The 176,931-nt window shown below is 61.3% G+C and carries 146 protein-coding genes, 1 tRNA gene and 1 pseudogene; 60 read left to right on the forward strand and 88 right to left on the reverse strand.

Features of this window, described 5'->3' with window-relative positions; all coding sequences use genetic code 11:
- Window positions 1–200: 200 nt before the first annotated feature.
- From GSQ73_RS08775 to GSQ73_RS08820, 10 genes are all read left to right on the forward strand, one after another.
- Window positions 201–1,598: a M20/M25/M40 family metallo-hydrolase gene (locus GSQ73_RS08775; protein WP_158883113.1), complete on the forward strand. Its 1,398-nt coding sequence runs from the start codon at window positions 201–203 to the stop codon at window positions 1,596–1,598.
- Window positions 1,599–1,896: 298 nt separating this feature from the next.
- Entirely contained in the window at window positions 1,897–2,115 is a 219-nt protein-coding gene (locus GSQ73_RS08780; RefSeq protein WP_158883115.1) for a hypothetical protein, read from the forward strand.
- Window positions 2,116–2,226: 111 nt separating this feature from the next.
- The gene (locus GSQ73_RS08785) at window positions 2,227–2,763 is read left to right on the forward strand and encodes a hypothetical protein (RefSeq protein ID WP_158883117.1); all 537 of its coding nucleotides are present in this window, start codon (window positions 2,227–2,229) and stop codon (window positions 2,761–2,763) included.
- Window positions 2,764–2,899: 136 nt separating this feature from the next.
- A complete protein-coding gene (locus GSQ73_RS08790; RefSeq protein ID WP_254063361.1) occupies window positions 2,900–3,301 on the forward strand; it encodes a serine hydrolase domain-containing protein in 402 nt (133 codons plus the stop codon).
- A gap of 149 nt (window positions 3,302–3,450) precedes the next feature.
- Window positions 3,451–5,052 carry a peptide chain release factor 3 gene (locus tag GSQ73_RS08795; RefSeq protein WP_158883119.1) on the forward strand — a complete coding sequence of 534 codons (1,602 nt, stop codon included), beginning with the start codon at window positions 3,451–3,453 and terminating at the stop codon, window positions 5,050–5,052.
- A gap of 119 nt (window positions 5,053–5,171) precedes the next feature.
- The gene (locus tag GSQ73_RS08800) at window positions 5,172–6,086 is read left to right on the forward strand and encodes a type II CAAX endopeptidase family protein (protein WP_158883121.1); all 915 of its coding nucleotides are present in this window, start codon (window positions 5,172–5,174) and stop codon (window positions 6,084–6,086) included.
- 90 nt (window positions 6,087–6,176) lie between these two features.
- Window positions 6,177–9,821: a response regulator gene (locus GSQ73_RS08805; protein WP_158883123.1), complete on the forward strand. Its 3,645-nt coding sequence runs from the start codon at window positions 6,177–6,179 to the stop codon at window positions 9,819–9,821.
- Entirely contained in the window at window positions 9,806–10,684 is an 879-nt protein-coding gene (locus tag GSQ73_RS08810; protein ID WP_254063350.1) for a CheR family methyltransferase, read from the forward strand. The genes GSQ73_RS08805 and GSQ73_RS08810 overlap by 16 nt, the downstream gene beginning before the upstream one ends.
- Complete coding sequence (locus GSQ73_RS08815) at window positions 10,681–11,268, forward strand: chemotaxis protein CheB (protein ID WP_158883125.1); 588 nt, start codon at window positions 10,681–10,683, stop codon at window positions 11,266–11,268. Before GSQ73_RS08810 ends, GSQ73_RS08815 begins: the two co-directional genes overlap by 4 nt.
- Window positions 11,259–12,269 carry a diguanylate cyclase gene (locus GSQ73_RS08820; RefSeq protein ID WP_158883405.1) on the forward strand — a complete coding sequence of 337 codons (1,011 nt, stop codon included), beginning with the start codon at window positions 11,259–11,261 and terminating at the stop codon, window positions 12,267–12,269. Before GSQ73_RS08815 ends, GSQ73_RS08820 begins: the two co-directional genes overlap by 10 nt.
- 67 nt (window positions 12,270–12,336) lie before the next feature.
- Here GSQ73_RS08820 and GSQ73_RS08825 read toward each other — a convergent pair whose 3' ends face one another.
- Complete coding sequence (locus GSQ73_RS08825; RefSeq protein ID WP_158883127.1) at window positions 12,337–14,805, reverse strand: acyl-CoA dehydrogenase; 2,469 nt, start codon at window positions 14,803–14,805, stop codon at window positions 12,337–12,339.
- 12 nt (window positions 14,806–14,817) lie between these two features.
- The gene (locus GSQ73_RS08830; RefSeq protein WP_158883129.1) at window positions 14,818–15,717 is read right to left on the reverse strand and encodes an alpha/beta hydrolase; all 900 of its coding nucleotides are present in this window, start codon (window positions 15,715–15,717) and stop codon (window positions 14,818–14,820) included.
- 132 nt (window positions 15,718–15,849) lie between these two features.
- On the opposite strand from GSQ73_RS08830, the gene GSQ73_RS08835 reads away from it, so the two are divergent.
- The 5 genes from GSQ73_RS08835 (at window position 15,850) to GSQ73_RS08855 (ending at window position 20,376) form a co-directional block, all read left to right on the forward strand.
- The gene (locus GSQ73_RS08835; RefSeq protein WP_158883131.1) at window positions 15,850–16,428 is read left to right on the forward strand and encodes a TetR/AcrR family transcriptional regulator; all 579 of its coding nucleotides are present in this window, start codon (window positions 15,850–15,852) and stop codon (window positions 16,426–16,428) included.
- A gap of 125 nt (window positions 16,429–16,553) precedes the next feature.
- Complete coding sequence (locus GSQ73_RS08840; RefSeq protein WP_158883133.1) at window positions 16,554–18,338, forward strand: phosphoenolpyruvate carboxykinase (GTP); 1,785 nt, start codon at window positions 16,554–16,556, stop codon at window positions 18,336–18,338.
- A gap of 109 nt (window positions 18,339–18,447) precedes the next feature.
- Window positions 18,448–18,993 (forward strand): sigma-70 family RNA polymerase sigma factor, encoded by a 546-nt coding sequence (locus tag GSQ73_RS08845; RefSeq protein ID WP_158883135.1) that lies wholly within the window; start codon window positions 18,448–18,450, stop codon window positions 18,991–18,993.
- On the forward strand, window positions 18,990–19,454 hold the full coding sequence (locus tag GSQ73_RS08850; RefSeq protein ID WP_158883137.1) for a hypothetical protein: 465 nt from the start codon (window positions 18,990–18,992) through the stop codon (window positions 19,452–19,454). The genes GSQ73_RS08845 and GSQ73_RS08850 overlap by 4 nt, the downstream gene beginning before the upstream one ends.
- A gap of 16 nt (window positions 19,455–19,470) precedes the next feature.
- Complete coding sequence (locus GSQ73_RS08855; protein WP_158883139.1) at window positions 19,471–20,376, forward strand: DUF4097 family beta strand repeat-containing protein; 906 nt, start codon at window positions 19,471–19,473, stop codon at window positions 20,374–20,376.
- Between the two features lie 99 nt (window positions 20,377–20,475).
- On the opposite strand, the gene GSQ73_RS08860 is transcribed toward GSQ73_RS08855, so the two are convergent.
- Window positions 20,476–21,390, reverse strand: coding sequence for a hypothetical protein (locus tag GSQ73_RS08860; protein ID WP_158883141.1), 915 nt, complete (start codon window positions 21,388–21,390; stop codon window positions 20,476–20,478).
- Window positions 21,391–21,640: 250 nt separating this feature from the next.
- Between GSQ73_RS08860 and GSQ73_RS08865 the strand changes: the two genes are divergently transcribed.
- Window positions 21,641–24,544, forward strand: coding sequence for an EAL domain-containing protein (locus GSQ73_RS08865; protein ID WP_158883143.1), 2,904 nt, complete (start codon window positions 21,641–21,643; stop codon window positions 24,542–24,544).
- 32 nt (window positions 24,545–24,576) lie between these two features.
- On the opposite strand, the gene GSQ73_RS08870 is transcribed toward GSQ73_RS08865, so the two are convergent.
- A complete protein-coding gene (locus GSQ73_RS08870) occupies window positions 24,577–25,476 on the reverse strand; it encodes an Hsp33 family molecular chaperone HslO (RefSeq protein WP_158883145.1) in 900 nt (299 codons plus the stop codon).
- A 93-nt stretch (window positions 25,477–25,569) separates the two neighbouring features.
- Between GSQ73_RS08870 and mtgA the strand changes: the two genes are divergently transcribed.
- The 3 genes from mtgA to GSQ73_RS08885 all read left to right on the forward strand — a co-directional run bounded on the left by mtgA (window position 25,570) and on the right by GSQ73_RS08885 (window position 27,291).
- Entirely contained in the window at window positions 25,570–26,310 is a 741-nt protein-coding gene (mtgA, locus tag GSQ73_RS08875; RefSeq protein ID WP_158883147.1) for a monofunctional biosynthetic peptidoglycan transglycosylase, read from the forward strand.
- Between the two features lie 168 nt (window positions 26,311–26,478).
- A complete protein-coding gene (locus GSQ73_RS08880) occupies window positions 26,479–26,601 on the forward strand; it encodes a hypothetical protein (protein ID WP_254063351.1) in 123 nt (40 codons plus the stop codon).
- A gap of 261 nt (window positions 26,602–26,862) precedes the next feature.
- Window positions 26,863–27,291, forward strand: coding sequence for a CBS domain-containing protein (locus GSQ73_RS08885; protein WP_158883152.1), 429 nt, complete (start codon window positions 26,863–26,865; stop codon window positions 27,289–27,291).
- A gap of 48 nt (window positions 27,292–27,339) precedes the next feature.
- Here GSQ73_RS08885 and GSQ73_RS08890 read toward each other — a convergent pair whose 3' ends face one another.
- Window positions 27,340–28,662, reverse strand: a complete 1,323-nt coding sequence (locus GSQ73_RS08890; RefSeq protein WP_158883407.1) for an MFS transporter — start codon at window positions 28,660–28,662, stop codon at window positions 27,340–27,342.
- 148 nt (window positions 28,663–28,810) lie between these two features.
- On the opposite strand from GSQ73_RS08890, the gene GSQ73_RS08895 reads away from it, so the two are divergent.
- Window positions 28,811–30,400 carry a choline dehydrogenase gene (locus GSQ73_RS08895; protein ID WP_158883154.1) on the forward strand — a complete coding sequence of 530 codons (1,590 nt, stop codon included), beginning with the start codon at window positions 28,811–28,813 and terminating at the stop codon, window positions 30,398–30,400.
- 36 nt (window positions 30,401–30,436) lie between these two features.
- Here GSQ73_RS08895 and GSQ73_RS08900 read toward each other — a convergent pair whose 3' ends face one another.
- Window positions 30,437–32,359, reverse strand: a complete 1,923-nt coding sequence (locus GSQ73_RS08900; protein WP_158883156.1) for a M48 family metallopeptidase — start codon at window positions 32,357–32,359, stop codon at window positions 30,437–30,439.
- A gap of 52 nt (window positions 32,360–32,411) precedes the next feature.
- Entirely contained in the window at window positions 32,412–32,999 is a 588-nt protein-coding gene (locus GSQ73_RS08905; RefSeq protein WP_158883409.1) for a LemA family protein, read from the reverse strand.
- Between the two features lie 55 nt (window positions 33,000–33,054).
- Between GSQ73_RS08905 and GSQ73_RS08910 the strand changes: the two genes are divergently transcribed.
- Window positions 33,055–34,368 carry a serine hydrolase domain-containing protein gene (locus GSQ73_RS08910; protein WP_158883158.1) on the forward strand — a complete coding sequence of 438 codons (1,314 nt, stop codon included), beginning with the start codon at window positions 33,055–33,057 and terminating at the stop codon, window positions 34,366–34,368.
- A gap of 78 nt (window positions 34,369–34,446) precedes the next feature.
- Here the strand turns inward: GSQ73_RS08910 and GSQ73_RS08915 are convergent, their stop codons facing one another.
- The 8 genes from GSQ73_RS08915 to GSQ73_RS08950 form a co-directional block, all read right to left on the reverse strand.
- Window positions 34,447–35,487 (reverse strand): energy transducer TonB, encoded by a 1,041-nt coding sequence (locus tag GSQ73_RS08915; RefSeq protein WP_158883160.1) that lies wholly within the window; start codon window positions 35,485–35,487, stop codon window positions 34,447–34,449.
- 333 nt (window positions 35,488–35,820) lie between these two features.
- A complete protein-coding gene (gene metJ / locus GSQ73_RS18115; RefSeq protein ID WP_158883162.1) occupies window positions 35,821–36,324 on the reverse strand; it encodes a met regulon transcriptional regulator MetJ in 504 nt (167 codons plus the stop codon).
- A 53-nt stretch (window positions 36,325–36,377) separates the two neighbouring features.
- Window positions 36,378–36,611 (reverse strand): hypothetical protein, encoded by a 234-nt coding sequence (locus GSQ73_RS08925; RefSeq protein WP_158883164.1) that lies wholly within the window; start codon window positions 36,609–36,611, stop codon window positions 36,378–36,380.
- A 457-nt stretch (window positions 36,612–37,068) separates the two neighbouring features.
- Window positions 37,069–37,464, reverse strand: a complete 396-nt coding sequence (gcvH, locus tag GSQ73_RS08930) for a glycine cleavage system protein GcvH (protein WP_158883166.1) — start codon at window positions 37,462–37,464, stop codon at window positions 37,069–37,071.
- A gap of 91 nt (window positions 37,465–37,555) precedes the next feature.
- Entirely contained in the window at window positions 37,556–38,656 is a 1,101-nt protein-coding gene (gene gcvT, locus GSQ73_RS08935) for a glycine cleavage system aminomethyltransferase GcvT (protein ID WP_158883168.1), read from the reverse strand.
- A gap of 102 nt (window positions 38,657–38,758) precedes the next feature.
- Window positions 38,759–40,624, reverse strand: coding sequence for an adenylyl-sulfate kinase (gene cysC, locus GSQ73_RS08940; RefSeq protein WP_158883170.1), 1,866 nt, complete (start codon window positions 40,622–40,624; stop codon window positions 38,759–38,761).
- Window positions 40,624–41,541, reverse strand: coding sequence for a sulfate adenylyltransferase subunit CysD (gene cysD / locus GSQ73_RS08945; protein WP_158883172.1), 918 nt, complete (start codon window positions 41,539–41,541; stop codon window positions 40,624–40,626). The genes cysC and cysD overlap by 1 nt, the downstream gene beginning before the upstream one ends.
- 86 nt (window positions 41,542–41,627) lie before the next feature.
- On the reverse strand, window positions 41,628–43,025 hold the full coding sequence (locus GSQ73_RS08950) for an amidase (RefSeq protein ID WP_158883174.1): 1,398 nt from the start codon (window positions 43,023–43,025) through the stop codon (window positions 41,628–41,630).
- 170 nt (window positions 43,026–43,195) lie between these two features.
- Between GSQ73_RS08950 and GSQ73_RS08955 the strand changes: the two genes are divergently transcribed.
- From GSQ73_RS08955 to GSQ73_RS08970, 4 genes are all read left to right on the forward strand, one after another.
- Entirely contained in the window at window positions 43,196–44,797 is a 1,602-nt protein-coding gene (locus GSQ73_RS08955; protein WP_158883176.1) for an electron transfer flavoprotein-ubiquinone oxidoreductase, read from the forward strand.
- A gap of 76 nt (window positions 44,798–44,873) precedes the next feature.
- Window positions 44,874–46,955 (forward strand): glycosyltransferase, encoded by a 2,082-nt coding sequence (locus GSQ73_RS08960; protein ID WP_158883178.1) that lies wholly within the window; start codon window positions 44,874–44,876, stop codon window positions 46,953–46,955.
- 99 nt (window positions 46,956–47,054) lie between these two features.
- Window positions 47,055–47,801 (forward strand): electron transfer flavoprotein subunit beta/FixA family protein, encoded by a 747-nt coding sequence (locus GSQ73_RS08965; protein WP_158883180.1) that lies wholly within the window; start codon window positions 47,055–47,057, stop codon window positions 47,799–47,801.
- Between the two features lie 22 nt (window positions 47,802–47,823).
- Window positions 47,824–48,765, forward strand: a complete 942-nt coding sequence (locus tag GSQ73_RS08970) for an FAD-binding protein (protein WP_158883182.1) — start codon at window positions 47,824–47,826, stop codon at window positions 48,763–48,765.
- A 68-nt stretch (window positions 48,766–48,833) separates the two neighbouring features.
- On the opposite strand, the gene GSQ73_RS08975 is transcribed toward GSQ73_RS08970, so the two are convergent.
- Window positions 48,834–49,268, reverse strand: a complete 435-nt coding sequence (locus tag GSQ73_RS08975; RefSeq protein ID WP_158883184.1) for a hypothetical protein — start codon at window positions 49,266–49,268, stop codon at window positions 48,834–48,836.
- Window positions 49,265–51,028, reverse strand: a complete 1,764-nt coding sequence (locus tag GSQ73_RS08980) for an LTA synthase family protein (protein WP_158883186.1) — start codon at window positions 51,026–51,028, stop codon at window positions 49,265–49,267. Before GSQ73_RS08980 ends, GSQ73_RS08975 begins: the two co-directional genes overlap by 4 nt.
- 752 nt (window positions 51,029–51,780) lie before the next feature.
- Between GSQ73_RS08980 and GSQ73_RS08985 the strand changes: the two genes are divergently transcribed.
- The 4 genes from GSQ73_RS08985 to GSQ73_RS09000 are packed head-to-tail and all read left to right on the forward strand — an operon-like array spanning window position 51,781 to window position 54,641.
- Complete coding sequence (locus GSQ73_RS08985) at window positions 51,781–52,515, forward strand: NAD-dependent epimerase/dehydratase family protein (protein ID WP_158883188.1); 735 nt, start codon at window positions 51,781–51,783, stop codon at window positions 52,513–52,515.
- The gene (locus GSQ73_RS08990) at window positions 52,512–53,474 is read left to right on the forward strand and encodes a glycosyltransferase family 2 protein (RefSeq protein WP_158883190.1); all 963 of its coding nucleotides are present in this window, start codon (window positions 52,512–52,514) and stop codon (window positions 53,472–53,474) included. The genes GSQ73_RS08985 and GSQ73_RS08990 overlap by 4 nt, the downstream gene beginning before the upstream one ends.
- Complete coding sequence (locus GSQ73_RS08995) at window positions 53,471–53,905, forward strand: GtrA family protein (RefSeq protein WP_158883192.1); 435 nt, start codon at window positions 53,471–53,473, stop codon at window positions 53,903–53,905. The genes GSQ73_RS08990 and GSQ73_RS08995 overlap by 4 nt, the downstream gene beginning before the upstream one ends.
- 28 nt (window positions 53,906–53,933) lie before the next feature.
- On the forward strand, window positions 53,934–54,641 hold the full coding sequence (locus GSQ73_RS09000; protein WP_158883194.1) for a class I SAM-dependent methyltransferase: 708 nt from the start codon (window positions 53,934–53,936) through the stop codon (window positions 54,639–54,641).
- A 434-nt stretch (window positions 54,642–55,075) separates the two neighbouring features.
- On the opposite strand, the gene GSQ73_RS09005 is transcribed toward GSQ73_RS09000, so the two are convergent.
- The 14 genes from GSQ73_RS09005 to GSQ73_RS09070 all read right to left on the reverse strand — a co-directional run bounded on the left by GSQ73_RS09005 (window position 55,076) and on the right by GSQ73_RS09070 (window position 72,301).
- Window positions 55,076–57,253, reverse strand: coding sequence for a hypothetical protein (locus tag GSQ73_RS09005; protein WP_158883196.1), 2,178 nt, complete (start codon window positions 57,251–57,253; stop codon window positions 55,076–55,078).
- Between the two features lie 143 nt (window positions 57,254–57,396).
- Window positions 57,397–58,479: an acyltransferase gene (locus GSQ73_RS09010; RefSeq protein WP_158883198.1), complete on the reverse strand. Its 1,083-nt coding sequence runs from the start codon at window positions 58,477–58,479 to the stop codon at window positions 57,397–57,399.
- A gap of 33 nt (window positions 58,480–58,512) precedes the next feature.
- Window positions 58,513–58,947, reverse strand: a complete 435-nt coding sequence (locus tag GSQ73_RS09015; protein ID WP_158883200.1) for a hypothetical protein — start codon at window positions 58,945–58,947, stop codon at window positions 58,513–58,515.
- Window positions 58,948–59,040: 93 nt separating this feature from the next.
- Window positions 59,041–59,586: a D-glycero-beta-D-manno-heptose 1,7-bisphosphate 7-phosphatase gene (gmhB, locus tag GSQ73_RS09020; protein ID WP_158883202.1), complete on the reverse strand. Its 546-nt coding sequence runs from the start codon at window positions 59,584–59,586 to the stop codon at window positions 59,041–59,043.
- Entirely contained in the window at window positions 59,576–60,325 is a 750-nt protein-coding gene (locus GSQ73_RS09025) for a nucleotidyltransferase family protein (RefSeq protein ID WP_158883204.1), read from the reverse strand. Before GSQ73_RS09025 ends, gmhB begins: the two co-directional genes overlap by 11 nt.
- 106 nt (window positions 60,326–60,431) lie before the next feature.
- On the reverse strand, window positions 60,432–61,541 hold the full coding sequence (locus GSQ73_RS09030) for an acyltransferase (RefSeq protein ID WP_158883206.1): 1,110 nt from the start codon (window positions 61,539–61,541) through the stop codon (window positions 60,432–60,434).
- A 263-nt stretch (window positions 61,542–61,804) separates the two neighbouring features.
- Window positions 61,805–62,227, reverse strand: a complete 423-nt coding sequence (locus GSQ73_RS09035) for a hypothetical protein (protein WP_158883208.1) — start codon at window positions 62,225–62,227, stop codon at window positions 61,805–61,807.
- A 58-nt stretch (window positions 62,228–62,285) separates the two neighbouring features.
- Window positions 62,286–62,891 carry a D-sedoheptulose 7-phosphate isomerase gene (locus GSQ73_RS09040; protein ID WP_305793796.1) on the reverse strand — a complete coding sequence of 202 codons (606 nt, stop codon included), beginning with the start codon at window positions 62,889–62,891 and terminating at the stop codon, window positions 62,286–62,288.
- A complete protein-coding gene (locus GSQ73_RS09045; RefSeq protein WP_158883210.1) occupies window positions 62,876–63,904 on the reverse strand; it encodes a dehydrogenase in 1,029 nt (342 codons plus the stop codon). Before GSQ73_RS09045 ends, GSQ73_RS09040 begins: the two co-directional genes overlap by 16 nt.
- Window positions 63,901–64,869, reverse strand: a complete 969-nt coding sequence (locus tag GSQ73_RS09050; protein ID WP_158883212.1) for a GDP-mannose 4,6-dehydratase — start codon at window positions 64,867–64,869, stop codon at window positions 63,901–63,903. Before GSQ73_RS09050 ends, GSQ73_RS09045 begins: the two co-directional genes overlap by 4 nt.
- 2 nt (window positions 64,870–64,871) lie before the next feature.
- On the reverse strand, window positions 64,872–68,816 hold the full coding sequence (locus tag GSQ73_RS09055; RefSeq protein WP_158883214.1) for a glycosyltransferase: 3,945 nt from the start codon (window positions 68,814–68,816) through the stop codon (window positions 64,872–64,874).
- A 5-nt stretch (window positions 68,817–68,821) separates the two neighbouring features.
- Complete coding sequence (locus tag GSQ73_RS09060) at window positions 68,822–70,261, reverse strand: ABC transporter ATP-binding protein (RefSeq protein WP_158883229.1); 1,440 nt, start codon at window positions 70,259–70,261, stop codon at window positions 68,822–68,824.
- Window positions 70,251–71,075: an ABC transporter permease gene (locus tag GSQ73_RS09065; protein WP_254063352.1), complete on the reverse strand. Its 825-nt coding sequence runs from the start codon at window positions 71,073–71,075 to the stop codon at window positions 70,251–70,253. Before GSQ73_RS09065 ends, GSQ73_RS09060 begins: the two co-directional genes overlap by 11 nt.
- Before the next feature lie 62 nt (window positions 71,076–71,137).
- Complete coding sequence (locus GSQ73_RS09070; protein ID WP_158883416.1) at window positions 71,138–72,301, reverse strand: PLP-dependent aspartate aminotransferase family protein; 1,164 nt, start codon at window positions 72,299–72,301, stop codon at window positions 71,138–71,140.
- A gap of 202 nt (window positions 72,302–72,503) precedes the next feature.
- On the opposite strand from GSQ73_RS09070, the gene rfbB reads away from it, so the two are divergent.
- The 6 genes from rfbB to GSQ73_RS09100 all read left to right on the forward strand — a co-directional run bounded on the left by rfbB (window position 72,504) and on the right by GSQ73_RS09100 (window position 78,947).
- Window positions 72,504–73,553 carry a dTDP-glucose 4,6-dehydratase gene (rfbB, locus tag GSQ73_RS09075; RefSeq protein WP_158883231.1) on the forward strand — a complete coding sequence of 350 codons (1,050 nt, stop codon included), beginning with the start codon at window positions 72,504–72,506 and terminating at the stop codon, window positions 73,551–73,553.
- The gene (gene rfbA, locus GSQ73_RS09080) at window positions 73,550–74,437 is read left to right on the forward strand and encodes a glucose-1-phosphate thymidylyltransferase RfbA (RefSeq protein WP_158883233.1); all 888 of its coding nucleotides are present in this window, start codon (window positions 73,550–73,552) and stop codon (window positions 74,435–74,437) included. The genes rfbB and rfbA overlap by 4 nt, the downstream gene beginning before the upstream one ends.
- Window positions 74,434–74,991 (forward strand): dTDP-4-dehydrorhamnose 3,5-epimerase, encoded by a 558-nt coding sequence (gene rfbC, locus GSQ73_RS09085; protein WP_158883235.1) that lies wholly within the window; start codon window positions 74,434–74,436, stop codon window positions 74,989–74,991. The genes rfbA and rfbC overlap by 4 nt, the downstream gene beginning before the upstream one ends.
- Entirely contained in the window at window positions 74,988–75,923 is a 936-nt protein-coding gene (rfbD, locus tag GSQ73_RS09090; RefSeq protein ID WP_158883238.1) for a dTDP-4-dehydrorhamnose reductase, read from the forward strand. The genes rfbC and rfbD overlap by 4 nt, the downstream gene beginning before the upstream one ends.
- A 3-nt stretch (window positions 75,924–75,926) precedes the next feature.
- Window positions 75,927–77,339, forward strand: a complete 1,413-nt coding sequence (locus GSQ73_RS09095) for a mannose-1-phosphate guanylyltransferase/mannose-6-phosphate isomerase (RefSeq protein WP_158883240.1) — start codon at window positions 75,927–75,929, stop codon at window positions 77,337–77,339.
- A gap of 75 nt (window positions 77,340–77,414) precedes the next feature.
- The gene (locus GSQ73_RS09100; RefSeq protein ID WP_158883242.1) at window positions 77,415–78,947 is read left to right on the forward strand and encodes a hypothetical protein; all 1,533 of its coding nucleotides are present in this window, start codon (window positions 77,415–77,417) and stop codon (window positions 78,945–78,947) included.
- 51 nt (window positions 78,948–78,998) lie between these two features.
- On the opposite strand, the gene glmS is transcribed toward GSQ73_RS09100, so the two are convergent.
- The 5 genes from glmS to GSQ73_RS09125 form a co-directional block, all read right to left on the reverse strand.
- A complete protein-coding gene (gene glmS, locus GSQ73_RS09105) occupies window positions 78,999–80,828 on the reverse strand; it encodes a glutamine--fructose-6-phosphate transaminase (isomerizing) (protein WP_158883243.1) in 1,830 nt (609 codons plus the stop codon).
- 119 nt (window positions 80,829–80,947) lie between these two features.
- The gene (locus GSQ73_RS09110; protein ID WP_158883245.1) at window positions 80,948–82,318 is read right to left on the reverse strand and encodes a pyridoxal-phosphate dependent enzyme; all 1,371 of its coding nucleotides are present in this window, start codon (window positions 82,316–82,318) and stop codon (window positions 80,948–80,950) included.
- Between the two features lie 179 nt (window positions 82,319–82,497).
- Window positions 82,498–82,725, reverse strand: a complete 228-nt coding sequence (locus GSQ73_RS09115; RefSeq protein ID WP_158883247.1) for a YdcH family protein — start codon at window positions 82,723–82,725, stop codon at window positions 82,498–82,500.
- A gap of 374 nt (window positions 82,726–83,099) precedes the next feature.
- Entirely contained in the window at window positions 83,100–83,762 is a 663-nt protein-coding gene (locus GSQ73_RS09120) for a hypothetical protein (RefSeq protein ID WP_158883249.1), read from the reverse strand.
- Entirely contained in the window at window positions 83,759–84,373 is a 615-nt protein-coding gene (locus GSQ73_RS09125) for a DUF4398 domain-containing protein (protein ID WP_254063353.1), read from the reverse strand. The genes GSQ73_RS09120 and GSQ73_RS09125 overlap by 4 nt, the downstream gene beginning before the upstream one ends.
- A gap of 83 nt (window positions 84,374–84,456) precedes the next feature.
- Between GSQ73_RS09125 and GSQ73_RS09130 the strand changes: the two genes are divergently transcribed.
- Window positions 84,457–85,569: a PilT/PilU family type 4a pilus ATPase gene (locus GSQ73_RS09130; protein ID WP_174236082.1), complete on the forward strand. Its 1,113-nt coding sequence runs from the start codon at window positions 84,457–84,459 to the stop codon at window positions 85,567–85,569.
- A gap of 15 nt (window positions 85,570–85,584) precedes the next feature.
- On the opposite strand, the gene maiA is transcribed toward GSQ73_RS09130, so the two are convergent.
- Window positions 85,585–86,247 (reverse strand): maleylacetoacetate isomerase, encoded by a 663-nt coding sequence (gene maiA / locus GSQ73_RS09135; RefSeq protein ID WP_158883253.1) that lies wholly within the window; start codon window positions 86,245–86,247, stop codon window positions 85,585–85,587.
- Window positions 86,248–86,419: 172 nt separating this feature from the next.
- Between maiA and GSQ73_RS09140 the strand changes: the two genes are divergently transcribed.
- Both GSQ73_RS09140 and GSQ73_RS09145 read left to right on the forward strand, forming a co-directional pair.
- Window positions 86,420–87,601 carry a phosphoglycerate kinase gene (locus tag GSQ73_RS09140; RefSeq protein WP_158883255.1) on the forward strand — a complete coding sequence of 394 codons (1,182 nt, stop codon included), beginning with the start codon at window positions 86,420–86,422 and terminating at the stop codon, window positions 87,599–87,601.
- Window positions 87,601–88,239 (forward strand): HAD hydrolase-like protein, encoded by a 639-nt coding sequence (locus GSQ73_RS09145; RefSeq protein WP_158883257.1) that lies wholly within the window; start codon window positions 87,601–87,603, stop codon window positions 88,237–88,239. The genes GSQ73_RS09140 and GSQ73_RS09145 overlap by 1 nt, the downstream gene beginning before the upstream one ends.
- Before the next feature lie 41 nt (window positions 88,240–88,280).
- On the opposite strand, the gene tkt is transcribed toward GSQ73_RS09145, so the two are convergent.
- Entirely contained in the window at window positions 88,281–90,290 is a 2,010-nt protein-coding gene (tkt, locus tag GSQ73_RS09150; RefSeq protein WP_158883259.1) for a transketolase, read from the reverse strand.
- A 264-nt stretch (window positions 90,291–90,554) separates the two neighbouring features.
- Between tkt and GSQ73_RS09155 the strand changes: the two genes are divergently transcribed.
- A complete protein-coding gene (locus GSQ73_RS09155; RefSeq protein ID WP_158883261.1) occupies window positions 90,555–91,277 on the forward strand; it encodes a porin family protein in 723 nt (240 codons plus the stop codon).
- An 84-nt stretch (window positions 91,278–91,361) separates the two neighbouring features.
- Here GSQ73_RS09155 and GSQ73_RS09160 read toward each other — a convergent pair whose 3' ends face one another.
- The 4 genes from GSQ73_RS09160 to GSQ73_RS09175 form a co-directional block, all read right to left on the reverse strand.
- Complete coding sequence (locus GSQ73_RS09160) at window positions 91,362–92,369, reverse strand: class I fructose-bisphosphate aldolase (protein WP_158883263.1); 1,008 nt, start codon at window positions 92,367–92,369, stop codon at window positions 91,362–91,364.
- Between the two features lie 137 nt (window positions 92,370–92,506).
- Window positions 92,507–92,950, reverse strand: coding sequence for an energy transducer TonB (locus GSQ73_RS09165; RefSeq protein WP_158883265.1), 444 nt, complete (start codon window positions 92,948–92,950; stop codon window positions 92,507–92,509).
- A gap of 94 nt (window positions 92,951–93,044) precedes the next feature.
- Window positions 93,045–94,526, reverse strand: coding sequence for a pyruvate kinase (gene pyk / locus GSQ73_RS09170; RefSeq protein WP_158883267.1), 1,482 nt, complete (start codon window positions 94,524–94,526; stop codon window positions 93,045–93,047).
- A gap of 148 nt (window positions 94,527–94,674) precedes the next feature.
- Complete coding sequence (locus tag GSQ73_RS09175; protein ID WP_158883269.1) at window positions 94,675–95,490, reverse strand: S1/P1 nuclease; 816 nt, start codon at window positions 95,488–95,490, stop codon at window positions 94,675–94,677.
- 168 nt (window positions 95,491–95,658) lie between these two features.
- Between GSQ73_RS09175 and gap the strand changes: the two genes are divergently transcribed.
- Complete coding sequence (gap, locus tag GSQ73_RS09180; protein WP_158883271.1) at window positions 95,659–96,663, forward strand: type I glyceraldehyde-3-phosphate dehydrogenase; 1,005 nt, start codon at window positions 95,659–95,661, stop codon at window positions 96,661–96,663.
- Window positions 96,664–96,743: 80 nt separating this feature from the next.
- Here gap and tpx read toward each other — a convergent pair whose 3' ends face one another.
- A complete protein-coding gene (tpx, locus tag GSQ73_RS09185) occupies window positions 96,744–97,244 on the reverse strand; it encodes a thiol peroxidase (protein WP_158883273.1) in 501 nt (166 codons plus the stop codon).
- Window positions 97,245–97,415: 171 nt separating this feature from the next.
- Between tpx and GSQ73_RS09190 the strand changes: the two genes are divergently transcribed.
- Window positions 97,416–99,557: an EAL domain-containing protein gene (locus GSQ73_RS09190; RefSeq protein WP_158883275.1), complete on the forward strand. Its 2,142-nt coding sequence runs from the start codon at window positions 97,416–97,418 to the stop codon at window positions 99,555–99,557.
- 83 nt (window positions 99,558–99,640) lie between these two features.
- Here the strand turns inward: GSQ73_RS09190 and GSQ73_RS09195 are convergent, their stop codons facing one another.
- From GSQ73_RS09195 to hmgA, 3 genes are read right to left on the reverse strand one after another with little or no spacing between them, the layout of a single operon-like run.
- Window positions 99,641–100,627, reverse strand: coding sequence for a fumarylacetoacetate hydrolase family protein (locus GSQ73_RS09195; RefSeq protein WP_158883277.1), 987 nt, complete (start codon window positions 100,625–100,627; stop codon window positions 99,641–99,643).
- A gap of 25 nt (window positions 100,628–100,652) precedes the next feature.
- Window positions 100,653–101,237, reverse strand: coding sequence for a lectin (locus GSQ73_RS09200; RefSeq protein ID WP_158883279.1), 585 nt, complete (start codon window positions 101,235–101,237; stop codon window positions 100,653–100,655).
- On the reverse strand, window positions 101,234–102,541 hold the full coding sequence (gene hmgA, locus GSQ73_RS09205; RefSeq protein WP_158883283.1) for a homogentisate 1,2-dioxygenase: 1,308 nt from the start codon (window positions 102,539–102,541) through the stop codon (window positions 101,234–101,236). The genes GSQ73_RS09200 and hmgA overlap by 4 nt, the downstream gene beginning before the upstream one ends.
- Before the next feature lie 125 nt (window positions 102,542–102,666).
- Between hmgA and GSQ73_RS09210 the strand changes: the two genes are divergently transcribed.
- Window positions 102,667–103,068 (forward strand): DUF5362 family protein, encoded by a 402-nt coding sequence (locus GSQ73_RS09210; protein ID WP_158883285.1) that lies wholly within the window; start codon window positions 102,667–102,669, stop codon window positions 103,066–103,068.
- A gap of 36 nt (window positions 103,069–103,104) precedes the next feature.
- Here the strand turns inward: GSQ73_RS09210 and hppD are convergent, their stop codons facing one another.
- Complete coding sequence (hppD, locus tag GSQ73_RS09215; protein ID WP_158883418.1) at window positions 103,105–104,175, reverse strand: 4-hydroxyphenylpyruvate dioxygenase; 1,071 nt, start codon at window positions 104,173–104,175, stop codon at window positions 103,105–103,107.
- A gap of 159 nt (window positions 104,176–104,334) precedes the next feature.
- Between hppD and GSQ73_RS09220 the strand changes: the two genes are divergently transcribed.
- Window positions 104,335–104,832, forward strand: a complete 498-nt coding sequence (locus GSQ73_RS09220; RefSeq protein ID WP_158883287.1) for a MarR family winged helix-turn-helix transcriptional regulator — start codon at window positions 104,335–104,337, stop codon at window positions 104,830–104,832.
- 90 nt (window positions 104,833–104,922) lie between these two features.
- Here GSQ73_RS09220 and GSQ73_RS09225 read toward each other — a convergent pair whose 3' ends face one another.
- Together GSQ73_RS09225 and GSQ73_RS09230 are read right to left on the reverse strand one after the other, a co-directional pair.
- Complete coding sequence (locus GSQ73_RS09225) at window positions 104,923–106,422, reverse strand: oligopeptide:H+ symporter (protein ID WP_158883289.1); 1,500 nt, start codon at window positions 106,420–106,422, stop codon at window positions 104,923–104,925.
- 152 nt (window positions 106,423–106,574) lie between these two features.
- Window positions 106,575–107,423 (reverse strand): tryptophan 2,3-dioxygenase family protein, encoded by an 849-nt coding sequence (locus GSQ73_RS09230; RefSeq protein WP_158883291.1) that lies wholly within the window; start codon window positions 107,421–107,423, stop codon window positions 106,575–106,577.
- Between the two features lie 286 nt (window positions 107,424–107,709).
- On the opposite strand from GSQ73_RS09230, the gene pdhA reads away from it, so the two are divergent.
- From pdhA to GSQ73_RS09245, 3 genes are all read left to right on the forward strand, one after another.
- The gene (pdhA, locus tag GSQ73_RS09235; RefSeq protein ID WP_158883293.1) at window positions 107,710–108,795 is read left to right on the forward strand and encodes a pyruvate dehydrogenase (acetyl-transferring) E1 component subunit alpha; all 1,086 of its coding nucleotides are present in this window, start codon (window positions 107,710–107,712) and stop codon (window positions 108,793–108,795) included.
- A gap of 3 nt (window positions 108,796–108,798) precedes the next feature.
- Entirely contained in the window at window positions 108,799–109,779 is a 981-nt protein-coding gene (locus tag GSQ73_RS09240; protein WP_158883295.1) for an alpha-ketoacid dehydrogenase subunit beta, read from the forward strand.
- Window positions 109,780–109,886: 107 nt separating this feature from the next.
- On the forward strand, window positions 109,887–111,272 hold the full coding sequence (locus GSQ73_RS09245) for a dihydrolipoamide acetyltransferase family protein (protein WP_158883297.1): 1,386 nt from the start codon (window positions 109,887–109,889) through the stop codon (window positions 111,270–111,272).
- 305 nt (window positions 111,273–111,577) lie between these two features.
- Here GSQ73_RS09245 and GSQ73_RS09250 read toward each other — a convergent pair whose 3' ends face one another.
- From GSQ73_RS09250 to GSQ73_RS09260, 3 genes are read right to left on the reverse strand one after another with little or no spacing between them, the layout of a single operon-like run.
- A complete protein-coding gene (locus GSQ73_RS09250; RefSeq protein WP_158883299.1) occupies window positions 111,578–111,940 on the reverse strand; it encodes a tryptophan-rich sensory protein in 363 nt (120 codons plus the stop codon).
- A 20-nt stretch (window positions 111,941–111,960) separates the two neighbouring features.
- Window positions 111,961–112,602 carry a DUF6348 family protein gene (locus tag GSQ73_RS09255; RefSeq protein WP_158883301.1) on the reverse strand — a complete coding sequence of 214 codons (642 nt, stop codon included), beginning with the start codon at window positions 112,600–112,602 and terminating at the stop codon, window positions 111,961–111,963.
- Window positions 112,595–113,122 (reverse strand): M48 family metallopeptidase, encoded by a 528-nt coding sequence (locus tag GSQ73_RS09260; protein WP_158883303.1) that lies wholly within the window; start codon window positions 113,120–113,122, stop codon window positions 112,595–112,597. Before GSQ73_RS09260 ends, GSQ73_RS09255 begins: the two co-directional genes overlap by 8 nt.
- Before the next feature lie 77 nt (window positions 113,123–113,199).
- On the opposite strand from GSQ73_RS09260, the gene GSQ73_RS09265 reads away from it, so the two are divergent.
- Window positions 113,200–113,586 carry a VOC family protein gene (locus tag GSQ73_RS09265; RefSeq protein ID WP_158883305.1) on the forward strand — a complete coding sequence of 129 codons (387 nt, stop codon included), beginning with the start codon at window positions 113,200–113,202 and terminating at the stop codon, window positions 113,584–113,586.
- Window positions 113,587–113,596: 10 nt separating this feature from the next.
- Here the strand turns inward: GSQ73_RS09265 and GSQ73_RS09270 are convergent, their stop codons facing one another.
- From GSQ73_RS09270 to GSQ73_RS09300, 7 genes are all read right to left on the reverse strand, one after another.
- Window positions 113,597–113,926, reverse strand: coding sequence for a hypothetical protein (locus tag GSQ73_RS09270; RefSeq protein ID WP_158883307.1), 330 nt, complete (start codon window positions 113,924–113,926; stop codon window positions 113,597–113,599).
- Between the two features lie 38 nt (window positions 113,927–113,964).
- Window positions 113,965–115,329, reverse strand: coding sequence for a tryptophan--tRNA ligase (locus tag GSQ73_RS09275; RefSeq protein WP_158883309.1), 1,365 nt, complete (start codon window positions 115,327–115,329; stop codon window positions 113,965–113,967).
- Between the two features lie 28 nt (window positions 115,330–115,357).
- Entirely contained in the window at window positions 115,358–116,272 is a 915-nt protein-coding gene (rocF, locus tag GSQ73_RS09280) for an arginase (protein ID WP_158883311.1), read from the reverse strand.
- 913 nt (window positions 116,273–117,185) lie between these two features.
- Window positions 117,186–117,261, reverse strand: a tRNA-Thr gene (locus tag GSQ73_RS09285).
- A 55-nt stretch (window positions 117,262–117,316) separates the two neighbouring features.
- Window positions 117,317–117,982 carry an SPOR domain-containing protein gene (locus GSQ73_RS09290; RefSeq protein ID WP_158883313.1) on the reverse strand — a complete coding sequence of 222 codons (666 nt, stop codon included), beginning with the start codon at window positions 117,980–117,982 and terminating at the stop codon, window positions 117,317–117,319.
- 30 nt (window positions 117,983–118,012) lie between these two features.
- The gene (locus tag GSQ73_RS09295) at window positions 118,013–118,774 is read right to left on the reverse strand and encodes a type III pantothenate kinase (RefSeq protein WP_158883315.1); all 762 of its coding nucleotides are present in this window, start codon (window positions 118,772–118,774) and stop codon (window positions 118,013–118,015) included.
- Complete coding sequence (locus GSQ73_RS09300; RefSeq protein WP_158883317.1) at window positions 118,771–119,760, reverse strand: biotin--[acetyl-CoA-carboxylase] ligase; 990 nt, start codon at window positions 119,758–119,760, stop codon at window positions 118,771–118,773. The genes GSQ73_RS09295 and GSQ73_RS09300 overlap by 4 nt, the downstream gene beginning before the upstream one ends.
- Before the next feature lie 197 nt (window positions 119,761–119,957).
- On the opposite strand from GSQ73_RS09300, the gene GSQ73_RS09305 reads away from it, so the two are divergent.
- Complete coding sequence (locus GSQ73_RS09305; protein WP_158883320.1) at window positions 119,958–120,281, forward strand: hypothetical protein; 324 nt, start codon at window positions 119,958–119,960, stop codon at window positions 120,279–120,281.
- Window positions 120,282–120,293: 12 nt separating this feature from the next.
- Window positions 120,294–121,055 (forward strand): M90 family metallopeptidase, encoded by a 762-nt coding sequence (locus GSQ73_RS09310; protein ID WP_158883322.1) that lies wholly within the window; start codon window positions 120,294–120,296, stop codon window positions 121,053–121,055.
- Between the two features lie 30 nt (window positions 121,056–121,085).
- On the opposite strand, the gene GSQ73_RS09315 is transcribed toward GSQ73_RS09310, so the two are convergent.
- The 4 genes from GSQ73_RS09315 to dusA form a co-directional block, all read right to left on the reverse strand.
- Window positions 121,086–122,516 (reverse strand): ATP-binding protein, encoded by a 1,431-nt coding sequence (locus tag GSQ73_RS09315; protein ID WP_158883419.1) that lies wholly within the window; start codon window positions 122,514–122,516, stop codon window positions 121,086–121,088.
- A complete protein-coding gene (locus GSQ73_RS09320; protein WP_113727681.1) occupies window positions 122,482–123,174 on the reverse strand; it encodes a response regulator transcription factor in 693 nt (230 codons plus the stop codon). Before GSQ73_RS09320 ends, GSQ73_RS09315 begins: the two co-directional genes overlap by 35 nt.
- A complete protein-coding gene (locus GSQ73_RS09325) occupies window positions 123,174–123,482 on the reverse strand; it encodes a hypothetical protein (RefSeq protein WP_158883420.1) in 309 nt (102 codons plus the stop codon). Before GSQ73_RS09325 ends, GSQ73_RS09320 begins: the two co-directional genes overlap by 1 nt.
- A 122-nt stretch (window positions 123,483–123,604) precedes the next feature.
- Window positions 123,605–124,585 carry a tRNA dihydrouridine(20/20a) synthase DusA gene (gene dusA, locus GSQ73_RS09330; RefSeq protein WP_158883324.1) on the reverse strand — a complete coding sequence of 327 codons (981 nt, stop codon included), beginning with the start codon at window positions 124,583–124,585 and terminating at the stop codon, window positions 123,605–123,607.
- 471 nt (window positions 124,586–125,056) lie between these two features.
- On the opposite strand from dusA, the gene GSQ73_RS09335 reads away from it, so the two are divergent.
- The 7 genes from GSQ73_RS09335 to GSQ73_RS09365 all read left to right on the forward strand — a co-directional run bounded on the left by GSQ73_RS09335 (window position 125,057) and on the right by GSQ73_RS09365 (window position 132,760).
- Window positions 125,057–125,680, forward strand: a complete 624-nt coding sequence (locus tag GSQ73_RS09335; RefSeq protein WP_158883326.1) for an XrtA/PEP-CTERM system exopolysaccharide export protein — start codon at window positions 125,057–125,059, stop codon at window positions 125,678–125,680.
- 33 nt (window positions 125,681–125,713) lie between these two features.
- On the forward strand, window positions 125,714–127,264 hold the full coding sequence (locus GSQ73_RS09340) for an XrtA system polysaccharide chain length determinant (RefSeq protein WP_158883328.1): 1,551 nt from the start codon (window positions 125,714–125,716) through the stop codon (window positions 127,262–127,264).
- Window positions 127,261–128,031, forward strand: a complete 771-nt coding sequence (locus tag GSQ73_RS09345) for a polysaccharide biosynthesis protein (RefSeq protein ID WP_158883330.1) — start codon at window positions 127,261–127,263, stop codon at window positions 128,029–128,031. Before GSQ73_RS09340 ends, GSQ73_RS09345 begins: the two co-directional genes overlap by 4 nt.
- Window positions 128,032–128,158: 127 nt before the next feature.
- The gene (locus GSQ73_RS09350) at window positions 128,159–129,487 is read left to right on the forward strand and encodes an outer membrane beta-barrel protein (protein WP_158883332.1); all 1,329 of its coding nucleotides are present in this window, start codon (window positions 128,159–128,161) and stop codon (window positions 129,485–129,487) included.
- Entirely contained in the window at window positions 129,484–130,260 is a 777-nt protein-coding gene (locus tag GSQ73_RS09355; protein ID WP_158883334.1) for an alpha/beta hydrolase, read from the forward strand. Before GSQ73_RS09350 ends, GSQ73_RS09355 begins: the two co-directional genes overlap by 4 nt.
- On the forward strand, window positions 130,257–131,078 hold the full coding sequence (locus tag GSQ73_RS09360) for an alpha/beta fold hydrolase (RefSeq protein ID WP_158883336.1): 822 nt from the start codon (window positions 130,257–130,259) through the stop codon (window positions 131,076–131,078). Before GSQ73_RS09355 ends, GSQ73_RS09360 begins: the two co-directional genes overlap by 4 nt.
- A 2-nt stretch (window positions 131,079–131,080) precedes the next feature.
- A complete protein-coding gene (locus GSQ73_RS09365) occupies window positions 131,081–132,760 on the forward strand; it encodes a hypothetical protein (RefSeq protein WP_254063355.1) in 1,680 nt (559 codons plus the stop codon).
- Between the two features lie 13 nt (window positions 132,761–132,773).
- Here the strand turns inward: GSQ73_RS09365 and GSQ73_RS09370 are convergent, their stop codons facing one another.
- The 4 genes from GSQ73_RS09370 to GSQ73_RS09385 form a co-directional block, all read right to left on the reverse strand.
- The gene (locus GSQ73_RS09370) at window positions 132,774–133,526 is read right to left on the reverse strand and encodes a glycosyltransferase family 2 protein (RefSeq protein ID WP_158883338.1); all 753 of its coding nucleotides are present in this window, start codon (window positions 133,524–133,526) and stop codon (window positions 132,774–132,776) included.
- The gene (locus tag GSQ73_RS09375) at window positions 133,526–134,731 is read right to left on the reverse strand and encodes a GNAT family N-acetyltransferase (RefSeq protein WP_216844750.1); all 1,206 of its coding nucleotides are present in this window, start codon (window positions 134,729–134,731) and stop codon (window positions 133,526–133,528) included. Before GSQ73_RS09375 ends, GSQ73_RS09370 begins: the two co-directional genes overlap by 1 nt.
- Before the next feature lie 193 nt (window positions 134,732–134,924).
- Entirely contained in the window at window positions 134,925–136,115 is a 1,191-nt protein-coding gene (locus tag GSQ73_RS09380) for a hypothetical protein (protein WP_254063356.1), read from the reverse strand.
- An 81-nt stretch (window positions 136,116–136,196) separates the two neighbouring features.
- Window positions 136,197–136,778, reverse strand: coding sequence for a polysaccharide deacetylase family protein (locus GSQ73_RS09385; RefSeq protein WP_254063357.1), 582 nt, complete (start codon window positions 136,776–136,778; stop codon window positions 136,197–136,199).
- A 427-nt stretch (window positions 136,779–137,205) separates the two neighbouring features.
- Between GSQ73_RS09385 and GSQ73_RS09390 the strand changes: the two genes are divergently transcribed.
- The gene (locus GSQ73_RS09390) at window positions 137,206–138,396 is read left to right on the forward strand and encodes a glycosyltransferase (protein WP_158883344.1); all 1,191 of its coding nucleotides are present in this window, start codon (window positions 137,206–137,208) and stop codon (window positions 138,394–138,396) included.
- Between the two features lie 31 nt (window positions 138,397–138,427).
- Entirely contained in the window at window positions 138,428–140,518 is a 2,091-nt protein-coding gene (locus GSQ73_RS09395) for an NAD-dependent epimerase/dehydratase family protein (protein WP_158883346.1), read from the forward strand.
- A 26-nt stretch (window positions 140,519–140,544) separates the two neighbouring features.
- Here GSQ73_RS09395 and GSQ73_RS09400 read toward each other — a convergent pair whose 3' ends face one another.
- The 10 genes from GSQ73_RS09400 to GSQ73_RS09445 all read right to left on the reverse strand — a co-directional run bounded on the left by GSQ73_RS09400 (window position 140,545) and on the right by GSQ73_RS09445 (window position 164,194).
- Window positions 140,545–141,747 carry a glycosyltransferase family 4 protein gene (locus GSQ73_RS09400; protein WP_254063358.1) on the reverse strand — a complete coding sequence of 401 codons (1,203 nt, stop codon included), beginning with the start codon at window positions 141,745–141,747 and terminating at the stop codon, window positions 140,545–140,547.
- Complete coding sequence (locus GSQ73_RS09405; RefSeq protein WP_158883348.1) at window positions 141,740–142,837, reverse strand: glycosyltransferase; 1,098 nt, start codon at window positions 142,835–142,837, stop codon at window positions 141,740–141,742. The genes GSQ73_RS09400 and GSQ73_RS09405 overlap by 8 nt, the downstream gene beginning before the upstream one ends.
- Window positions 142,834–144,189, reverse strand: coding sequence for a phenylacetate--CoA ligase family protein (locus tag GSQ73_RS09410; protein WP_158883350.1), 1,356 nt, complete (start codon window positions 144,187–144,189; stop codon window positions 142,834–142,836). Before GSQ73_RS09410 ends, GSQ73_RS09405 begins: the two co-directional genes overlap by 4 nt.
- Entirely contained in the window at window positions 144,186–145,736 is a 1,551-nt protein-coding gene (locus GSQ73_RS09415) for an oligosaccharide flippase family protein (RefSeq protein WP_158883352.1), read from the reverse strand. Before GSQ73_RS09415 ends, GSQ73_RS09410 begins: the two co-directional genes overlap by 4 nt.
- Before the next feature lie 8 nt (window positions 145,737–145,744).
- Window positions 145,745–147,013: an O-antigen ligase family protein gene (locus tag GSQ73_RS09420; protein ID WP_158883354.1), complete on the reverse strand. Its 1,269-nt coding sequence runs from the start codon at window positions 147,011–147,013 to the stop codon at window positions 145,745–145,747.
- The gene (locus GSQ73_RS09425; protein WP_174236084.1) at window positions 147,001–148,110 is read right to left on the reverse strand and encodes a polysaccharide deacetylase family protein; all 1,110 of its coding nucleotides are present in this window, start codon (window positions 148,108–148,110) and stop codon (window positions 147,001–147,003) included. The genes GSQ73_RS09420 and GSQ73_RS09425 overlap by 13 nt, the downstream gene beginning before the upstream one ends.
- Window positions 148,111–148,561: 451 nt before the next feature.
- Entirely contained in the window at window positions 148,562–155,023 is a 6,462-nt protein-coding gene (locus tag GSQ73_RS09430; RefSeq protein ID WP_158883356.1) for a non-ribosomal peptide synthetase, read from the reverse strand.
- Window positions 155,020–162,234, reverse strand: a complete 7,215-nt coding sequence (locus tag GSQ73_RS09435) for a polyketide synthase (protein WP_158883359.1) — start codon at window positions 162,232–162,234, stop codon at window positions 155,020–155,022. Before GSQ73_RS09435 ends, GSQ73_RS09430 begins: the two co-directional genes overlap by 4 nt.
- A 54-nt stretch (window positions 162,235–162,288) precedes the next feature.
- A complete protein-coding gene (locus GSQ73_RS09440; protein WP_158883361.1) occupies window positions 162,289–163,212 on the reverse strand; it encodes a cupin-like domain-containing protein in 924 nt (307 codons plus the stop codon).
- Window positions 163,213–163,345: 133 nt separating this feature from the next.
- On the reverse strand, window positions 163,346–164,194 hold the full coding sequence (locus tag GSQ73_RS09445; RefSeq protein ID WP_158883363.1) for a hypothetical protein: 849 nt from the start codon (window positions 164,192–164,194) through the stop codon (window positions 163,346–163,348).
- Between GSQ73_RS09445 and GSQ73_RS09450 the strand changes: the two genes are divergently transcribed.
- The gene (locus GSQ73_RS09450; RefSeq protein ID WP_158883364.1) at window positions 164,193–164,360 is read left to right on the forward strand and encodes a hypothetical protein; all 168 of its coding nucleotides are present in this window, start codon (window positions 164,193–164,195) and stop codon (window positions 164,358–164,360) included. The two genes, GSQ73_RS09445 and GSQ73_RS09450, sit on opposite strands and share 2 nt — an antisense overlap.
- A gap of 83 nt (window positions 164,361–164,443) precedes the next feature.
- Window positions 164,444–165,091 (forward strand): J domain-containing protein, encoded by a 648-nt coding sequence (locus GSQ73_RS09455; RefSeq protein ID WP_158883366.1) that lies wholly within the window; start codon window positions 164,444–164,446, stop codon window positions 165,089–165,091.
- Between the two features lie 16 nt (window positions 165,092–165,107).
- Here GSQ73_RS09455 and GSQ73_RS09460 read toward each other — a convergent pair whose 3' ends face one another.
- From GSQ73_RS09460 to GSQ73_RS09510, 11 genes and pseudogenes are all read right to left on the reverse strand, one after another.
- Window positions 165,108–167,627 carry a hypothetical protein gene (locus tag GSQ73_RS09460; protein WP_158883368.1) on the reverse strand — a complete coding sequence of 840 codons (2,520 nt, stop codon included), beginning with the start codon at window positions 167,625–167,627 and terminating at the stop codon, window positions 165,108–165,110.
- A 9-nt stretch (window positions 167,628–167,636) separates the two neighbouring features.
- On the reverse strand, window positions 167,637–169,025 hold the full coding sequence (locus GSQ73_RS09465) for a TIGR03013 family XrtA/PEP-CTERM system glycosyltransferase (protein ID WP_158883370.1): 1,389 nt from the start codon (window positions 169,023–169,025) through the stop codon (window positions 167,637–167,639).
- Between the two features lie 98 nt (window positions 169,026–169,123).
- Window positions 169,124–169,852, reverse strand: a complete 729-nt coding sequence (locus GSQ73_RS09470; RefSeq protein WP_158883372.1) for a 4'-phosphopantetheinyl transferase superfamily protein — start codon at window positions 169,850–169,852, stop codon at window positions 169,124–169,126.
- A gap of 22 nt (window positions 169,853–169,874) precedes the next feature.
- Window positions 169,875–170,924, reverse strand: coding sequence for an SDR family oxidoreductase (locus GSQ73_RS09475; protein WP_158883374.1), 1,050 nt, complete (start codon window positions 170,922–170,924; stop codon window positions 169,875–169,877).
- Window positions 170,924–172,201, reverse strand: coding sequence for a Vi polysaccharide biosynthesis UDP-N-acetylglucosamine C-6 dehydrogenase TviB (tviB, locus tag GSQ73_RS09480; RefSeq protein ID WP_158883376.1), 1,278 nt, complete (start codon window positions 172,199–172,201; stop codon window positions 170,924–170,926). Before tviB ends, GSQ73_RS09475 begins: the two co-directional genes overlap by 1 nt.
- Window positions 172,202–172,320: 119 nt before the next feature.
- The gene (locus tag GSQ73_RS09485) at window positions 172,321–172,578 is read right to left on the reverse strand and encodes a hypothetical protein (RefSeq protein ID WP_158883379.1); all 258 of its coding nucleotides are present in this window, start codon (window positions 172,576–172,578) and stop codon (window positions 172,321–172,323) included.
- A gap of 137 nt (window positions 172,579–172,715) precedes the next feature.
- Window positions 172,716–174,653, reverse strand: a complete 1,938-nt coding sequence (locus GSQ73_RS09490) for a hypothetical protein (RefSeq protein WP_158883380.1) — start codon at window positions 174,651–174,653, stop codon at window positions 172,716–172,718.
- 93 nt (window positions 174,654–174,746) lie between these two features.
- Window positions 174,747–175,154 carry a hypothetical protein gene (locus GSQ73_RS09495; protein ID WP_158883381.1) on the reverse strand — a complete coding sequence of 136 codons (408 nt, stop codon included), beginning with the start codon at window positions 175,152–175,154 and terminating at the stop codon, window positions 174,747–174,749.
- A 39-nt stretch (window positions 175,155–175,193) separates the two neighbouring features.
- On the reverse strand, window positions 175,194–176,156 hold the full coding sequence (locus tag GSQ73_RS09500) for an ankyrin repeat domain-containing protein (protein WP_254063359.1): 963 nt from the start codon (window positions 176,154–176,156) through the stop codon (window positions 175,194–175,196).
- The gene (locus GSQ73_RS09505; protein ID WP_158883382.1) at window positions 176,119–176,388 is read right to left on the reverse strand and encodes a hypothetical protein; all 270 of its coding nucleotides are present in this window, start codon (window positions 176,386–176,388) and stop codon (window positions 176,119–176,121) included. Before GSQ73_RS09505 ends, GSQ73_RS09500 begins: the two co-directional genes overlap by 38 nt.
- A gap of 333 nt (window positions 176,389–176,721) precedes the next feature.
- Window positions 176,722–176,931, reverse strand: a pseudogene (locus GSQ73_RS09510) (type IV secretory system conjugative DNA transfer family protein); the annotation flags it as partial.

The raw sequence follows: 176,931 nt of genomic DNA on the forward strand, positions 1-176,931 counted from the left end.
AAGGTGGCAACAAAGGCGGTGGTGGCGGAGCGGGCGCCGGCATGGGCATGGGCGCCGGCATGGGCCTTGGCGGCATGGCTCATCACGACGTACACGACGATCAGCCGTAGCCATTCGCGGTCGCCGTGTGGTTTTCGCGCCATGGCGGATGGATGATGTGGCGCAGCTATCGTTCAAGATCACCACAAGGGAAAACACCGATGAGTGCAACACGAGCACTGCGACCCGCCATCGCGGCCGCGCTGATTTTCTGCGCCGGCATCGGACAGACCTACGCAGCCAGCACCGCCGAAGCGCTGCCTGAAACCATGTCCATGCTGAAGCACGCCATCGGCGTGCACACCTCCGAGGGGCAACATCAGGTTCCCGTGCTCGCCGCCTATCTCGCGGACAAACTCAAGGCTGGCGGTTTTGCCGCCAGCGATGTCGAGATCATTCCCGTCGGCGAAACCGCCGCGCTCGTCGCGCGCTATCGCGGCACCGGTGAAGGCAAGCCGATCCTGCTGTCCGGTCACATGGACGTGGTGGCTGCAAAGCGCGAAGACTGGACGCGCGATCCTTTCACCTTGGTCGAAGAAAACGGCTACCTCTACGGCCGCGGCAGCGCGGACATGAAAACCGCCGTGGTCGTGATGGTCGAAACACTGATCCGTCTCAAGCGCGAAGGCTTCAAACCGCGCCACGATCTGATCCTGCTGCTGTCCGGCGACGAAGAAACCGCCATGGCCTCGACGCTTGAGCTGGCGAAGCGCTACCACGACGCCGAATTCCTGCTCAACGCCGACGCCGGCGGCGGCACGCTCGATCCCGCCACCGGCAAGCCCACCGTGTACGAAATCCAGGCGGCGGAAAAAACCTATGCAGACTTCCAGATCGCGCTGACCTCCGCCGGCGGCCACTCCAGCGAACCCGACGCGCACAACGCGATCTACCGGCTCGCGCGTGTCATCGATCGTGTCGCCGCCTATCAATTCCCGCCGATGATCAACGACATCACCCGCGGCTCGCTGCACGCATCCGGCGCACATACACCGGGCAAGCTCGGCGCGGCCATGACACGCTTCGCCGCGCACCCGGACGATGCCGCCGCAGCCGCCACCCTCTCCGCCGACCCCGCCTACGTCGGGCAGATCCGCACCACCTGCGTCGCGACCATGCTCAATGGCGGCCACGCACTCAACGCGTTGCCGCAAAGCGCCAGCGTCAACATCAACTGCCGCATCTTTCCCGGTACTCCGGTCGCGAGCGTGCACGACACGCTGATCAAAGTGATCGCCGACAAAACCGCCACCGTCACCGTGCTGCCGCCCACGCCCGTCGCCAGTCCCGCATCACCCCTGCGCAACGACGTCATCGCCGCCATCACCGACGCCGTCCACCAGCGCTACCCCCATGTCGAAGTCGTACCCGGCATGTCCGCCGGCGCCTCCGACAGCATGTACTTCCGCAACGCCGGAGTCCCCAGCTACGGCATCGATGCCTCCTTCACCAAACCCGACGACACCTTCGCCCACGGCCTCAACGAAAAACTGCCCGCGTCGGAGGTTGAGGCGGGGTTGGCGTTCTGGCATCGGGTGTTGGTGCAGTTGGCGAAGTGAGGTCGGTGGCAGAACTGCCGCCCCGTCGCACATTCTCAGCTTCGACAATGGAACCTGCCAGTCAGCGGGCGCAGCAGCATCGCCAGAACTGTGACGTAGTCGAGCTGGAAGTGCCGAATGCTGGCATGAAGCTGGCTTTAAAAAGAACGTGACTTCGGATGATTTGAGCGAGGGCCCAAATACGGCAACGAAGTCCTGCACTCGTGGTTCTGTGCGCTTGCTGTGGGATTTGAGTCGCCTTGGATGTGCGTTCGGCCTGGAGCAGACGTTTTTTTAGATCGAAATCAAGGAGAGATCGTTGGACATTCTTCAAGCGTTTTTGAATCGGGAAGAGATCGCGGGCGTTCTCTACATGCACAACGACTACGTGCGCGTCGTGGCCGGCAGGTTCGAGGATTCCCTGGGTTCGCTCGTGAACCTGGTGGATCTCCAGCCGGAACCACGCTTCGTTCTGGAGCTGGATACGGGCATGGACGTCCAGGTCAAACAGTCCGAAATCCAGCTCATTGCAAGATGACGAGCGTCGTTTGCGACCAACGCGAGCGTCGCAGCGTCGCAGCCAGGGCTTAGGTATCCTCAAGCCACGAACGATTCGTCGAACGAACACTCAGCAGAGCTGGGGAAGACCATGAAGAAAGCATTGAGCGTGCTGCTGCTCTTGTTGGTGTGCGCGTCGGCTTTCGGTCAGCAGGGCTTTAGAGACCAGCACGGACAAGTGTCGCCCAACACGGATTCCCGCAAGTCCATCGACGGATTCGCCGGCTGGTTGGTCGTGACGCCCGACGCGGACTGGAAGGCCAAATGGGAAACGCCTGCCGACACCGTGCCCTACTTCGCCACGGCCAGCAGCACCACGCGTGGAAAGCAGCTTTTCGTGCTCATCTTTTTCGCAAACCCGAAACTGGATGGCAGCAACGCTGCCGACATCCGTTGCGATATCGACGTATTGAAGCCGGATGGCAAGCCGTCGTTTCACCAGACCGGCATGACCTGCTTCAAAGGTGCCCTTCATGAACCCGCGACACACATGTTCCTGTCCGCACCGGTGATCGTCTGGACCGGTGACGCCACCGATCACTCCGGCACATGGGTCGTGCAAGTCACCCTCAAAGACAACCTGCGGCACGTGACCATGCCACTGCGGACGTCGTTCGAGCTGAAGTGAGACCAGTGGATCAGGAGATGGTCGATCAAGCCGATCGTTTGATCGAATCCGTTTTCGAATCAACGCGAGCACTCATACCGTCGGTGAAAGTACGCAAGCGTCTGCGAAACATTTCCAGTTCAATGGCAATGTTTTTATCTCCCGTGATGGCGACGTTGCACTTGCCGCTGCGTTCGGTGTCGCGCGTCGCGACAAGCACGTGCTCATGGATACGCAGACCAGGTTCCAGGTGGGTTCGGTTTCGAAATGGTTCACCACGTTGCTTGTGCTGAAACTCGTCGATGAACACAAGCTTGCGCTCGATCAGTCCATCACTTCGCTGTTGCCGGGTTATCCCGCAACGGTGGGTGACTCTGTGACCGTTGCCGACCTGTTGTCGAACACGATCGGCATCAAGGATCGTCTGCCGACCGAACTGATCAACCGACCGGACATGTCGGCCAGCAGCATGAGTGCTGCGCAGGCAACCACTCTCTACGGACACGGTCAATCACGAACTGGACCACAGCCTTCGTTGGGGCGACGAGCAAAAGCGTGAGGCGACGACGCGACCGAAACGCCCGGAAAGGCACCACCCAGCCCGCGGACAGCCAACGTCAAGATCACCATCAAAACAAAGCCAGAACCCAAGGCCAAATACCGATCCCGGCTACAATGGACAGCTAACGTTCAACCCGACCTCTGCGCATGTCCTCGCACCTCCAAGAAACCCGCCGCCGCCGCACGTTCGCCATCGTCAGCCACCCTGATGCGGGCAAGACCACGCTGACTGAAAAGCTGCTGCTGTTCGGCGGTGCGATCCAGATGGCCGGTTCGGTGAAGGGACGCAAGGCGGCGCGGCATGCGACGTCGGACTGGATGGCGCTGGAGAAGGAGCGCGGCATTTCGGTGACGTCGTCGGTGATGCAGTTTCCGTACGAAGGCAAGATCGTCAACCTGCTCGATACGCCGGGTCACGCGGACTTTTCCGAGGATACGTATCGCGTGCTGACCGCGGTGGATTCGGCACTGATGGTGATCGACTGCGCCAAGGGCGTGGAAGAACGCACGATCAAGCTGATGGAGGTGTGCCGCCTGCGCGACACGCCGATCATGACCTTCATCAACAAGCTCGACCGCGAAGGACGTTCGCCGATCGAGCTGATGGACGAAGTGGAGTCGGTGCTCGGCATCGCGTGCGCGCCGGTGACCTGGCCGATCGGCATGGGCAAGCGTTTGAAGGGCGTGTACCACCTCGTGCTGGAAGAAGTGCACATCTTCGAGCCGGGCAAGAATTTCACGCGGCAGGATTCGACCATCTTCAAAGGACTGGACGCCCCCGGCGTGCTGGAAAGAATCGGCGACGAGGCGATGCGCGAACTGCGCGAGGAGCTTGAACTCGTGCAGGGCGCAGCGCCCTCGTTCGACATGGACGAATACCTGGCCGGCAAACAGACGCCGGTGTTCTTCGGTTCCGCGGTGAACAACTTCGGCGTGCAGTTACTGCTCGACTTTTTCGTCGAGAACGCGCCCTCGCCGCGTCCGCGCGCCACGCTCACGCGCGAGGTGCAGCCGGAGGAAGAAAAACTGTCCGGCTTCGTGTTCAAGATCCAGGCGAACATGGACCCGGCGCATCGCGATCGCGTGGCTTTCATGCGCGTGTGCTCGGGCACGTACCACGCCGGTATGAAGATGATCCAGTCGCGCACTGGCAAGGACATCCGCATCGCCAACGCGCTGACCTTCATGGCGAGCGATCGCGAGATCGTGGAGACAGCGTATCCCGGCGACGTGATCGGCTTGCACAACCACGGCACCATCACCATCGGCGACACGTTCACCGAAGGCGAAGCGGTGAGCTTCACCGGCATCCCCAATTTCGCGCCGGAATTGTTCCGCCGTGCGCGGCTGCGTGATCCGCTGAAGATGAAGGCGCTGCAGAAGGGCCTGGCCCAGTTGAGCGAAGAAGGCGCCACGCAGTTCTTCCGTCCGCTGATGAGCAACGACCTGATCCTCGGCGCGGTCGGCGTGCTGCAGTTCGACGTGGTGGCATACCGGCTGAAGGACGAATACAACGTCGACGCGAGCTTCGAACCGGTGACGGTGACCACCGCGCGCTGGGTGCACTGCGACGACGAAAAGAAGATGGCCGAGTTCCGCGAGAAGAACGCGATGAACCTCGCCATCGACGGCGCCGGCGAGCTGGTCTACATCGCGCCGACGCGCGTCAACCTGCAACTGGCGCAGGAGCGCTGGCCGCAGGTGCGGTTTTCCAACACGCGCGAGCACGCGGCGGCGGTTGATCTGTAAATAGCGATCGAACGGATGGATTGCAGCGCATAACAACAGGCCGAGCACGCTTTCGTGATCGCCCGCTGGATGCCTTCGAAGCGGCGCTGTTAACCTGCTTCATCTCAAGGGGGCAGTGCATGCAGAACCAACCCGTCGCCGGCGCGTCCGTCGCTTTCACCACACCGCAGGATGTGCCCGGCTGGAAACGCTGGCTCGTGTATTCGCCGCTCGCACGTATCGTGATTTTCGCCGCGCTGATTTTCGGTTTCGTTTTCATCATTCGCACGGTCATGGTGTCGATCGGCTGGCTGGCAAAGACGGCGCCGCCGCTGCACAACGCGCTGGCGACCTTGAGCATGCAGCTGCTGCCTGCGCTGATCGCCTATGTCGTGCTGGTGAAGCTGATCGAACGCCGGCGGATGAGCGAACTTTCACTGCGCAGCGTGCCGACGTTTGGCGCCGGTGGATTGCTGCTGGGCATCGTGCTTTTCAGCAGCGCGGTCGGCATTTTGTGGCTGGTCGGGAGCTATCACGTCACCGGCACCGACCCGAGCGTGGACTGGCTGCCTGAAGTGCTGGTCGCCGGCCTTGGCGCCGGCATCGGCGAGGAGATCATGTTCCGCGGCGGCCTGTTCCGCATCGTCGAGGAAGGGCTCGGCACGTGGTGGGCGCTGGCGATCTCGGCGTTGTTTTTCGGTGCCGCGCACGCGTTCAATCCCGGCGCAACGTTGTGGAGTTCGGCGGCCATCGCGATCGAGGCAGGCATCCTGTTCGGGCTGCTCTATCACCTCACCCGCTCGCTGTGGGCCTGCGTCGGGTTGCATGCGGCGTGGAACACCATGCAGGGCACGTTCTACGGCATCCCGGTGTCCGGCATGAAAGCGCACGGCTGGCTGGTGTCGTATCGCACGGGGCCGGACTGGTTGAGCGGCGGATCGTTCGGTGCGGAGGCGTCGGTGGTGGCATTGCTGCTGTGCTCGGTCGTGTCGGTGGTGCTGGCGACTATCGCTCTGCGCCGTGGCTCGATCGTGCCGATGCGACGCTCACGCTGACTTCATGTGCAACGCTCATCATCGTCTGACGATGTCGCTCATTTTGAATCCGGTCACGGCCGCATCGGCTTGACCACCCGAGGATCATCGATGGCTCCGCAAAAGCAACCCGCTCGGCCCAGGCTTTCGTGGCTGGTCAATCAGCCGCTGCAGCGCAAGACCACCATCGCCACCGGCATGCTGCTGACGCTGTTCATGATCACCAGCATCGTGACGCTGGGTTCGTTGCTGCAACAGGAACGCAACCGCAGCTGGTCGACGCATACCTACCGCGTGCTGCTGCAACTGGCGGCGCTGGAGCGCACGTCGCAGGCGATGCAGATTGGCGCGCGCGGCTACATGCTGTCGCAGCGGCCGGACCAGCGCGCGATGTTCGAGGACGGCACGCGCGATCTGCACGCACGCGTGCAGGCTCTGCGCGAACTGGTCGTCGACAATCCGCTGCAACAGTCGCGCATCGACACGTTCGACACGCTGGCCACGCGCTGGCAGACCGAGATCCGCACCAACGCGATCGATGCGATCGCGCGGTTGAAGGTCGATGATCCCGCGCAGTCGGCTTTGGCGCGGCAGCATGTGCAGACCAACTATCTCGAACATCGCACGGTGAAGGGCGACGACCTCGGTGTGGTGATCGATCAGATGACCGGTGAGGAAAATCGACTGCTGGTCACTCGCAACCAGACGCTGGACCGCACGCTCACCTTCACGGAAATCTTCAGCGCCATCGCTGCGGTTCTCGGCCTGCTGCTCGGCTTCACCGTGATCAGGCAAACGACACGCATCGTGATTCGCCCGCTGCGCCGACTCACCGATCAGATGACGCAGCTGTCCAATCACGACCACGATTTCGAGATACGCCGGCTGGATCGCCAGGATGAAGTGGGCGAAATCGCGCGTGCACTGCAGGTGTTCCGGCAGATGGCGATCAGCATCCAGTCGCAAAGCTGGCTGAAGACGCAGGTGTCCGGCATTTCGCATCGGCTGCAGCAGGCGACCACGCATCGCGAATTCGCGCAGTGGCTGACCAGCGAACTGGCGCCGCTGCTCAAGGCGGGCGTCGGCTTGTTCTACTCGTTCGACGAAACGCGCTTCCGGCTCGACCTGCTCGGCAGCTACGGCTTGCGGCTCGGCAGCCACGGCGCCGACCACTATGTCCCCGGCGAAGGCCTGGTCGGTCAGTGCGCGACGGAGCGCAAGGCGATCTTCCTCGACCAGATACCCGACAACTACCTGCGCATCGATTCGGGCAGCGGCACGGCGCCGCCCGGACACGTGGCGATTCTGCCGGTGCTTTATCGCGACCGGCTGATCGGCGTGGTGGAGATGGCGGGTTTCGCGCCGCTCACCCCGTTGCAGATGCAGTTGCTGGAGGAACTGCTGCCGCTGGTGGCACTCACCCTGGAAAATCTCAACCGCTCCATCAGCACACAGCAACTGCTGCTGCAGACGCAGGAACAGGCCGACGAGCTGCGCCTGTCCGAGCTGGTGATGCGCCAGCAGAAGGAAATCCTGCGCGACAACAACGAAGCCTTGCAGGCGAAGACGACCGAACTGGAGGAGCAGTCCGAACGGTTGATCGCGTCGGAGGAAGAACTGCGCGTGCAGGCCGAAGAACTGCAGGCATCCAACGAAGAGTTGCGCGAGAAAACCGAAAGCCTCAACCAGCAGAAACACGTGTTGGAAGAGTTGCAGAAGGAAACAGAAGACAAGGCCGCGGAGCTCGCGCGCGCCAGCCAGTACAAGTCCGAATTCCTCGCGAACATGTCGCACGAGTTGCGCACGCCGCTCAACAGCCTGCTGATTCTTTCGCGCAGCCTGTCCGACAACGACACCGGCAACCTCGACGCGGAACAGATCGAGTCCGCGCGGATCATCCACGACGCCGGCACCAACCTGCTGCACCTGATCAACGACATCCTCGACCTCTCCAAGATCGAGGCCGGCAAGATGGATCTGTTGATCGACGAGATGCCGCTGGCGGATCTGGTACGACGCTTGCGCCGCACGTTCAGCCACGTGGCCGAGGAAAAGAAACTCGGCTTCACGCTCGAGGTCGATCCGCAGCTGCCGCCGATCCTGCGCACCGACGGCAGCAAGCTGGAACAGATTGCCAACAACCTGCTTGGCAACGCGTTCAAGTTCACCGCGCATGGCGCAATCGACGTGCGCATCGGCCCCGCTGCCGAGGGCGACGTTCCCGATTCGCTGCGCGGCATTCCGCTCATCGCAATCAGCGTCAGCGACTCGGGCATCGGCATTCCGCCGGACAAATTCGAACGCATCTTCAATGCGTTCGAACAGGTCGACGCAGGCACCAGCCGCCAGTTCGGCGGCACCGGACTCGGCCTTGCGATCTCGCGTCGCATGGCCATGCTGCTCGGCGGCGATATCGCGCTGCGCAGCGAGAGCGGCAAGGGCAGCCGCTTCACCATCCTGCTGCCGCAGACGCCGCCGGAACATCCGCACGAACAGGCGGAAAGCACGGCGCGCGCTGCGGCGCCGATTGTCGTGCGACCGCTCCATCCGCAGCTGCTGCCCGATGCCATCGACGATGATCGCGACACGCTGCAACCAGGCCAGACCACCATCCTCGTGATCGAGGACGATCCCGCGTTCGCGCGCATCCTGATCGACATGATCCATCGCAAGGGTCATCGCGCGCTGGCCGCGAACAATGGCGAGACGGGCCTGCAACTCGCGCGCGAACACCATCCCACCGGCATCCTGCTCGACGTGATGCTGCCGACGATGGACGGCTGGACGGTGATGGACCGGCTCAAGGGCGATGTCGCCACGCGAACAATCCCGGTGCATTTCATTTCCGCCACCGACGAAGCCACACGCGGACTCGAACTCGGCGCGGTGGGTTTCCTGACCAAGCCGGTGAGCCGCGAATCCATCGGCCAGGCCTTCGAGAAGCTGCTGCATTTCGCCGAGGGCCAGCAACGTCATCTGCTGATCGTCGATGACGACGCCGACTCGCGCATCGCCGTGCGCACCATGCTGCGTGCCGACGGCGTGCTGATCGACGAGGCGGAGTCCGCCGAACAGGCGCTGGAACAGACCACACGCCAACGTTATGACTGCATCGTGCTCGACCTCGGCCTGCCCGGGATGTCCGGCCTGCAGCTGCTGGAGGAGTTGTCGAAATCGCCCACCGGCGTACCGCCGGTGGTGGTCTATTCCGGCCGCGACCTGAGCCGCGAGGAAAACCTTCTGCTGCGCCAGTACACCGACTCGATCGTGGTCAAGGGCGCACGTTCGCCGGAACGACTGCTCGACGAGGTGAGCCTGTTTCTGCACAGCATCGAACATGCACCGCGTCGCGCGGCAACGAGAAAATCATCGGACAGCGATCTGGCTGGCCATCGCGTGCTGCTGGTGGACGACGACATGCGCAATTTGTTCGCCCTGTCGAAGGTGCTGCGCGGCTGGGGCTTGGTGGTGGCGATGGCGCAGGACGGACAGAAGGCGCTGAAGGCGCTGGCCGATGACGAGACGCCCGAACTGGTGCTGATGGACATCATGATGCCGGTGATGGACGGCTATGAAACCATCCAGGCGATTCGCGCACAGCCGAAATTCGCAAGCCTGCCGATCATCGCGCTGACTGCCAAGGCAATGCGCGGCGATCGCGAGAAGTGCCTGGAAATGGGCGCGAATGATTACCTGTCCAAACCGATCGACATCGACAAACTGTCGTCGATGATCCGCGTGTGGTTGCAACGTTGATGGTGAAAGTGACGCCACCGGTCGATCTTGCACTTGAGCAGCTCGAACTCGACCTGTTTCTGCAGGCACTGCGACGTCGGCACGAATACGACTTCAGCGAATACGCGCCCGCATCGTTGATCCGCCGCGTGCGCCAACTCGTGCGCGATCATCGTTGCGCGAGCATCAGCGAACTGACGGCGCGGCTGCTGCACGAAGACGGTTTCGAAGTGAGAGTCGTGCGCGGGCTGTCGGTGCCGGTGTCGGAAATGTTCCGCGATCCGGAAGTATTTCGCGCGCTGCGCGAGCGCGTGCTGCCGATGCTCGCCTCGTATCCGCGCATCAACGTGTGGCAAGCCGGTTGCGCGCACGGGCAGGAGGTCTATTCGCTGGCGATCATGCTGGAGGAGGCCGGCCTCTACGAACGCAGCCACATTTTCGCCACCGACTTCAATGCGGACGCGCTGGAGCGCGCGAAGGACGGCATCTATCCTGCGCGCGATGCGCAGTTGTGGTCGCGCAATTACCTGCATGCCGGCGGCACGCAAACGCTGGCGAACTACTACAGCGCACGCTACGACTTCATCAGGATGCACGAACGGCTTCGTCGCAACATCACGTTCGCCAACCACAACCTGGTGGTGGACAAGGTGTTCTGCGAAGCGCACCTCGTGCTGTGTCGCAACGTGCTGATCTATTTTTCCAACCCGCTGCAGAACCGCACGCTGGGCCTGTTTCGCGACAGCCTGGTGCGCGGCGGATATCTCTGCCTGGGCCTTCGCGAAACGCTGGACTTTGCCGAGGTATCGACGGACTTCAGCGCGGTCGATGCGAAGCTGCGGCTGTATCGGCGCGCCAGCCCGACCCATGCAGACGCGGCATGAGCCGGCCTGAAGTGATCGCGCCTGCCGTCATTGCCATCGGCTGCTCGCTCGGCGGCCTCAACGCGCTGAAAACCGTGCTCGGCGGATTGCACCCGGATCTGGCGCAGGCTGTCGTCGTGTGTTGCCACACCGCGGGCAGCGTTGACGTGCTTTGCCGTCTGCTCGACAGCCACTCGTCGCTCGAAGTGATCGAGGCCGGTGAGCGGCACGCCGTGGCCGGCGGCATGGTGCATGTTGCGCCCGGCGGCTATCACCTGCTGGTGGAGAACGATCGGCATTTCGCGTTGTCGGTGGATGAACCTGTGTGCTTTTCGAGACCTTCCATCGACGTGATGTTCGATTCCGTGGCGGAGGTCTACCTCTCGGCCAGCATCGGCGTGATATTGACTGGAGCCAGCCGCGATGGCGCCGAAGGACTGGCGCGCATTCGCGCCTGCGGCGGCATCGCGGTGGTGCAGACGCCCGCCAGCGCCGAAGCTCCCGCGATGCCGCAAGCCGCACTGGAAACCGCAGGCGCCGACCACTGCCTGCCACTGGAAGAGATCCCCGCCCTGCTCAATCGCCTTTGCATGAGATCGCCGTGACCCTGCCGAAAATCCTGATCGTCGACGACACCTACGCCAACCTCGTGGCCATGCGCCGATTGCTCGCGCACGTCGGCGCGGAACTGATCGAAGCGCGCGGCGGCAACGAAGCGCTGGCGCTGTGCCTGGACCACGAGTTCGCCTTGATCCTGCTCGACGTCAACATGCCCGACATGGACGGTTTCGAAGTTGCCGCATTGCTGGGCGAGGCCGAGCACTTGCGCGACACGCCGATCATCTTCGTCACCGCGGCCTACGCCGATGACCTGAACCGATTGAAGGGCTACCGCTCCGGCGCGGTCGATTACATCGCCAAACCGATCAACGACGTGATCCTGCAATCCAAGGTGCGCGTGTTCCTCGAACTGTATGCCGCGCGCGCCGACCTGCAGCGCGCGCTGACCGAGTTGTCCGAACGCAATCGACAGCTCACGATCGAAATGGCCGAGCGGGAAGTGGTGGAGTCGATGGTGCGCCACCAGGCCAGCCACGACATGCTGACCGGCCTTCCGAACCGCGTGCTGTTTCACGATCGCCTGCACGGCGCGATCCAGCGCGCGCAGCGCCAGCAGGCGCGGTTCGCACTCGCATGCATCGACATCGACGGCTTCAAGAACGTCAACGATCAGCACGGGCATCCGGCGGGCGATGCGCTGCTTCAGGAGATCGCCGCGCGGCTCATGGCGAACCTGCGCGACAGCGATACGGTGGCGCGACTGGGCGGCGATGAATTCGCGCTGATCCTCGAAGACATCGACTCGCCGGACATCGCCCTGCAGCTCTGTCGAAATCTGTGCGCGGCAATCGGCAAGCCCTACCGATTGATAGTGCAAGGCGTAGCGGTCGATGCCCGTATTGGCGCGAGCATCGGCATCGCGTCGTACTCGCCCGGTTCTCGCAGCGACGCCGACGAACAGTTGATCCAGTCGGCCGATCGCGCGATGTACGAAGCCAAGCGCGCCGGCAAAAACCGTTGCGTGCTGAGCGAAGACGCGAGCTGAGCGGAACGATCCGATGAGCGGTTGGTCATCGCGGCGAATCGGCTGTACCGATCCGCCGCGACGACGACTACTGCGAGGCAGCGGCCTTTCTTTCTTCCGCTCGCGAGGTGAACGAGCGCAGTTCGTCCGGTTCGAAATCATCGACGGCAATGAACTCGGCCACGCCTTCGCGCACGCGCTTGAGCAGATCGAATTCGGCCTGGTTGATGACACCGCCCTGCAGCGCTTCGATGTACTGATCGGCGACATCGTGCGCCTTGAACTGACCGGCTTTCTGCGCCTTCTGGAATTTGCGCTCGACCGGTTCGGCGGCGATCACATCCGGCAGCAACGCGTTCATGCGGCCCACCGTGTTGTTCGCGTTCGGCGTGAGGTACACCCATTCGGTCAGCCGGCTGCGCGCCTCGTTCGGCGCCGTGAGCAGTGCGGCCACGCGTCGACCGAGTCGATCCGATGGCGGCACTTCGCGACGGCCAAGCGGAAACACCAGTATGCGCAGCAGCCACGCGACGGGACGCACGGGGAAATTGCGGATCGCGCCATCGAGCGCGTTCTGGGTGAGCCACATGCATTCGTGGAAACCCCATGCCAGCAGTGGACGATCCGCGTCCGGCCGACCGGTGTCTTCGTAGCGCTTGAGCATGCTGCTGGCGATGTAGAGATAGCTCAACACGTCACCCAGCCGCGCGGAGAGTTTTTCCTTGAACTTCAGCTTGCCGCCAAGCACGCCCATGAACACGTCCGCGCACAAGGCCAGCGTGGCGGAGTAGCGATCGAGCTTGCGGTAGTAGCGCCGCGTGTATGCGTCGCCCGCGGTTTCGCCGATACGCGCACCTGTCAGGCCCATCGCGAAACTGCGCACGGCGTTGGAGATGCCGAAGCCGAGGTGGCTGAACAACAGGCGGTCGAAGGTTTTCAACTGCTCGCCGCGATCGGTGATCGACAGCGACTGCATTTCCTTGAGCACGTAGGGATGGCAGCGGATGGCGCCCTGGCCGAAAATCATCAGGCTGCGCGTCATGATGTTGGCGCCTTCCACCGTGATGGCGATCGGCACGCTGGCCCAGCCGCGTCCGGCGTAATTCTTCGGGCCCAACTGCACGGCCTTGCCGCCATGCACGTCCATCGTGTCGCTGGCGATGCGGCGCGCCCATTCGGTGGCGTGGTACTTGGCGATGGCGGACGTCACCGCGGGCTTCTCGCCGCGATCGACCGCGGCCGCGGTGGCGCGTGAAAGCGCGGCGGTGGCGTAGGTCAGGCCACCGATGCGCGCGAGTGCTTCTTCCACGCCTTCGAAACGCGCGATGGCCAGGCCGAACTGCTTTCGCATGCGTGCATACGCGCCGGTGGCTGCCGCCGAAGCGCGCATCGCGCCGGTGGCGTTGGACGGCAGCGAGATCGCGCGCCCGACCGAAAGCACTTCCACCAACATGCGCCAGCCGTGGCCCGCCATCTGCGGACCGCCGATCAATACCGACATCGGCGCGAACACATCCTTGCCGTGGATCGGGCCGTTCTGGAACGGCACGTTGAGCGGAAAATGCCGGCGCCCGATCTGCAGGCCCGGCGTGGAACGCGGCAGCAGCGCGAGCGTGATGCCGAGGTCTTCCTTCTCGCCGAGCAGGTGCTCCGGGTCGTACATGCGGAAGGCCAAACCGATGACCGTGGCGATCGGCGCAAGCGTGATGTAGCGCTTGTCGAAGGTGAGCCGGATGCCGAGCGTTTCCACGCCGTCAACGGTCTGCTTGCACACGATGCCGTAATCAGGAATCGAGGTCGCGTCGGAACCGGCGGTCGGGCCGGTGAGCGCGAAACAGGGAATTTCATCGCCGACTGCGAGGCGCGGAAGGTAATGGTTTTTCTGCTCGTCGCTGCCGTAGTGCAGCAGCAGCTCGGCAGGCCCGAGCGAATTGGGCACCGCGACGGTCGAGGAAAGCGTCGCCGAAATCGTGGAGAGTTTCTGCAGCACCGCTGAATGCGCGAGCGCCGAGAACTGCAGGCCGCCGTATTGCTTCGGAATGATCATGCCGAAGAATTTGTGCTTCTTGACGAAGGCCCAGACGTCCGGCGGCAGATCCGCTAGCTCGTGGGTGATCTGCCAGTCGTCGATCATCGCGCAGAGTTCTTCGGTTGGCCCGTCGAGGAACGCCTGCTCCTCCACGCTGAGTTCCGGCTTCGGTTGCCTGAGCAGTTCGTGCCAGTCCGGCTTACCGGAAAACAGCTGACCTTCGAAACCGACGGTGCCGGCTTCCAGCGCGGTCTGCTCGGTCTCTGACAGCTTCGGCGTGACCTTGGCGAACAACTTGAGCAGCGGCGCGCTGATCTGGCGACGCCGAAAATCGACAAGCAGCAGCGGCACCGCGATGGCGGCCTCGATGATCAGCAGGATCACCGTGGTCCACGGTGCATGCGCGAGCAAGCCGACGATGAGCGTGGCGAGCATCGTGGCGATGGCCCACGTGCGCAGGCTGCTTCGATGGTAGGCGCAAGCGCCGGTGGAAATCAGCGCCGCCAGCAAGGTCAGTATCACGGGCATCTCAACACCTCATCACGGTTGAACGGCGCCGGCGCGTTGCCGGTCGGCCGGTGAATCCAGACTTTGCACGAAACGGGTGACTTCGTGCGCAAATACATCGTTGGCATCGCCCACCACCATGTGCGTGGCATGCGGCAGCTCGACATGCTGCGCGTGGGGCACGCGCTGCAGGAATTCCTCGACGGTCGCGCGCGACACCACGTCGCTGCGCGCGCCGGAAAGCAGCAAGACCGGAATGTCGATGTTCGATGCGGCTGCCAGCAAACGCGGCTGGTAACGCTCGCTTTCCTGGACGAGATCGCCAGCCAGCAAGGCGGGATCCCAGTGCCAGCGCAGGCGACCATCCGCTTCCTCGCGCAACAGCGGACGAAGTTGATCTTCGGTTTTGCGCTCGCGTCGCTGCGGGAGATAGGCCGCGACCTGCTCGGCGGCTTCGGCATAACTTGCAAAACCTTCCGGATGTGCCTGCATGAAGGCGAGGATCCGCTCGACGCCAGCCGCTTCCCAACGCGGCGTGATGTCCACCAGCACGAGAGCGCGGAACGGTGCCGGGCGAATTTCGCCAGCGAGAACCAGCCCGAGCAAGCCGCCCATCGATGCGCCCACCAGAATCGGCGGCTCCGCCTGGACTGCAGCCAGTCGCAGCAGGTCGAGGGCGAATTGGTCGATGCGGTAATCGCCGTCGTGGACGCGACCGCTTTCGCCATGCCCGCGGCTGTCAAAAGTCACGCAGCGACAACCCGCATCGGCCAGCGCATCGGCGGCGGCGTTCCACGCGCCGCGCGTCTGGCCGAATCCGTGGGCGAACAGCAATGTCGGCCGGCCCTGCGGGCATCGCGTTTCGACCGCCAGCGTGGTGTCGGCAACGGCGAATGGGCTGACCGTGGAACGGGAGGAAGTCGACTGAACCATACGGAGGAGTATGGGCCGGCGCTTTGATGGCAGTCAACACCATAGCGATCGCACGTGAAGACACGGTCCACCTTCGAAACCTTCACCCCACGGAAGATTACAAAGACACAGGCGTGTGGCTACCATACGGACATGAATGTCAGCAGCAAGCCCGAACGTACACGCCTATCCGCCGAGGACTGGGAGCTCGCCGCCCTGCACCTGATCGCCGAGCAGGGCGTGGGCGCGCTGGCCGTGGAAGCACTGGCCCGCCAGCTTGGGGTGACCAAGGGCAGCTTCTATTGGCACTTCCGAACCCGCGAGGCGCTGCTCAATGCCGCGCTGGAACGATGGGAACAGTACGGCGAGCGCGAGGTCATCAGCCAGATCGAGCAGATCGCCGACCCGCGCAAGCGTCTGCCCGAATTGTTTCGGCGTGTCGCGCACGAATTGCAGGCCCATCGCGTTTACGCCGCGTTGCTGAAAGCCCTCGATCACCCGCAGGTAGTACCGGTGATGGCGCGTGTTTCGCAGCGCAGGATGGAATTCCTCACCACCGCTTTTGCCGAGGCTGGCCTGCAGGCAACGCAGGCGCTGAACCGCGCACGGCTGACTTACGCCGCCTATGTGGGATTTCTGCAGCTCAACTTCACGCTCGGCCTGCCACGGATCAATCATGAAGAGTTCGACGCCTACGTCGAACACATGATCGCCACCCTGATTCCGGCCTGACACAACGCACAGTTACATCGATACGGCGCCCCACGGCGCCGTTTTTTGTTGCGCGTCACCTTGCAATACCAGTTTGCGCAAACTACCGTTTCAGCTCTCTTTTTTGCCAAACCTCCGAGGACATGATGGCCAGCACGCTGGAAGCGCTCGATCACTGGGTTACCGAGGTGGCCGCCATGACCCGGCCTGCGCGGATTCATTGGTGCGACGGCACCGATGGCGAATATCGGGCGCTGGTGCAGCAGATGCTTGAAAGCGGAACTCTGATCGAACTCAACCAGCAGACCCATCCGGGGTGCTACTTGCATCGCTCGCATCCGTCTGACGTCGCGCGGGTCGAACACCTGACCTTCGTGTGCCACCCGGACGAGCAGGACGCTGGCCCCAACAACCACTGGATGGATCCGGCCGCGGCGCACGCGAAGATCGATGCGTTGTACGACGGGTGCATGGAAGGTCGCACGATGTATGTCGTGCCCTATTGCATGGGGCCGATCGATTCGCCGCTCGCGCGTTGCGGCGTGGAAATCACGGACAGTCCGTACGTCGTCGTCAACATGCGGATCATGACGCGGATGGGTGCCGCAGCGCAGGCGCGGATCGAACGCGAAGGACATTTCGTCAAAGGCCTGCATTCGGTCGGCGAGCTGGATCCCGAGCGTCGTTTCATCATGCATTTTCCGGCCGAGCTGACCATCAAATCCTACGGCTCCGGTTACGGCGGCAACGCGCTGCTGGGCAAGAAATGCCACGCGCTGCGCATCGCCAGTCATCAAGCGCGCAACGAAGGCTGGCTGGCCGAGCACATGCTGATCGTCGGCATCGAAAATCCACGCGGTGAGACGCACTACATCGCCGCCGCCTTCCCTTCCGCCTGCGGCAAGACCAACCTCGCCATGCTGATACCGCCCGAGGGATATCGTCGCGATGGCTGGAAAGTCTGGACTGTGGGTGACGACATCTGCTGGATGCGTCCGGGCGCGGATGGACGTCTATACGCCATCAATCCCGAGGCAGGATTCTTCGGGGTGGCTCCTGGCACCAGCGACGAAACCAATCCGAATGCTCTGCAAAGTGTCGCTCGCGATGCGATCTTTACCAATGTCGCGTTGACTGCAGACAGCCAGCCTTGGTGGGAAGGGCTGCCAGGTACGCCGGCCATCGACTGGCAGGGGCGTCCGTTCGATCCGGCTCATGGGCCTGCAGCACATCCGAATTCACGTTTCACTGTTGCCGCAAACCGATGCCCGACATGGTCCGCGCAAGCCGAAGCACCGCAAGGCGTTCCGATCAGCGCCATCGTGTTCGGCGGCCGGCGTCCATCGCTGCTGCCGTTGGTGATGGAAGCCCGCGACTGGACCCACGGCGTGCTGATGGGCGCTGCGATGGGTTCGGAAACCACCGCGGCGGCGACCGGCGCAGTTGGCGTGTTGCGACGCGATTCGATGGCCATGAAACCGTTCTGCGGCTATCACTACGGCGACTACTTCAGGCACTGGCTTTCGTTCGATCAGCCAGACGCGGTGCTGCCAAAAATTTTTCACGTTAACTGGTTCCGCAAGGACAAGGACGGCACGTTCCTCTGGCCCGGCTATGGCGACAACCTGCGCGTGCTGGAATGGATGATCCAGCGCGTCGAAGGGCGAATTGAAGGCGTCCAGACACCCATCGGCATCCTGCCTGCGGCCGGCGAGCTGCGAGTGGACGGACTGAACCTTGATGGCCGCAAGCTCGATGTCTTGCTCGACGTCGATCACGTCGCGTGGCGCAGCGAACTCGCCGCCATCGGCGACTACCTGGCATCGTTTGGATCGCGACTGCCGGAAGCGCTCCGAATCGAGCAGCAACGCGTGGCTCGGGCTTTGGACAACGTCATCGAAGAACCACGACGCGAAGCGATGGCGCGCTGATCAAAGTCGATTTCGGTTACTCGCCATTTCGGCGTGCGATGCAAACCATTTCGCATGGCAAGGCATCCAAGCTGGCAAGATGATCGCCTGCCCTGCCATCGGATACGCCATGTCGCCCGCTTCGGTCGAAGCCAACGACCATGATGACGTGCGCGCCGCCGCGTCGGGCGACCGGCACGCATTTCAGCGGCTGTATCGCCTGCATGTGGGGCGCGTGCATGGCGCCGTGCTGCGCCTGGCTGGCTACGACCATGCACGCGCGGAAGACCTGACCCAGGAAGCATTCATCCGTGCCTGGCAGAAGCTGCCGGGTTTTCGTCACGAGAGCGCGTTCGGCACCTGGCTGTATCGGCTCGCCGTGAACGTGGCGCTGATGGACATTCGTTCGCGCCATGCCGATCCGGTCAGCATGCTCGACGACGAACATCTGCCGGACCACGGCGAAACACCTTTCTGCGCCGCGGAGCGAAAAGAACTGGAACACGCGGTCGGCCTATTGCCGCCACGCGCCCGTGCCGTGCTGGTACTGCACGACATCGAAGGCTGGAAACACGAGGAAATCGGTGCCGAACTGGGTATGGCCGTCGGCACATCGAAAGCACAGTTGCATCGGGCGCGACAGCTGCTGCGCAAGGTACTGGGAGACAACACATGAATGAGTTCGAGTGGCGTCGTCAGATGCGCGATCTGCGTCAGCCGGTCTCGCCACCGCGCGATTTATGGACGTCCATCGAGGCGGCACTGGATGATGCTGCGCCAGTGGATACGGCAACGGAAACGACTTCGACGCCGGTGCGATCGTCCGCTTACACGCGACGCTGGTTGGTCGGCGCGGGCCTTGCGGCTTCATTGCTGCTGGTCGCCGGGCTCAGCTTCCATCTGCGGCAGATGCCGGGTTCGACGACGGCCGCGATAGCCAGCAAGTCCGCACTTTCGTCGAAGTGGAAACCTGCCGATCCACGGCTGGCCGGCGCCGCCATCGAACTGGACGCCGCACGCATGGAACTCCAGCAGGCGATGCAGCAGGCTCCGGATTCGCCGGCTCTGCAACGCATCCTGGCACGCACCGAACATCAACAAACGCAACTGCGTCAGTTGGCTCGCGAAGCCGGCTGACCTATCGGGAATGATCATGAAAACCGCTCGCTACGTTCCACTTCTGCTGTCGCTGTGCATCGGTCAGGCCATGGCCGACACACCGATTCATCTGCGTCATGACGCAACCGCCAATGTCCACGTGAGCATCAGCAATGTTGCCGGCACGGTGAACGTGAGCGCGTGGGATCGCAACGAGGTGGAAGTGAGCGGACAGCTGGGCAATGGCACCAAGCCGCTGGCGATCACTGGCGGCAACGACGATCTTGCGATCAAGGTCGAGCCGGAAGGCGGTTCGGGTGGATGGTTCAACTGGGGCGGCGACAGCCGGATGGCGCCGAGCGAGCTCGAGCTGCACGTGCCCAAAGGTGCATCGCTGGATATCGGCGTCGTGAGCGCGCCGCTGGTCGTGGATGGATTCGATGGCGGCGAGATCGTGGTGAATACGGTGAGCGGGAAAGCGCGCATCAACGCTCGTACGCCATCGCTGAAAGTGGATAGCGTCAGCGGCAATGTGGAACTTGCCGGTCACGCGGAGCAGGCAGATCTGCAGACAGTGAGCGGTGACATTCTTGCGCCTGTCCTCGGTAGCGACGTAAAGCTGCAGACGGTGTCCGGCCGCATCCAGGGCAGCGGTGGGCCGTGGCAGAAGCTGACGCTGAGCACGGTGTCCGGCGAAGTGCAGCTGAGCGGCGGCGTTGCCGCCAATGGCAGCGTCGGCATCGACAGCATGAGCGGCGATGTGCAGCTGCAATTACCGGCCAGTGCCGCGGGAACTCTGCACGCCAGCAGTTTCAGCGGCGATCTGCGCAGCGACTTTGGCACACCGACGAAACCGGAGCATGGGCCCGGCAGCAGCCTGGACGTCCGTATCGGAACCGGCAACGGGCACATCAATGTCGAGACATTCAGCGGCGACCTGCGCATTCGCAAACAGGATTGACTGCGGCATTGATAGACCGCTTTGCCTCAACGCCTATCGAACGACATCATGAAAAAAGCCGTCGCAAGCGACGGCTTTTTTGTGCCCGACCAGACGGGATCAAAGATCCTGGTGGTACTGCACGTAAGGCGTACGCGATTGATCCGGCTCAGGACCGACAGGCGTGTTTGCCGGCGTACCGGACGACCAGAGATTCTGCGCGCCCACGCTGAGAGAACCGCGCCACGGCAAGCGCCAGGTCACACCCAGATCGATGCTGTTCCAGCGCCGATCCGAATTGAAACCGCCGGGAATACCGGCTTGCGGCTGCATGGTGCGACCCACCAGCGTGCCACTCAACGGACCGTGATCGACGCCGAAACTCAGTGCCTTCTGATCCATCGTGTTGATGCCGAGCAGGTTGCCCGGCAACAGATGGATGCGCCCGACGCTGGCGCCCAGATCGATGCCGCTCTTGTTGCCCAGCGACAGACGACCGCGCGCATTCACCTGCGTGCTGCTATCGAAACTGGCGAGGCCATCGACACCCGGCGCTGCGCCTGGAAGCACGCGTGGCAGCGGCACATTGTCGTTGTCGGGCGTGCTGTTGGTGGCCACGCTCAGGCCGACGGTATAGCGGCCCAGATCGTAAGTTGCCCCGACCTCGCTGCCGATCACCCGCGACGGTTGATTGATCCACGAGTGCTGGCTGAATTCCGCATGCGCCTGCAGGTTCGGCGCCAATCCGTACTGCAACCCGGTGGTCATCACGCTTGCGGCGTCCACCGCATGGAAAGCCAGAGGTGCGTTGTTGCGCAAGGCGCCGGTTTCGGAGTCGGTGTCCGCCTTGAGAACAAGCAGACGGCCATCCGTGCCACGCCAAAGCGGAACCACCACGCCGGGTTCGACCTCGGTGACCTGGTCTGGCGGCTGGCTCAGAAGGTGCTGCGCCAACGCGTTGTCGCCGCCCGCAGTCTGCCCGGCCGCGGCAAGCGGCAGAACGGATAACAGAAGCGTGGCGACAAGATGGCGCATGAGTGGGTCAACAGCTCTCAGGTGACAAGCCCGGGACGCGAGCATATCGCATTTTACGTTTTGCTAACACCCCGGAACGACTTGAAAAGTCGGCAATACCTCACAAAAGTTGCCGCCCCGATGGGCTGGAGCCTTTGCTACGACCCGGATCCCCAACCACTGGTTCCCGCTGGCTACGAGGCCGGCTTACACGATATAAAGAGTGGTTGATGCCGATCCCGCTGTACCGATCCGGAACTGACTGCAGCCGATGAGCGCCACACCCACGATCCGTTCGCCCCAGCCGCCACCGATCGCCGGTGACGCAGCGACATTGCATGGCGCGGTGGAGCGGTTGTTCAAGGCATCCGACGCGGCCAGTGTCATGGAAATCTGCGAGTTCATGCTTGGCCATTTCGGCGTGCATGGACGGCTTCGCTGGCGCAACAGGGACGAACAGCTCGCCACGCCATCGAACGAACTGGTCGACCTGGCGGAGAACCCGCAAGGTCATCGAACGCTGACGCTTGAAGGCGCCGAGCTGCCGCTGGCCGAAGATGTTCGTGATCAGCTTTCCTGGCTTGGCCGCCTGGCGGATGCGCGGTTGCGACAGCTCGCCGAAACCAGCCGACTCTATGAAGCCATTTCGCGACTCGCCCTGGCAGAGCGGCTGCAACGCGCGTTGTATGCGATTGCCGAACAGGCCAGCGCGCAGCAGGACATGCCCGAGATGATGCGCTCGCTGCATTCCATCGTCAGCAGCCTGATGTACGCGGAAAATTTCTACATCGTGCTTTACGACAAGAGCACCGAGACCATCCGTTTTCCGTACTACGTCGATATTGCCGACACCGATCCGCCGCTGCCCGACCAGAACACGCCGCTGCAGGAATTGCTTCACAGCCTGACCTGGAACCTCCTGCAGGAAGGTCGCCCGTTGATGGGCTCGCTGGACGAATTGAGGCAGCAACTCGGCGATCACTTCGTGCTGGTCGGCCCGCATTGCGAACACTGGCTCGGTGTGCCGTTACTGCGTGGCGGCCAGATCGTCGGCGGCATCGTGATGCAGAGCTATCGCCCCGATACGCACTACTCAAGGCAGGATCTCGAACTGCTCAACTATGTTGCGCAACACGTGCAGACCGCGCTCGAACGCCGCGAGGCGCATATCGAACTGGGTCGCCGGGTGGCTGATCGCACGACCGCATTGCGTGAAGCCAACCGCGTCCTTCGCCAGCAGGTTCTGCAGCGCCAGCGCGGCGAGCGATTGCAGGCTGCGCTGTTCCGCATTGCCGAACTGGCCAACACCACCGACAGCCTGGAAAAATTCTACGCGGCGGTCCATCAGGTCATCAGCGGCCTGCTCTATGCGCGGAATTTCTATATCGCGCTGGTGGACGAGGACAACGGCTATCTCACTTTTCCTTATTCAGTGGACGAGGTCGACAACGTGCGCCCGCCACGCGCTCACGGACGCGGAGCGACCGAATATGTTTTACGAAGCGCAAAACCTCTGCTCGCCGATCCGAAAGAAATCGAGCGGCTGGCCGCGCTCGGCGAGATCAGCCATTTCGGCGCGCGATCGGTTTGCTGGCTCGGCGTGCCGTTGCTGTGGAGCGGAAAAGCGATGGGCGTGCTTGCCCTGCAGAGCTATTCGCCGGAGCACACATACAACGAGCGCGACCAGGAACTGCTCACCTTCGTCAGCTATCACATCGCCAACGCATTGCAGCGCAAGCATGCGGCCGCGGCGTTGAAACAGGCTTATGCCGGACTCGAACGTCGTGTGACCGAACGCACGCGCGCCTTGGCGCTGGCCAACCGCGATCTGCGCGAACAGATCGCCGAACGCGAACGCGTCGAGCGTCGACTCAAATACGAAACCCTGCACGATTCGCTGACCGGACTGCCCAATCGCACGCTGCTTTTGCAACGACTCGAACAGGCCATGCAACGCTACACAGACAATCCGAATGAGCAGTTTGCTGTGCTGTTCATCGATCTGGATCGCTTCAAGGTCATCAACGATTCGGTGGGGCATCTGGTCGGTGACGATCTGCTGTTCCAGGTCGGTGGCCGCATCCGCGCCTGCCTCAAGACGCGCGATGTGGTCGCGCGGCTGGGCGGCGATGAATTCGCTGTGTTGCTCGAAGGCATCGTTGAACAGGGCAAGGCAGCGTTGATCGCCGAGCGCATCATCGTCGAACTGCAAACGCCGTTCCGGCTCGGCACCAAGGAAATATTCACTTCCGCATCGATCGGCATTGCGTTGTCCAGCCCGCACTACCGTCAACCCGAAGAGTTACTGCGCGACGCTGACGCTGCCATGTACAACGCGAAGGACGGCGGCCGCCATCGTGCGGCCATGTTCGACGATCGCCTGCGCCGCGAAGCGCTGTCGCTACTGGATATGGAAAGCGATCTGCGCCATGCGTTGAGTCGCAATGAATTCGTGCCGTTCTATCAGCCGATCGCCGAGCTTGCCGATGGTCGCGTCACCGGCTACGAGGCGTTGCTGCGCTGGCATCATCCGGAACGCGGCCTGCTGTCGCCAAGTGATTTTCTGCTGATCGCCGAGGAGTGCGGTTGCGCCGAAGCGATCGACTGGCAGATTTTCGAGCAGGTATGCGCGCAGGCCGTGCAACTGATCGGTTCGGATGGCTTCATCAGCATCAACGTGTCCGGCCGGCATTTTCGTTCAGCCGATCTCGACCAGCGTTTGCTGGACTTGTTCGCGCAGTACAAGGTGCCGACGAGCTGCATACGGATCGAGGTCACCGAACGTGCATTGCTGGAGAACCCCACGCAGGTCAAGCAGATGTTGAAGAACCTGCGCAGCCACGGCGTCGGCATCGCACTGGATGATTTCGGCACCGGCTATTCCTCGCTCAGCTACTTGCATCAGTATCCGTTCGAGACGCTGAAGATCGATCGCTCGTTCATCACCGCCTTGCCGACGGGCGATGAAGAAACACAGGGCCTGGCGCTGGTTCGCGCGATCCAGGTTCTCGCCGATTCCCTGCAGATGAAAGTGATCGCCGAAGGCATCGAGGAAGAATCCCAGCGGCAGGCGCTGCTTCGCGTAGGCTGCCGTTATGGACAGGGATTCCTGTTCTCGACACCGCAGCCGGCCGAAACCTGGTTGAACACGGATCGGCCACTGCTGCTCGCGTAACTGGCGGTCGCGCAAGCCTTCAAACGGCTGACTTACTGCTCGGTATCGGGCGCACCGAGCGCGGCGCTTTCACTCAGCAGATGTTCGGCATCGATGCGATCGAAGTAATAGCGCTGCGCACAGAACTCGCAGATCACCTCGATTTCGTCATCGCGCGCCGCAAGCGCCGCTTCGACTTCGTCGCGTCCGAGCGAACGCAGCATCGCGCTGACGCGTTCGCGACTGCAACTGCAGCCGAAGGCCAGCGGACGTGGCTCGGAAAGGCTCACCGATTCTTCGTGATAGAGCCGATACAACAGTTGCTCCGGCGGTGTCTCCAGCAGTTCCTGCGCGCTCAGCGTGGACGTGAGGTGCACGACGCGGTTCCACGCATCCTCATCCGGCACCACGTCGTGTCCGCCCTCGTCCGGCATCTTCTGCAGCATCAGTGCCGCTGCATGTTCGCCGTTCACGGCCAGCACGATGCGTGCAGGCAGTTGTTCGGATTGCACGAAATAATTTTCCAGCGCGTCGGACAAACTCGCGTGCCGAAGATCGACCAGCCCCTGATAGCGTTGCCCGCGTTCCACGTTGCCGATGGTGATCGCCATGATCGCCTCGGGAAGTTCATCCAATGCCAGCGTGACCGGCAGCGGATCGTCCCATCGCGCCAGTCCGCGCAGTCGACCTTGATCGTTGCATTCGGCGAACAGCATGCGCAGTGCGCCCGCACTCTTGAGCTCTATCGAAAGCGCGCCGTCCAGTTTGATGTTGCCTGTGAGCATCGCGCTGGCGGCCATGGCCTCGCCGAGCAGCGTGTGCAGCTGCGGTGGATACTCGGCACGTGCGGCCACGTCGCGCCACGCTGCACCGAGCCGGACCAGCACGCCGCGCACGCCAGCGCGTTCAAGCAGGAAGCGATGCATCATGTCGTCGGCGATCATGGTTTCCAATGGGGTGTTCTCTTGATGTTCAAGCGTCCCAGATGGGGGCGCGGTCGATCCGGGACAACACCTATACTGCCTGCACTTTCCGACGTGCACCTCATGAAAAGTCTGCTCGGCCACTCGCGCACGCGCCGCCTGCTGCGTGCGCTACTGATCCTTGCACTGGCCTGGCTGGCACTGAGCTGGCTGGTCGTGCTGGTGCTGCGCTTCGTGCCGCCATGGACATCCGCGGTGATGCTCGAGCGTCGCGTCGGCGCGGTGGTTCATGGCGAAAAGGATTTCCGATTACGCCATCGCTGGGTGCCGTGGAACGAGGTATCGCCCTGGGTGCCGTTGGCGATGGTGGCGGGTGAGGATCAGAAATTTCCTTATCACCACGGTTTCGATTTCGATTCGATCCAGGACGCGATGGACGCGGCCGACGATGGTCGCCGCTTGCGTGGCGCCAGCACGATCAGCCAGCAGACCGCGAAGAATCTTTTTCTGTGGAACGGACGCAGCTTCGTGCGCAAGGGCCTGGAAGCGTATTTCACCGTGCTCATCGAGGCGACTTGGCCCAAGCAGCGAATCCTCGAGGTCTACATGAATGTCGCCGAGCTTGGGGATGGCGTCTACGGCGTCGGCGCAGCCAGCGATGTCTACTTCGGCGTGCCGCCGGGCCGTCTCGGTCCGGAGCAGGCCTCTCGCCTCGCTGCCGTATTGCCAAGCCCTCGGCGCCTGCACGCCGATCGACCCAGCGCTTATGTCCAGCGCCGCGCCGCATGGATTCAACAACAGATGAGTCGTCTTGGCGGACCCGGATATGTTGAAGGTGGCGCGCCCGCACGTGCGCCGCATTGATGATGCACGATTCTTCGCCACTCGCGCACGCGCGTGAGACATTTTTCAAGTGACGCCCTCCAAGCCCAGCCTGACCGTCGTCGTTCCTGCGTTCAATGATTCAGAGGTGCTGTGGTCGTTTCATCAACGGCTGCAGCGCGCGCTCGCGACTCCGCACTGGATTGCACCGTGCTTTATGTCGACGACGGCAGCGAGGACGACACATGGGCGATCATCCAGTCGCTGATCTCCGCCGACGCCAACGCCGGCGCCACCAAGTTGTCGCGCATTTCGGAAAGGAAGCCGCACTGACGGCAGGACTGGATCACGTGACGGCTGATGCAGCCGTGGTGATCGATGGTGCAGATGCTGGCGCGCGGAGTGATCGGCGAATACCTGGATCGCAACCACGTCGAGAGCAAGCGTCGGCCACTGTATTTCATCGAGCAACGGCAGCTGCCTCGCGTGGTCGACCAAGCGTTTCCAGGTCTCATCTGCAACTTCACGACATTGCTACACGCGCGGGAATCGGCAGCAGTAGACTCAAGTTCCTCCACGAACGGGAGAGCACGCATGAGTCAGGTCAGGCATCTGCTGGAAGGCAAAGGCAGCGAGATCTTCTCTATCGCGCCGGACGCGCCGGTGCTCGAGGCGATCAAGCACATGGCCGAACATCGCATCGGCGCATTGTTGGTCATGCGCGGCAACGAACTGGTCGGCGTGGTGTCCGAACGCGACTACGCGCGCAAGGTGATTCTGCAAGGCCGCTCGTCGGCGCAGACCGCGGTGTCCGACATCATGCACGTGCAGCCGTTGACGGTCGGCCCCGATACGGACGTGTTCGATTGCATGCGCCTGTGCACCGATAGCCGTGTGCGCCATTTGCCGGTAGTGGATGGCGGCAACATCGTCGGCGTCATTTCGATCGGCGATCTGGTCAAGGCGGTAATCGACGCGCAGGCCGATCAGATCGAGCACCTGCAGCGCTATATCACCAGCTGAGATTGCGATATCGGCGGGTTGCGCGACGACAAGTCGACAGCGTTACGCTCAGCCTGATGCCGATTTTTCCGATGTCGAATGCTCCGGCAACAAGTCGGGTGAATTCCCGGCACGCCGTGCGAACCGTACTGCGATCGCGGAAACGCCAGCGCCAATGGCCGCCATGCCAGCCACGCCGATGCCGATTTTTCCGAGCCCGAAGACGCCGCTGGTCACGATGAAATCGCCAAACCGCCATACTGCGGTTTCGATGAAATTCTTTCCCTTGTAACGGGGTTCGCGCGGCACGCGGGTATACAGCGCATCGACAGCGGGTTTGGTCGTGCCATACGCAAAGCCGCGCGTGATCACCAGCATGATCGTGAGCAGTGAAAGGCCATACGTCGACATCGCGGTGTGCCGGCCCAGCAACCACGCGGGCAAGTCGATCCATCGTGTGGGCGCGCTGAAATCCAGTTCGAAGAAATGGCCGAAGGCGAACGTCATGACTGTTGCCAGCAATAAAGTATTGATGATCGCCGGCAGCACCAATCCCCAGCCAGCGCCGTGACGCACCAGCAACCAGCGCGTGATGGTCAGCTGCAGCACCGCACCGAGCACATTCGTCGCCAGATCGATGTCGTTGTAAAACGCAGTGCGCAGCGCGTTGTTGTGGAAATGCGCGCGGGCGTAATCAGCCACCAGCGCATAGGCCAGCGTCCCGATGCCGTCTCCCAGCAACATCAGGATCGCCATGTAACGAAGAAATGGCCTCGACCAGAGTTCCTTGAGGCCGGCCCATAGCGAGCCGCCGATCGGTTCTTCGGTCGCGCCGTCTGTGCGCCTCTCGTCCTGCGTGGACAGCTTCAGCAACAGCACCAGCGACGCGCTCAGCATCAGCGCCGACACCGCCAGTAGTGGCGCTACGCCGAGCAGGCGCACGAGCACACTGGTCACAATCGGTCCGAATAGCGCGCCGGCCATGCCGCCAAGCGCGATCAACGAAAACACGCGACGTGCAGAGCCGCTGTTGAAGATGTCCGCCATGAAACTCCAGAACAGCGACACCACGAACAGGTTGAACACGCTCACCCACACGTAGAACACCACGCCCAGTGCTCGCGCACCGATGCGATCCTGCAGCAGAAACGCGGGAACAAACGCGAGCAGACACACGACGAAGAAACTGTAGACCCATGCCAACAATTTCCGGCGCGGGAACCGAGCCACCAGCGCACCGAACACCGGCGTCAGCAGCAGCATCACGATGAAGGTTGCGAAGAAGAACAGCGGCAACGCACTCGAACCCACTGCGCCGCTCAGCTGATCGCGCACTGGCCGGATGATGTAGTACGAGGTCATCACGAAGAAAAACGCCAACGCGGAAAGCATTGGCGCCGTGCCTTGTTCCGCATGGGCTGGACGTTGCAAACTCACGGAACTATCCGAGACATGGGCGGGGCAAGCCTACCATGCGTGCATCTCCCGCGGCCGATGCACGGAAAGGCAGTACGCAGAATGACGATCCACAGGGATGCTGATGAACACATACGATTTCATCATCGTCGGCGCGGGCTCCGCCGGTTGCGTGCTGGCCAACCGGCTCAGCGCGCAACCGGGCAAACGCGTATTGCTGATCGAAGCAGGTGCGTCCGATTCCAATCCCCTGATCCACATGCCCGCAGGCATCGCGCGGCTTGCGAATAACCGACGGCTCAACTGGAACTATCACACCGAGCCCGAGCCGCAGCTTCACCATCGGCGCCTGTGGTGGCCGCGAGGCAAGACACTGGGCGGCTCCAGTTCGATCAACGCCATGTGCTATGTGCGCGGCGTGCCGGCCGACTACGATGCCTGGGCGCAGGCGTGTGCGGATCCGCGCTGGTCTTGGTCGCAGGTGCTGCCGTGGTTTCTGCGCGGCGAGAACAACACGCGCGGCGCCGACGCGCTGCACGGCGTTGGCGGTCCGCTCGGTGTTTCCGATCTGCGTCACCACAACGTGCTTTCGTCGGCGTTGATTGATGCAGCTTGCGAAGCAGGATTCGAGCGCAATGACGATTTCAACGGAACGCATCAGTCGGGCTTCGGGCTCTATCAGGTAACGCAACGCGATGGTCGCCGCTGTTCGGCAGCTGCCGCGTACCTGAAAACCGTGCGCCATCGCGTCAACCTGCATGTGCGCACGGGTGCGCTGGTCGAACGGGTACTGATCGAGCAGGGTCGTGCTGTCGGCGTAATGTTGCGACACGGGCACCGCACATCCGAGCGCATCGAAGCGGGCGAAGTCATCTTCGCGGCCGGCGCGATCAACACGCCACAGTTGCTGATGCTTTCCGGGCTCGGGCCCGCCGATCACTTGCGCGAGCACGGCATCGACGTGATCGCCAACTTGCCCGATGTCGGCGCGAATCTGCAGGACCACCTCGACATCTGCACGCTCGACGGAAGCACGCGCAAAGTCACCTACGATCATCTCAACGAACTGACCACGGGCCTGCGCTGGTTGATGCATCACGACGGGCCGGGTAGTTCGAACATCGCCGAAGCCGGTGGTTTCGTTCGCAGCCGGCTGGCCGACGATGCGCGCTGCGATCTGCAATTCCATTTCGTGCCTGCGCTGCTGGACGACCACGGCCGTCATCGTCTGGACGGCTATGGCTACACCTTGCACGCGTGCTATCTGCATCCGCGCAGTCGCGGGCAGCTGCGACTGCGGTCGGCCGATCCGCTACAACCGATCGCCATCCACGCGAATTATCTCAGCGACCCGGAAGGCAATGACATGCGTCGCATGATTGAAGCAGCGCAACTTTCGCGCGAGCTGTTCGATCAACCGGCATTCGATGCTTATCGCGGGCGTCCTGTATTCCCCGAACAGCGACTCGACGGCGACGACGATTACGCCGACTTCATCCGGCGCAAGGCTGAAACGATTTATCACCCGGTTGGCAGTTGCCGGATGGGCAGCGACGATCGTTCGGTGGTCGACAGCGAGTTGCGCGTGCGCGGTGTGGCGGGCTTGCGCGTCGTCGACGCATCGGTGATGCCGACCCTGCCGAGCGGCAATACGAATGCGCCGACGATCATGATCGCGGAGCGAGCCGGCGCGCTGATTCTTGGCGACGCATGATGTGCGCGGCCCATGACGTGGGGGAAGAACGGTCGATCAGATGGGTAGCGGGCAATGCAGGCTGGCACAGATCACCCGCAACAAGGCCGCTTCATCCGCGTTGACGACGCCGTCGGCGCGAATCGCGCTGACCAGACTCTGGACGAGCACGTCCTTGGCGATCGGCATCAACCCGTCCAGATCATCCAGCGCGCGCTCGAACGGTGCCTGCCAGGCAAGGGGTGGCGCTTGCCAGTTCATCGCCTCGCCCGGAAACGCCTGCTGCATGGCGAGCAACCACGCGCGCCGCGATGCCGACTCGTCATTGCTGCCGTTGGCGGCCACGATGGCGCAGACCAGCACCACGCTGTCGCGGCACGAAGGAAGTTTCTTCAGGCCTTCCATCGGCGTGCGATTCGGACGCTGCGCTTCCAGCAACTGCACACGCAGCAAACGGATCAGGCAATATTCATCGAGATCCACGCGTCCGTCGGCGCGCACGAGCGCATCCAGCGTGTCGAGCAGTGTCTGCCTACGACCATCGGGCAACTGTTTCAGCGCGGGAAAGGCGAGCGCTGCCAGCGGCAGTCGCAACTCTGGCGACAATGTTTCGACGTCGACGAATGCGGCATCGGCATCGCGTCGCGCATCGTCACCGAAAGCATCAGCCACGATGCCGCGTTGACGCGCCTGCAGATCCGGCTGTGCGGATATCGCAAGCGACAGCACAACGACCAGTGCCGATTCCGGCTGACGAACTGCCGATGTGAGGCTGTCGGGAAGACTCCGACGCAATGCACCGGCCTGCTCGAAATCCGGCCCGCCCACTGCGGCTTGGGCGACGACCGCGCCGGCAACGATCGGAGGCAGCGATGACGGAAGCGAGATGCCCGGCATCTGCAGCGGATTCGATGCGGTTCCGGCACCCGGCGTGGACGATGGCGATGATGACGGCGCCTCGGCCTTCCTTTGCAGCGATACCGCGAACTGCACCAGATCCTCTTCGCGAAATCCCGGTTCGAGATCGCGGATGCGATCGACCAACGGCGGATGCGTGGCGAACAACGCGCTGAATTTTCCAGCTTCGCCAAAAAGCATGTGTGCCACTTCCTGTTTGTTGGCGACCTGCAATTCGGAGCCTTCGCTCAGCACCGCGATTTTTTTCAGCGCACCGGCGATGCCGTCGGTCTGTCGGGTGAACTGCACCGCCGATGCATCGGCCAGTGATTCGCGCGAGCGCGCCACGGCCGCCTGGATCAGACGTCCAAAGAAGTAGCCGATATAGCCCACCACGATCAGCGCCAGGCCGATCATCCAGACCTGACCGCCACCGCCATCGCGGCGACTGCTGCGCCCGCCGCCGAACCAGATCACCCGGCGCCCGACGACCGCCAGCACCAGGATGCCGAACAACAAACCCATCAGGCGAATGTTCAGGCGCATGTCACCGTTGAGTACGTGGCTGAACTCGTGCGCGATCACGCCCTGCAGCTCGTCCCGATTGAGGTTGTCGAGGCAGCCTTGCGTCACGCATACCGCTGCGTCGGATGCCGAGTAACCGGCGGCGAACGCATTGATGCCGTGCTCTTCGACCATCAGGTAGATGTCAGGCACCGGCACGCCTGCGGCGATCGCCACTTCCTCGATGACGTTGCGCAGCTGACGCAATTGCGGATCGTGCGGATCGGTCGGAACCATCACCGCACCGACGCTTTCGGCGACTGTCTTGCCGCCGCCGGAAAGACTCATGATGCGGAACAGGGAACTCAGACCGATGCCCGAGAGCACAACGACCGTGCTGGTGAAAATCAACGACGCGTTCGATGCAGTCGGTCCGCCGTCCGCCGGCCGGTGGTGGCCCATGGCGATCCATACGACCACATCGATGGCCACGACGATCGCGATCACCGCCAAGGCGAACAACAGCACGAGTCGCCGGCTGCTGCTGCGCACGCGCGCTTGTTGCGCAAAGAAATCCATCGGGTCTCCTGCCGAGCGATCACCGCGACTCACGTCGCGGTGACGCAGACGATCAGGTGAAGGAAACCTTTGGCGCGTCGCGCACGGCCGGATCCTCGACCTTCAGCGGCTCGGCCGCGACAAACCCGAAGCTGTTGGCCACGAACGAGGCCGGAAACACTTCGCGCTTGTTGTTATAGGTCATCACCGAATCGTTATAGGCCTGACGCGCGAATGCGACACGGTTTTCCGTGGAGGTTAGCTCCTCGGAGAGCTGCATCATCGTCTGGTTGGCCTTCAGATCAGGATACGCCTCACTGAGTGCGAACAAACGACCCAGATTTTGTGTCAAAGCATTTTCGCTGCTTGAAAGTTGCTGCATCGCCGCCGGGTCGCCAGGGTTTGCCTTGGCACTTGCCAATCCACTCACCGCCGCATTGCGGGCCTGTACCACCGCTTCCAGCGTGCCGCGTTCATGGGCGAGATAGCCCTTCGCGGTTTCGACCAGATTCGGAATCAGGTCGTGACGTCGGGTCAGCTGCACATCGATCTGCGCAAAGGCATTCTTGTAGCCATTACGCGAAGTCACCAGTGCGTTGTAGATCGCCACGAAGTACAAGACAATCAGAACGACAACAATCAGAACAATGATCAGACCCATCGCTATATCCTCCACCCAACGGCGCTTCCCCACGCCGGAATCAAGCCAGAATACCATGCAGTTTCGAAAGTTTTTCCTGTTGATCGCCGGCGCGATCACGCTCGTATGTCCGCCCGTTTTCGCGGGTACTCAAGGCGCTGCGCCACGGCCTGTCGTGGACGCACCAGGCAAGCTGTCTTCGTTGCCATCCGCACGCGTGAAGGCGACGTTCGCCGACTACCAGCACTGGCTCGACAAGCTCGATGAACGCCATGCGGTGGCCGGCCTGGCGACCGCGGTGGTGGTCGACGACAAGGTGGCATTCGAACGCACCATCGGATACGCCGATGCGTCGTCGCATCAGCCGATCACACCGAACACCGTGTTTCGCCTCGCGTCGCTGTCGAAAGCTTTTGCGACGGCGTTGACCGGCTTGCTTGTCGATGACGGCAAGCTGGCGTGGGATACCCGCCTGATCGACGTGCTGCCTTACTTCAAGCTCAAGGACATGCAGGCGTCGCAACAGGCCACCGTCGCCGACATCATGGGCCAGCGCCTGGGACTGCCGCACAACACGTACGACAACATGCTCGAAGGCGACATCCCGTACGAAGAGCTGGTGCGCAAACTCGACGAAGTCGACATGACCTGCGCCGTGGGTCAGTGCTACGGCTATCAGAACGTGGCGTTCGGCATGATCGGTGACGTGGTGCAGGCGCGCACCGGCGATTTTTTCTATCGGCTGGTCGACAAGCGCATCTTCTATCCGCTGGGCATGACAACGGCGAGTTATGGCCGCGCCGCGCTGGAAGCGAGCAAGAGTTGGGCGCGTCCGCATCGACCATCGGGCCGCGGCTGGGTTCCGTTCGAACCCAGCGAAACTTATTACCGCGTCGCGCCCGCCGCAGGTGTCAATGCCAGTCTTCATGACATGGAAAAATGGCTGATAGCGCAGATGGGCGGACGTCCGGATGTGTTGCCGCCGGCGATGCTGGACATCGTGCATGCGCCCGGTGTGCCGACACCCACCGAGCTGCGTGCCACGCCGTGGCGCAGCGCGCGACTGACTGCAGCGCACTACGCCATGGGCTGGCGCGTTTACGAATACGGCGGCGAAACGTTGATCTATCACGCAGGCGCGGTGGCGGGCTATCGCACGATGATCGGCTTCTTTCCGAAGTACCACGTTGGCGTGGTCACGCTGTGGAACTCCACCGGTCCCGTACCGAGCGGCCTGATGCCGATGGTGTTCGACAGCTTGCTCGGGTTGCCGCACGTCGACTGGGCCGGCGTCGAAAGCGAAGCTCCCGCGAAAGCAGCAGCGCCGAAGCATGGCAAGAAGAAAGCAAAGGCTCGCACGCGCAAGCATCGGCCTGTACGTCGTCACTGAATCGGAACAGCGATGGTTACAAAGAAAGGGCGCATGAAACATGCGCCCTTTCTGTTTTCCACTTCCATATCGCAGCGGTTAGAGTTTGAACTCGATGCGTTGCTGCTTGACGCTGTCTACCGCAACACCGCCTTTCATCGCAGGCGTGAAGCGATATTTCTCGATGGCATCCAGTGCGGCGCGTTCGAAAACGTGGCGAGGCTGTGCGTCGACCACCTTGACGTCCGACGTGCGACCGTCCGCACCGACCGTGAACGACACCATGACCCAGCCTTCCTGCCGCGCACGCATCGCCGCCGTCGGGAAGCGAGCCGGCGACGCCCGCAACAAGACAGCGTCACTGTTTTGTCCACCTGCCGCGCTGGCCGCCGGACTCTGCTCGGATTGCAGCGGTTGCGCCGCGGCCGTCTGTTGCTGTGGCGTCGGCTGCACGACACGCGCCTGTGCAGCCTTCTGTTGCTCGGCAAGCCTCGCCTTCTGCTGTTCGGCAGCTGCCAGTTGATCCGCAGCCAATTTGTCCGCTGCGGCCTTTTGCGCCGCGGCCAGCTGGGCCTTCTGCTGATCGACCACATCCTGTTGTTGCTTGTCGAGCAACTTGCGTTGCGCGTCGAGCTTGGAACGCAGGATGGTCAAGGTGAAGTTGGCGGGGTCGGCTTTGGCGAGCAGATCGATCTGACGCTGAGCTTCATTGAAGTCGCGTGAGTTGACTGCCTGTTCCGCCGATGTCGCCGCGAACGGAAAAGTCTCGCGCAACGCATCGGACGCCACCTGATTCCCCGGCTGTTTCGTGAGCACGCGCAGATAGAACTCAAAGGCGTTGTTGCCAGCCGGTGCGAGATATCGCTGCTCGTTGATGGCTTTGCGTGCCTCGCCGAGCAGCTGATCGATATCCATGCCGGCAACATTTGCTGGCGGCGGTGGCGCTGCGCGTTCCGCAGCGGACACCGGCGTGGACGGATGGCCACCGCCGTCCTCCATCACCAGTTCCTGATGCGGCTTGATGATGAGGAACCATGCACCGATGGCAAGCAAGGCGATGATGGCAATGATGGCAATGACTAAAGGCCTGACGGCCCCGCGCGCATGCCGGCGCGCAGCAGTTCTCGTTCGGGTATCCATGGTCTCTCGCTGAGTGTCGACAGATACCCGCGCTTTTTCCCCCTGTAGGAGCAACCAGTCCCCCGGACTTGTTGCGGCGCGGATGAGCGAAAGGTAACTCCAACGGGCCGAGACGGCAAATGGCCGTCCGCGTGGTGGTCGAAGAATCTTGCTATCGGTTGTACCGGGCTTCGCGGGCGTTGCCTCACGCGGTCGGAAAGTTTCTCGATCCCTGAAACGAAGAATCCCGGCCGGGCCGGGATGAATCTTCTTCGAAGTGCTCTCCCCGCGCTGGGCACCGCGGGGAGAGAAGTCGATTTACCTATTATTAGTGTGCAGCGTATTGCGTGACGCTTACTTCTTGGCTTTTGCGGTCTTGGTGGCTTTCATCACCTTGGCCGGTGCAGCTTTCTTGGCGGCGGCCTTCTTCGGCGCAGCCTTCTTGGCGACTTTCTTCACCGCAGCTTTCTTTGCGGTTTTCTTGGCGGCGGCCTTCTTCGGCGCAGCCTTCTTCACGGCTTTCTTGGCTGCCGGCTTCTTGGCGGCAACCTTCTTCACGGTGGATTTCTTGGCGGCCTTCTTGGCGGCCGGTTTCTTTGCAGCGGATTTCTTGGCAGTGGCCATAGTTCGTCTCAGCTCCTCATCAGTTGGCAGTGGTTGCCCAGTAAAAGCGTGCAGGAACGCTTCGACCAACAAGTCGCTGTTGGTAGCGTGCCGTAAATTGTTCACTTGACGGTGCGTGCGCAAATCGGAAAGCCGCCGCAAGACATGCAGCGGAATCGAGACAGTGATCTTGCGAACTGCGTTCGCCTTTTCACCGTGCTCAACGTACGGCTTGATGAATTTTGCTGTCGCCATAACGCACTTTCCCCGTGATCTGTTGCGAAAGCTATCCCCGAAGATTTCCGGTGTCAATTGATTTTAGCCATGAAATCAATCGGCTCCGACAACCCCGAAACCCTCAAAGCCCGATGCAGCAACGGCTCGCGGCCAATACGGCAATATTTAATTGGACGTCCATACGTCCATACAAAAAAGTCATGAAAAGCGGCCTGTGCTTCGAAAGCATTGCTGCGCAAGGGTTTCAGGGCAATTGGCAAGTCCGGCGATGCGACGAGAATTTTTCTTCTCCGAAAATTGCTCATTGAAATTTTGCGATGTGCCTGCTTGTTCCGGACATGAACGCAGGGCCACTGAGGGGCTCGGAAGGGTCAAAAATAATTTGCAAATATCCGAGCCGCGCATCCGTTTTCGGTCTCGAACATCTTTCGAAGGCGACGAGTCATGTCGACTGACTCGTTTGTTCGCGATGCGATGCCGATCATTTTTTCGATGCGCGCGATCGCTTCACGAGAAAATTTTCGGCCACATTTTTCTCTCGTCGATCACGTCGTGCGACTTTGAAGCGAAGCATCGCAAGAAGATTTAGCAGGCGCACTGGTCGATGACGATCGATATCGAAATCGTGATGCGATGCGTGCACTCGGCGTGACGATGCAATGAAAAACTTCAGGGCTCGAAGAGCAACGGAATCCGGTGCCGAATATCAAATGAAGACGGCCGCACAAGGCGGCCGTCTAAAAAAAGAGTTCGGAGTGAAGCTCAGTGGTCTTCGTTTTCCACCAGCTCTTCGTACTCGTTCGCGTCCATCAGTTCGTCGAGCTCGCCGCGATCGCTCGGACGCACCAGGAAGATCCAGCCCTCTCCGAAGGCGTCCTCGTTGATGGTTTCCGGCTTGTCGTTGAGCTGCTCGTTGATCTCCACCACTTCACCGGAAATCGGCGAGTAGATATCGGAGGCGGCCTTCACCGACTCCACCACGGCTGCACCGGTGCCTGCCTTCACGGCGGAACCGACTTCGGGCAGCTCGACATAGACCAGATCGCCCAGTTGCTCCTGCGCGTGGTGGGAAATGCCCACACGAACCAGACCGTCATCTTCGATGCGGGCCCACTCGTGGGACTTGAGGAATTTCAGATCGCCAGGAATCTCGCTCATGATCGGGTCCAGTAGTTGGTTTTAGTCAGCTTGCGATCGGTGATTCTATCTGCATCGCACGGTGCGCAAAACGTGTCATGGATGGCAACGCTCAGATGCCGTCGCAAGGTTTGCCATCGCGCACGAACGGGTACTTCACCATCCGCACGGGCACTTCCCGGCCGCGGATGTCGACGCGGACGTCGCCGGGTTCGCCGGCAGGAATTCGCGCAAAGGCTACCGCCTTGTTGAGGGTGGGCGAAAAACTGCCGGAGAGAATTTCGCCCTGGCCGTTCGCGGTCAGCACTTTCTGGCCGTGGCGCAGCACGCCTTTATCGTCGAGCACCAGACCGACCATCACGCGTTTCACGCCGGCCACCTTCTGGGCTTCGAGCGCATCGCGACCGATGAACCTGCGACCTTCGTCGAGCGTGATAGTCCAGCCGAGATTCGCCTCCCAAGGCGAAACGTCCTCGTCCATGTCCTGACCGTAGAGGTTCATGCCCGCTTCGAGCCGCAGGGTGTCGCGCGCACCGAGGCCGGCCGGCGCGACACCGGCAGCGGCCAATGCATCCCACAACGCGACTGCGTGATCGTTCGGCACGATGATCTCGAATCCGTCTTCACCGGTGTAGCCCGTGCGTGCGATGAAAAGAGGCATGCCATGCGGACCCTGCGCCGCGGCGGCAGCGAACTTGCCGAGCTTCTCGATGCGCGCACGATCGACCTCGTGCAGCAGGCCCAGCACCTTCGCGCGTGCCTGCGGACCCTGCACCGCGATCATCGCGAACTCCGGGCGCTCGATCACCTGCACATCGAACGCGGCGGCCTGCTGTTCGATCCATGCCAGATCCTTCGCGCGTGTCGCCGCGTTCACCACCAAACGGAAATGTGCTTCGTCGAAAAAATAGACGATGAGATCGTCGATCACGCCGCCGCCCTCGTTCAACATGCACGAGTAAAGCGCCTTGCCGGTGATCTTGAGCTTGTCGACACTGTTGGCCAGCAGGTGGCGCAGGAATTCCCGCGTGCGTGCGCCATGCAGATCGATCACCGTCATGTGCGACACGTCGAACATGCCGGCGTCGTTGCGCACGGCGTGGTGTTCGTCGATCTGCGAGCCGTAGCTGATCGGCATGTCCCAGCCACCGAAATCCACCATGCGTGCTCCGAGCGCGCGATGGGTGGCATTGAGCACGGTCTTGTCGGTCATTGCGGCGCAGCCTGATGAAGTGAGTTGCGCATTATCGCCGCGGACCCATGGCAATCCAAGCGCGGGCGGAACGGCGGCAACGATGTTTGCGCGACGCGCAACTCAGATTGCCGGAATCCGCTCCGCGACCTGCTCCGCCATCTGCTCGGCACGCCGCCCGGCCGTGACCAGATGAATGTCCGGTGCCTGCGGCCGCTCGTAAGGCGCATCGATGCCGGTGAAGTTCCGGATCAGGCCGGCGCGCGCCTTGCGGTAGAGGCCCTTCGCATCGCGCGCCTCGCATTCCTCGACGGTGGCATCGACGAATACTTCGAAGAATTCGCCCGGCTCGAACAGCTCCCTCGCGGCGCGGCGTTCGCTTTCATAAGGAGAAATGGCGCTCACCAGCACGATCAGGCCCGCATCGACCATCAGATGCGCGACTTCGGCAATGCGGCGGATGTTCTCCACGCGATCCTCGGGCGTGAAGCCGAGATTCTTGTTGATGCCGTGGCGCACATTGTCGCCATCCAGCAGATAGGTATGGAAACCCAACGCATGCAGGCGACGTTCGACCAGGTTGGCGATCGTCGATTTGCCGGCGCCCGACAGGCCGGTGAACCACAGGCAGAGTGGACGCTGATTCTTGCTGGCGCCGCGCACGCTCTTGTCAATGTCGAGGTGTTGCCAATGCACATTGGCGGAGCGGTCCAGCGCGAAATCCAGCATGCCGCAAGCCACCGTGGCGTGGTTCTCGCGATCGACGAGGATGAAACCACCCAGCGTCCGGTTGACGTTATAGGGCTCGAAGGCGATGTCGGCGTCCAGACCCAGCGTGCAATAACCGACTTCGTTGAGTTCCAGGTGTCGCGTCGCAAGCTTGGCCTGCGTGTTCACATCCACCTTGTGCTTGATCGACATCACGCGCGCGTTGACGGTGCGCGTGCCGACCTTCAACCAGTAAGTGCGATTGGGCATCAATGGAACGTCGCCCATCCACAGCAGATGGCAGGTGAACTGATCGGCCACCGGTGCTGCATGCAGAGCATCGGCGATGACATCGCCACGCGTCACATCGATCTCCCGATCCAGGCAAAGCGTTACTGCCTGGCCGATCTCCGCCGCGTCCACATCGCCCTCGGGCGACACCACGCGTTCGACCCGCGCACGCTGGAAGCCGGGCTGCACGACAATCTCGTCACCGCGTGCCACGCGCCCACCGCAAATCGTGCCGGCGTATCCGCGGAAAGAATGATCCGGCCGATTGACCCATTGCACGGGCATGCGGAAGTCCGATGCGCCCGCAACCGCAATGTCGATCGATTCCAGCAGCTCCAGCAATGATGGCCCGCGATACCAGGGCATGCGCGACGAGCGCGCGCCGACATTGTCGCCGCTCAATGCGCAAACCGGCAGGTAGTGGACTTGTTCGATGCCGAGCTCAGGCGCCAGCTCGCGATATTGCGTGACGATCTCGTCGTAAACCGTTTCGTCGTAACCGACCAGATCCATCTTGTTGATCGCCAGCACGACCTGGCGAATACCCAGCAACCCGCAGATAAAACTGTGCCGGCGCGTCTGCGTGAGCAGGCCCTTGCGCGCATCGACCAGCACGACGGCGAGCTCCGCGTTCGACGCGCCCGTGGCCATGTTCCGCGTGTACTGCTCGTGCCCCGGGCAATCGGCGACGATGAAACTACGGCGCACGGTATGGAAGTAGCGATACGCCACGTCGATGGTGATGCCTTGCTGCCGCTCCGCGTCCAGCCCGTCGGTGAGCAGCGAGAAATCCAGCACGTCGCCCGCGTCGGCATGCAGGCGACGGCTGTCGCCGGCGAGCGCGGCGAGTTGATCGTCCGGCACCACGCCGGCGTCGTAGAGCAGCCGGCCGAGCAACGTGCTCTTGCCGTCGTCCACGCTGCCGCAGGTGATGAAACGCAGCAGGCCCTTGGCCACAACGACGCCGGATTTTTCGGAGGACGTCGTCATCAGAAATACCCTTCCTGTTTCTTGCGCTCCATCGAGGCCGACGGATCCTGGTCGATCACCCGGCCCTGCCGTTCGGAGCTGCGGGACGTGGCCATCTCCTCGATGATCTTGTCGAGCGTATCCGCGGAGGATTCAACCGCACCCGTCAGCGGATAGCAGCCGAGCGTGCGAAAACGCACCTCGCGCATCTGCGCCATCTCGCCTTCGCGCAACGCATAACGATCATCGTCGACCATGATCAGCGCGCCGTCGCGTTCGACCACCGGACGCGGCTTTGCGAAATACAGTGGCACCACCGGAATGTTTTCGCGCTGGATGTAAAGCCACACGTCGAGCTCGGTCCAGTTCGACAACGGAAACACCCGCACGCTTTCCCCCTTGCTGACGTGCGTGTTGTAGGTGTGCCAGAACTCGGGGCGTTGGTTTCGCGGATCCCATCGGTGCTGCGCATTGCGAAACGAGAAGATGCGTTCCTTCGCGCGGGATTTCTCCTCGTCGCGTCGTGCGCCACCGATCGCCGCATCGAACGCGTACTTGTCCAGCGCCTGCTTCAACGCCGCAGTCTTCATCACGTCGGTATGCACGGTCGCACCGTGCGTCAACGGCGACACGCCCTGACGCAAACCTTCCTCATTGATATGCACCAGAACGTCCAGATCGCCGGCCGCGGCTACCTGTTCGCGGAAGGCGATCATCTCGCGGAATTTCCAGGTCGTATCCACATGCAGCAAGGGCATCGGCGGGCGCGCCGGATAAAACGCCTTGCGCAGCAGATGCAGAAGTACGGATGAATCCTTGCCGATCGAATACAGCATCACCGGACGCTGGAACGACGCCGCCACTTCGCGAAAGATGAAGATGCTCTCGGCTTCGAGATCATCGAGATGGGAGCGTGCTGGAAGCAAGGAAGTCGTCATGCCATCGGATTTCGAAAGTGGTTCGCCACGACAACGCACAGCGTCGTCGCCGGACATTGGAACTGGGGCGCCATCTTACGCGATGCTCAGGCCAGCACGGGATACACCGGCTCCACATCCAGCGAGGCAGCGCACACCGAAGCCAGTTCGAGCAGGCGCAGATCCGAACCGCGTGCACCAACCATCTGCAGGCCGATCGGCAATCCGTTCGGCAACGTGCCCATCGGCAGGCTCACCGCGGGACAACCGGCGAGGCTGGCGAAACTCGTGAGGTCGGCCACGGAATCGGGCTCCGGGCCGTCCAGCAGAAACGCGCCCTGTGGCGTGGTGGGCAGCACCAGCACATCGACCTGCGCGAACAGGCGGCGCATCTTCAGCGTGGCCGCATCGAGCACGCGATCGGCAGACGCATAATCCGCGGCGCTTCTTTGCGCGGCGAAATCGAGCATGTGGCGGAACCGATCGGATACCGGTTGCGCGGTATTCGTCATGTCGTCGGCGAACGTGCCAAGCATTTCCGCTTCCATCAGCAAGAGTCCGGCACGACGAGTGCGGCCGAAATCCCAGTCGTCGAAATCCACCTTGCGACGATCGTTGAGCGCGTGCGTCAGCTTCGCGAGCGCCGCTTCGAATACATCGATGACCTCCGGTTGCACGCGGACCGCGGCGAGGTCAGGCAACAAACCGGTGCGCAGATTGCCCGGCTCCCAGTCCGGCAGCGCGAACGCAACGCGACGACGACGCGAGCGCGCGTCGTCCGCGTCGTAGCCGGCCAGCACCTGCAGCAGCACAGTGAGATCGTCCGCGCTGCGGGCCATCAAACCCACTGCATCGAGCCGACGCGCCGCGGGCACCAGACCGCGCGCGGAAATTTCGCCATGTGTCGGCTTGAGCGCATAGATGCCGCAGTAGCTCGCGGGTATGCGGATCGAGCCAAGGCTGTCCGAACCAACGGCTGCGACAGCGAGCCCGGCGGCAACGGCCGCTGCCGCACCACCGGACGAACCGCCCGCGCTGTAACCATGGCGATGCGGATTGTGGGTGGCGCCGAAGTGCGGATTGTCGGTGGCTGCGCCCAGCGCGCCTTCGTCCATGTTGGTCTTGCCGACGATCACCGCGCCGGATGCGCGCAGCCGCGCGACCACATGCGCATCGTCCTGCACCGGTCGACGACGGCCCGGCAAGCCCGCGCGAGTCGGCCAGCCGGCCATGTCGAAATTGTCTTCCAGCGCGAGCGGAATGCCGTCGAGCCGGCCGATCACACCGTCACGCCGGCGCCGGTCGGCCATCTGTGCCTGCTCCTGCATCAGCGCCATGCGCAGGTCGATATACGCGTTCAATTCCGGATTGAGGCGCTCGATCGCCTGCTGATACGCATCGGTCAACGCCTGCGGTTGCACGCGGCCCAGTGCCAGCCAGTGCAGTAACTGGCACAGCGACGCGCGACGCAGGTCCTGATCGGCGATCGGTGGCATCGAATTCATGGGCTCTCCCTGATAATTGACGTGATTATCACCGTGGCGCGTGACTTGATTGCAAGCGGTGGCGCAGCACGCGTTGCCGCGCCGTACGCGAAACCGGACAATGCGCCACTGATTCGCGTCGCCTCGCATTGAAGATGCGCGCGCCGCCCACTGCACGATCGGAGTTCACCATGAGCGAACGCGAAACCATGGAATACGACGTCGTCGTCGTCGGCGCCGGACCGGCCGGGCTTTCGTTTGCGATCCGGCTCAAGCAGCTCAAGCCCGATGTGAATGTGTGCGTGATCGAGAAGGCCTCGACCATCGGCGCGCAGATTCTTTCCGGCGCGGTGATCGAGCCGCAGCCGCTGGACGACTTGCTGCCCGGCTGGCGCGACAACCCGCCGCCGATCTGCGTGCCGGCCGGCGAGGACGAATTCTGGTTGCTGAGCAAGGACGGCGGCCGCAAATTGCCGGTGCCGCCGGGCATGCGCAACCACGGCAACTTCATCGTGTCGCTCGGCGCGATGTGCGCGTGGCTCGCGCCGCAGGCCGAAGCGCTGGGCGTCGATGTGTTCCCCGGCTTCGCCGCCGCCGACACCATATATAACGAGGACGGCTCGGTCGCCGGCGTGCGCATTGGCGACATGGGCGTGGCGAAAGACGGCACGCACAAACCCGGCTACACCGAAGGCATCGACATCAAGGCCAAGGTCACCGTGCTTGCCGAAGGCGCGCGCGGCAGCCTCACCAAACAATTGATCAAGCGCTTTGCGCTGGACAAGGACAGCGATCCGCAGGGCTACTCGATCGGCATCAAGGAACTTTGGCAGGTGCCGGCCGACCGCGTGACCCCGGGAAAGATCGTGCACAGTTTCGGCTGGCCCGCCGACAACCACACGTATGGCGGCAGCTTCCTCTATCACCTGGACAAGGACCGCATCGCGCTCGGCTACATCAGCGGGCTCGACTACAGCGATCCCGAATACAAACCGTGGGAAGCCTTCCAGCAATGGAAGAACCACTCGATGATCAAGCCGCTGCTGGAAGGCGGCAGCATCCTTTCCGCCGGCGCACGCGCGATCGTCACCGGCGGATTCCAGTCACTGCCGAAAACCGAGATGCCCGGCGCGCTGCTGATCGGCGACACCGCAGGTTTGCTCAACGTGCCGAAAGTCAAGGGCACGCATCAGGCGATCCGGAGCGGCATGCTCGCCGCGGAACATCTTGCCGCCAGCGATTTCGTCGCTGCCGGATTCGACGCGAAGTTGCGCGATTCGTCGATCGTGGCCGAGCTGCGCAAAGTGCGGAACATCAAACCCGCTTTCAAGAAAGGTCTGTGGTTCGGCCTGCTCAACGCCGGTTGGGAAACCGCAACCGCCGGACTCTCGCCGTGGACGCTGAAGAACAAGGCCGACTGGTCGTCGCTACACAAGCTTGGCGCGCAGGAAGAACCCAAGCGCGATTATCTTCAGCGCACGCTCGCGCCGCGCGATCGCCTCGCCGGCGTGTACTTCGCCGCCACCGAACATGACGAAGACCAGCCCATTCATCTGCACGTGGCCGACACCTCGATCTGCATCGACCGTTGCACGACCGAATACGACAACCCGTGCACGCGCTTCTGCCCCGCCAACGTCTACGAAATTGTCGCCGATGGCGAAGGCAAGCGATTGCAGATCAACGCCGCCAACTGCGTGCACTGCAAGACCTGCGACATCAAGGACCCCTACGAGATCATCACCTGGGTGACACCCGAAGGTGGCTCGGGTCCGAACTACCAGAATCTGTGACTGCATCGATGAGCACAGGTGACGGCAAACGTGTTGCACTCGCGCGGATGGTCAAGCTCCCCCTGTCGAGAAGCGGATGCCGATCAGCACGCTGACATGGCGCCTGAAGCGCTTCCACTACTTGCTGCAACGCATCGTCGGCAGCATGGCCCAGCGCGGATTGCGCGGCACGTTCGCGCGAATCTCTCAGGAATTTCGCGCGCGTCCGGCCGAAGATACGCAGTGGAACCTGGTGCCGCTTGATGCGCCGTTCCAACCGTTCGCTCTGCCGAAGAGCGACGTGCCGGAGGTTTCCGTCATCATCCCTGTTCACGGAAAACTCGCGTGGACAGTCGCGTGCCTGCGTTCCATTGCCAAGCATCCACCGACTGCGCCGTTCGAAGTCATCGTGGTCGACGATGCATCACCGGACGATACGGCCGAGGTGCTCGCGCAGGTCGATGGACTGAACTTGCTGCGCAATGAAACAAACCTTGGTTTCATTGGCAGCAGCAACGCAGGCGCCAACGCCGCGCGCGGTCGCTATCTGCTCTTTCTCAACAACGACACGCAAGTCACGCCCGGCTGGCTCGATCGGCTTGTGCAGACCTTCGCCGAAGAGCCGCAATGCGGCATCGTCGGCAGTCGGCTGGCATATCCGGACGGCCGCCTGCAGGAGGCCGGCGGACTGGTTTATGCAGATGCCCAGGCATGGAACGTGGGACGGTTCGAGCAGCGTGAAGATCCGCGCTATCTGTATCGCCGTGACGTCGACTACGTGTCTGGCGCCGCACTGATGATCGAATCCGCGTTGTTCAGACGCGTGGGCGGATTCGACACGCTTTACGTCCCGGCCTATTGCGAGGATATGGATCTGGCCTTCGCCGTGCGCGCGCTCGGGTTGCGGGTGATCTATGAACCGTCGAGCCTCGTGGTGCACTGCGAAGGCATCAGTTCGGGTACCGATCCGTTCGTTGGCGTGAAGCAATACCAGATCGCCAATCGTGCGAAGTTCGTGGAAAAGTGGCGCGATACGCTGCAAAGCCAGCCAGCGCCGCGTACACCGGTCGAACAAGCGATTCACCATGGCCGGCGCCACATCCTGATCATGGATGCGCTTGCGCCTGAACCCACACGGGATGCGGGTTCGATGCAGCTGTACAACATCATGCAGTTGCTCCACGGCATGGGTTGGCGCGTGACGTTCATGGCAGACAATCGCCAGGCCACGCCTGATGAAATACGCACGCTGGGTCGTGTTGGTGTGCAGACGCTATGCAAGCCCTGGTCGCCATCGCTCACGAGTTGGCTGGCGCGCGAGGGAGACACGCTGAATGCAGTAATGCTGTGTCGCCACTACGTGGCCGACTCGAATCTTTCGCTGATCCGTCGCTTGGCGCCGAAAGCGAAACTGTTGTTCGACACCACCGATCTGCATTTCCTGCGCGAGCAGCGCGCGGCAGAACACACAGGCAGCGCCGCACTGGCGCGACAGGCAGCCGCGACGCGCAAGCGGGAGTTTGCAGTGATGCGCGCGAGCGACGCCACCTTCGTCGTCAGTACGGCGGAGCAGGAACTGCTTGCGCGCGAACTTCCGCAAGCAAATGTGCTGTTGCTTCCAAACATGCATGCGGTGCAGAAACGCGGTCCGGATTTTCAACACCGCGAAGGTCTGGTGTTCGTTGGAGGTTTCGGTCATCCGCCTAACGAAGACGCCGTGCGATGGCTGGTGACGGACATCTATCCCAAGGTACGCGCGCAACGGCCGGAGATTTCGCTGCATCTCATCGGTGACATGCCGGACGCTGCCAGGCAACAATTTCAGGGCGATGGCATCGTCGTGCACGGCCGCGTCGAGGATCTTTCCGGATGGATGCACAGCACTCGCATCGCGCTGGCGCCACTGCGATACGGCGCCGGAGTGAAGGGCAAGGTGAATACGGCGATGAGCTACGGACTTCCCGTCGTGGTCACCTCCATCGCAGCCGAGGGCATGCGCCTGCGCGACGGCGACAACGTACTGGTCGCTGATGACGCAGATGCGTTTGCAGCGGCCATCCTGCGTCTTTACGACGACGAACTGCTTTGGAACCGCATCTCGACGGCGAGCATGGCGCACGTGCAACGATATTTCTCGTTCGAAACAGCCCGCGAAACGTTGAAGGCCGCCCTGGGCTGATCCCGCGCCGTTCCAGCCGCGCTTCAAACGAATGTTCGTCGCCCGCTACAATGGCGGCTTGGCGCCGCGTCGAAGTGGCAACGAAGCAGGATAGTGCAGATGAAAATTCTAGTCGGCTACAAGCGTGTCGTGGATTACAACGTGCGCATCCAGGTGAAGCCCGATGGCAGCGGCGTGGTGACCGACGGCGTGAAACTTTCCGCCAATCCGTTCGACGACATCGCGCTGGAAGAAGCGCTGCGCCTGCGAGAAAAAGGCGTCGCCGAAGAAGTGATCGTGGTGGGCATCGGCCCGGCCGATCTCACTGCGCACTTGCGCAACGGGCTGGCGATGGGCGCCAACCGCGCGATCCATGTAGTGACCGCCGAGGCTGTGCAGCCGCTGACTGCTGCGCGCGTTTTCCTCAAGCTGATCGAGAAGGAACAGCCGGGCCTGGTGATTCTCGGCAAGCAGGCGATCGACGACGATGCGAATCAGACCGGCCAGATGCTGGCTGCGCTGTGGGATCGTCCGCAGGCAACGTTTGCTGGCAAGGTCGAGATCGCCGATGGCAAGGCCACCGTCACACGCGAAGTCGATGCTGGCCTCGAAGTAATCGAAGCAGAACTGCCGGCAGTGATCACCACCGATCTTCGCTTGAACGAGCCGCGCTTCATCAAGCTGCCGGACATCATGAAGGCGAAGTCCAAGCCGATCGACAGCATCGAGCTGGCATCGTTGAACGTCGAAGCACACGATCATCTCAAGACCACCCACTATGCCGCGCCGGCAAAACGCAGCAAGGGTGTGATGGTGAAGGATGCAGCCGAACTGGTCGCTGCGCTGAAGCAGAAAGGTCTGCTTTGAGCAGCCGCACGGGAGAACAAGCATGAGCAAGATTCTGGTCGTCGCCGAACATCTGGACGGCAAACTCAACTCTTCCACCGCGCGCGCCGTAAGCGCAGCTGCAGCGGTCAAACCCGACAACATCGACGTGCTGATTCTTGCCGACAGTGTCGACACCATCGCCACCGACGCGTCGAAGATCGAAGGCGTGAGCAAGGTGCTCACCGTTGCCCGATCCGAAAACTCGCATCCTCTGGCCGCTGTCCTGGCGCCGCAGATTGCCAAGGCAGCCGCTGGCTACAGTCACGTATTTTTCCCATCCACCACTTTCGGCAAAGACGTCGCGCCACGCGTCGCCGCGCTGCTGGGCGTGGCGCAAGTCAGCGATGTGATGACCATGGAGGCTGCGCATACATTCACGCGTCCGATCTACGCCGGCAATGCCATCATCACGGTCGAAGCGCATCCGGACCACGCGGTGGTCGCGACCATTCGCACCGCATCATGGCCCGCTGCTGGCAGCGGTTCGCAGAGCGCGACCATCGAAGCGTTGTCGCTCGACGTCGCACTGCCGACGCACACGCGCTTCATCAAACTGCGCCAGGGCAACAGCGATCGCCCCGACTTGCAGAGCGCGGGCAAGGTGGTTTCCGGCGGACGCGGGGTCGGTTCGAAAGAGAACTTCGACATCATCTACAAGCTGGCCGACAAGATTGGCGCTGCCGTGGGTGCGTCGCGCGCAGCAGTCGATGCCGGTTATGTGCCCAATGAACTGCAGGTCGGCCAAACCGGCAAGATCATCGCGCCCGAGTTGTACATGGCGATCGGAATCTCCGGCGCCATTCAACATCTCACCGGCATCAAGGACGCCGGCACCATCGTCGCGATCAACAAGGATGCCGAAGCACCGATCTTCGAAATCGCCGACCTCGGTCTGGTCGGCGATTTGTTCAAGCTGATTCCGGAACTCGAACAGGCGTTGTAGCCGTTCCTCGATAATACGGGCACCGATGCTGCGCCAAGGCTAAGCAAGTCTTGGCTATTGCATTCAGATCAATCCGCCGATGCAGGTCTCGGTGCCGTCGCACTTGCCACAGGCGCTCCTGGACAATCCGTCGACTCGAGCGTGCGCTTGGTGATTTCCCTGCCCTTCGCGTCCATCAATATCAACGAAGTGCCGTCCCTCATCCATTCACCTGTGTCCTGTACTCCCTTCGAATCTCCGGTGTACCAAAGCTGTGGAGTACTTCCCAAGTTATTGACATAGATGCTGATGGGACGGGAATACCTTCTTCCCACTTCCCATGTCACATGTACAACGGTGTTACCTCCGTTGCATTCGGAGAAATTTTCCGGCGTTATTTCCAGCGACGATCCGAAGAAAATCCAATGGCCACTCAGCAATCCCAGAACAAGCATCGCCATGATCGCCACGAGCATGCGGCGCTGGGCGCCCCATCGAAAAAAATCGCGGGCGGGGCGCATCATGGGTGCACCTCGGCGGCTGTGATTTTCTCGATATCCTTATCGAGTTGCCCGGTGAGATAGAGCCGTGATATCGAATCGACCCCTTGCATGGCCGCGCCCTTGCTCGCATTGTCCCGGTTTTGCATGATGCCTTCGGCCTTGCTGACAAGCTGATAGTACAAAGGCTTGTTCACCCCCGCCGCTTTCAGAATTTCGCCTCCCAGCATCCACGCATCAATATGCTTTCGAGGCATCTCGACACCCTGGCTGGTAAGAATGAACCAAGGCACGAATTCTTCAGGGCCGCTGAGCTTGTCGTCGAAACCACTGGCCTGATAAACCTTGTCGAGGCCTGGCAGATGGTCGCCATAAAATGCGAGAACATAGGGTCGTCGCCGGGTCTGTAGATAAGCCCAAAGACGACCGAGTTGCTGATCCGCATTCTCGATGTGGTACATATAATTCTTGTAATCGTTAACCGCGCCGGCAGGCCATTTTTCCGGTGCCTGAATGCTGTCGCGTCTTGCTTTGTCGCCCACCGGAACGATGCCGTAAGGCCCGTGACCTTCGATGCTGACGGCGAAAACAACCATCGGCGACTTTGCTTTGTCCAGAAGACCGATGATCTGGTCCGTCATGGCACTATCGGACAGGAACCAACCCTCGTGAATGGCGTTTGCCGGAAAATCTGCCGCGGTCAGGAACCGATCGAAGCCCATGGCATGAAATGCCTTCGCTCGATTCCAGAAGTTTCCATCATTGCCATGAACTGCGTATGCCGCATAACCCGCGTCGTGAAGGACACCGACAAGGCTCGGGATGTGATCCTTGTTGATCTGAAGATAGGGAAAGTCGATTTCCGGATAAGCCTCCATCGGAATGCCGGTCAGTACTTCAAACTCGGTGCGCAAGGTGCCGCCGCCAAAGGTCGGAGCTTTCATTGTGCCTCCGGTTCCTTGATCCATCGCTCGATGCAGATTCGGAAGCGATGTCTTGGTATCAGCGATGTCCTTCAGGATAGAAGGATCGAAAAAGGACTCACTCTGGATGATGACGATATCGGGTCGAACGTTGTCCGCTATTGCGTCTGAAGACGCGGTCGCGCCGGCACTGGAGGCCACGGAAGGCATGTCCACGAATGCTTTCACGGCGTTGTTGTCCACCGGAACATTGAGTGCCTTTGCATAATCGAGATTCGAATATTCGATGGAGCTCGCCAAACCGCCGTGCAAAATCGTCAGCACAGGAGACCAGGGAACCAGCCTGATTGCGATGGGATCGTATACGCGCGACGTCCAGCCTGCGGCCGTCACAAATGTGACTGCTAAATAAAATGCTGCCACACCCAACAACAGTCGCACCCAACTTCCTTTCCTGAAGAAAGCCCATTCAAATCGCCACGACGCGATGGCCCAGGCTATCAGGAGCAACGCAGCCAGCAGCAAATACCAGACCTTCGCATAGTTGGACAACAGATGAATCGTCGACAGGTGTATATCGCGAAGCAGGTACAAGTCACTGAAAGCCACAGGCACCGACAGGAATTTCAGCTTGAGAAAATTGGCGACATACAGCGCCAAAGCCAAAACCAGTGTGACCGACATGGCCACCGTCAGGCGGTTGATCGACACAAGAAACAGCAGAAAAAAAACTACAAAAGGTATGGCGTTGACGAAGAAACCATAGCTACCTGCATACGTCGACAACGCGACCTGCAGTGAAGCGCGATCCATGGTCCATATCAATGCGGCAAGCACCATGCACGACGCAATGAGGAGCATGCATTTCGCGGCTCCATGCCTCAAACCGACATACTGCTTCGAATTCATCCTAGCCATTCTTTATCCCCTGCAGATCAGACAGCCGATGAAACCCGCCCTCCCCCGGGGCTCGTGACACTCGCGGCAAGTCTTGGCTTTGTAATGGTCCTACACGTACGTGCCAGCACCTAGGCACCAGACAATCCATTCTCGAATGGAAACATTTGATCGGCGTAACAACTACTAATCTTGAGCCTAACATGTTCAGTGACCTGTCCAAATAGAAGCCATCCCGACAGGAATCCTCTGAACCGTTTCGGCAAGGTCGCGGTTCGATCTCGGCCATGCCAAATTTAAAAAATACCAAGGTTAGTGGCGGCGCAATAGCGGGATCAGCATCGAGCGTTCACGCGGTAAGCGGACCGCCACTTATGACAGATAGAGTGTGGTCGTGGCTTCTTTCAAGTACAGGTTGCGTCAACGGTGTTGTGACATCAGGTATCCCTCAATCGAAGATGTCGGCGCGCAGCATATCTTGCGATACCTTTCGCCAAAGAAATCTGGAGTAGCGACTTGGGTCGCTGAAACGCTGCTAAAATACCGGCTTTGACGACGAGCTTCGCCACAGATGCATCTGTCTCGCGCCACCTTTTTTCTTCTCATGTCGTGAAGACAAAACCTCAAATACACGCTCTCCCTTCATCTTTTGCAGGCATCATCATGAGCAGCCTCTGGATCTGGCTAGTGAGCGCTGCTGCCAGCTGGAGTCATTCATGATCATCGGCAAGGGATTGCTGGCGTGCGCCTTCGGGCCGTACCTCGAACAGCGTTCTGATATTGTCGTCTTTGCGTCGGGGGTGTCGAATTCTCTCGAAACGCGCCTCGAAGAATTCGCTCGTGAAGAGGCGCTTTTGCGCGAGCGACTCGACACGGAAGCTCGGCGATTCATCTATTTCAGCAGTTGCGGCATTACCGATGCAGCGCCAAACCTCACGCCTTACATGCAGCACAAGCGCGCGATGGAGGCGCTCGTGCTTTCCGCATCACGTGGGCTGGTGCTCCGCCTTCCACAAGTTGTGGGCAAGACCAATAACCCACATACGCTGACCAATTTTCTGCGGGATCACATCCTGTCCGGGCAGCACTTCAAGGTTTGGAGCTCTGCGGAACGCAACCTCATTGATGTCGACGATGTAGCCACGATCGGTGTGCAGCTGGCGATCGACCTGTCGCCTGAACCCGCCATCGTTTCCATCGCCTCCACACACTCGAAACTCATGCCTGAAATCGTGGAAATATTTGAACGCGTACTCGGAAAAGCCGCAAATTGCTCGTACGTTTTGAAAGGGACGCCGATGATTATCGATACCGCCCAAGCTGAGAGTATTGGCAAAAAATTGGGCATTGACCTCGGCGTTGGCTACATCGAACGTGTCATTCAGAAATATTATGGCTCCCGCATTGAAGACGACCCCGATACGTCGCTGAGTCCGGCAGATAGAGCATGAACAACACGCTGAGCAATGAAGAGCTGCTGAAAGTTCCAAGCGTTTCCGTTGTTGTCCCCGTCTATGGTGGCAGCGCGGCACTGCCAGAATTATGTCGGCGACTCGACCTGACACTTCGATCGGCGGGACTCAGCTACGAGGTCATCCTGGTCGACGATCGAGGGCAGAACGAGGCTTGGGCAGCCATTTGCTCCGTCGCAGCGAAATATTCTCAGGTACGCGGGTTGCGCCTGGGTCGAAACTTCGGTCAGCACGCGGCCACCATCTGTGGCATCGCACACGCGCGTGGCGAATGGATCGTCACGATGGATGATGACCTTGAACATCCGCCCGAATCGGTTCCGGATTTGCTCGCGGCCGGCGACGAGGACCATCCTCTGGTCTATGGCGTGTTTGAGAAACGAACACATGCCGCCTATCGCAATATGAGCTCGAAGTTGATGCGTCGCATGCTCAAACGCGCATTTCCCGATCTCAACGAAGATTATTGCTCGTTCCGTGTAATCCATGCGCCCTTAGCCAAGCAGCTCGACCGTTTCGGCCTCAATCGTCCCTATATTGACGGCATGCTTTCATGGATGACGTCGTCAACTCGCAGTATCAGTGTGCCCCACGAACAGCGGCAACATGGCGAAAGCACTTACACCATGCGCAAGCTGGTTTCCCACGCGGCGAATATTTTCGTCACTTTTTCATACCTGCCATTGCGAATCGCCACGTTCAGCGGAGCTGCTCTGGCGGCGATCAATTTTCTGTATCTGCTATACGTCATCTACGGTCGGCTAAGCGGCAGCATCGTCAATCCAGGTTACGCATCGCTCATGTCTGTAGTGTTGTTTGCCTGTGGCATACAGCTGTTGATCCTTGGCGTAGTCGGCGAATACGTAGGTCGGCTGATGGGGGCCACATTCCGGCGACCTGTTTATGTCGTCGATTGTCAGACAAACGTCGTTGAATGAGCAGCGACTTCATGCACGCCTTGAGAATGGTCCTATCCAAACTGCGCCATCCCATGCTGAATCACGTTTGGGTTGGAGAGCTACTGCGATTTCTGATCGGCGGCATCTTGAACGTCGCCGTTGGCTACGGTAGCTATCTGATATTTCTGCTCTGGTGTCGATACGAAGTGGCCTACCTGGCATCGTACGTCGTCGGTATCGGCGTATCGTATGTATTCAGCGCACTCTACGTTTTCAAGCAGCCCTTGCGTTGGCGCTCTGCGCTTCGATACCCCCTTGTGTATCTTCTGCAATTTCTTCTGGGTCTGGTCCTGCTCAAAATTCTGATCGAAGCTGCACATATATCGCCACGATTGGCGCCACTGGCGGTTTCCATACTCACAATACCAGCGACATTTTTCGCATCGCGGATCATTGTCCGCGTAAATTGAACAATGCCCTTGTCTCGGCGGACTCAACATGAACAAACAAATCAAACCCGAATTTGATAAGTATGCTGAGGAATACACGGATCTCCATCAAGCCAGCATACGAGCCAGCGGCGAAGATCCGGCATTTTTCGCTGCCTATAAGACCCGCTACATGGCTGCATGGCTGGGAGACGCCGTTCGCTCGAAACCGCTCTCCGTACTCGATTTTGGTTGCGGCGTCGGCAATACCATTACACACCTACGCGAGGCATTTCCCTCGGCATCGCTGAACGGTGTTGATCTGTCAGGCGAAAGCATCCGGCTTGCCACCGAATCGCATGCCCTTGAGGCAGAGTTTCGCATCATCGACAACACAAACATTCCACACGAAAACGAGAGTTTCGACGTTGTCATGGCGGCCTGCGTCTTTCACCACATACCCCCCGCTGAACGAGAACATTCAATAAACGAAATCCGACGGGTGTTGAAGCCTGGTGGTCATGTTTTCGTGTTTGAGCACAACATGCTCAATCCCTTGACGTTGAAGACGGTCCGAGACTGTCCTTTCGATGAAGACGCCATTCTATTGCCACGCTCGGAATTGCTCGGACTGGTTCGACGTGGGAATTTCAATGACGTCAGCTCTCGCTACATTGTGTTCTTTCCCCGGATGCTCTCCGTCCTGCGCCGAGCCGAGCCGTGGATGGGGTGGATCCCATTTGGCGCCCAGTATGTCGTTCATGGTATCGCCCGCTAAGCAAACGCTTCCAACGGTGTTCACCAGCGAAATGGATGCACCGTATTTCCATATACTGGAACGATGCGGTGCAGCACGACGACATCATCGTCTTTCGCAACAACGTCGCTCTGATAATTCCGGCGCACCCAGCTTTGGCAGCGAGGTGCCCTTCTGGTTTTGCCGTATCTTGGCAAAGCTTAGGAATGGCAGGTCGGCGATTTCGACCCACGTTATAACGTCATTCAATGCCATAGCCTAATGGCCTAGTTCAACAAACAGTGTGCCAATGCTCTTGGCCATATTTCTCCGATCAAGTGAAGTAGGCATCTATAAAACATAAGCCATGAATTCCGGAATCAGAATTGGGAACTTTTAATCGCACCGTGCGCGCCAAAATCCTGTAACGGAATCGGGGCATTTCGCACTCTGGACGCGGCCAAGGAAGAACCAGCCTAATTTAGCTTCCAGAGCGTAAAGCGATCCCCTGTTACAACGATCCTCGCTTGATGTTTTGCGCTGAGATCGTCGACTGCTTGCTTCGCGATCAAGTAGAGCGCACCTAGTTCTTCTTTGGAACTTTTTGTCGGCAGCATGACATATTGAATACGATCCTTTATAAGGAATTCTTTGATTGCTTGAGGTGATTGAGCAAACGTCGGCATGAACATATAGATCGTGAGCAGCGATTCATTCCTGACCGGCAACCAGCTGTCCGGTACTTCTCCGCTCACAGCAGGTGGTACTACGCTGACCACCCGCGTATCTCTAGGCAGCGAGCGGAGAAAATTACTTATCGGCAACATTCCATAATAGGTCAATTTTTTGTCCGTTAGACCGCGGAGATCCCTTGGTGGTCGATTAAATTTCAGATCAAATGCATATGTACCTGGCCCCCAAGATCCTGTAACCAAGGCCACGAGTATGGAACTAACAGCAAATATGCTCACGACCGATCGCAAGCTTCGGCCAGTTACACCCTCATGTAACAGATAGTCTCCTACAAATGCTATGCCCAAAATTATGAGACATAGCACCGGGACTATAAAATAGTTACCGTCCCCACCTCGATCAGGAAAATACACAAGCAATAAAATGGCGAACCAGGTGGCCGAAAACAGCCAGAAAATACCTAGTTCACTAAAGGCTATCAATTTGAATCGATTCAGCCATAGACCAATCAAAAGAAAAAATGCCCAAGCTGCCCCGGTCCAACTTATGACTATGTGGGACATCCTTCCTGGTCTGAAAACCAAATCAAACAAGACGGTAAATATTTCGTGGTTTAGTCTTATGTCCTGGGGTGGCGCATTGCCGGCCGGAAATTGACGTACAAAACCTATTTTTTCTGCGACTCTTACAAGGACTCCCGGCTCAATGAAGGGAATGCCGGCCAACAGATAAGTGCGTGTCGTAACCAATGCAAACAGAATGAGGGCCGCCACAGAAACCCAAAGCCAGATTCCCAGCTTAAGTGGAGCCATGTCGCTTGGCCTGGCTTTAGAAGCATCTTTTACGAGATAAAAAACCCCAATCGACGCAAGCAAGCCAGCGTAGATGAATGAAGACATCCGATACGAGACGGCGGCCAACGCAGCCGCCAACATCAATATTAACCAGCGCCAGTCTTTGGATTGGCGGTAGCTGATAAAGCCATGTATTCCGAAAAATATCCAAAATGCGGCAAGTACATCTCCCTTAGCGGTGATGGCGGCGTTGAGGACTGCTGGCGTGGATAAAGCCACCGCTACCATCACTAAACTCAGCGTAGATTTCCAACCAAGACGTTCACTGACGGCGAACAAGCAAAAACCTAGTGCGAGTACGCACCAGATGGCAAAACCAAAAATTCCGGGCACGCTATGCAGCGCCGACAAGGGTATTAATAGGAGCTCGTAAGCTTGGGGTGCGTAGTGAATAGGGGCCACTAAGCCGAGGCCGTGAAAAACGGAACCTGAAGAAACAAGGAGACGATCCCCTCTCATCCCATACCATAGCGAATCGTAGCCGATGGAAATAGCGGATTTCGCGAAGAGCATGAGTACGACCACGCATACGAACGAACAGGACAACGCTGCTGCAATGTTTCGCTCCCTAAGCCGCGAAGTGGCGAGCGCAAGCATTGGCGCACGTCTTTCCAGCAACAACGCGCCACCCAGAATAACCGCCGCTGCATATTCGAGATCGCGCAGTGAGCCCAGCCCAAAGGCCGATATTGTCCATTCGATGCAGGACCAGGTAAGCAAGCCAATGGCTATCGCCATCAGGTGATCTTCGACCACAGAACGACCGATCCGTACGAATCTGCGGTATATAAAAAATCCCAGGCTTACGATCCCCTCAAAGTAGATCAATGAACCAAGGACAGCGAAATCGACGCCTTGACGTCGCGAATAGGCAGCGCATAGCAAGAGAAGTAGCAACCAGCGCTTCCAGCCATGCAGATAGTAAGTTGCGCAGCCAATCAACATAGCCAAGACCGCTAACTCGATAGCTCCCTGCCATGCACCAGGCTGCTTCACCGCCCAACTGAACGGCCCTTCTGCCACAAGCTCTATTGGACCCCAGATGGCAAATAACACACCAACGATTAGGATTAAACCTGCTTTTATATAAACTTTATAAGACGTCATATCAGTTTCCCTACCTATTCAGACGACATGCGAACTCAAACTAGGCTAAAGGTTAATCTCTCAATAGGTTCCGCTTGAAATGGGCTGGATTTTCGAATAACTTTGACCTCTAATGATGACGTTTGACACATCGTCGTCGCTTATTAGCTATTTTTATAAAACGGCAGGATTTTTATAGATTTCAGCCGCAATACCTGACGCTCTACCAAATGCCAGGAGACGTAACCAAGCAACAGCGCCCCCAAACCAGCTGTCACGAAAGCCATATGCGGCGACATCCCTGGAAAGCGCCATGCAAGGAGCTGCAAGACCGGCCATCCCCATAGATAAGCTCCATATGAGGGATCACCGAAAGCGTCAACGTTCAAGAGCTTTAGACGGTAGCCAAACCAAAAACAAAAATAGGCGAGCGTTATGGCAAATGAGTAAGGATAGAGATGGGTCCCGCGAAACAGGAATGTCATGAACGCCAGAGCGACCATGGCTTCGTGACTGATAGTGATTTTTTCTCGGTACAGTTGTATAAGAATTCCCAACACGAAAAACCCTGATAGGCGAACCCACATCGGATGGAGCGGTAATAGTCCGGGATTTATAAGTGCGATAACCCAAAGAGCTGCCAATATCAGCGTCAACATCACTCTGGATTGAAATAGACCGAGCGCTCCTAAAATGGCGACAAACACATACATGCGAAATTCTGCAGGCAGTGTCCACAGGCTGCCATTTACTGTCAGCTTGTGCGCATTGGTTTCAAAAACTCCCGGCAGTGAAAATTGCATCGCGGATGAGAATTGCATGTCGTTCCAAACATAAGACAGAACATCCGGCGAATTGAAGTAGTCACGCATACTCAGTGTCGTGACCAGCGGGCCAATAATGTAGGCGCTGATCAACAGGCATACAAGCAAAGCGGGAACGATACGTAGAATTCTTGCTTTCAGAAATTGAAAAAGTCCTGCACGCCGCATGTAGCTTCCGCTGACCATAAATCCGCTGACTACAAAGAAAATGTCTACGGCGATGTCTCCGCTATATATTCCCCAGTGCCAGATGTTCGAGAAAATTTCTCGCTCGTCTGAACCCGGAAACATCGGAAAACTGTGACCGTAGATGACAAGCACTGCGGCTATAATCCGAAGGAGAAGAAAATTATCTTTCCTGCTTTCCAGCCCGCTAGCAACGGTAACAGCGGGTAGTTTCGAATTTGACGTTCCGGATTTCATAACATACCCGCTTTATTTATAGTCTTATAGCGTCTACTTCACCACGAAAGTAACGTCATTGCTTTGTATGGAAACCGTTCCTCTTTTCGTAATGATATGCAGTATGTGGGTGCCTGCTTTGCCGTAGAAGATGGCCGGAATGTCTGCAGTTATATGCGGTCCGGAGATCGCGCTATGGAGCGGCACTCCATCCATAGTGATGACCGAGTCGTTGCCGTCGAGAGACTGATTGGCTCGCATCCAGATTGCAGCATTTCCATCGGGTTGCGTATTGAAAGAGACGCCCGCGCTGGTGCCGTGAGGGCCCCATACGTCAATTCTCAAATTAATTGATGCAGGATCTACAACAGGAGCAAGGACCCCGGCATTTGGCGAGGAGTAACCACCTTCCTTGCTACATCCCAGCAGGGTTGCTCCGAGTGCCAGACTCGTCAACGCAGGTGCTATCCATTTATTTTTTGATTTCATGAACTTAATTCTGTTCGTACGTCATCCAACGAGTGTAGCGCAGCTGGCATAGCTGCCCCTGATCCGAAATTCGTAAGAACATGGCCGCGAGACTTAGATAACTGGCTTTTTACGAGGCGAACCGCCAAAGATGCGACTTTCTAGGGCTCTGAGCGTGGGCAGCAAATCGCCTCCGAGAAGAAAACATGAGCCTACCCCAGCCGCATTGCCAGCTTGGATGTCCGAAGCCTTGTCGCCGATCAGCACCGATGACGCGAGATCAAGATTCAGCTCGCGTTGAGCCTGCAGGATCATGCCTGGTGCTGGCTTGCGACAGTCACAGACTTGCAAATAGGCGCCCTCACCTTCCGATGGATGATGTGGACAGAAATAAATGGCGTCGATACGCGCGTGATGTGTAACGAACTCTTTGGCCATCCATTGCATGTACGCGTGGAATTCCTGCTCACAGTAGTAGCCGCGCGCAATGCCCGCCTGATTGGTGATCACTACGACGAGGTATCCATGGTCTTTGGCCTTGCGACACAAATCGAAGATGCCGTCGACAAATTGGGTTCTCTCGGGTGTATAGACGTAACCGTGATCAACGTTGATCACTCCGTCACGATCGAGAAACAAGGCTCGTCGTTTAGCGTTCATGCAACCCGGGCATCGTTAATTCGTTCTGCGCGCGTAAGTAGTCGTCCGGCACGCCGATGTCAATGAATGCCCGGGTCTGCGTATAAGCAGCTAGCGCCTTGCGCGACGCAGCCGGCACCAAGACGTCGGTCTCGAAGGAAAAGCTTCCCTTCTTTTCAAGAAAGTCGCCAATTAGCGTGCGGTCGATTCGGTAGACACCTGCGTTGATGTAGCCAGGCCCCCGGCGACCCTTTTCGACAAAACCTTCAACGAACCCTTGCTGGACATTGACAGCACCATAACGCGACGTGTCTTCCACGTTGGCGAGTGCCATGCCCAATGGAATCTTCGCGTCATGCATCGCTACATCGAAGGCACGGTAATCCACTTCCAGCCACGTATCGCCATTTATCGCAAAAAAGGTGTCGCTTTGTATCTGTCGTGCTGCTTGTGCAATAGCCCCGCCCGTACCCAGCGGCTCGTGCTCGTGCGAATACACCAAGACCATTCCGCGCCAGTGCGCACCCAGCGCCGCGGCAACGAGATCACCTAGGTAACCTGTCGCGAGAACAACCCGACGCATCCCTTGATCCGCCATCGCATCCAGCAGCCATGCCACAAACGGACGTCCGCGAATCGGCGCCAACGGTTTGGGTACATCGCTCACGACGCTTTGCAAACGAGTTCCAAAGCCTCCTGCCAGGATCACGGCTTCTTCAGTGCAATTCATGCCCGACATTTCCTGTTCGATGGAACGCATATCAATCTGGTGAAAATATGTCGCGTTTTAATCAGGATGCTTATGGATCTCACGAAAATCTGTTCACTGATGTCTTTGACTGGCGGAGTCATCAATTGAGACAAACTTAGGATTCCCACGGTGGCAACTCATGCTGCAGTTTTTTTCCGCCGCTGGAGAGCGATCTGATCGCTTTCCTCAGCGGACTTTCGACAAGCTTGAACATGGCAACCGAAAGCATGACCAGCGTAAGAACGTAAAAAACAAGCCGCATGCTACCGGTGATTCCAAATTTGTCGAATATTCCGGAACGCTGAATCGTCTCAAGCCAGGGGATCTGCAGGAGATAGACCGAGTAGCTTGCTTCGCCAAGCAGCAGGAATGGCGCGAGCTCAAACACCTTAGCCCATTTGCCCCTGCAGCGCGGAAGGCCGTAAATGAAAGCCAGCATCAGAGGCGCCAGAGCCCCGTTCGGAAAGCTGTTTGTGGGAACGAAGATCGAGCGAAAATAATCCTGATACGCAAGCAGCGCTGCGATGGTGATGGCCGCCACGACCGTAAGAATGTCGTAGCGATATCCAACGACGCCAGGCGACTGTCGGCGTGACCACGCACCGCACACACCACCCAGGAAAAACTCGTTGAAATGAAATATCGGGGAATAGAACAAGGTGTCGTGCAACCCCGATGGATACGGGTAGGAGGGGTAGAAGCTTGTGAAAACGTACTCGTGCATCTCCTGGGAGAACACCCAGAAGACGATCACAAGCACCGTAGTAACCGGCAACCATTTCTTGCCGAGAGCACCAATGAACAGGGGAAACGCCAGGTAGAAGGCAACCTCCGTAGACAACGACCAACCTGGCGGGTTGCCACTCAATGCCGAACCCGGGATCCAGGCTTGTAACAGGGTCAGGTTGAGGAACCATTTTCCAACGCTGAGCCCACCCAGAAGACCGAACCAGACGAGTGCAATGAGGTAGACAGGATAAATTCGTGCAATGCGCGCAATCCAGTATTGAATGGGCTTAAATACGCCGTCAGGGCTATACGCAATCGCCATCACGAAGCCGGAAAGGCAGAAGAAATAACTGACGGCCGTGGGGCCACTGGAGAACAGATTCATCACACTGTGGTTGGTGAAAAAATCCGTGGTCCACGTGAGATGAAACAGCACGGCACTAAGTGCCGCGAAAATCCTCGTCGAGGTAAGTCTGGCCGTGGCTTGTTTTGTCATTTGGCTTGCCGTCCATATTCGCAATAAAAATTTGCCGTTCGGCAAGCAACGCAAAGTGCCGTTTCTGGAAAATAGGTCAATCTTCCCCGAAACAGTTAGACCACAAGACGCCGGTGGCGAGGCGGCTTATAGTTCTGAACTATGCCAACTCGAGATCAGGCATTGACGAGATGGTCTTGCCGGATATCCGCAATAAGAGAGGTCGCGAATTCCTCATTGCGGTACGTTATCTAAAACCTGTCAACTCGCTGAAGCATGTGAAGTCATTTGCATGCTGGGCCGGATACCTTGACCTGATCCAGAATGTTGCCAGTTGACTTGTCCTTCAGGACAAAAAGGGTACCGGGCCGCGTCCAATTTCCAGTCTGGGCCTGCCCTGCCGCACCGCCCTCTGCTAGAACTTTCGGGCCTTGCGCGTCCGAAGTCACAAAAAGTTGCACGCTGGAGATGCCTGGATGATCACTGCCCACGCTCCATTTGACCGTGGCGACTGCAGCAGGGTCACACGAGACCATGGACCCAGGATCTACCGACATCGACGTCGATTGTTTGACTGTTGCTGACGCGGCAGACGTCGACGTCGCAGCCTGAACCGGACTGGCCGCATTCGCAGGCACATTTTTCTGACAGGATACCAAGCCCACGATGGCGGTCAGCACGAGAATTGAAGTGAGCAACTTTTGCATGTGAAATCCTGTTTGCGTGTATTTGCCATGGAGCAGCGAGTCGCCAGTCCCACTGAACTCAGCGTCCACCGTGCGATTTGCCAAAGATTTCCTCTTCGATCATCCCGCACAGGAGATGGCCGAGAAATTCATGACCTTCCTGGACTTTCGGCGTCTCGGACGAAGGCATTTTGAAGCAGATATCGCATTGGTCTCCCATTTGGCCGCCCGACTGACCCGTAAACCCCACGACGAGGATGCCTGCCGTTCGCGCTGCGGTGATGGCGCGCAGGATGTTTTTCGAATTACCCGATGTCGAAAGGACGTACAGGACATCGCCTTCGCGTCCGAGTGCTTCCACCTGGCGTGCAAACGCATACTCGTAGCCGTAGTCGTTGCCGATCGCGGTGAGGATGCTGGTATCGGTGGTAAGCGCGATGCCTGCCAGGCCCGGCCGGTCGAAATTGAAACGGCTGACCAGCTCGCCTGCCCAGTGCTGCGCGTCGGCCGCGCTGCCACCGTTGCCGGCGAAAAGAATCTTGTTTCCGCGGCCCAGGGCATCCACCGACATCTTCACTGCTTCGCGGATCTGTTCGCGCAGCGCGACATCTTCCGACATGTCCTGTAATAGCTGGATGGATTTGGTGAATTCGAGACCAATCGAATCGGTCAGCTGACTTGCCATGATGTCGCCCCCTGCTGGGTGAAATGGAAATCCAGAATGCTGCCGCCTTGCTGAAGCAAGGCGCGTATCAAGCGAATGCGCTGGTTCGGAGAACAGAGGAAAATCATGAATCCGCCACCGCCCGCTCCCGAGACTTTTGCGGCGTACGCGCCATTGGCGAAAGCGACTTTCTCGACTTCCTCGATCAGCGTGTTGCTGATGCTGGTCGCGGTGATTTTCTTGGCTTCCCAACCTGCCTGCAGCGTCGTTGCCAGTCTGCGCAAATCGCCCTTCAGAATGCATTCCTTCATCTGGATCGCCTCCTGTTTTAGACGGTGCGTGGCATCGATCGAAGCCTGATTCCTGTCTCCGATGTTGCGCGATTGCTGGTCGATAATGTCTGCCGATGCGCGTGAGACACCGGTGAAGTACAACACCATCGACGCCTCGAGTTCGGCCCACACCCAATCCTTGATGCGCAACGGATTGACGATGACGCGATCCGATTCGTAGAACTCCATGAAATTGAAACCGCCGAAGGTCGCCGCGTATTGATCCTGCTTGCCACCCGCCAGGCCGAGGTCGCTTCGCTCGATGTTGTACGCCAGATGCGCGACTTCGTATTCGCCCAGGGGCAATGAAAAGTGCTCGACGAATGCCTGCACCAGCGCGACGACCATGGTGGACGACGAGCCCAGGCCCGAGCCGGGCGGCGCATCGGAAAACGTCTGGATGCTGAGCGCTGGCTGTTTTCCACCGAGGTAATCCTTCACCACTCGCGCATAGACACCTTTCAACAATCGCAGCGGTCCATCCGTGGAGATCGTGGTCGTGACATCGAGTTCTTCACGCAGCTCCACGTCAACCGCGTGAAACTCCACTCGCCCGTCATCTCGTTCGTCGATCAATGCGTAGGCATAGCGATCGATGGTGACATTCATGACGTTGCCGCCATAGACATCGCAATAGGGCGATACGTCCGTACCGCCTCCCGCCAATCCAAGGCGAAGTGGAGCGCGCGCTCGCGTACTCATGCGGGCGCTCCGTCGTTCCGTGGATGATGCAGCCGCCAATAGGCAAGCATGTCGACGAGGGTCTGCTCGAGCTGGATCTGCTGCTTCCAGCCGGTTGCTTCAATGAGTCTGGTCGAATCGCCGAAAATGACTGCCTCGTCGCTGGGACGCAACAAAGCCGGATCCGTTTCGACGGATATTTCTACCAAGGCGTGCTTGCGCACCAAATCGACCACGTCCTGCATCTGGTACGTACGTGCGCCGCTGATGTTGTAGACCTCGCCTGCCACGCCTTTTTCCGCAAGCAGCTCGAGAGCGTTGGCCAGGTCACGCACGTCGGTGATCGCGCGATGCGTCTGGAGGTTGCCGACCTTGAGTATGGGCGGAGCCAGCCCCGCCTCGATACGCGCCATGCGCTGGGTGAAGTCTGCGCAGACATCGCCGGTCTTGCGCGGGCCGGTCGTATTGAAGATACGCGCGCAGACCGATCGCAGGCCGTCATTGAGCCAATACTGGATCGCCAGCATTTCCGTGGCGACCTTGCTCACGCCGTAAGGATGCAGCGGTCGCAACGCATGGCTTTCCTTCACCGGAACCTCATGCGCGGCCACTTCACCGTACTCCGCACTGGAGCAGGCCACGACGATCACGGGATCGAGTTTGGCGGCTTTGATCGCCTGATATACGTTGGCGGTACCGACCACGTTCGTTTCAAGCGTTTCGATCGGAACGCGCCATGACAATGCCGGATAGCTTTGGGCCGCGAGCAGGTAAACAACGTCCGGTTTGCTGCGCTCGAGAACGGAATCCAGCTGCTCCCTGTAGCGAATATCGCAATGCATGAGCTTGTCGCTGTAGGGCGACCAATCACGGGAATCGATGGTGGCGTTGTAGTGCGTGCCGACTACATCGTGGCCGGCTTTCAGAGCGCGCTCCATGAGGTAACTACCGACGAATCCGGTTGCGCCGAGTATCAAGATTTTCATGGTTACGACCTGCTCGTCGGTTGATTCGAGGCGTCTGTGTCACTGCGCAGATGCATGTCCTGCGAAACGATGGTCCACAACGCGGCCTCGGAGAAGCGCTCACGCACGAAAGCCTGGGACTTCCGCGAAGCATCCAGCCATTTTTCGTCATCGCGCAGGAGTTCGACTACCTGCCGCGCGAACTCCACCGGGTCATCGCTCACGCCCAGAAACTCGCTGGCGGCGGCCAGTCCTTGCGCGCCGGTGATTGTCGTCACGCAAGGAAGGCCATAACGCATGGATTCGATGACCTTGCCTTTCATGCCACCGCCAAAACGCAACGGCGCCACGGCGACACGAGCATTCAGATAACGCGAAGCCAATTCCTCGTCACTGACGAAACCAGTGACGGTGACACTTTCATTCGCCAATGCCTGCACGGCGGCCGTTGGGTTGGAGCCCACCAGATAGAGGCGCAATCCGGGCACCTGCTGGATAAGCAACGGAAGAATTTCGCGCACCAGCCACACCGCAGCGTCCGCATTGGGATCGTGTGCGAAACCTGCCACGAAGACGATATCTTTCTTCGCGAAAAGATTGGCTTCCGGCTCGACCGGAAAAGAGTCGAATGCGTAGACGGGAATAGTGTGCGCCTGCACGTCGAGACGACGCTGCTCGAGCCACGTGCGCACGATCTGTGTTTCACCATCGGCCGGATAGTAGATCGTATCGACCTTCGACCAGACTTTCTCCTCAAGCCCGTGGAAACGCCTGCGCTCTTTCGCGAGCTCCGCGCCGGGATGATGCTTCAACTGCTCGTCAATGCGCAGGTGGTGGATGTCGTGTCCGTAGTAAAGAATTCTTGCCGACGTGCGGTGACGGATAGCGTCTATGAACTCGATTGCGATGTGCGGGCGGCTGAGCAGCACACAATCGATTGCTCCGCCATTTTCCGCCAACCAAGCGTCGAAAGACTTGTGGTATTCCGGGCCATAGACGACTTCGATGCCTTGCTGCTGTAACGCCACGGTGTAGGTCGGGTCGTGCCAGAGATTCTCCGGCCAGAACTTCACATCCAGTCCCTGGCGCTTGAACATCATCATGAACTGCCACATCGTGCGCGAACCAGCGTCACGATCGGGTTGTGGAATGTAGTGATCGATCACAAGAACCGTCGGACGTGAACCGGTTCGACCTCGCGCCTGCATGACGTTCCGTGCATTGGGAAAGTGCTCGCGCTCCAGCTCAACGCGCCATTTCTCAAGAAACCGTTGCTGATTGCGCACCTGATAGGACTTGATGCCTGCATTCACATCGGTACCGTGCGAAATGCCCTCGTGATGCACGACGACGGACTTCGGCTGGTAGTAAAGCTTGAGTCCATGCTTGCGAACCTTGAAGGCGAAATCCGTGTCTTCGCAATAGGCCGGCACGTAGATCTCATCGAAGCGACCCAGCGTGTGAAACAGATCGCTGCGCATCAACAGCGAAGCGCCGGAGCAATAATCCGTCTCCCGGACATAGTTGTAGACGCTGCGATCGGGATCATCGAGCCGACCGTAATTCCAGGCGCTGGCATCCTTCCATACGATGCCGCCGGCCTCCTGCAAACGGCCATCCGGATACACCAGCTTGGAGCCGACCATGCCGCAGTCGGGAAACCGTGCGAACACGTCGAGCATGGCATCGAGCCAGCCCTCGGTGACTTCAGTGTCGTTGTTGAGGAAGTAGAGAAACTGCCCGCGCGCCAATGTCGATGCCCGGTTGCATGAGCGCACGAAGCCCAGATTTTCCGGGTTCACTTCAAAGCGAAGTCCGGGGACTTCGGCGAGCTTGAGGATTTCGACGTCACCTGACGCGTCTTCCAGAACCAGTACCTCGAACGCGACCTGCGGCAGATGCTCCGCGATAGAGCGCAGGCAACCCAGCGTGATGGGTAGATTGCCGTAGGCAGGAATGACGATGCTTACCAGAGGTTCCGCATAGACAGGAAAACTGAAGCCCTGAAGGCTCGCTACGGGCGTCGGGACTGCGACGACATCGCTGCCCTGCTCGTCGATCAGTGCATTGCCTGGCATTGCATCCGATATCTGCGGCTGCCTGGCGTCGAGCCGGCGCGCCCTGAGCGCATTGCGGATGATCTGCCAATCACCGCGAAGCAGATGTCCCAAAGCGCGCAAGGGTCTAGTGATCTTCCACGATCGCGAATGGACCAGGACATTATATTGCCCTTGCAACGCGTGCAGTTGGCTATCCAGTAGGCCAACCTGACTATTAAGTCGCGACAGATTTTCCTGCAACGCTGCAATCAGTGTTTCCCGATCCGACAAAGTATCCATCATCGATCGCACCATGGCATCGGCATGCTCCTGCTCCGCGCGCAGCGATTCGAGCAATTCGTCCGTGCGAACACCGTCGATGTCCATCGACTTGGCCCAGCTGACTGCGTACTCGTGGTCCACATGTAGTTCATCTTGTTGTTCCATCAGTGCCGCGAGCTGGACATCCAGCAATTTCTTCCTTGCAACAGTGGTTTCATGTTCCGACTGCAGCTCACCGTGTCGATGACCCAGCGTCGAGAGTTCAGCGTCCAGCGATTTCGCCCACGTCATTGCTTCTTCGTGCTCTCTCTGCAAATCGCCATGCCGATCTCTCAGCGACGCGAGTTCGGCGTCCAGCGATTTCGCCCACGCGACCGCGCCCTCATGCTCCCTCTGCAGATCGCCATGTCCATCTCTCAGCAACGTGAGCTGGGCATCCAGTGACTTCGTCCAATCAACCGTATTTTCGTGCTCGAGCTGAAGCGCACCGTATCGATCGGTGATCTCGGCGAGCTTGGCATCCAGTGATTTCGCCCACTCAGCCATCGCTTCGTGCTCTCGCTGAAGAGCGCCGTATCGATCCATGCGCTCTGCAAGTTGGGCATCAAGTGATTTTGCCCAAGCGACCATGGCTTCGTGCTCTACCACCAGGGCGGAGCGTGTTTCGCGCTCTCGTTCCAGCTTGGCGTCCAGCGCCTTGGCCCAGGCATTATGTTTTTCCAGTTCATCCGACTGGTTCTGCAGCAGCTTGCGAACGAGCGTGTACTTTTCCTTCAGTTCGACCTGTTCCGCGACCATTTCTTCGCAGCATGCCTTGGTGAGCATGCCCAACTGGTCATCGTTTTCGGCGAGGCGGATATCGTAGATTTCTCTGACAGGCACGGCGATGCGCGCGTGAATCGCGTCCGTCGCTTTTTCGATGACGACGATCTCCGCCACGTTGCCCGTTGCGTCTTCATCGACATCGGCGTTGCGCGATCGGCTCACGCCCACGTAAAAATAATTCGCCCCGGTGGCGAGTCCACGGACGTAACCGCCGATATTGATTCGGCGAATGCATTCGCCGCCGCGATACACGAGGATTTCCCCGGATTCGGAATTGCAGAGCATCAGATCGTCGCCAAACGATTGCAACGTGTGCGGCTGCGACAACGCCGAAATGACGGTCTCGCCGGACATCACATCACGCACTTCGCCGCGACCTGACGTGTTGCCCTTGTAGCCGCGATGTTCGGTGAAGTCGCCGAACATCGAAGCGAGCAATCGCCCCTTGTGCATGCACAGGCAGTTGAGATGGACCGAATCGGGTTCGCCCGGAAAGGTCCAGCGATCCACTTCCTTGAATGCTTCGTCAAGCTCCGAAACGCAGTTCAATTGCGTGCAGGCGACAAATGTTCGGCCGTCCACACGCAGCAAGTCATGGATATCCAGCGGCTCGCCAGACAATGTCACCAGTTGCAAACCAGTCTTCCGATACACCGCCAATACGCTGCCGCCATCAGGCTGCAACGCGCGCAGCACCGTTCCAGGCCAGTGGATGAGACCGGTGCCATCGATCGTGTTCAAACGTGTGACCTTGCCATCCTCGAGCAGCGTCAAGCCGCCGTTGTTGGGCGAGGAAATCAGCAAGCGATCCGGCAGATTCATCGTGCTCACGAGGCGGGATGGGTTGGGGCTGTGAGTGAGACCTTCGAAACAAGCTCCATATCGGCGAAACCGTTGGTGTGACGCTTGTCGCCCAGCACCGTGAGGATGATCGAATCGACGCGGCGATCGAGTGTGCCGATGTCGGCGCCTTGCTCGTCGAACTGCGAAACACCCACCGTGAGAAAATACTGGCCCGGCAGCAACGAATTGCGCAGGTCGAATTCGACGATGACGACATCGTCCGCGGCGTAGCTATAGAGCTCGTTTTCCACCGTGAACGTGTTGGCGCTGTAGACCACCAGGCCCTCGCGGGTACGCACCTGCATGCCGAAGATCACGCGTTCCGATGGTCTGGAAAAAACGTACTTGAGCATCAGGCCGAATGACTCGCGCGAGTGCACGATCGGAGATTCACCACGCTGCCCCTTGATGAGGAAATCAAGCAGGGTCGCTGCGCCGTCTCCGAGACGGACTTCGCCGCGGTTGTAACCCGCGCGGGAAGCGAAGAGCTCCTGTTGACCCCCGGCAACCAGGTAGTCGTAGTCGTCCCCGTGATCGCTTTTTTCCGCATCGCCTTCGGACGGTAGTGACTTTGCTTCCTCGGCAGCCGCCACGTTGCCAAGTCCCTGAACGGTGGAACGGTTGCCGAACACGCGACGCAGATATTCGGCGACCGCAGGCTTGGTCGGGCCGTCGAATACCAATCGACCCGAGTCGAGCACGATGCCGCGATCGCACAATTGCAACAGCGTATCGACCGAATGCGTGACGAACAGCAACGTGCAGCCGGCCTCACGCAACTCGTCGATACGACGGAAGCATTTGCGCTGGAAGTACACGTCGCCAACCGAGAGCGCTTCATCGATCACCAGGATTTCCGGATCGGAAAACGAGGCGACCGCGAATGCCAGCCGCACATACATGCCACTGGAATAAGTCTTGACTGGCTGATCGATGTGATCGCCGATTTCGGCGAAATCCACGATGTCCTGGTAGCGCTGCTTGAGCACGCTTTCGGGAATGCCATAGACCAGTCCGCTGAGAAAAATATTCTCCTTGCCGGTGAACTCCGGGTTGAAACCGGCACCGAGTTCCAGCAATGCGGCGATGCGTGCGGGCGACGTGATGGTGCCCGCTGTCGGCGTGAGGATGCCGCAGATCATTTGCAGCAGCGTGGATTTGCCCGACCCGTTGCGGCCGATGATGCCGATCGCCTCGCCGCGATGCACATTGAAACTCACGTCGCGAAGCGCCCAGAAATCCCTGTAATACTGGACGGCGGGCGCCCCGAACATCTGCCGCAATCTTGGCAGCAGCATCTGCTTCAACCGATGCTGCGGCTCGGCGTAGATCTCGTAGCGCTTGGTCAGACCCTTCACCGTGATGACCACATCGGATGCGGGTTGCAGTGATGACTCGGCCTGCGGCATCTGCTCAGAGGACATCGGCAAACCCCTTGCGCGCGCGTTCAAACCAGGCGAAGGCGAACCACGCAAAAAGGCAGGACGCCAGCGCGTACAACCCCAACGCGCCCCAATTCGGCATGCGACCCCATACCAGCACGTTCTGCGACGACTCGACGATGACCGTCAGCGGGTTGAGATAGAGCAGTTCACGGTAGGCCGCCGGAATATGCTCCCTCGGATAAAACACCGGCGCCAGATACAGCAAGATGGTGGTGATGACGTTGATGGCCTGCTTGAGGTCGCGCAGGAACACGCCCAGCGAAGCAAGCAGCCAGATCGTACCGGCCACGAACGGCAGGAAAACGATCGCCACGATCGGAAACATCACCGCGGTCCACGGCACGCTGCCTTGCACGATCAGCTCAAAAACGATCAATACCACCGTCGATATCAACAGGTGGAACAGCGCCGAACCCAGCGTACTCCAGGAAAGAATTTCCAGAGGAAACACGACCTTTTTCACGAAGTTGGTGTTCTCGACGATCAGCGTCGGCGCCTTGTTTGCGCACTCGGAAAACATCGCGTTGATGTTGAGGCCGGCAAACAGGATCACCGCGTACGCCATATGTTCTCCACCCGGCACGTTCCAGTGCGAGTTGAAAATCACGCTGAAAACAAAGGTGTAGATCGCCAGCATCAGCAACGGATTGAAAAACGACCACAGCAAACCGATGAAGGATCCGCGATAGCGGCCGATCACGTCGCGCTTGGCCATCTGCATGACCAGCGGAAAATGCCGTTGCAGCGCGCGATAGGGCGCTGCGGGGTTGGTTAGCCGATAGGCTGAAATCATGTTGCTCCTTTGAATCGCGCGGCGATCCGGCGCCGAAAATCAATCGCGTCGGTCGAACCGCGTCAGCCCAGTGCTGCTGCCAGCTCGTCGCGCAGATCCGAAATGTCTTCCACGCCGACCGACAATCTCACCAGCCCATCACGGATGCCGAGCCGTTTGCGGTTGGCGGCAGGCACCGAGGCGTGGGTCATGATGGCGGGATGTTCAATCAGGCTTTCCACGCCGCCAAGCGATTCGGCCAGCGCGAACAGCTCGCAACGCTCCAGCATGCGGCGGGCTTTTTTCAGTCCGCCTTTGACTTCCATCGAGATGATGCCGCCGTAGCCGTCCATCTGCCGCTTGGCCAGTTTGTGCTGCGGATGACTCTTGAGACCCGGATAGATCACCCGCTCGACGGCCGGATGTTTTTCGAGCCATGGCGCCAGTTCCATCGCGCCGGCGCAATGCGCCTTCATGCGCAAGTGGAGTGTCTTCAGGCCGCGCATGGCAAGGAACGAATCGAAGGGACCGGCCACGGCACCGACCGAGTTCTGCAGGAAAGCCATCTGCTCCGATAGCGCCTTGCTGCCGGCCACCACGATGCCGCCCACCATGTCGGAATGGCCGTTGAGGTATTTGGTGGCGGAATGAAGCACGAGGTCGGCCCCGAATTCCAGCGGACGCTGGATCATCGGCGAGCAGAAGGTATTGTCGACGACCAGGATGAGGCCATGCTTTCTTGCGAACGCCGCGACCTTGGCAAGGTCGACGAGCTTGAGCATCGGGTTGGTCGGAGTTTCGGCCCAGATCATCCGCGTGGTCGGCTTGAGGGCCGCCTTCATGGCGGCGTCGTCATTGAGATCGATGAAGCTGAAATCGAGGCCCGCCGAGCGGCGACGCACTTTCTCGAAGAGGCGGTAAGAGCCGCCATAGAGATCGTCCATCGCAATGACATGGCTGCCCGAGTCGAGAATATCGAGCACCGTCGCTGCCGCGGCCAGCCCGGAAGCGAAAGCGAACCCGGCAACGCCGCCTTCCAGCGCCGTCACGCAACGCTCGTAGGCCATGCGGGTCGGATTCTGCGTGCGCGAGTATTCGTAACCCTTATGCCTGCCCGGGCTTTCCTGCACGTAGGTGGACGTCGCATAGATCGGCGTCATGATCGCGCCGGTGCTGGGGTCCGGATGCTGGCCGGCGTGGATCGCCCGCGTGCCCAGTCCGTGTTTCGCGTTGGCTTTCTTAGTCATGGCAGGCATCTGAGTGGGTTCCGATCCGGCGAGATCACCGGCGCGCGAAGTAGCCGCGAATGATACCCGCCATCCACCCTTGCGTGCCTTAATGGTCAGTCAGTTCGCGAGGTCGTTGTGCGCCTCAAGCGAGCTGCACGGCCAAATCCCCTGGGCGGGCATGGCACAATAGGCGTTCCGCATGGACGAAGATCGAGGTTGCATGAAAACTCTGCTTGTCACCGGCGGCGCCGGCTTTATCGGCGCCAATTTCGTGCTTCAGGCGGTCGTCGACGGTTTAAGGATCGTCAACCTGGACAAACTGACCTACGCCGGCAACCCGGACACGCTCGCTTCGCTGGCCGGCAATCCTCTGCACGTCTTCGTGCAAGGCGACATTGGCGACCGGTCGCTGCTGGCTGCGCTGCTGGCGGAACATCGTCCCGACGCCATCGTCAATTTCGCGGCGGAATCGCATGTCGACCGCTCGATCGACGGGCCGGCCGAATTCGTCCAGACCAACGTCGTCGGTACGCTCGGCCTGCTCGAATCGGTGCGCGACCACTGGCGTTCGCTTGAGGGCGCTGCCCGGGAAGCGTTCCGTTTCCTGCACGTGTCGACCGACGAGGTCTACGGCTCACTCGGCGCCGACGGCAAGTTCACCGAGCAGACGCCGTACGCGCCCAACTCGCCCTACTCCGCCTCGAAGGCGGCATCGGATCATCTGGTACGCGCTTTCCATCACACCTACGGCTTGCCCACGCTGACCACCAATTGTTCCAACAATTACGGTCCGTACCAGTTCCCCGAAAAACTCATTCCGCTGATCATCCAGAAAGCGCTGGCGGGCGAGTCGTTGCCGGTCTATGGCGATGGCAAGAACATCCGCGACTGGTTGTTCGTGGGTGACCATTGCAGCGCCATCCGTCGCGTACTCGACGATGGCCGCGTCGGCGAAACCTATAACGTGGGCGGCAACGCCGAGCGCGAAAACATCGCCGTCGTGAAGACGATCTGCGCCCTGCTCGACGAGCGCGCGCCGCTGGCCGATGGCCGCCGGCGCGAATCGCTGATCACCTACGTGAAGGATCGTCCCGGTCACGATCGGCGCTACGCGATCGACTCCAGCAAATTGCAGGATGAGCTCGGCTGGCAGCCATCGCACACCTTCGAAAGCGGTATCGCGCAAACCGTTCACTGGTATCTCGACAACCAGCCGTGGACGCACCGCGTGCTCGACGGTAGCTATCGCATGGAGCGGCTGGGCTCATGACGACGCAGAAAGGCATCATCCTCGCCGGCGGTTCCGGCACGCGGCTTTATCCGATCACGCGCGCGGTGAGCAAGCAGTTACTGCCGATCTACGACAAGCCGATGATCTACTACCCGCTGGCAACCTTGATGCTGGCAGGCATCCGCGAAGTGCTGGTGATCAACACACCGCATGAGCAGGAGATGTTCCAGCGATTGCTCGGCGACGGCTCGCAATGGGGCATCGACATTCGCTACGCCGTGCAGCCCTCGCCCGATGGCCTGGCGCAGGCATTCACCATCGGCCGCGACTTTGTCGACGGCAAACCCAGTTGCCTCGTGCTCGGCGACAACATTTTCTACGGCGTCGGCCTGACCGAACGACTCAAGCGCGCCGCATCGCGCGATCAGGGCGCCACGGTTTTCGGCTATTGGGTGCGCGATCCGGAGCGCTACGGCGTGGCCGAGTTCGACGGCGCCGGACGCGTGATCGGGCTGGAGGAAAAACCTGCGCAACCGAAGTCCAGCTACGCGGTCACCGGACTTTATTTCTACGATGCGCGCGTCTGCGATTTTGCCGCGGCGTTGAAACCTTCGCCGCGTGGCGAGCTGGAAATCACCGATCTCAATCGCTGCTACCTCGATGACGGCTCGCTGCATCTGGAGCAACTCGGTCGTGGTTTCGCGTGGCTCGACACGGGCACGCACGATTCGATGATGGAAGCAGGCAATTACATCCAGACGATCGAAAACCGTCAGGGCCTCAAGGTGTGCTGCCCCGAGGAAATCGCGTACATCAACGAATGGATCGATGCCGAGCAGTTGCTGGCACTTGCCGCCCCGTTGGCGAAAACCGGTTATGGCCAATACCTGCAACAGCTCACGCGACAGGGTCACGCCCGTTGAAAATCATCAAGACCTCCTTGCCCGACGCGCTGATCATCGAGCCGCAGATTTTCGGCGACGCGCGCGGGTTCTTCTACGAAAGCTATAACCGCGCCAGCTATCACGACGCCGGCATCGACGCGGAATTCATCCAGTCCAATGTCTCGCGGTCCGCGCGCGGCGTGCTGCGCGGCCTGCATTATCAGTGGCCCAATCCACAAGGCAAGCTGGTCAGCGTGCTCGAGGGCGAAGTCTATGACGTCGCCGTGGATATCCGCCGCGGCTCGCCCACGTTCGGCAAATCCGTCGGCGTCATGCTGACCGCCGATAACCATCGGCATTTCTGGGTGCCAGAAGGTTTCGCGCACGGCTTCTGCGTGGTGTCGGAATTCGCGACGTTCTCCTACCAGTGCACCGCACTTTACGATCGCGCGGCGGATGCCGGCATTCGCTGGAACGACGCGGATCTCGCGATCGACTGGCCGGTAAGCGCGCCGCTGCTCTCCGAGAAAGACGGCAAGACGCCCTTGCTGAAAGACGTCGCGCCCGAGCGTCTGCCGATCTACGCGCCGTGAAAACCCTGCTGCTGGGCGCCAATGGCCAGCTCGGCCGCAGCTTCGTCGATCACGGTGGTCTGGCCGCTCATGGCGAATTGGTCCTCGCCAGTCGCGATGGCCAACTTGCGCAAGGCGGTCGCGGCGACGTTGCCGACCTCTCGACACCGGAAAACCTTGTCGAGTTATTCGACCGCGTGCGCCCCGATGTCCTCCTCAACACCGCCGCGTACACCGCGGTTGATCGAGCGGAGCAGGACGAAGCACTGGCCATGCGCGTCAACGGCGAAGCGGTGGGTGTCATCGGCGATTGGGCAGTGCGACATGGCGCGCTGGTCATCCACTATTCCACCGACTACGTATTCGACGGCAGTCAGGATCGGCCGTATGCGGTCGATGCAACAACAGGTCCACTGAGTGTCTATGGACGCAGCAAACTTGCGGGTGAGCAGGCGCTCGCGAAGAGCGGCGCGGATCACCTGACGTTTCGCACCGCGTGGGTCTACGCCGCGCACGGTCATAATTTCCTGCGCACCATGCTGCGGCTTGGCGCGGCACGCGATGAACTTCGCGTGGTGGCCGATCAACACGGCGCGCCAACCGATACGCGCCTGATCGTCGACGCCACTCTCGCCGCGCTCGATCGCTGGCAGCTTGCGGATATGGCACAACGCAAGAATCTGATCGGCACTCACCATCTGGTCGCCGGCGGTGCCACGACGTGGCATGGTTTCGCCAGCGCGATCTTCGAGTGCGCCGTCACGCAAGGTCTGCTCGCGAAGGCGCCGAAAGTCCTGCCGATCGAAAGCGCTGAATTCCCCACGCCAGCCGTGCGGCCGAAGTGGTCGCTGCTGGACAATACGGGCTTCCAGGAGCATTTCGATTTTCCGTTGCCGGACTGGCGACAGGGCTTGACGCGGGTCATGCGCGAACTCGCTTCATCAGGACACTGAGCCATGTTGATTCCACTCATTCTCAGCGGTGGCAGCGGCACGCGCCTGTGGCCGGTGTCGCGCAAGAATCTGCCCAAGCAGTTCCTCGTCCTGGCCGGCAAGGGCACGCTGTTCCAGCAGACCATTGCACGTACGCGAACCTTGCCGGGCGTTGCAGCGCCGATCGTGGTGGCCAGCGAAAACCATCGCTTCCTCGCCGCCGAACAACTACTCGAAGCCGGCGTCGCCGGCGCGAGCATCGTGCTCGAACCGCTTGCTCGCAACACGGCACCAGCGATTGCGCTCGGTGCATTGCAGGCAATCCAACGCGACAGCGAAGCACTGCTGCTCGTGCTGCCGGCCGATCACGTCATCGGCAATACGGCCGCATTCGTCGAGGCGGTGAAACAGGCGATCTTGCTGGCCGGTCAGGACTGGCTGGTGACGTTCGGCGTGCGACCGGATCGCCCGGAAACCGGCTTCGGTTATATCCGCCGTGCCGAAGCGATTGGCCACGACGGATTTCGCGTCGAGCAATTCGTCGAGAAGCCCGATCTCGCGACTGCCGAATCCTATCTGGCCGATGGCGGTTACGACTGGAATTCCGGCATGTTCCTGTTCAAGGCATCGCGCTATCTGGAGGAACTCGCCATCCATGCGCCGGCGATGCTGGATGCGGTGAAGACCGCGCATGCCAAGGCATCCATCGATCTCGACTTCGTGCGCATCGCCGCCCACGATTTCGAAAAAGTACCCGATCGTTCGATCGACTACGCGGTGATGGAAAAAACCCGTCGCGCCGCCGTAGTTCCGGTAAGTTGCGACTGGAGCGACATCGGTTCCTGGTCGGCGTTGTGGCTCACCGGCGACAAGGACGCGCAAGGCAACGTGCACGAAGGCGACACGCTCGGCGTCGACACGCGCAATTCGCTGCTGCGTTCGCATGATCGCCATCTGCTGACGACCTTGGGCGTCGACGACCTGATCGTCGTGACCACGCCGGACGCGACCCTCGTTGCACATCGCGATGCGGCGCAGGACGTGAAGAAAATCGTCGACGAACTCAAGGCCTCCGGCCGCAGCGAACACTCGCTGCACCGCGTGGTGCATCGCCCTTGGGGCAGCTACGACTCGATCGAAATCGGCGAGCGCTTCCAGGTCAAGCGTATCCAGGTCAAACCCGGCGCAAGCCTGAGCCTGCAGAAACATCACCACCGCGCCGAGCACTGGATCGTCGTATCCGGCACCGCCGAAGTCACCTGCGACGATAAGATTTTTCTGCTTGGCGAAAACCAGAGCACCTACATTCCGCTCGGCAGCAAGCATCGCCTGCGCAACCCCGGCATGGTGCCGCTCGAACTGATCGAAGTGCAGTCCGGCAGCTACCTCGGCGAAGACGACATCGTGCGTTTCGACGATGTGTATGGCAGGGCCTGAGTCCACCGCGATACACGTGAGCCAGGTCCCGGCGCCACGCTTTCGAGAGCACACATGCCGAGCAGGATGAATCCCATGTCATCAACTACCGGCTTGAAAACAAGGCCGAACCAAGTCTTCGTCATGCGTCTGCTGGCATGGCTGGTGGCGCTGATCGCCCTGCTCAACGTGGTGCTCTTCGCCTGGCTTGTGGCGTCACCGGTCATTCGTTCGGATGCCTGGTATTTCCTTGATGTGTTCCTGAAGAAAGCCATCGTCGGCCAGCTCGGGTTAGGCGATTTCTTCGTAAGGCGCTCGGTCGACGATCATGCGCAACCCCTGTTCAAGCTTGCCTTGTTGCTCGAATGGCGCTTCTTCGATCTCGACTTCATGGTCGAGTCGCTGATCGGGGTGGCCGCAGCCGCGGCGTGTGCGTGGGTGCTGCACATGTTGATGCTCGGAGCATCGCGGCACGATGGAGGCGCGGCCCGTCGCTACCTCGCGTGGGCGAGCACGTGCGCAGTGCTGTTCTCGCTGAATGCCGAGGGCGGTATCTGGACGTGGTCGCTCGTCTCGCTCGAATACGTGCCGATCCTGTGCATCCTGCTGTACCTGCTCGCGGTCTGGCGGGCATTGGAAAAACAGAGCCTCCCGCTATTGATTCTGGCGACTCTCCTACTGGGTATCAGCTGCGACGACGTGGGGCTGCTCGCGGTATTTGCTGCCGTGGCGATCCTGCTGCTGATCCGGTTTCGCATTCCGGACATGCGATACGTCGAAAAGATGATCATCGCGATCTGCATCAGCACGCTGGTCGTGCGCGTCGGGTACAGCTATGCGCCGATCCATGGAGCGGCCAATGCGCAACCACTGATCTCCCATCTCGGCGCATTGCCGGCGCAACTTCTGGACGGTGGATGGTGGAAATGGATCATGCTGCCGCTGGTGCTGCCCGTGGTCCATCCGTCGCTGTCCGCGTCCCTTCCGCCGTTTTTCTGGATAACGCTGCAAATTCCCCTTGCTACGTTGCTGCTGGTTGCGCATGTATGGTTCTGGCGCCAGGCGTGGCGCCGTGGTTACAGTGCTCCCGTGTTTGTCGCCGGCGGCCTGATGCTGCTTGCGTATGCAGAGCTTGCGGGGATTCTGGTTGGCCGTGTCTCGGTTCACGGCAACGACTATCTCTACCAGCCGCGCTACGTGGTGCTATACGCCGGCCATCTCATCGCCCTGCTGCTGATGTGGGCTGGAACGCACCCAGCCAAGTCAGGCACGCAACCACGACGCGCATGGATTGCCGGCATACCCATGGCTGGTTGCGTCGCCCTGCTGGCGTTGCAGATACCGATATCGATTCATGCGTGGAATCGGCGTCCGTACGAGTACGCATATCAGGCGCAACTCGCCTATCAGATCGGCGCCCTGGCTGAACATCCTGCGGATATTTCGCACTGCCTGCCCGAACTGCAGATATGCAACAGGCCACTGGAAAAGCGGACGGAACTGGTGAAGCTGCTGAGCGATCAGCGACTCAACGTGTTTGCACCGAGCGTGCAGCAAAGGCATTCCTATCTGCCTCGTCTGACGCCGCCGGCCGATGGCGCTACGCCTCCATCAGAACAAAAGAAATAGCCCTATCCGCTGCAAGGAATCTCGCGCGACTACACGAACGAGCGGCAACGATTATTCCACCGTCACCGACTTGGCAAGGTTGCGTGGCTGATCCACGTCGGTGCCGCGCAGCACGGCGACGTGATACGCGAGCAATTGCAGTGGCACGGTGAATACGGCGGGTGCGATGAAACTGCCGCCGGATTCGACGCGCAGCATGGTGCCGTGCGTGGCCATGTCGTCCATGCCGGCGGCGCCATCGGCGAACACGATGAGTCGGCCGCCGCGGGCGCGCACTTCCTGCAGGTTCGACTTGAGCTTGTCGAGCAGCGGACCGTTCGGCGCGACCGCGACCACCGGCATGTTTTCGTCGACCAGGGCCAGCGGGCCGTGCTTGAGTTCGCCCGCCGGATAGGCTTCGGCGTGGATGTATGAAATTTCCTTGAGCTTCAACGCGCCTTCGAGCGCCACCGGATATTGCACGCCGCGACCAAGGAACAACGCGTGCTGGCGATGGATGAATTCCGCGGCCAGTTCGATGATCGCCGGCTCCAGCTTCAGCGCGTTTTCGATGGCGCGCGGTAGGTGCTGCAGTTCGGCGCAGAGGGTCGCGTAGCGCTGCGGATCGAGTCCGTTGCGCCGCGCGAGTTCAAGTGCGAGCAAAGCAAGGCCCGCGAGTTGCGTGGTGAAGGCCTTGGTCGATGCGACGCCGATTTCCGGACCCGCGCGCGTCATCAATTTCAGATCGGCTTCGCGCACCAGCGAGGACTCCGGCACGTTGCATATCGCCAGCGTACCGAGGTAGCCGCGACGACGCGACTCGCGCAATGCCGCCAGCGTGTCGGCGGTTTCGCCGGATTGGGAAATCGCGACGAAGAGCGTGTCGGCCGCCACCACCGTTTCGCGATAGCGGTACTCGCTGGCGACTTCCACGCTAACCGGCAGGCGCGCGTATTCTTCGATCCAGTATTTCGCCACGACACCGGCGTGATAACTCGTGCCGCACGCGATGATGTGCAGGCCGCGCGTGCGTTCGAGCAAGGTATCGCTGTCGATGCCGAAGATGTTGGGCAACACGCCATGGGGACCGATGCGCGCTTCAAGCGTGTCGGCCACGGCCCGCGGCTGCTCGAAGATTTCCTTCTGCATGTAGTGACGGTATTCGCCACGCTCCACCGCGTCGGAAGACAGCTCGCTCTCGTGCACAGCGCGCTCGACCGGCGAGCCATCCAGGCCATAAACGTGGACGCTGTCGCGGGTGATCTCGACGACGTCGTCCTCGTCGAGATAGAGCATCTTGTTGGTGACCTGGATCAGCGCCTGCGCGTCCGAGCCGAGGAAGTTTTCACCGATGCCGATGCCGACCAGCAGCGGCGCGCCGCGACGTGCGCCGACTACGTGGCCGGGCTCGTCTCGATTCACCACCGCGATCGCGTAGGCGCCTTCAAGTGCACGTACGGTGGCCAGCACCGCTTCGCGCAGATTCAGTCCGCGATCCAGCTGGCGGTCGATCAGCGCGGCCATCACTTCGGTATCGGTTTCCGAAGTGAACACATGTCCTTTCGCCTGCAGCTCGCTGCGCAAACTGGCGTAATTTTCGATGATGCCGTTGTGCACGATTGCCACGCGACCAGCCACATGCGGGTGGGCATTGGCTTCGTTCGGCACGCCGTGAGTTGCCCAACGGGTGTGTGCGATGCCGGTGCCGCCGGGGAACGGATCGGCCAGGTATAGCGCCTCCATTTCGCGAACCTTGCCCTTGGCGCGCACGCGCCGGATTTCGCCCTGGTCCAGAACCGCCAGACCCGACGAATCGTAGCCGCGATATTCCAGCGCCTTGAGTCCGGCGATCAGCAACAGCGCGACGTCGCGCTGGGCGGCGGCAGCAACAATTCCACACATGACGAGCATCCCCCAAAATCAAACGCCGGCAGCCAACAGCGGCAGCCCGACGAACCACGTTACCCGGAACCTGCCGCGCACGGCATCGGCCATTCGTTGCACGCGAACCTGTCGTTCGCTTAGTTCACCTTGCGACGCAGATAGTTCAACAGGTCGATGCGCGTGATCAGACCGAGGAACTGTTCGCCATCCATGATGATGGCGACATGGCCGCGTTCGAACACCGGCAAAAGCGCCTCGATCGGTTCGCTGACCGCAAGTATCTGCAGGTTCGCCATCATCGCCGTGGACACTGGATCGCGGAACCGCGTCTCGTCGGCGTGCACGTGCATCAGGACGTCCGATTCGTCGACGATCCCCACCAGCTTGTCGCCGTCGATCACCGGCAGCTGCGAGACGTCGTAGAGCTTCATGCGGTTGTATGCGGTGATCAGCAATTCGTGCGGGCCGATCACCACCGTGTCGCGCTGCGCGAACGGCCGCAACAGAAGATCGCGCAGATCGCCATGCGGCTCGCGCTCGAGGAAGCCGTTGTCCAGCATCCAGTAATCGTTGTAGAGCTTGGACAGATACTTGTTGCCGGTGTCGCACACCAGTGTCACCACGCGCTTGTGCGTCGTCTGCTCGCGGCAATATTTCAGTGCCGCGGCAACCAGCGTTCCTGTTGACGAACCACCCAGTACACCTTCCTTCGAGAGCAGTTCGCGCGCAGTGAGAAAGCTTTCCTTGTCGGTGATCGCGTAGGCTTTCTTCACCCGGGTGAAGTCGCTGATCGTGGGCAGGAAATCCTCGCCGATGCCTTCCACCATCCAGCTCGCGGACTTGGTCGAAAGCGTGCCTTCGTTGATGTACTGCGTGAGGATCGAACCGACCGGATCGGCGAGGATGAATTCGGTAGCCGGGGAATGTTCCGCAAAATATTTTGACAGGCCGCTCAGCGTGCCGGACGAACCGCAACCGACGACGATGGCGTCGACGGTGCCATCCATCTGCTCGAGAATTTCCGGGCCGGTGGTCTGGATATGCGCAGCCGGATTATCCGGGTTGCCGAACTGGTTGATGAAGTAAGCGCCGGGCGTTTCCCGCGTGATGCGCTCGGCCATGTCCTGGTAGTACTCCGGATGACCCTTGGCCACATCGGAGCGGGTCAGCACCACTTCGGCGCCCATGGCCTTGAGATTGAAAATCTTCTCGCGGCTCATCTTGTCCGGCACCACCAGAATCAGGCGGTAGCCTTTCTGCTGCGCGACCAGCGCGAGGCCGAGTCCGGTGTTGCCCGCGGTGCCCTCCACCAGCACGTCGCCCGGCTTGATCCGGCCGGCTTTCTCGGCGCCCTCGATCATCGACAAGCCGATGCGGTCCTTGATCGAGCCACCGGGATTGGCACTTTCCAGCTTCAGGAACAACTCGCAGACCCCGGTATCCAGGCGTTGCGTGCGCACCATCGGGGTTCCACCGATCAACTCGAGGACACTCTGGTGGACCGTCATGAGAACTCCGTGGCGAGAAGGCCGCCGATGCGACGAGGCACCAGCAAACAAGGTCGCCATGATAACCGAGGCCCTCGCGCCTCGCCTTGCCGACAGGAATTTGTCGGCCGGAAACACTGCGGCCCCGGTGACCTTCCGTGACGGGAAGGGCCGGGGCCGCGTGTTGCGTGATAACCGAGTCAGTGGATGTGGCGCGCCCGATCGGCCCACATGCGTTCCAGTCGCGCCTTCGCCAGCAATTTTTCCTTCTTCATGCCGGTGAGCGTGGCGTCGTCGATCGGAAGCACGCCGATGTCGGCATCGTGCACCTTGCTGTCGAGTTGCTTGTGACGCTGGTAGAGCCGACGAAATTCGGCATCGGCTTTCATCAAGGCTTCGACATCATCGCGCTGCTGGTTTTCAAACATGATTCGACCTCCTGGGAAGTGAGTACGCGAACGCCCGGAGCGGGCGAACGCGATCGATCGATTGCGCGCGCTCGCCGCGTGTCCGGATTTCCGGGAAGCACGCGAGACTGGAAAACGGGGGATGGGCGCATGGTTTCTGTCGATGGCCCACGTTGCCGAAATGCATCGTGGGGCCTTGACCCTACTCTCCGCTTTTGGGCGGTGCAAGCCTCGCGAAATGCTTTGCGCGAGACTTGCGAAGTACGCGTAAAAGCTGTCGAAACAGCCTTTTTCCGGAACATCAAACCGCGCCGACACGCGGTTGGAAAACCCGCATATCGGCATGACAAAAGTTGCGTCCGCAACGCCTTCGGCAGTGCCGAAGGCGTGCCGAGTTACGGCTGTTGGTTTTGATGTTTTTTCTTGCTGGTCTTTTTCGGCGCGGGCGGTGGCGTGTCGGACGAGTCGCCCTGCATCTGCGAACGCATGGCTTTCGCCGCCTGCGCCGCGAGTGCTGCCTCGCGCCGCGCCGCGCTGGCGACTTTGCTCTGCGCAGCGGCGAGCTTCTTGGCCTGTTCGGCTTCGGCACGCGCCTGGTCAGCGGCTTGCGAATATTCCTGACCCTGCTGCTGCAGACGCGCGGTTTCTTCCTGCGCCATCTGATATTGCATGCGCTGGCGTTCGAGTTCGTGACGCGCGATGTCCGCATCGCGCCGGCTGTTGTCGAGCAGAATCTGGTCGTGCTCGCGATCGAGCTGGGTCAGTTTGGTCTGTGCGTCCTGCTGCTGCGCTGCAGTCTTCGCGAGGTCGACGCGTCGTTCGGCGAGGTAGAGATCATGCGGCCGATCGTGCTTGCTCGCCTGCGCGAGGCGGTTGATCGCATCGCGTGCGCGCGCCTGTTCCGCCTGCGCATAAATGCCAAGGCTCGGATCGTTGGCCAGTTGGTCGAGGCTGTTGTTGAGCCGGGCGATATCGATATCGTCCTGCTTGGCCTGTAATGAACCAGCTAAACCCAGCGCCAGCGACAATGTGATGAAAGTGACGGTGAAGCGCTTCATGGCTGCGCCCCCTGCGTGTCGCTGTCCGGTTGCGGATTGGATGGCGGCTGCGGGTTGTTTTCCGGCAACGTCTGGAAACCGTCACCGGCTGGTTGCGAATTGAGCACGGAAGATGAAGGTGCGGGCATGTCCTGCGGAGGGTCCTGACTGGGAAGCGTCGACGAGGAAGATGACGAAGGCATCGGCGGCGCCTGCTGCTCCTGTCGGGCAGCTTCGGCAGCGGCCTGCTCGCCTTCCTCGCGCAGGTGCGAATTTTCCTGCACTCGATTCTGGATCTGCGCGCGTGAAGCGCCGAGCCGGGCCTTGGCGCGCGCCAGTTCGGAATCGGCGCGCGACTCTTCGGCGAGATTGGCCGCGATCTCGTATTTGCGATCGGCCATGGCCGATTGCGCCTGCTGGAATTTATCTTGCGCGAAGCCCAGATCGACTGGCGCGTAATCGGCTGCGCCGGCATCGCGCGCCTCCTGAAGCTGGGTCTGCGCCTGGTTCATCGAGTCATCCGGCGGAGGTACCGTGGCACAGCCAGCCAGGACCAATGACAGCCCCAAGAGCACCGATGCCGAACGAATGCGGCCTGAAAGCCCGGCCAGCGGGGAAAAGATGTGCACCATCACAATCCTCATAGTGTGTCGCAGCGTATTGTGGGCAGGCATAATCCATCATTGCAACGCGTATTTGGAATCAGGGGATATACGTGGACATCGGTTACTTCCTCAAGCTCATGGTAGACAAGGGCGCGTCAGACATGTTCCTGACGACCGGCGCCCCGGTGAATATCAAGGTCGAAGGCAAGCTCTACCCACTGGGCAATACCGGCCTGCCTGGCGGGATGGTCAAGAAGATCGCCTACTCGCTGATGGACGAAGGCCAGGTGCCGCAGTTCGAGCGCAACCTCGAACTCAACATGGCGCTGGCGGTGAAGGAAGCCGGCCGCTTCCGCATCAACGTGTTCAAGCAGCGCGGCGAAGTCGGCATGGTGATCCGCGCGATCAAGAGCGAAATCCCGAGCATCGATCAGTTGCAGCTGCCGGCGATCTTCCGCGACCTGATCATGGAACCGCGCGGATTGATTCTCGTGGTCGGCGCCACCGGCTCGGGCAAGTCGACCACGCTGGCGGCGATGATCGACCAGCGCAACTCGAACACGCCCGGCCACATCCTGACGATCGAGGATCCGATCGAATACCTGCATCGGCACAAGCGCTCCATCGTCAACCAGCGCGAAGTCGGCCTCGATACGCACAGCTATCACGAGGCGCTGAAGAACGCGATGCGCGAAGCGCCCGACGTGATCATGATCGGCGAGATTCGCGATACCGACACGATGGAAGCGGCGATCGCGTTTTCCGAAACCGGGCATCTGTGCCTCGCTACGCTTCACTCGAACAACTCCGACCAGACGCTGGAGCGCATCCTCAACTTCTTCCCGGAATCGGCGCACAAGAACGTGCTGATGAACCTCGCGCTGAACCTGCGCGCGGTGATCAGCCAGCGCTTGGTAGTGGGCAAGGACGGTCGCCGCATTCCGGCCACGGAAGTGCTCCTCAACACGCCGCTCATTCGCGACATGATCCGTCGCGGCCAGATTCACGAGATCAAGGAAGCGATGGATCGCAGCTTGCAGGAAGGCATGCAGACGTTCGATCAGTCGCTCTATCGTTTGTACAAGGACGGGCGCGTCGAGCTGGAGGAGGCGCTCAGCAAATCCGATTCGCGTGACGGCCTCGCACTCAAGATCCGCCTGACCGAAGGCGCTGCCGACAGTCAGGAACTGGCCGGCAACGATCCTTACGGAATGAATTACTGATCGGTTGTCAGCGCGTCACGCAGGCTGCGCGTCCGCCTGCGCTTCCGGCGCGGCGCGCTGGAAGGCTTCCAGTTCGTTGCACGCGTCCACGATGCGCCGCAGCGTTGGATAGCCGTCCAGCGGCAATTTCCAGCGCAACGCGTTGTAGTACTGAGGCACCAGGCAGGCGTCGGCCATGCCGGGTTCGTCGCCGTGGCAGAAACGCCCGGTTCCCACATGGTCGGCCAGCATCGCTTCCATCGCATCGAAGCCGGTGGCGATCCAGTGTCGCGACCATTCCGCGCGCTGCGTTTCATCCGCGCCGAATTGCGATTCAAGTCGTTGCAGCACGCGCAGGTTGCCGAGCGGATGGATGTCGGATGCGACCAGCAGCGCCAGCGCGCGAACGCGTGCACGATCGCGCGCCTCGGCTGGCAGCAACGATGTTTCCGGGCGCGTTTCGTCGAGATATTCCATGATCGCCATCGATTGCGTGATCACGCGATCGCCGTCGAGCAGGCATGGAATCAGCTGCTGCGGATTGACCTGCCGATACGCCGCCGCGTGCTGCTCGCCGCCGTCGCGCAGCAGGTGCACGGCGCGCGATTCATACTCCAGCCCTTTCAGGTTCAGCGCGATACGTGCGCGATAGGCCGCGCTGGAACGCCAGTAGCCGTAGAGCACCAAGCCGGTTGTCATGGGCTTTCTCCCCTGCACGAAAGCGGCAGTTTAGCGACAGACAACCATCCGCGCATGCGTGCCGAAAGGCCGTGCCGCATGCGGCTGCGGTTTGCATCGACCGCGAGGCACGCCGACAATAAGCGGCTACCGCACACCAATAGCGGCCTTCCCACAACACCGGAGTCAAGCCGTGTCCGTCATCCGCATGAGTGATCTCGATTTGCGCGACAAGCGCGTATTGATTCGCGAAGACCTGAACGTTCCCATCGACGACCACGGCAAGATCAGTTCCACCCAACGACTCGATGCTTCGCTGCCGACCATCCGCGCCGCGCGCGACGCCGGTGCCAAAGTCATGGTGTTGTCGCACTTGGGTCGGCCGAAAGAAGGCCAGTTCGATGCCGCATCGTCGCTGGCTCCGGTGGCGGCTTGGCTCGGCGAACAGCTCGGCGTGAAAGTCCGGCTGGTGAGCGACTATCTCGATGGCGTCGAAGTTGCCGCTGGCGAAGTGGTGATGCTCGAAAACTGCCGAATGAATGTCGGCGAAGGCAAGGACGACGAGGCGCTGTCGAAGAAATACGCGGCGCTGTGCGACATCTTCGTCATGGACGCCTTCGGCACCGCGCATCGCGCGCAGGCGTCCACGCATGGCGTGATCAAGTTCGCGCCGATTGCCGCGGCAGGGCCGCTGCTCAGCGCCGAACTTGATGCGCTGGGTAAGGCGCTTGAGCATCCGGCGAAGCCGTTGCTGGCGATCGTCGCCGGCTCCAAGGTGTCGACCAAGCTGACCCTGCTCGACAACCTGATGGACAAGGTCGACCAGTTGATCGTCGGCGGCGGCATCGCCAACACGTTCATCGCCGCGATGGGTCATTCGGTCGGCAACTCGCTGGTCGAACCGGACCTGATCGACGCGGCGAAAAAAGTGATCGCCGATGCCAAGCGTCGCGGCGTGGAAGTACCGATGCCGATCGACGTGGTCGTGGCGCACGCGTTTTCCGCGCAGGCGCCGGCGACAGTGAAATTGATCGACCAGGTGCACGACGGCGAAATGATCCTCGACATCGGCCCGCAAACGGCCAAGCGCTATGCGGACCTGATCGCCAAGGCCGGCACCATCGTGTGGAACGGCCCGGTCGGCGTGTTCGAGTTCGATGCGTTCGGCAAAGGCACCGAAACACTGGCGCGTGCGATCGCGGCGTCGAAGGGATTTTCCATTGCCGGCGGTGGCGACACGCTGGCTGCGGTCGACAAGTACGGCATCGCCAACGATGTCTCCTACATCTCCACCGGCGGCGGCGCGTTTCTGGAATTCCTCGAGGGCAAGGAGTTGCCCGCAGTCACCGCGCTGAAGGCGCGTGCAGCGAAGTAATGCTGTGCCTGTTCGACCTTGACGGAACGCTGATCGATTCCGAGCACGGCATCACCGCCTGCGTGAAACACGCGCTGGCGCGACTGGATCTGCCTGCGCCCGCGGATGACGAACTGCGCCACTGGATCGGGCCACCGTTGCGCCACAGTTTTGCGCCCCTGCTCGACCATGATGCAGCGCTCATCGAAGCAGCCGTCGAGTACTACCACGAGCGCTTCCACACGGACGGCTGGCGCGAGTACGACATCTACCCCGGCATCGAAGCGTTGATCGCGCGCTTGCTCGCCGCCGGACATCAGCTTGCGGTGGTGACCAGCAAACCGCATCGGCATGCGGCGCCGATCATTGCGCATCTGCCGTTCGGCGAAGCATTCCTGCGACTGTATGGTCCCGATCCGTCGAGCCCACACAGCGAGAAAGCCTCGATGATTGCCGCAGCGCTGAGCGACTTCGGTGCAGCCGAGCAAGACACGGTGATGATCGGCGACCGCCGTTTCGATATCGAAGGTGCGATCGCCAATCAGGTGCGCGGCATCGGCGTGCTGTGGGGTTTCGGCAGCCGCGCCGAACTGGAACAGGCCGGCGCCAACGCGATCGCGGAAACACCGGACGCGCTCGCGAAATTGCTGGGCGGATAAACAGGCAACGGAGCGCGCGTTGCGCTCCGTTGCCACGAGCCTTATCCGATCACTCGCTTCACCGCATCGACGACATGCGCGACAGTGAAACCGAATTGCTCGAACAATTGCGGTGCAGGCGCGGAAGCGCCGAACGTCGTCATGCCGACCACGTCGCCGTCCAGGCCCACATATTTGCGCCAGAAGTCAGCCGTTGCCGCTTCCACCGCCACGCGCGCTCGACACCAGCCAGGCAGCACGCCTTCGCGATATTCGAGCGGCTGCGCATCGAATACTTCGGTGCATGGCATCGAGACCACGCGCACCGCCACGTTCTGCTGCGCGAGCGTGCGCGCTGCTTCCATCGCAAGTTCAACTTCCGAACCGGTGGCAATCAGGATCGCCTTGAACTTCGTGTCCAGCGGATCGGACAACACATAACCGCCGCGATTGATGTCGGCCAGTTGCTGCTTGTCACGCTGCTGATGTTTCAAGGTCTGGCGCGAGAAAATCAGGCACGACGGCGCGCCCTTGCGTTCGATCGCCGCCTTCCACGACACCGCCGATTCCACGGCATCGCACGGACGCCACAGGTGGTTGTTCGGGATGTAACGCAGGCTGGCGAGATGTTCGACCGGCTGATGCGTCGGGCCGTCTTCGCCCAAGCCGATGGAGTCATGCGTGTAGACGTTGATGGCGTGCGCCGGGATCAGCGCGCTCATGCGAACTGCGTTGCGCGCGTAGTCGGAAAACACCAGGAAGGTTGCGTCGTAGGGAATAAATCCGCCGTGCAATGCCACGCCGTTGGCGATCGCGGTCATGCCGAATTCGCGCACGCCGTAATACACGTAATTGCCCTTGCCATCCGAACTGTTGCCGGTGGCGGCGTCGAGGCTGCCTTTCCATTTGGTCAGGTTGGAACCGGCAAGATCTGCCGAGCCGCCAATCAGCTCCGGCAGCAACGGACCGAATGCATCGAGCGTCATCTGCGATGCCTTGCGCGAGGCAACGTCCGGGCCCTCGAGCTGCAGCTTTTCGACGTAGGCTTGCGATTTTTCCGCCCAGTCGGATGGCAATTCGCCGGACTGGCGGCGCTTGAACTCGGCGGCCAACTCAGGATGTGCGGATGCGTACGCATCAAACGCTGCATTCCACGTCTGCTCGCGCTTCGCACCGGCGGTTTTCGCATCCCAGCCGGCGTAGATATCGGCAGGAATATCGAACGGTGCATGGGTCCAGCCGAGCTGTTCACGCGCGGCAGCAATCTCGGTTTTACCCAGCGCCGCGCCGTGGCTTTCTTCCTTGCCCTGCTTGTTGGGCGCACCAAAACCGATGATCGTCTTCGCGCAGATGAGCGTGGGTTTGTCGTGTTGCGATGTCGCAGCAGCGAAAGCCTTCTTCACTGCCTCCGCGTCGTGGCCGTCGACATGGCGAATCACGTTCCAGCCATACGCTTCGAAACGTGCCGGTGTGTCGTCGGTGAACCAACCATGCACTTCGCCATCGATCGAAATGCCGTTGTCGTCGTACACCGCCACCAGCTTGTCTAACTTCCAGGTACCAGCGAGCGAAGCGACTTCGTGCGAGATGCCTTCCATGAGGCAACCGTCGCCGAGGAATACGTAGGTGTGATGATCAACCACGTTGTGGCCGGGCCTGTTGAAATGCGCCGCAAGCACTTTTTCGGCGAACGCGAAGCCGACTGCGTTTGCCAAGCCCTGACCCAGCGGCCCCGTGGTGGTTTCCACGCCGGGGGTTTCGCTGGCTTCGGGATGACCGGCCGTTTTCGAATGCAGCTGGCGGAAGCGCTTGAGCTGATCCAGCGGCAGATCGAAACCACTCAGATGCAGCAGGGCGTACTGCAGCATCGAACCGTGACCGTTGGAGAGAACGAAACGATCGCGGTTCGGCCATTTCGGGTTGCCCGGATTGAACTTCAGGAAATCGTTCCAAAGCACTTCGGCGATATCGGCCATGCCCATCGGCATGCCTGGATGACCGGAATTCGCGGCCTCCACAGCATCCATGGCGAGCGCGCGCACGGCATTGGCAAGTTCACGACGGTGGAGCATGAAAAGTCCCCTTTAGCTTATGGAAAGTGTAAAGGGCGTCATTGTCCCCGATGGTGAGAGTTCTGTCGCCCTTCCAAAAAGACGTTCGCAAGTATCTAAAAGTATTGACATTAACGACAGCTTAATTTTGAACTGATCGGTATTGAAACTCTTCAGGTACGCACCGATCTAATGCACCAGCACCGCCCTGAGCAGGTGCGCCTTTTGCGCCCAGCCGAACCCCCGGAAGCGCAAACGGAACCAAAAAATTAGGAGTACGCCCCGATGAAAAAGACATTGCTTTCGATTGCCTTTGTTTCCGCCAGCCTCGCCTTTGTGCCGGCAGCATTTGCACAAGATGCACAGCCCAGCAACGGCAACTATCAGTCGAGCCAGCCCGTAGGTAGCGGCAACTGGTTTGCCGACCTCAGTGCCGGCCGTACCGACGGCTACAGCAAGAACAGTGACTTCGGCAGCGGTTTCGGCAACGGCTCCGGCAACATCTTCAAGAACAAGAACGGCCGCCGCACTGGCTACGGTGTGCTGGGCGGTTACCGCTGGAAGGCCGGTTCGGATCTGGGCCTGGGCCTCGAAGCCGGTTACACCGATCTGGGTAACTACAAGCTCAGCAACCTCGGTGGCGACGGATCTGTCGATCAGAGCCGAAGGGAAAACGCGTTGCATGGCTGGGTGGCCGGCGTGAACGGTCGGATCAACTTGCTGCCGCAGTGGTACCTCAGCGTGCACGGCGGTTACTTCCATGCGAATAACGATGGCGGCGCTTACAACGATACCCTCCATCAGGATCTTTTCCATGGTGGTAATCGCGGTGGTTATTACGCTGGACTTGGCACTGGCTGGGACATCTCCCAGCACGTCGGCCTCGGCGTGAAGTACGACTACTACCATGCGTCGGCCGGTAATCTGCATGACGTGGCGTCAAACTCGGACTTCGCGGTGCGCCGCTCGACCGGCATCGTGTCGGTGGATGCCGAGTACCGCTTCTGAGTTCCGCATCGACTGATGCTGCAAAACGAAACGGGCGCCGAAAGGCGCCCGTTTTTATTGCGACATTGAACTGGAAAGGTAGGCTTACTTGCCGTTCCACTGGCCCAGTGCGGCAAGGCCGTTGTCGCGTGCGCGCGCATGCACGATCTTTTGTGCTTCGGCGTAGTTCGCCTTCATGTCCTTTGCCCACAGGTGCAACGCCGCCTGTTGCATGGCGCGACCGTAGGAGAACGACAGCGGCCATGGATGCGGACCGATGCGGTTCATCGCGTTCAGATGCGCGGTGGACTGCTCGTCGTTCTGGCCGCCTGAAAGAAACACGATGCCTGGCAGCGATGCGGGCACGGTGGTTTTCAGCACGCGCACTGTGGCTTCGGCGACTTCCTCGACGTCGACCTGCTCGTCCGACTCCTTGCCCGGAATCACCATGCTGACTTTCAGGATCGTGCCTTCGAGCATCACATTCTGCTCGTACAGCGCGTTGAATAGGCTGCGCAGCACCGCCTCGTGCACTTCGTAGCTGACTTCGATGCTGTGGTCGCCATCCATGATCACTTCGGGCTCGACCATCGGCACGATGCCCGCTTCCTGGCACAGTGCCGCGTAGCGCGCGAGCACGTGGCAGTTGGCTTCGATTGCGGTGGAGCTCGGGTTGTCTTCGCTGATGTTGATCACCGCGCGCCACTTGGCGAACTGCGCGCCGAGCTTGGCGTATTCCTGCAAGCGCTCACGCAGGCCGTCGAGGCCTTCGGTCACCACGTCGCCGGGGAAGCCGGCCAGCGGCTGCGGGCCCTTGTCGACCTTGATGCCCGGAATGATGCCTAGCTTTTTCATGACCTGAGTGAAAGGCACGCCGTCCTTGGTCGACTGGCGAATCGTTTCGTCGTACAGGATCGCGCCCGAAATGTGCTCGTTGAGGCCTGGCGTGGTCAGCAGCAACTCGCGATACGCACGGCGGTTCTCTTCGCTGTTCTCGATGCCGACGGCCTCGAAGCGCTTCTTGATGGTGTTGGTGGACTCATCGATGGCGATGATGCCCTTTCCGGGTGCGACCATCGCAAGAGCGATGCTTTCGAGATCTTCAATACTCATGACGACTCCGTGGAGTGGAATGCCCGCAGCACAACGGGAAAGCCGCACCTCATAACGAGAAGCGGCGGATTCAAACGAGAATTATAGGCCAGATTTTCGAGACGGTCGTCCAGACGGCGCGGGCGCTGTACGGCGTACTACTGGCTGAAGCCGGGCAGCCTGCAGGCATCCATAATCTTCTGCTGCTGCGCCTTGTCGTCCGGCGCGTTGAACGGGACGATGTAATACGTGGAAACCGGCTCGCCGATGTGGTTGGTCAGCGACGGGCCGTAGCGGAAATTCACCACCGCGCTCTTCGCCATCGGGCCCAGATCGCTCTTGGGCGACACTTTCACAACCTGCACGTTCATCGGCACGCCATCCGAGCCGATCGTATAGGTCACCGCCGCGCAACTCGGCGCATTCAGATTCAGCCCGCTGTTGGGCGCATCCATCTGCACGTGGGTGTTGAGCAGGATCCAGTAGCGCGACAGATGATCCTGATCCACACGGTGTTCGGACTGGGCCATCGCCACGTTGGCCGCGCCAAGCGCCAATGCCAGAAACAAACCTTGCCGAAATAGCTGAAACGTCTTTTTCATGGTGATCTCCTTTGCCATGCGCGTGGGGACGCCAGTGTAGTCGCCGCGCACGTGCAGGCGCAGCGAACATCACAGCTCGAAATCAGTGGCCCAATCAGAGATCGCGCAGGCTTTCGACCATGCCGTCCGCGCCGACCGACAGCAGCTTCAGCGTGTTGGTGCCGCCGCCGCGACCCATGTGGTCGCCGTGCGTCAGGATCACGCGGTCGCCTTCGCTGAGCCGTCCCTGCGTAAACAGTTGCTGCACAGCCGCGCGAGCGGTGGACGCCGAGTTCTGCCCGACGTGCACGAATTCCACCGGGCGCACGTCGCGCAGCAGCAGCATGCGACGGCGTGCATCGGCCAGCGGCGACAGCGCGTAGATCGGGATCGCCGTGCGATAGCGCGACAGCCATTGCGCGGTCGCGCCAGATTCGGTCAGCGCAACGATCGCGCGCACACCGAGTTCGCCGGCAAGCAACATGGCCGCCAGTGCGATGGCCTGATCGGTGCGATCCAGTCGATGGCCGCCGGTGGTGAGATCTTCCTTCGGCTCGAACTGGCGCTCCGCACCGAGACAGATGCGGCAGAGCGCAGCGACGGCCTTGTCCGGATGGGCACCTGCAGCGGATTCCTCCGACAGCATGACCGCATCGGTGCCGTCGATCACCGCATTGGCGACGTCGAGCACCTCGGCACGCGTCGGAATCGGCGAACGCACCATCGACTGCAGCATCTGCGTGGCGGTGATCACCGCGCGGTTACGCTGCACGGCTTCACGAATGATTTTTTTCTGCAGGCCGGGCAATTCGGCATCGCCGATTTCCACGCCGAGATCGCCGCGCGCCACCATCACGACGTCGGACGCGTCGATGATCTCGCCGAGTACGGGAATCGCGTCGGCGCGTTCGATCTTCGCGACCAGCGCGGCATGGCCGCCGGCTTCGCGAAGCAGTCGACGCGCCTGGTCCATGTCCGCCGCGGAGCGCACGAAAGAGACGGCCAGAAAATCGGCGCCGATTTCGGCGGCCAGCTTGATGTCCGAACGATCCTTGTCTGACAGCGCTTCGACCGAGAGTCCGCCGCCCTGGCGATTGAGTCCCTTGCGATCGGACAGCTTGCCGCCGATCAGCACCTTGCAATGAATTTCCGAGCCGGTGATCGTCATCACCGTCAGCGCGATCAGGCCATCGTCCAGCAGCAATACGTCGCCGGGATGCACGTCCTGCGGCAACTCGTGATAACTCACGCCGACGCGAGTCACGTCGCCGAGCGGCGCACCGGCGCGACAGTCGAGCACGAAGTCCTGGCCCTGCTGCAGTTCCACCGGACCGCCGGCGAATTTCTCGACGCGAATCTTCGGCCCCTGCAGGTCTGCCAGAATGCCGACCTCGACACCTACCGCCAGCGCGGCCTGCCGCACGGCCGCCGCGCGTGCGCGGTGGTCGTCCGGGGCGCCGTGGGAAAGATTGAGCCGCGCGACATTCATGCCTTCGGCGATGATCTTCTCGAGCATGCCCGGCACGTCGGTGGCCGGTCCGAGGGTGGCGACGATCTTGGTGCGTCGCGTGCTGGGTGTCTGGATGATGGTATTCATTCCTTCAGGCTAGCAGATGAAAGACGCTTCGCCATCTCCCTGACCGGGCCGAATCGCATTAACGGAATTTTTCGGCGAGCCGCCTTGATGTAACGACGCATCGACGGACGTCTCTACCGCCAAACGTCATTCCCGTCCCGGGCTTCTCTCAACGCGCCAAAGCAAGATTCAGCACCTCTGCCAATCGACGGCCGGCTTCGCGCAGGCGCTGTTCGGCCACAGGCAGCTCGACCTGTACGTACTGCGCATCGATGACGTGGCCGGAAGGATAGAACCCCGGTTGCGTCGTGATGCGGCAGGATTCTTCGGCCCACTGTGCGTACGGGTTGTCCGCCGGCTCGATCGGTGCCGGCAGTTCGGCGGGCGATGTCGTGTCCAGCATTTGCGCGTATGCCTTCCAGTCGAGCTTGCGGCTGTAGAGCAGACCCGAATCCCAGACACGATGCAGGTTGCTGCCCTTCCCGTCGAACTGCACCTGGTACGTGTTGCCACCCTTGTCGTCACGTGAACCGGCGTGCAGCGGCTGGTGGACGTCGCCGACAAAGTGCACCACGAATTTCAACGCCTCGCGCCGAGCATCGTCGGACTGGCTGCGATCGCCCAGCACCTGCACGTAGTGCTGCAGGCCGCCGACAACGCAATGTCCGTCGCGACATTCACGCGGCGGCACGTAGTGGCAATCACCGGTGAGGAAGTCCACGTAGTGGAGGCTGCGCGTCTGCTTCCACAACACCGCCTGCGCCGGGTCGTCCTGAATCTGGTCGGGCCAGCTGGCGATATCCGCCAGCGATTGGGTGCGTTCCGGCGCGAGCAAGCGCTCGACCTCGGCCTCGGCGGCCGGGCTCAAATGACGCTGCGCCAGTTCCGCGATGACGCTGTGGCCGAGCGGCCCCCAGGCCTGTGCCATCGGCACCACCGCGAGCGAACAAAACAGTGCGATCAGAAGTTGGCGTAGTGCGGGCATGGCGTTCGGTCCGGGAGCGAGTCGGCGAGTCTGCCACAGGCCCGTTGACAGCTGCGCGACAGCGGCATCGAACCATTCATTGTAAGATTTGCGACTGACATGCCGATGCGCCGCCATGGCCGCGCATCACCCATCGTCATTGGCCCCATCGCACTGGAGACAGCTCTCATGACCATCAAGGTCGGCATCAACGGCTTCGGCCGCATCGGTCGCAATGTCTTGCGCGCAGCCGTGCAGAATTTCGGCAACGACATCGAGATCGTGGCCATCAACGATCTGCTCGAGCCGGACTACCTCGCCTACATGCTCAGCTACGACTCGGTGCACGGTCGTTTCAAGGGCGACGTCAAGATCGAAGACGGCAAGCTGGTGATCAACGGCAAGTCGATCCGCCTGACCCAGGAACGCGATCCGGCCGCGCTGAAGTGGAACGAAGTGAGCGCCGATGTGGTGATCGAATCCACCGGCCTATTCCTCGACAAAGCCACCGCGCAGAAGCACCTGGATGCGGGCGCGAAAAAAGTGATCTTGTCGGCGCCGTCCAAGGACGACACGCCGATGTTCGTGTTCGGTGTCAACGACAAGAAATACAATGGCGAGGCGATCATTTCGAACGCCAGCTGCACCACCAATTGCCTCGCGCCTCTGGCGAAGGTGCTGCACGACAAATGGGGCATCAAGCGCGGCCTGATGACCACCGTGCACGCCACCACCGCCACACAGAAGACCGTCGACGGTCCGAGCAACAAGGACTGGCGCGGCGGCCGCGGCATCCTGGAGAACATCATTCCATCCAGCACCGGCGCGGCGAAAGCGGTCGGCGTGGTGATCCCCGAGCTCAACAAGAAACTCACCGGCATGTCGTTCCGCGTGCCGACGTCTGATGTGTCGGTGGTCGACCTCACGGTCGAGCTGGACAAGCCGGCCACCTACGCCGAGATCTGCGCGGAAATGAAATCGCAAAGCGAGGGCGCGTTGAAGGGCATCCTCGGCTACACCACCGACAAGGTGGTCGCCACCGATTTCCGCGGCGACGCACGCACCTCGATCTTCGATGCCGAAGCCGGCATCGCGCTGGACGATACTTTCGTCAAGCTGGTGAGCTGGTACGACAACGAGTGGGGCTATTCGAACAAGTGCCTCGAGATGGTGCGGGTCGTGGCTGCGAAATAAGTTCGCTACTGTGCACACGAAAAACCGCGCCAATGAGCGCGGTTTTTTTATGCGCGATCAACGACGCAAAGGCATCGTCATCACTTCAATACGGCAAGCGCTGCGTCGTAATCCGGCTCATGGGCGATCTCGCTGACCAGTTCGGCGTGGGTCACCTTGTCCTGCCCGTCCAGCACGATAACGGCACGTGCAGCGAGGCCAGCGAGCGGACCATCGGCGATCCCCACGCCGTAGTCGTTGAGAAACTGGCGCCCGCGCATCAATGACAGATTGATGACCTTGTCCAGGCCTTCGGCGCCGCAGAAACGTGCCTGCGCAAACGGCAGATCCGCCGAGATGCAAAGCACCACGGTGTTGTCGAGCTGTGCCGCCAGCTCGTTGAAGCGGCGCACCGAGGTAGCGCACACGCTGGTGTCGACACTGGGAAAAATATTGAGCACTTTGCGCTTGCCGGAAAAGCCGGACAGCGCGACATCGGAAAGATCGGCACCGACCAGCTGGAACGCCGGCGCCGTTGAACCTGTGGAAGGAAACTGGCCGTCGATGCCGATCGGCTGACCTTTGAACGTGACCTGGGACATGCTGCGCCTCGCGTGTGGTTGGGCCCGCCAGTAAAGCACGACGTACAACTAGGAACCACGACGTGACCATGCCGACGCGACACCCGGCGTATGGGCCCGCCACATGCACGCGAGAGCTGGAGGTGTACGCTAACCGCTCGTGCTGGATGCGGCGGCATTTTGGGGTGAGGCGTGCACGATTTTTCGGGCCATCCGGGCTTCGGCTATTTCACGACAGCGCTACTGGCAGCTGCAGCGGTGGCGCTCGCGTCGGGTCTGCAGTTTCTGGTGATCGGGCTGCGGCAGCGGCGCGAATCGATGTACCTCTCCTACGCGCTGCTGTGCCTGTGCATCGCCACGCTCGCACTGGCCAGCACGATGCTGGATGTTTCCACTGTGATGCCACAGGCGACGCTTGCCTTGCGCATCATGTGCGGCGCTGCCGTGATCGCATTTCCATCGCTGGTCATGTTCGTGGGCACCTATACAGGCAAGCCGGTGACGCGTCCGGTTTTCTTCATCGTGTGTTTGCTGGCCGCGGTCCTTTTTGCGGTCAATCTCGCGTCGCCCTACAGCGTGATGGACAGCAGCCTGACTCCCGGTGTTCCAACGGTATTGTCATGGGGAGAAACGCTTTACACGGTGACCGGAAAGCGTTCGCTATGGGGACACGCTTTTTACGGGCTCAGCTATGTCGCGTTTGTCTGGACGCTCTATCGCGCGGCGCGGCAATATCTCGAAGGACAGCGACTGTCCGGGGCGCTGCTCGGGCTTTGCCTGGCGATCCAGTTCACCGCGGCGCTCTGGGGCGGCGTGGCGATCGACACGCTGAGTTACCACTACCCGCGCATCGACGTGTTCGCATTTCTGTCGTTCGTGGTGTTGATGGGCCTTTCGCTTTCGAGCCAGCTGCGCCTGCATACATTGCAGCTGGAGCGCACCGCGCACGAACTGCGCGCTGAAGCGGAAACCCGTCGCCAGGCCGAACTCAACCTGCGCCACGCCGCCTACCACGATGCGCTTACCGGCCTGCCCAATCGCCCGCGCGCACTCTACACGCTGGCCGACATGCTGGCCGACGCGGTGCAATCGGGTCAGTTCGGCGCGGTGCTGATGATCGATCTGGACAACTTCAAGACCATCAACGATTCGCTTGGCCACCATGTCGGCGATCGCGTGCTCGAAGCGATTGCCGACAGCCTGCTGTCTGCCGCGCCAACGGATTCCACCGTCGCACGACTGGGCGGCGACGAGTTCGTGATCCTGCTCGGCTCGCTTGCGACCGACGCCGAAGCCGCTGCCGCCGCCGCAATGAAGGCAGCCGAGGAACTGGTCGAACGATTGTCCACGCCGCTGGCGATCGACAGTCGCATGCTGGGCATCGGCGCCAGCATCGGCGTGGCGGTTTTTCCGAGTCACGAGGCGCGTGCCACCGATATCGTGCGCTGTGCCGACATCGCCATGTATCGCGCGAAGGCGGCCGGTCGCAATGCCGCGCGATTGTTTCTTCCGCACATGCAACACGATGCCGATGACCGGCTCGAACTCGAGCGTGGCCTGCGCGCCGCGCTGGAAAACCAGGAGCTTTCGCTGCACTTCCAGCCACACGTCAGCATGGCTGGAAAACTGGTCGGCGCCGAAGCGCTGCTGCGCTGGCAGCATCCGACGCTCGGCTCGGTACCACCGGCGACGTTCATTCCGATCGCCGAAGAGACCGGACTGATCCACGCGCTGGGCACGTGGGTGATCGCGCAGGCGTGCCTGCATATCCGTGCATGGCGCGAACGCAGCGTGGATTTCGGCGGGCGCCTTTCGGTGAATGTGAGCCCGTGGCAGATTGCCCATCCGCAATTCGCGCAGCGCATCGAGGCGCAGGTGCGCGAAGCCGGCGTCGATCCTTCATGGCTCACGCTGGAACTGACCGAAAGCGCACTGCTCAACGACTTCGACGCCGCACTCGGCACGCTGCACGCATTGTCGAAGATCGGCTTCCGGCTGGCGCTGGACGATTTCGGCACCGGCTATTCGTCGCTCGCCTACCTGCAGCAGTTGCCACTCGACGAACTGAAAATCGACCGCACCTTCATCAACGCGCTGCAACCCAACGAACCCGATCCGCTGGCCGGTTTCATCATCGACGTCGGCCGACGGCTCGGCATGACCACGATCGCCGAAGGCGTCGAAACGCCGCAGCAGAAAGCCATGCTCAAGCTGCTCGGCTGCGACATATTGCAGGGTTACCTGATCTGCCGGCCGCTCGCGGAAGATGATTTCCTCGCGTGGCTCAGCGCACGCGAGGACAGCTTCGACGAAGAAGCTTCCACGCTGGCCTGAGTGGCTGGATCGCGACGCGCGACGAGCGCGCCGGATCGCCTTGGAAGCCCATGACGTCTGCACGGAATTGCTTCGGTAAGGATTTACTTTGGCAACGGCTCGATGCGCTGCTCGATCGAGCCAAAGATCGAATCGCCCGCGTGGTCGGTGATGTCGATGCGCAGCGTGTCGCCGAATTTCAGGAACGGCGTGCTCGGCTTGCCATCGCGCAGGGTTTCCACCGTGCGCTGCTCGGCCAGGCACGACGCACCCTTGCCCGTGTCTTCGTTGGCGATGGTGCCGGAACCGATGATCGTGCCCGCGGTGAGCGGCCGCGTTTTCGCCACGTGCGCTACCAGTTCGGCAAAACTGAATTGCATGTCGACGCCGCACTCCGCCTCGCCGAACCACGCTTCGTTCAACCACGTGCGCATCGGCAGATGCAGCTTGTCGTCTTGCCATGCATCGCCCAGTTCGTCCGGCGTCACCAGCACCGGCGACAGCGCTGAGCGCGGTTTGCTCTGCAGAAAACCAAAACCCTTGGCGAGTTCGTTCGGAATCAATCCACGCAGCGACACGTCATTGACCAGACCGATCAGCTGGATGTGCAGCGAAGCCTGCGCCGGCGTCGCCGCCATCGGCACGTCGTCGGTAATCACCACGACTTCGGCTTCCAGATCGATGCCGTATTCCTCGCTTGGCACGATCACCGGATCGTGCGGCCCGAGGAATCCCGCACTCGTTGCCTGATACATCAACGGGTCGGTGTAGAACGATGCTGGCACCTCGGCACCGCGCGCGCGACGCACGCGTTCGACATGCGGCAAGTAAGCGGAACCGTCGACGAATTCGTAGGCACGCGGCAATGGCGAAGCGAGCACCGTCATGTCCAACGCGAAGGCTTCAGCGGCATTGCCGTCATTCAGATCATCAGACAAGGCGTTGAGTCGCGGCGCCGCGTTCGACCAGTCATCGAGTGCCGCCTGCAATGTCGGCGCAACACTGCCCGCCTTCACCGCGCGCTTGAGATCACGACTGACCACGATCAGCGTGCCGTCGCGGCCGCCTTCCTTGAGACTTCCGAGTTTCATGCCACTGCTCCCAACGTTGTGCTCATCACAGGCAACCATCCTCGTTATCGATTTGCGGCGGAATGCCCATGCGCCAGCGACTCACTTTTCCGTCGGCGTCTGTCTCGAAGATCAGCACGCTCCCCTTGCCGTTTGTCGTGCGCAGGATTTGCGCCTTCTCACGAAACTTGTGCGGCGATACCTGCAGCGTCGAGCCGTACAGAGCGCGAATCTGCGCGACATCCATGCCGACCTTGCCGCCACCCGGCGCAACGGGGTTGGCGGTGCCGACGTCATAACGCACGAACTGACCACGCAGAAACATGAAGTCGAACGTGACCATGGACTTTTCCCACGCCGGCCGCAGCATGGAGCAGTCGCCCGCCGGGTCGATCGTGCCGACCAGGTCAGCTTGCCACGACACGCGGAATGCGGCTTCGTTCATGCCGAAACGCGTGCTGCCATAACCGTCGTAACTCGCCAACGTGTTCTGGGCTTCCAATGTCTTCTGTTGCGCGGCGGTCATCGTCGATTTCGGCTTGGCTTGATCCGTCGTCGAGGCCGATGGGCTGGCGAGCGAACACGCCGACAAGCCAAGCGCGCATGACAACGCGGCGACGACTAGCCTCATGTGCGCTCCGCATCGAAATGCTTGCGGATGCCCTGCCAGCACTTGTGGTAATCGTTCTGCAGCTGTGGCGCATCGAGCGCTTGCCGGGTCGGACGAATCACCTTGCGCGTCTCGAACATGAAAGCCATCGTGCCCTCGATCACATGCGCCTGCGAGAGATCGGCAGCGGACGCTTTCTCGAATGTCGCTGCATCGGGGCCGTGACCACTCATGCAGTTGTGCAGCGACGCGCCGCCGGGTACGAAACCTTCGGCCTTGGCATCGTATACGCCGGTGATCAGGCCCATGAATTCGCTCGCCACGTTGCGATGGAACCACGGCGGGCGGAACGTGTGCTGCGCCACCAGCCAGCGCGGCGGAAAAATTGCCATGTCCACATTGGCGGTTCCGGGCGTATCGCTCGGCGAGGTGAGCACGGTGAAGATCGACGGATCGGGATGATCAAAGCTGATCGAGCCGATCGTGTTGAACCGGCGCAGATCGTATTTGTACGGCGCGTAGTTGCCGTGCCAGCCGACCACGTCCAGCGGCGAGTGATCGATCTTTGCCGACCACAGCGCACCCTGGAATTTCGCGATCAATTCGAAGTCGCCGTCCACGTCTTCATAGGCTGCGTGCGGCGTGAGGAAATCGCGCGCGTTGGCGAGGCAGTTCGAGCCGATCGGGCCGAGATCGGGCAAGCGGAACAGCGCGCCGAAATTCTCGCAGACATAACCGCGCGCTTCGCCGTCGACGAGCTCGACGCGAAAACGCACGCCGCGCGGAATCATCGCGATCTCCTGTGGTTCGATCTCGAGCACACCGAGCTCGGTGGCGATGCGCAGCGAACCCTGCTGCGGAACGATCAGCAGTTCGCCGTCGGCGTCGTAGAAGAAGCGGCCCTTCATCGAACGATTGGCGGCATAAATATGAAGGCCGATGCCAGCCTGCTCCGCAGGTCCGCCGTTGCCGGCCATCGTCACCAATCCATCGACGAAATCCGTCGGCGCGGAAGGCACCGGCAGTGCATCCCAGCGCAGCTGGTTCGGCGTGGCGGGGGCTTCATCGAAGCGGTTGTGAAACGTGGCGTGCGGCAGCGGCGCAAACGGTTCGTGCACGGCGGCGGGACGAATGCGATACAGCCAACTGCGTCGATTGCCGTGGCGCGGAGCAGTGAACGCGGTGCCGGACAATTGCTCGGCATACAACCCATGTGCCACGCGTTGCGGCGAATTTTGCCCGACGGGCAACACCCCATCGATCGCTTCGCTGGCGAACTCGTTGCCGAAACCGGATTGATAGGTCATTGGCGTATCTGCGCTCATGCATCGCTCCGCAAAATTCATGTCGAACGACTTGGACAGATCGTGATCCGAGTCGTCCGATCAGCTGTTACTTTAGGTCCGCCGCCCGTTGCGGAGCGGCACCACATCACTCGCGAGGGGAAATCATGTCTTCACAGTTCACTGCACCGCCGTTCGAAAACAGGCCCGAAAGTATCTCCGATCTGGCCCTGCCGCTGGCGATCGGAAAAGGCTGGATCAAGTTTCTCGCCATCACGCAGATCGTGTTTGCCTCGCTATACGTACTGGTTTCGTTCGGCCTCGGCTTGATCGTCGCATGGTTGCCGATCTGGCTCAGCATCGTATTGCTACAGGCGGCCGAAGCGATCGATCGCGCGCAAGTGCAGAACGATGCTGCGGCGCTGAAAGTGGCTCTGGGCAAACTGCGGCTTTATTTCATGATCCAGGCCATTGCAATGATCGTAGGTTTCTGCCTGGCGATCCTCGGCATCATCATGGCGATCACGCTCGGCTTGAGCATGGCCAAGTTCGCCCATCTGCCGCATTGACGCAGCGGGAGAGCGTCGAGGCTCTCCCGTTGTTCGTCAAAGTACGCCACGCTTCATCTGATCCCGCTCGATGCTTTCAAACAGCGCCTGGAAATTGCCTTCGCCGAAACCTTCGTTGCCCTTGCGCTGAATGATCTCGAAGAATATCGGGCCGATGCAGTTCTGGGTGAAGATCTGCAACAGCTTGCGCTGCCTGGTTTCGAGGTCGGCGTCGATGAGAATCTTGTTGTGTGCCAGCCGCGGCACATCTTCGCCATGGTTCGGCACGCGCTCGTCGATCACTTCGAAATAGGCGTCGGGCGTGTCGAGGAATTCCACGCCGGCGGCGCGCATGTTTTCCACTGTCTCGTAGATGTCGTCGGTGAAGCAGGCGATGTGCTGGATGCCTTCACCGTGATACGCGTCGAGGTATTCGTTGATCTGGCTTTTCGGATCGTTCGACTCGTTGAGCGGAATCCGCACGATGCCGTCGGGCGCGGTCATCGCCTTGGACACCAGGCCAGTCTTGGCGCCCTTGATATCGAAGTAGCGGATCTCGCGGAAGTTGAACAGACGCTCGTAGTAATCCGACCACTTCTGCATGTTGCCGAAGTAGAGGTTGTGCGTGAGGTGGTCGATGAAGGTGAGACCGAAGCCGGCCGGATGCTGATCGGCGCCTTCGATCGGCTCATAGTCGGCGTCGTAGATTGAACCCAGGTCGCCGTAGCGATCTATCAGGTACAGCATGCAGTCGCCAATGCCCTTGACCGTCGCCGCGTTCACCGCCTTGCTCGATTCCCTGGCGCCGATGGTTTCGCCGCCGTTGCCCAGTACGGTCTGCAGCACTTCGACATCGGGCTTGCGAAAACGGATCGCGAAGCCGCAGGCGCTCGGTCCGTGCAGCTTGGCGAAATCGGCCGCGAAAGAATCGGGATCTTCATTGACCAGAAAGTTGACGCCGTTCTGGCGATACACGGTGATCGGGCGTGTGCGGTGACGAAGCACGGCGACGAAACCCATGCGCTTGAACTGATCGTGCAACTCGTGCGCACGGCCATCAGGTGCAGCGAACTCGACGAATTCGAAACCGTCGATGCCCATCGGGTTGTCGAACGTGGTGACCTGCATGCCAAGATTCGGTTGGGCGTTCATGGCGCTCTCCTGCGATGAGTTCTGGTTAAGCTGCGACTTGAGAATGCCGCGACAAGCATGCGCGGAACCATGCGAAGGACTCGCATCGCAAACGTTATAGTTACATATGAAACCAATAGCAAGGAGCATCGCCGCATGACCAGCAAACGTAAACCCGCACACCCCGCCGCCGAGCATGCGCCGCTGCAGCTGGAGCACTTCCTGCCCTATCGCCTGTCGATCCTTTCCAACACGATCAGCCAGGCGATCGCCGAAGACTATCAGCGGCTTTACGACATCTCGGTGACCGAGTGGCGCGTGATGGCCGTGCTCGCGCGCTTCGAGGGTTTGTCCGCGCGCGAGGTGGCCGAGCGCACCGCTATGGACAAAGTGGCCGTGAGCCGCGCGCTGGCCCGATTGGTCGAAGCCGGTCGCGTCAGCCGGGTCACGCATGAGGACGACAAGCGTCGCTCCGTGCTCGGCCTTACCGAGACGGGCTGGACCATGCACGACGAAGTGGCGCCGATGGCGCGCGCGCGCGAACGCGAAGTGCTGGCGAAACTCGATGCGGACGAACGCGCGTGGCTGGAGCGCATTCTGGACAAGTTGCAGCCGAGGAATGGCGAACGGGGAACGGAAAACGGCGAACGTTAGGCGCCTCGCAAGCGATCACTTCGATACACGTACACAACACCGCTATGCAGCTTTTGCTTCTGTTCCCCGTTCCCTGTTCCCCGCTTTCAGCTACTTCACCCCGTGCATCAGCTTGTTGATCAGCGGCGCCACCAGCAGCAACAGTACGCCGGCCCCGGCGAGCAACCAGAAGCTGAAAGTGAAACCGCTCAGTGCCGAGGTCGCCGTCATGCCGCTGGCACCGCTGATGTAGCCCGCGAGCAATCCCGACAGTTGCCCACCGACGGCAAGCGAGAGAAACCATCCGCCCATCGCCAGGCCGACGAGACGTGGTGGCGCCAGCTTCGTCACCATCGACAAACCGATCGGCGACAGGCACAGCTCACCAACAGTCTGCAACACGTAGCACAGCGCCAGCGGCCAGAATGGAATCAATCCCTGGCCGTTGAGCAAATGCGCCAGCGCGTACATCAACACCGCGAAACCCAGGCCGTTGAATACCAGCCCGAGGCCGAACTTGCGCGGTATCGACGGCTCTTTATCGCGCGCGGCAAAGAATGACCACCCCATCGTGACCACCGGCGCCAGCACGATGATGGCGAGCGGACTGACCGACTGGAACCAGCCGGTAGGAAACACCCAGTCGCCGAACATCTTTCGATCGACCAGATTCTCGGCAAGGAAATTGAACGACGTGCCGAGCTGGAAGTAAAACATCCAGAACAGCACGTTGAACGCGAAGATGATCAGCATCGCCACCACGCGGTCCACCTGCACGCGCCCCTGTCGCGCGGCTTCGGCCAGCAGCACCACCGCGACGACCACAAACAACAGGCCGAGCACCCATGAAAGCCCGGAGCTGACGAACGCAAGCAGCAGATAAACCAGCGGCACGGCGACAACCGTGCCGAGCACAACCCAAGCCACGCGCGACAAACCTTCGGCTTCCGGCGCCGGGCGACCCACGCCTTGCAGGCTGCGTCGTCCAAACCAGAACCACAGCAGGCTGAGCAGCATGCCGACGCCGGCGGCCCCAAACACGATGCGATAGTTCTGCTGCAACGGCGTGTTGGTGAAATAGCCGGCCATCCATCCGGTCAGCAGCGGCGCCAGCAGTGCGCCGCCGTTGATGCCCATGTAGAACAACGTGAAGCCGCGATCGCGACGTGGATCGTCGCGTGCGTACAGCTGCCCGACCATCGATGAGATGTTCGGTTTGAACAAGCCGTTGCCGACGATCACCATCGCCAGCCCGATCAGGAACACATCGCGGCTGGGCAACATGACCACAAACAAGCCCGCGGCCATCACCAGTGCGCCGAGCAGGATGGAACGCTGGTAACCGATGATCCGATCGGCGACGTAACCGCCGAAAATGCTGGAGGCGTAGATGAGTGCCGTGTACGCGCTGAAAATCGTTGCGGCCCACGCCTGGCCTGTCGCGCTGCCGTTGAAGAAGTGCGCCACGACGTACAGCGCCAACGCCCAGCTCACGCTGTAGAACGCGAAGCGCTCCCAGAACTCGGTCATGAACAGCATCCACAGCGGGCGTGGATGACCCAGCAGCTGTGGATAATTCGGACTGCTCGGCGTCGCGTTGTTGTCGGACATGCTGGATTCCACCTGATGGATGACGCCGATATGCGGCAAGCTGCCGTCGACCCGCCGCGCAGATGTAACCAGCCGACGCGTCCACGTCAATGCCGTTGACTACCGCTCGCGCGTGAAACGATTTTGATCAGGCTTCCGCGTGAAACGCGGTATCAACCTTCGAGCACGGTGCGCACATCGAGCAGTTCGGGAAAGAATTCCAGCTCCAGCGCCTTCTTCAGAAAACTCACGCCGGACGAACCGCCGGTGCCGCGACGATGGCCAATGATTCGCTCCACGGTTTTCATGTGGCGGAAACGCCAGAGCTGGAAACTTTCTTCCACGTCCACCAGCTGTTCGCACATGTGGTACTCCTGCCAGAACTCCGCGCGATCCTCGTAGATGCGCTTGAGCACGGGCAGCAATGCGGCGTTGCGCCGATGCGGCTGGGTCCAGTCGCGCTGCAGAAGTTCAGTCGGCACCGCGTGTCCGCGACGCGCCAGATACGCCAGGAATTCGTCGTACAGGCTCGGCGCCTCGAGCACGCTGCGCAATGCTTCCTGCGCCGCCGGATCATGCGCGAACACTTTCAGCATCTGCGCGTTCTTGTTACCGAGCAGGAATTCGATCTCGCGGTACTGCAACGACTGGAAACCCGACGACGGGCCGAGCACGCCGCGGAACTCCAGGTACTCCGAAGGCGTCAGTGTCTCCAGCACCGCCCATTGTTCGAACAACTGACGCTGCACCTGTTTCACGCGCGCAAGAATTTTCAGGCACGCGTCGATGTCGTCGCGTTGCAGATGCGCTACCGCCGCCTTGAGCTCATGAATCAGCAACTTCATCCACAATTCGGAGACATGGTGCTGCACGATGAACAGCATTTCGTCGTGATGCGGCGGCTGGCTCAGCGGTTGCTGCGCGGACAGCAGCGTGTCCAGGTGCAGGTAGCCGCCGTAGGTCATCTGCCCGTTGAGGTCGGTCTGGATGCCGGCCTCTATGTCGCGCTGGTTCTCGCTCATGGTGCTTCGCAGACTTCCGAAAAACGTCATGGTAGCGGGTGCCGCCGAAGAGAGTTTCAAGCGCGCGCACAGAAACGCATCGCGAACACCCAATGCCTCGCAGCCCTTGTGGCGCCTCGTATTTTCGCTCGCCGTACGTCCGCGCATGCTGCACCGGACCTTGCAGCGCAACATGCCCGCCTGTTATCAAGTGCGGTCTTGTTCGGTCGTTTGCGTGGCTCCGGATCGTGTGGAGTGCGCCATCTTCCTGGTTTCTTTTCCTCATTCCCTCAACCCGGAGCGAGTCGTGACCATCGCCGCCAAGTTTGAAATCGAATACCTGCAATACCTCGACGCCGAGGGCAAGCAGGTGCGTAACGATCTGCCTGAGTTCGCCAAGGACCTCGACCACATGGTCGAGTTGTACAAGCTGATGTTGTCGACCCGCGTGTTCGACGCCAAGTCGATCGCGCTGCAGCGCACCGGCAAGCTCGGTACGTACGCCAGCTGCCTCGGTCACGAAGCCGCGCACGTCGGCATCGGCAGCGCGATGAAACCCGAAGACGTCTACGCACCGAGCTATCGCGAATACGGCGCGCAGCTCTATCGCGGCGTGCAGCCGCGCGAGGTCTACATGTACTGGGGCGGCGACGAGCGTGGCAACGATTACCAGAAAGAACCGGCGCGTCACGACTTCGCCTGGTCGGTGCCGATCGCGACGCAATGCCTGCACGCGGCGGGTTCTGCGCTGGCGTTCAAGATCCGCGGCGAGAAGCGCGTGGCGGTGTGCACGATCGGCGACGGCGGTTCGTCCAAGGGCGACTTCTACGGCGCCATCAACATCGCCGGCGCGCAGAACCTCCCGCTGGTCGCGGTGATCGTCAACAACCAGTGGGCGATTTCGGTGCCGCGCAAGATCCAGTCCGGCGCACCCACGCTCGCGCAGAAAGGCATCGCGGCCGGGCTTTTCTCGATGCAGGTGGACGGCAACGACATCATCGCCGTGCGCAAGGCGATGGAAGACGCGCTCGATCGCGCACGCAGCGGCAACGGCGGCAGCGTGCTTGAGCTGGTGACATATCGTCTCGGCGATCACACCACCGCCGACGATGCGCGCCGTTACCGCGGCGAGCAGGAAGTGAAGGACGGGTGGGAAAAAGAGCCGATGAAGCGCCTGCGCAACTGGCTGGTCGCGAAGAGAGTGTGGGACGACGCGAAAGAAGAAGCCTGGAAGGCCGAGTGCGACGACTGGATGGACAACGAAGTGAACGCGTACCTGGAGACCAAGACGCAGCCGGTCTCGGCGATGTTCGATTACATCTTCGCCGAAGTCCCCGCCGATCTCGCCAAGCAGCGCGATTACGTCCTTTCGCTCGAATCAAAGGGTCACTGAGTCATGGCACAAATCACCCTCATCGAAGCAGTCACCCAGGCGCTTGCCTATGAGATGGCCCACGACGAAAGCGTCATGGTGCTGGGCGAAGACGTCGGCTTGAACGGCGGCGTGTTCCGCGCCACCCAGGGTTTGCAGGAAAAATTTGGCGAACTGCGCGTGCTCGACACGCCGCTGGACGAAACCACCATTGCCGGCGTCACCGTCGGCCTCGCCGTGCAAGGCATGAAGCCGGTCGCCGAAGCGCAGTTCGAAGGCTTCATCTATCCAATGATGGAACAGATCGCCTGCCACGCCGCGCGCATGCGCAATCGCACGCGCGGTCGCCTCACGGTGCCGGCGGTGTTCCGCGCGCCGTGGGGCGGCGGCATCCGCGCGCCGGAACATCACTCCGAAGCGAACGAGCATCTGTTCACCAACATCCCCGGCCTGCGCGTGGTGATGCCGTCGTCACCTGCGCGCGCGTACGGCTTGCTGCTCGCCGCGATCCGCGATCCCGATCCGGTGATGTTCTTCGAACCCAAGCGCATCTATCGCCAGTACAAGGAAGAAGTGCCGGACGACGGCGAGGCTCTGCCGCTGGACGTGTGCTTCGTGCTGCGTGACGGCACCGACGTCACCCTGGTGAGCTGGGGCGCGCAAGTGAAGGAGGCGCTGGAAGCCGCCGACGAACTGGCCGAACAAGGCATCAGCGCGGAAGTGATCGATGTCGCCACGCTGACCCCGCTGGACTTCGACACCATCGCCGAATCGGTGCAGAAAACCGGCCGCTGCGTGATCGTGCACGAGGCGCCCAAGACCGCAGGCTTCGGCGCAGAGATCGCCGCGCGCCTCGCCGAGGAATGCATCTACGACCTGCTCGCGCCGGTCGAACGTGTGACCGGCTTCGATACGCACATCCCGCTGTTCCGCCTGGAAATGAAATACATGCCGAGCGTGGAACGCGTCGTGGACGCAGTGAAGCGCACGCTGGCGGCAAGCTGATTTTAAGGAGCGGGGAACGGGAAACAGGGAACGGGCAAAGTAGCTCCCCGCGAGGTCTCCCAACTCTTCGTTCCCTGGTCCCTGTTCCCACTTCCCGGATAAATCTCATGGCTGATATCAAGACTTTCTACCTGCCCGACCTCGGTGAAGGCCTGCCCGACGCGACCATCGTCGAGTGGCACGTGAAGGTGGGCGACAGCATCAAGCTCGATGCGCCGCTGTGCTCGATGGAAACCGCCAAGGCCGTCGTCGACGTACCTTCGCCGTACACCGGCAAAGTGACCAAGCTGCATGGCGCCGCGGGCGACATCATCGAAACCGGCGCGGCACTGGCCGAATTCGAGCCGGATCCGAACGCCAAGCAGCGCGCAGAAGCCGAGTCCACCGGCCATCACCACGGCCCGAAAAAGAGCGTGGGCAGCCCGGCGCCAGACGACAGCAAGAAAGTGGTCGCATCGGATGAAGGTGGTGAAGTCGACGAAACCAGTGCCGCACGCGAAGACGAAGGCACCGTGGTCGGTGCGATGGTCAGCGGCAACCATGTGCATGTCGAACAGGCAGCCAGCGTCGGTGGCGTGAAAGCCGTGCCCGCCGTGCGTGCGCTCGCCAAGAAACTCAAGATCGACCTCACCCGCGTGCACCCGAGCGGCGCCGATGGCGTGGTCACGATGAAGGACGTGAAGGACGCCGCCGCCAACGGTTCGGCTGCACTCGGTGCTGCCGCGCCACGTTCGGTGCCTGCATCGGCCGGTCGTCATCTCGCGCCGGAGCTGCCGGCTCCGCAAGAGCAAAGCCGCACCACCACATCACTTTCCGGCAAGGCCGTGCGCACCGCGCCACCTTCGGTGCAGGCCAGCGGCCAGCCGGAACAGTTGAAGGGCGTGCGTCGCAACATGGCTCGCGTGATGGCCGACGCGCACGCGCAAGTCGTGCCGACTACGCTGGTTGACGACGCAGACCTGCATGCATGGATCGGCAAGCAGGACATTACTGCGCGACTGATCCGCGCGATCGTGTTCGCCTGCAAGTCGGTGCCGGGCTTGAATGCATGGTTCGACGGCAAGAATCTCACGCGCACGCTGCATCCACACGTGGACATCGGCATCGCCGTGGATACCGACGACGGCCTGTTCGTGCCTGCGCTGCGCAACGCCGACGTGCTCGATGGCGCAGGCATCCGCGCGGCGATCAAGCGGCTGCGCACGCAGGTGGAAGATCGCTCGATTCCCGCGTCGGAACTCTCCGGCTACACGATCAGCCTGTCCAACTTCGGCATGTTCGCCGGTCGCTACGCCACCCCTGTTGTGGTGCCGCCGACCGTCGCCATCATCGGCGCGGGCAAGCTGAGTCACGACGTGGTCGCAGTGATCGGCGGCATCGAAGTGCATCGGCGCATGCCGCTGTCGCTGACCTTCGACCACCGCGCAGCCACCGGCGGTGAGGCTGCGCGCTTCCTCAAGGCGATGCTCGACGATCTCGCTCTGCCGAACTGATCAGCCGAACTGATCAGCAAAGAGTGCTGCAAAAAAGGGCGCCTTTCGGCGCCCTTTTTTTATCGTAGATGACGGATCAACTATGAAGATAGATCGCAAGCTGCCTCAGCATGGCGACAAGCAGCAAGACCAGAAACAGGCGTCTGGCGAAAAGCGAAATTCGGGCGGCGGCGATATTTTTTCTGGACCACTGTTCCGGCGGAATAATACCGACTCTTCCCCACTGGCTACCCCATAGTGCATAGAACAGACTGGGCACTCCCCAAAACAGAAATCCAAGCAATGATGCGTACGACGAAGGCTCGCTAAGACTGCTTTACACGCATGGCCTGGCCAGAAAACAAAGACTCGTAAATGAAGTAGTGGAAATAGATGAGGAAGATGCACGCTGCCACTGTTCTCGAAGTCACCATCCACGCACGGCGCGATACGCAACTCGCAATCATGCCAATGGTCAGAACGCCGAGAATTGCCACGGTCGTGACCTTTGCGCCGGTCCAGCCAGACTGTTGAAAGAAAAAGAACATCCACGCCGTAGACAATGTGGCGACAACGGCAATCGCCATGACAAAGCCGCCAGGCCGATACGGAGGGACAATTTTTCCGTGTCTGAAAGACTTGTCTTCCGACGTTTCAACATCGTGTTGCCTCGCGCTGATCGAACTCACATCCTTTCGAGTGAAGGCCTTCAGTAATCGCGCACGTCCAGCAGCACGAAACAGCTGACGCTGTAATCAGTGCCATCCGGCCAGGCGACTGCATCGAGCGCCACGGTTCCTGCGGTCCACGGTTCGTTGTCGAGCAGGACTTCGCAGCGAGCACCCTCGGGCGCATGACGGTGAGTCAGTCGCAGCCAGTGGAGTTCGGGGGTGAGCACCTCGCGCTTCAACACGACTTCGATGGCATCGATCGCTTCGGCCGGCACTGCCAACTCGCCGTCGCCGCGGGTAATGAACGGACCGATGAAAACGTCCCAGGTACGCACGCCGATATCCCACGCGACGATGCGCATCTTGCGATCGTCGGTGACGTACCAGCACGCTGCCAGAAGCACGTGGAACTCAAGACGTTCGAACGTCTTCAACGCATCGCGAGAACCGATGTCGCCCACGCCGAAGCCAACAAAACTTTCCTCGATGCGCCGCTCTTCGCTCAGCACCACATCGACATCCAGCCGACCCGGTTCGGCACCTACGCCCTCGTGCCAGATGGCGCGGATCGCCGGGAAATCATCGTCGGTGACCAGCCAGTCGTCTTCGTCCGGCACCAGTTCCACATCGTGCCGTTCGAACAATCGCAGCAGGTACTTTTGCAATGCCGCACTATCCATGGCGATCCTCGGTCTCGGTTTTTTTCGACGCCGGCAGGTCGCGCCAGGTCAGATACATGCGCAAGTCGAATTCGCGCTGGTGATATTCCGGCAGCATGTATTCGCACAGCTGATAGAACGCCTTGTTGTGATCGTGCTCTTTCAGGTGCGCCAGTTCGTGCACCACGATCATCTGCAGGAATTCCGGCGCGGCCGCCTTGAACAGCGCAGCGACGCGGATTTCCTTTTTCGCCTTGAGCCGGTTGCCCTGCACGCGCGAAATGGCGGTGTGCAGGCCAAGGGCGTGACCCACCACGTCAAGCTTGCTGTCGTAGAGCACCTTGTCGATACCCGGTGCGTTTTTCAAATGCTGTTGCTTGATGTCCATCGTGTACGCGTAGAGCGCGCGATCGTTCTGCACGGCGTGGCGCTCGGGATACCGTTTGGCAAGATGCTCGCCCAGCCGCTCCTGCGCGATCAACTCGCGCACCTTGTCCTGCAAGGTCACTGGATAGGACTGGAGATAGCGAAGCGGCGTCATGGTGCATTCTCGCATTACATCGTTTTCACCACGCCCGCGGCAGCCTGCAGGTCCCTTTCCGTCAATCGGGTGAGGCCATGCATCAAAGCCGACTGAGCAACATCGTGATCGACTGCCAGCTTGAAGATCTCGCGCCTGCCATCGAATTCTGGAGTCGCGCACTGGGCAAGCCGGTCGCCGATGCCGACGAAGATGGCGACGGCAAATACGCGAAGCTGCAAACCGCCGCCGACGAACCAGTGATCCTGTTGCAAAAGGTTGATCATCCGAATCGCGTGCATCTGGATATCGAGACGGACGATATCGATGCCGAAGTTCAACGCCTGGAAGCGCTGGGCGCACACCGCATCGAATTCGTGCATGGACGGTGGTGGGTGATGCAGGCGCCGAGCGGTCATCGTTTCTGCGTCGTACAACGACCAGAAGGACGAGCGATCCAACCGCACGCCAATCGCTGGGACTGATGCGACGTTCTCAGCGGCTTTGGCGTGGACCCCAGCAGGCATGTCGCAACAGCATCGCCAGCACAAGCACGACAGTAAATGCACCGTATCCGTACAGCGCTGGCAATACTTGCTGCCATATGCCCCCGCTGGCACGACCGAATTGACCGATTGTCGGCATCGGTGCCATGTCGAAACCGATCAGTGCGCACTGCGCAGCGGCGATCGCCGCGAACAAGAGCATCACCGCGTCAAACGTTCGACGACCTGACGTGCGCGGCAAGCTTTTAGGATAGGCCCAATACGCCCAGCAAAGAATCAGCAACCAAGGCGCAAGCAACAGGATGGACAGGTAACGCATCGAATCACTCCGTCATGGCAGCGCGCGCCGCAGTCAGGTCAATCCTGCGCGGCGAGTTGATCGAGCGCGTGACGCAAGGGCGCCAGCGCTGCATCCCTGGCCTGTTCATCGCGGTAGTCGGGCGTGCTTGCAACGTGTTCGCCATCCATTTCGATGGCGAAACCCCGTGGCCGGATTTGCATAACGGCATCGGCGCCACCGAGCATCTTGAGGCGCTTCTGCACAATACCGGCCGCCTTGGGATCGGTGAACGATGCCGAGAGCAGCAACTCCTCGCCTTCCGCGGAAAACAGGCGAAAACGGAAATTACCATCGGCATCGCGGAAACTCGCGAAGCGCGGCAATTTGTCCTGTTTGGCCGTCTGTTTCGGACGCGACGCCGAATCAGGCTTGGCGCTGCTCGAACGCAAGCCCAGCGCTTCGCGCAACGCCGCGATTTTCGGCGTGGCGATGGCGCGTGCCTTCAAAGCTCCCTGCTGCAGGATGACTTCGATGCCAGCCGGATCGGCCATGTGTGCTTCGTAGCGCTCGCGCATCGGCGCCACATCCGTTTCGATGCGCTCGTACAGCACCTGCTTGGCATCACCCCAACCAAGGCCATCCAGCAAAGCCGCATGGAAGGCGGCCGTTTCGGTTTCGCTGGCGAACGCGCGAAAGATGGTGAACAGCGACGACGTATCCGGATCCTTCGGCTCGCCCGGCAAACGCGAGTCGGTGACGATGCGCATGATCGTGTCGCGTAGTTGTTTCTTGCCGCCGGCGAAAAGCGGAATGGTGTTGTCGTAACTCTTGGACATCTTGCGGCCATCGAGGCCCGGCAAGGTCGCCACCTGTTCCTCGATCACCGCTTCGGGCAACACAAAAAAATCGTGTCCATGAATGTGGTTGAAGCGCTGCGCCAGATCGCGCGCCATCTCGATATGCTGAATCTGATCGCGGCCCACAGGCACCTTGTGCGCATCGAACGCAAGGATGTCCGCCGCCATCAGCACCGGATACATGTAGAGCCCGGCGGTGATGCCGGCATCGGTGTCATCGCCGGCCTCGGTATTCTTGTCCACGGCCGCCTTGTAGGCATGCGCGCGGTTGAGCATGCCCTTGGCGGCGATGCAGGTAAGAAACCAGGTCAGCTCGGGAATCTCCGGGATATCCGATTGCCGATAGAACGTGACCCGCTGCGGATCGAGGCCCGCCGCCAGCCAGGTAGCGGCGATTTCCAGCCGCGAACGTTCGATCCGCGCGGCGTCATCGCTTTTGATCAGCGCGTGGTAATCGGCCATGAAATAGAACGCATCGACATCGTCGCGGCGACTGGCCTCGACAGCCGGCCGTATCGCGCCGAGATAATTGCCGAGATGCGGAGTGCCTGTGGTGGTGATGCCGGTGAGAACTCGGGTCTGCATGAGGATGTCTGGATTCGGTTCTAAATGATCAGCGGAGCAGCGTGGATTTTCCGAACAGCGATTCGACCAGATCGACAGCGAGTTTCGCGGTCTGGTTGCGCTTGTCGAAAGCAGGGTTCAATTCAACGATGTCGAGCGATCCCACGCGACCGGTATCGGCAATCATCTCCATGCACAGCTGCGCCTCGCGATAGTTGGGGCCGCCGCGCACGGTGGTGCCGACGCCAGGCGCAATGCTAGGGTCGAGAAAATCCACGTCGAAGCTCACGTGCAGATGGGTGTTCTCGTCGATGCCGGCGAGCGCTTCTTCCATCACTCGCTTCATGCCGACTTCGTCGATGTGGCGCATGTCGTAAACCTGGATATTCGCCGCACGAACGAGCTTCTTTTCGCCTTCATCGACCGAACGGATGCCGATGTAACGGAAGACATCCGGCGTGGTTGCCGGCACATGGCCACCTAGACGAACAAGCCTATCCGGCCCGGTGCCGCAAAGACATGCCACTGGCATGCCGTGAATATTTCCCGAAGGCGTGGCCTGCGCGGTATTGAAGTCGGTGTGCGCATCCAGCCAAAGCACGCGCAGTGATTTGCCCTGGTCGCGACAATGTCGCGCCACCGCGGAAATCGAACCGATTGCCAGGCAGTGATCGCCACCCAGCATGATCGGCAAGTGGCCCGCGCTCAGGTCTTCGTAAACCGCGGCGTGCACGGCCGTGTTCCAAGCCACCACCTGTTCGAGATGTCGGTAGCCATCCGTCGGTGGTTGCCACGGATTGACCGGTCCCTGAAGGTTTCCGCGATCGATCACGCGCAACCCGCGACGCTCCAGCCTCGCCGCCAAATTGGCCACGCGCAATGCTTCCGGGCCCATCGATGCGCCGCGATGGCCGGCGCCAATGTCCGTGGGTGCGCCTATCAAGGAGACAGTGCGGTTACTCATGCGAATTTACCTGTCTGGATTTCCGGTCGTCGCGCTTGGCAAGCCGTTTCGGTCTCCGGTGCAAAAATCCGGGAACCAGCGGCCACGCTGCATTTGTTGCGCGCGCGGAATAGCTATTGTGAAACGGCTGCAGCGATCAGCGACAGTCGATGAATCCGATCGAGTTTACCGGATCAGCCGGAGGGCGGCTGGAAGCCGACGGCCTCACGCCATCACGGCGCAGCTGACTGTGCGGGAGTCACAGAACAACGGGCAGCAGTCGTTCGCACGTGTGCCTTGCAACACTGACGCATGCAATCACAAGGTGCACATCAGAGCGGGAACATTTCTGTTCCGCGAAAGAGATGGACACAAACGCAAACCCGTTCCGCATCGAGCGGAACGAGGAAAACTCAGACGGTATCGCCCAAACGATTCCGGGCCATCTCGTCCTCGCGTCGCGAGCGTGCGCCCTGACACCACGACACCAGATCACCAGTGTGCGTTGTGGCAACGGACGGCTTCTCGTCCCAGGCATTTTTCCCCATTAGCATCCCTGCAAACACCGACACCCCCCGCCAGAAGGCGGAATGCGCAATAAGCGTATGCATTGAATCACCCCAGACTGCCCCCGAGCAGTGTGGTCCGATCGTAGCAAGATTTCACGATCTGTGCACATTGCCTTATACGTTTTGATGGCATTTGAGACCTGCTGCTGCGGCAGCGATTTTGACTAGCTGGCGCGCAAACTCGCTTTGATCTCCGTGCAACTCAAAGCCGACATGGGAATCGAGCCGATCTGATGACGCGGAGCAAACCTCGCGTTTATGAGAACGTTCGCCGGGCCAAGGATGGAAATTCTCGCGGTCGGATTTCTCCGAAGCTCAAATCGCTGACAAAAAAAGGCCCGCATCGATGCGGGCCTTGATATCACTGGTGCCGGCACCCGGATTCGAACTGGGGACCTACTGATTACAAATCAGTTGCTCTACCAACTGAGCTATGCCGGCGAAGGTCGGGGATTCTAGCAGGCTCGGCGAGGGCTACTCAAAGGCAAATCGCCCATCAAAAGCATCCCGTGCTGTGCGAGCCGACGCCGCTTGCGCGGATTCGGTTGCGCCAATCCGCTTCGGCGCTGTCGGGCATGACCACATCCAGCCAGTATTCCGGAACAGTTTCGGCGCGTTCGCTCATGAGAGCCGGGAAGCCTGCGGCAACAACTTGGTCGCGGCGTTTGCGCGCATTCGACGGGTCCTTGAACACGCCGAGCGAGATGGTGTTGGAACGATCGCCGGAACTCACGACGAAATAATCGCCGATGTTTTTCTCGCCAACCTGACGCGCGAGCGCCAGTGCCTGCGCTCGGCTGCCCGATGCCGGCAAGTAAACCCACCAGCCATTCGACTGCGTGGTCTGCTCTTGGCGTGAACGCGTGCGATCAGCCTGGGCCGCGAGGCGCTGCCGTGCATTGCGCAGGTCCTGCGGCGTTGCGAACGGACCCAGCGCAAGGCAGGTATGGCTGGTTGAAGCCGGTGCGGTATTGATGGCGGCAACGGGCGCGGAGATCGGTGTCGACGCGGGCGGCTCCGGCAATTCCGACAGGAGCTTCAGTTCGGACACGCCCGAGTCGGTGGGATTGCCGCCATGGGCGTAAGGCTGCCCCAGCAACAGCCAGGCACCGACGGCAATGTTTAGCGCACTCAACAGTACAAACAACAGACGAAGAAACATCGAACCCCCGATCCCGGCGCGTCACGCATTCTAAACGGGCGAAGGCACCGTCACATGCGTCGTAGCCCACACCGCCAGCCCGCGCAGCACGCCGTCGTGAATCCGATCTGCGGGTATCGAAATCAACGGCAGCAGACGATCGGCATCACCGCCAGAGAGAATCAATGTCGTGCTGCCATCAAGTCGCGCACGCATCCGCGTGGCGAAGCGTTCGATCAACGCTGCCGATGCCTGCCAGCAACCTGAAGAGACGGCATCGGCCGTATTGTCGGCGAGGTCGAGGATGTCGCCATCGCGCTCGGGTCGCACGCGCGCCGTGGCATCCAGGAGGGATGTCTGCATGAGCATCGGCCCAGGCGCAATCAAGCCGCCAAGATGGCGACCGCCAGCGTCCAGCGCATCCAGCGTCAGCGCAGTGCCAATACTGGCGAGTACGCACGGCGCCCTGCCTGCGGCTTTTGCCGCGACCATGGCGAGAAACCGGTCGACACCCAGACGATGCGGCTCGGCGTAGGCGTTCTGTACGCCACATGCGTTCGCCGGCGAGCGCATCCATGTCGTCTGGCGCTCGAACAGTTGCAGAACGACAGCTTCCACCTGCGACTCGCGTTGAGGATCGACGACGGACGCCGCGACCACGATGAGAGGCCGAGGCAGGAATTTCCATTCGGCCGCAAGAGAACGCGCCGCGTCGATTTCCCAATTCGTCGCACCATGCGATGGCCACTCACCGGATGGCGAAACGAGTGCCCACTTCAATCGGGTGTTGCCAAGATCGAGCAGCAGCATCATGTGCGTCGCACCGTGACTTCCGCGCTGTCAATCAATCGCACGCTATCGTCCGCCATGCGCACGCGCAGTGCACCACGCGCGTCAACGCCGGCGCCCATGCCATTGAACGTTCCCAGCGCGCCGGTCAACCGTAGTGCACGATCGCGCAGCAGATCGTGTCGCTCGTACTCGGCTGCAAATCCTTCAAACCCCTGCTGCTCGAATTGACGCAAACCAGTCATCAGCGCAGCCATCAGCGACGAAGCGACGCGATTGCGATCTGGCGGCGCGTTTCCCGCAAGCGTTGCCAGGTCGCACGCCGGTTGACCGGCCTGTTCGCGCAATGCGGACGTGAGTCTCAGGTTGAGGCCGACGCCGATGATCGCCACGCAGGGCCCCTGATATTCACCGCCCAGTTCCACCAGCACGCCAGCCAGCTTGCCGCCAAGTGGTTCATCCTCCATCGCCACGATATCGTTCGGCCACTTCAGACCTGCACCGGCGACGCCCAATGGTTCGAGTGCGCGCAGCAACATCACGCCGATGGCCAGGGAAAGCCCGCTCAATCCGCCAAAACCGCGATCGAAGCGCTTGAGGCACGAGAGGTACACATTCAGTCCGGGCGGCGACAGCCACGGGCGTCCGCGCCGGCCGCGCCCTGCCGTCTGGGTTTCGGCGAGGACGAAACTGAAGTCCCGGCCATTCGCGCCGCGCCGTTGCAGTTCGCTCGATGTCGAATCCAGTTCCCAATGCACGTCGAGCCCGCCCAGCAGCGGCAACACGGACGCTGGCAAGCCGGCTGTGATCTGTTTGGCATCCAGCATTTGCAGCGGCCACGGCAATCGGTAACCGGCGCTGCCTGGCGCATCGATCGGCACGCCACGTGCGCGCAGAACCTCGATCTGTTTCCAGATGGCCGCGCGAGTCACGCCGGCTTGTTCGGCGAGCGCCGCGCCGGACAATGTTTCGCCAGTGGCCAGTGCCGCGAGCAATTGTGCCGGGTGCATCAGCACAGGCCGAAGGCGAGATCGCCATCGCGGATGCGCGATGGCGTATGGATAAGCAGGATGAGCATCCGCCGATTTTAGCCCGCTTGCTGCGCACGTTCCTGTCTCGCCGACGCCTTCGCAACCTGCCGGGCCAGCACTGGCACCACGCTAGGCTTTCTGACACGATCCCGGTCTTGTGGGTCAGGGAGTTCACCATGCTTGCCAAACATTGGCTTATCGGCTTTGCGATGTGCCTCGCCGGCGTAGGCAGCGCTTCGGCATCGAGCCGCAACACGCAGGATCTGGACAACACCACGCACGTGACGGCCGACAGCAACAGTGCGCACGACGACGGCGGCGCCATTGGCGACGTAGTGACCAGCTTCGCGCGTGGCACCCCACCCCGCGTGATCAGCCACGACAGCCACGGCAGCGTACCCGCCAGCAGTGATCGTTCGGGTGGCGGCGATCCCACGCCTGCACCTGCCAGGCAGCCGCGACTGGGCTGGCAATCACTGCTACCGGGATCCATCCAGTAAGCGCTCGGCCCCATGCCGGAACGTTGGTGGCATTCGCTGCGGGCTCGTTTCGAAACCGCGCCGATTCCTGATCCACTCTGGCGACGCGCAGTGAGCCACTGCCCGCTGGCCAGGCCATTACCACCCGATCAGCAAGTACAACTGCGCCATCTGGCGGCGCTGTTTCTTTCCCGCAAACAATTCCATGCACTCGCCGGTGTTGTTCTCGACGACTACTGGCGTTTGATGATCTCCCTGCAGGCTTGTCTCCCGGTGCTCCAGCAGGGTGCGGCCCTTCTGCGCGGATGGCGCGAGGTGCTGGTTTATCCGGGCGAGCTCAAGGTGCGCCGCCATACGCACGATATCGACGGCAATACGCAAGGAACGCTTAAGCCGCTCGCCTGCGATATCTGGGAACGCGGGCCGCTGGTGTTGTCGCTGGTCGACGTGCAACTGGATCTCGAACAGCCCTGGGATGGATGCAACGTCGTCGTGCACGAAATGGCGCACAAGTTCGACATGCTCGATGGACCGCCCGACGGCGTGCCGCCGCTCACGAATATTTCGAGGCGGCGATGGATCACCCAGTTCGAGCTTGCTTACGAGCGGCTGATCGAGGCAGCGAATCGCGGTGACAGCAAGATCGATGCACATGCCACGGAAAATCCCAGCGAATATTTCGCGGTGGTGAGCGAGCTGCATTATTCGCAACCAGCGTTATTGCGCGAGGTCGAACCGGAGATCGCCGAACTGCTCGAAGATTTCTACGGAAAATCTCCTGCGTTTGTTGCTTGAATCGCCAGCACCACGCGACGGTGAACTTGGCTAACCGGGCGCCAGCGCCACGCTGAAACGCGCGCCACCGAATTCCGGCGAGCGATCCACCACGAGTTCTCCCTGATACGCGTGCACGATGTCCTGCACGATCGACAGGCCGATGCCGTGCCCTTGCACGCGTTCGTCGCCGCGAACGCCACGTTGCAGCACTTTCTCGATCTTGTCGTCGGCGATGCCGGGGCCGTCGTCTTCCACGCTCAGGCGCAGTCCCGGACGCTGCTTTCCGGAAGGCGGCTGCATCTTCACCACCAGCAGCACGCGATGGCTGGACCACTTGAAAGCGTTTTCCAGAAGATTGCCCATCAATTCCAGCAAGTCGCCCTGCTCGCCATAGAAAACGGCGCCGTCGTCGATGTCGAATTCGCACAGGACATTCTTGGCCGCGTAAACCTTTTCCAGGCTCTGCACCAGATCTTCGGCGTGCCCCGCGATCGGTACCGCGCTCGCAAATGTCTGCCGGCCCGACGTAGCTGCGCGGGACAACTGATAGGCGACGAGTTCGTCCATGCGTCGCACCTGGTCAAGCACTTCGCTGCGTCGTGGCGCATCTTCGCCACTGACCGATTCGAGTTGCGACCGGATCACCGCCAGCGGCGTCTTCAAACTGTGCGCAAGATCGGCAAGCGTGTGGCGATAGCGTGTGCGTTGTTCGCGCTCGTTGTCGATGAACGCGTTGATGCGCTCGGTGAGGCCGGTCAGCTCCAGCGGATATTGGCTATCGAGTTGCTCGCTGTCACCGCGCTCGACGCGACTCATGTCGCTGGCGACTTTGCGCAGCGGCGTAAGACTCCAGCGCAGCAGCAGCAGTTGCAGCACGATCAGCATGACGCCCAGTATCGAAAGCCAGATCACCAGCGTGTGTCGCGCGACCGCATTTTCGCCTTCGAACTGGTCCTCGGTCTGCGCCACCATCACCGTCAACCCGACCGATTTCCGGTGCTCGGTATCCAGGGTCACGCCATAACTGAAGTAATACAGCCGGCCCATGCTGGTATCGATCGGCCCCCACTGCATCTCGCCTGGCGACAACGGCTTGAGGAAACTGAAATCACGACCAACAGCCGACAGCGATTCCCAGTGATAACCGTGATCGCCCACGGCAGCGGCATAGAGGCCCGAACCCGGTTGCGAAAAACTCGGGTCCGGCGCACTGCCCGGTGAGTTGTCCGGTTGCAGCAATTTGCCGTCGCGATTGATTTCGGTATTGGTGATGAAGGCGATGGCGAAATTGTACAAACGCGCATGCAGCGCGCTGAGTGCGCGCTCCTTGATCGTCTGCGACATCGTCAGTCCGACCAGCCCGAGAAAGCCGGCCACCACGAATCCGGTGGCAATCGCCGCGCGCGCCGCCAGCGAAAGCGGACGACGCGGCGACTCCGAATGATTACTCGTCGTCGCCGTCGGTGCGCGGGATGGCAAAGCGGTATCCGCGTCCACGTACCGTCTCGATGGGTTTGAGGGTGCCTTCCGGATCAAGCTTGCGCCGCAACCGGCCGATGAACACTTCGAGCACATTGGAGTCGCGATCGAAATCCTGCTGGTAGATGTGCTCGGTGAGGTCGGCTTTAGAAACCAGCTCGCCCGCGTGCAGCATCAGGTACTCCAGCACCTTGTATTCGTAGCTGGTCAGGTCGACGAGTTTGCCTTCGACCGTCACCGTTTGCGCTGTGGTATCCAGCTTGATCATGCCGCAGGCAAGAATCGGCTTGGACCATCCGCTCGCACGTCGGACCAGCGCGTTGATGCGCGCCAGCAGTTCCTCGACATGGAACGGTTTCACCAAGTAGTCGTCGGCGCCATACTTGAGGCCTTCGACCTTGTCCTGCCAGCTTCCGCGCGCGGTCAGGATCAGGATCGGATAACGCTGGCCGTGTTCGCGCAGCGCTTTCACCAGATCCATGCCGGACATTTTCGGCAGGCCCAGATCGATGATCGCCAGATCGAATGGGACTTCACGACCGAGGTAGATGCCCTCTTCGCCATCCTGCGCCGCATCGACCGCGAAACCGTCGCGTTTCAGGCGTGCCGCCAGCGTCTCGCGCAACGGCGCCTCGTCCTCCACCAACAGGATGCGCATCAGTGTTTCTCCTTGCTGCCCGCGTTCTTGCCGGGCGGATTCTTGGTTGACTGTGTAGAGACCGGATTCTTGCCCGGCTCGGATGAAATCGCCATCACTTGCACGTGCCCTTGCGGCGTGAGCACCTTGATCCGGTATTCCAGACGGCGACCGATCCTTCGCGGATCGGCCGAAAGCACCTTGCCGCCGGTGTCCTGCTGAACCTGCAACACGGCCTGATCCAGCGTCACCGTCGGTGCTGCCGGCTGCGAAGTCTGCGCACTCAACGGCGCCAACGGCGCCAGCAAAAGCGAAAAGGCCAGCGTCATCGTCCGGCCTGCCGAAACCCGGTTATAGCTTGTGATCATTGCGTCGATGTCCCGCCCCGCACCTGCCTGAACGTGCAGCGTAGGCAATCCGGGCTGAATACTGACCGGACGGACCGCGGCTGTCACGCCACCGCCGGATACGGCGCCATCGCCTGTTCGATCAACGCCCAGCCGGCTCCGGGAAGATGCGCGCCTTCGCTGATCGTCCGGCGGAACGCGCGCGCACCCGGCTCGCCTTGGTACAGCCCCAGCAAATGCCGGCTGATGTGTTTGAGCGCAGTGCCGCGACCCAGTTCCGCTTGCACGTACGGACGCATGTGCCGTAGCACATCGTCGCGCGATGGAAGCGCCTCGCCGTAGAGATCGCTTTCGATCCGGGCCAGCAAATACGGATCGTGGTACGCAGCGCGGCCCAGCATCACGCCATCCACCTGCGCCAGATGTTCGCGCACCTGATCGACGGTCGTGATGCCGCCGTTGATCACCACGACGAGTTGCGGAAATTCGCGCTTGAGCCGATACACGCGCTGGTAGTCAAGCGGCGGAATCTCGCGATTCTCCTTCGGAGAAAGCCCCTGCAGCCATGCCTTGCGTGCATGGACGGCCAAAACCTCGACGCCCGCGTCCAGCATCCGCTCGGTGAAATGCTGAAGGTCCACGTACTCGTCCTGATCATCCACACCGATGCGGCATTTCACCGTCACCGGCACGGCGACTGCATCACGCATCGCCTTCACGCAATCACCAACCAGCGCCGGCTCGCGCATCAAGCAAGCGCCAAAACGCCCCGACTGCACACGATCCGACGGACAGCCCACATTGAGATTGATTTCGTCGTAACCGGCCTGTTCGCCGTAGCGCGCAGCCTGCGCCAGTTCGGCCGGATCGCTGCCACCCAGTTGCAAGGCCAGCGGATGCTCCTGCTGGCTGTGTTCCAGCAGACGAAACTGATTCCCGCGCACGAGCGCCGCGCTGGTCACCATTTCGGTATAGAGCCGCGCACGCGACGAAAGCAGCCGATGGAAATAGCGGCAGTGACGATCGGTCCAATCCATCATCGGCGCGACGCAGATGCGGAAGGCGGTGGGCTCGCAGTTAGGCATCGCGATATTGTAGCTGCCCTCGTTTGGCCGTCGTTTGGACGGCCCAGCAAACCTTTGGGATGAATGTGATGCGAGGTTCGGGGCTCTCGGCCGTTGCTTGCGTGCTCATGATTCCCGCAGGCGGAAGCCGTTTTGCATCGAAGGAGACGGACGGGCCGCGCGTATCCACCTTGGCGATTCAGCCGTTCCTCGAATGGACCTCGGCGATTCCATCCAGGCGACGATCCTCGCCGGTCCGCACCTGAAATCGATGACAGCTCGCGGGCATCAGTTGATCTGACTTCCTCGTGGGCCTCGCATGGCAAAGCGGAGGGTAACGCGCGCAGGTCCGAAGACGGAGGGCGCGAGTTCGTAAAGGGCGAATTCGAGCTGTATTGCGGGCTGGATAGGCCTTTCGATCGGTGTAACTGTGACGTAAATCGCTTGATTTATGTTAATATTGTGTCTCTTCCCAACTCGATCAGGCCGCCCATGAAGACCCTCTGCCGTCTCCTCGCGCTGTCTCTTGTCATGCTGCTCGCATCCTGCGCCACCACGTCCGGTAGCAACCAGGCGCCACCACTCAATCCTGATGCGCAAGCCGTCACTTCGTACCACATCGGTGTCGACGACGAGCTGCAGATTTCCGTCTGGCACAACCCCGATCTCAGCGTCAGTGTTCCGGTTCGTCCGGATGGCCGAATCACCGTGCCGCTGATCGGCGACGTTGAGGCCGGTGGCCAGACGCCGGAGCAGGTCGCCGCCACGATCAAGGACAAACTCCAGGCCTTCGTGCGCGATCCGCAGGTCGCCGTCATCCTGACCCAGCTGCGCAGCCATGAATATCTGTCGCGCGTTCGCGTCACGGGCGCCGTGCGCACGCCGGTATCGGTTGCGTATCGCCAGGGCATGACGGTTCTCGATGCCGTACTGGCTGCGGGTGGCCCGACTGAATTCGCCGCCCCCGATCGCACCGAACTCTATCGTCAGGCCAAGGATGGCGTGACAACTCCCTACGCGGTGCGCCTCGACAAGGTGCTGCAGCGTGGCGACCTCACAACCAACTATCCGTTGCAGCCGGGCGATGTCATCACGGTGCAGCAACGCGCGTTCTAAGTAGCTACAGATTCAAGAATCAGGGGGAATTTCATGAGTGGTGAACTCGCGCCTTTCGGCGGGATGTTGCCAGTGCTTGCGAGCGAAGGACGACGACACCGTGTGGCGCTTGCCCTGGTGTTTGCGGCGATCGCTCTGGCTGCACTGGTGGTCGGCATGTTGTGGCCGAAAAAATACGACGCGTCCACCACGATCCTGGCGCAGGAAAGCAGCATCATCACGCCGCTGATGGAAGGTGCGGCCGCAACGACCGGCAACAAGAATCGCGCCGGCATTGCCCGCGACGTGATCTTCAGCCGCAAGATCATGGATCAGATTCTTGAGGTCGGCGGCTGGGCGGCCAGCCATCCCTCGCCGATCGAACAGGATCACCTGATCGAAGCCATCAAGGCGCGCACACGCGTCCAGATTTCGCAGGACAACCTGATCACCATCAGCTACTACGACACCGATCCCAAGCGCACCTACGACGTCACCCGTCAGTTCGCGCAGCTGTTCATCAGCGAAAGCCTGGCGTCCAAGCAACGCGAAAGTCGCGACGCGTTCGAGTTCATCAACAGCCAGGTCGAAGCGTATCGCCTGAAGCTGACAACAGCCGAAGAAAAGCTCAAGGCATATCGCGAATCCAACGCGGATGCACGACCCGGCAGCGAAGCCGACACCAGTGCGCGCATCAGCCAGCTGCGCACGCAGGTCGAGAATTCGCGCATGGACCTGATGGAAAAACGCTCGCAGGAATCGTCACTGCAAAGCCAGCTTTCCGGCGAATCCGAAGTCACCGCCGTGCAGACGACCGAAGGCATCTACCGCTCGCAGCTCGCCGATCTGCAAACCCAGCTCGACAAGCTGCTGATGACGTACACATCCGAATATCCGGACGTCGTGCGCATCCGTCACCAGATGGAAGACATCCAGCGCCAGATGGCGCAGGCGCAGCTGCACAAACAGAACGGCGGCCAAGCCGGTTCGCCCACGTCGATCGAAGGCAGCGCGCAGTTCAATCCGCTCTACCAGCAGATGAAAAGCCAGTTGTCCGCGATCCGCAGCGACATCGCGGCGAGCAACGCACGCATGAGTGCGAGCGAATCGATGCTTGATTCCGAACTCGAGCGCAGCAAGCGCATCGCCGGTTCGGAAAACGCCACCTCCGAACTCACGCGCGATTACGACGTCAATCGCGACGTCTACCAGGATCTGCTCAAGCGCCGCGAAAGCGCGCGCGTGTCGATGGATCTCGATGCCGAGCATCAGGGCCTCACCTTTCTTATTCAGAACCCGGCAGTGATGCCGCTTAGTCCTTCAGGCCTACGCTTTTTCCACTTCGGTCTGGCCGGACTCATCCTCGCGCTGGCGATTCCGATCGGCCTTTTGGTTGGTATCGCACGTTTCGATCCACGCGTACGCTCCGCCGAGCAACTGGAGCGACTCACCGGATTCACGACCTTGGCCACAGTTCCCTTCTATCCATCGCCGCAGGATCGACGCCGGGACAACCTGCGCAACACGATCATGGTGCTGGTGATCGCGGCAGTGGGTGCGGCGTACCTCATCCTTTTCCTGCTCAAGCTGAGGGGAGCGGCATGAACGCCAACGACGAACCGATCATCGACCGCAGCAACGATCTTTCCGAAGACGCTTCCGGCAATCTCGTGCAGTCCGCCACGGGCCATTCCATCGCGCGCATGGCCGAAGAAGGTGCGCTGGCCACGAAACAGCTCGAGTCGCGACAGCTGATCCATCGCGAGGATTCCGTTCGCAGGCAGTCCGATGCGTTCCGCGAAATTCGCACGCGCCTGCTCGGGCTCGCGGGCGAACAGAATTTCGTCACCCTGCTGGTTTCCGTGAGCCCGAACTCGGGCAGCAGTTTCGTGGCACGCAATCTCGCGACCGCTTTCGCCTTCGACGAAACGAAGACCAGCCTGCTGATCGACTGCAACCTGCGTTATCCGGCACAGCACAAGGCGCTCGGGGTCGAACCGCACAACGGCGGGCTGATCGATTTTCTCGAACACCCTGCGCTCGGCATCAAGTCCGTGCTTTACCACACCGGCATTCCGCGCATGCGTTTGATACCGGCTGGCAAGGCGCGCGAAAACGGCGGTGAATATTATTCGTCGTTCCGGATGCGCGCGGTAATCGATTCGCTGCGTTGTCGCTATCCGGATCGCTACATCTTTCTCGATGGCCCAGCCATCAAGGGGTCGCCGGACGCGCGCATTCTTTCCGACCTCGCCGACTTCGTGGTCGTGGTTGCAGGTTACGGACGGGATACGCCCAAGGCGATTACTCAGGCGGTTGCCAATTTCGATCCGGACAAGGTGGCGGGAGTGGTGTTCAACCACGCGCCCTGACGGCGCGCGATAAGGCGACACGATTGGGCTGGGCTCGCATCGCAAGTCCATCGGGACAACACGGAAAGATCGTCGGTGAACTGAAGGGATTCAGCCCGACAAACGATTGGATCGACAGGGGAAGGCTATGCCGGTTTCCATCAAGCTTCGACGCATTGCGACCGCCATCGCGCTGACTTTGCTCAGCGGCGCGGCGTCCGCAGCGCAATTCGACTACACCCTTTACGCGGGCGTCGAACACAGCGACAACATCGACCTGAGCCCGAACAATCCGGTCAGCGAAAATGTGTTGATCCCGGGCATGAATTTCACGTTCGTGCAGGCCGGTTCAAGGGTGCAAGCAAACGTCGCCGGCAACCTGGAATATCGCGATTACCTTGGCGGCTCTTTCAGCAACCAGCTGTTCGCGCAGGTGTCGGGTCAGGTCAACTGGACGCTGTTGCCGCAACGACTGGATTTCGAAGTCGACGACTACGCCGGCGTGCAACCCGTGGCCTCGCTGGCAACCAACTCGCCGGACAACCAGCAGCAGACCAACGTGTTGCTGGTCGGCCCGACCTTGCACTTCATGCTCGGCGATTCGCTGCGCGGCCAAGCCGAGTTGCGCTACATCAACAGCACAGCGCAGAAGACCAAGGAATTCGATTCCAATCGCGGACAAGGCGCGCTGCGCATCTTCAAGGATCTGAGCGCCACCGATCAGTTGTCCGTCAACATCGAATCGCAGCATGTCGATTTCGAAAACCAGGGCGGCGGCCCGAACTACGATCGCGACCAGATCTTCGGCCGCTATGTAAGCAAGCTCGCACTCTTCGACATCGATGCGATGGCGGGCTGGTCCCGCATACGCTACGACCAGGCGAAAGACGCCACGACGCCCTTGGCGCAGGTGTCGATCAGCTGGCGACCGGTCGCCAGCAGCACGTTCACTGCAGCTGCGGGACGTCAGTACAGCGACGCCGCGCAGGACATGATGGTACAGCCGGGCCAGCAGCTCATTCCCGCAGCGGTCGGTGACATCAGCGCCGGCGGCGGGCGCGGCATCAGCACGGGCGACGCCATCGTCGGTTCGCAGGTCTACGTCGAGCAGCGCTTCGAAGGCATTTACGCGTATACCGCCGAACGCCTCTCGTTCCGCGTCGCGCCGTTCTTCCGCAAGCTCAGCTATCTCAACGACCCGACCTTCGATGAGAAAGGCCGCGGCGGCAGCATCGGCGTCGACTATCGCCTGCCCGGCCAGTTGCTGCTTTCCGCATACGGAAACACGGAAAGGCTGACCTACCAATTCCTCGACAGGCAGGACAAGCACACCGCGTACGGACTCAGCCTTTCAAGCAACCGCACGCCGCATTGGGGCTGGCGCGTGTCGTACACGCACGATCAACAAAGCAGCACGGATGCTACGCAGAGCTACCGCGAAAACGAGATCTACGTGGGCATCGTGTTCAAAAGATGATGGTCGAAGCTGAAGCCGAAATTCCCTTTCATTTCGGAACCGGCGCGAAACTGTTCGGTCTGTATCACCCGGCAGCTGCACCGACGAAGAAGTCGGTACTGCTGTGCCCGCCGTTCGGCCAGGACCTCATCCGCACCCATCGACTGTATCGCCAGCTCGCGCAAACACTGGCAGCGGCAGGCATCGCCGTAATGCGTTTCGACTACAGCGGCAGTGGCGATTCGGCGGGCAGCAGCATCGACGTCGACTGGAACCAATGCATCGCCGACACCGTCGCAGCCGCAGATGAATTGCGCGTGCGCAGCCATTGCGAAACCGTCGCTGCATTTGGCGCCAGACTCGGCGCCAACGTGGCCATGGCGAGCGCAACGCATGCCCGTTTCGCCGACTTGATGCTGTGGGATCCGATCACGAATGCCGCCGCGCACATCGCCCGACTCGATGCGATGCAGAACGCGTTGCAGCACGACACCAATCGCTTCCTGAAATCGCGACCGGCCACCTCTGTCGCGGATCAGTGGCTGGGATTTCCGGTGAGCCCGATGCTGCGACAGCAGCTGCTCGATCTGCGCGTGGTGCCGCCCGACGGTCCGACCTTGCTGGTGGATTCGCGAGCGGACGAATCGACTGTCTGGAACGAACACACCGCACCGAGCACGAAAACAATCAAACTGCCGCGCACGCCTTGGGACGATCCCGAGCGACTGGAGCTCGCGATCCTTTCGCACGAATTGATCCAGGCCATCGCCACGCACATGCAGGAGGCACGGTGAACACCGAGCGTGCCCATCGCTTCGGGCGCGCCGCGCATCTCGTCGGCATCTCCGGCATACCGTCGGCGGCAGCGAACGATGTCGGCGTGATCGTGTTGAACGCCGGGCTGGTTCATCGCATCGGTCCGTTCCGCCTGAACGTTGAACTGACCCGACGCATGAATGCCTCCGGTTATCCGACGCTGCGTTTCGATCTATCCACACTCGGCGACAGTGGCGCGAGCGGCGAATCACTCTCGCGCGTGCAGCAAGTGCGCGCGGATGTCGCCGATGCGATGACGTTGCTCGGTGCGCAATCCGGCTGCAAGCGCTTCGTGCTGATCGGCCTGTGTTCCGGAGCGGAGAACGCGCATCGCGCGGCGACTTCCGAAAGTGCCGTTGCCGGCGCCGTGTTCCTCGACGGTTACGCGTACCGCTCGACTGGATTCAAGTTGCGCTATTACCTGCCGCGCCTGATCAACCCCGCGCGGCTCGTACGTTCCGTCGCACGTCGATTGCACAAGAGCGACAAGTCGGCGTCGCAACCATCCTTCGGCGTGGTGTTTCCGCCGCGCGAACAGGTGCGCGACGAGATGGCCGGCATGCTCGAACGCGGCACGAAGATGTATTTCATCTACAGCGGTGGTGCGAGCAACTATTTCAATGGCCGCCAGCAGTTTCGCGAAAACTACGGCAAGCTCGCCGCGCATCCCGGCGTCGAAGTCGAGCGCCTGGAAGAAACCGATCACACATACATCCTCGCCGGGGATCGGGCACTGCTGCTGGGCAAGATTGAACACTGGATGCGCCAGCATTTCCCGCCGCAGTCATTGACGTGAAGGTGTCCCGGCTCAGGCGAGCCCTGCTGCTTGTCGCGTTCGCGGGGATCGTCACGATAATCCAGGCCGGTGACATTCACGCGGCTGCGACGCAAACCGCCAAGCCACCATCAACGTTGCTGCCCGCGGTGAACGTGGCCGGCACGGACGCGCGCTGGCAGCTGATCGAACTGCATCGCAACGGCGCCATCGGCAGGGATGTGGCGGTCACGTTTGGCCTTCCATTTGCGCCGGGCCTGCTGAAAGACGCGCGCAACGTGCGCATTCTCGACGAACAGAATCGGGAGCTGCCCGCGCACGTCGAGCCGACGTTGCGCTGGTACTTCAAGGACAACAGCATCCGCGCGGTGAAGGTGCAGTTGCATGCCGACCTCGATGGCGATACGCGCAAGCTGCACTTCACATATGACGTGCCCGCCACCACGCCGCTGTCGGACGGCTGGGATTATGCCGATGGCGAAGTGCAGGACAGCAATGATGTAACCGTCCCCGGCGTGCTCGCAACGTTGACCGCGCAATGGATGTCCGCGTCGCTGATCGCCGGGCCGCAGCAGCCGACATCATCCAGTCCCTACGATCGCTATTTCGCCACGCAATTCGCATGGGCCAAGGCCTTGCCGAGCAAGCAGGGCTCGTCCTGGTTGTTCGATCGGCCCACCGCATTATTCCAGCAATACGTGCGCACTGGCCGGCTCGATTACCTTGCCGCAGCCACCGAGAGCTACGCGTTCTACATGAGTCATCTGCGCCATTTCGGCATGCCGGGCTGGCCACTTTGCGGCGGCGGCTGGAGCCTGGGCGAAGTGAATGTGTGCGATCCGAAATACGTCTACATCGAACCGATCCTGTTTGCGCTCGGCCTGAACGGCGACGACAGCCGCCACGATGCCTCGCTGGTCGAACGCATGATGGGATCGTGGCGATCCGGTGGCTGGAACTATCCGGCCGGACCCTACGACAAACCCGAACACCGATTCACCGAACGCGAAATGGGCCTGGGCCTGCTGGAAACCGTCAGCGCCTATGAAGTCACCGGCGACGCCGACTACCGCAAGGACATCAACGATCGCGTCGGCTGGCTCTACGATCACCAGCAGCACAATCCCGACGGCCTCGGCAACGATGGTTCGTGGCGCAGCAGCTGGCAGGCGCACGAAGGCGACAAATACGATGCGGCGACCGATGTTCGCGGCACCTCGCCCTGGATGACCGAGAACATCGTGGATGGCTTGTGGCATGCCTGGCTTGTCACCGGCGACAAGCGCATTCCGGTGATGCTCACCGGTTTCGGTCGCTACCTCGAACGCTACGGCTGGATCGATATCGATACGCTGAAACCCGGTGCTGACTGGCGCGACTCCTGCAGCGGCGCGAGCGGTCAGATCAGCTGGTACTGGTCATCGCCGCACGGCGATCCGGCGCGCGTTCTGGCGATCCAGAATTCCGACGGATGGTACAGCGACTACCACAATGTCGAGCTGACCTTGCCGGTCGCGCTGGCGCGTTATTTCGAAACGGACCCCGCGCAGCAACGGGCGCTCGACAAACGAATGGCATTGCTGGGTTCGTCGTACAACATGACGTGCGCCACCACCAGCGCGACTCCGCGTCGCTTCAACTGGAACAACCGCGGCGTCGGTGTGGTGCAGTGGCTGATCCATCACTCGGCGACGCAACCATGAGCCGCTGGCGATATCAGCGTCGCTTGGCGACGGCGTTGCGGATGTAGTGCAGCAGATAGAACGCGGAAGAGAACAAGCCAAGTTTCTCGATGTCACGATAGATATGCCACTGCCAGCGCGCCGCCTTCAACTTGTCCGACGACACCGAACCTTTGCGCACGAGATACCAGGCCAGCGGTTCGTCCGACGGCACGCAGGTTGCGCCACCGGCGCGACGCACCATCTCCAGCCAGAACACGTAATCCTCGTGACCGATCTTGCGGAACGGCACGTCGCCGAGGCTGCGCGAGTACATGCCTGTGAGGTTGCCAATGCGATTGCTCTTGAGCATGTCGGTGTACGACACCGACGCCGGCGGACGCACTTTCGACAGCCATCCGCCGTCTTCTCCGACGCGGTCGTAAGCCGTGTAACTGATCTGCGCACCCGTGCGCTCCATCAACGCGAATTGCAGTTCCAGCTTGCGCGGATGCCACCAGTCGTCGCTGTCGAGAAACGCGATATACGTGCCGCGGGCTGCCGCAACGCCGGCGTTACGCGCCGCGGCGACGCCGCCGTTGGGCGACAGCTTGACGATGCGAATCCGTTCGTCGTTGCGCGCGCGTTCCTCGATCATCGCCAGCGTGCCATCACGCGATGCATCGTCGACGATGATCAATTCCAGATGGCGATATGTTTGCGCCAGCACCGAAGCGATCGGTTTCGCGATGAACCTCTCGGCATCGTGCGCCGGCATCACCACGCTGACGAGTGCTTGCTGTTCCATCACGCCTGATGCTCGCCGGAATGCTCTTCGCCATCGTTCTTCATGCGCTGCCCTTCAGGCTTTGGACGAAAAACCACGCGACCGAACTTGCGCCGTGCGCGCGTCAGCAGTTGCAGTACCTGATCGAACCACACCAAGGCACTCGGTCTGTTACAACCGATGCGAATCAGCTCGCGTTGCGAAGTGGTCAGCGACTTCTTGTACGGACTGAGCCCGCGAAGAAAGTCGTAGCTCGTCACGGCGCGTTCCGCGAGCCGCGCCATCAGCAAAAGATTCGCCGCCATGCCCGGACTGCTGATGGTCGTTTCCTCCATCGACGTGACGCCCAGCTGGTACAGGTCGAACTTGCGGCCGGTGACGAAGCCATATAGCACCACGCCGGCTTTTCCCTGATGCGAAAGCCGCGCCAATACCGCGCGCCCGCTGGCCGTCCATTCGCGCACCAGTTGGCGGTGGAATTGCGTGAATCTCGGCGCCGAGAAACATCCGGGCTTTCCGTCGGCCGTCCAGCGCTGCTGATGGACGCGAATGAGGTCATCCAGGAATTCGTCCGCGTTCGATGCATCCGCCAGCTCGAAGCTCGCGCCGGATTCTTCCACCTTGCGCAGCTCCTGACGTGCACGCGCGCGGGTCTTGTGCGAACGCTGCGCGAGATACGCTTCGAAGCCGTCGCCGAGGTCGGCGATCGGACAATTGCCACGCGTCGTGATTTTCACCCGGCGTGTTTTCGGCCACACGTCTTGTCCATGACGCAGCGGCGAATCATCGGAGAGATCGAGCAATTCCAGCGTGTGCCAATCCATGCCCGCCATCGCGCTCCACGCCGCCCGCGCGCAGGCTTTTTCTTCGCCAGGCACATGCAGCAGATCGAGATAGTCCGGACAGGTTTCTTCGTACTCGGCCTCGCCGGTCGAAATCAGTCGCAGGCAGCGGATGGAAAACGGTCCGCTCTTGCGCACCTCGATGTACAACGGCAATGCGCCGACAAGTTGCTCGTCGCGCCATAGCGTGATGATGCGCAAACCGCCCGCACCGTAGACGTCGCCATAGACCTGCCACCAGCCACGCAACCAGACGAAATCCAGCGTCGTCGAAGCCGTCGGGCTGAGCGCATGGAGGGCGTTCCAATCATCGCGAATCGCATCCCATGCAGCCATGTCCTCGATGACACGCGTGGTCAGAGCGTCCTGCGGCCAGCCGGCCATCCGGGGTTGCTGATCCAGCGCATTCGTCACTTCAGAAAAACCCCTGTGCGCGAGCGACGCGGCGTCGCCGCTTTCCACTTCGGGACTCGAGAATATCGAGTTCCCATGACAACAACGTTCATCCGCCTTTCGATACCGAAGAACGGCAACGCGCGTCGTATCGCGTCGATGATAACGCGCAGGCGGCGATCGGTCAGGTGCGTTCGGCAGGGCCGGGCTGATGCGCCGGCGGCGGCAATTCGAAATCGCGATAGCGCGCGGGGTCGCCGGTCTGCCCCGCTTCGGCGGCCTTGACGATGTTGTACATCTCGCGTGCAGTGACGTAATGCAGCACGTAGTTCTTGCCGTCGTTGTAGGCGCGCTCAAGATGGTCGTGCATCGCGTTGGTCGGCGCGCCGAGCAGCGTGTCCATGTCGCGCTCCTGCGTGCCATGTGTGTGCACTTTCACGAACACCCACTCGGGGCGTCCTTCGACATGGATGCCGGTGCGTACCCACTGGTCGACGCGTTCCGGCGTCGGCGGGCAGGAGCGGCGCACGTCCGAGTTCTCGATGCGCGGAATCACGCCGAATTTGCGCTCGCGCCAGTTCAAACCGAGCGGACCCTGGATGATCATCAGATCGCCGCTCGCCTTGCCGCCCACGCGCACGGGCTCGCCGGTGTTGTGTGATTTCGGCCGATGCGGATCGTCGGCAGCGTAATAGATCGAATTGACCATCGCGGTCTGCGTGTCGCTCGGTGCGGACGGCAAGGTGAAATCGGCGTAGCAGCCCAGCTCGCGCAACAGGATCAGCTCGTTGTTGATGCCACACCAGCGACCGTCCGCGCGCGAGTTGTCCAGGCTCCAGTTGCCGTGGATGAAGGCGAAGCGCAACTCTCCCGTTACCGGATCGCGCGGCAACGCGCCGTGCCTGGCGTGCAGCAGTTCGTTGAAACCGGTGATGGTCCTGCGAAAATTTTCAGGGTTGTCATTGTCGTGGTGCAGGTGGATTTCGATCTCCCCATAACCATCCGCGCACAGCGCCGCGATCTTCTGCAAATGTTCCTCGACGTATTCCTCCTCCGGATAGAAAAAGCTGTGCTGCGGCGCGCGGCCATCGGCATCGCGGTGGGCTGAAGCGAGCGTGCGGTAATCGCGGCACCAGCGATCGACGCGCTCGCGCTGCACCGGCAGATCCACCTTGCCCCAGGCGGGTTCGAAATGATCGACGAAGCAGAACATCACATGCACCGGGCCATCGACTTTCGGTGGTTTCGGGCGGCGCAGATAGTTGCCGAGCCAGATCTGCATGTTGCGTGCGCGGATCGCGAAAGTGACGGCAGCCGCGAACAGCAGCAGCAACGCCAGGACAATCCACAACACGATCGCAACAGGACTGGTCACCGGCTGGCTCCTCTTGAAATGGACGGCCAACCGGCGACACCGCCGATCGAACCGTTTGTTCGTGATTCGATGCACATTCGCTCAGGCCGACAGTGCCGCGAACGTGAAGCCCTGGGCTTTCCATTCAGGGATCAGCGTGGCCAGCATCAGCGTGGAGCAATCGCTGTCGTCGTGCATCAGCAGAATGTCGCCGGCGCATGGCGGCTGCTTGCGCAATAGTTCGATCAGCTCGGCCGGCGGCTTGCGCTGGTAGTCGAGACTGTCGTACGACCAGTAGGCCAGGTTGCGTCGCGCGGCCGCGAACCGCAGCGTCAACGCGAGCGAGAACACGCCGCGCGGCGGACGAAAGCGGTGATGGCGAATGCCGTCGAAGCGCGCCAGCAACAGATCCGTTCGGTCGATCTCGGCGAGCTTCTCCGCCATGGAAAGCAGGTTGAACCGTGGATGGCTAAACGAGTGGTTACCGATAAGGTGGCCTTCGGCGACCATCCGCTCCACGAGCTCGGGGTACTTCTCCGCCTCGCGGCCGATCAGGAAGAAACTGGCATGCGCGCCGTGGGCTTTCAGCAGGTCGAGCAGCGCTGGCGTGAAGCGCGGATCGGGGCCATCGTCGAAACTGAGATAGAGCGCCTTGTTGCGAACGGACGCGCGCGTGCAGACCACTGCATCGGGCAGCCAGCGAAGGACGCGCATCTTGCTCGGACGGAAATTCATTCAGGCGATCCAACGGGCAGAAAACGGCAAGGCCGATGCCTGGTAGCAATAACTGGACGCACAGGGTTTCTCGCGGTGAACTTCCGAAGCCGACTCGCCTTCCTGGCTTGATGCCGGGCGCGATGCCGGTCGGATGCAGCGCCGAACCGGTGCCCAAGCGCTGCTACAATACACTGTCTGCGCCGTATCGTGCCGCCTTCGGGCTACACAGGGCGGCCTATCTCTTTCGAACATCTTCGGACTGTCGGCTCAATCGGGGTCGCCCGTTTGGACGGCTGACATCGGGTTGAAACACGCGCTTCAATGCGTCGTCAAGGTTTTCGCCCACACAATTGAATCACGTGTTCTCCCGGAGTCGCATGGATGCCGTGCCGGGATGACCAACGGGCGTTTCGGGGGGATCGTGCTCGAGCAATATGGCGTCGTCTATTTCGGCAATGACTGGCAGGCGGAAAACCGCACCAGCAGTCATCACGTTGCCGCGCGCCTGGCGCTGAGCATGCCGGTGTTGTACGTCGATTCGCCGGGCCTGCGAGCGCCGCAAGCCAGCGGGCGCGACCTTCGCCGTGCGTTTCGCAAGATCAGCTCGGCCTTGCGCCGGCCGGTGCAGATCGGCCCGAATTTCTGGCGTTGCACCGTTCCGCAATTACCGTTCCGGCGCGTTCCCGGCGTGGAAACTTTCAACCGCCTGTTCAGCCGCTGGGCGGTGAAACGCAACATGCGCGTGCTCGGCGACTGTCGGCGCATTTCGTGGTTCGTGGTGCCGCATCCGGGGTTTCTTGCGAAAAAACTTGGCGAAGAACTCTGCGTCTATTACTGCATCGACGATTACGCCGCGCACCCCGGCGTGGACACCACGCTGATCGCTGAACGCGATCGTGAACTCACCGAGCGTGCCGACCTGGTTTTCGTCGCGCCGCCGGCGTTGCTCGAAGCCAAGCGGGCGATCAACCCGAATACGCGCTTCTCGCCGCATGGCGTCGACGTGGCCCTGTTCGCCCGCGCGATGGATCCGGCCACCGAGATTCCCGCGCTTGCCCGCGACCTGCCGCATCCGGTCGTCGGCTACTTCGGCTCCATCCACGAATGGATCGACGTGGAACTCATCGAATGGCTTGCGCGCGAACGTCCGCAGTGGACGTTTCTGCTGGTCGGCCATGCGGCGATCAACATATCGGGCCTGCGCGCCTTGCCCAACGTCGTGCTCGCCGGCACGCAACCGTATGCCGAGCTGCCGAACTGGGCCAAGGCATTCGACGTGGCGATCATTCCCTATCGACTCAATCGGCAGGTCGCGAACGCGAACCCGCTGAAGCTGCGCGAATACCTCGCGACCGGCCGACCGGTAGTGAGCGTGGGCAATCCGGAAATCGAAAAATTCTCGCGCTGGGTACGCATCGCCGAAGGGCGCGAAGTGTTTCTCGCCGAACTCGACGGCGCGCTGCGCGACGACACGCCGCAGGCGATGGCCGAACGCGTCGACGCGGTCGCCGGCCAGTCGTGGGACAACCGCGTTGCCGAAGTGCTGCAGGAAGTAAAAGCCGCACTCGCGCTCCACTCTTCATGAAACTTTTCGCTTTATTTCCCGGGAATCCAGGATGAACACTGGCAGCAAATTGCGCGTCGCGATCATCGGCGCAGGTTACGTTTCGCGCTATCACATCATGGCGCTGAAACGGCTCGATTTCGTCGAGATCATCGCCATCTGCGATCTCAACACCAAGCTCGCCGGCGCACTGGCGAAGACCTACGGCATCGATACCGTGCTGTCGAATCCAGCCGATCTCGAGGCCATGAAACCGGATGCGGTCTATGTGCTCACGCCGCCTTCCAGCCATTGCGCGCTCGCGCTGCAGGCGATGGACATGGGCGCGCATGTGTTCGTGGAAAAACCGATGGCCGACTCGGTCGCCGAATGCGACACGATGATCGAACGCGCGCGCGAAAAAAACCTCGTGCTCTCGGTCGATCACTCGGATCTGTTCGACCCGGTAATCGCCAAGGCCATTGCGGAAGTAAAATCCGGTGCGTGCGGCGACGTGATAGCGGTCGATGTGCTGCGCAGCTCTGACTATCCACCGTACGCCGGTGGCCCGTTGCCCGGCATGGTGCGGCAAGGTTCGTATCCGTTCCGCGATCTCGGCGTGCACGGCCTGTACGTGCTCGAAGCGTTGCTCGGGCCGATCGAGCATCTGGACGTCCATTACCGCGCCACCGGCACTGCGCCGAACCTGAAATTCGACGAATGGCATGCCACCGCGGCAACGGCGCACGGTGTTGGCCGGCTGCTGTTGTCCTGGAACGTGCGGCCGATGCAGAACCGGCTGATCGTGCACGCCACGCGCGGCATCATCGAGGCGGATCGGTTCCTGCAGATCTGTCGCGTGCGCCGCGTGCTGCCCGGGCCGAAGTTCATCGGCATCGTAATCACCGCGTTCGGCAACGCGTTGCGCGATGTGTTTCGCGTGCCGTGGAATGTGCTGCGTTTCGCGACCAAGCAACTGCAGCCATCGCCCGGCATCCAGCGTGGCGCCGAGGAATTTGCGCGCGCACTGCACGAAGGCCGGCCGCCGCCGATCAGCGCCGAGGAAGGCCGTCGTCCGATCGCGTTGATGGAAGCGGCCTGTGCCAAGGCCGACGAGGAACGCACCCGCGAGCTCGACGCGCGCATCGTTCCGCTCGAACCGGTCGATGCGCTGGTGACGGGCGCCGCAGGCTTTCTCGGCAAGGCGCTGGTCAAGGCATTGATCGCGCGTGGCCAGCGCGTGCGCGTGCTGATTCGTCGCCCGATGAAAGAGTACGACACTGCTTCGGGCGTGCAGGTGGTGATCGGCGATCTGGGTGATCCGCGCATCGTCGATCACGCGGTCGCCGGTGCCAACGTGGTGTATCACGTCGGTGCCGCCATGCGCGGTGGTCCGAACGATTTCGAGGCGGGCACCGTATGGGGCACGCGCAACGTGGTCGACGCGGCGCTGAAGCATCACACGCAAAAACTTGTTTATGTGAGCTCGCTCAGCGTGCTCGATCACGCCGGCCGCGATCCGTCGATGAGCATGACCGAAAGCTCGAACTTCGAGCCGTTCCCGGACAAGCGCGGCGCATACACGCAGACCAAACTCACCGCCGAAGCGATGGTGTCGGATGCGATACGCGATCACGCACTGCCTGCGGTGATCGTGCGTCCTGGCCAGATCATCGGCCCCGGTGCGGAGCGCGTGACGCCAAACGGCACGCTGGCGATTGCCGGCCGCTGGATCGCCGTCGGCGCACCGTCGCAGACCTTGCCGCTGGTCTATGTCGACGACGTGGTGGACGCGTTGTTGCTCGCATCGACCGAGCCGGGCGCGGTCGGAAAAATCTTCAACGTCGTCGATCCGGAAATCGTCACGCAAGGCGATTACCTGGAGCGCGTCAAGGGCAAGCTGGGCAACGAGTTAAAACTGGTGCGCATGCCGACGGGCGTGTTCATGGTGCTCGCGTTCGGCGTGGAAATGCTGGGCAAGATGCTGGGCCGCGGCGTACCGCTGACCCGTTACCGGGTGAGATCGCTGCGACCGCTGGCCAATTTCGACATCAGCGCAGCGCGCACGCAGCTCCACTGGGGTCCGAAGATCGGCCTGCGTCGAGGCATGGAAACGATGTTCGCTGCGACCCCGTCTTCCGCCACGCCGCGTTCGGACGTCTAGAAGGCTGCACGAACAAACCGCAACCTTCAGAGGTTTGCGGTTTCCACGAAGGCAGGCCTTTCGCCTGCCGCCACCGATTGCAGAATCTGTTCAAGCCGATCGATGTTGTCGCTCCATCGAAAGCCGCGCGCGTGTGCGGCAATTCGTGCGTGGTCCCAGCTTCTCGCAGTGGCTTCCAGCAACGCTTTCTCGAGCGCAGTCCTGTCCTGCACCGGCACCAGGATGCCCGCATCGTCGGGCACGACTTCGGGAATGCCGCCCACGCGGGTTGCGACCACCGGCGTGCCGCAGGCCATCGCTTCGAGCACCACGTTTGGCACACCTTCGTTGTGACTGGGCAGGCACAGCAGATCGGCAGCACGGAACCAGTCGCCCAACGTGCCGTGCGCGACGGCGCCCATCAATGTCACCCGTTCCGCACAGCCGGTGGCAGCTGCGCGTTCGAGCAACTCGGCGCGACTGGCACCGGAGCCGACGAAGATCAATCGCGCATCGGGTCGCTGCGCGAGCAACGCGGGGAAGGCATCCAGCAGATCGACGCAACCCTTGGTCGATTTGAGATTGCCGACATACAGCAGCAGCGGTGCGCCCGAGGAGAGCCCAAGTCGCGCACGTGCTTCAGTCTGTTCGCCCGGCGCGAACAATTCGCTGTCGACGCCGTTGTAGATGGTATGCACGCGTGCTGCGTCGGCGCCGATCGTCACCGCTTTTTCCGCCAGCGCCTTGCTTACCGCCACCACCGCGCCGGCGTGCTTGAGCGCGCTGCGAATCTGCGCGCGACGCAGGCGAAAGTTGGCCGCGACGTTGAGGTCGCTGCCATGCACTTTGACCACGTAGGGAATCTTCAGTCGTCGTGCCAGCCAGCTCGCCGCTGCCGCATCGGGGTAAGCCCAGCTAAGCAGCAGCACGTCGTAGCCGGAGCGACGCAGTTTCCGCCAGCGCTGCAGCATGAGCGAGATAGCCCAGGTGAAGGCGTGCAGTGAACGTCCGAAACGCGGCGGGTAGACGAACACGAAATGATCCGTGCGCACATTGTCCACGTGCACATTGCCACGCACACCGCCGAAGCGCTCGCGAAAATCGACGGCAGTAAGCACGTCCACGTCGTGTCGTGCACCAAGACGTTCGAACTGTTGTCGATTGAACGCGCCGCGCAACGGATCCCACGGCGTGGGAAACAGGTTGGTGAGTATCAGTATCTTCAGCCGCTTCGCCACGTCGTCACCCACGATAGAGTTCGTCGTACCGTGCAGCCATGGCTTCCACCGAACCGTGTTGCTCGACCCATGCGCGCGCACCATGCGCAAGGCTCGCGGTGAGTTCCGCCTGCTGCAGCATCGCGAACATCGCATCGGATAACGCGGTGACATTCCGCGCCGGCACGATGGTGCCGGTCAGGCCGTCCTTCACGATTTCGCTGTTGCCACCGACGTCGGTGGCGATGATCGGCAGCGCCACGGCGGATGCTTCCAGCAGCGCCATCGAATAGCCCTCGCTGACCGACGACAACGCAAACACATCCAGCCCGCCCAGCAATTCCGGAACGTCGTTGCGATCGCCAAGGAAATGCACGCTGCCGGCGACCTGCTCATCCATCGCGCACTGCTGCAATTCATTGCGAAGTTCACCATCGCCGACCAGCAACAGCGCAGTGTCCGGTTCGCGCTCGTGCAGCAGGCGAAATGCACGAATCAGGCTGGCCTGGTCCTTCGCCCAGTTGAGCCGACCGACCGTACCGATCACCTGAACGCGTGCCGGCAGATCGAGCAACTGGTGCAGTCGCTCGCGCATCTCGCCGGACGCCATGCGAAACGATTCCACGCGGATGCCGTTGGGAACCACGCGCGCTTTTTTCGCCGGCAGCATGCCCTGCTTCACTGCGCCCGTGCGCGCTGCTTCGCACACGCTGACGACGATGTCGGTGAGCAGCAGCGAACGCCGGAACAGCCACTCGCGCCGGCTGCCGCGCTGGTTGCCGCCCATGCCGTGGCGCGTGTTGATGATCCGCGCGCCGAGCCCGATGCTGGCGATCACGGCATGGTAATGCGCCACGGCGTTGTGCGTGTGAAGCACCTCGGTATTGTGGCTGCGTATCCATCGCCGAGCGCGCCGCAACGCGCGCAAATCCAGCGACGGCTGCTTGTCGCAAGCCAGCACCGCTATGCCCAGCGTTTCCAGCTCCTGCGCGAGCGTGCCGGGCTCGTACAGGCAGATCACACGCACGCGATGCCCCCGCGCATGTTGCACCTTCGCCAGCTCGATCACCATGCGCTCGAGCCCGCCGCGATTCAGGTTCTCGACGAAGTGGCTGATGTTCACGACGGCAATTCCGAAACGGTGACGCGAAGTTTTCCACTGGCGGTCAGCGGAATGTCGTCGACGAAATGGCATTGCAATTCGATGCTTTCGCCGAGCACCTTGGCAACTTCGCGGCGGATGTACGCAAGCGATTCGTCACTGAAACCTTCACCGCGCACGATCGACAGATCGAGTCGGTCGAGCTGGCGCTGCACGAGCTGGAAGCGCTTCAATCCAGGCACGTCCTTGAGCATGTGCGGAAAGAATTCGCCGGGCAGGATGTGCCCATCCGGCGTGCGGATCACGTCGAGCTTGCGTCCGTCGATCCGCTGCAGCATCGGCAGCCCGCGTCCGCAACTGCATCGATGCGTCGACGAGGTCGCCATGTCGCCATTGATGTAGCGGATGAACGGCATGCCGTAGTTGAACAGATCGGTGATGATCACTTCGCCGCTGTTCGCCTCCGTCTGCATGCCGACCGGCGCGCGAATCTCGACGACCAGGTGATCGGCGTTGACGTGCAGGCCTTCGCGCTTTTCGCATTCGGCCGCGATCAGCATGAACTCGCGACAGCCGTAGGTGTTGTACGCCGGGCAGCCGAACGCCTGTTCGAGAATATGCCGCTGGAATTCGTGCAGTGCTTCAGCCGCGCCGATGATCAACTGCGGTTGCCAGATTTTTCTTCCGGTCGCGATCAACCATTGCGCCAAACGTACGAGCGGACCGACGTAGCTGACGATCACTTCGGGACGATATCGGTCGATGGCATCGGCGTATTCGACGAGGTTCGCCTCGCTCATGTGGAAGCTGTCCAGCATGCGGCGGCCGAACAACGCGTTGTACAAACGATCCTTGCGCTGCTGCGCCTGCGTGGGTTCGCCCACCACGCCGCCCCACAGATAAAGCGTGCGCCGGCCCATGCGCGAACCGGCCCAACCGTAGCCGCGCCACATCACGGCGAGACGCCGGTCATTGCTTTCGCGCGTGTAGCCCAGTCGCAGCGGTTCGCCGGTCGATCCGCCGGTGGTTTTGTAGTAGAGATTATTTCGCAGGCCCTGCGCCTTGAGCTGTTCGAAGTTGCCGCGGATATCCGCCTTGGTCAGCACCGGCAGCTTCGCGTAGTCGTCGAGGTTGCGGATATCTGCCGGCACGATGCCCAGCGACTTCCATTGTTCGCGGTAATACGGCACGTCGCGATGGCAGTGCTCGAGCAGTTTCTTCAGGCGATCCCACTGCAGCGCGGCGATCTGTTCCGGCGCGAGCCACTGGTCGCGTTCGTAGTCGCGCAGATAGCTCAGCGTCTTGCGCCGACGCAGCACGGTTTCGTACGCCGGAAACAGCACGCCGCGAAAAAGCTTTTCGTACGCCGTCATCGCGATGCTCCCGAGCGGTCGCCCGCCCACGCCAGCAATTTTCCCAGCGCCAATGGACGTCCGCCGACGAAGCGTCGATGCAGGCCCTGCAGTTGTTCGATGTCGCCGCCGCTCCAGCATTTCAGCAACAGCGTCATCAGCAGGTACGCCGCGCTCAGAATCACGCCGCCGATCAGCAGTGTCCACAGCGGTTTGAGGTGCAGCCAGAAAGTCGGCAGTGCCAGCAGCGATGCGATGACCGCTGCCGCCAGGATCGATGAAAGTCGTCGCCATTGCAGCCGCGTGCCGCTGACGCGCACGCCGATGGTGACGTAGGTGGTGGAACTGATCAGCGTGATCGACATGATCGCCGCCACCGCGCCGTACAAACCGAAGTGCCGCACAAGAATGAGATCGAGCGCGAGCTTGAGCGCGCCGAAGATCACCGTCAGCAACAGGATGGTGTTCTGCCGGTCGGCACTTACCAGCAGGCTGCTCGCGCCCTGCGTACACGTGCTGATGCCGCTGTTGAGTATCACCAGCGCGAACACCGGCGCCGCGGCCGCATACGCATTGCCATACAGCAACGCGATGATCGGCACCGCGAAGCTGATCCCGAACGCAAGCACGGGCGCGGACAACAGCGTGAGATAACTGGTGGCGGCGACGAAGCGCCGGCCGGCGATCTCGCGGCCTTCGCTCAACGCCTTCGCCATCATCGGCAACAGCACGGCGCCGAACACGCCGGGCACCAGCAGCACCACGCCGGTGGCGAGTTGATAGGCGACCTTGAAATAGCCGGCTTGGGTCGGCGTGGCGTAGAGATTGAGGAACAGAATTTCCACGTCGCTGGCGATCAGGAAACTCAGGATGATGGTGGCCGAGACGATGCGCAGATGCCGGCGCATGCGTCGCAACAGTTCATCGGGCAGGCTTTCGCCGCGCGTCAGCGGTTTTACCAGCCGCGCCACCTGGAGTTGCGAGGCCAGCAGAAACATCGCGCTGGAAATGGCGTAGACGATCACGAACCATTCGAGCGGCGCCTTCAAAAGCATCGCCGCGATCACCATCAGCAGGTTCAACGGCGAGGCGATCATGGTGATCTTCGCAGTCGCATCGAATGCCTCGAAACCCTTCGCGATCGCGATGTTGAACATGTACGGCGCGCGCATGCCCACCGCCGCCGCCAGCAACAGGAATTCCAGCAGGTTGAGGTCGGCGATCAGCCGATGTCCGGCGACGAAGAAAAGCACGGCGCCACCACCGACCACCACCGCCATGTGCCAGGCCTGCACCTTGCGGAAATGCACCAGCGCGGGAACGATCAGATCCTCGCGCTTCGAACCGCGCAGCTCCGCGACGAACTTGATCACGCCGGTGGTGACGCCGGAATTCGTCGCCACCACGCCGATCGCCGCGAACCAGATGAACAGGCTGTAGATGCCGTAATGCTGCGGCCCGAGATGACGCGCGATCAGGATCGCCGCCACCATGCCGAGGAAGTACTCGGTGTAGATGCCGATCGACGAGAACACCGTATTGCGCAATGTATGGACGCGATTCGTCATGTCGGACTTCAGGAGGTATGCAGCAGCAGGGTGACGATGATGAAGAGCAGCACGACCGAACCGATCGAGATCGGTATCCATCGCCACCAGCTGTCCGAGAGACTGAGTGAAGGCAAACCCGGGTAGCGTCGACGTGCACCGATGTAGTAGCCGACCACCAGCGCCGCTTCCAGATAGATCAGCACGATGTAGCTGCGGCTGAGAAAGAACGCGGCGGCGAACATGCCGAACAGCGACAGCAGCAAGGTCATCGCGAGGCGCTTTTCCATCGCCCACTCGGTGGCTTGTTCGTCATCGCCCGCAGTCAACGCCGGCTTGTGTCGCAGCACCGCCACCATCATCCAGAAGCCGTAGCCGACGAAAGCCAGCCACAGCGTGAAACCCACGATGCCGGTCTCGGCCAGCACCAGCACGAACGAGTTGTGCGCGGTGAGGTAGTTGTAGTCGGTGAAGTTGCCCGCGCCCACGCCGAAGACCGGTTGCGACAGGAACATGTGCAGGCCTTCGTACCAGGCATCCACGCGGCCGTTCGCGGATTCCTCATCCGAGTCCAGCTCCGACATGCGCGAGGACAGCATCTGCATCACGATCAGCCCGACCACGCTGAGCGCGCCGGCGGTCATCATGCCGCGCCGGTACCAGATGTAGATGCCGCCGACGACCAGCACCGCGAGCAATGCGCCGCGCGAGTTGGTGAGGTAGATGCCGTACAACAGCAGCGCCGCGCCGGCGAGCCAGAAGATGCGGCGCAGAAAACCGCCGCCGGCGGAAAGGAACACCGTCATCGGCAGCGCGGTGACAAACAGCAGGCCCAGATCGTTCGGATCATTGAAGATGCCGACGTACTGGACGCGCCCGTCCTCGATCATGCCCATGCCGGTCCAGCCGACGCCGTACTGTTTCTGGTCGACGCTGTGCAACGCCAGCACCATCGAGCACAACGCGATCACCGCGAAAGTCACCGGCACGCGGTTGCGGCTGTGCGCGATCGCGGCGGCCAGCACGAAGAAAATGATCATGGTCGGACCGAACGACGACAACTGCTCCAGCGCGCCGCCGGTCCAGTGATTGAAAACTTCCGACAGCATCAGCGTCATGAGGAACGCCGGCAGAATCAGGAACTGCGGCGCCGCAAACGTCTTCGCGCTGGAGATCAGCCAGCAGAACGCCGCCATGCCCAGCGTCACCGACAACAACGGGATGCCCGCCAGCGCGGCCATGTAATCCTGCGGGCGAATGATCGTGAGGATCAGATAGAGCAGACTCAGGAGGAACATGCAGGACCCTGGCCGGACTCGACGGCGCGACTCGTCGTCGGATAACTCATCAGCCCCGGCAAAGTCAGCATCGATGCGAACCAGCCCAGGCCCATCTCGCGCTCCACCGGCAGGCGGCGCAAGGCATAGCGATTCGACAACGGATACGGATTGGTGCCGCACACATAGCTGCACGCCATGCGATAGCCGGCGTCCTTGGTCGCGCGTACCACGCTGTCGTTGAACGCGCGATCGCCGCCCACCGGATATGAAAGCAGCGTCGCCGGCTGATCCAGCTCGCGTTCCAGCGTGGCCTTCGATTCACGCAATTCAAGCTGCAATTCTTCCGGCGACAACTTCGCCAGCATCTTGTGATGCACGCCGTGCGAGCCGATCTCGAAACCCGCCGCGTGCATCTCGCGCACCTGTGACCAACTCATCGGCCGGCAATACGCCGGCGCTTCGGCGCGCGGCATGTTCCAGTCGCGCTCCATTCGCCCGATGAGCAACAGCTGCTCGCTGTCGTCGAGGCCTTTCATGCGCAACAACACTTCGCCGGCAAGTTCGCGACGCCCCGCGCGATCGGCCGGCACCGGTGCATCCATGCGCAACTCGGGCAGCACCAGGTGCGCCGCTGCCGTGTGCAGGAGCATGTAAACCAGCCAGTCGTAGGCGAACGGCTGGCCGCTGTCGATGTGGCCGGTGGAGACAAAGAATGTCGCCGGCACGCCCAGCTCGCGCAGGATAGGAAACGCCACGCGATAGTTGTCGTCGTAGCCGTCGTCGAACGTCACCACGACCGCGTCAGCCGGCAGCCGCTTGCCGCTGTCGAGCGCCGCGATCACGTCGCCCATGCGCATCGGTCGGAAACGCTGCTTCACCATCGTCATCTGCTCGCGGAACATTTCCGCGGACGTGCTCACCAGTTCGAGATCGAAATCGAACGCGCCCGGATCGTCCAGCGTCAGCACGCGGTGATAAGCGAGGATGCGAAGGTCTTTCTTCCACCACGCGCGCAGCTGCTGCAACGGCCGCAACGCGCCGCTGCTGTAGCAATACTCGCCCAGCCGCCCGCGGATGCCGATGGCCTTGCCCGGTTCGTCTATCGCTTGATTCATCAGTGCAACCTCCCCCTGAGGTTGCAGGCGCCGTCAGCCTGCATGGCGAAAAGATGGTCGCAGCGGCGCGCGCGTTTCATGCGCACCGGACACCGGATTCCGAACTGCGTATTGCATGTGGTCGATGCTCCCGCAGGTATCCGTCCCGCGGGTCGACAACTTGCATAGGATGCACTGCGGCCGCACGGTTCGCCAGCGATGCGGCAGCGGCGTTCCGGATCGATCCGGGCGGCGTGTGCGGCGCCCGGCCTGCCAGCATCAAACCTCATGGTCAACCCCGTTTCTGCGGGAGATCCGTCGATGGACTTTCTCGCGAATATTCAAACCCGCTGTCGCACAACGTGCGTCGCGATTCTGACGACAATGCGCGACGCCGCACATCGCACGAACGTCATGGTTCACCGCGACAGAACGAACCACCCTGGCCGATCGTCGCGCGATGGCGATGCGCTCATGCACCGCCGTCGCTTCCGCCGCCGAACAGCCGGCGCAGGCGCGAGCTCAATGATGCGGATTTGTCCGGCGCCGCCGCTGCCGATGTTTCGGGCAGTTCCATCGCCAGCGACGCCAGCGTGCCGGTCGCGATGTCGAGCAGGTTCAACCGCACACCGGTGTCGCGCCGCACGCGCGCAACCATGTCCACCGCGAGCAGCGAATGGCCGCCGACGTCGAAGAAGTTGTCGCGCGCAAGCACCTGCTCGACGCCGATGAGTTCGCACCACAGATCTGCCAGGTATTGCTGGCGCGCATCGGCCAATACCGATCGCGTGGCGCCAAGGCCTGGGGTCGAAGGCGTGTGCAATACCGGCGCAGGCAATGCCTTGCGATCGGTCTTGCCGTTCGGCGTCTGCGGCAACGCATCCAGCCGTACCAGGTGTTGCGGCTGCATGTAACCGGGCAGTTGCGCAGCGAGCAAGGCGCGCACTCGCGGCAAAAGTGTCTCTTCGTTTTCGTCCGACGCGACGTAAAGCACGAGCCGTTGATCGCTGGCGGTGAAGCTGTGCGCCACTGCGACGCAATCGTTCACGGCCGTGTCCTTGCGCGCGATTGTTTCGATTTCACCGAGCTCGATGCGGAAGCCGCGCAGCTTGACCTGGAAATCCAGGCGTCCGAGATGCTCCAGCGTTCCATTGGCAAGCCAGCGGCCGCGGTCGCCGGTGCGATACATGCGCGCATCGTTCTGGTCCGCGAAGGAATCGGCGACGAAGCGCTCGGCGGTCAGGTCCGCACGATGGCGATAACCGAGTGCGACGCCAGCGCCGCCGATCCAGATCTCGCCCGGCACGCCAATCGGGCACAGTCGGCGTTGCTCATCGAGAATGCGGATCGCCGTGTTGGCGATCGGCGTGCCGATGGAAATGCCGTGCTCCGGGTTCTCGACTTTCCAGCAGGTCGACCACACCGTGGTTTCGGTCGGCCCGTAGAGATTCCAGACTTCGCCGCAGCATGCGAGCAGTTGCACGGCCAGATCCGGCGCCAGCGCTTCGCCACCACATAACGCGCGAAAACCGTCCGGTCCGTTCCAGCCCGACTGCAGCAGCATGCGCCAGGTCGCCGGCGTGGCCTGCATCAGCGTGGCGCGGCTCGTCGCCAGCAGATCCTTCAATGCTTCGCCGTCCATCGCTTCGTCGCGCGTGGCAAGAATCACTTCACCACCAACGCTGAGCGGCCCGAACAGTTCGAGCACCGCAATGTCGAACGACAGCGTGGTTACCGCCAGCAGGCGATCGTCCTTGCGCAGGCCCGGCCGTTCGATCATGCCGGACAGGAAATTCACCACCGCGCGATGCGGAATTTCCACGCCCTTCGGTTGACCGGTGGAACCGGACGTATAGATCACGTACGCGATCGCATCGGGTGCGATACCGGATTCCAGTTCGATGCGCGCGTCCGACTGCGCATCGAGTTCATCCGCAAGGCGGTCGAGTTCCAGCACCGGCTGTTCGCGCAGGTCGAATCGCGGCGCGAGCTGGCTCTGCGTGAGCAGCGCCGCGAGGCCCGCATCCGCGACCATGTGATCGAGCCGCGCCCTGGGGAATTCCGGATCGAGCGGCACATAACCGGCGCCGGCTTTCAGCACCGCGAGCACGCTAGCCACCATGTCGGGGCCACGATCCAGCGCAATGCCGACCAGCGCGCCACGACCCACGCCGTTCGCACGCAGTAGATGCGCCATGCGATTGGCACGTTCGTCGAGCTCGGCGTAAGTCCACGTGCGTCGCGCGTGACGCAGCGCGATGCGACCCGGCACGCGGTCACACTGCGCTTCGAACAAGCCGTGCATGCCGACGTTCGCGATGGGCGCGGCGGTATCGTTCCATTGCCGGATCAGCGCGCGTTCGTTGCTCGGCAGCATCGCGAGTTGGGCCAGCGGCATCTGGGGCGCGCCGAGCGCGGCGGCCAGCAGCGTTTCGTAGTAGCCGCGAATGCGTGCCGCGGTGGCCGCGTCGAAGATGTCGGTGTTGTAAGTCATGCCCCCGAGCAGTTGATGCTCCTGCTCGATGAACCACAGGCCGATGTCGTCAGCGGCGCCGCGCTGGAACACCGGCAGATGTTCGTGCTGCAGATCGCCCCAGGCACGCATGCGCTGGCGCACATCCTGGAACGAGAACATCGCCTGGTAGATCGGCGATCGGCTGTCATCGCGCGGCAGCTTCAGTGATTGCACCAGATGCTCGAACGGCACATCCGGATACGAGAACGCATCGAGCACTGCGCCACGCACCACACGCAGCACATCGAGGAACGAGGCTTGCGGATCGATCGCCACGCGCAGCGGCAGTGCATTGACGAAGAAACCCATCACCGGTTCGAGATCGGCCTCATCGCGACCGCGCACCGGCGTGCCGACGATCACGTCGCGCTGGCCGCTCAACCGATGCAGCAAAATGCAGTACGCCGTGAGCAGCACCATGAACGACGTCGCTTCCGCACGCTGGCCGAGCGCGTGCACGGCGCTCAGGGTTTCGCCCGGCAGGCGAATCCATTCCGTACCGCCCTCGCCCGACATGCGCGCTGGACGCGGTCGGTCGGTCGGCAGTTCAAGCGGTTCGAGCGTTCCGCGTAATGTGTTGAGCCAGTGGTCGAGCTGTCGCGCGAGTTCGTCGCCGCGCATCCACTCGCGATGCCACGCGGCAAAGTCGCCGTATTCCACCGGCAGCGGCGGCAACGGCGGCTCGCGGCCGGCGCAGAACGCGGCGTAGGCGGAGGAGAGCTCTTCGTACAACACATCGAACGACCAGCCGTCCCACACGATGTGGTGGGCCATGAAGAAAAACACGTAATCGTCGTCGCCCATGCGGAACAGCCGCGCGCGAAACAGCGGCGCAACGGCGAGATCGAACGGTTCGGCGATCAACGCGTCGAGTCGGCGTTGCAGTTCAGCGTCGCGCTCGTCTTCGGCCAGCGTCGACAGATCCTCGACCGGCAACAGGTTCACTTCGACGTCGTCATGGATGCGTTGGACCGCCGAAGTATCGTCGGGCTCGATCGACGTGCGCAGGATAGGCTGGCGCCGCACCGTTTCGCGCAACGCGCGCTCGAACGCTTCCTCGTTCATCGGACCGCGCAGGCGATGCGCGGACGGCGTGTTGTAGACCACGCGCCCGGGATGCAGCTGTTCGACGTACCAGAGACGCTGCTGCATAAGCGACATCGGCGCGCGTTGGCGATCGGCCAGACGAGGAATCACGCGCGACATCGTTGGCGCACTCGTTGCGCCTGCTGTGCGGATCGCCGCGGCCAGTCGCGATACGGTCGGCGCTTCAAACACGGTGCGAAGCGGCAGCGAAAGATTCAGTTCGCGGTTGAGCGTCGCGGTGAGCTGCGCAACCAGCAGCGAGTGACCGCCGTGCTCGAAGAAATTGTCGTCGACACCCAGTGCGACTGCGCCCAGTGCGGACGCCATCGCGCGGGCGACCTGCTGTTCGAGTTCGTCACGCGGTGAGACTTTTTCTGTTGTGTCCGTCGTGACACCGGCGGTCGGCGCGGGCAGACGGCTGCGGTCAATCTTGCCGTTGGGCAGCTGCGGCATTGCCTGCAGCACGACGAAATGCTGCGGGATCATGTAATCCGGCAATACATCGCGCAGATGCGTGCGCAACGCGGATTCATCCAGCTGCGCAGCGGTCGACGGCACGATGTAAGCAACGAGTCGCGCATCCCCTGCCACATCCTCGCGCACGACGGCGAGCGCGTGCGCCACCTCGGCCAGCCTCGCGAGATTCGCCTCGATATCACCGAGCTCGATGCGGAAACCGCGCAGCTTCACCTGGAAGTCCAGACGTCCAAGATGCTCCAGCGTTCCGTTCGCCAGCCAGCGACCGCGATCGCCGGTGCGATACATGCGCGCATCCGCGCGATCGGCAAATGGATCGACAACAAAACGTTCGGCCGTCAGGTCGGGGCGCTGGTGATAGCCGAGCGCCACGCCTTCGCCGCCAATCCATATTTCGCCGGGCAGGCCGATCGGGCAGAGCTGGCGGCGCGCATCCAGAATCCACACGGTGGTGTTGGCGATCGGCGTACCAATGGAAATACCTTGTTGCGGATCTTCGACGCGCGCGCAGGTCGACCACACTGTCGTCTCGGTCGGACCGTAGAGATTCCACAGCTCGCCGCAGCAACCCAGCAGACGTTCGGCGAGATCCGGAGCCAGCGCCTCGCCGCCGCACAGTGCGCGGAAATCCGCCCGTCCTTTCCAGCCGAGTTGCAGCAGCATGCGCCAGGTTGCCGGTGTTGCCTGCATCACGGTGGCGCGGCTGCTGTCGAACAGGGATTTCAATGCGTCGCCATCCATCGCCTGCTCACGCCTGGCGATGATCACTTCAGCACCGACGCTCAGCGGCCCGAACAGTTCGAGCACCGCGATATCGAACGACAGCGTGGTCACCGCGAGCAGTCGATCGTCTTCGCGCAGGCCCGGGCGTTCGATCATGCCGGTGATGAAGTTCACCACCGCGCGATGCGGTATTTCGACGCCCTTGGGCTGTCCGGTCGAACCGGACGTGTAGATGACGTACGCGATCGATTCCGGATCGCCCGCTTCGGCGTCACGACCGATGCGCGCATCCGACGTCGATGCCAGTGCGTCGTGCAGTTCATCCAGCGCCAGCACCGGACGTCCGCGCAGGTCGAAGCGCTGCGCATGTTTCCGCTGCGTGACCAGCGCCGCGAGGCCGCCATCGCTGACGATGTAGTTGAGTCGCTCCAGTGGAAACCCGGGATCGAGCGGCACGTAACCCGCGCCGGCCTTGAGCGCACCGAGCATGGCCGCGAGCATGTCGATGCCGCGATCCAGCGCGACGCCGACCAACGCGCCGCGGCGCACGCCACTCGCGCGCAGCAGGTGCGCGATGCGATTGGCGCGCGCATCCAGTTCGGCGTAGCTGCACGCCGTCGCGTCGCAACGCACGGCGATGCGTGTCGGCGTATGGTCGCATTGCGTTTCGAACATTTCGTGCACGCACTGCGTGGCATTGAAAGGCGTGGCCTGCGGCTGCAACGCCTGCAAGGCGCGACGTTCGGCGGCGCCGACCAGCGGCAAATCGCCCAGCGGCGCATCGGATCGTTCGACCGCTGCACGCAGCAATGTTTCGTACGCGCCCAGCCAGCGACGGATCGTAGCCTCATCGAACAGGTCCCGGTTGTACTGGCATTCCAGTCGCAAGTGACCGTGTTCCTGCACCGCGTTGATGAAGAGTTCGAAGTTCTCGAAGCTGCGTGGGGTGCTGGCGAACGTCATGCTCGCGCCGGCGAACGCGGTGGCTTCGAGATCGAGCGCCTGGTCGATGTTGAACAGCACGCTGACCAGCGGCAGCCGACTCGGATCGCGGCCGATGCCGAGCTTTTTCAGCAACGTTCCGAACGTGTATTGCTGGTGATCGATCGCATCGAGCAGCGTGGTGCTCGCGTTGTCGATGAGCTGCGTGAATGGCGCGGCCGGGTCAGGCATGCAGCGCAACGGCAGCAGGTTCACACCGTGGCCGACCATGTTTTCGTGGCCGTCGACGGCCTGTGCCGCGGCGGGAATGCCGATCACCACTTCATCGTGGCCGGCCACGCGCGCAAGCAACGCGGCGAAGCCGCCGAGCAGGGTTGCGAACAGGCTGGCGCCGCGATGTGCGCCGAGCCGCTTGATCGCGGTGAGCAACGCGGCGTCGAACACGTGGTCGATACGCCGGGAGGCAAACGTGCGGCGCGGTGGGCGCGGACGATCGGTGGGCAAGTCGAGTACCGGCGCGCCGCTGGCGTAGCGTGCGAGCCAATAGGATTCATCGGCCACCAGCGTACGGACGTCCGGATGCGCGGCCAGTGCCAGCGCGTAGTCGGCGAACGATTCGGCCGGCGCCAACGGCGTCACCGGCAGGCCGCGATGGCTCGCGTACAGCGCAGCGAGTTCGCGCACGATCACCCACCACGACCAGCCGTCGCAGACGATGTGGTGCGCGGTGAGCAACAAGGTGCAATCGCCCGCATCGCGAACCATCAGTTCGGCACGGAACAGCGGGCCTTGCTCCAGGTCGAACGGCGTTTCCACCGCCGCGCACTGGCGCTGCGCGAGCGTGGCATCGAAAGCGGCATCGTCGGATGAAGCATGGGTTTCGTGCCACGCAAGCGTCGCGCCGTCGAGCACGCAAAAGGTTTCGCCATCGGGGCCGAAGGTGGCGCGCAAGGCGTCGTGGCGATCGATCAAACTTTGCAACGCCGCGTGTAATGCCGAACGATCGAGTTCGCCAAGCAGATGCAGCGCGATCGATTCGTTGTAGGCCAGCGACGCCTCGTCGCTCAACTTGGCAGCGAGCCAGATTTCGCGTTGCGCTTCGGTGCTCGGCACCACGCGTGCGACCGCGACGGCAAACGGATCGTAGTCGACCGCAGTGAGTTCGACCTGGCCGGGCTCCGTTGGATTCATGCATTCACCTTGAGGAACTTGCCGGGCTCTGCCGGATTCGGTACGAACCAGCACGGACGTCCATCCGGCTCACGACCCAGTCGCGCGCCGGGCACCGGCGGCTGGCTGGCATCCATCACCGTGCGCGTGGTGGCGGCGCTTCGCGGCAGGAATTCGCACTCCTGCAACTCCAGCACGGAATCCTTGTATGCCTGCGTGATCGCGACGAAATCCGCCTCGCTGTGCGCGGTGGTTAAGAAGCACGGGAAGTTGTCCAGGATGTGGATACCACGGCTGCGCATCATCGCGAACAGCAGATCCTGCAACGGATGATCCTCGAGGAAGATGGTTTTCCACACCGACGCGAACTGCTTGATCGCGATCGGCGCGCCGACTTCCTTGCAGAACGCGTTGAGCTCGTTGGCCATCGCTTCGGTGCGCGCGTTGAGTTTTTCCTGCAACGCGGGGCCGGCTTCCTTCATGTGCTGCAGCACCGCCTTGGCCGCGGCGAGCGCGAGCGGATGACGCACGAAGGTGCCTGCGAAATACGTCACCCCCACGGTAGGGATCGAGTCGTCGCCGAACTGCCACGCGCCACCGTCGAGCGCGTCCATGTATTCGCGCTTGCCCGCGATCACGCCGATCGGGTAGCCGCCGCCGACGACTTTTCCATAGGTGGCGATATCGGCCTTGATGCCGAACATCGCCTGCGTGCCGCCCGGATGCGCGCGGAAGCCAGTGACGATCTCGTCGAAGATGCACAGCGTGCCGGACGCGGTGGTGATCTCGCGCAGCTCCTTCAGGAATTCGACCGGACGGAAATCGGGCCGGCGGCTCTGTACCGGCTCGATCAATACAGCGGCGAGTTCGTGCGCGCGCTCGCGCAAAATCTGCAGTGATTCGGGCGTGCCGTAGTCCAGCACGATGACGTTTTCCGCGGTGTTGCGCAGGATGCCCGGCGCTGCCGGCACGGCGCGCAGTTTCTTGGTACCGCGCACGATCACTTCATCGACGATGCCGTGATACGAACCGGTGAACAGCGCGATGGTGCTGCGGCCGGTGACGGTACGCGCGATGCGCAGCGCGCCCAGCACGGCTTCCGAACCGGTGTTGCACAGCGCCGCACGATCGTGGCCGGTGACTTCGCACACCAGCTTGGCGACTTCACCCGACAGCGGATGCTGCGGGCCGATTTCGTAACCGAGATCGAGTTGCGCGCGTACGGCGTCGAGCACGAAATCCGGCTGCCAGCCGAACAGACTCATGCCGAAACCGTTGAGCGCGTCGACGTATTCGTTGCCGTCGAGATCCCACAGATGCGCGCCCTTCGATCGGCCGATCACGATCTGGTAGATGATTTCCTTGATCATCGGGCGGAAGCCGTTGACCACGCGCGGGTCGGCCATGTGCGCACGATGTGCTTCGGTGTACTGCTTCGATTTCAGCGTGCGCGCGACATAGCGATCGATGAAACGATCCAGTCGCGACTGTTGGCGCTCGGACAATTCGAACTTGCCGTTGTCGATGCGTGCGATCGCGCCGAAGGCTTTCTTGATGTCGTACTTGGTGTGCGCAAGAGCGGCCTCTTCATCGATCGGCGTCGATGCTGCGACCGATGTTGTCGATGCTGCTGACTGGGAGATCGCTGTTGGCGCTGCAACCGTCGCCGGCGCGGCGAGTGAAGGCGTCGATACCGGCTGGCCCGCAAGCAACGCGAGTTGCTGCGCCATCAACTGCATCTGCTGCTCGATCACCTGTTGCACGTAGTTGCCGTTGCCGCTCATGGAAGTCGCCTGCGTCGGCTGTGCCGACGGGTTCGATGCCGGCGTCGCGATGGGCGCAGGCGTTTCGGCTGGCAACTGCGCATCGAGCAGGCCGGCCAGTTGGTCGAGGGTGGAGTAGTCCGCCATCAACTGACGGAAGGTGACCTTGATCGGAAATACCTTGGACAGGTGTAGCGCCATCTGCGTCAGCATCAGACTGTCCAGGCCCAATTCGATGAAGTGGGTGGCACTGTCTGCGTCGGCCATGTCGATGCCGGCCACGTCCTCGAATGCCGTCTTGAGTTCGTCGATCAATCGCGGCAGGCGACTGGGAGCAGGTGTATTGGACATCACGGTTTCCTCGATACGGAGCGGTGCGGCGACGATCGCCGGCATCGCCTGTGCGGACGCTTGGGAAGTGGTCGCCACTTCGACCCAGTAGCGCTGGCGTTCAAACGGATAAGTGGGCAACAGCAGACGATGACGCGCATGGCGACGATCGAACTGCTTCGGCTGAAGATCAATGCCGCGGCACCAGAGTTGCCCGGCGGCGAGACGGAACGCAGCCACTTCGGACGCGGGCGTATCGGCCAGCGACGACAGCGCGCTCACCGAACTGCGCTGCGCACCCAGATGCTGGCGCGCGAGCGTGCCAAGCGTGGTGCGCGGGCCGACTTCGAGCAACACGCGCGACGGTGCGTCGAGCACGCGGAGCAGCGCGGCGGAAAAACGCACGGGCCGACGAAGATGCTCGGTCCAGTAATCGACGGAGACGGCGGCATCTGCACCGAGCCAGTCACCCGTCGAGGTGGATACCAGTGGAAGCTGCGGCGGTTTGCGCGGGACTTTTTCGACTTCGGCACGGAACGGCGCGAGCACCGGATCCATCATCGCCGAATGGAAAGCATGCGATGTCCGCAGCGGACGACAGGCGATGCCGTCGGCTTCGAGTGCTTGCTGGAAACGCGCGATGGCTTCGTGCGCACCGGCGACAACGCACGCACCCGGCGCGTTTTCCGCGGCCAGCGAAAGATCGGATGGCAAGCGCGATTCAAGCGCCGCCAGCGGCAAACGCACAGACAACATGCCGCCACTCGCCTGCGTCTGCATCAACGCACCACGACGCGCGACAAGATGCAGCGCATCGCGCAGATCGAATACGCCGGCGAGCGTGGCGGCGACGAATTCACCGACGCTGTGGCCGATCATCGCCGCGGGCACGATGCCCATGCTTATCCACAAACGTGCCAGCGAATACTCGATGGCGAACGTGGCTGGCTGCATCACCGCGGTCGGCAACAACGCATCGGCATCGTCGTCGAAGCAGCGCTCGCGCAGATCGAAACCGAGATCGTCGCGCAGCCTTTCGGCGCACGCGTCGAACGCTTCGCGGAACGCTGGCTCGGCCGCATACAGTTCGCGGCCCATGCCGGCGTATTGCGAACCCTGCCCGGGAAACAGAAACACCACGTCGCCCGCGCGCGCCGGATGACTGCGCGCGACGGCGGCGGCGGTGTCGGCGCTGGTCAGTCGTGCGACCGCGGATGTGACGTCGTCCGCGACGACTGCCACGCGATGTGCGAACGCTTTGCGCCCTGCCGCGAGTGTCCACGCAATATCGGCCAGAGACAGATCCGGTTGCGCGGACAGGTGATCGGCCAACCGCGTCACCGCCGATCCAAGCGCCTGCGTGCTGCGTGCAGAAACCACCAGCAGATGCGGACCGGCTGCGATATCCGATGGCGGCAAGGCTGGCGCTTCTTGCATCACGATGTGCGCGTTGGTGCCGCCGACGCCGAACGAACTGACGCCTGCGCGCAACGGACCCCCATCGTTTTTCCACTCGCTCAACGTGTCGCTGACGACGAAGGGCGAGCTGGCGAAATCGATGGCCGGATTGGATGCCTTGAAATGCAGCGTCGGCGGAATGCGCTTTTCGCTCAACGCGAACGCGGTCTTGATCACGCCCGCGGCACCGGCGGCGATTACCGTGTGGCCCACGTTGCTCTTGACCGAGCCGATGCGGCAGAAGCCGATGTCACCGGTGCCGCGGCGGAATGCGCGCGTCAGCCCTTCGAGTTCGATCGGGTCACCGATCGGCGTGGCGGTGCCGTGCGCCTCGACGTAGGAAATGCTGCGTGCATCGACGTTGGCGTGGTCGTGCGCCATGGCGATTACCGCTGCCTGGCCTGCACTGCTCGGCGCCATGAAACTTGCCTTGGTGCCGCCGTCGTTGTTGACGGCGCCGCCGCGGATCAACGCGTGAATCGGATTGCCATCCGCGATCGCATCGGACAGACGTTTGAGCAGCACCACGGCCGCGCCATCGCTGAACACCGTGCCGCGCGCATCGGCATCGAAACTGCGCGTATGGCCGTCCGGCGAAAGCATGGTGCCTTCCTGCGCGAGATAGCCACTGCGCGGCGGACAGGTGATCGACACGCCGCCGGCCAGCGCCATGCCGCAACGGCCAGTGCGCAACGCATCGACGGCCTGGCAGATTGCCACCAGCGACGTCGAGCACGCGGTGTTGAGGCTGATCGCCGGGCCTGTGAGATTGAGCCGATGCGCGGCGCGCGTGGTGAGGTAATCCTTCTCGTTGGCGAGCATCACCTGGAACGCGCCGAGCTTCTCGATGAGGTCCGGGCGCGTGACGAGATGATGCTGGTAGTACGTCGCATTGTTCATGCCGCCGAACACGCCCACCGGCACCTCGTGCGCATCCGGCACGTGGCCGGCGCGTTCGAGACATTCCCAGCACAGTTCAAGAAAGAGTCGCTGTTGCGGATCCATCAGCTCCGCTTCGCGCGGCGGAATGCCGAAGAACGCGGCATCGAAATCTTCCACGCCATCGATCACGCCACGCGCCGGCACGTAGTCCGGATCGCTGCGCAACGCGGCGGGAATGCCCGCATCGAGTTCGTCCGTGGCGAAGTAGGTGATCGACTCTTCGCCGGCGCAGAGGTTGCGCCAGAATGCCTCGACGCTTGCGGCGCCAGGGAAACGCCCGCTCATCGCGATGATGGCGATCGGCTCGTCGTCGACGCCGCGTGGTGCGCGCGACATGCGTTGGTCGTCGATGGCATGCGTGCCGCGACCCTCGATCGCGGCAGCAATGGCAGCGACGTTCGGATCGCCGAAAAACGTCGTGATCGTCGGCGCCGATGATGGAAAGGCACTGCGAATGCGCGCGAGCGTTCGCACGGCGAGCAATGAATTGCCACCGAGATCGAAGAAGTTGTCGTTGCGACCGACCGCGTCCAGCCCGAGCATGTCAGCGAATAAATCGCAGAGCTGCTGCTCGATCGCACCGGATGCCGGGGCGAACGACACGGCGAGTTCCGGTCGTCGCTGATCGGGCGCAGGCAGCGCGCGGCGATCGAGCTTGCCGTTGGCGGTGACCGGCAGTGTATCGAGCCGGATATACAGCGCCGGCAGCATGAATTCGGGCAGGTGTTGCGCGAGCTGTTCGCGCAGGTACTGCGGCGTGAGTGCGGCATCGTCGCCGACGTAGTACGCCACCAGGCGTTTCTGGTCCGGGCGATCCTCGCGCGCGAGCACGGCGCAGGCACGCACGCCGGCAACGCGCTGCAACGCCGCTTCGATCTCGCCGACTTCGATGCGGTAGCCGCGAATTTTCACTTGCCCGTCTGCGCGACCGATGAATTCGATCACGCCTTCGGGCAACCAGCGCACGAGATCGCCGGTGCGATAGAAACGCTGACCAGCGAAACCTGGCAGATCGACGAAGCGTTCGGCGGTCAACTCGGGACGACCGAGATATCCGCGGGCCACGCCGGCGCCGCCGATGTAGAGCTCGCCGATCACGCCGACCGGCACCGCTTCGCCGCGCGCATTCAAGACCTGCAGCGTGGTGTTGGCGATTGGACGTCCAATCGGAATCGAACGCGCGCCGGCAACAAGCTCGCGCGGAATCGCATACGTCGCCGCGAACGTGGTGCATTCGGTCGGGCCGTAACCGTTGATGATGGTGGTGTCGGGCAGCGCGTCGTACGCCTTGCGCACGTGCGCCATCGACAATGCTTCGCCGCCGATCAGCAGTTGGTGGAGTCCACGCAGATCACGCGCATCGTCGTCGACGATCGCATTGAACAGCGCAGCGGTGAGCCAGGCGATGCGCACCTGTTCGCGCTCGATAATGTTGGCCAGGCCGCGACCGCTCGGAATGCGTTCGTCGTGGATGACGCAGGTGCCGCCGTTGAGCAGCGCGCCCCAGATTTCCAGTGTCGATGCGTCGAAACCCAGCGGCGCGGCGTGCAGAATGCGCGGCTGTTCGCCGAACGTCACGTAACTGACATCACGCACCAATCGGATGATCGAGCGATGCGCAATCTCCACGCCCTTGGGCGTGCCGGTCGAGCCGGACGTGTACATCACGTAAGCCAGCGCATCACCGTCGAGTGATGCCGACACGCCCGCCGGCGCGTGTTGTTCCAGTGCGTCGAGCGATGTCCATGATGCGGAAATGCCGGACGGAACCGCCACGCCTGCGGATGCGATCACGACGGTCGCGCGCGCATCGCCGATGGCAAACGCGAGACGTTCCGCCGGATAGGTTGAATCCAGCGGCAGATATCCCGCGCCGGCTTTGAGAATACCGAGCACGGCGACGATGGCGTCGGCCGATCGATCCATCAGCAGCGCGACCGGTGATCCGGGCATCACGCCGGCCGCACGCAAACCGGCGGCGACGCGTTCGGCGCGTGCATCGAGTTCGGCATAGGTCGATTGCCCGCCGGCCCACGCCAGCGCGATGTGCGAAGGAGACTGTCGCACCACGTCGGCGAACAGGCCGGGCACTGTGTCCTGCGCATGGCGCTGTACGTCGGTGACGTTCCACTGCGCGATGCATGCGCGTTCGGCGGCGTCGATGATCGAGACGTCTTCCACATGTTCCGCGACGGCGACGCCGCGCAGCACGCGAAGCAGCGCCTTGGCCAGCAAGGCGATGGTGTCGTCGGTGAAAACCGGTTGTACGAACGTGGCGTGCAGGCTGGCGGACTCACCGCGTTCGATCGACCAGATCAGCGGCACGACGGCGTCGGTTACCTGCGCCGCGGCAAGATCGTCCGACCAAGCACCGATGACGTTGGGCAGGATTTGCGACGAAGCATTGACGGCAACGTCGTGTGCCAGCCACGCGTCGAGCGCGCCGTTCATTGGGATGTCGAACGATGCGCTGTCCGATGCGGAGACAAGAATCGCAACCTGCGTCGCGCCGGTCAGTCGCGATGCGAGCAAAGCCAGCGACGCGCGCAGCAAGCGACCGACATCGATGCCCAGTCGCGCAGCACGCGCATCGATCGCCGCCAGCGCTGCCGTATCCAGCGCGCAGGAAAAACGCGCGATCGTCGGCGATGCATCCATCGATGGCGCACGCACCAGCGCATCGAGCAACTGCGTGCTGACAATGGTCGGGTCGGGCGTCTGGATGGCTGGAAGAGTCATGTCTTTTTTTTGAAGCACGTCATTCGTTCAATGAACAGGTGCGTCGTCTCCTGCTCAATGCACGCTGGTGAAGGCGTAAGGCGCGCCGTCCGAACGCGGGATTTTTCCGGCCAGCTTTCTCGCCCATTCGCGGCCTGCGATGACGGATCTGAAACTTGCATGCAGGCACGCGTCGAGCGCTGCGTTCTGGCCGACGGCAGGCGGCGTGAGACCCCAGGCGCGCATGCGCTCGTGCGCACGGTGCAGCAGGCTGTCCCTGCGCGTGCCATCGGTGTAGTAGGTGAAGCTGACGGTGATCGATGGATCGTCGCCGCTCTCGACCATGTGCGGGCTGGTCGACGGCATGTACGCGCCCTGGCCGGGTTCGAGATGAAACACGGTAGCGCGCTCGCGCAGGCTGTCGTTCCAGCTCAGCAGATCGCGTTCGTGGTGCTGGTGGAAACGGTCGCGCGATTGTTCGCTGGCCGCGGCGGTGTCGCGATGGTCCCAGACGTACAGGGTCTTGCGTCCGCTCACCTGCAAAATGAAATTGTGTTCCTTGTCGAAATGGAATGGCGTCACGGTATTCGGCGAAGTGATGAAGATCCAGCCGCCGCGATAGCACATGCCCGGATCGAGCCGGTCGATGCGCGATTTCAAACCGTCGAGCACGTCATCGACGAGCGTGCGATAGGTCGGATCGGACTGCACGTTGAGCAGCGACATCCATGCCTTGGCGTCGCGAATCTGCCGCAACGTCTCGGCGGCCGACATGCGGTTGGGATGCAGGCGCGGCGCAGCGTTGAAAGGCGTACCCGCTTCGGCGCCGCTGCTGTGCGTGCGCACGCGGCCATTCGATTCGAGACGCTTGCCCAACTCCATGAGCTGATCGGGCTGCAGCAACGGGTGTTCCATCAGCCGATGCCGTACCGGCGTGATGCGCCATGGATCAAATGCGGACCAGTCGACATCGACAAGGTCGGATGAATTGCTGGCCATGATCTCCGCCCCCCTGCTTTGCGGATTTGCTCAGAATCGAATTCTCGATCGGCATGTCATCGGCGACGAGCAGCTCCATGCTCGATCGTCGCCACGCCACACCGCGCTCACATTAACTTTTCGTCCCGCCTGTTCATTGCTTCGGCTGATCGGACTGAAATGCGAACAGCCAAAGAATCGCGCCCTGTGCGGGCGTGCCCTTCCACGTCACATTATAAGTGCCCGCCGTCGTTACCTGCCTTGTTGCGACGGCACATTGCACCGCGCTGTTGGGAGGCAATTGCAGATAGCTGTCGATGACCTTGAATCCGTCGTCCGGTACCGCTGTCATGCTGTACACGTAGGCGTCGCCCAACCAGACGGCCACCAGGGTGGCCGGTCCGGTCGTGGTGACGCTGCCGCTGGTGAGCTCCATGCGCGTTGGATCCGCTGACTTTCCCTGCCAAGTTCGTGCCAGTTTGTCAGCCGCGCGACTGATGAGACCGGGCGTCGGATAGTTCCGCGCCACGTCCTGCAGCTTGCCGGCGTTTTTTATTTCGATGAACGGAATGGTGATCTCGCCTTCCGGCACGCTGCCCTTCACCAGCGTCACGGTGTGACGTGGCCCGCCATGGCCCGCGAGCGCCACATACGCCTTCGCATTGAAGCGACCGTCGTAGCCGTTGTACACGGCCGCGTCGCCGATCTGTTTCCACGTATTGCCGTAGGTATCGGCGGGTGCGGCTGAGTTGCTGGCGAACCCGGCCACCAGTGTCAGCAGCGAACTGCCGCTGGCTTGCGTATCGATGCGCGAGGTCACCGCGGGACTCACGCCTTCGTGGTCGATCTGCACCAGCAGGGTATGCGCGCCGAGCGTCGTCACGGGAATCTCCGGACGTGTGGAAGCGTGGCCGCGAACGGGCAGCACAGCCAGCAGCGCCACAGCCATGATGGCGGCTGCCTGTGCGATACCCATCATGCGGGGTTTGAAGGAACGGTGCATGGTTGCCGTCGAGTGGGATTGCCGGATGTCGATGGTGACTCGGTTGCAGATCCGGCGGCCGATGGATCGCGAGCGGCGCCGCGTCTCGCAGGGCTTCAAGGATCGCGCAAGCCGTGCACGGATGCACTCCACCATTCGCATTGACACTGTCAAAAACCGCGCGTAGCGTCGGCCGGAATCGCTATGCCGTCCGACCGATCCAGACGTCGCATCGCATCGATTCCGGCCATGGTGAAAAAGGGGAATGGCTTGGCCCGCGACACTGACTTTCTCGATTTGTACAACCAGCTGGATTTGCAGCCAGGCTGCGATCTTGCCGAGCTCAAGCAGGCGTACCGGCGACGCCTGGCGATCCTGCATCCCGATCGCCAGGTTGGCCCTGCATCCGATGCGCACGCGCCGGCGGAGTTGCAGCGACTCACCGCCTTGTATGGCGCGGCCATCGAATTCCATCGGCAGCACGATCGCCTGCCCGGCGGCGGCGTGGTACGACCGATGCCGCACGTCGGCGTGAACCGCGGCTCGGCTTCTTCGGCTGCACCGGTGGTCGAACCCGCAGGACGTCGACGTTGGTGGCTGGTCGTTCTCCTCGGCATTGCCGTCATGGTGTTCGTGTGGTGGCAGAGCGATCCATCGCCCGACGCTGCTACCGCCGCGCCGGAATCGGCCGAGCCGACCGACATCGCGACACCGACCGCGGCACATTCCGCTGGACTGATCGACGTCGGCATGAGCACGGACGCCGTCCAGGCAATCGAAGGCGATCCGCTGGTGATGACGGCCGACCGCTGGGAGTACGGGCCGTCGTGGATTCGCTTCGAGGACCACAAGGTCGTCGACTGGTACAGCTCGGCGCTGCGTCCGCTCAAGGCGGCACCGCGGCGCGCACATCCGTAATCGTCGAATTGCCACGTCAGTTGCTTCGATGCTTGTGGCGCGCGGCGGGCACTTTCGCCGCGAGCCGTCCGCCAGCCAGATGTTGATCGACATCGGGCAACGCGCGGGCCTGGACCTGCTGCACTTTTCCGCTCGCATCCACATCGAAATCGAGTACGCCGTTCGCGCTCGTCTTGCTGCCGCCTTCGGGGCTCACGCTGATCGCCTGCGTTGCGCCGGTGTTCGACACGGCGATGCGATAACCGGCATTTGGCGCAAGTCCAGTTACAACATGTCGTGCAGCCGCGGCCGGGACGGTATACGCAATGGCGCCGTTGATCGCAGTGCCTGCATTTTCCGTGCTCGCGATGACCACGCTGTTGCCATCGCTCGCCGCCAGCCGCACGCCGACGACATGACCTTGCGTGACGGTCACCGGACTCGCCGCGGCGACCGCGGCGGCCGAGGGCGACAGATCGAAAACCGTCAGCCACTTTTGCACGACGTCGTTCGTCGGCGGGCGCACCTGGACTTGCCACACTTTCACCGGATCGCTGTGCGGATACAGCGGCAAAGTGGTGACCTTCGTGCTTTGCGGCAGCACCGTGGTCATCGCGCCGACGTACGTGTGCTGGTAGGTGACGTCGAGGCGCTGCTGTCCCGCGGCGCTCTGCGCCTGCTGCGGATTCGCGGGAAAGTGCCAGGCGAGAAACTGGTCGTAATCGGCGCGGCCTTCGGTGGTGCGGTCATAGACGACGAAGCGGTTCGGGCGCAGGTAGATGACCTGTCGCGACCACGCGGCAACGCCCGGTCCGAAAGTGAACTTGCGATACATGTTCTCGATGTTCGTCGCCAGCACGTAGACGTAATCGCCGGCATCCTCGAACGCCGCGACGCGCGTGTGTGCATTGTCGTCTTCGATGGTGTACGCGGCCTGCCCGTAGCGCTCGGCGACTTTGTCACCACGCATGTGACGCACGTAGAACACGTTGTACATCTGCCGGTTGCCGACATAGACCGTTCTGTCCACGTCACCGAAGTTGTCGTTGTAGACGTTGTTTTCGTCGGCGCTGCCATTGGGGTTGTGCACGACCCAACCGCCCGCGTTGACCAGCAGCGGCAACGCGCCATGCACCAGCGCGAGGCTGCCTTGGTCGAAAAGCTCTTCGCCCTGTGCAGGATTGTTGACGTAAGGTCCGGCGCGGAACGACATCCAGCTTGCGCTCGTGCTCCAGTCCGATCGCGCCGCGACGGCGTTCATGCCGGTGGCGAAATACGACCGCGGCAAAGTCTTCACGTCCGCCTTCGGTGACGACGGATCGACGTCGAGAAAACTCAGCCATGGATCGGCGCCGTCAGCATCCGAGGTCGCTTTTTTCACTTCGTCGAGATAGCTGTGAAAGATCGCGGCTTTCGGCGAATGCCAGTAGGTGAGGTCGCCGAGAATCTGTTCGAACATGTTCACCGGCACGCTGCCCGGCGGCGTGTTCAGGGTGTTTGAATGGCTGGTGTCGCGGTCGTCGAAGTAGGCGCGCGACGGCCAGGTGAATTGCATGACGTAGTCGGCGTTGTCGATCGGATAGATGTACGGCGTGATGCCGTCAAGCAGATCCTGGCCGGTGGCGGTTTGCACTTCGCGAATCGGCAGGCTCATGTTGAGCATCGCCAGCGGCGCGTAATTGGCGAAGCCTTCCGGCCAGCCGCCGCCCTGAAGATGTTTCGCGTAGTAAGGGCGCACGCGATCAGCGAACTGATGCCCGAGCCAGTCGCGCCATTCCGCTGGCGCGTTGGGATTGTCGCCGTACGTACCCAACGCGATCGCCGCCTTGGCGTGGAAATATCCGGCGAAATAATTGCTCTGCGGATGGACGTACTCGAACTGCGAAACGCTGTGCGGGTTTTCCCATGCAGCCAGCCACGTGTTGGCCGTGTTGTAGACCTGGCTGCGCTGGGCCGGCGTGAGCAGGTCGTACAACCAGTCATAACCCAGGCCGAAACCGACGCCGTAGAAGCGGATGACGTAGCCATCGTCCTTCATCGGATCTTCGCCCTGGTTGCCTTTCGCCTTGCTGAAAGGCGCGGACATTTTCATCAGCAGTTCGACCCCCTTGGCACCGTAGCGCGCGGCCGCCTTGGAATCTTCGGTCTTGAGGATCTGATAGCAGAGCGCCGAATTCATCAGCGCGGGCAGATAGGCATCGCCCTGATAGCCCTGACCGAGATTCGGAAGGTTCGGATAACCCTCTTCGCTCGGAAAATTCACCGTGCCGCCGGCATACGAATCGCAACTTTTTTTCAGTCGCCGCCATTGCGGCGTGTCTTGGGATGCGCGATTGCGCAGATCGGCGAGGGTTTCCGCGTCGAGGATCATGCGCGGATGCGCGGAAGTTACTGCATCGGGGTTGGCCGGAGGCGTCGGCGCATTCGCCGCTTGCGCCAACGTTCCGGAAAGCAGCATCCCCGCACCCGCGGCAAGACGAAGCCAGGACGACTTCGTCCCTTCAAGCCTGCCGTGCACATCCGACTGTGCGCGATACGTGCCGCTCCCGTGGTGCATGACGACTTCCTAGCGTGCTCCGCGTCCGAACAGGACGACTTCCACTGTCTGGATCAGGATCAGGAGATCGAACAGCAGGTTGTGATTTTTCACGTAATACAGATCGAACTTGAGCTTCTCGGCCGCGTCGTCTTCGGAAGCGCCGTACGGATAGCGCAACTGCGCCCATCCGGCCAGGCCCGGCTTGAGGCAGTGGCGCAGGCTGTAATAGCGAATCTTCTGCTCGAGGTCCGCGACGAATTGCGGGCGCTCCGGACGCGGGCCGATGAAACTCATCTCGCCCTTGAGCACGTTCCACAATTGCGGCAGCTCGTCCAGCCGCACCTTGCGGATGAACTTGCCCACGCGTGTAACACGATCGTCGTCCTTGCTTGCCCAGCGTGCGACGCCGTCCATCTCTGCATCGGTGCGCATGCTGCGGAATTTGTTCAACCAGAACGTCTTGCCGCGCACGCCGACACGTTCCTGTCGATACAGGATCGGCTGGCCGGCGCCGGATTCGATACGAATCGCCAACACCACCATCAGCATCAGCGGCCAGGTCAGCAGCAACACCAGCGCAGAAATTCCCAGATCGAAACAGCGCTTGCTGACACGGCGTATCGGCGTGGCATTGAAGCCACCGGAAAACACCAGCCAGGACGGATCGGTGAACGACAGTTGCACGCGGCCCGATTCGCGCTCGAAGAACGTGGTCAAGTCGGTGACATCCACGCCGAGCTGACGGCACTCGAGCAGGTCTTCCATCGGTAGGCCGCCGCGGCGGTCATCCACGCCGACAACGATCTCGTCGACCTGCTCGCTCTGCACGAGTGCATGTAGCGGTACATCGAAAGGAAACGCTTGTTCCGCCGGCACCGCGAGCGTTTCGCCCGGGCGCGGCACAAAACCGACGATGACGAAATTCCGGCGATCCGCACGACGACGCATGCGGTGATGGATTTGCGATGCGCGCATGCCTGCGCCGAGGATCAACACGCGTCGCTTGAATGCCTCGACCTCGACCAGCCGCAGGAACAACGCGCGGAAACCGGTGACCGCCACGAAACCCAGCAGCAGCGCAATGATCAGAACGCCGCGCCCGACATACGCCTGCGGCACGAGGTAGTAGGCAATCACCAGCCCGATGATGCCGAGCACGAAGCCCACCGCCTGGCGGGCGAGCAAGCCGAACCATCCGGTGCGCATGTGCGACTGATACTGGCCCAGCGCCGCCAGCCCAAGCATCACCACGACGGCGAAAACGAGCGCGCGCTCGGGCATGTGCACGGAGAATTCGGACAGCTGATCGGCATGTCTGAAATAGCGCAGATAGGTCGCCACGTTCAACGAGATTCCCAGCAACAGGAATTCGGCCGAGGCGAGCAGCAATATCCAACGCGTTGTCTGTTTATGCATGAAACGGTACCCCCTGTGGCCCGCCCACGAGTCCTTCGTTTTGGCGGGAGCGCGAGATTATCACGCGCTATATGTCAAGTCCTACCTCGCCGAAAGGTCTATCTCGTCACATTTGTGACGGCGATGGCCCCGACGATTGGAGGAGTCAAGCACAGGTCACGCCAACGTAATGGCGGAAGGCTCGATCCAGGCGGTGGCGGCATGGATTCGTTCGCGGAGGCCGAAAATGTGGAAGGCAATTGCGACAGGCCGATCCCGAAACCCTTGAGCAGCGCCTCCTTGCGTGTCCACAGGCGCAGCAGCTCGAGATCTCGATCTGGCGGGGGCAGTTTTTCGATATCCGCCGCTTCGGCCGGCGTGCAGATGGCGGTGGTCAGCGCGGACAAGTCCGCGCGGGACGGAAATTGTTCGATATCGACGCCCACCGTCACCGCCTGCGCCACGGCCACGGCCACCCACCTGCCGCTATGACTCAGGCTTGTCGACCATTGTGTTCCGGGCAGATGCGGCTGGCCCGAAGGAAGACTTTCCAGCGGCACCGAGGCTGGCTCGAGGCCAAGGCAATCGCAAAGCACGATTCGCCATATCGCGTGCGCAAGCACGTAGATGTCGCGATCGCGGTCGAAGTGGAAGCGCGCCGCGCGTTCGCGTTCCCACGGTCCGAGAAACGTCTCGGCGATGGCCCGCTGTGGCAGCCATCGCGCGACGTCGAAAATCGCGACGCCCGCTTCGCTTGCAACCGGCGGCACAAAGCCGGTCGATCCCAGATGTTGCCGGATCAACTCCGCGAAATCACCTTGTGCGTCGGTGTGATCAACCGTCGACATGTTTGCGGGCTGTGGCGAGAGATCAACTGGCGTTCTGGCGCGCGATGAATCCCAGATACCAGGGCATCGCCACAGTCAGCCCAGCCTGCAACGTGTGCGTGGGCTCATAACCCAGCCGCGAATTCGCGCGGCCGATATCCGCCAGCGAATGGCGCACGTCACCGGCGCGAAAATCACGATACACAGGCCGGCTGCCGTACGACTTTCCGCCCACCGCCAGTTCCGCCACCAGCGAATCGAACAGCTGGTTGAGGCTGGTGCGCTGACCGACGGCCACGTTGTAGACCATGTCGCGATGCTCGTCGGCCGACAGCGCCGCAAGCAGGTTGGCCTGCACCGCGTTGGCGACAAAACAGAAATCGCGCGTGGTTTCGCCGTCGCCGTTGATAAACACTTTTTCGCCGCGGATCATCGTGGCGATCCACTGCGGAATCACCGCCGCATAGGCGCCATCGGGGTCCTGCCGACACCCGAACACGTTGAAGTAACGCAGGCCGATGGCCTTGAAGCCATAGCAGCGCGCGAACACTTCGGCATAGATTTCATTGAGCAGCTTGGTTACCGCGTACGGCGATAGCGCGCGTCCGATCTTGTCCTCGACCTTGGGCAAGGTGGGCTCGTCGCCATACGTCGAACTCGATGCCGCGTAGGTGAAACTGTTGACGCCCTCGTCGCGCGCGGCCACCAGCATGTTGAGGAAACCGGTGGCGTTGGACGCGTGCGTGGCCAGCGGATCCTCGATCGAACGCGGCACCGAACCCAGCGCGGCCTGGTGCAGCACGTAGCGAACGCCTTTGCAGGCTGCGCGACAATCTTCAAGGTTGCAGATGTCGCCGCGGATGAACCGAAAGCGCGACCACGCATCGGGTCCAACCAATTGCTCCACTTCATCCAGATTGCGCTGATAGCCGGTGGAAAAATTATCCAGGCCGACGACTTGCTGCCCGAGCTTGAGCAGGGTTTCGACGAGATTGGAGCCGATGAAACCGGCCGCGCCCGTCACCAGCCAGGTGGCAGATTCGCCGCGCAGGCGCTCCTGCAGCGCCTGCGGCAGTTCGACGTTGTTGGCCATCACAGTCTCCCGTCCACCGCATCGCGCGGCAGCACATATTTCACGTCGTAGATCACCGTGGACGGCTTGCCCAGGGCGCGAATGCCATCGACGCCCATGGCGACGAATTGCCGATGCCCGACCGCGATGATCACCGCGTCGTAGCTGCCGGGCTCGGGATGCTCGACCGGATGGATGCCGTACTCGTGTTCGGCTTCGGCCACGCTGACCCAGGGATCATGCACGTCGATCTGCGCGTCGTAGCCACGCAGCGCTTCGACGATATCGACCACGCGCGTGTTGCGCAGGTCCGGGCAGTTTTCCTTGAAGGCCAACCCGAGCAGCAGGATTTTCGCGCGCACCGGATTGATGCCCTTCCGCACCATCAGCCGGATCACTTCGTTGGCGATGTACGGACCCATGCTGTCGTTGGTGCGACGGCCCGCGAGGATCACATCGGGGTGATGCCCCACTTCTTGCGCCTTGTGCGTCAGGTAATACGGATCGACGCTGATGCAATGACCACCGACCAGACCCGGCCGGAATGGCAGGAAGTTCCACTTGGTACCGGCCGCCTGCAGCACTTCGAGCGTGTCGATGCCGAGCTTGTTGAACAGGATCGCCAGGTCGTTGACCAGCGCAATATTGAGATCGCGCTGGGTGTTCTCGATCACCTTCGCCGCTTCGGCGACCTTGATGCAGCTGGCTTGGTGCGTGCCGGCAACGATGATCGAGCCATACAGACGGTTCACGAAATCGGCCACTTCAGGCGTCGAGCCGGACGTGACTTTGAGGATGTTGGTGACGCGATGCTGCTTGTCGCCCGGGTTGATCCGCTCGGGACTGTAGCCGGCAAAAAAGTCCTGGTTGAACACCAGGCCCGAACCCTTGGCGAGAATCGGCACGCAGACTTCTTCGGTGCAACCGGGATAGACCGTGGATTCGTACACCACGATGTCGCCGGGCTTCAGCACCTTGCCGAGCGTCTCGCTCGCCTTGATCAGCGGCGTCAGGTCCGGCCGCTTGGCCGAATCGATCGGCGTCGGCACGGTAACGATGTAGACATTGCAGCCACGCAGGTCTTCGAGATCGGCACTGAAACCAAGTCGCGGCGACGCGGCGAGCTCATCGGCGTCGACCTCGAGCGTGTTGTCGTGGCCGGTGCGCAACTCGTCGATGCGCGTCGTGTTGATGTCGAAACCGACCGTGTCGTAGTGCTTGCCGAATTCCACCGCCAACGGCAGCCCGACGTAGCCCAGCCCGATGATGGCGATCTTGCTGCTTTCCAGATTCCGCATGCGAAACATCCCGGTGACTTTCAATTCGGAAATATTGCCAGTCCCTGGATTTCGAAGGTCCCTAACGACCGCGGCCATCCTGCCGGAGCGGCATGATGACATCGACTGGCTTCGAATATTCACCATCGACCATCGGTCATATGGCTGTAACGCCCCTGTTCTGCAACGTTGTCGGCAACCCGGCCGACGCGCGATGCGCATCTTAGCGGTTGTCCGGCTTCACGACACTCGGCAACCACATGGTGTGCATGCAAGCAAGCTTCCATGGCGTTCGTTACCGATTCCCAGGGCGCGAAAGCTTCATCCAGCTTCTGGCTATCCACCGCGCCATTGGAGGCATCGTCGATACCATTGCGGCAAAAACGCATATGCAGCACGTATAAACCAACGCAACCAACGTGGCTGCAGCCACGACCATCTCCAGCAATCAGGGCAGTGCCCGCCGGGCCATTGCCAATACTTCGCGCCGCGCCCTCGGCGGGAGTCTTCGTTGATCATCAAACCTGCTGCGCGCTCATTGCATGGGTCGTTGCATCCCGCCCTGCTGGTGATTGATCTGCGCGTGCTGCGCCTGAATCTGAGTTTGAATCTGCGCCTGCATCTGATCGTTCTGCTGGATATGCTGGATCGACTGCTGAGCCTCGGGCGAGGGCTGTTTCACATCCACGATTGCAAGCAGGCCCGTGGATGATGGATGGAAAATCACTTGCCCGCCCTGTCTGTCGAAGGCGATCTCGCCGAGATTTCTTTCTCCCACGCCTTTCGCGTGGCAGGCCTCGGTGAACTGCAACAGACGCTTGTCGCTGGCTTCAGGAATGTGCTCCTTCAGTTGCTGGTACAACCCGTGGTGAGGATTGTCCGGATGACGCGGATCGTCATGCGCGTAAGACGCTTCCGCGGGCGCGATGGATTGTGCAAGCAATGGCGCGTGGTTCGTCGTAGCGAACGACGACTCAGCAGAACCGTGCGATGACTCGTAGGGACGCTGCACGGTGGTGACGTGCTCCGGCACGCCGTGTTGAAGGAACTGGTCTGCTTCTCGTTCCAAATCCAGGATATTCGCATCGAGACTGGGCGTAACCGTTGCCAGCAATGGATGCTTCTCGAAGGCTTCGGAAGCGGCTTGCCCGCCATGACTTATCGCCGTGGCCGCCTCGGCCAGACGCGGGTAATTGGCTGGATTGAGTTCCCATACGGTGGCCACTCCCAGCCCCGCCACCGCGCCCGTGGCAGCGAAAGCGGAAGGCGCATGTTGTGTCACGCCTTCGACGCTCCGAGCGGAAGCATCCAACCCCGCGCGTGCATAGTGGCCTGCACCGCCGATCATCGCGTGTTGCGCGGCCCCGTAACTCTCGGCACCTTTCGAAGTCGCCGATTCCACCGCGTGTGTGACCCCGTGAATCGTTGCCGCATCGGCCTGCCCCAACAAACGATCGCTGGCGGCAAGCGCCGCACTCTGGCGCTGCAGTTCCAAGCCGTCTCGCTCAAGCACTGCTGCCATGCCCTGCAGAACGTGTTGCGCCCGCTCCGGCACCAAATGACCCACGCCACGCAGCATTGACGCGTCGACTTCCGCACCGAAATGCTGGGCTTGACCCAGTCGCTGATCCACTTGCGCCGTCACCTCAGCCTGGGCCACGCGCGCATGCGCCAGCGTTGCGCCGAGGACATGTTCGCCGGACTGGACCACCGACCCTTCGAGTCTGGTCGTCGCCTGCGCCAAGGTGCCGGCATAGTCCGCCGCGCCGTCCACACCGCGGCCCGTGGCATGCAGGCCTTGAGCGCTCAAATGGCCGCCCGCCGCGAACACTTCACCGCCGCGCTCGCCGATACGCGCTCCAGCCGAAACGACAGCCAATGATTCCAGCAACGGTGTTGCCAGGCGCGTGGTTTCCGGCAGGCTGATCACCTGCACGCGCGGAATTAGATTTCCTTGCGCGTCGCGCGTCATCGCGGCCAGCACATGCTGCTCGCCGGCGGCCAGCGGCAAGTCGCGTAGGAGCTTATCGGTGTTGCCAGTAGCCACCTTGTCCACGAAAGCGTTCACCGTGGCTTGAGCTTGCGGCGGCAGACCTTCGCCCAACTTCTGTGCAAAAAATCTCTTCGCTTCCGGCACGCGCTGCAGTACCTCGCATGTTTCCTTCAACGTGCTGCCTAGCTCGAACCGATGCAGCGCGTCCATGTTGTGGATGTTGTTCTGCACACCATCGCTGAGAAGTTCGCCCTGAACCTGATAGTTGGTGATGAGGTGGTTCAAATTCCTGGCAACCACAACGCCAGGATGTTCCTGTGCAAACCGCGCAGTCGTGATGGGATTAAGGCCAGCAGCGTTGAGCGTGGTAGCACGGGTATCCGTGACCGCCGCCACTGCCGCAGCCATTCCGCCGGCCAGGCTGTGGCCGGTGGATTCGAAATCAACGCCATGTAGCTTCAAGTCACGTCCTAGAAGCATCGCGCGATCGTAGTAATCCGTTTTCAAGCCGATCGACTGGGGGAAATTATTGGCACCGAAATCCTCCGCTGATGTGTCGTGCCGCTTGCCATCCTAGGTCATCACTTCGCCGGAAGAGCCTTTGAACGCAAGTGTTGGCTTGTAGCCGGCCTGCTGAAGAGCAGCGTCGGGCAAGTAGATTTCCGCGCGAAAGCCGGACTCGTTCGGATGCAGGGTTCGCAGCAATTGTTGCGGAGTCGTATGCAGCTGCGCTGCGTACTTTCTCATCATCTCCGGATGTTCGCTTAGTCGTGTCCAGCCTTGCGGTGGCCGATTTGGATCCTGGTCCTTAGGATCCTTTCCCTTGCCCGCCCGGTACACGTCCTGCGCCAGACCATCCATCTGGCGAACGTGATATTCCTTCTGCAACCGATCCGCATACTGCAACGAAGTCGGATCGCCACGCTCATGAAGTTGTTGCAGCCTCTCTTGTTCGAGTTCGAGTTCGAGTTCGGTCGGCATAGTTCATTCCTTGATCAGGTAGATTGCGACGGCATGGATTTACAATAAAGGGATGTCTTTTTCTTCGTATGGCTGCCCCAAATCCCTGCGCCAATTGTGATAAACAGCAGGCATCGGCGGCCGTTTGATTCCGTGTGTGAAAAGCCACTGCTGGCACTTGCGCTTCCAGTCAAGCATGTTCGGCTTGTCGGGGTACCAGAAGATGGCTTCGACTGGGAGATAATGCATTTCTTCACCCGCCGGCTTGATCCCCGAGTTCGCCTTGGGATCGGCCCCGTGCTGTAGCAACCAATAAGCAGCCATGAAATTCCCCTCGGCGGTGTAATCATAAAGAATGGAGCCGCTCTGCGTTATTGCATTTGCATCCGCTCCGCGCTCCACCAGCATTTGCACGTTCTGCCACTGGTTGTGCCAAATGTAGGCTTGGAACAACAACGTTTCGCCGTTGACATTACGCGTATTCGGATCGCCCCCATGCTCCAACAGCAATTTCAAATAAGCCGGATCTTCGTTCATTGCGGCATAGACCATTGCATTGTCGTAGTAGAGAACTACGGTTTTATCGAGATCGGGGTAGCGCATCTTGACGTTGGGATTTGCGCCGTCGTCCAGCAACGCCTTGAGCCCCCCCAGACTCTGCGTGATCACGGGCCATGCCACTACAGGCACACGTTCTTCGTCGTTGGTATCGCTGAACAACGCATCCGGATTGACATGCTCGTCCTTGATCAACCGCCGCACTTCACCGGCATTGTTGTCTTGTGCTGCGCGCGCCAGCACTTGCGCCTGCGGATTCCTGAAGGTTCTGGCCGCGTCGAACAATCCTTTCGACGGTGTTGATGGAGCCGGATTCGAACTCTCAGATGAACTGCTCGGTGCAGACAGACTGCAGCTGGCGAGCCATATCACCAAGCCCGCTACACCGATCCAGCGCAGTGCTTTCAATGCAGTCAGCTCTTTGGTGTTAATGGGATTTCTCAGTGAAGTCCACGGCGGAAACATAACTACCGTCCTCATTCAAAACCATGATGTGCGCAATGACCACGCCAAGATTTTTCATATTCAACGGGCAGGCAAACATCGATTCTGTCGTTCCGTCCGGATCATTGATCGGCGTTTGAACACATGCGTCCATATCAATTTTGGTCAACGAAAAAAGGGGGATTTGAATCTTGGTAAAAATCCGGCGAATGGCATCATCGCCCTGCTTCTTGCGGGTAATCGGACTGATCATGGAAAGCATTCCTTCGACATCCGATTTTTTTGCCGCCCCGACATAAAGTATTGCAGCAGCCTTGTTTTCTCTCTTTGTATTTCACCGTCGATTGCCATCGATACTTGCCGCGCATCTGATTCCTGAGCAGCGACAGAGGGTGGCAATGCGCAACTCCATAGGAAGGCATGAGCGACGAGTCCAAATTTCAATCAGTTGGAAGACAATGACAATTTCACCGATCCATCTCCTATGTGAGGGTGTGCGTCATAAAGCGTCCCGTAACTAGGCCAACATACCGAGCGAGAGTCGTTCGCGTACATGGTCGTGATTGCACGCGCGGTGACGCCGGCATCAGTTCGCCAGCCATCGACTCTCCTGCGCATTCTGCGAGCGAACAACGTTCTTGGTGGCCGATCCTTGTTGCGAGCTCGACGCGACCATCCTGATTTTCGCCGGCGCCACACTTGCCCGCTCCTTGAAGTTCTTGTCCTTGAAGAACCAGTTCTTCTTCGCGCGGATGGGTTTGCAGCCTTCGTAGAAGATCAGCTCGTCATCGGCCGG

This window comes from Rhodanobacter sp. L36, from assembly GCF_009765755.1.
Taxonomy (GTDB): Bacteria; Pseudomonadota; Gammaproteobacteria; order Xanthomonadales; family Rhodanobacteraceae; genus Rhodanobacter.

Coding starts and splice junctions, on each gene's coding strand:
- cysC (WP_158883170.1), bottom strand. CDS start 40,624: ATGACGACGTCCTCCGAAAAATCCGGCGTCGTTGTGGCCAAGGGCCTG.
- GSQ73_RS08835 (WP_158883131.1), top strand. CDS start 15,850: ATGAATGTCAGCAGCAAGCCCGAACGTACACGCCTATCCGCCGAGGAC.
- GSQ73_RS08815 (WP_158883125.1), top strand. CDS start 10,681: ATGAGCCGGCCTGAAGTGATCGCGCCTGCCGTCATTGCCATCGGCTGC.
- GSQ73_RS09000 (WP_158883194.1), top strand. CDS start 53,934: ATGAACAAACAAATCAAACCCGAATTTGATAAGTATGCTGAGGAATAC.
- GSQ73_RS08990 (WP_158883190.1), top strand. CDS start 52,512: ATGAACAACACGCTGAGCAATGAAGAGCTGCTGAAAGTTCCAAGCGTT.
- hppD (WP_158883418.1), bottom strand. CDS start 104,175: ATGCAGGTCACCACGTTCGACAACCCGATGGGCATCGACGGTTTCGAA.
- GSQ73_RS09370 (WP_158883338.1), bottom strand. CDS start 133,526: ATGGAACAGCAAGCACTCGTCAGCGTGGTGATGCCGGCGCACGATGCC.
- GSQ73_RS09355 (WP_158883334.1), top strand. CDS start 129,484: ATGATGGTCGAAGCTGAAGCCGAAATTCCCTTTCATTTCGGAACCGGC.
- GSQ73_RS09120 (WP_158883249.1), bottom strand. CDS start 83,762: ATGAAGCGCTTCACCGTCACTTTCATCACATTGTCGCTGGCGCTGGGT.
- GSQ73_RS08900 (WP_158883156.1), bottom strand. CDS start 32,359: ATGGATTTCTTTGCGCAACAAGCGCGCGTGCGCAGCAGCAGCCGGCGA.
- GSQ73_RS09375 (WP_216844750.1), bottom strand. CDS start 134,731: ATGGCCGGCTGGCCGCAGGACGCTCTGACCACGCGTGTCATCGAGGAC.
- GSQ73_RS08830 (WP_158883129.1), bottom strand. CDS start 15,717: ATGGTTCAGTCGACTTCCTCCCGTTCCACGGTCAGCCCATTCGCCGTT.
- tkt (WP_158883259.1), bottom strand. CDS start 90,290: ATGCTCCACCGTCGTGAACTTGCCAATGCCGTGCGCGCGCTCGCCATG.
- GSQ73_RS09270 (WP_158883307.1), bottom strand. CDS start 113,926: ATGCGTTACCTGTCCATCCTGTTGCTTGCGCCTTGGTTGCTGATTCTT.
- GSQ73_RS08865 (WP_158883143.1), top strand. CDS start 21,641: ATGAGCGCCACACCCACGATCCGTTCGCCCCAGCCGCCACCGATCGCC.
- GSQ73_RS09005 (WP_158883196.1), bottom strand. CDS start 57,253: ATGACGTCTTATAAAGTTTATATAAAAGCAGGTTTAATCCTAATCGTT.
- GSQ73_RS08905 (WP_158883409.1), bottom strand. CDS start 32,999: ATGGGTCTGATCATTGTTCTGATTGTTGTCGTTCTGATTGTCTTGTAC.
- GSQ73_RS09095 (WP_158883240.1), top strand. CDS start 75,927: ATGTTGATTCCACTCATTCTCAGCGGTGGCAGCGGCACGCGCCTGTGG.
- rfbA (WP_158883233.1), top strand. CDS start 73,550: ATGACGACGCAGAAAGGCATCATCCTCGCCGGCGGTTCCGGCACGCGG.
- GSQ73_RS09350 (WP_158883332.1), top strand. CDS start 128,159: ATGCCGGTTTCCATCAAGCTTCGACGCATTGCGACCGCCATCGCGCTG.
- GSQ73_RS09230 (WP_158883291.1), bottom strand. CDS start 107,423: ATGAGCGAGAACCAGCGCGACATAGAGGCCGGCATCCAGACCGACCTC.
- GSQ73_RS09255 (WP_158883301.1), bottom strand. CDS start 112,602: ATGGATAGTGCGGCATTGCAAAAGTACCTGCTGCGATTGTTCGAACGG.
- GSQ73_RS09015 (WP_158883200.1), bottom strand. CDS start 58,947: ATGAAATCAAAAAATAAATGGATAGCACCTGCGTTGACGAGTCTGGCA.
- GSQ73_RS09490 (WP_158883380.1), bottom strand. CDS start 174,653: ATGCTTCTAGGACGTGACTTGAAGCTACATGGCGTTGATTTCGAATCC.
- GSQ73_RS09500 (WP_254063359.1), bottom strand. CDS start 176,156: ATGTTTCCGCCGTGGACTTCACTGAGAAATCCCATTAACACCAAAGAG.
- GSQ73_RS09395 (WP_158883346.1), top strand. CDS start 138,428: ATGAACACTGGCAGCAAATTGCGCGTCGCGATCATCGGCGCAGGTTAC.
- GSQ73_RS09505 (WP_158883382.1), bottom strand. CDS start 176,388: ATGATCAGTCCGATTACCCGCAAGAAGCAGGGCGATGATGCCATTCGC.
- GSQ73_RS09310 (WP_158883322.1), top strand. CDS start 120,294: ATGCCGGAACGTTGGTGGCATTCGCTGCGGGCTCGTTTCGAAACCGCG.
- GSQ73_RS09450 (WP_158883364.1), top strand. CDS start 164,193: ATGGTTGCCGTCGAGTGGGATTGCCGGATGTCGATGGTGACTCGGTTG.
- GSQ73_RS09240 (WP_158883295.1), top strand. CDS start 108,799: ATGGCACAAATCACCCTCATCGAAGCAGTCACCCAGGCGCTTGCCTAT.
- GSQ73_RS09425 (WP_174236084.1), bottom strand. CDS start 148,110: ATGAATCAAGCGATAGACGAACCGGGCAAGGCCATCGGCATCCGCGGG.
- gcvH (WP_158883166.1), bottom strand. CDS start 37,464: ATGAGCGAGATTCCTGGCGATCTGAAATTCCTCAAGTCCCACGAGTGG.
- GSQ73_RS08775 (WP_158883113.1), top strand. CDS start 201: ATGAGTGCAACACGAGCACTGCGACCCGCCATCGCGGCCGCGCTGATT.
- GSQ73_RS09265 (WP_158883305.1), top strand. CDS start 113,200: ATGCATCAAAGCCGACTGAGCAACATCGTGATCGACTGCCAGCTTGAA.
- GSQ73_RS08910 (WP_158883158.1), top strand. CDS start 33,055: ATGCAGTTTCGAAAGTTTTTCCTGTTGATCGCCGGCGCGATCACGCTC.
- GSQ73_RS08885 (WP_158883152.1), top strand. CDS start 26,863: ATGAGTCAGGTCAGGCATCTGCTGGAAGGCAAAGGCAGCGAGATCTTC.
- GSQ73_RS08950 (WP_158883174.1), bottom strand. CDS start 43,025: ATGAATTCGATGCCACCGATCGCCGATCAGGACCTGCGTCGCGCGTCG.
- GSQ73_RS09225 (WP_158883289.1), bottom strand. CDS start 106,422: ATGTCCGACAACAACGCGACGCCGAGCAGTCCGAATTATCCACAGCTG.
- GSQ73_RS08860 (WP_158883141.1), bottom strand. CDS start 21,390: ATGCGCCATCTTGTCGCCACGCTTCTGTTATCCGTTCTGCCGCTTGCC.
- GSQ73_RS09035 (WP_158883208.1), bottom strand. CDS start 62,227: ATGCAAAAGTTGCTCACTTCAATTCTCGTGCTGACCGCCATCGTGGGC.
- GSQ73_RS08825 (WP_158883127.1), bottom strand. CDS start 14,805: ATGCCCGTGATACTGACCTTGCTGGCGGCGCTGATTTCCACCGGCGCT.
- GSQ73_RS09175 (WP_158883269.1), bottom strand. CDS start 95,490: ATGCCCGCACTACGCCAACTTCTGATCGCACTGTTTTGTTCGCTCGCG.
- GSQ73_RS08840 (WP_158883133.1), top strand. CDS start 16,554: ATGGCCAGCACGCTGGAAGCGCTCGATCACTGGGTTACCGAGGTGGCC.
- rfbB (WP_158883231.1), top strand. CDS start 72,504: ATGAAAACTCTGCTTGTCACCGGCGGCGCCGGCTTTATCGGCGCCAAT.
- GSQ73_RS08795 (WP_158883119.1), top strand. CDS start 3,451: ATGTCCTCGCACCTCCAAGAAACCCGCCGCCGCCGCACGTTCGCCATC.
- GSQ73_RS09210 (WP_158883285.1), top strand. CDS start 102,667: ATGTCTTCACAGTTCACTGCACCGCCGTTCGAAAACAGGCCCGAAAGT.
- GSQ73_RS09325 (WP_158883420.1), bottom strand. CDS start 123,482: ATGACGCTGGCCTTTTCGCTTTTGCTGGCGCCGTTGGCGCCGTTGAGT.
- GSQ73_RS08925 (WP_158883164.1), bottom strand. CDS start 36,611: ATGAGCAATTTTCGGAGAAGAAAAATTCTCGTCGCATCGCCGGACTTG.
- glmS (WP_158883243.1), bottom strand. CDS start 80,828: ATGTGTGGAATTGTTGCTGCCGCCGCCCAGCGCGACGTCGCGCTGTTG.
- gcvT (WP_158883168.1), bottom strand. CDS start 38,656: ATGACCGACAAGACCGTGCTCAATGCCACCCATCGCGCGCTCGGAGCA.
- GSQ73_RS09290 (WP_158883313.1), bottom strand. CDS start 117,982: ATGTTTCTTCGTCTGTTGTTTGTACTGTTGAGTGCGCTAAACATTGCC.
- GSQ73_RS09155 (WP_158883261.1), top strand. CDS start 90,555: ATGAAAAAGACATTGCTTTCGATTGCCTTTGTTTCCGCCAGCCTCGCC.
- GSQ73_RS09470 (WP_158883372.1), bottom strand. CDS start 169,852: ATGTCGACGGTTGATCACACCGACGCACAAGGTGATTTCGCGGAGTTG.
- GSQ73_RS09420 (WP_158883354.1), bottom strand. CDS start 147,013: ATGTTCCTCCTGAGTCTGCTCTATCTGATCCTCACGATCATTCGCCCG.
- GSQ73_RS09165 (WP_158883265.1), bottom strand. CDS start 92,950: ATGAAAAAGACGTTTCAGCTATTTCGGCAAGGTTTGTTTCTGGCATTG.
- GSQ73_RS09110 (WP_158883245.1), bottom strand. CDS start 82,318: ATGACGGTCCACCAGAGTGTCCTCGAGTTGATCGGTGGAACCCCGATG.
- GSQ73_RS09195 (WP_158883277.1), bottom strand. CDS start 100,627: ATGAAACTCGGAAGTCTCAAGGAAGGCGGCCGCGACGGCACGCTGATC.
- GSQ73_RS09445 (WP_158883363.1), bottom strand. CDS start 164,194: ATGCACCGTTCCTTCAAACCCCGCATGATGGGTATCGCACAGGCAGCC.
- GSQ73_RS08980 (WP_158883186.1), bottom strand. CDS start 51,028: ATGCTCCTCATTGCGTCGTGCATGGTGCTTGCCGCATTGATATGGACC.
- GSQ73_RS09465 (WP_158883370.1), bottom strand. CDS start 169,025: ATGCATAAACAGACAACGCGTTGGATATTGCTGCTCGCCTCGGCCGAA.
- metJ (WP_158883162.1), bottom strand. CDS start 36,324: ATGGCGACAGCAAAATTCATCAAGCCGTACGTTGAGCACGGTGAAAAG.
- GSQ73_RS09025 (WP_158883204.1), bottom strand. CDS start 60,325: ATGCGTTCCATCGAACAGGAAATGTCGGGCATGAATTGCACTGAAGAA.
- hmgA (WP_158883283.1), bottom strand. CDS start 102,541: ATGAGCGCAGATACGCCAATGACCTATCAATCCGGTTTCGGCAACGAG.
- GSQ73_RS08845 (WP_158883135.1), top strand. CDS start 18,448: ATGTCGCCCGCTTCGGTCGAAGCCAACGACCATGATGACGTGCGCGCC.
- GSQ73_RS09495 (WP_158883381.1), bottom strand. CDS start 175,154: ATGCCGACCGAACTCGAACTCGAACTCGAACAAGAGAGGCTGCAACAA.
- GSQ73_RS09340 (WP_158883328.1), top strand. CDS start 125,714: ATGAGTGGTGAACTCGCGCCTTTCGGCGGGATGTTGCCAGTGCTTGCG.
- GSQ73_RS08785 (WP_158883117.1), top strand. CDS start 2,227: ATGAAGAAAGCATTGAGCGTGCTGCTGCTCTTGTTGGTGTGCGCGTCG.
- GSQ73_RS08995 (WP_158883192.1), top strand. CDS start 53,471: ATGAGCAGCGACTTCATGCACGCCTTGAGAATGGTCCTATCCAAACTG.
- GSQ73_RS09030 (WP_158883206.1), bottom strand. CDS start 61,541: ATGACAAAACAAGCCACGGCCAGACTTACCTCGACGAGGATTTTCGCG.
- cysD (WP_158883172.1), bottom strand. CDS start 41,541: ATGACGACTTCCTTGCTTCCAGCACGCTCCCATCTCGATGATCTCGAA.
- GSQ73_RS09295 (WP_158883315.1), bottom strand. CDS start 118,774: ATGATGCTGCTGCTCGATCTTGGCAACACCCGATTGAAGTGGGCACTC.
- GSQ73_RS08970 (WP_158883182.1), top strand. CDS start 47,824: ATGAGCAAGATTCTGGTCGTCGCCGAACATCTGGACGGCAAACTCAAC.
- mtgA (WP_158883147.1), top strand. CDS start 25,570: ATGAAAAGTCTGCTCGGCCACTCGCGCACGCGCCGCCTGCTGCGTGCG.
- gap (WP_158883271.1), top strand. CDS start 95,659: ATGACCATCAAGGTCGGCATCAACGGCTTCGGCCGCATCGGTCGCAAT.
- GSQ73_RS09055 (WP_158883214.1), bottom strand. CDS start 68,816: ATGAATCTGCCGGATCGCTTGCTGATTTCCTCGCCCAACAACGGCGGC.
- GSQ73_RS09040 (WP_305793796.1), bottom strand. CDS start 62,891: ATGGCAAGTCAGCTGACCGATTCGATTGGTCTCGAATTCACCAAATCC.
- GSQ73_RS08975 (WP_158883184.1), bottom strand. CDS start 49,268: ATGATGCGCCCCGCCCGCGATTTTTTTCGATGGGGCGCCCAGCGCCGC.
- GSQ73_RS09070 (WP_158883416.1), bottom strand. CDS start 72,301: ATGACTAAGAAAGCCAACGCGAAACACGGACTGGGCACGCGGGCGATC.
- GSQ73_RS08915 (WP_158883160.1), bottom strand. CDS start 35,487: ATGGATACCCGAACGAGAACTGCTGCGCGCCGGCATGCGCGCGGGGCC.
- GSQ73_RS09220 (WP_158883287.1), top strand. CDS start 104,335: ATGACCAGCAAACGTAAACCCGCACACCCCGCCGCCGAGCATGCGCCG.
- GSQ73_RS09275 (WP_158883309.1), bottom strand. CDS start 115,329: ATGCAGACCCGAGTTCTCACCGGCATCACCACCACAGGCACTCCGCAT.
- GSQ73_RS09050 (WP_158883212.1), bottom strand. CDS start 64,869: ATGAAAATCTTGATACTCGGCGCAACCGGATTCGTCGGTAGTTACCTC.
- GSQ73_RS09160 (WP_158883263.1), bottom strand. CDS start 92,369: ATGAGTATTGAAGATCTCGAAAGCATCGCTCTTGCGATGGTCGCACCC.
- GSQ73_RS09320 (WP_113727681.1), bottom strand. CDS start 123,174: ATGCGCATCCTGTTGGTGGAGGACGAGGCGCCGTTGCGCGAGACGCTG.
- rocF (WP_158883311.1), bottom strand. CDS start 116,272: ATGAGTAACCGCACTGTCTCCTTGATAGGCGCACCCACGGACATTGGC.
- GSQ73_RS09300 (WP_158883317.1), bottom strand. CDS start 119,760: ATGCACCCGGCACAATTGCTCGCGGCACTGGCCACTGGCGAAACATTG.
- GSQ73_RS09335 (WP_158883326.1), top strand. CDS start 125,057: ATGAAGACCCTCTGCCGTCTCCTCGCGCTGTCTCTTGTCATGCTGCTC.
- dusA (WP_158883324.1), bottom strand. CDS start 124,585: ATGCCTAACTGCGAGCCCACCGCCTTCCGCATCTGCGTCGCGCCGATG.
- GSQ73_RS09100 (WP_158883242.1), top strand. CDS start 77,415: ATGTCATCAACTACCGGCTTGAAAACAAGGCCGAACCAAGTCTTCGTC.
- GSQ73_RS09440 (WP_158883361.1), bottom strand. CDS start 163,212: ATGGCCAGCAATTCATCCGACCTTGTCGATGTCGACTGGTCCGCATTT.
- GSQ73_RS08855 (WP_158883139.1), top strand. CDS start 19,471: ATGAAAACCGCTCGCTACGTTCCACTTCTGCTGTCGCTGTGCATCGGT.
- GSQ73_RS08960 (WP_158883178.1), top strand. CDS start 44,874: ATGCCGATCAGCACGCTGACATGGCGCCTGAAGCGCTTCCACTACTTG.
- GSQ73_RS09200 (WP_158883279.1), bottom strand. CDS start 101,237: ATGAGGCTAGTCGTCGCCGCGTTGTCATGCGCGCTTGGCTTGTCGGCG.
- GSQ73_RS09345 (WP_158883330.1), top strand. CDS start 127,261: ATGAACGCCAACGACGAACCGATCATCGACCGCAGCAACGATCTTTCC.
- GSQ73_RS09260 (WP_158883303.1), bottom strand. CDS start 113,122: ATGACGCCGCTTCGCTATCTCCAGTCCTATCCAGTGACCTTGCAGGAC.
- tviB (WP_158883376.1), bottom strand. CDS start 172,201: ATGCGGAATCTGGAAAGCAGCAAGATCGCCATCATCGGGCTGGGCTAC.
- pyk (WP_158883267.1), bottom strand. CDS start 94,526: ATGAATACCATCATCCAGACACCCAGCACGCGACGCACCAAGATCGTC.
- GSQ73_RS09065 (WP_254063352.1), bottom strand. CDS start 71,075: ATGATTTCAGCCTATCGGCTAACCAACCCCGCAGCGCCCTATCGCGCG.
- GSQ73_RS09460 (WP_158883368.1), bottom strand. CDS start 167,627: ATGCACCACGGGAGCGGCACGTATCGCGCACAGTCGGATGTGCACGGC.
- GSQ73_RS08800 (WP_158883121.1), top strand. CDS start 5,172: ATGCAGAACCAACCCGTCGCCGGCGCGTCCGTCGCTTTCACCACACCG.
- GSQ73_RS08805 (WP_158883123.1), top strand. CDS start 6,177: ATGGCTCCGCAAAAGCAACCCGCTCGGCCCAGGCTTTCGTGGCTGGTC.
- GSQ73_RS09410 (WP_158883350.1), bottom strand. CDS start 144,189: ATGACGGCGTACGAAAAGCTTTTTCGCGGCGTGCTGTTTCCGGCGTAC.
- GSQ73_RS09245 (WP_158883297.1), top strand. CDS start 109,887: ATGGCTGATATCAAGACTTTCTACCTGCCCGACCTCGGTGAAGGCCTG.
- tpx (WP_158883273.1), bottom strand. CDS start 97,244: ATGTCCCAGGTCACGTTCAAAGGTCAGCCGATCGGCATCGACGGCCAG.
- GSQ73_RS09010 (WP_158883198.1), bottom strand. CDS start 58,479: ATGAAATCCGGAACGTCAAATTCGAAACTACCCGCTGTTACCGTTGCT.
- GSQ73_RS09145 (WP_158883257.1), top strand. CDS start 87,601: ATGCTGTGCCTGTTCGACCTTGACGGAACGCTGATCGATTCCGAGCAC.
- GSQ73_RS09125 (WP_254063353.1), bottom strand. CDS start 84,373: ATGGTGCACATCTTTTCCCCGCTGGCCGGGCTTTCAGGCCGCATTCGT.
- GSQ73_RS09435 (WP_158883359.1), bottom strand. CDS start 162,234: ATGACTCTTCCAGCCATCCAGACGCCCGACCCGACCATTGTCAGCACG.
- GSQ73_RS08895 (WP_158883154.1), top strand. CDS start 28,811: ATGAACACATACGATTTCATCATCGTCGGCGCGGGCTCCGCCGGTTGC.
- GSQ73_RS09415 (WP_158883352.1), bottom strand. CDS start 145,736: ATGACGAATCGCGTCCATACATTGCGCAATACGGTGTTCTCGTCGATC.
- GSQ73_RS08850 (WP_158883137.1), top strand. CDS start 18,990: ATGAATGAGTTCGAGTGGCGTCGTCAGATGCGCGATCTGCGTCAGCCG.
- GSQ73_RS09390 (WP_158883344.1), top strand. CDS start 137,206: ATGACCAACGGGCGTTTCGGGGGGATCGTGCTCGAGCAATATGGCGTC.
- GSQ73_RS08955 (WP_158883176.1), top strand. CDS start 43,196: ATGAGCGAACGCGAAACCATGGAATACGACGTCGTCGTCGTCGGCGCC.
- GSQ73_RS09475 (WP_158883374.1), bottom strand. CDS start 170,924: ATGGCCAACAACGTCGAACTGCCGCAGGCGCTGCAGGAGCGCCTGCGC.
- maiA (WP_158883253.1), bottom strand. CDS start 86,247: ATGACAACCGGCTTGGTGCTCTACGGCTACTGGCGTTCCAGCGCGGCC.
- GSQ73_RS09430 (WP_158883356.1), bottom strand. CDS start 155,023: ATGAATCCAACGGAGCCCGGCCAGGTCGAACTCACTGCGGTCGACTAC.
- GSQ73_RS08890 (WP_158883407.1), bottom strand. CDS start 28,662: ATGCTTTCCGCGTTGGCGTTTTTCTTCGTGATGACCTCGTACTACATC.
- GSQ73_RS09060 (WP_158883229.1), bottom strand. CDS start 70,261: ATGTCCTCTGAGCAGATGCCGCAGGCCGAGTCATCACTGCAACCCGCA.
- GSQ73_RS08965 (WP_158883180.1), top strand. CDS start 47,055: ATGAAAATTCTAGTCGGCTACAAGCGTGTCGTGGATTACAACGTGCGC.
- GSQ73_RS09045 (WP_158883210.1), bottom strand. CDS start 63,904: ATGAGTACGCGAGCGCGCGCTCCACTTCGCCTTGGATTGGCGGGAGGC.
- gmhB (WP_158883202.1), bottom strand. CDS start 59,586: ATGAACGCTAAACGACGAGCCTTGTTTCTCGATCGTGACGGAGTGATC.
- GSQ73_RS09115 (WP_158883247.1), bottom strand. CDS start 82,725: ATGTTTGAAAACCAGCAGCGCGATGATGTCGAAGCCTTGATGAAAGCC.
- GSQ73_RS08985 (WP_158883188.1), top strand. CDS start 51,781: ATGATCATCGGCAAGGGATTGCTGGCGTGCGCCTTCGGGCCGTACCTC.
- GSQ73_RS09305 (WP_158883320.1), top strand. CDS start 119,958: ATGCTTGCCAAACATTGGCTTATCGGCTTTGCGATGTGCCTCGCCGGC.